Here is a 229,168-nt window from a genome sequence, read left to right as displayed (position 1 = left end):
TACCGCGCCTTGCTCAAGCACCTGCTGGCCCAGCAACTTGTGGCGCAGGTGGCGTGAAATGAACCTGAATTCAAGTCCACGGGGCATCGCGCCGATAACCTTTGAATACACGGTTAACGGGGCTTGCGCGTGGGCATACAGATGAGTCGTCCTGTCGATATCAAGACCCGGCCGCAACTGGCGCTGCAGTCCTACCTGGACGCGCTGCTGCAAGAGGCGACCGAGGAAGTACTGCCCGAGCCGATCCTGGTGCTGGATGAAGCGCTGGCGCTGCCAGTGGTCGAGGCTGAGGCCGGCCTGGATGAGTTTCAGCTGGCGGTCCTGGAAGAGCAGGCCCGTGATGCGGTGGTGGTGCCGGTTGCCGTTGTGGTCGCGCCTGAGACTGTACCGCTGGTGCTGGTACCGCCGGTGGCCGAGGTGCATCGGCCGCCGAGCATTACCCCGCCACCGGTGGAAACCGATGGTCGACCGGCCTGGGCTGCCGAGTCGTTCGAATGCCTGTTGTTCGATGTCGCCGGGCTGACACTGGCGGTGCCGCTGGTGTGCCTGGGGTCGATCTATTCCCTGGAAGGCCAGGAACTGACGCCGTTGTTCGGTCAGCCGGAGTGGTTTCTCGGGATCCTGCCGAGCCAGGCCGGCAACCTCAAGGTGCTGGACACTGCGCGCTGGGTGATGCCCGACCGCTATCGCGATGATTTTCGCCAGGGCCTGCAATACGTGATTTCGGTGCAGGGCTACGAATGGGGGCTGGCGGTGCATCAGGTCAGCCGTTCGCTGCGCCTGGACCCCAACGAAATCAAATGGCGCAGCCACCGTGGCCAGCGGCCATGGCTGGCGGGCACGGTGATTGAACATATGTGCGCGCTGCTGGATGTCGCCGAATTGGCGGAGCTGATTGCCAGCGGCGCGGTAAAGGATCTGCCAGGTAACAAACGTACTTGATAAGAGGCGCAGCGCCACGGTGCTGCCAAAGAAGAACACACGCCGTTATCAACGGTATTTGAAGGGGTCAGGGGTATGAACAAGTCGTCAGCGTCCGCACAGGGTTTGGATGATCCGATTCTGCAATGGGTGACCTTCAAGCTGGACAACGAGTCCTACGGCATCAACGTGATGCGCGTGCAGGAAGTGCTGCGCTACACCGAAATCGCGCCAGTGCCGGGTGCGCCGAGCTACGTGCTGGGCATCATCAACCTGCGCGGCAACGTCGTGACCGTGATCGACACCCGCCAGCGCTTTGGCCTGATGCCGACTGAAGTCAACGACAACACCCGTATCGTCATCATCGAAGCCGACAAGCAAGTGGTCGGGATCATGGTCGACAGCGTGGCCGAAGTGGTTTACCTGCGTCAGTCGGAAGTCGAAACTGCGCCGAATGTCGGCAACGAAGAGTCGGCCAAGTTTATCCAGGGCGTATGCAACAAGAACGGCGAGCTGCTGATTCTGGTTGAGCTGGACAAGATGATGAGCGAAGAAGAGTGGTCGGACCTGGAGAACATCTGATTGATGCTTGAGGTAGCGGTAATCGTCCTGGCCCTGCTGTGGGTCGGGACCCTGGTGGTGTTGCTGCGCCATATGCGCCAACAACGCGAATTGGTGCTGCAGCAGGCCGAACGCGACGCCGTGCGCGATCAACGCCTGCGCGAGATCGCCAAGCGCGTGGACAACTACCAGCAAAGCGCCGTGCGGGTGGGGGAGGACGTGCATGAACTGCGTTCAATCCTCGCCCCGTTGCCCGACAAACTGTCGGCACTGGAACAGCGCGACCCGGCCAACCTGTCCTTCGCCCAAGCGGCGAAGCTGGTGGGCATGGGCGCCACGGTGGACGAACTGACCCAATCCTGCGGCCTGACCCAGGCCGAGGCGCAGTTGATGAGCAAATTGCACAAAAGCTGAACTGGCCGCAGTTCCCATGTGGAAGCGGGCTGTTGTGGCGAGCGGGCTGTTGTGGCGAGCGGGCTTGCCCCGCGTTGGGCTGCGCAGCAGCCCCAAAACCAGCCGCTACGGTGTATCTGACACTGCGCATTCGGCCTACTGGGGCTGCTGCGCAGCCCAACGCGGGGCAAGCCCGCTCGCCACAATAGCTAGCTCCCACATTTTGGGTCGGCATACAGCCTTGGGATTTCAGTAATCATCCCCGCGCGCCGTCACATCCCGCTCCTCTGGCTCGGCATTCGGGTCATAGCCCACCGGGAATTTGCCCTTCAACGTCCAGGCAAACGCAATGATCTCGGCGATGGTCCGGTACAGCTCTTCGGGAATGCTGTCCCCCAGTTCCATGCGCGCCAGCAATTTCACCAGCTCGGCATTTTCATAAATCGGTACTTCGTGCTCCCGCGCCAACTTCAGAATGGCTTCGGCCAGGGCGTCGTCGCCTTTGGCGGTCAGGGCGGGAGCCGCTTTGCCGTCGTATTTGAGGGCGATGGCCTGGCGCGGTGGGTTGGGGTTTTTCATGCGGTTTCATCCACCCAGCGTTGTTCCAGCCCGGTCTTTGGCCCGCGGGGCGGGGTGCCGAGGTGGCAGTCGAGGTCGCCGACGTTGAGGCCCGACGACACCAGGCGTTCGCGCAGGCTACCCAGGTGGCTTTCGATCAGGCTGGCGGTAAACGGGCGGGTGGCCCACAACTGGCTGGAGAGTTTGCCTTCGCTCAGTTGCGCCTGGACCTGCAACGGGCCCAGGGGCTCCATGTCGAACGCCAACTCCACCCGCCAGAGCATTTTTTTGGCGTCGCGTTCGATCTTGCGTTCAGGCTCGTCCTTGTCCGGCGCCGGTTCTTCGCGCTGGAATTTGACCTGCAGTGGCACGATGTCCTGCAGGGTACGCATGGGGATTTCCATCTGCCAGGTGGTTTGCAGGCGGCCGTCGGCGGTGGTGCCGGTCTGTTCCAGGCTCGACAATTGGTGGCTCTGCAAACGGGAGATGGCGCCGGCGGCCAGGCGCAGCAGGTTTTCCAGGCTGTTTTCACCCTCCAGGCGCTGCAACAGCCGCTCCGGCAGAGGGAAGCCGCCCGGTGCGGTGCGGGCGCCCATCTGGCCGAGGGTGCCCAAGGGGCTACGCACAAAACTGGGCAGCATCTGCGCCAGGGTGTTGGCGGCCAGGATGGCATTGAGATTGGTGCTGGCGGGGAGGGCGGGCATCAGTTCGGCCACCAGGCGCAGCAGGCTGCCCTTCATGTCCAGAGGCGGGACCAACGGATTTTGCCCGGCCAGCAGCTTGGCTTCCAGCAGCGCGCCGCTGTTGTGCAGCAATTGCGCCAGCACCTTGGGGTTACTGACTTGGGCCAGGTCGGGCATGCCGGCCAGCACCCGCTCTACCGCTGCGCGCAGATCCGCCGGCAGGTCGGCAGTGCGCGGCAGGTTTTGCAGGGCGCTGAGCAAGCCTTCCAGTGAGCCCTGGCGGCTTTGCTGAGTCGCCAATTGCTGACTGACTGCCAGTTGATCGCGCAGCCCGCTCAAGGGCACGAAATCCAGAGTCTGCGCGCCCTGTACCACGGCACTGAGCAAGCTGCCGACGCGCAGCGGTTGCGGGCTTTCCAGGGTCAGGGTGGTGCCGCTCAAGGCGCTGTTGAGTACCGACACCAGCGAGCGGTATAGCGCCGGTTGCCCGGCGCCCTGGGGCAGCATCTGCGAGGTCAGGACCTTGGCTTGCAGCAAGGTGCCCAACGGCAATTGATTGGTGTCGATACGGGTCAGGGCCGCGACATTGGCGCTGAGGGCCTGTTGCAGGCTGATGGCCAGGTCGCCGGACGCCGTCTGGCTCACCGCGACGTTGCTGCCCAGGGGCAGCGGCTGGCTGCTGGCGGCCTGTACCAGGGTTTGGCGGCCACCTTCGAGGGTCAGCTTGAGCAATAGCTGAAAGGCTTCACCGCCTTGCTTGAGCGCCAGCACCTCGGCGTTCACGGTTTTTCCGGCGTCGATCAAGCCTGTCTGGGGCTCCAGCAGTTTCAGCAGTTCGCCCACTGCAGGCGCAGGCCTGGGCCCGGTGGCCGGGGCTGGGGGGAGGGTCGGAAGGTTGATGTCACCGGTCATCGTGGCCGCCGTCTCAAGGAAATTGCCCTCTTTAGAGTAGGGCATCGCATGTATAATGCCGCCCGTCTTCAAAGAGCGGGTCAAAAACATCACAACTGATTGATCCAGCTCTCTAAAACAGGCCGCCAATGCAGTTATTGTGCATCTCTTTAACGGCCGTTCCACCGCCGACTTGAACCGTAAAGGCCCGCGATCTTGTGACCAGTCCACTACTTGAAGCCGTTGCGCTTGCCTGTGAGCGAGACCTGCGGATGCTGTTCGAACACCTCGAACTGCGTCTGGCGGGCGGCGATATGGTGCAGATCAGTGGGCCCAACGGCAGCGGCAAGACCAGCCTGCTGCGCCTGCTGGCCGGTTTGATGCAGCCCACGGCAGGGCAGGTGCGCCTTAACGGCAAACCGCTGCACGAACAGCGTACGGAGCTGGCGCGCAACCTGCTGTGGATCGGCCACGCCGCCGGGATCAAGGATGTGCTGACGGCTGAAGAAAACCTCAGTTGGCTCAGCGCCCTGCATCACCCGGCTACGCGCGAGTCCATCTGGCAGGCCCTGGCCGCCGTGGGCCTGAAGGGTTTCGAAGATGTTCCCTGCCATACCCTGTCGGCCGGCCAGCAACGCCGCGTGGCCCTGGCCCGGCTGTACCTGGATGGCCCGCCGCTGTGGATCCTCGACGAACCGTTCACCGCCCTCGACAAACAGGGCGTGGCCCAGCTTGAAGAACACCTGGCCCGGCATTGCGAGCAGGGTGGCATGGTGGTCCTCACCACCCATCACACCTTGACCCGCATGCCCGCCGGCTACCGTGACCTGGACCTGGGGCGGTGGTCGGTATGAGTGTCTTTGCCCTGCTGGTCGCCCGCGAAGCTCGCTTGCTGTGTCGCCGCCCGGCCGAGTTGGCCAACCCGCTGGTGTTCTTTGCGATTGTCATCGCCTTGTTCCCTTTGGCGGTCGGCCCCGAGACTAAACTGTTGCAAACCTTGTCTCCGGGACTGGTGTGGGTAGCGGCACTTTTGTCCGTCCTGCTCTCGCTGGACGGGCTGTTTCGCAGTGATTTCGAAGATGGATCCCTCGAACAGTGGGTCCTTTCGTCGCACCCCCTGCCTCTTCTGGTACTGGCCAAGGTACTGGCACACTGGGCCTTCTCCGGCCTGGCGCTGGTCCTGCTCGCGCCGCTGCTGGCGATGATGTTGGGGCTGCCTTCCGAATGCCTGCCGGTGTTGCTGGCCTCGTTGTTGCTAGGCACCCCGGTGCTGAGCCTGCTGGGGGCCGTCGGTGCGGCACTGACCGTCGGCTTGAAGCGCGGTGGGCTGTTGCTGGCCTTGCTGATTTTGCCTTTGTATATCCCGGTGTTGATCCTGGGCAGCGGCGCCTTGCAGGCCGCGCTCATGGGGATGCCGGCGACCGGTTACCTCTTGTGGCTTGGCAGCCTGACCGCCCTGGCGGTAACCCTGACACCCTTTGCTATAGCGGCCGGCCTGAAGATCAGCGTCGGCGAATAATGAGGTCTGACCCAGTGTTTTCACTGAGTCAGTAAAGACCCTAAGCTTCTTGCAACGACAAGAAGCAACCGTGATGGAAACAGCAATGAACTGGACCTGGTTTCACAAGCTCGGCTCGCCCAAGTGGTTCTATGGCATCAGCGGCAAAATGCTGCCCTGGCTCGCCGTCGCCGCCTTCCTGCTGATCGGTATCGGCCTGGTCTGGGGCCTGGCCTTCGCGCCGCCGGACTACCAGCAGGGCAATAGCTTTCGCATCATCTATATCCACGTTCCCGCCGCGCTGCTGGCCCAGTCCTGCTACGTGATGCTGGCGGTGTGCGGCATCGTCGGCCTGGTATGGAAGATGAAGCTGGCCGACGTCGCCCTGCAATGCGCCGCGCCCATCGGTGCGTGGATGACCGCGGTGGCGCTGCTGACCGGGGCGATCTGGGGCAAGCCGACCTGGGGTTCGTGGTGGGTCTGGGATGCGCGACTAACGTCCATGTTGATCCTGCTGTTTCTGTACTTCGGTCTGATTGCCCTGGGCAACGCGATCAGCAATCGTGAGAGTGCCGCAAAGGCCTGCGCGGTGCTGGCGATTGTCGGCGTGATCAATATCCCGATCATCAAGTACTCCGTGGAGTGGTGGAACACCCTGCACCAGGGCGCCACCTTCACCCTCACCGAAAAACCGGCTATGCCCGTGGAAATGTGGGCGCCGCTGCTGCTGATGGTCCTGGGCTTCTACTGCTTTTTCGGCGCGGTGCTGCTGATGCGCATGCGCCTCGAAGTGCTCAAGCGTGAAGCCCGCGCCAGCTGGGTCAAGGTCGAAGTGCAAAACAGCCTGGGAGCCCGTGGATGAGTTTCGCCTCTTTCAGTGATTTTCTCGCCATGGGCCACCACGGCCTGTACGTCTGGACCGCCTATGGCATCAGCCTGGCAGTCCTGGCCCTCAACGTCGTTGCGCCGATCCTGGCCCGCAAGCGTTACCTGCAACAAGAGGCGCGTCGTCTGCGCCGGGAGACCGATAAGTGAATCCGCTGCGTAGAAAGCGTCTGTTGATCATCCTTGCCATCCTGGTGGGCGTCGGCGTTGCCGTGGGCCTGGCCTTGAGCGCCTTGCAGCAGAACATCAACCTGTTCTATACCCCGACCCAGATCGCCAATGGCGAAGCGCCGCAAGACACGCGCATCCGTGCCGGTGGCATGGTCGAGGCCGGCTCCCTGAAACGTTCCGGCGACTCCCTGGACGTGACCTTCGTGGTCACCGACTTCAACAAATCGGTGACCATCGCCTACCGTGGCATCCTCCCGGACCTGTTCCGCGAAGGGCAGGGCATCGTGGCCCTCGGCAAGATCAACGCCCAGGGCGTGGTGGTGGCCGACGAAGTGCTGGCCAAGCACGATGAAAAATACATGCCGCCGGAAGTGACCAAGGCCCTGAAAGAAAGCGGCCAATCCGCGCCAACCCAAGCCAAGGAGGGTTAAGCAATGACCTCTACATTGTTTATTCCCGAGTTGGGCCAGTTGGCGATGATCCTCGCCCTGTGCTTTGCCATCGTCCAGGCCATCGTGCCGCTGCTGGGCGCCTGGCGCGGTGATCGGCTGTGGATGAGCCTGGCGCAACCCGCCGCCTGGGGCCAGTTCGCGTTCCTGGCGTTCGCCTTTGGTTGCCTGACCTACGCCTTTATGACCGACGACTTTTCCGTCGCCTATGTCGCCAGCAACTCCAACAGCGCTTTGCCCTGGTACTACAAGTTCAGCGCCGTCTGGGGTGCCCACGAAGGCTCCCTGCTGCTGTGGGCCTTCATCCTTGGCGGCTGGACCTTTGCGGTGTCGGTGTTCTCCCGGCAGTTGCCGCAAGTGATGCTGGCGCGGGTGCTGGCGGTGATGGGCATGATCAGCATCGGCTTCCTGCTGTTCTTGATCATGACCTCCAACCCGTTCGAGCGGATTCTGCCGCAGATTCCCGTGGACGGTCGCGACCTCAACCCGCTGCTGCAGGATATCGGCCTGATCGTCCACCCGCCGATGCTATACATGGGTTATGTGGGCTTCTCCGTGGCTTTCGCCTTTGCCATCGCCGCCTTGCTCGGCGGGCGTCTCGACGCCGCCTGGGCGCGCTGGTCGCGGCCGTGGACCATCGTCGCCTGGGCCTTCCTGGGTATCGGCATCACCCTGGGCTCGTGGTGGGCCTACTATGAACTCGGCTGGGGCGGCTGGTGGTTCTGGGACCCGGTGGAAAACGCCTCCTTCATGCCCTGGCTGGTGGGCACGGCGCTGATTCACTCCCTGGCAGTCACGGAAAAACGCGGCGTGTTCAAGAGCTGGACGGTGTTGCTGGCCATCGCCGCCTTCTCCCTGAGCCTGCTGGGCACCTTCCTCGTGCGTTCCGGCGTGCTGACGTCGGTGCATGCGTTCGCTGCCGACCCTGAGCGCGGCGTGTTCATCCTGATCTTCCTGCTCTGCGTGGTGGGCGGCTCGCTGACCCTGTTCGCCCTGCGTGCGCCGGTGGTCAAGAGCCACGTGGGCTTCAACCTGTGGTCGCGGGAAACCCTGCTGCTGGGGAACAACCTGGTCCTGGTGGTCGCCGCTTCGATGATCCTGCTGGGCACCCTGTACCCGCTGGTGCTCGATGCCCTGACCGGCGCCAAGCTGTCGGTCGGCCCGCCGTACTTCAACGCCTTGTTCATCCCATTGATGGGCCTGCTGATGGTGGTGATGGCGATTGGCGTGCTGGTGCGCTGGAAAGACACCCCGGTCAAATGGCTGCTGGGCATGCTCACTCCGGTGTTGCTGGGCAGTGCCGCCTTGTCGGTGATTGCCGGGATTGCCTACGGCGACTTCAACTGGGCCGTGCTCGCGACCTTCATGCTGGCGGCCTGGGTGTTGCTGGCCGGCGTGCGCGATATCTTCGACAAGACCCGCCACAAGGGCCTGATCAAAGGCCTGCCGACCCTGACCCGCAGTTACTGGGGTATGCAGATCGCCCACATCGGCATCGCCGTGTGTGCCCTGGGCGTGGTGTTGTCCAGCCAGAACAGCGCCGAGCGCGACTTGCGCCTGGCCCCTGGCGAGTCCATGGACCTGGCGGGCTACCAGTTCGTGTTTGAAGGTGCCAAGCACTTCGAAGGGCCGAACTTCACTTCCGACAAAGGCACCGTGCGCGTGGTGCGCAACGGCAAGCAAATCGCCGTGCTGCACCCGGAGAAACGCCTGTACACCGTGCAAAGCTCGATGATGACTGAAGCCGGGATCGACGCCGGGTTCACCCGTGATCTCTACGTGGCACTGGGCGAGCCGTTGGGCGATGGCGCCTGGGCCGTGCGCGTGCACGTCAAACCGTTTGTGCGCTGGATCTGGTTCGGTGGCCTGCTGACCGGCTTCGGCGGGTTGCTGGCCGCGATGGACCGGCGTTACCGGGTCAAGGTCAAGAGCCGGGTGCGTGAAGCCCTTGGCATGCAAGGAGCCGCTGTATGAAGCGTTGGTTGATGGTATTGCCGCTGGCGCTGTTTCTGCTGGTCGCGGTGTTTTTGTATCGCGGCCTGTACCTGGACCCGGCCGAACTGCCGTCGGCGATGATCGGCAAGCCGTTCCCGGCGTTCTCGCTGCCGACGGTGCAGGGCGACAAAACCCTGACCCAGGCCGATCTGATCGGCAAACCGGCCCTGGTCAACGTGTGGGCCACCTGGTGCATCTCGTGCCGCGTGGAGCACCCGGTGCTGAACAAACTGGCCGAGAAGGGCGTGGTGATCTACGGCATCAACTACAAGGACGACAATGCGGCGGCCTTGAAGTGGCTGGCGGAATTCCACAACCCGTACCAGTTGGACGTGCGCGATGAAGACGGCAACCTGGGCCTGAACCTCGGCGTCTACGGTGCCCCGGAAACCTTCTTTATCGACGCCAAGGGCGTGATCCGCGACAAATTCGTGGGGGTGATCGACGAAGTGGTCTGGCGCGAACAACTGGCGGCCAAGTACCAGGCCCTGGTGGATGAGGCCAAGCCATGAAGCGTTGGCTGACCGCTGCTGTATTGGCGTTGGGGCTGGTGGGCGTGGCCCATGCCGCCATCGACACCTATGAATTCGCCCGGGATGGCGACCGCGAGCGTTTCCGCGAGCTGACCAAGGAACTGCGCTGCCCCAAGTGCCAGAACCAGGACATCGCCGACTCCAACGCGCCGATTGCCGCCGACCTGCGCAAAGAGATTTTCCGCATGTTGGGCGAGGGCAAGGACAACCAGCAGATCATCGACTTCATGGTTGATCGCTACGGTGAGTTCGTCCGCTACAAGCCGGCGTTGACCGGCAAGACCGCCTTGCTCTGGTTTGGCCCCGCTGCCCTGTTGCTGGGCGGCCTGGTGGTCATGGCCGTGATCGTCCGCCGTCGCCGTGCGGCTCCCACCGATGGCAGCGACGCGCTATCTGCCCAAGAGCGCCAACGCCTCGACCAACTGCTGGACAAAAAAACTGATGATTGATTTCTGGCTCGCAGCTGGCCTGCTGCTCCTGGTTGCCTTGAGTTTCCTGTTGATCCCGGTGTTGCGCGTACGTCGCGCCCAGCGTGAAGAAGACCGCACCGCGCTGAACGTCGCGCTGTATCAGGAACGTGTTGCCGAACTGCAAACCCAACAAAGCGAAGGCGTGCTCAACGCGGCGCAACTCGACACCGGTCGTGCCGAAGCCGCCCGTGAATTGCTGGCCGATACTGAAGGCGTGGAAAAGCCCCGGGAATCGCGCCTGGGCAAACCGCTGCCACTGCTGGCCGCGGTGCTGGTGCCGGTATTGGGCCTGGCGCTGTACCTGCATTACGGCGCCATCGACAAAGTTGAACTGACCCGCGAATTCGCCGAGCCGCCGGTGTCGCTTGCCGACATGACCCAGCGCCTGGAACGGGCAGCGGCGGCGCAACCGGATTCGGCCGAAGGCCTGTACTTCCTGGGGCGCGCCTACATGGCCCAGGACCGCTCGGCGGATGCGGCCAAGGTCTTCGAGCGCGCCGTGGCCCTGGCCGGTCGCCAGCCGGAACTGCTCGGGCAGTGGGCCCAGGCGCAGTACTTTGCCAACAACAAGCAATGGTCGCCGCAGCTTCAGGCCTTGACCGACGAAGCGCTGAAGCTCGATCCGAAGGAAGTCACCAGCCTCGGCCTGCTGGGCATCGCCGCCTTTGAGGGCCAGCGGTACCAGGACGCCATCGACTACTGGAATCGCCTGCTGGCCCAGTTGCCGGAGCACGACAACTCCCGCGCAGCGCTGCAAGGCGGCATCGACCGTGCAGCCGAGAAGTTGAAAGAAGGTGGCGGTGTTGTCGCCCCGAGCGTCAAGAGCGCCGTGATGAAAGTGCGTGTGGACCTCGCGGCTGACGTCAAAGCCCGTGCGCTGCCGACTGACAGCGTCTTCATCTTCGCCCGTGCCGTTTCCGGCCCGCCGGCGCCACTGGCGGCCAAGCGCGTGACCGTGGCCGACCTGCCGGTGACCGTCGAACTGGGCGATGCCGACGCGATGATGCCGCAGTTGAAACTGTCCAACTTCGCCGAAGTCCAACTGGTTGCGCGCATCTCACGGGCCGGTCAACCGACTGCCGGCGAGTGGATCGGCCGCAGTCAACCCCTGGCCAGCAGCACCACCGCGACCCAGCAGTTGACCATCGACAGTCCGGATCAATAATTTCGAGGAAACGCCCATGACCGCCATCGCTCGTATCACCCTGCTCAGCCTGGTATTGGGCTTGAGTGCTTGCGCGGTTCATCGGCCACCACCAGCCCCTACGGGCCCGACCATTCCACCGTCGGGCCCGTCGACCCAGCCGAGCAGCAAACCCAGCGGCCCGGTCATCGCCCCGCCCAAACCCTTGCCGAGCAAATCCCCGACCTTCGCCCCGCCTCCCGGCGCTGCCAGCCATTGGGACGGCAAGATGCAGGTCTACGTGCTGGACGAGCAACCGGACACCTTCTACCGCCAGCGCACCTACTACCGCTGGAGCAACGGCTGGAGCCGCTCCATCAGCCCGAACGGGCCATGGGAAGAGACCAATGTGCAGGGTGTACCGCCGGGGTTGAGCAAGCAGTACGCGAAATGACAAAAGGCGACCTTCGGGTCGCCTTTTTCTTGCCCGCCTGGCACACCGCTACCCATGCCATCACCCTTCTACTGCAGGACCTGGCTTGCCAGCGAAAAACTTCCAGGCGCTGCGGTCATCCTGATGACCTTCGCTGGCAAGCCAACTCCTACAGGGCATTGCAGAAGCTAAAATCTTAACAACCACGCAAGTCCGGAAGCGGCGTGCGGTTGCCGGCAATTGCCTGGAAAGTGCAGATGGGCGCGCCGAACGTGGTGCGTGGTGGGGCCCACTCGGGTAATGTGGCCAGCGCCGGGCGGGCTGCCGGTAGTCCAACAAGTCTGGCGACAAGCCAAGAGGGTGTTTTGATGGCGGGCAGGTTGATCTATCTCATCGGGCCATCGGGTTCGGGCAAGGACAGCCTGTTGGATGCCGCGCGTGCGCCATTGGCCGAGCGCGGCTGCCGCATTGTGCGGCGGGTCATCACCCGTTCGGCGGAAGCGGTGGGCGAGGCCGCCGAGGGCGTAAGCCCCGCGCAATTCGCGACACTGCAAGCCGAGGGCGGCTTTGCCCTCAGTTGGCAGGCCAATGGTTTGTCTTATGGTATTCCACGGCAGATCGACGACTGGCTGGCGGCCGGCGACGATGTGCTGGTCAATGGCTCCCGTGGGCACCTGGCGCAAACCCGCGCCCGTTATCCGACGCTGTTGGTGGTGCTGCTGACGGTGGACCAGGCGGTGTTGCGCCAACGCTTGCTGGCGCGGGGCCGTGAGTCGGTGGCAGAAATCGACGCACGCCTGGCCCGCAACGCACAGTTCAGCGACAGCCTGAAGGCCGCGCCCGGGGTGTTCCTGCTGGATAACTCCGGGCCGTTGGCGCACACCGTCGCCCGATTGCTCGATTGTCTGGAGCCGGGGCATTCGGCATGCGCCTGACCCTGCTGGGCACCGGCGATGCCCGTCAAGTCCCGGTGTATGGCTGCGAATGCGCCGCCTGTGCCCTGGCGCGCAGCCATGAACACTTGCGCCGCCGCGCGTGCAGCGCGCTGATCGAGTGCGGCGACCAGCGCTGGTTGATCGACAGCGGGCTGACAGACCTGACCGAGCGCTTCCCGCCACGCAGCCTCAACGGCATTCTGCAGACCCACTACCATGCGGATCATGCCCAGGGCCTGCTGCATTTGCGCTGGGGCCAGGGCCTGATCATTGCGGTGCATGGCCCGGCCGATGCAGAAGGCCTGTCGGACCTCTACAAACACCCCGGTATCCTTGATTTCAGCCAGCCCTTTGCCGAGTTCGAAACCCGGCAGTTTGGCGAACTGGCGGTCACCGCGTTGCCCCTCCAGCATTCCAAGCCGACGTTCGGGTACCTGCTGCAAGGGCAGGGGCGGCGCCTGGCCTATCTGACCGATACCACGGGCCTGCCGCCGGCAACCATTGCCTGGTTGCGCCGCGAGCCCCTGGATGTGATGGTCATCGACTGCTCCATGCCACCGCAACCCCAGGCGCCGCGCAATCACAATGACCTGACATTGGCCCTGCACTGCATCGACGCGTGCGGAGCCGAGCTTGGGGTGTTGACTCACGTCGGGCACACGCTGGATGCCTGGCTGTTGCAGCATCGCGCTGAGCTGCCGGGGCATGTGACGGTGGGCTGGGATGGGCGGGTGCTTTAACCCAAGGGCTGCGGCTTTTCAATATCCGGCAAAACAACCGCCAGTCTGCCTCGATAAATCTGTGCTTGAGTAAAGATAACTCTGGGGTTATTTTTATTCGGGCCAGAGCAAGGAGGCTGTGGTGCAAAGCAGGCTATTGATCAAGGAACTGCAAGCGGCGGGCTGGGTGCTGGATCGGGTCACGGGCAGCCATCATATTTTCACGCATCGCTATAACCCGTACACGATACCGGTGCCCCATCCCAAGAAGGACCTGCCCTTGGGCACCGTGCGAAGTATCAGGCAGCGTGCCGGGCTGTTTTCGTTCTAGAGCGGTTTTTAAGGAGAATATTCATGCAATACCCAATCTGTATCGAATGGGGCGATGACTTTACCGCCACCGGTATCCAGATCCCCGATATTCCAGGTGCGGTGACCGCCGGGGACAGTTTTGAAGAGGCTTACAACGCGGCAGTGGAAGTGGCGCACATCATGCTGCAAGAGATGGCCAGTGAAGGCCGGGCGATTCCCATGCCGACCTCGGTCGCGGCGCACCACGGCAACGAGGAATACGCCGGGATGGGCTGGGGCATGCTGGAGCTCGATATCTCGCCTTACCTGGGCAAGACCGAGAAGGTCAATGTGACCTTGCCAGGGTATGTGATCCAGCGCATTGACCGGTATGTACGCGAGCACAAGGTGAAGAGCCGCTCATCATTCCTGGCGGATGCGGCGTTGGAGAAGTTGGTGCGTTCTTGATTGTGCTGGGCTGAATGTAGATCGGATGTTTCTTGAGCAACTGACGATTTGCCTTGAAAAATTCTGTTCCTTTTTGCGTTTTTTTATGGGGGCTCTTGCGGTTGCTTGGGACAGGATCCTGGGCGTGGCGGCGTGGTCTTGAACGTCAGGCGCTGACTGTCGAAGCGCCTCTGGAAACACTCATGAACCGCAACAGGGCCACCAGGGGGAACGCGCTGCCCACCAGGATCACCCCAAACCAGCCGCCGTGTTCATACACACTGCTGGCAATCGCCGAGCCCAGGGCACCGCCGATGAAGATACTGGTCATGTACAGCGCATTCAGACGGCTGCGGCTATGGGCATCGAGGGCGTAGATGGTGCGCTGGCCGAGGACCATGTTCATTTGCACGCAGAAATCCAGGACCACGCCGGTGACCATCAAGCCGATGACACTGTAGGCCGGGTGTACCAACGCAGGCAGAAAACTCAAGGTTGCCAACAACATTGCCAGCAGCGAAGCACGATGGGTATGGCCGGCATCTGCCAGGCGTCCGCTGATCGGCGCGGCAATGGCGCCGAGGGCACCCACCAAGGCAAACAGGGCGATTTCACTTTGGCTCAGGCCGTGGTTACGCGAGAGCTCCAGGGGGGCGGCAGTCCAGAACAGGCTGAAGGCGGCGAACATACAGCCCTGGTAGAACGCCCGTTGGCGCAGCAAAGATTGCTGACGCAGCAGTGAGCCCAACGACCCCAGCAACTGGCCGTAGCTGGCGCTGTGGTCGGGCTGGCGCTTGGGCACGGTCCGCCACAGCACCAGGCTGATAGCGGCCATCATCGCTGCCGCCGCCATGAACATCGCCCGCCAGCCGAAGTGGTCGGCGACCAAGCTGGAAACCGGACGTGCCAGCAGGATGCCCAGCAACAGGCCGCCCATGATGCTGCCCACCACCCGACCACGGGATTCGGCCGGCGCCAGGTGCGCGGCCAGGGGAATCAGGATCTGTACCGACACCGAGCTGAAGCCGATCAGCAACGACACCAGCAAAAACAGGTTGGGTTGTTCGGTAAACGCCGCGCCCAGCAGGCTGGCAATGGCAACCACGGTGGTGATGATCATCAGCCGGCGGTTTTCCAACAGGTCGCCCAGCGGCACGAGGAAGAACAGACCCAGGGCATAACCGATCTGGGTCAGGGACACAATCAGACTGGCCATGGCGGGTGTCAGGCCGATATCCGGGGCGATCAGTTCAATGATCGGTTGTGCGTAATAGATGTTGGCGACAATGGCGCCGCAGCAGAACGCAAACAGCAGCACCATGCCACGGGTCAGGGGGGCGGTCGCGGGCGGGGTAGCGATCATGGTGTTCTCGTTAAAACGGGGAAGGAGGGCGTGAAGGGTAAAGGGTAGGCGAAGGAAGGGAGTAAGTGTTACTGATGATTTCAGTCATGCCTGGCATTGATGCCTTACGTGCAAGCCAATGTGGGGGCGGGCTTGTGTGGGAGCGGGCTTGCTCGCGAATGCGGTGGGTCAGACAAATAGTTTTTGACTGATACACCCCATTCGCGAGCAAGCCCACACACAAGCCCGCTCTCACATTCAGTTACTGGCCGCTGTAGATCTGGTCGAATACCCCGCCATCATTGAAGTGGGTCTTTTGCACGGTGCGCCAGTCACCAAAGGTCTTCTCCACCGACAAGAAGTCGACTTTCGGGAAGCGATCGGTGTATTTGGCCAGCACTGCCGGGTCCCGTGGACGCAGGTAGTTGTTGGCGGCAATTTCCTGGCCTTCGGCCGACCACAGGTATTTCAGGTAGTCATTGGCCACGTCACGGGTGCCTTTTTTGTCGACCACTTTATCGACTACCGACACCGGTGGCTCGGCTTCGGCAGAGACGCTTGGGTAGACCACTTCGAATTGATCGCGGCCGAATTCACGGGCAATCATTTCCGCTTCGTTTTCAAAGGTCACCAGCACGTCGCCGATCTGGTTGGTCATGAAGGTCGTGGTGGCGGCACGGCCACCGGTATCGAGCACCGGTGCTTGCTTGAACAGCTTGCCAACAAAATCCTTGGCCTTGTTTTCATCACCGCCGTTCTTCAGCACATAGCCCCAGGCCGACAGGTAGGTATAGCGACCGTTACCCGAGGTCTTGGGGTTGGGCACGATCACCTGCACGCCATCCTTGAGCAGATCCGGCCAGTCTTTCAGGGCCTTGGGGTTGCCCTTGCGCACGATAAACACGGTGGCGGACGTGAACGGCGCACTGTTGTTCGGCAGGCGGGTGACCCAGTTGTCTGGCACCAGTTTGCCGTTGTCGGCCAGGGCGTTGATGTCGGTGGCCATGTTCATGGTGATCACGTCAGCCGGCAGGCCGTCGATGACCGAACGCGCCTGTTTGCTGGAACCGCCGAAGGACATCTGCAAGGTCAACTTGTCGTCCGGGTGCTCGGCTTGCCAGTGCTTCTGGAACGCGGCGTTGTAATCCTTGTAGAAGTCGCGCATCACGTCATAGGAGACGTTGAGCAGGGTGGTCGAGGCAGCCTGGGCACCGATAGACAGTGCAAGGCCGGCGGCCAGGAGAGAAGCGCTAACGAGTTTTTTCACTGCTCATTCCTTGTTGTTCGAGAAGGTAGTGGCTTATAGCCCACGACTATAGCCGGGGCGGCATAGACGCTTAAAGATTAAAAAGAACTTTGCTTATTCCACTTTCTGATAGAGCCCGTTGCCACAGCGCGAACAGAAGGCCGCGTTGGGTTCATGGGTGTTTTTCTTGCACACCGGGCAGTCATGTTGCAGTTGCTCGCCGCGCATGGCGTTGGCCAGTTCGGCGGTAAAAATTCCGGTAGGCACGGCGATGATCGAGTAACCGGTGATCATCACCAGCGACGAGATCACCTGGCCCAGCGGGGTCTTGGGCACGATGTCGCCAAAGCCCACGGTGGTCAGGGTCACGATAGCCCAGTAAATACCCTTGGGGATGCTGGTAAAACCATGCTCCGGGCCTTCAATCACGTACATCAGGGTGCCGAACACCGTTACCAGGGTGCAGACACTGACCAGGAACACCACGATCTTCTGCTTGCTGCCGCGCAGCGCCGACATCAGGTAGTTGGCTTGCTTGAGGTACGGGCTGAGCTTGAGCACACGGAAGATCCGCAGCATGCGGATGATGCGGATAATCAGCAGGTACTGGGCGTCGCTGTAGTACAGGGCAAGGATGCCGGGGACGATGGCCAGCAAGTCCACCAACCCGTAGAAGCTGAAGGCATAGCGCAACGGCTTGGGCGAGCAATACAGGCGCAGGCCGTACTCGATAGCGAAGATCAGCGTGAAGCCCCACTCGATATAGGCCAGCACATCAGCGTAGTTCTGGTGCACTTCGTCGATGCTGTCGAGCATCACGATCACCAGGCTTGCGAGGATGATCAGCAACAGGATGCCGTCAAAACGCCGCCCGGCTGCCGTGTCGCTCTGGAATACCATGACGTAGAGCCGCTGGCGCCAGTCGTTGTTGCTGTCCATGTAGTCCGCCTGAATCGAAGGTCTGCGAAGCCTAGGGGGATTCGAACGGGCTGTCCATGTTGGCCCTGTGCCGCAGGCGCAACGTCGCGCGCACCAGCCAGCAGGCCAGGATAAACGGTGCCGTCAGCGGCGCCAGGTGCAGGCCGGCAAAACCGGGGGCAAGCAGGCTTGCCAGGAGGATGCCGAGCAAAGGCAGCCAGGGTTGGCGCCGGTACTGGCTCAGAGCCAGGGCGGCAAGCGCGGGGTTGTAGCTGTGCAGGCCGAGCAGGGCCCCGGTGGGGTCGTCGAGCAGCAGGCCGAGTGCCACGCCGCTGCTGGCGCCGAGCATCGCCCAGAGTGCCGCGCGAGGGCTGGCCAGCAGCAGGCCAAGGGCGATCAACAGGCCGGCCAGCGGTTGATCCAACAGTATGATCTGGCCCAGGCCGACCAGTGGGGCGCCGAGCCAGGCGAGGGAGTCCGCTGGGGTTACCGGCAGCGCGGCGGGTGAGACCGTGCCGAGCAACAACCAGCCGATGGCCACGAAGGGCACGGTATAGGCCGGCAGGTCATCGCCATGGACCATGCGCTTGACCCATTGCCGGGTCAGGATCGCACTCAGGCCCCCGCACGCCAGGATCAGCGGCGGTACCAGCGCCGACCAGGCGAAGTGCTGGCTGATCAGCAAACCCAGCAACACACCGTTATAGCTATAGAGCCCGGCCTGGCGCTCGGCCTTGGGGTAGTCGCGGCGCTGGGCGGTGAGCAAACCGGCGACCCCGCCCAGCAGCGCACCGCCAAGCAGGGCCGGGGCGCAGGAGAGGATTGCCAACAGGCACAGCAGGCCACACAGCGGGTGGCGCTGCAGGAAGATCTGGCTGAAGCCGTTGAGCAGGGCTTCGGCCCAGTCGGGGCAGGTTGGGTTGGGCATGGTGAGGAAGTCAGGGAGACCGAGTTGCCCTTATCGCGGGCAAGCCCACTCCCACATTTTGATTGGCGAACCCAATCAAGTGTGGGAGCGGGCTTGCCCGCGATGAGGCCCGAACAGACGCTAGATCAACGTCTCAATGCGCAGCGAGTTGGTCGACCCCGGCTGCCCAAAGGGCACCCCCGCGGTGATCAACAACGTATCCCCACGCTGCGCCATGCCCTGGGCCTGGGCGATTTCCAGCGCCGTGGAACACACCTCGTCCACTTGCCGCAACCGATCATTGACCACCGAATGCACGCCCCAGGCCACGCTCAGGCGCCGGGCGGTGGACAGGTTCGGCGTGAGATTGAGGATCGGCACCGCCGGCCTTTCCCGCGCCGCGCGCAGGCTGGAGCTACCCGACTCGCTGTAGTTCACCAGCACCGCTACCGGCAGGATGCTGCTGATCCGGCGGATTGCGCAGCTGATGGCGTCGGACACCGTGGCGTCGGCCTTGGGTCGACTTACATCCAGCTGGGTCTGGTAATCCGGGCCGTTCTCCACCTGGCGAATGATCTTGCTCATCATCTGCACCGCTTCCAATGGGTACTCGCCGGAGGCGGTTTCGGCCGACAACATCACCGCATCGGTGCCCTCGGCGACGGCATTGGCCACGTCAGTGACTTCGGCGCGGGTGGGTGCCGGCGAGAAACGCATGGATTCGAGCATCTGCGTGGCCACCACCACCGGCTTGCCCAACTGGCGGCAGGTGCTGATGATGTCTTTTTGGATTTGCGGCACGCTTTCGGCCGGCACTTCCACACCCAGATCCCCTCTGGCGACCATGATCGCATCGCTCAGCTCGGCGATTTCCTGCAGGTAGCGCACCGCCGAGGGCTTCTCGATCTTCGCCATCAAGAACGCCTTGTCGCCGATCAGCTCGCGGGCTTCGCGGATGTCTTCGGGACGCTGCACAAACGACAGCGCCACCCAGTCCACGCCCAGTTCCAGGCCAAAGCTCAGGTCGCGGCGGTCTTTGGCGGTCAGTGGGCTGAGTTCCAACAAGGCTTGTGGGACATTCACCCCTTTACGGTCGGACAGTTCACCGCCATTCAATACCGTGGTGTCGATTGCATCGGCATGTTTGGTAATCACCCGCAGGCGCAGCTTGCCGTCGTCCAGCAGCAGGTCCATGCCCGGCTCCAGGGCCTTGATGATTTCCGGATGGGGCAGGTTGACCCGGCGCTGGTCGCCCGGCGTGGGGTCAAGGTCCAGGCGCAAGGCCTGGCCACGCACCAGCTGCACCTTGCCCTCGGCAAAACGCCCGACGCGCAGTTTCGGCCCCTGCAGGTCCATCAGGATCCCCAGCGGGTAGTTGAGCTGGCGCTCGACCTGGCGGATCCACTGGTAGCGCTGGGCATGGTCGGCGTGATCGCCATGGCTGAAGTTCAGGCGGAAGATATTCACCCCGGCTTGCACCAGCTCGCGGATGTCATCGATGCCGTCGGTGGCCGGCCCCAGGGTGGCGAGGATTTTGACCTTCTTGTCAGGCGTCATGTTCAGGACTCTCAAGTATCAGAATGGCGCGGAAGTCGTTGACGTTGGTACGGGTCGGCTCGGTGACGATCAACGCGTCGAGTGCCGCGAAATAGCCGTAGCCATTGTTGTTGTCCAGCTCATCGCTGGCCGACAGGCCCAAGGCCTCGGCGCGGGCGTAACTGGTGGGGGTCATGATCGCCCCGGCGTTGTCTTCGGAACCGTCGATGCCGTCGGTGTCGCCGGCCAGGGCGTACACGCCGGGCAGGCCCTTGAGGCTGTCGGTCAGGCTTAGCAGGAACTCGGCGTTGCGTCCGCCACGGCCATTGCCGCGCACGGTCACGGTGGTCTCGCCGCCGGACAGGATCACGCAGGGCGCTGCCAGTGGCTGGCCGTGCTGGATGATCTGCCGGGTGATGCCGGCGTGGACCTTGGCCACGTCCCGGGCTTCGCCTTCCAGGTCGCCGAGGATCAGCGGGCTGAAACCGGCCTGGCGCACTTTTACCGCCACTGCTTCCAAAGACTGCTGCGGCCGTGCGATCAGTTGGAAATGGCTGCGCGCAAGGCACGGATCGCCGGGTTTGACGGTCTCCGACTCAGGGCTTTGCAACCAACTGCGCACCGAGGCCGGGATGTCGATCTGGTAACGCTTGAGGATCGCCAGCGCTTGTTGCGAGGTGCTCGGGTCGCCCACGGTCGGGCCCGAGGCAATCACTGTGGCTTGATCGCCCGGTACGTCGGAAATCGCGTAGGTGTAGACGCTGGCGGGCCAGGACGCCTTGGCCAATCGCCCGCCCTTGATCGCCGAGAGGTGCTTGCGCACGCAATTCATCTCGCCGATGGTGGCGCCGGATTTGAGCAGGGCCTTGTTGATCGCTTGCTTGTCGGCCAGGGTAATCCCTGCTGCGGGCAAGGCCAGCAGGGCGGAGCCGCCGCCGGACAAGAGGAAGATCACGCGGTCGTCTTCGGTCAGGTTGCTGATCAGCTCCAGCACGCGCTTGGCCACGGCCTGGCCAGCAGCATCGGGCACTGGGTGCGCGGCTTCGACCACTTCGATTTTCTGGCAGGGCGCGCCGTGGCCGTAGCGGGTGACCACCAGGCCTGAGACTTGGCCTTGCCAGCTGTTTTCCACCACCAGGGCCATGGCGGCCGCAGCTTTGCCCGCGCCGATCACGATCACGCGGCCGCTGCGGTCAGCGGGTAGGTAAGGTTCGAGGACTTGCCGGGGGTGGGCAGCGTCGATGGCTGTGGCAAACAGCTCGCGAAGCAGATGTTGCGGATCGACCGACATAAGCGGGCTCCCGGATTTTTGTTATTGGATTTGAAGCTTGGAACCGGATCAAAATGTGGGAGCGGGCTTGCTCGCGATGGTCTTACATTCAACATCCATGCTGACTGGAACACCGCTATCGCGACGATGCGGCGACCCGACAAGCCCGCTCCCACATTTTGATCCCGTTCCAAAGGTGGATCGCAGGCGGGGTTACTTATCGCGAATCGAGAAGTTCGCCATATGCTCCAGGCCCTTGATCAGCGCTGAATGGTCCCAGTTGCCGCCGCCAATCGCGGTGCAGGTGCTGAACACTTGTTGGGTGCCGGCGGTGTTGGGCAGGTTGATCCCCAGCTCCTTTGCACCGGCCAGGGCCAGGTTCAAGTCCTTCTGGTGCAGGTTGATACGGAAGCCCGGGTCGAAGGTGCCTTTGATCATGCGCTCGCCATGCACTTCGAGGATCTTCGACGAGGCGAAGCCACCCATCAGCGCTTCGCGTACCTTGGCCGGATCTGCGCCGTTCTTCGAAGCAAACAGCAGCGCTTCAGCCACGGCCTGGATGTTCAGGGCGACGATGATCTGGTTCGCCACCTTGGCGGTCTGGCCATCGCCATTGCCACCCACCAGGGTGATGTTCTTGCCCATGCTCTGGAACAGCAACAGGGCGCGCTCGAAGGTCTGCGGCTCGCCACCGACCATGATGCTCAGGGTCCCGGCCTTGGCGCCGACTTCACCACCCGATACCGGGGCGTCGAGGTACTGCGCGCCAGTGGCGTTGATCTTCGCGGCAAAAGCCTTGGTGGCGGTGGGCGAGATCGAACTCATGTCGATCACCACTTTGTTCGGCGACAGGCCGGCCGCTACACCATCGGCGCGGAACAACACGTCATCGACCTGAGGGGTGTCGGGCACCATGACGATGATGAACTCTGCTTCCTGGGCCACTTGCTGCGGGTTGGCCAGGGCCACGGCACCGGCGGCGATCAGCTCGGCGGGTGCTTTGCCATGGTGCTCGGACAGGAACAGTTGATGACCTGCTTTCTGCAGGTTCGCGGCCATGGGTTGGCCCATGATGCCGGTGCCGATAAAGCCGATTTTAGCCATGATCAAATCCTCTTTTTATTCGTTATGCAGGTTTTGCACTGCCCCCTGTGGGAGCTGGCTTGCCTGCGATGGCTTCACCTGGGTATGCCTGATACACCGAGGTGTCTGCATCGCAGGCAAGCCAGCTCCTACAGGTTTTTATGGTGTCGGTCAGATCGCGTTATGGGTCTTGAGCCAGCCAAGGCCGGCTTCGGTCGTGGTCAACGGCTTGTACTCGCAGCCCACCCAGCCCTGATATCCAATCCGCTCCAGATGCTCGAATAGGAAGCGGTAGTTGATCTCACCCGTGCCCGGCTCGTTGCGCCCTGGGTTGTCGGCCAACTGGATATGGTTGATCTGATCCAGGTGAGTGGCCATGGTGCGGGCCAGGTCGCCTTCCATGATTTGCATGTGATAGATGTCGTATTGCAGGAACAGGTTGGCGCTGCCCACTTGTTCGCGGATCGCCAGGGCCTGGGCCGTGTTGTTCAGGTAGAAACCGGGAATGTCGCGGGTGTTGATCGCTTCCATCACCAGCTTGATGCCCACCGCTTGCAGCTTGTCGGCGGCGTACTTGAGGTTGGCGACAAAGGTTTTTTCCAGGGTGGCGTCATCCACGCCGGCAGGGCGAATCCCCGCCAGGCAGTTGATCTGGGTATTGCCCAGCACCTGGGCATAGGCGATGGCCAGGTTGACCCCCGCGCGGAATTCCTCGACCCGCTCAGGGTGGCAGGCCAGGCCGCGCTCGCCGCTGGCCCAGTCGCCGGCCGGCAGGTTGAACAGCACTTGGGTCAGGCCGTGGGCGTCGAGTTGCGCCTTGATTTCGGCAGAGCTGAACTCGTAGGGGAACAGGTATTCCACCCCACTGAAACCGGCGTCGGCGGCGGCTTTGAAGCGGGCGAGAAAGTCCTGCTCGGTAAACAGCATGGACAGGTTGGCGGCAAAACGCGGCATGGTGTTCTCCTTAATCGAGCATTGAAATGGCAGTCGGTGCGTCGTTGCCCACCAGGGCCAGATCTTCGAATTCGTTGACGGCGTTGATCTCGGTGCCCATGGAAATATTGGTCACGCGCTCCAGAATGATCTCGACAATCACCGGCACCTTGAACTCTTCGATCATTGCCTGGGCCTTGCGCAGCGCTGGCTGGATCTGGCCCGGCTCGAATACACGCAGGGCCTTGCAACCCAGGCCTTCGGCGACGGCGACGTGGTCGACGCCATAACCGTTGAGTTCCGGGGCGTTGAGGTTGTCGAAAGACAACTGCACGCAGTAGTCCATTTCAAAACCGCGCTGGGCCTGGCGGATCAGCCCCAGGTACGAGTTGTTCACCACCACGTGGATGTACGGCAGCTTGAACTGCGCGCCCACGGCCAGCTCTTCGATCATGAACTGGAAGTCATAGTCGCCCGACAGTGCCACCACCTTGCGACTCGGGTCGGCCTTGACCACGCCCAGCGCAGCAGGAATGGTCCAGCCCAGCGGGCCGGCCTGGCCGCAGTTGATCCAGTGGCGTGGCTTGTAGACGTGCAGGAACTGCGCGCCGGCAATCTGCGACAGGCCGATGGTGCTGACGTAGCAGGTATCTTTACCGAACACCTGGTTCATCTCTTCGTACACCCGTTGCGGCTTGACCGGTACGTTGTCGAAGTGCGTCTTGCGGTGCAGGGTGGCTTTGCGCTGCTGGCAATCATGCAGCCAGGCGCTGCGGTCCTTGAGCTTGCCGGCGGCTTTCCATTCGCGGGCCACTTCAATAAACAGGGTCAGCGCGGCGCCGGCGTCGGACACGATGCCCAGGTCCGGGGTGAACACGCGGCCGATTTGTGTCGGCTCGATGTCAACGTGAATGAACTTGCGCCCCTCGGTGTACACCTCCACCGAACCGGTGTGGCGGTTGGCCCAGCGGTTGCCGACGCCCAGCACCACGTCCGACTTGAGCATCGTCGCGTTGCCGTAGCGGTGCGAGGTTTGCAGGCCGACCATGCCCACCATCAGCGGGTGGTCGTCGGGGATGGTGCCCCAGCCCATCAGAGTCGGGATCACCGGGATACCCGTCAGTTCGGCGAATTCCACCAGCAATTCGCTGGCGTCGGCATTGATCACGCCGCCACCGCTGACCAGCAGCGGGCGCTCGGCCTGATCGAGCATGGCCAGGGCTTTTTCGACCTGGATGCGCGTGGCCAGTGGCTTGGCCAATGGCAGTGGCTGGTAGGCGTCGATATCAAACTCGATCTCAGCCATCTGTACGTCGAATGGCAAGTCGATCAGCACCGGGCCAGGGCGGCCGGAGCGCATTTCATAGAAAGCTTTCTGGAACGCATACGGCACCTGGCCAGGCTCTAGCACGGTGGTTGCCCACTTGGTCACGGGCTTGACGATGCTGGTGATATCCACGGCCTGGAAATCTTCCTTGTGCATCCGGGCGCGAGGCGCTTGCCCGGTGATGCACAGGATCGGGATGGAATCGGCCGAGGCGCTGTACAGGCCGGTGACCATATCGGTGCCCGCCGGGCCCGAAGTGCCGATGCACACGCCGATATTGCCGGCCTTGGTGCGGGTATACCCCTCGGCCATGTGCGAAGCGCCTTCCACGTGGCGAGCAAGGACGTGATCGATGCCGCCGACCTTTTGCAGGGCGGAATACAACGGGTTGATCGCGGCGCCTGGGATACCGAAGGCGGTGTCTACACCCTCACGGCGCATCACCAGGACAGCGGCTTCGATTGCTCTCATTTTGCTCATGGTTTTGGTGCCTCTTGCGTTTTGTAATTGTATACAAGTGGTGTTGCTTCAAAGTGTATTCACGGCGAGCGGCGCAGGTCAATCCATTTTGTCTCAGAGCCTGTGCATTCGTCGGAAGGCTTTTTAGCGGGAGTATTTCGACGTGTGGTGCGTATGTTTCGAAATATTGTATACAAAAAATAAATCTATTGTGTTCTATTTGTTGCATCCGGCTTCTGATCAATCAGAGCCCCAAGGCTTTCTCAATAACAAGATAAGGACGGCACCCATGAGCGCTCTAACCTTGAAAGTCGCAGTCAACCTGGTCAGCCAGGCCATCACCGCAGGCCGCACCATTGCCGCTGCACCGCTGACCATCGCGGTGCTCGACAGCGGCGGACACCTGATCACCTTGCAACGGGAAGACGGCGCCAGCCTGCTGCGCCCGCAAATCGCCATCGGCAAGGCCTGGGGCGCGATAGCCCTGGGCAAGGGCTCGCGCTTGCTGGCGCTGGATGCCCAACAGCGGCCGGCGTTTATTGCCGCCTTGAACAGCCTGGGGCAGGGCGGTGTAGTGCCGGCACCGGGCGGGGTGTTGATACGGGACCCAGCGGGCGTGGTACTGGGGGCGATCGGGATCAGTGGGGATACGTCGGATATCGATGAGCAGTGCGCGATCACGGCGATTGAGGGGCTGGGGTTGTTGGCGGATGCGGGGGTGTCCGCTTGATGTTGTAGTGACAGGGCAATAGCCATCGCAGGCAAGCCAGCTCCCACACTGGATTGGTGCCCTGCGCACATTGTTTGAGCCATGCAATCAATTGTGGGAGCTGGCTTGCCTGCGATGCTGGCGACTCGGTCTGTGCTCATAACCAGATTGCATCCCACAGCGGATAGTCGCCGCACGTCTTTACAAGGCCGGCCCTCAGGGGGTTGGCAACAATGTATCGAGCAATACTCTCGAGGCTTTCTTCCCGACGCACAGCATGATCATGAAAGCCGGGTTGCCATAGGCGTCCCTGTCGACCAGCTACTGCATTGACCACCCGGGTGCTTTTGGATTTTACCTGGCGCATCAAATCGGCCAGAGAGCCTTGATTCAGTGAAATCAGCCAATGGAAGTGATCAGGCATGACTACCCAGGCCAGCGAGGTCACTAGTCCTTGGCTTTGAGCGATTCTAAATTGCTGAACCACCAATCGACCTAATCTGAAATCCTCGAATATCGGGGTTCGATCCAGTGTATTGGTGGTGAGGTGATAGATTCGATGGGGTTCGTTGTAGCGCCCGATGCGCAGGCGGTTTGATGCAGGTAAGTCAGGCATTCCATTGCCTCTCTCCAGAAAGTGTTCTGAGAGGCTAGATTCGGGAAGCTGGGTTGGGTGAGCAGGCTTTTAGCAGGATGTGTCTGAGTAATTGCTATCGCGGGCAAGCCCGCTCCCACATTGGCTTTGCGGTGTTCATACAAGCTGTGTCTGGTGCAGATCCAAATGTGGGAGCTGGCTTGCCTGCGATAGCCACACCACCGCCCATCAGTCCGGCTCGCACCCCTTCAACACCAGCCGAATAATCGTCTGCGCCGCCGCTTCATAATCGGCTTCGTCGAGCTTGGCCTTGCCGGTCACCGCCGAGATCTGCCAGTCGAAGTCGGCATAGGTCTGGGTCGCCGCCCAGATGCTGAACATCAGGTGATGAGGATCAATCGCGGCGATCAGGCCGCGATCGACCCAGCTCTGGATGCAATCGATATTGTGCTTGGCCTGGGCGTTGAGCTGTTGCACCTGCTCGGGGCTCAGGTGGGGGGCGCCGTGCATGATTTCGCTGGCGAATACTTTCGAGGCAAACGGCAGGTCGCGGGAGATGCTGATTTTTGAACGGATATAGCCGCTCAATACCTGCTTGGGGTCGCCGTCCGGGTTGAAGGGGGTGGAGGCGGCCAGGATCGGCTCGATGATGCTTTCGAGCACCTCGCGGTAGAGGTTGTCCTTGGACTTGAAGTAGTAATAGACGTTGGGCTTGGGCAGCCCGGCCTTGGCGGCGATATCACTGGTTTTGGTCGCGGCGAAGCCCTTGTCGGCAAACTCCTCGCTGGCAGCCCGCAGGATCAGTTCTTTGTTGCGCTCGCGAATGGTGCTCATAGACCAGATGATTCCTTGCCAGGACAGGCGGTTGCGCATGGTAGCACCGGCGATCCGCGCGCCTCAAGAATCTGCCCGCGACGCTTTGTACCACGCTATGCTGCGAAATATCCCACATTAAGGACGTCCGATTCATGGCAGGAAGCAGCTTGTTGGTTTTGATCGATGACATCGCCGCGGTTCTCGACGATGTGGCCCTGATGACAAAAATGGCTGCCAAGAAAACCGCCGGTGTGCTGGGTGACGATCTGGCGCTCAATGCCCAGCAAGTCTCTGGCGTGCGCGCCGAGCGGGAAATTCCGGTGGTGTGGGCCGTTGCCAAGGGCTCGTTTATCAACAAACTGATCCTGGTGCCCACCGCGCTATTGATCAGCGCCTTCGCGCCGTGGGCGGTCACGCCACTGCTGATGCTCGGCGGTGCCTATCTGTGTTTCGAAGGCTTTGAAAAGCTCGCCCATAAATTCCTGCACAGCAAGGCGGATGATCAGGCCGAGCACGCGCAGTTAGTCGAAGCGGTGGCCGACCCTGCAACAGACCTGGTGGCCTTCGAGAAGGACAAGATCAAGGGCGCGATCCGCACCGACTTTATCCTCTCCGCCGAAATCATCGCCATCACCCTGGGCACCGTGGCCGACGCGCCGTTGATGCAGCAAGTGATCGTGTTGTCGGGCATCGCCCTGGTCATGACCATCGGCGTGTACGGCCTGGTGGCCGGCATCGTCAAGCTCGATGACCTGGGGCTGTGGATGGCGCAAAAGCCCGGCCAACTGGTACGTGATATCGGCAACGGGCTTCTGCGGGCCGCGCCGTACATGATGAAAAGCCTCTCGGTGATTGGCACTGCGGCGATGTTCATGGTCGGTGGTGGCATCCTGACTCACGGCGTGCCCGTAGTGCATCACTGGATTGAGAGCGTCAGCCAGAGTGTTGGCGGCATCACTTGGTTGATGCCGACTTTGCTCAATGCCATCGTAGGGATCATCGCTGGGGCGGTGGTGCTGGCGGTGGTCAGCGTGGTGGGCAAGGCCTGGCAATCGATCAAGGCCTGACTGCTCTGCAATAAAAAAGGCCATTCAATCGAATGGCCTTTTTTGTGGGGCAGCGATTACTCCGCGATCTGTAACTTGCGCGACTCGCTGTACACGTACCGCACCTTTTCATACTCGAACGGCGAATTCATCTGGCCGTAGCGAAAGCTCGTCTGGTAGCGCTTGTCTACCGCGCGCAACGCCCAGATTTCCGGGTGGTTGGAGCTGACTTCGGCGACGTTGAGGTAGTTGATCTGGGATTCGGCGGTGTAGTCCACCAGCAGTCCGCCGGTGTCGCGCAGGTTGGACGGGCCGAGGATCGGCAGGATCAGGTAGGCGCCGCCGGGTACGCCGTAGAAGCCCAGGGTCTGGCCGAAGTCTTCGCTTTGGCGGGGCAGGCCCATGGCGGTGGCCGGGTCCCACAGGCCGGCGATGCCAAGGGTGGTGTTGACCAGCAGGCGGCCGGTGGTTTCCAGGGAGCGGTGGCCCTTGAGCTGCAGCAGGCTGTTCATCAGGTTGGGCACGTCGCCCAGGTTGTTGAAGAAGTTGCTGACGCCGGTACGCAGGAAACTTGGGGTGACGTAGCGATAGCCATCGACCACCGGCAAGAATACCCATTGGTCGAAGCGATAGTTGAAGTGGTACACCCGGCGGTTCCACGACTCCAGTGGGTCATAGACGTTGAGGGCGTTGAGGGTCGAACGCTCGAATTCGCGCTGGTCCAGGCCTGGGTTGAACTTGAGTTTGCTCAAGGGCTCTTTGAAGCCATCCTGGTCGACCACGGTCGGTGCGTGAGCCTTGCTGTTGTCCGCGTTGGCAACGCCTGCACAGAGTAAGGCCGCGAGAAGCAGGAGATGTTTAGCCACGGAAGAACTCCAGCATAGCGTCGGCGTTGACGCGGTAATTGAGGTTGCCGCAATGGCCGCCCAGTGGGTAGACGGTCAGGCGATCGCCGAAGGTTTTACGCAAAAAGCCCAGGTCGCCAGGGCCGAGGATCACGTCGTCGGCGTTGTGCATCACGGCAATTTTCGGGCTGTCGCGCAGATAGTCCTCAAGGGCATACAGGCTGACCTGGTCGACCAATTGCAGCAGGCTGCCGCCGTCGGAGCGGGCACGCCACATCGGGATCACTTGTTCGGTGAGGTAGCAGTCGAAATCACATTGCAGGGCACGCTTGAGGAACGGCGTGAGGCTGGTGCTTTCGGTGATCGGGTACTTGGGCGGGATAATCAGGCCACGGCGGTTGATCAGGTCCGAGGTGAAGGCGATATCGGCCGCCGAGAAGCGGAACGAGGTGCCGATCAGCATCGCCATCTGCTCGTTGGTCAGGTGCTCCTTGGAGTTCTGGAAGTCGTAGAGCAGGGCGTCGTTGAGGTCGATGTAGCCTTTTTGCTGGAAGTAACGGGTCAGCTTGTTCAGCACCAGTTCATAGAAGGTGGTGCTGTTGTTGATGCCCTTGACCTCGGTCTGCACCAGTTTGTCGAGGTTGGTGATGGAGGTATAGAGGTTGACTGGCGGGTTGAGCAGCAACACCTTCTTGAAGTTGAAGCTGCGCCGCGTTTCGTCCAGCTTGCTGACGAACGCCGCGTCCAGCGCGCCCAGGCTGTAGCCGGTGAGGTAGAAGTCGGTGACTGGCAACGTGGCGTTTTGCGCACGTACGGCCTGCATCACACGGTACATGTCCTCGGCGTCTTCCTGGGTGATGCCGGGGGTGGCAAAGCGCGAGGCGGCGCTGATGAAGTCAAAGCTGGTAGGCGACGACAATTGGACGACGTGGTAGCCGGCCTTGTAGTAGAGCTTTTTCAGGTATTCATTCAGGCTGCTGTCAAAGCGCGCACCGGTGCCGGCGATCAAGAAGATCAGCGGTGCCGCACGGTCTTGCTTGGCAATGCGGTAGGTAAGTTTCTTCACCGCCCAGAAGTTGTCGGGCAGGCTGAATTCACGCTCCGGGCGCATGGTCAGGGTGTAGTCGGACTGGTTGATGTCATCGATGGATGGCAAGTCCGGCCGCAGGTCCGGTGGCGTTGTGGCGATGGTCGCTTCGAACGGGTTGGTCAAAGGGTAGCCATAGCTGGCCGGGTCGATATCGACCGCCAGTGCTGACGCACTCAAAAAAAGGCCGCCCAACAGGGCAGCACAGCGCAAGGAACGGAGCATGACTAAATCCCTAAGAGGAAAACGTGCTGAATGAAGTTCGCAGGCTATGACCACCGCGTTGTCACCGAAGTGCCAGCCATCGGCACTAAATATCGGAAAAAAACGTAGGAATCGGGGTAATAGTAGCCAGACGATACACTTTGGCACGCTTTGATGAATAGTTATCTGCGTGCAACCCTTGCCAATGGCCCCTGGGAGATTAAGCTGGGCGCCGTTTTCGCCTATCGGAGTGCCCTTATGTCCCCTCGTTTGCCGCTGATCCTACTGCTGTTGGCCTTGCCGTTATGGTTGGCCGCCAGTTATGGCGCCCGTTACGGGTTTATGGAAGACGGGCAGTGGGTGGGCATCTGCGCTGACGACGCCAGCCGCTGGGAGTGCCAGTTGCGCGCCAATCTGGGGTTGATGATTCACTTTCGGGTGCTGGGTTGGGCCGCGTTGGTCACGTCGATTCTGGCGTTCTTGCTGCCAGGCCGTGCGGGCTGGGGGTTGGCGGTGTTGGGGCTGGCGTTCGGAATCCCGGCATTGGCGTTGTACAACACCAATTTTGCGGTGTTTGCGTTGGTGATTGCCGGGTTGCGATTGGTCAGGGCGCCTCGGGCTGTCTGATAGGGCCAATCGCAGGCAAGCCAGCTCCCACATTTGAATGTATTCACAGATCAAAATGTGGGAGCGCGCGATAGCAATCTCAGGGTTTGCGCACCCGCAGGCAACGCCACAGGGCAGCCACCACCAAACCACTGACCAATGCCCAACCCAGCGCCTGCTGGTTCATCAAGCCTTCGCGGTACAGCTGCGGCACAATGCCGGCACCGATGATGAAGGCCAGCAGGGCAATTTCCCGCCGTGGTCCGGTAACCGGGCGCAGCAGGTACACCAGCGCCGGCAGCAGCAGGGCGGCGCTGGGGAAGCTGCGGTAACGGGGGTCGAACACCAGCGCCAGCATCATCACTGCCGTGGCGAACCCGGCAAATGCGATCAGCCAGCCAGCGCGTTGCTCCAGCCAGGCGAAGGCCCGTTCACGCCAACCCTGGCGAGCGCTCAAGGCCAGGGCTGCATGGGCCAGCACCAACAGGTTCAGGGCCAGCAACAGGCCGGCCCAGATCCACTCATCAGTGAAACGCGCTGTCACCCGGGTCAGTTCGGCCCAGCTGCCAATGGAACCGGCCGCCACTGCGCCCAGCAACGGCAGCAACAACGCGGCGCGTGTGCTGCGAACACGCCCCCCGAGCACCAGGGTGCCGAGCAGGATCAGCCCACCAACGCCCAGCCACACCGGCCAGTACGGCACGTTGGTGACCGGGCCGGCCAGAATGCCCTTGTCTTGGCGATCGGCATCAAACAGCCCCCAGTAACCGCCGACCGCACCTTCGCTGGCGCGCTTCCACGGCTGGTCAAAGGCTTCGATCAGGTTGTAGTGCCAGCCATTGGCTTCGGCCATGGCGACAAAACCGCGAATGAACTTGGCTTCGTTGACCCGGCTCGGGACGGCGGTTTCGCGCTGGCGGCCTTCGCTGGGCCAGCCGGTTTCGCCAATCATCACGTCCTTGGGGGCGAAGCGGTTGCCGAATGTCTGGCGAATATCGCCGACATGGCGCAGGGCCTGATCGATACCTGCCGGGTCATCTTCCCAGTACGGCAACAGGTGGATGGTCAGGAAATCCACGGCCGGGGCAATTTCCGGGTGCTGCAGCCAGAACTCCCAGACGTCGGCGTAGGTAACTGGCTGCTGGATCTGACTTTTGACTTGTTCGATCAGCTTTACCAACTGCGTGGCGGTAATTTCCTTGCGCAGCAGGGCTTCGTTGCCAACGATCACCGATGTGACCACGTCGGGGTTGGCATTGGCCGAGGCGATCAGCTTGTCGACTTCCTTGGCATTGTCCACCGGGTTGCTGCTGATCCAGGCACCGCTCATCAACTTCAGGCCATGCTTGCGCGCCAGGTCGGGCAGGGCTTCGAGGCCGGTCTGGGAGTACGTGCGGATGCACTCAAAGCGCGTGGCCAACAGTGCCAGGTCGGCGTCCATGCGCTCGGGGCGCAGCTTGAACGGCTGGTCGAATGGCGATTGGTCCTTGTCGAATGGCGTGTAGGACGCGCATTGCAGCTTGTGACTGGCGCTGGCCACGTCCGGCAGCACCACTGGCTGGCCAAGGCCGTACCAGTAGCCGCCGAGGGCAAACAGGCCGAGCAACAAGGCAAATACATAAGGCAGGAAGGGGAAGCGGGCAGTCGCGGTCATGGTCAGGCCGTGTGGGAGCAAAGGCGCGCATCTTACCTGCATTTGCCGGTTTTCAGGGGCGCCGCATAATTTTGACATGCAAAGTTCGGGCGGAATTTTGACGTTACTTCCTGCGAATTGTCCTACTGGCGTTGTGATGTCGTTTCTTGCTCCGCTGAGGTCGTAGTCAGAGCAGGTCCACAGGGGCAGCAGGTTGATGATCGAACGGCACCACCTGACAACAGGTTGACGTCGCTCGGCATCCGCCGGGCGCAGCACTTTCGGGGAAGCACTATGAAGATGCGACGACTTTTGGGCGCAGCTGCCACGTTGGTAGTTGCGATGAGCTCCACACTGGCCAGCGCCGACAGCAAGACCCTGAGCATCGGCTATGTGGACGGCTGGTCGGACAGTGTCGCCACCACCCACGTGGCCGCTGAAGTGATCAAGCAAAAGCTGGGTTATGACGTGAAACTGCAGGCGGTCGCCACCGGGATCATGTGGCAGGGGCTGGCCACCGGCAAGCTCGACGCCATGCTGTCGGCCTGGCTGCCGGTGACCCATGGTGAGTACTGGACCAAGAACAAGGACAAGGTGGTCGACTACGGCCCCAACTTCAAGGATGCGAAGATCGGCTTGATCGTGCCGGAGTACGTCAAGGCCAAGTCCATCGAGGACTTGAAGACCGACACCACCTTCAAGAACAAGATTGTCGGCATCGATGCCGGTTCAGGGGTGATGCTCAAGACTGATGAAGCCATCAAGCAATACGGGCTGGACTACAAGCTGCAAGCCAGTTCCGGCGCAGCCATGATCGCCGAACTGACCCGCGCCGAAGACAAGCAGGACTCCATCGTGGTGACGGGTTGGGTGCCACACTGGATGTTCGCCAAATGGAAACTGCGTTTCCTTGACGATCCAAAAGGCATTTACGGCGCCGCCGAGACGGTCAATAGCATCGGCAGCAAGGGCCTGGAAAAGAAAGCCCCGGAAGTCGCGGCGTTCCTGAAGAAATTCCAGTGGGCCTCCAAGGATGAAATCGGCGAAGTGATGCTGGCCATCCAGGAAGGCACCAAGCCTGACGTGGCGGCCAAGGATTGGGTCGCCAAGCACCCTGAGCGTGTGGCCGAGTGGACCGCCCAATAATCGGATAAACCTGTAGGAGCGGGCTTGCTCGCGAAGAACGCAAAGACGCCGCAATCATCCAGGGTGTGCGCGTTATCGTTGACGTTTTTCGCGAGCAAGCTCGCTCCTGCAATTGTTTCTGTCGCCCCCCAAACCCTCGCTACACTGGTTCTAAGACTAAGGTCGTCTGGAACCTGTCCTGCAGCCGCATACAGTGGATACGTTCCAATAATAAAAAAGCTGTGCTGCGAGGATAAAAACAATGAACGACAGCATTTACCTCTCGATTCAAAACAGCCCGCGCTTCAAGGAGCTGGTAAGAAAAAGGGAAAAGTTCGCCTGGATTCTCTCGGCGATCATGCTTGGGCTTTACTCCGGATTCATCCTGTTGATCGCCTACGGACCCCAAGTCCTGGGGGCCAAGATCAGTCCTGAATCGTCCATAACCTGGGGAATCCCTATCGGGGTCGGGCTGATTGTCTCGGCCTTTGTTCTCACAGGCATCTACGTGCGACGCGCCAACGGCGAATTCGACGACCTGAACAATGCGATTCTCAAGGAGGCTGCGCAATGATCCGTCGTCTATTGGCTGTATTCGGCGCTTCGCTTTTTGCTCCTGCCGTTTGGGCGGCGGACGCATTGGCCGGTGAAGTGCACAAGCAACCGCTGAACATCGCAGCGATCCTGATGTTTGTCGCCTTCGTCGGCGCAACATTGTGCATTACCTACTGGGCATCCAAACGTAACAACTCGGCCGCCGACTACTATGCGGCCGGCGGCAAGATCACCGGTTTCCAGAACGGCCTGGCGATTGCCGGCGACTATATGTCGGCCGCGTCCTTCCTGGGGATTTCCGCGCTGGTGTTCACCTCTGGCTACGATGGCCTGATCTACTCGATCGGCTTCCTGGTGGGCTGGCCGATCATTCTGTTCCTGATCGCCGAGCGCCTGCGTAACCTGGGCAAGTACACCTTCGCTGACGTGGCGTCCTACCGCCTCGGGCAGACCCAGATCCGCAGCCTGTCGGCCTGTGGTTCGCTGGTGGTGGTGGCGTTCTACCTGATCGCGCAGATGGTCGGCGCGGGCAAGCTGATCCAGCTGCTGTTCGGCCTTGATTACCATGTAGCGGTGATCCTGGTGGGTATCCTGATGTGCCTCTATGTGTTGTTCGGCGGCATGCTGGCGACCACCTGGGTACAGATCATCAAGGCAGTGCTGTTGCTGTCCGGTGCCTCGTTCATGGCGCTGATGGTGATGAAGCACGTCAACTTCGACTTCAACATGCTGTTCTCCGAGGCGATCAAGGTTCACCCTAAAGGTGAGGCGATCATGAGCCCGGGCGGCCTGGTGAAAGACCCGATTTCGGCGTTCTCCCTCGGCCTGGCCCTGATGTTCGGTACCGCTGGCCTGCCACACATCCTGATGCGCTTCTTCACCGTGAGTGACGCTAAAGAAGCCCGTAAGAGCGTGCTGTATGCCACTGGCTTTATCGGCTACTTCTATATCCTGACCTTCATCATCGGCTTCGGCGCGATTCTGCTGGTCAGCACCAACCCGGCGTTCAAGGATGCAGCAGGCGCTCTGTTGGGCGGCAACAACATGGCGGCGGTGCACCTGGCCAACGCGGTGGGCGGCAGTATCTTCCTGGGCTTCATCTCGGCCGTGGCGTTTGCCACCATCCTCGCGGTGGTTGCCGGCTTGACCCTGGCCGGTGCTTCGGCGGTGTCCCATGACCTGTATGCCAGCGTGATCAAGAAAGGCAAGGCCAACGAGAAGGATGAGATTCGCGTGTCGAAGATCACCACCATCGCCCTGGCAGTGCTGGCGATTGGCTTGGGTATCCTGTTCGAAAGCCAGAACATTGCGTTCATGGTCGGCCTGGCGTTCTCCATCGCGGCCAGCTGCAACTTCCCGGTGCTGCTGCTTTCCATGTACTGGAAAAACCTCACCACCCGTGGCGCGATGATTGGCGGTTGGCTGGGCCTGGTCAGCGCGGTGGGCCTGATGATCCTGGGTCCGACCATCTGGGTCTCGATCCTGCATCATGAAAAGGCGATCTTCCCGTACGAATACCCGGCGTTGTTCTCGATGATCATCGCGTTCGTGGGTATCTGGTTCTTCTCCATCACCGACAAGTCGGCGGCGGCGGTGAAAGAACGAGCGCTGTACTTCCCGCAGTTTGTGCGTTCGCAGACTGGCCTGGGGGCGAGCGGGGCGGTTAACCACTAAGCTTGTAGCTCAATAAGAAATGCCCCGGTCGAAAGGCCGGGGTATTTTTTTGCCTGGGGTTCTGTGTTGCCTGGGCTATTGCTTTCGCGAGCAAGCCCGCTCCCACAGTTGACCGCATTTCAAAGGGTGTACACGGTCAACTGTGGGAGCGGGCTTGCTCGCGAAAGCGTTATGTCAGACAGCACAAACAAAAACGGCCTCCACTAAGGGAGGCCGTTCTCAATGCAGCTAAGCAGTTGAATGCTTACTTGCGGTCTTCCAGCTTGGTAATGTCACGCGACTCGTAGCCGGTGTACAGCTGGCGCGGGCGGCCAATCTTGTACGGGCTGGAGAGCATTTCTTTCCAGTGGGAGATCCAGCCCACGGTCCGCGCCAGGGCGAAGATCACGGTGAACATGCTGGTTGGAATGCCGATAGCCTTGAGGATGATCCCCGAGTAGAAGTCGACGTTCGGGTACAGCGAGCGTTCGATGAAGTACGGGTCGGTCAGGGCGATCTCTTCCAGGCGCATGGCCAGTTCGAGTTGCGGATCGTTGTTGATCCCCAGTTCCTTCAATACTTCGTCGCAGGTCTGCTTCATTACGGTGGCGCGCGGGTCGCGGTTCTTGTAGACCCGGTGACCGAAGCCCATCAACTTGAACGGATCGTTCTTGTCCTTGGCCTTGGCAATGAACTTGTCGATGTTGGACACATCGCCGATTTCATCGAGCATGGTCAACACGGCTTCGTTCGCACCGCCGTGGGCAGGGCCCCACAGTGCGGCGATACCCGCGGCGATACAGGCGAACGGATTGGCACCCGAGGAGCCCGCCAGGCGCACGGTGGAAGTCGAGGCGTTCTGTTCGTGGTCGGCATGGAGGATGAAGATCCGGTCCATTGCCTTGGCCAGCACCGGGCTGATCGGTTTGATCTCGCACGGGGTGTTGAACATCATGTGTAGGAAGTTTTCCGCGTACGTCAGGTCGTTGCGCGGGTACATCATGGGTTGGCCCATGGAGTACTTGTAAACCATTGCGGCCAGGGTCGGCATCTTGGCAACCAGGCGGATCGCGGAGATTTCGCGATGCTGCGGGTTATTGATGTCCAGGGAGTCGTGATAGAAGGCCGACAGGGCGCCGACTACGCCGCACATGACGGCCATCGGGTGGGCGTCGCGACGGAAGCCGTTGAAGAAGGTCTTCAACTGCTCGTGAACCATGGTGTGGTTCTTCACGGTGCTGACAAACTGGGCTTTTTGCTCGGCTGTTGGCAATTCGCCATTTAGCAGCAGGTAGCAGGTTTCCAGGTAGTCCGATTTCTCGGCCAGTTGTTCGATCGGGTAGCCACGATGTAGCAGAATGCCATTGTCGCCGTCGATATAGGTAATCTTCGACTCGCAAGAAGCGGTCGACATGAAGCCTGGGTCGAAAGTGAAACGGCCCGTGGCCGTCAGGCCCCGTACGTCGATAACATCGGGACCAACGGTGCCGGTTAAAATGGGCAGCTCGACGGGGGCTGCGCCCTCGATGATCAACTGCGCTTTTTTGTCAGCCATGTGGCCTCCTATTTATGCTTCAAATCATCAGACAGACCCCCCACGCAGGGCCCGCACCACTATATTGATATAAATCCAGATGTCAATTTGCCTAAAGTCTTGCCCCAGAAGGCTTTAACCGTACTTTTTCCTCGAAATTGCCTGCCGTTTACGCCTTTTATCCCGTCAGCGCAATCAGCTATTAGGGTGAGGAGCGCGCGTTGTCATTAGTAGCCTAACTGTCTATACTCGGCCACCGACCGCCAAGGGCTTTTGGGCTTGCTTTCATTGGGGGTCGCACTCCCTGGGTGGTGCTTACCTGACCAGTGCACTCCCCAACAACTTTGCCCTGATTGTTAGGGGCTCTTCAGTGTGAAAAAAAGCCGTGAATAGCCAACGACCTGTAAACCTAGACCTAAGGACCATCAAACTCCCCATCACCGGCGTTACGTCGTTCCTGCACCGTGTTTCCGGCATCATCCTGTTCCTGGGCTTGGGCATCATGCTTTATGCATTGAGCAAATCCCTGGGTTCCGAGGAAGGATACGCCGAGGTGAAGGCATGCTTGACCAGCCCGCTGGCCAAGTTCGTAGCATGGGGCCTCCTGTCCGCTCTGCTGTATCACCTGGTAGCCGGTGTGCGCCACTTGATCATGGATATGGGCATCGGTGAGACGCTGGAAGGCGGCCGCCTGGGCTCGAAAATCATCGTCGCCATTTCCGTGGTGCTGATCGTTCTGGCAGGAGTTTGGATATGGTAACCAGCGTTACGAACCTTTCGCGTTCGGGCCTCTATGACTGGATGGCGCAGCGTGTGTCTGCGGTCGTTCTCGCGGCTTATTTCATTTTCCTGATCGGGTACCTCGTTGCAAACCCTGGCATTGGCTACGCCCAATGGCACGGTCTGTTCTCCCATAACGGGATGCGTATCTTCAGTCTGCTCGCCCTTGTGGCCCTGGGCGCTCACGCCTGGGTCGGCATGTGGACCATCGCGACCGACTACCTGACGCCGATGGCGCTGGGCAAGTCCGCGACTGCAGTACGTTTCCTTTTCCAGGCAGTATGCGGCGTCGCGATGTTCGCTTACTTCGTCTGGGGTGTGCAGATTCTCTGGGGTATCTGATTCATGGCTAACATTCCAACGATTTCTTTTGACGCCATCATTATTGGTGGCGGCGGCGCCGGCATGCGTGCTGCACTGCAGCTGGCCCAGGGCGGTCACAAGACGGCCGTGATCACCAAGGTGTTCCCGACCCGTTCCCATACCGTATCGGCCCAGGGTGGCATCACCTGCGCCATCGCGTCTGCCGATCCGAACGATGACTGGCGCTGGCACATGTACGATACCGTCAAGGGTTCCGACTATATCGGTGACCAGGACGCTATCGAGTACATGTGTCAGGAAGGCCCGGCCGCGGTGTTCGAGCTGGACCACATGGGGCTGCCGTTCTCCCGTACAGAGCAAGGTCGTATCTACCAGCGTCCATTCGGTGGCCAGTCCAAGGATTACGGTAAAGGCGGCCAGGCTGCCCGTACCTGCGCAGCTTCCGACCGTACCGGTCACGCGCTGTTGCACACCCTTTATCAGGGCAACCTGAAAGCCGGCACCACGTTCCTGAACGAGTACTACGCAGTTGACCTGGTGAAAAACCAGGACGGCGCATTCGTCGGCGTGATCGCTATCTGCATCGAAACCGGTGAAACCACCTACATCCGCGCCAAGGCTACCGTTCTGGCGACTGGCGGTGCAGGTCGTATCTACGCATCGACCACCAATGCCCTGATCAACACCGGCGACGGCGTTGGCATGGCCCTGCGTGCAGGCGTTCCGGTACAAGACATCGAAATGTGGCAGTTCCACCCAACCGGCATCGCCGGCGCCGGTGTACTGGTTACAGAAGGGTGCCGTGGTGAAGGCGGTTACCTGATCAACAAGCACGGCGAGCGTTTCATGGAGCGTTATGCTCCGAACGCCAAGGACCTTGCCGGTCGTGACGTGGTTGCCCGTTCGATGGTTAAAGAAATCATCGCCGGCAACGGTTGCGGTCCGAACGGCGACCACGTGATGTTGAAGCTCGATCACCTGGGCGAAGAAGTGCTGCACAGCCGCCTGCCAGGTATCTGCGAACTGTCCAAGACTTTCGCGCACGTTGACCCGGTTGTTGCTCCGGTTCCGGTTGTTCCAACTTGCCACTACATGATGGGCGGCGTGCCGACCAACATTCATGGCCAGGCGATCACCCAGAACGCCGAAGGCGTGGACGAGATCATTCATGGTCTGTTCGCTGTGGGCGAAGTGGCTTGCGTATCGGTTCACGGTGCCAACCGCCTGGGCGGTAACTCGCTGCTCGACCTGGTGGTCTTCGGCCGCGCTGCCGGCCTGCACCTGGAAAAGGCGCTGACCGACGGCATCGAATACGATGACGCCACCGACGCCAACATTGAAGCAGCCCTGGCGCGTCTGAACGCTCTGAACGAGCGTACTGATGGCGAAGACGTGGCAACCCTGCGTCGCGAGCTGCAAAGCTGCATGCAGAACTACTTCGGTGTATTCCGTACTGGCGAATACATGCAGAAGGGTATTACCCAGCTGGCCGACCTGCGCAAGCGGATTGCCAACGTCAAGATCAACGATAAGAGCCAGGCGTTCAACACCGCTCGTATCGAAGCCCTTGAGCTGCAAAACCTGCTGGAAGTGGCTGAAGCGACTGCGATCGCCGCCGAGGTTCGTAAAGAATCCCGTGGTGCCCACGCTCGTGAGGACTTTGAAGATCGCGATGACGAAAACTGGTTGTGCCACACCCTGTACTTCCCGGGTGACAAGCGCGTAACCAAGCGTGCCGTGAACTTCTCGCCGAAGACGGTTCCGACGTTTGAACCGAAGATTCGGACTTACTAAGGGTGGCTGCCATGTTGAAAGTCAGTGTTTATCGCTACAACCCTGATCAGGACGCTGCGCCGTTCATGCAGGAATTTGAGGTCGATACCGGTGGTAAAGACCTGATGGTGCTGGATGTGCTGGCCCTGATCAAAGAGCAGGACGAAGGTTTCTCCTATCGTCGCTCTTGCCGTGAAGGCGTCTGCGGTTCCGACGGCATGAACATCAACGGCAAAAACGGCCTGGCGTGTGTTACGCCGCTGTCTGCCGTGGTCAAGAAAGGCAAGCTCGTTGTCCGTCCATTGCCAGGTTTGCCGGTTATCCGTGACCTGGTCGTCGATATGAGCATCTTCTACAAGCAATACGAGAAGGTTAAGCCATTCCTGCAGAACGACACGCCGGCTCCGGCCATCGAGCGTCTGCAGTCCCCGGAAGAGCGCGAGAAGCTCGACGGTCTGTACGAGTGCATCCTGTGCGCTTGCTGCTCGACCTCTTGCCCGTCCTTCTGGTGGAACCCGGACAAGTTCCTGGGTCCAGCTGCACTGCTGCAAGCCTATCGCTTCCTGGCAGACAGCCGTGACACCAAGACGTCCGAGCGTCTGGCTTCACTGGATGACCCGTTCAGCGTATTCCGCTGCCGCGGGATCATGAACTGCGTCAACGTATGTCCCAAAGGCCTGAACCCGACTAAGGCCATTGGTCACATCCGTAATATGCTGCTGCAAAGCGGCGTGTAAGACGTTGTAGCAAAAGCAGGACCGTTGTGCCCGTAAATGCTACGGCGCAGGCTTCAACCGGCGCCGTAGTTTTAACTTGAGCAGCGACTTACAAAGCCGCAGCTCTTATTTTGAAGAAATGAGACAAGCAGGGGCATTCGGGTTGGTACCCGAACTATCAGCGTGATCCTAAGTGGCTTGTTTTGGTCGCTGCACTTGGCCTTTTGCAAGCAAACTCGGTGTTTTCGCCGGTGGTGTCCCCAAATCGAGGGTGACCAAGCATGCAAGAAAGCGTGATGCAGCGCATGTGGAACAGCGGCTATCTTTCAGGTGGTAACGCTGCCTATGTGGAAGAGCTTTATGAGCTCTACCTGCACGACCCTAACGCTGTGCCAGAAGAATGGCGCACCAAATTTCAGACGTTGTCTTCAGACGGCAACGCTGCCACCGATGTATCGCATGCAACAATTCGCGATCAATTTGTGCTGCTGGCAAAGAACCAGCGCCGCGCCCAACCGGTTTCCGCCGGGAGCGTGAGCAGTGAGCACGAGAAGAAGCAAGTTGAAGTACTGCGACTGATCCAGGCCTACCGTATGCGTGGCCACCAGGCAGCCCAGCTTGACCCGCTGGGGCTGTGGCAGCGTCCTGCACCTGCAGACCTGTCGATCAATCACTACGGCTTGACCAATGCCGATCTTGATACGATTTTCCGTGCCGGCGACCTGTTCATCGGCAAAGAGGAAGCGAGCCTACGCGAAATTCACGAAGCGTTGCAGCAGACATATTGCCGCACCATCGGCGCTGAATTTACGCATATCACCGATTCCGAGCAGCGTCACTGGTTCCAGCATCGCCTGGAAGGCGTGCGTGGCCGTCCGGTGCTGTCCGCCGATGTGCGTGGCCACCTGCTTGAGCGCGTAACCGCTGCCGAAGGCCTGGAAAAATACCTGGGCACCAAATACCCGGGCACCAAGCGTTTCGGCCTGGAAGGCGGCGAAAGCCTGATTCCGATGCTCGACGAACTGATCCAGCGTTCCGGTTCCTACGGTACCAAGGAAATCGTGATCGGCATGGCTCACCGTGGTCGCCTGAACGTGTTGGTCAACACCTTCGGCAAGAACCCACGCGAGCTGTTCGACGAGTTCGAAGGCAAGAAGAAGGTCGAGCTGGGTTCCGGTGACGTCAAGTACCACCAGGGCTTCTCGTCCAACGTGATGACCACCGGCGGTGAAGTTCACCTGGCCATGGCGTTCAACCCATCCCACCTGGAAATCGTTTCTCCAGTGGTCGAGGGTTCGGTACGTGCTCGCCAGGATCGTCGCAACGATTCCACCGGTGAGAAGGTCCTGCCGATTTCCATCCACGGTGACGCGGCATTCGCCGGTCAAGGCGTGGTCCTGGAAACGTTCCAGATGTCGCAGACCCGCGGCTTCAAGACCGGCGGTACGGTTCACATCGTCATCAACAACCAGGTTGGCTTCACTATCAGCAACCCGCTGGACGCGCGCTCTACCGAGTACGCGACCGACGTTGCCAAGATGATCCAGGCGCCGATCCTCCATGTGAATGGCGATGATCCGGAAGCCGTATTGTTCGTGACCCAACTGGCCATTGACTACCGCATGCAGTTCAAGCGTGACGTGGTCATCGACCTGGTTTGCTACCGCCGTCGCGGTCACAACGAAGCGGATGAGCCTAGCGGCACCCAACCGTTGATGTACCAGCAGATCACCAAGCAGCGCACCACCCGTGAGCTGTACGCCGAAAGCCTGACCAAGGCCGGCGTGCTGGATGAAGCGCGTGTTCAGGCGAAAATCGATGAATACCGCAACGCGCTGGACAACGGTCTGCATGTAGTAAAAAGCCTGGTCAAAGAGCCGAACAAAGAGCTGTTCGTGGACTGGCGCCCGTACCTGGGCCACGCCTGGACTGCGCGTCACGACACCTCGTTCGATCTGAAGACCCTGCAGGAACTGTCCGCCAAGCTGCTGGAAATTCCAGAAGGCTTCGTAGTACAGCGCCAGGTTGCGAAGATCTACGAAGACCGTCAGAAGATGCAAGCCGGCGGCCTGCCGATCAACTGGGGTTATGCCGAAACCATGGCGTACGCGACCCTGGCGTTCGAAGGTCACCCGATCCGCATGACCGGCCAGGACATCGGCCGTGGTACGTTCTCGCACCGTCACGCGGTATTGCACAACCAGAAAGACGCGGGCACCTACATCCCGTTGCAGCACCTGTATGAAGGCCAGCCACGTTTCGACCTGTACGATTCGTTCCTGTCCGAAGAAGCCGTGCTGGCGTTCGAATACGGTTACTCGACCACCACGCCAAACGCGCTGGTGATCTGGGAAGCCCAGTTCGGCGACTTCGCCAACGGTGCCCAGGTGGTTATCGACCAGTTCATCACCAGCGGCGAGCACAAGTGGGGCCGTCTGTGCGGTCTGACCATGTTGCTGCCACACGGTTATGAAGGTCAGGGTCCGGAGCACTCCTCGGCCCGTCTGGAGCGTTACCTGCAATTGTGCGCCGAGCACAATATCCAGGTGTGCGTGCCGACTACCCCGGCCCAGATCTACCACTTGCTGCGTCGTCAGGTGATCCGCCCGCTGCGCAAGCCGTTGGTAGTGCTGACTCCGAAATCGCTGTTGCGTCACAAATTGGCCATCTCGACCCTGGAAGATCTGGCCGATGGTTCGTTCCAGACCGTTATTCCGGAAATCGACACCCTGGACGCGGCCAAGGTCACTCGCCTGATCCTGTGCAGCGGCAAGGTTTACTACGACTTGCTGGAAAAACGTCGTGCCGAAGGCCGCGAAGACATCGCCATCGTGCGTATCGAGCAGCTTTACCCGTTCCCGGAAGACGACCTGATGGAGGCCATCGCGCCTTACACCAACCTCACCAATGTGGTGTGGTGTCAGGAAGAACCGATGAACCAGGGCGCGTGGTACAGCAGCCAGCATCACCTGCGTCGCAGCATCGGCAACCACAACAAGGCCCTGGGCCTGGAGTACGCCGGTCGTGATGCTTCTGCTGCACCTGCTTGTGGTTATGCATCGATGCACGCCGAGCAGCAGGAAAAACTGCTGCAAGATGCTTTCACTGTTTAACGCCTTCGCGCTGACTGAAACCGAATTTTAAGGACCCACAGATAATGGCTATCGAAATCAAAGCCCCGTCATTCCCGGAATCGGTTGCCGATGGCACCGTTGCCACCTGGCACAAGAAACCAGGCGAGGCCGTCAAGCGTGACGACCTGATCGTCGACATCGAGACTGACAAGGTCGTCCTGGAAGTGTTGGCCGAAGCCGACGGCGTCCTGGGTGCCATCGTTGCCGAAGAGGGCGCAACCGTCCTGTCCAACCAGGTCCTGGGCTCGATCGAAGCGGGCAGCGCTGCTGCCGCTGCTCCAGCCGCCGCTGCTGCGGCTGCCGCACCTGCTGCTGCCGCTCCGGCCGCTGGTGGTGAAGATCCAATCGCTGCACCGGCTGCGCGTCAGCTGGCTGAAGAAAACGGCATCAACCTGGCTTCCATCAAAGGAACCGGCAAAGACGGCCGTGTGACCAAGGAAGACGTGGTTGCCGCGGTTGAAGCCAAGAAAAACGCTCCAGCTGCCGCACCTGCCAAGGCTGCTGCCCCGGCTGCCGCTGCTCCTGTGTTCGCCGCTGGCGACCGCACCGAGAAGCGCGTACCGATGACCCGCGTTCGTGCCACCGTGGCCAAGCGCCTGGTTGAAGCACAGTCGAACATGGCGATGCTGACCACTTTCAACGAAGTCGACATGACTGAAGTCATGGCCCTGCGTTCGAAGTACAAGGACCTGTTCGAGAAGTCCCACAATGGCGTGCGCCTGGGCTTCATGTCGTTCTTCGTGAAAGCGGCCACCGAAGCACTCAAGCGCTTCCCGGCAGTCAACGCTTCCATCGACGGCAGCGACATCGTTTACCACGGCTATGCGGACGTCGGCGTTGCCGTCTCCAGCGACCGTGGCCTGGTGGTACCGGTCCTGCGTAACGCCGAGCTGATGAGCCTGGCTGAAATCGAAGGCGGCATCGCTGGCTTCGGCAAGAAAGCCCGTGACGGCAAGCTGACCATCGACGAGATGACCGGCGGTACCTTCACGATCACCAACGGTGGTACTTTCGGTTCGATGATGTCGACCCCGATCGTCAACCCGCCGCAAGCCGCGATCCTGGGCATGCACAACATCATCCAGCGTCCTATGGCCATCAATGGCCAAGTCGTGATTCGTCCGATGATGTACCTGGCACTGTCCTACGATCACCGCCTGATCGATGGTAAAGAAGCCGTGACTTTCCTGGTGACCATCAAGAACCTGCTGGAAGATCCAGCTCGTCTGCTGCTGGATATCTGATAAGGCGGCCGTGAGCCGCAAGTTTCAAGCTGCAGACAATTGCAGCCTGGCTTGTGGCTCGGGCTTGAAGCTTTTTTGCTAAAGAGGATTTTTTTTCATGTCGCAGAAATTTGACGTTGTAGTGATTGGTGCGGGCCCTGGCGGCTACGTTGCCGCCATCAAGGCCGCTCAACTGGGCCTCTCGACTGCTTGCATCGAAAAATACACTGACAAGGAAGGCAAACTGGCGCTGGGCGGTACTTGCCTGAACGTGGGTTGCATTCCTTCCAAGGCGCTGCTGGACAGCTCCTGGAAATTCCACGAAGCCCAGGACGGTTTTGCCATCCACGGCATCAACCACGCTGGCGTGACCATGGACGTGCCAGCAATGGTCGGCCGCAAGGCCAACATCGTCAAAGGCCTGACCTCTGGCGTTGCTACCCTGTTCAAGGCCAATGGCGTCACTTCCCTGCAAGGTCACGGCAAACTGCTGGCCGGCAAGAAAGTTGAAATCACCAAGCCAGACGGTTCGACCGAAATCATCGAAGCCGAAAACGTGATCCTGGCTCCAGGTTCGCGTCCGATCGATATTCCACCGGCTCCAGTTGACCAGAACGTGATCGTTGATTCGACCGGCGCCCTGGAATTCCAATCGGTACCAAAACGCCTGGGTGTGATCGGCGCTGGTGTTATCGGCCTGGAACTGGGTTCGGTCTGGTCCCGCCTGGGTTCCGAAGTGACCGTGCTGGAAGCCCTGGACACGTTCCTGCTGGCTGCCGACACCGCAGTGTCCAAAGAAGCGCTGAAAACCCTGACCAAACAAGGTCTGGACATCAAGCTGGGCGCTCGCGTGACCGGTTCGAAAGTCAACGGCGAAGAAGTTGTCGTGACCTACACCGACAAGGATGGCGAACAGACCATCACTTTCGACAAGCTGATCGTTGCCGTTGGTCGCCGTCCAGTGACCACTGATCTGCTGGCTTCCGACAGCGGCGTGACCATCGACGAGCGTGGCTTTGTGCATGTCGACGATCACTGCGCTACCACCGTTCCTGGCGTCTATGCCATTGGTGACGTGGTTCGCGGCATGATGCTGGCACACAAGGCATCCGAAGAAGGCATCATGGTGGTTGAGCGCATCAAGGGTCACAAGACCCAGATGAACTACGACCTGATCCCTTCGGTTATCTACACCCACCCGGAAATTGCATGGGTTGGTAAGAACGAACAGCAGTTGAAAGCTGAAGGCGTTGAAGTTAACGTCGGCACCTTCCCGTTTGCCGCTTCTGGCCGTGCCATGGCAGCGAACGACACTGGCGGTTTTGTCAAAGTCATCGCTGATGCCAAGACTGACCGCGTATTGGGCGTCCACGTGATTGGCCCAAGCGCTGCAGAACTGGTTCAGCAGGGCGCTATCGGTATGGAATTCGGCACCAGTGCCGAAGACCTGGGCATGATGGTCTTCTCCCATCCGACCCTGTCCGAAGCGTTGCACGAAGCAGCGTTGGCTGTGAATGGCGGCGCCATCCACATCGCCAACCGCAAGAAGCGCTAAGCGAGATAATAAGAAACCACGGCGGAGTTGCCCGTCGTGAGCCTTGCGCGCAAGACTCACCGCGGAATATCCGCTGGACGCAGTCTTGTGCAGCTTGACCGGGCTTAAGTTCGGCAAGTTGTGCGAGCAGCAGTCACAGGTGGCGCGGCACTCATAATGAGCGCAGCGCCGAATGCGCAGTACCTAACGAAGACGGTAAAAAGCATGAATCTTCACGAGTATCAGGGTAAGCAGCTGTTCGCTGAATACGGCCTGCCAGTTTCCAAGGGCTACGCAGTAGACACCCCGGAAGCAGCAGCAGAAGCTTGCGACAAAATCGGCGGCACCGAGTGGGTTGTCAAAGCCCAGGTCCACGCTGGTGGTCGCGGTAAAGCGGGCGGCGTTAAGCTGGTTCGCAGCAAAGAAGACGCCAAGGCCTTCGCACAGCAGTGGCTGGGCAAGCGTCTGGTGACTTACCAGACTGACGCCAATGGCCAGCCAGTCACCAAGATCCTGGTTGAATCGTGCACTGATATCGCTAAAGAGCTGTACCTGGGCGCTGTCGTTGACCGTTCTAGCCGTCGCATCGTGTTCATGGCTTCCACCGAAGGTGGCGTGGACATCGAGAAGATCGCTCACGAAACCCCAGAAAAAATTCTCAAGGCCACTATCGATCCACTGGTTGGCGCTCAGCCATTCCAGGGTCGCGAGCTGGCTTTCCAGCTGGGTCTGGAAGGCAAGCAAGTTGCCCAGTTCGCCAAGATCTTCGTAGGTCTGGCCAAACTGTTCCAGGATCACGATCTGGCCCTGCTGGAAGTGAACCCGCTGGTGATCAAGGCTGACGGCGATCTGCATTGCCTCGACGCCAAGATCAACATCGACGCCAACGCCATGTACCGTCAGCCTAAGCTGAAGACTTTCCACGATCCGTCGCAAGACGATCCGCGCGAAGCGCACGCTGCCAAGTTCGAACTGAACTACGTAGCCCTGGAAGGTAACATCGGTTGCATGGTCAACGGTGCTGGCCTGGCCATGGGTACCATGGACATCGTCAATCTGCATGGCGGCAAGCCAGCCAACTTCCTCGACGTGGGCGGTGGTGCTACCAAAGAACGCGTTACCGAAGCGTTCAAGATCATCCTGTCCGACTCCAACGTCGCTGCAGTACTGGTCAACATCTTCGGCGGCATCGTTCGTTGCGACATGATTGCCGAAGGCATCATCGGTGCAGTGAAAGAAGTCGGCGTGAAAATCCCGGTTGTTGTACGCCTTGAAGGTAACAACGCTGAACTGGGCGCTAAAGTACTGGCAGAAAGCGGTTTGAACATCATCGCTGCTACCAGCCTGACCGACGCTGCTCAACAAGTTGTCAAAGCTGCGGAGGGCAAATAATGAGCGTCCTGATCAATAAAGACACCAAAGTTATCTGCCAGGGTATTACCGGTTCGCAAGGTAGCTTCCACACCGAGCAAGCCATCGAATACGGCACCAAGATGGTTGGCGGCGTAACTCCAGGCAAAGGCGGCACCGAGCACCTGGGTCTGCCAGTGTTCAACACCGTGAAAGAGGCTGTTGCTCAAACTGGCGCTACCGCCAGCGTGATCTACGTTCCAGCTCCTTTCTGCAAGGACTCCATCCTGGAAGCGGCATTCGGCGGCATCAAGCTGATCGTGTGCATCACCGAAGGCATTCCTACCCTGGACATGCTGGACGCTAAAGTTAAGTGCGACGAGCTGGGTGTTACCCTGATCGGCCCTAACTGCCCAGGCGTGATCACCCCAGGCGAATGCAAGATCGGCATCATGCCAGGTCACATTCACTTGCCAGGCAAAGTCGGTATCGTTTCCCGTTCCGGCACCCTGACCTACGAAGCTGTGAAGCAGACCACTGACGCCGGTTTCGGTCAGTCGACTTGCGTCGGCATCGGCGGTGACCCGATCCCAGGCTCGAACTTCATCGACATCCTGAAACTGTTCCAGGAAGACCCGAAGACCGAAGCGATCGTCATGATCGGTGAGATCGGCGGTTCGGCTGAAGAAGAAGCGGCTGCCTACATCAAGGCACACGTGACCAAGCCGGTTGTTTCCTACATCGCTGGTGTGACTGCCCCTGCGGGCAAGCGCATGGGCCATGCTGGCGCAATCATCTCTGGCGGCAAGGGCACTGCAGACGAGAAGTTTGCTGCCCTGGAAGACGCAGGCGTGAAAACCGTGCGTTCGCTGGCAGACATCGGCAAGGCTTTGTCCGAGCTGACAGGTTGGGCGATCAAGTAAGCCTCGCGCTTAGCTGACGCTTCACCACACAAAGGCCACCTTCGGGTGGCCTTTGTGCATTCTGGGGATGACGCGGTCCATTGTGGGAGCTGGCTTGCCTGCGATTGCATCACCTCGGCTTGCCTGTATTACCGCGCCGTCTGCATCGCAGGCAAGCCAGCTCCCACAGTGGACTGCATTGTTAAGTTAAGTATGAAAACGCGACATCAAAGTGTCGCTTATCGGACAGTGCGCCCCGCAACAGTGCGTTTGTCAGGCAAATTCTGTACGCTAGTCGCCTCTTTATGCGCCCGCATCCCAAAAGGAAGCCGCGTGCTAGACCGGCCGGTCCCCATAAGGGCCGGTAGCATTTCCCTCATCCATAGGGAATCCCTCTCTAAATTCCGATTCAGTAGTGTGGTATTTCCTCAAATGAAAGTGTTGAAAAGCCAGGACATCCTGGCGTTGGGCTTTATGACTTTTGCCCTGTTCGTGGGCGCCGGCAACATCATCTTCCCGCCTATCGTCGGTTTGCAGTCCGGGCCTCATGTCTGGATGGCAGCACTGGGCTTCCTGATCACTGCGGTCGGCCTGCCGGTCGTCACGGTCATCGCCCTGGCCAAGGTCGGCGGTGGCATGGACGCATTGAGCAGCCCCATCGGCAAGGTCGCCGGTGGCATCCTGGCTGCAGCGTGCTACCTGGCTGTCGGCCCGCTGTTCGCCACGCCACGTACTGCAACGGTCTCGTTCGAAGTAGGCCTGGCGCCATTGACCGGTGAAAGCCCGCTGGCCCTGTTCCTCTACAGCTCGGTGTACTTCCTGCTGGTGTTCTTCATCTCCCTGTACCCAGGGCGCCTGCTGGATACCGTCGGCCGTTTCCTCGCGCCATTGAAGATCATTGCGCTGGCGGTACTGGGTATCGCGGCCTTTGCTTTGCCTGCGGGTGATATCGGCGTTGCTACGCCTGAGTACGTCGCCGCACCGTTTTCCCAAGGCTTCATCAATGGCTACCTGACCATGGATACCCTGGGCGCGCTGGTGTTTGGCATCGTCATCGTCAATGCCATTCGCTCCCGTGGCGTCGAGTCTCCACAGTTGATCACCCGCTACGCAATCATTGCCGGGCTGATTGCCGGTGTGGGCCTGGCGCTGGTGTACATCAGCCTGTTCCGCCTCGGTTCGGGCAGCCATGAAGTGGCCGCCGGCGCAGCCAACGGCGCGGCGGTATTGCACGCTTATGTGCAACACACCTTCGGCTCCCTGGGCAGCGGTTTCCTCGCCGTGCTGATCTCCCTGGCGTGCCTGGTCACGGCGGTGGGCCTGACCTGTGCCTGCGCCGAGTACTTCAGCCGGGTACTGCCACTGTCCTACAAGACCCTGGTAGTGATCCTGGCGGCGTTCTCGCTGTTGGTCTCCAACCTGGGCCTGACCAAGCTGATCGCGTTCTCGATCCCGGTCCTGACCGCCATCTACCCGCCGTGCATCGTCCTGGTGGCCCTGAGCTTCTGCAAGGACTTCTGGCATGAGCATGGCCGCATCCTTGGCCCGGTGATGCTGGTGTCGTTCATCTTCGGTACCATCGACGCGCTCAAGGGTGCCGGCCTGGCCGGTTGGATGCCTGCACAAATGGCTAACCTGCCATTGAGCGAACAAGGCCTGGCATGGCTGGTGCCTTGTGTGATTACCCTGGTGGCCGCATTCGGGGTTGACCGTATGCTGGGCAAACGCAGCGAAGCCATCGCCTAAAGCGCCCCGTTACACGCTGACATCGAAATGCCCCGTATCAATCGATCCGGGGCATTTTTTATGGGCGATGGGCAGTGTCTTTTTTTGTGGGCTAACGTCGAACGGGTACGCAATTCTAAAGCTCAAGCGCGGTTGGTGTAGGAGCCGGCTTGCCAGCGATAGCGGTATATCGGTCGGCCTGATACTGACTGAAAGGACGCCATCGCCGGCAAGCCAGCGCCGACATTGACCGAGTTAGCCAGCCCTATTGTTCAGAGGCCCCGCATGTCGTTCGTCGAAGCCAACCTGATTCACTTGCTTGCCGCGCTATGGTTCGTCATCTGCTGGGGCGGCTATACCCGCTACGCCAGCTGGAAAGCCCGGGACACTGCTTGTCTTGCCAGTGTGTTGCACCTGTATCGCGAGGACTGGATGCGCCGCATGCTCCTGCGGGACAACCGCATCGCCGACGCCAGTGTGATCGGTAACCTGGAGCGCAACGCCTCGTTCTTCGCCTCCAGTACCCTGATCATCCTCGCCGGTATCCTCACCGTGCTGGGGGCTTCGGAGCGCGCGGTATCGCTGCTGGCGGACATTCCCATGGTGCAACAGGCATCCCAGGGCATGTCGGAGATCAAGCTGCTGTGCCTGGCCCTGGTGTTTGTCTATGCCTTCTTTACTTTCAGTTGGTGCATGCGCCAGTACAACTTCGCGGCGATCCTGATTGGCTCGGCGCCGATGGTCGGTGAGCGTCACGTCTCCGAGCAGGAGCGCAAGGCGTTTGCCTCGCGGGCGGCGCGGGTGATCTCGATGGCTGCCAACCAGTTCAACTTCGGTCTGCGTTCCTATTACTTCGGCATGACCATGCTTGCCTGGTTTGTCAGCCCCTGGCTGTTCATGCTGATGAGCAGCGGGGTGGTGCTGGTACTGTACCGGCGCGAATTTCATTCTGACGTTCTGGAGGTGATGGTCTATACCCCTACAGAGGCACCGATGCCTGAAGCGCCCAAGGAGGCAATATCGTGAGTATTCCGTTCTGGTGTGTATTTATCAGCGCACTGCTGATTTTCGTGGCACGCATGCCGGTGGGCAAGGCCATGAAAGAGCAGGGGGGGTATGACAACCACCTTCCACGCCACCAACAGGCGCAGTTGACCGGCTTCGGCGCGCGGGCAGTGGCTGCGCATCAAAACAGTTTTGAAGCTTTTATCTTGTTTGCGGTGGGAGTCTTGATGGCTCATACCACCCAGACCCAGGGCTACCTGATTGACTGGCTGGCGATCATCTTTGTGATTGCGCGGGTAATCTATCTGGCCTGCTATTGGGCCGACTTGGCCTGGCAACGCAGCCTGGTGTGGTTGGTGGGGTTGCTGTGCTCACTATTGTTGATGGTTAGTCCTACATTTCGCACTTTGCTGATCTGATAAAAGTCCCGCACAAAGTAAAGCCCGCTATTTAAGCGGGCTTTCTTTTGCAACATGGTATTTAAACCGCGGTATCAGGAACCGGTTGCAGGTGTAGCTGGAGCAGCTTCTTTAGCGGCGGCTGCGTCAGATTCAGCTTGGGCTTTGGCGGCTTCGGCGTTTTCTTTTGCAGCGTCGTTCACTTTATCCTGAGCTTCGCTCATTTTTTCTTGAGCTTGTTCAGCATGCTGGTTGGCATCCTGAGCTTTGTCCTCGGATTTTTTATCGCAGGCAGCGAGGCCAAGGGCGGCAGCCAACATCAAGGAAACAGCGAAAGTCTTGCGCATGGGGTGTTTCTCCTTATTGAAGATATCTACTGGCCTTTCGAGCATGGGGTGCCTGCATTAGTTCCTTTAATCCCACAGATATATAAGACGTTTCGCCAAGGAACTTTCTTCCGGGGTATTTCTTTCGCCGGATCACTACTAATAAGAGTCTTTATCCAATGACCGATAGCCCCCTTTTAGAGCGTGCCGCACGGTTTGTCTCGGCCCTGCGTCACTGTCAGGTGCTGGGCATCGAGGTGCATGATGCGAACGCCGAGGGCATGACCCTGCGCTTGCCCTACAGCCCGCAGATCGTCGGCGACCCACAAACCGGGATCATCCATGGCGGCGCCTTGACCTCGCTGATGGACACCGCTTGTGGCATGGCAACCCTGTGCGTGTTGCCGGAGTTCGAGGTCTGCCCGACCCTGGATCTGCGCATTGACTACATGCACCCGGCCGAACCCCACAAGACGGTGTTCGGCTTTGCCCAATGTTATCGAGTGACCAGTGACGTGATTTTCACCCGTGGTTTTGCTTACCAGGACGACCCCCAGCAGCCGATTGCCCATGTGGTGGGTACGTTCATGCGTATGGGCAAACGGTTGAAGGGTACCAAGGGATTGGGCAGCAGCATCAAGGGAGAACAGGCATGACCCATCAATTCAAGACCCGGATGCAGCAGGCCCACCAACGCGGCGACTATAAGGCGTTGCTCGAGCTGATTCCCTACGCCCGACTGATCGGCGTCGAGTGCACGCGCCTGGGGGATGAGTTGTTGTTCCGCATGCCGGCCAACAAGGACAATATTGGTAACCCGATATTGCCAGCTATCCATGGTGGCGTGATCGCAGGCTTTATGGAGTTGTCGGCGGCCTTTCATCTATGGGTGGCCACGGAGGCCCCGGGGGTTGAAAAAGGCCTGCCCAAGATCGTCGATTTTTCCCTGGATTACCTGCGGGCCGGGCAGTTTCGCGACACTTACGCCACCTGCCAGGTATGGCGTCAGGGACGGCGTGTGGCCAATGTGGCAATCACCGCCTGGCAAAGCACCCCGGCCGAGCCTATCGCCACCGCTCGTGCGCATTTCAAGATTCAGGAGCAGGGCCACCCTTGAAATCCTGGTCTTAGCCCCCAACTTTGATGACAACCCGCCGCCAACCCTCTCGGGCGCGGCCACTGCCATCCAATTGGAGTTTGATGACCATGAGTGTGGAAACTCAAAAGGAAACCCTGGGCTTCCAGACCGAGGTGAAGCAGCTGCTGCACCTCATGATCCATTCGCTGTATTCCAACAAGGAAATCTTCCTTCGCGAATTGATCTCGAACGCCTCTGACGCTGTCGACAAATTACGTTTCGAAGCCCTGTCCAAGCCTGAGTTGCTGGAAGGTGGCGCGGAACTGAAAATCCGTGTGAGCTTCGACAAAGACGCCAAGACCGTCACCCTCGAAGACAACGGCATCGGCATGAGCCGTGAAGACGCGATTACCCATTTGGGCACCATCGCCAAATCCGGCACCGCCGATTTCATGAAGAACCTCTCGGGCGACCAGAAGAAAGATTCGCACCTGATCGGCCAGTTCGGCGTGGGCTTCTATTCGGCCTTTATCGTCGCCGACAAAGTTGAAGTATTCAGCCGTCGCGCCGGTCTTGATGCCAGTGAAGGCGTGCACTGGTCCTCCAAAGGCGAGGGCGAATTCGAAATCGCCACCGTTGATAAGGCTGACCGCGGTACCCGCATCGTGCTGCACCTCAAGGCCGGTGAAGACGAATTCGCCGATGGCTGGCGCCTGCGCAACATCATCAAGAAGTACTCCGACCATATCGCGCTGCCCATCGAATTGCCGAAAGAACAAGCGGCTGTCGAAGGCGAGGAGACCCCAGCCCAGGAATGGGAAGTGGTCAACCGCGCCAGCGCCCTGTGGACCCGTCCGCGTACTGAAGTGAAGGACGAGGAATACCAGGAGTTCTACAAGCACATCGCCCATGACTACGAAAACCCGCTGAGCTGGAGCCACAACAAGGTTGAAGGCAAGCTGGAATACAGCTCGCTGCTGTACGTCCCGGCCCGTGCTCCGTTCGACCTGTACCAGCGCGAAGCGCCCAAGGGCCTGAAGCTGTACGTACAGCGCGTATTCGTGATGGATCAGGCGGAGTCCTTCCTGCCGCTGTACCTGCGCTTTATCAAGGGCGTGGTGGACTCCAACGACCTGTCGCTGAACGTGTCGCGGGAAATCCTGCAGAAAGACCCGATCATCGACTCCATGAAGTCGGCGTTGACCAAGCGTGTGCTGGACATGCTGGAAAAGCTGGCGAAGAACGAGCCTGAGCAATACAAAGGCTTCTGGAAAAACTTCGGCCAGGTCATGAAAGAAGGCCCGGCGGAAGATTTTGCCAACAAGGAAAAAATCGCCGGCCTGCTGCGTTTTGCCTCGACTCAAGGTGAAGACGGCGAGCAGGTTGTGTCCCTGGCCGAGTACCTGGCGCGCGCCAAGGAAGGTCAGGACAAGATCTACTACCTGACTGGCGAAACGTACGCCCAGGTCAAGAACAGCCCGCACCTGGAAGTCTTCCGCAAGAAAGGCATCGAAGTGCTGCTGCTGACCGACCGCATCGACGAGTGGCTGATGAGCTATCTCAGCGAGTTCGACGGCAAATCCTTTGTCGACGTGGCCCGTGGTGACCTGGACCTGGGTAACCTGGATTCGGAAGAGGACAAAAAAGCCGCTGAAGAAGTGGCCAAGTCCAAAGAAGGCCTGGTTGAACGCATCAAGACCGCCCTGGGCGATGCTGTCAGCGAAGTGCGGGTTTCCCACCGTCTGACCGATTCCCCGGCGATCCTGGCCATTGGCGAGCAGGACCTTGGCATGCAGATGCGCCAGATCCTCGAAGCCAGCGGGCAGAAGGTGCCGGATTCCAAGCCGATCTTCGAATTCAACCCGGCTCACCCGCTGATCGAGAAACTCGACGGCGAGCAGAGTGAAGAGCGCTTTGGCGACCTGTCGCACATCCTCTTCGACCAGGCGGCCCTGGCTGCAGGGGATAGCTTGAAAGACCCGGCCGCTTATGTGCGCCGACTGAACAAGCTGTTGGTTGAACTGTCGGTTTAACAACGCTGCAAGAAAACCCCGCTTCGGCGGGGTTTTTCGTTATGGCTCTGCTGTAGGCGCGAGCTTGTCTCCTACAGGGAACCGCGTTAATCCATTCTCACTGGAGTAAATGATGAGCCAAGTCACCGTGCGTTCCGTGGTCTATCAGATTGATGGCCAGCCTTATGAAAGCCGCCTGGCCTTCGACGCCAGCCAAAAGGGCCCGCTGCCGGGTCTGTTGATGGCGCCGAACTGGATGGGCGTCAGCGCCGGCGCCGAAGAGATCGCCAAGGCCGTAGCCGCCAAGGGTTATGTGGTGCTGATCGCCGACCTGTATGGGCAGCAGGTGCGCCCGTCCAATGGCGATGAGGCCGGGGCGGCGATGATGCCGTTGAAAAATGACCGTGGGCTGCTGAACACGCGCATGCAGGCGGCCTTTGAGCAACTGCAAGGCCAGGTCGAAGCCGCTGTCGATACCTCGAAGCTGGCGACCTTTGGCTTCTGCTTTGGCGGTTGCTGCGCTTTGGAGTTGGCGCGTACCGGTGCGGCGTTGAAGGCTGCGGTGTCGTTCCATGGCACCCTGGATACGCCAAACCCGGCGGACGCGAAGAATATCAAGGGGTCAGTGCTGGTGTTGCATGGTGCTAGCGATCCGCTGGTGCCCAGGGAGCAACTGCCTGCATTTGAAGATGAGATGAACGCGGCCGGTGTCGATTGGCAATTGCTCAGCTACGGCGGCGCGGTGCATTCGTTCACCGATCCCCATGCCAATGTGCCGGGCAAGATGATGTACGACGCCAAGACGGCTGGTCGGGCGTTCCAGGCGATGCATAATTTGTTGGATGAAGTGTTCGGGGGCTGAGTTTTCAGCGCCTGTTAGGGCCTTATCGCGGGCAACTCGATTCTCCCGCTTTCCCCCGGCACCGTCGGCCAATCCCCGGCCGCCCAGCGCTGACGCGCCTGTTCGATCAACGCCGGATCACTGGCGACAAAATTCCAATTGATCCGCCGTGGCCCGTCCAGCGGCGCGCCACCGAAGATCACCAGGTGGCATTCGGTCTCGGCAAACAGCGCCATGCTCTGGCCTGCCGGCAGCACCACCAGGCTATGGGCCTGCACCGGTTCGCCGTCCAATTGCGCATCACCGTCTAGCACGTACACCGCCCGTTCCTCATGTTCATCAGAAATCAGCAGGGTGGTGGCGGTTTGCATATGAACCTCGGCATACAGCGTCGGCGACAGCACGGGCACCGGTGACTCCAGGCAGAAGCCACTGCCGGCGATCAAGCGGATCGTCACGCCGAGGTTGTCGCTGACCGGCAGGCTGGTGGCGGGGTGATGGCTGTAATGCCCCGGGCCCTGCTCATGGGCCTTGGGCGATGCCAGCCACACCTGCAGGCCGTGCAGGTTGAAACCCTTGGCCTTGAGCGCGTCGGGCGTGCGTTCGACGTGGGCGATGGCGCTGCCCGCAGTCATCCAACTGACATCGCCGGCCTGCACCACTTGGTCGGAGCCGAGGCTGTCCCTGTGCAGCAGTTCGCCTTCAAACAGGTAGGTGAGGGTAGACAGGCCGATATGCGGATGCTGGCGGATATTCATGCCGCTGCCGGGCGCGTAGCGGGTCTGGAGCATATGGTCGAAAAACACGAAGGGCCCCACGCTGCGGCACTCTCGCGAGGGCAGCGGGCGCAGGATAGGTTGGCCTTCGACATCTTCTGGGCGCGGGCGGATCACGGTCACGGTGGTCATGGAGCATCCCTGTCTGAGCGGGTTCGTAGGGCTTGAGCATAACCCGCCAGACAGGGAACCGGTGTTATTGGCTGAATGCACCTTCGGCGAGCTGGGTCTCGATGTTGATCTGGGCGGTGGTCATCAGTTTGTGCACCGGGCACTTGTCGGCCACGCGATGCAGTTCAGCGCGCTGCTCGTCGGTGAGCACGCCCTTGAGGGTCAGCTTGACGTTGAGCTTGTATTTGCCCTTTTGCTCCTCGCTGCTGTCATGGGTCACTTCCACGGTCACGCCAGTCAGGGGGATGTCTTTTTTCTGTGCATACAGTTTGACGGTCAGGGCTTTGCACGAGGCCAGCGCGGCGTCGAAGTAATCGTGGGGCGAGGGCGCCGAGTCGTCGCCACCCAGGCTCTTGGGCAGGTCGGTAAACAGCTCGTGGTTATTGATGTTGACGCTATGGCGAAAGTTCTCGGTGTTCAGCGTGTTGACGATAACGGGCATGGTAAACCTCACAAGGTGGCAGGATGAACGTCATGCAGTTATAGAGCATGCTGGCATCGGAGTGTTCCGCGTTTTTTGCCGGATGAACCCTGGCAAGTCACCGGCGGTCTACCTCACTTAACCTGGATTGAGATTTTATCGTGCCCTGGACCCACCTGACACTTGCCCTCTTGCTTAGCGCCAGCAGCCTGGCCGTGCACGCCCGCGACTATGCCTACAGCGACGCGCACCTGCATTACGTCGACTTCTTCCAGGAGACGGCAGGCATGGACAAGCTGCTCAAGGCCATGGCGGCCAATCGCATCGAGCATGTGATGATTTCCGGCGTGCCCGTGGCAAAGAAATGGCATGAAGACGAGCCCAAACGCCCGCGCTATTACGCCGGTGATGACGCAGATGCCTATTGGTACAGCGCCACCGATGTGATCGTGGCCGCTGCGGTCAACAAGCTGACCGCCGAACAGCGCCAGCATTTCCATCCGTTCCTCAGCGGCTTCAACCCTAACGACAAGAACTCCGAGGCCCATATCCAGCGCATGCTCGACCTCAATCCAGGGCTGTGGCAGGGCATCGGTGAAGTCTTCACCCGCCACGATGATCTAACGGCACTGACCTCCGGCGACACGCCACGGGCCAATAACGAGGCCATGACGCGGATTTATCACCTGGCCGCCGAGAATGACCTGCCGGTGCTGGTGCATTCCAACATCACCTCCAAGCGCGAGCGCAATCCTCTGTATCTGGCAGAGATCGAAGAGCCGCTGCGCAATCATCCGCACACCCGGTTTATCTGGGCCCATGCCGGTACCAGCATGGAGATCCACCGGCACCAGACGCAGTTGGACTTCCTGCTGCCGACCCTGAGCCGGATGCTGGAGGCCTATCCCAACCTGTACGTCGACCTGTCCTGGAGCGTGCTCAACCCCTATTTGCTGGATGAGGCGGGAAAGCCCCGGCCGGAGTGGCTGGAGCTGGTAGAGCGGTTCCCGGAGCGCTTTATGCTGGGGTCTGATGTTGTAGGGCGGTTCAACAAACTGGGTAAGGAGATGCGTAGCTTCAATCCTTTCCTTGATGCCTTGCCTGAAGACGTTGCGCGAAAAGTTGCGCGGGACAATTTCCTCGCGATTTTGCCCAAGGCGCGCTGATCGGGTTTGTCATCGTCCCGTCATACCGGTGTCATAAGCTCCCGCCATCTCACTCAAGGAGCCCACTATGCACCTCACCCGTTTAAGTGCCCTGGCGGCATTGATGATGATCAGCGGCCTGGCCAGTGCCGAAGTCCGTATCGAAGGCCCGGTGGAATTCGGCGTGTTTGAAGGACCCAAAGCCGAGCTGCAGTCGGGCGAGCGCGTATTGCGGCGCAGCAACGAACAGATCCAGGCCACCACCGTGGTGCCGGCCAAGCTGGGCACCAAGTTTGGCCTGCGCTACCAGTTGCTGGGCAAGGTCGCCGAAGATACCCCGCTGACCTTGCTCTACTTCACCCCCGGCATCCGCACGGCCGACGGCCAGCGCCATGACAAATTCGAAGTGACCCAGAAACTGGTGCCCGGTGCGCCTCAGGACGTGATGGCCTATGAGTTCACCGAAAGCCACGAAGTGGTGCCGGGCGAATGGCGATTCATGGTGTTCCAGGGTGACCGCTTGCTGACACAGAAGAGCTTTACCGTGCGCTGAATCGCTACAGTCATGGAGTCGTTGGATAAAGGCGTTTTGATATCGCGTTTTCGTCTTACGCAAAAAGTCGAAGACGCCGATACCTTTCATGAGCAACCCGCTGCAGGTGGATGCAGCGCTCTTGAAAGGAATCAGCGCAATGAGTATCAGAAGTCTCAATATCGCTCCGCGTGCAGGCCTGGGTTTTGGATTGTTGGCGTTGATGGTGTTTGTGCTGGGCGGGTTCGCCTTGATGCAAATGGCCAATATGCGCGAGCAATCGGACCAGGTGGAAACCAACTGGCTGCCCAGCGTGATGGCCGTCGGCGAAATGAATCAGGACCTGCTGCGGGTGCGGGCCTTGACCTTGCGTCTACTGGTCAACCGCGACCCGCAGGCGGTGGCGCAGAATGAACAGAAAATCAGCGATATCAAAAAGCAGCTGCACAACGCGCAGTCGCTGTATGACGCGCTGATCGTCCTGCCCCAGGAGCGAGTGCTGTTCGACCGCTTCAAGGTCGAGGAGCAGCAATACCTGCAACGCCAGGAGCAGGTCATGGCGTTCTCCCGGCAAAATCAGGTGGAGGAGGCGATCAAGGTGGTCAACGGCGAGATGAATCATCTGGCCGATGCCTTGGCCGGCACCCTCGGCGAACTGGTCACACTCAACAAGGACAGCGCCAACCAGGCGGCAGACTTGGCCCAGCGGGTATTCAGTCAGTCGCGAATCTGGGTGGTCGGCATGATCGCCGTGACCGCGCTGATTACCATCGCCCTGGCCGTTTTGTTGACCCGCAGTATCGTGTTGCCACTGGCGCAGTCGGTGAGGGTCGCCCAGGGGGTCGCCAGCGGCGACTTGACCGGCGAGATCACCGTCAGCGGCAAGGACGAGCCAGCGCGCCTGCAACAGGCGCTCAAGAGCATGCAGGAAAACCTGCGCGAGACGATCCGACGCATTTCCGACTCTTCCAACCAACTGGCTTCTGCTTCCGAGGAACTCAGTAGTGTCACCGAAGACGCCACCCGTGGCCTGCACCAGCAAAGCCAGGAAATCGAACAGGCCGCCACGGCGGTCAACCAGATGACCGCAGCGGTGGAGGAGGTGGCCAGTAACGCAGTAGCCACCTCACAGGCCTCGCGGGAGTCCGATCGCATTGCCCAGCACGGGCGCGAGCAGGTGCATCAGACGGTGTTGTCGATCGAGTCCCTGGCCGACGACGTGACTGCCAATGCCACCCAGGTCGAGGACTTGGCGCAGAAGGTGTACGGCATCAGCAAGGTATTGGATGTGATTCGCTCCATTGCCGAACAGACCAATCTGCTGGCGCTGAATGCGGCGATCGAGGCGGCGCGGGCGGGCGAGGCCGGACGGGGTTTTGCGGTGGTCGCCGATGAAGTGCGGGCCCTGGCCCATCGCACCCAGCAATCGACTCGGGAAATCGAACAGATGATCGGTGGGATTCAGCAAGGCACCGATCAGGCCGTCAGTTCCATGCAACAGAGTAATGGCCGGGCACGTGCGACCCTGGACATCGCCAAGTCAGCAGGCACAGCGTTGGAGGAGATTGCCTCGGCGTTCACCCTGATCAACGAGCGCAACCTGGTGATCGCCAGCGCGTCGGAGCAGCAGGCGGCGGTGGCGCGGGAAGTGGACCGCAACCTGATGAATATCCGCGACCTGGCGATGCAGACATCGGCGGGGGCCAATCAGACCAGTGCGGCGAGCCATGAGTTGTCGCGGTTGGCGGTGGACCTGAACAGCATGGTGGCGCGGTTTTCGGTGTAGGGCTGAAGATCGCCATCGCAGGCAGCTCCCACATTGATCGCATTCCAACGCGGTCAAATGTGGGAGCTGGCTTGCCTGCGATGAAGGCGACACGGTCCATCATTAACCCCCGCCCAATAAAAAACGCCCCGAACCAGTCGGGGCGTTTTCACATGCACAACCTGCGGGGTATTACTTACCCTGCCAGCGTTTCAGTACCAAGGTGGCATTGGTGCCACCAAAGCCGAAGCTGTTGCTCATGACCGTGTTGATGGTGGCATCTTCACGGGTCTTGGTCAGGATCGGCATATCAGCAACGGCTGGGTCCAGCTCTTCGATGTTGGCCGAGCCCGCCATGAAGTTGCCTTCCATCATCAGCAGGCAGTAGATCGCTTCGTGAACGCCTGCGGCGCCCAGGGAGTGACCCGACAGGCTCTTGGTGGAGCTGATGGCTGGAGCCTTGTCGCCGAATACCGCACGTATGCCTTCCATTTCCTTGGAGTCGCCCACCGGAGTGGAGGTGCCATGGGTGTTCAGGTAGTCGATGGGTGTATCGACGGTGGCCATGGCCATCTGCATGCAACGAATGGCACCTTCGCCGCTTGGCGCAACCATGTCGTAGCCGTCGGAAGTGGCGCCGTAGCCGACGATTTCCGCGTAGATCTTCGCGCCACGGGCCAGGGCGTGTTCCAGCTCCTCGACCACGACCATGCCGCCGCCGCCGGCGATGACGAAACCGTCACGCTTGGCATCGTAGGCCCGGGAGGCTTTTTCCGGGGTTTCGTTGTACTGGGTGGACAGTGCGCCCATGGCGTCGAACAGGAACGACTGGCTCCAATGTTCTTCTTCACCGCCACCGGCGAATACGATGTCTTGCTTGCCCAACTGGATCTGCTCGACAGCGGTACCAATGCAGTGGGCACTGGTGGCGCAGGCGGAGGAGATCGAGTAGTTCACGCCCTTGATCTGGAATGGAGTGGCCAGGCACGCGGAAACGGTGCTGCCCATGGTCCGCGTGACGCGGTACGGGCCAACGCGCTTGACGCCTTTCTCGCGCAGGATGTCCAGCGCTTCCATCTGGTTCAAGGTCGACGCGCCGCCGGAGCCAGCGATCAGGCCGGTGCGCACGTTGGATACCTGGTCGTCGCTCAGGCCGGAGTCGGCGATTGCGTCTTTCATGGCCAGGTAGGCATAAGCTGCGGCGTGGCCAACGAAGCGATAGATCTTGCGATCGATCAGTTCTTCGAGGGGGAGGTCGATGGAGCCGGAAACCTGGCTACGCAGACCCATTTCGGCATATTCCGGGTTGAAGCGGATGCCAGGGCGACTTGCACGCAGGTTAGCGGAGACGGTCTCTTTGTCATTGCCCAGGCACGAAACGATGCCCAGACCAGTGATAACGACGCGGCGCATGCGGATAACCCTTAAAAGTTGTCAGTGGAAGTAAACACGCCGACGCGAAGGCCTTCGGCGGTGTAGATCTCGCGACCGTCGACGCTCACCGAACCATCGGCGATGGCCAGGTTCAGCTTGCCCTTGAGGACGCGCTTGATCTGAATGTTGTAGGTGACTTTCTTGGCGGTCGGCAGGACCTGGCCAAAGAACTTCACTTCGCCCGAACCCAGGGCGCGACCGCGGCCCGGCAGGCCTTGCCAGCCAAGGAAGAAGCCGACCAGTTGCCACATGGCATCAAGGCCCAGGCAGCCCGGCATGACCGGATCGCCTTCGAAATGGCAGGCGAAGAACCACAGGTCCGGGGTGATATCCAGCTCGGCGACCAATTCACCTTTGCCGTACTTGCCACCCTCTTCGCTGATATGGGTGATGCGATCCACCATCAGCATATTCGGGGCGGGCAGTTGCGCGTTACCTGGGCCGAACAGCTCACCGCGACTGCAGCGCAGCAGGTCTTCCCGGGTAAAGGCGTTTTGTTTGGTCATGCGAGCTCCTCAATAATCCCATGCGGCAGGGCCGGGTAAATCTTCCCGACCGACTGAAGCGTGCTTGCCTCACGTCGGCAGCCTACAGGTAGACTATTGCGTTGTAGTGAAAGTCACAGCATCAAGGACATGAATGTACACTTGTGCACTGAAATTTTAAACCGGACTTATTTATAGGCCCGCTTGGGTGCCTAAGACTGCCGCACTTTCGTCTTTCACGCCAGTCGCAGTTGGCTGATGGTGCCCATCTAATGCACCCAGCGTTGCAGGATTTGCTGCAAATCCGTGCGTTTGAACGGCTTGGCCAGGTAATCGTTCATTCCCGCGGCCAGGCATGCCTCGCGATCGCCCTGTAGCGCGTTGGCCGTCAGGGCAATGATCGGCAGGTCGGCGCAGCCGGGCAACTGGCGGATCTGGCGTGTCGCTTCATAGCCGTCGATCACCGGCAGCCGGCAGTCCATCAGGATCGCCGTGAAAATCAGGCTTTCGGCGCTGCGAATCGCTTCGGCACCATCGGTGGCGATGCTCACCTCGAACCCCAGGCTGCGCAGCATCGCTTCGACCACGGTGCGGTTGACCGGATTATCCTCCACCAGCAACACATGGCGGCCTTCACCGGCGCTGGCTTTGTGCTGGGTGTCCGGGGCGATCTGCGGCAGGCTCTGCTGGTAGATCGCCAAGGGGATTTCCAGGGTGAACACCGACCCCAGGCCTTCCTCGCTCTGGGCACGCAAGGTGCCGCCCATGCGTTCGGCCAGGGTGCGGGCAATCGGCAGGCCCAGGCCGGTGCCACCGTAACGCCTGGAGATAGAACTGTCCGCCTGCTGAAAGGCGTCGAACATCAGTTCCAGGCGCTCGGCCGAGATGCCAATCCCGGTGTCGCGCACCGTGCAGGTAAACCACAGCAGCTCATGGTCCAGGGTCTGCCAGTTGGGCTCGACGCTGACCGTGCCTTGCTCGGTGAACTTCAGCGCATTGCCGATCAGGTTCACCAGGATCTGGCGGATCCGCGTCGGGTCGCCCTGTACGCGCAAAGCGTCCATGCCCGGCGGGATCGACAATTCCAGGGCCAGCCCGCGTTGTATGGCGCTGTGCTGGAAGGACTGGGCGCAACTGTTGATCAGGTCCACCAGGTTGAACGGAATATGCTCAAGCTCCAGGGCTGAGCGTTCGATACGCGAGAAGTCGAGGATATCGTTGATGACTTTGAGCAGGTGTTCGGTGGACTCCGAAGCCAGTGCGGCGTACTCGGTCTGCTCGTCGGTCATGGACGTGGTTTCGAGCAATTGCAGCATGCCCAGCACACCGTTCATCGGTGTGCGCAGTTCGTGGCTCATCATCGCCAGGAAGTCGGACTTGGCACTGTTGGCGCGCTCGGCCTCTTCCCGTGTCTGGATCAATTGGGCCATGGCCTGCTGCTGTTCACGGCTGGCGTGGTGCAGGCCTTCGGCGAGGTTGTTGATGTGCCGTGACAGGTCGCCCAGCTCGGAGTCGTCGACAATCGGCAGTGGGGTCTTGTAGTCCCCCTGCTGGATCGCCTTGACCGCATTGCCCATGGCGCTGATCGGTTGCGACAGGCTGGCGGCCAGGCGCCGTGCCAGCAGGAAGGTAAAGAGCAGGGCAAACAGTGCGAGGATTGCGGCCTTGAAGAGGATTTCCTGTTGGCGCTGGCTGAAGGCGTCATTGGACATGCCGACGATCACCCGGCCCAGATAGTCGGCCCGTGGCGCCTTGGGTTGCGCGGTGCTGTCCTGGAAAAAGTCGTTGCCCAGCTGGATATGCTGCAGGCGGATCGGCGCCTGGAAGATCTTTACCGACAGCGAGCGGTCGTGCTTTTCCGAGGGCTGCTCGACGTACACCAGGATGTTTTCTGCGCTGTCCTGGATTTCCAGGAAGCGCACATGGGGCGTGGCCAGGGTGGCCCGCAGCAGGCTGTCGAGCACGTCGTTGTTGCCCGAAATCACGCCGTACTCGGTGGCCGGGGCCAGTTGGTTGGCGATCAGTTGGCCGGTGTGGTCCAGTTCCTGGCGCAGATCCTGGATCCGCACGAAGGTAAAGAAGCTGATTAAAAGCAGGGTCAGCAACAGGGCCGGGCCCAGGGTGATGATCTGGGTACGGGTGTTGATATCCCAACGGCGACGCAAGGTCATGGGTGTTTCTCCCCTTCGGCCAATCGGGTCGCGACGGCGGTTTCGTCCACCTGTTCGATTCCCAGCGAGCGCGCCACTTGCGGGTTGCCCACGACTTTGAAGTGATCCGGGTACAGCGAGCGCGGCCAACCGGCCTGCGGGCGATCGAGCAGGCGGTCAAGCACATTCAGCCAGTCGGCCTGGTCGCTGTAGGTGCTGGCCAGGCTGCCGGCCCGCACGAAGCCGGCGTTGGGCCCGATCAGTGGCAATTGCCTGGCGTAGCTGCTCAACAGCAGGTTTTTCACGGTTTTGGGGTTGTACAGCTGCGGATCATCCAGCCCTAGCAATACATCGCTGTTTTTGAACAGGCTGAGCAGCGGGCGGCTGTCGTTGATGTTGTCCCAGTGCTGGGCGACGATTTCCAGGCCCAGGGCCGCCGCATGCTGGCGCAGCTCCGGCAGCAGGAATTCGCTATCGCTGCCGTACAGCACGCCAATGCGCCGGGCCTGGGGCAGGATATTGGCGATCAGGCGCAGCTGCCGGTCCACCGGCGGGTCGCTCCACAACAGGCTGATCTTGGCGGGCACATGATTGCCCAGGCGCTCGCGGGCTTGCAGGCGGCTGATGCGCAGCACCAGCGTCGCCGGGCCCTGGGTGTCCTGCAGGCGCCAGTCGAGGCTGGGCAGGTCCAGCAGGATCAGGCGGGTGTTGACCGGCAGTTGGCCGGGGGCGGGCATGTCTGGCAGGGCCTTGAACGTGACGCTGTCGGCAGGACGTTGCTCGCGCAGGGCCTGGGCGAAGGCCTGTACACCGGGGCCATCCTCGGCGGCGGTCAGCAGGATTTCGGCGCTCCACGCGGGCATGGCCAATGCCAGGCTGGCAAGCAGCAGGCAGCGGCGCCAGAACCTGGCGCCAAAGAGGGCGCTCATCCTTGACTGGGCAGGGTTCATGTCAGAACTCTAACTCGGCACTGAAGTAGAGCACATGGCGCTGGTCGTAGTTATTGTCGAGCTGGGTCGTGGGCTGGTGGTCGAGGCGTTGTTGCAGCATGCCGGCCAGCTCCAGGTTGGCCTTGCCCAGGGCGATGCGTTTGGCGACCCGCATGTCGACCCGTTCAAAGCGATATTGGTTGAGTGCATCGTTGCCATAATAGAACAGCGCACTGGACCAGCCATGGCCCCATTCGCGCATCCAGCCCGCCGAACCGCTGTTGCGCGCGGTCTGTTGCCGGTCCAGCGGGTTGCTGGCGTCGGCATCCACATAAGCATAGGTCAGGCGCAGGCGGTCGGCGGTACTCAGGTGCCAGTCCAATTGGGTCTCGGTGCCGGTAAAGCGCGAGCTGTTACTGTTGCTGGCGATGTATTGGTTATTGCGCAAGGGCTCGCTGATCATGCCGGTGATTTCGTCATAGAACAGTTTGACGTCGACGTTCAGCCCGATATCGGCAAAAAAACCGTTGTAGCCCAACTCCCGGGAGCGCATCAGCTCTTTGTCGAGATCGCCCGGGCCCCGGGTCTTGACGAAATACTGGCCGACGTTCTGCCCGTAGGTGGGGGAGCTGAGGTTCGTGACCTTATAACTCCAGTTGACGTTGTTCTCGAACATGTCCGGCGAGCGGATGGCTTCGGAGTACACCGCGCGCAACCCGTGGCGCGGGTTGATCAAGTAGTTGACCGCGACCCTGGGCGTCAGCGAGTTGCCGCTCAGGTCGGTGTTTTCGTACATCGCCCCACCCTGCAACAGCCAGTGCTCGCTGGCGCGCCATTCCAGGTGGCCGAACAGGCGCCAGGTGGTGTCGTCCAGCCGGCCATTGAAGTAGGTGTCGGAGTCGGCGCGGTCGTAGCGGTAATTCATGCCGCTGACCAGGCGCAGGCTGTCGGACAGGCTCAGGGTGTCCTGGACTTCCAGGTCGTAGCGGCTTTCCTTGGTGCTTTGGTCGATGTTGCCGCAGACACTTTCCTTGCCGCCGTTATTCCATTGTTTCAGGACTTCTTCGGCCAGCGCCTGCTCTGCTGCGGAGCCTTGCGGGGGCCTACCGTTTTCATAGTCCTTCATATGCCGCGCCAACTTTTCAGCGTAGTTGGGGTTCATTTGCCACAGTTGCGTCAACTCCGGGCTGAACGAGACCTTGGCATCACAGGCCGTCCAGACCTGGCGGCGATCCCATTGCTGCGCCGAACCCTGGACATACAGGCTATGGTCGGGGTTGAAATCGAAGTTCCAGCGCAGGGATGCGGCGTAGTCCTTGGCGCTGACGTCGGAATCATTGCCACCATCGGTAATCCCGGCAAACACCGGCTTGTAGGTATACGGCCGCTGGTTGGTCCCTTCCTTGGCGTTGATTTGCCAGTCGATGCTCTGCTGCTGGTCGAGGGTCTGGCTGACCTTCAGGCTGAAGCGGTTGAGGCGCCGGCTATCGCGGTAATCGGCGCCCACGCGGTCGCTGTCAAAGCCGTCGTCCTGTTGCCCGGACAGCGATAGCCGCAGGTTGCCGGTGTCCCAGCCCAGGCCCTGGCTGGCATACCAGTCGTTGATCCCGCGCTCGCCCCGGGTCATTTTCATCCGCGTGCCCAGGCTGTTGGCCGGCGAGCGGGTGAGGATATTGACCACAGCCATCAGCGAATTGGCCCCGTAGCTGACGGTATTGGGCCCACGGAACACCTCGATTCGCTCGATATCCTCCATGGCTACCGGAATATCGCTCCAGTCCACGGTGGCGAGGCCGGCGCGGTACACCGAGCGGCCATCGATCAGCACCTGCATGCGCCGGGCTTCGCTGGCATTGGTGCCGTGATAATTGACGGCAGCCTGGTTGCCCGAGGTGTAGCCCACCATCATCCCGGGCACCAGGCGCAGCAACTCGGCGATATCCCGTGCGCCGCTGGCCTTGATCAGCTCGCTGTCGATCACCGTCATGCTGCCAGGCACCGCGGCGGCCGACTGCTTGAGTCGGGTCGCCGTGAGGACTTGGGGCAGCGGCTGGTTGTCGAGGAACAGATCGTCGGCCAGCAACGGCGTGCTGACCAACAGCGCCAGCAACAGAGATGAACGAGGAGGAGGGCCCAAATACACGGAACGGCCTTGATAATTGCGGATAGCCGCCCATGTTAACTGAGGCGGGCGCTTTTGCCAGTCGGCGCTATCGCAATTACTGTGGTCTATTCGGCCATTTTCCGACAATCGCGGGAAATTACGGAAGGGCTGGCCGCCATCGGGCCGGCCCGTATAATGCCGCCATCGCCACTGCTATGGATTAACGGATTGCATATGACTGAACAGCGCCCAATTGCGGTCCTGGGAGGCGGAAGTTTTGGTACCGCCGTGGCTAATCTGCTGGCCGAAAACGGCCATCAGGTCCGTCAGTGGATGCGCGATCCTGAACAGGCCGAGGCCATCCGGGTCAACCGCGAAAACCCCCGTTACCTCAAGGGCATCAAGATTCATCCGGCCGTTACGCCGGTCACGGACCTACAGGCCACCCTGGATGATTGCGACCTGTGCTTCGTCGCGTTGCCCTCCAGCGCTTTGCGCTCGGTGCTGGCGCCCCATGCCGAACGGCTGGCGGGCAAGATGCTGGTCAGCCTGACCAAAGGCATCGAGGCCCAGACCTTCAAGCTGATGAGCGAAATCCTCGCGGACATCGCGCCCCAGGCCCGCATCGGTGTGCTCTCCGGGCCGAACCTGGCGCGGGAAGTGGCCGAACACGCCCTGACCGCAACCGTGGTCGCCAGTGAAGACGAGGCGCTGTGCGAACAGGTACAGGCCGTGCTGCATGGCCGGACCTTCCGCGTCTACGCCAGTGCCGACCGCTTTGGCGTGGAACTGGGCGGCGCGTTGAAAAACGTCTACGCCATTATTGCCGGCATGGCGGTGGCCCTGGGCATGGGGGAAAACACCAAGAGCATGTTGATCACCCGCGCGCTGGCGGAAATGACCCGCTTTGCGGTCAACCAGGGCGCCAACCCCATGACCTTCCTTGGCCTAGCCGGGGTGGGCGACCTGATCGTCACCTGTTCGTCGCCGAAAAGCCGCAATTACCAGGTGGGCTTTGCCCTGGGCCAGGGTTTGAGCCTGGAAGATGCCGTCACCCGTCTGGGTGAAGTGGCTGAAGGGGTCAATACCCTGAAAGTGCTGAAGGCCAAGGCCCAGGAAACCGGGGTCTATATGCCGTTGGTCGCCGGCCTGCACGCGATCCTGTTCGAAGGGCGCACTTTGAACCAGGTCATCGAGTTGCTGATGCGTGCCGAACCCAAGACTGATGTCGACTTTATTTCCACCAGTGGTTTCAACTGAGGAACGCGCGATGAACGATCCCAAAGCAGCACCCAAGTATGAATCTATCGTCCTGCGCATCCTGTGGATGCTGGTGTTTGCCTTGGTCTGGCAAGTGGCGCAGTTTATCCTCGGCGCGTTGGTGGTGGTGCAGTTGATCTACCGCCTGATCTACGGCGCACCGAACCTGGGCCTGATGAACTTTGGCGACAGCCTCAGCCAGTTCCTTGCGCAGATTGGCCGTTTTGGCAGCTTCCACAGCGAGCAGAAACCCTGGCCCTTCGCCGATTGGCCAACCCCGCGCGCCCCGGAGGGCGAGGCCGCCCACAGCGTGCCGCCGGCCTCGCACCCGGTGCGCGATGAAGCGCCCAAGCTATGAAGTTGTGGGTGCTGCGCCACGGTGAAGCCGAGTCCCATGCTTCCAGCGATGCCCAACGCAACCTGACCGAGCATGGTCGCCAGGAGGTGCTGCACAGTGCCGCACACCTGATCGGCCAGCCCATCAGCGCGATCATCGCCAGCCCTTATGTGCGGGCACAACAGACCGCGCAACTGGTGCGCGAAGCGTTGGGGTTTGCGCCAGAGATCCGCACGGTGCCGTGGCTGACGCCAGACGGCAACCCCCTGCAAGTGCTGGAAAAACTCGATACCGATGACAATGTGCTGCTGGTCAGCCATCAACCGTTGGTGGGCAACCTGATCAGTTTTCTGCAGCACGGGCACCAGCGCCAGCCCCAACCGATGCACACCGCCAGCCTGGCAGAGCTGGAAGGGGATTTTCCGCTGGCGGGGCTGATGAGCCTCAATAGCGTCAAAAACCCCTGATTGTTCAGGCACAACAAAATCAACGGTGGGAGCGGGCTTGCTCGCGAATACGGTGTATCAGTCAATGAATATATTGGCTGACACTGCGCATTCGCGAGCAAGCCCGCTCCCACACTTATTTGTGTTGTGTCAGTAAGGAACTTGCAGTGCTCCTTTGTGCATGGAATAGTCCACCAAGCAAGTGCTTGGTTGGCTACCATCGGAACACACAGGAGCGCGTCCCATGTCTGTCGCTTTTCGTTTGCCGCTGCAGGTTTTCTTTGAACGTGAGGCGCGCCATCCGCGCCAGCGCTTCCTGGTCCAGCCCATTGGCGGTGGCGAGGTGCAGACCCTCACCTGGGGCGAAGCCGGTCACCAGGCCCGTTGTGCCGCCCATTGGCTGCGCGCGCGGGAACTGCCCCAGGGTTCGCACATTGCCCTGATCTCGAAGAACTGCGCGCACTGGATCATCGCCGACCTGGCGATCTGGATGGCCGGGCATGTCTCCGTGCCGCTGTATCCCAACCTTACCGCCGACTCCGTAGCCCATGTGCTGGAGCACTCCGAGGCGGCGTTGGTGTTTATCGGCAAGCTTGACGACTGGCCTGCCATGGCGCCGGGCATCAAGCCTGGGCTGGCGACCATCAGCCTGCCTTTGTGCCCCAAGGGCGAATTCGACTTCACCTGGGCCGACCTGCAAGCCAGTTCGCCGATTCAGGATGACCCCGCACCTGCGGCGACAGACCTGGCCACCATCATCTACACCTCCGGTACCACGGGTCTGCCCAAAGGCGTGATGCACACCTTCGGCGGCCTGGCGTTTGCCGCGACCCGGGGCACCGAGTTGTTCGGCCTGGGGGAGGGTGATCGCCTGCTGTCCTACTTGCCACTGTGCCATGTGGCCGAGCGCATGTTTGTCGAGATGGCCGCGATCTATACCGGGCAAACGGTGTTTTTCGCCGAAAGCCTCGACACCTTCCTTACCGACCTGCAACGCGCCCGGCCCACGGCGTTGTTTGGTGTGCCGCGGATCTGGACCAAATTCCAGATGGGCGTGTACGGCAAAATCCCGGAAAAACGCCTGGACCTGCTGCTGCGCCTGCCGTTTGTCGGCAAGCGTGTCGGCCGCAAAGTCCTTGCCGGCCTTGGGCTGGACGCGGTGCGGGTAGCCCTGTCTGGGGCCGCACCGGTACCCGAGGCGCTCCTGCGCTGGTACCAGCGCCTGGGCCTGGATGTGCTGGAGGTGTATGGCATGACCGAAAGCTGTGGCTATTCCCATGTCTGTCGTCCCGGCCAGCAGAAGATCGGTTGGATCGGCTTGCCGTGCCCGGACGTAGAGGTGCGCATCGACCCGGCCGGAGAGGTCCAGGTGCGTAGCGGCGCGACCATGCTCGGTTACTTCAAGGACCCACAGAAGACCGCCGAGACCCTCACCGAGGACGGTTTTCTACGTACCGGCGACAAGGGCGAGCAGGATACCGAAGGCCGTTTGCGCCTGACCGGGCGCCTCAAGGAAATCTTCAAGACCAGCAAGGGCAAGTACGTCGCGCCGGCACCCATCGAAAACCGCCTGGCAGAGCACGGGCGTATCGAACAGGTGTGCGTGGTTGGCGATGGCCTGAGCGCGCCGATGGGCTTGTGCGTACTGTCTGCGGTGGGCCAGCAGGAGGCCGCCGGCGAGGCCCGGCAATCCTTGCACGCCAGCCTGGAACGCTTGCTGGAAGAGGTTAACCAGGTGCTGGATAAACACGAGCGCTTGCGTCAACTGGTGGTGGTGAAGGACAGTTGGGCGGTGGAAAACGGCTTTCTGACGCCGACCCTGAAGATCAAACGCAACATTATCGAGTCAACCTACGGCCCACAGTTCCAGGCCTGGAGCGCGCGCTCCGAGGCGGTGCTGTGGCAGGATTGAGCATTCAATAAAATCAATAAGGACACTGCAATGAGTCTGTGGCGCACGGTTCCCGATATCGAGCAAATCAATGCCAGACAGAAAAACACCATTGGTGAAGTGCTGGATATTCGCTTCGAGAGCTTCGACGACGAATCCCTGACCGCGAGCATGGTGGTCGACCATCGCACCCATCAACCCTATGGGCTGCTGCACGGCGGGGCCTCGGTGGTGTTGGCCGAAACGGTGGGCTCCGTGGCCAGCTACTTGTGCATAGACCCCGCCAAGTTCTATTGCGTGGGCCTGGAAATCAACGCCAACCACCTGCGCGGCCTGCGTTCCGGGCGGGTGACGGCGGTGGCCCGGGCGATCCATATCGGGCGCACTACCCATGTCTGGGACATTCGCCTGACCAGCGACGAGGGCAAGGCCAGTTGCGTGTCGCGCCTGACCATGGCCGTGGTGCCGCTGGGCGAGACCCCGCCGGTACGATAGGCGTGGCGTGAGTGACATCATTCCTGGCAGTTACAGTCATTGCTGTAGCGGCCAGGCGTGGGGACAATCGATTTCTGTTTTTGAAGATGGGCAGGCTATGTCGCAACAAGTGTTTTTCACTCATGCCAATGGCTTTCCTTCGGCGACCTACGGCAAGTTGTTCGATGCCCTGGCGCCGGAGTACGCGGTGGCGCACCTGTCGCAGCACGGCCACGATCCGCGATTTCCGGTGGATGACAACTGGCAGAACCTGGTGGACGAACTGATCCATCACCTGGAGCAACAACCGGAGCCGGTGTGGGGCGTTGGCCATTCACTGGGCGGCGTGTTGCATTTGCACGCCGCCCTGCGCTGCCCGCAGCTGTATCGCGGGGTGGTGATGCTCGACTCGCCGGTGCTGACCCTGGCTGACCGCTGGGTGATTCGCGCGGCCAAGCGCTTTGGCCTGATTGACCGCCTCACCCCCGCCGGTCGCACCCTGGGCCGGCGCGAAGAGTTCAGCGACCTGGATGCCGCCCGCCAGTATTTTGCCGGCAAGACGCTGTTCCGCGGCTTTGACCCGGAATGCCTGGAGGCCTATTTGCAGCACGGTTTGCACCAGGTGGGCGATCGCCTGCGCCTGCGCTTCGACCCGGCAACGGAAATCAGCATCTACCGGGGCGTGCCGCACACAAGCCCCGGCCAGACCCGCCAACTGAAAGTGCCGTTGGCCGTGGTGCGCGGCCGGCAGAGCCGGGTGGTGATGCGCCATCACGCCAGCGGCGTCGCGCGCCTGCCCATGGGTGAGATGCTGACCATGCCTGGCGGGCACATGTTTCCCCTTGAACGCCCGCAGGACACCGCGACCTTGATCAAGAACCTGTTTACCCGCTGGGAAGCCCGCGCGCGTGAGCGCAGTTGCGCATGACCGCACCCGTCGAAGAAGTCCGCCTGAGCCTGCCGCATATCGAGCTGGCGGCCCATCTGTTCGGCCCCGAAGATGGTCTGCCGGTGATCGCCCTGCATGGCTGGCTGGATAACGCCAACAGCTTCGCGCGCCTGGCGCCCAAACTGCAGGGTTTGCGCATTGTCGCCCTGGACATGGCCGGTCACGGCCACTCGGCCCACCGCCCGGCCGGGGCAGGTTATGCCGTGTGGGATTACGTGTTTGATGTGTTGCAGGTGGCCGAGCAACTGGGCTGGAAACGTTTTGCATTACTTGGTCACTCCCTCGGGGCGATTGTCTCCACGGTGTTGGCCGGGGCCTTGCCAGAGCGTGTGACGCACTTGGGGTTGATCGACGGTGTGATCCCGCCGACCGCAACCGGCGAGAATGCCGCCGAACGCATGGGCATGGCGTTGCAGGCGCAAATCAACCTGCAAGACAAACGTAAACCGGTGTACGGCACCCTTGACCGCGCGGTGGAGGCGCGGATGAAGGGCGTGGTCGCAGTCAGCCGTGAAGCCGCGGAACTCCTGGCCCAGCGCGGCTTGATGCCGGTGCCGGGCGGCTACACCTGGCGCAGCGACAGTCGCTTGACCCTGGCATCGCCGATGCGCCTGACGGAAGAACAGGCCATGGCCTTCGTGCGCCGGGTGGCCTGTCCCGCACAGTTGGTGGTGGCGCAAGAGGGCATGCTGGCCAAACATCCCGAGCTGCTTTCCCAGCTTCCTTTCGCGGTAACCACCCTTGCAGGTGGCCATCATTTGCACCTGAACGACGAGTCGGGGGCGGCTCTTGTTGCAGACTGTTTCAATCGCTTCTTCACCGCGCCTTGACTTGGCGGGGGCAACTGTCGAGGCTGGGCGGATTGAAAGGGAGTCAACCATGAACAATCCGAATATCGCGAAGGCATCCACCGGCCAAGGCGCACCGATCCGATGAGTAGTGCCAAGGGAATTATCCGTGTGCTTGGGCTGTGCTGCATCAGCCCGTTGGTTTTCGCTGCTGATCTGCCGGGAAGCCAGGATCTGCCCAGCGTGGCTCGACAGGTGGATTCGCAGATTGTCGACTACCGTCCCGCCGAAGAAAAAGAACGCATCTACCCCATGGGCGCGATCCGCAAGATCAGCGGCCAGTTGCGCTACGAAGGCCAGGCCACGGCGCGGGGCCAAGTGACAGCCATCACCTATGAACTGCCCGCCGAGCACAGCTCCAGCGCGGCCTTCAAATCCACGCGCGAGGCGTTGCAAGAGCAAGGCGCGCAGTTGCTGTTCTGGTGCCAGGCCCGCGATTGTGGCGAAAGCAGCCTGTGGGCCAACGAAGTGCTGGGCAACTCCAAACTGGTTGGCGCCGATGGCCAGCAGGAGTTCCTGTTGCTGCGCCTGGCAGCCCCCCAGGACAACTCCCTGGTAGCGCTCTACGGCATTACCCGCGGCAACCGTCGCGCTTACCTGCATGTGGAACAAATGGACGCCAGCGCGCCCCTGGGGCAATTACTACCCACCTCGGCCACCCTGCTGCGCGAATTGAAAAGCACCGGCGACCTGGATTTCCCCTTGCTGGGCGCAGAACCCGACGCAACGTGGTTGACCCTGATTTCCCGTGGATTGAACCTCGATACCACCTTGCGGGTCAGTGTGAGCGGGCCTGGCGCCGAAGCCTGGCGCCAGGGCCTGATCGACAAGGGCGTGCGTGCGGCGCGATTGGAAACCGGCACGGGTGAGGCCAAGGGCCTGCACCTGCAAGTTATCCGCTGATCGTTCCAGGGCGAACGGACCCGCGCCGTTCGCCTAAGCTCTCCCTCAACAGACTTCTTTTCGAGAAACCACATGCTCAACAATGATCGCCTGCTGGTGCAGATCCTGCTCCTGGTGCTGTTTGGTGCCAGTTTCTGGGTGATGGCGCCGTTCTGGTCGGCGCTGTTCTGGGGCGCGGTGCTGGCGTTTGCCAGTTGGCCGCTGATGCGCCTGTTGACCCGTGCCCTGGGTGGGCGCGAGTCACTGGCAGCGGGGATCCTGACCCTGGGCTGGATGTTGCTGGTGGCAGTGCCGCTGGTGTGGCTGGGCTTCAACCTGGCCGACCATGTGCGCGACGCCGTGGCGCTGATCAAGGATGTGCAGGTCGATGGCTTGCCCGAAGCACCCACCTGGCTGGGGTCGATCCCCTTTGTCGGGGAGCGGCTGGTGGGCATGTGGGACAGCATCGACCAGCAGGGCGCGGCCTTGATGGTCACGATCAAGCCGTACCTGGGGCAGGTCGGCAACTGGTTGCTGGCCCGTAGTGCGCAGATCGGCGGCGGCATCCTGGAACTGACCCTGAGCCTGGTGTTCGTGTTCTTTTTCTACCGCGACGGGCCGCGCCTGGCGATGTTCGTCCACCGCCTGCTGGAACGCTTGATTGGTGAGCGTGCCGGCTACTACATCGACCTGGTGGCCGGCACGGTACAGCGGGTGGTCAACGGCGTGATCGGCACCGCCGCCGCCCAGGCATTGCTGGCACTGATCGGCTTCCTGATCGCCGGGGTGCCCGGGGCGCTGGTACTGGGTATCGTCACCTTCCTGCTGAGCCTGATCCCCATGGGACCGCCGCTCGTCTGGATCCCGGCCACCGCCTGGCTGGTGTGGAAGGGCGACTACACCTACGCGGTGTTCCTCGGCGTCTGGGGCACGTTCATCATCAGCGGCGTGGACAACGTGCTCAAACCGTACCTGATCAGCCGCGGCGGTAACCTGCCGCTGGTGATCGTGTTGCTGGGGGTATTTGGTGGGTTGATTGCGTTTGGCTTTATCGGCTTGTTTATCGGGCCGACATTGCTGGCGGTGGCGTACAGCCTGTTGACGGATTGGAGTGCGAGCCAGGCGCAGGTTCGCCGGGAAGACAAGGTGGGCTAGCCCTGATACGCGCCCATCTGTAGTGACGCGCCTAGTTGTGGCGAGGGGACAAACCTCCTTGTCCCAACAGCCGGCTCACTGCAGGTTGGGTTTGGCAGTTACGACGAGGTCATGGATAGCGACATTTCCGCTGTCAACCCACCGCTCAAGCGTTTCACGACAAAAGGCTTTACGTATCTGGAGCAATATTATCGGGAACTGATCAATGGTTCGATTTGAAAGCTAGCCAGTAAATGAAATTATCCTCGTCTCGCGCTTCACCGCCCCCCCAGAAACTGCCATTTCCTACGAAAACTCTGCCGTTTTAGCATGCTTCCTACGCTGCACAACTTTATGTAATGACTGTTTTCTAGCATCTAGTGCTGATGGTGAAACGGCGCTTGGTGATACCGCTTGTCGGTTTTTATTTGTGGGCTTTACGAGATTTCTTATTACTTCCTACAAATATTAAGGTTCGTGGGGTGGAATCTGTAAAGCTGAAGGGTTAGACAAATTATTAATTATTAAAAGTATTTTTTTAGCTTTCGGTAATTGGGTTTTATGGGGTTCGGAATATTCTGATTTTTATGTGGGAATTTACTTATATTTAAATAAGTAAATTCCCTCACTCCGGTTTTTCAATATTTGAGTTCCGCTCAAAAAGAACTAGCTTGGTTTTATCACCCTATACCGGGTGATAGTGATCGGCATTCCAAAAGTTTGGAGAATCAAAATGAAAAGTGAAAGCTTGGGCGAAACTGTTTTTAGCTTCAGTGATGATTTTTGGATTTGATTCACTCTCTTGTGCTGCTGGATCCTCTGGCAGTGCGGGTGGATGCGGTGGCAGTGGAGGGGACGCAACCGAACCCGAACTGCACTCCAAGATGCGACCTACCTAGAAATTACAGATCTGCTTGTTTCTCCGCTAAGCAATAGTGTTTCTGAGCATGAGTTTAGTTTTTTAGGCCTGCGCTCAGCGCTAAATAGCGAAAAAATTACAGGATATTTGTATTCTAGTGTCTCTGCCGTAGAGGGTGTTCGATGCGTTTTTAGTAAGTATATTTCACCAGATCTGTTTATGCATATGAATAATGCACAGGGAATAAATATCGTTAACAAATACAGTGAAACATTCAAGGATTCTATCGTGCAGGATAGGTTGAGGGTAATGGTGCCATTTCCTTGAGGTAAATAACTATGTGCGATAACTTAATGTCAAAGTCCTTGTCGTTGGCAGTGCTCTTAATAAAAGAGCAAGTCAAGGAGCCCCTTGCGTTGTTCTGGATTGTTGTGTCTCCTGGAGTGGTTTTTTATTTGTTGAGCTATTCGAGAGGTCTCACTTATTCAGCATCAAACGACTATTTATCCAGCACGTCTTGGTTTTATGCTTATGTGGCTTCCAGTGTCGCATTGTTTGGCTTTGCATTTTATATTGTCGGGCGCAGGGAGAGCGGGTTTGTTAGGTCGTTTATTTATACCTTTCGTACAAAAGTGATTTTCATGGTGGGGCAATTTATCGCTTATTCATTTATGTCTGTGATGTATTGTGCTGTTTTTTATTTGGTCACCCATATTGTTTTTGGTCCGGTGAGCCTCATGGAGTTTTATATTGTGCTTGTCAGGTTTTATATATGCTTTGTTCTATTTTCTATACTCTCTCTGTTATTGACGTTGATCCCGATTAATTTCCAGAATACAAATACATTATTTTCTGTTGTGTCATTTGCCATGCTGGTAGTCGGTGTGGCGGGTATGAACTCGTCTCTGCCGTTGATGACGGTTGTCAGTTTTTTTAATCCGCTGTGGTGGGCGAATAGAATAATGGTGGAGGGGGTTGCTCAGTTGGGCTTGTTAGTCGCTGTTATAGTTATATTGTATATAGTGGTTTTTTTGATTTCTGTCCGATTTTTGCTTGTGACACCCGTTTGGAGTCGCTACTGATGAGAAGGTTTTCTGCGCAAGCTATCGGCTTTAAGTATGCGAACCATACCGTATTTAAAGATGCATCGCTGAAAGTCGAGTCCGGCTCGATTTCAGGGCTTCTAGGGCCGAATGGTTCGGGTAAAACTACTTTTTTTGATATTGTTTGTAATTTGAGGAAGGTTGATAGTGGTGCGATTGCGGATGAGTTTTCGAGCCGGGTTTATTTGTCGCAGGTGATTTCGACGCCTGCTGTATTTCGTATGTCTGATATTTTTAAAATGATTGCTCTGTTTTGCTCCGAGAAAAAAATGACTAAAAAAGATTCTCTCGAGAAGCTGGAGTTGTGGAGCCCGGCTTTAGTCGAGCGTTACTTAAGTATATGGGATAAAAAATCATCTCTTTGCAGTTATGGTGAAAAGCGCTGGTTTTTTACTTTGTCTTTGCTGTCTGTTGCGGCGGATTTTGTGATTCTTGATGAGCCTACGGCGGGTGTTGATCCGGAGTTTCGATATCACATATGGAAGTGTTTACGAGGTGCTGCAAACGAAGGGGCGGCAATTTTGGTCTCTTCGCACAACGTTGAGGAGGTGGCCAGTGGTTGTGACGATTTTTACATGATTGCTCAGCAACGGTTTAACCATTTTACTAACGCTGTGAACTTTATGAGCCATTACGGTGCAACTACGTTAGATGAAGCCTTTATCAAAGCGGTAAACATACGCAATCCCTTATAGAGACTGGCTTCTGGGTAGCCAAAGCACCGCCGTCAGTCCGCCCCCCGGTGTTTCCTCCAGATGTAGCCGGCCGCCCAACCGCTCCACCGCCTCCTTGGCAATGGTCATGCCCAGCCCCACGCCCCCGGAATTGCGATTGCGTGAGCCTTCCAGGCGGAAAAACGGTTCGAATACCGCCTCGCGTTGTTCGGCAGCAATCCCCGGGCCATGGTCGATTACCCGGATCACCAACGCCTGGGGGCTGTCCTGCAGTTCGATGCGTGCCGTACCGGCATAGCGCAGGGCGTTGTCGATCAGGTTGTTCAGGCACGAACGCAAGGCCATGGGCTGTACTTGCAGCGGCGTGCTGTGGCCCTGGCACTGCACATCCGCGCCCTGGTCCTGGGCGTTTTCGCTCAGGGACTGCACAAGTGCCTGCACGTCCAGCCACTGCCGGCTTTCGCCAGTGCGTTGTTCGTGCAGGTAGCTCAAGGTGGCGTCGAGCATGCCGATCATGTCGTCCAGGTCCTGGCGCATCTGGCCCTGCAGGCGCAGATCGTCGATCTGCTCCAGGCGCAGCTTGAGCCGTGAAAGTGGGGTGCGCAGGTCGTGGGAAACCGCGCCAAGCATGCGGGCGCGCTGGCTGACCTGTTCGCGGATGCGGCGCTGCATCAGGTTGAAGGTCGAGGCGGCCTGGCGCGCTTCAAGTGGGCCGGATTCGTCCAGGGGCGGGCTGTGCAGGTCCACACTCAAACGCTCGGCGGCCGCGCTCAAGCGCTGGATCGGGCGGCTGAGCAACTTGGCGCCGAACCATGCGGCGATGATCAGCGAGATAAACTGGAACGTCAGCGGCACCACCGGGCCGCCGAACCAGGGCCGCTGATGGGCCTGGGGCGCGGCCTGCAAAGAGCCGTCCGCCTGCTCGATCATGACGTCTACGGGCGGTGGCGGCGGTGGGCCGTAATGGTGAAACCAAAAGAACGCCAGCACATGGGCCAGCACAATGGCTATCAGCAGCACCCCGAACAAGCGGCCAAACAAGGTGTTGAAGGCGTTGCGCATCAGCCGATGTCCCGCGCGTCGAACAGGTAGCCTTCGCCGCGTACGGTCTTGATCAGTTGCGGGGCCTTGGGGTCGTCTCCCAGTTTCTGGCGTAGGCGCGAGACCAGCAGGTCGATGCTGCGATCAAAGGCTTCGATCGAGCGTCCACGGGCCGCATCCAGCAGTTGTTCACGGCTGAGCACCCGGCGCGGGCGTTCGATGAACACCCACAGTAAACGGAATTCGGCGTTGGACAGCGGTACTACCAGGCCATCATCCGCCACCAGTTGGCGCAGCACGCTGTTGAGGCGCCAGTGATCGAAGCGGATATTGGTGCGTTGCTCAGTGCGGTCATCACGCACCCGACGCAGGATGGTCTGGATCCGCGCCACCAGCTCCCGCGGTTCGAACGGCTTGGACATGTAGTCGTCAGCCCCCAGTTCCAGGCCGATAATGCGGTCGGTGGGTTCGCAGCGAGCCGTCAGCATCAGGATCGGGATATCCGATTCGGCCCGCAGCCACCGGCAAATCGACAACCCATCTTCGCCGGGCAGCATCAGGTCGAGCACCACCACATCAAAGGTCTCGGCTTGCATGGCCAGGCGCATGGCGGCGCCGTCGGTCACACCGCTGGCGAGGATGTTGAAGCGGGCCAGGTAATCAATCAGCAGTTCGCGGATCGGCACATCGTCGTCGACGATCAACGCGCGGGTGTTCCAGCGTTTGTCCTCGCTGGCAAGTTCATGGGGCAGGGCGGAAGGGGTATGCATGGTGCGATCATCTGCCAGGTTGGCCGCCAGGCCCAAGGGCCGCAGCGGGGTAATTGCGTGAGCATAGGCGCCGTGTCGGGCCGTGCGGGCAAGGCTACTGCCGGGGCATGTTGTAGGCGTGTCGTGAATGTATCGACTTTGAAATATTAGCCGGTTATTCCAGGAAAATAGGCGCTTGCCGAGGATTTACCGATCATCGGATCCCGCAAAGCCGCTGCTTGCGCTACAATCCGCGCCGATTTCGACTTGCCTGAGAGCCCATTCCAATGTCCGTCTGCCAGACTCCTATCATCGTCGCCCTGGATTACCCCACCCGTGACGCCGCACTGAAGCTGGCTGACCAGTTGGATCCCAAGCTCTGCCGCGTCAAGGTCGGCAAGGAGCTGTTCACCAGCTGCGCAGCAGAAATCGTCGGCACCCTGCGTGACAAGGGCTTCGAGGTGTTCCTCGACCTGAAATTCCACGATATCCCCAACACCACCGCGATGGCGGTCAAGGCCGCGGCCGAGATGGGCGTGTGGATGGTCAACGTTCACTGCTCCGGCGGCCTGCGCATGATGGCTGCGTGCCGTGAGGTGCTGGAGCAGCGCAGCGGTCCCAAGCCGTTGCTGATCGGTGTGACCGTGCTGACCAGCATGGAGCGTGAAGACCTGGCCGGCATCGGCCTGGATATCGAGCCCCAGGAACAAGTGCTGCGCCTGGCTGCCCTGGCGCAGAAGGCCGGCCTCGATGGCCTGGTCTGCTCGGCGCTGGAAGCTCAGGCGTTGAAGGCCGCCCATCCGGCGCTGCAGTTGGTGACGCCGGGGATTCGTCCGGCAGGCAGTGCCCAGGACGACCAGCGTCGTATCCTCACGCCACGCCAGGCGCTGGATGCGGGTTCTGATTACCTGGTGATTGGTCGCCCGATCAGCCAGGCGGCTGACCCGGCCAAGGCCTTGGCCGCTGTGGTCGCCGAAATCGCCTGATGCCCTTGGGCTAAACACGTAGGAGCTGGCTTGCCTGCGATAGCATCACCTCGTGGTTACTGAAAAACCGAGGTGTCTGCATCGCTGGCAAGGCAGCTCCTACATTGGTTTGGGGTGTCAGTTGACCTTCAGCACCAACTTGCCGAAGTTCTCGCCGTTGAACAGCTTCATCAACGTCTCCGGGAACGTCTCCAGGCCCTCGACAATATCCTCCTTGCTCTTGAGCTTGCCTTGGGCCATCCAGCCGGCCATTTCCTGCCCGGCGGCGGCAAAGTTCGCCGCATGATCCATCACCACAAACCCTTCCATGCGCGCCCGATTGACCAGCAGTGACAGGTAGTTGGCGGGGCCCTTCACGGCTTCCTTATTGTTGTACTGGCTGATGGCTCCGCAAATCACCACCCGCGCCTTCAACGCCAGGCGGCTGAGCACGGCGTCGAGGATGTCGCCGCCAACGTTATCGAAATAGACGTCCACGCCTTTTGGGCATTCGCGCTTGAGGGCGGCCGGCACGTCTTCGTGCTTGTAGTCGATGGCCGCGTCGAACCCCAGTTCATCCAGCAAAAACTTGCACTTGTCGGCGCCGCCGGCAATCCCCACCACGCGGCAACCCTTGATCTTGGCGATCTGCCCGGCAATGCTGCCCACGGCACCGGCGGCCCCGGAAATCACTACGGTATCGCCGGCCTTGGGCGCGCCGGTGTCGAGCAGCGCGAAGTAGGCGGTCATGCCGGTCATGCCCAGCGCAGACAAATAGCGCGGCAGGGGCGCCAGTTTCGGGTCGACCTTGTAGAACCCACGCGGCTCGCCGAGGAAGTAATCCTGCACGCCCAGGGCGCCGTTGACGTAATCGCCGACGGCGAATTTCGGATTGTTCGAGGCAATGACCTGGCCTACGCCCAATGCGCGCATGACTTCACCAATGCCCACCGGCGGGATGTAGGACTTGCCTTCATTCATCCAGCCACGCATGGCCGGGTCGAGGGACAGGTATTCGTTGCGCACCAGCACCTGGCCATCCGCCAGGTTGCCCACCGGTACTTCCTGATAGGTAAAGGTGTCCCGCGTGGCCGCGCCGACCGGGCGTTTGGCAAGCAGGAATTGGCGGTTGGTCTGGGCAGTCATGGCAAGGACTCTGGGTAAATGAGCCTCAAGTGATAGACCTTCCAGGCGCCGGGAGCAAGTTCGGCCGATCGCTGCGAATGCCCGTCGATAGGCTGGCTTGATAGTGGGCACGGCAGGCTTATCACTGCTACGCATGGGGGCTCAACTGGCCTTCTGATAGTGCTGACGCGCGGTGCCGGGCCCTGGCTATGCTGGGCCCACGGGCATTCATCCAAGGATATAAGCAATGAGCATGACGTTTTCCGGCCAGGTTGCCCTGGTCACCGGTGCCGCCAACGGTATTGGCCGCGCCACGGCCCTGGCATTCGCCGCAGAAGGCTTGAAAGTTGTGGTCGCCGACCTCGATGTGGCGGGCGGCGAGGGCACGGTCGCGTTGATCCGAGAGGCAGGCGGCGAGGCGCTGTTCGTGCGCTGTAATGTGACCCTGGAGGCGGATGTGCAACAACTGATGCAGCAGGTACTGCACAGCTATGGCCGCCTGGACTACGCGTTCAACAATGCCGGCATCGAGATTGAACAGGGCAAGCTGGCTGATGGCACCCTGGATGAGTTCGACGCCATCATGGGCGTCAACGTCAAGGGCGTGTGGTTGTGCATGAAGTATCAGTTGCCGTTGCTGCTGGCCCAGGGTGGTGGGGCCATCGTCAATACCGCATCGGTTGCGGGGTTGGGCGCTGCGCCGAAGATGAGTATTTATGCCGCATCCAAGCATGCGGTGATTGGCCTGACCAAGTCGGCGGCCATCGAGTATGCGAAAAAGAAAATCCGCGTCAACGCGGTGTGCCCGGCAGTGATCGACACCGATATGTTCCGCCGCGCCTATGAAGCCGATCCGCGCAAGGCCGAGTTTGCCGCCGCCATGCATCCGGTCGGGCGCATTGGCACCGTCGAGGAAATCGCCAGTGCAGTGCTGTATCTGTGCAGCGATGGCGCCGCGTTCACCACGGGGCATGCATTGGCGGTGGACGGTGGTGCCACGGCTATCTAGGACCTGCGGCGGCGTACCGCTGAGAAAGTGATTTTAAGGGCTGTGGGGCGTTTCCGTAGATGGCAAGATGCCCTCGGTCATTGTGTTTCACTAGGTAAATAATTCAATAAAATCAATAATTTAATAAATTTATGAACAGGGCGACCCTGACCTTCTGTGCTTAACTGTTTTGAGTTAAATGCCAAACAGTTGAAGGGGGTGGCTCATGGATTTAGGGATCAATCGGCAGGCCCCGGTACCGGTGGTTCAGCAAATTGTCAGCGCCATTGCCGCATGGATTCGGGAGAGTGGGGTCAGCCCCGGGACGCGCCTGCCTTCCATCCGGCAACTGGCCCATGACAACCTGCTCAGTCAATCCAGTGTGATCGAGGCCCTTGAGCGAATGGTGGCCGCAGGGGTGCTGGCCTCAAGGGCCGGCTCCGGGTTTGTGATCGCCGCGCAACCGGTTGCCAGCACTCCCCTGGGGGAATACCAGTGGTATGAAGGGGCGGAGCGCCGGTGGGGGGCCTTTACCGATAACCAGTTGGGTGAGTTGAAGCTGGGGTGTGGCTGGCTTCCGGATGCCTGGCGTGAAAGCGATGACATCAGTTACGCCATCCGCGAAATCAGCCGTACCGACACCGCGGGCGTCTTCAGTTACAGCACCCCTCTCGGGCTGCCGGCGTTGCGCGAACAATTGCACAAGCGCCTGACGCAGATCCAGGTGAGCACCACTGCCGAGCGGATCCTCACCACCCACGGCGCCAGCCATGCGCAGGACTTGTTGATACGCACCTTGCTCAAGGCTGGCGATACGGTGGTGGTTGAAACCCCTGGCTACGGCAACCTTTATCGTCAGTTGGCTTTCCACGGTGTCACGATGCTGGAGGTTCCCAGGGCCCGCAGTGGCCCGGACATCCAGGCCCTGGAAGCGCTGCTGGTGACCCACCGTCCAAAGTGCCTGTTCATCCATAGCCTTTACCACAACCCGACCGGCACCAGCCTTTCGCTGGCGGTGGCCGAACGTCTGTTGCATCTGGCCCATAGCCGGGACTTCCTGATTGTCGAGGAAGATGTCTATGGCGACCTGCAGCACGCCTCGTGTGTCCGGCTGGCGGCGCTACCCCATGATGATCGGGTGATTTACGTCTCGAGTTTTTCCAAGACCCTGAGCAGCGCGCTACGGGTGGGCTATCTCACGGGCAGTACCGCGCTCATCACTCGTTTGCTCAAGCTCAAGACCCTGACCGGTATCGGCACCTCCCGCTTCGCTGAGGCGGTGGTGGCGAGCCTGTTGGCCAACGGCACCTACCGCAAATGGCTGCAACGCCTGCGCAGGCGGTTGAGCGCGGAGATGGCCAAGACCCTGCAGGTGCTGGAGGACGAAGAGTGGGAGGTCTTTGCGGTGCCCGCGGGCGGCATGTTTGTTTGGGCCCGCCCGCAGGCGGGGGGCGCGGCAATGTTGCACGCGAGGGCCAGACGGCTGGGGGTCTTGCTGTCTTCCGGGGAGTTGTTCAGCCCTGTCGGCGAGCACGCAGACTGGCTGCGGATCAATGTGGCCTATGCCGGCGATCATCGAGCGTTGGCGTTGTTCAAGGCCATGGGGCCTGCGGGATCGACCTCTACCATCCTGAAAACGACGGGCGTGTAGCTTTTTGCCATTATTGTGGCGCCAACGTCTTGTGTTGCGGGGCCTGGGGTTGCGAATCTCGTCCCATGGAAACCCGGCATGCTGGCATTCGCCACGCCAAGAGGACTTTGCGCAATGATTTCGGCCGTGCAACGACGATTTGCCAACCTTGGGCTGGCGAGGAAGCTGGGGCTGGGGTTTGCCCTGGTATTGCTGTTGACTGCACTGGTGGCGGCGATTGGTGTGTGGTCCCTGCAAAGTGTTGGCCAGCGTTTTGTGGGGCTCAAGGGCATGTCCTCGCTCAATCAGGGGCTGCTGAATGTGCGCTTGATCGAGCAGGAGTATGCGCTGCGCACCGATACCAAGTCGGTCGAGGCCCTGCATGAACGGGTTGACAGCCTGGTAGCCGAAGCCCTGGCACTCGACATGACCGAGGTCGAGCAGGCCCTGGGCGCCTATCGCAAGGCGTTTGACGAGTTTGTCGAGCTGACCCAGGCCAAGGACCTGGCGCTGGAAATGGCCAGTTGGTCGGTGTCCAGTGTCGCCAACAACCTTGATGTATTGCAGGCCGGCCTGGCCGACGACGGGGCTTATGGCCTCAAGGAAAGCCAGGGCAAGGAGGGGGCTGAGTTTATCGAGCAGGCCGGGCAGGTGGGGCAGGTTTCGCGCCTGATGTTGCAGGCCATGAATGAAGCGCGGGTGCGCCTGGATCAAAGCCGCAAGGGTGATGAGGACAGTGCCGGGCAAGGCCGTATAGAACAGGCCGATCATGCCCTGGCCCAGGCTGAACAACTGAAGACCCTGGTCAAGGACCCCGGCTATCAGACCGTACTCAGCGAAGTGGTCGGGCATATTGGCGCCTTTAGCGAAAAACTCACCGAATACACTGACCTGCTCGCCCAGGAGAAGATCGTCTACCAGCAATTGCATGAGCGGGCGGCGCAGGTGGTTTCGCAGGTCAACCGGGCCTATGCCGAGCAGGACCAGTCGATGCAGGCGCAGTTGGCCGAAAGTAGCTTGCTGATCATTGTTTCCTCGGCCCTGGCCTTGTTGGTCGGGGTGATTGCTGCGTGGCTGATTACCCGCTTGATCGTGATGCCACTGCGCAGTGTGATCGCCGTGGCCCGGCAGATCGCCGCCGGGGATCTCAGCGGGCGCATGGATGTGAGCCGACAGGATGAAATGGGCCAGTTGATGCAGGCGATGCAGCAGATGGGCAGCGGCCTGAGTAGCATGGTCAGCGGGTTGCAAGCGGGGATTGAGCAATTGGCCAGCTCGGCCCAGTCGCTGTCCAGCGTGACCGAGCAGACCAATATCGAAGTCAGCAGCCAGAAAGAAGAAACCGAGCAGGTCGCCACCGCCATGAACCAGATGGCCGCCACGGTGCACGATGTGGCACGCAATGCCGAGCAGGCCGCGCAAGCGGCGCAGACCGCCGACGACAAGGTCGACAGTGGTCAGCAGGTGGTGCGCCAGAGCCTGCAGCGTATCGAGTTGCTGGCCAGTTCCGCGACATCCGCCAGTACCAGCATCGAGAGCCTGAGCGCGGAAATCCAGAACATCGGCAGCGTCTTGGAGGTGATCAAAAGCGTCGCCGAGCAAACCAACCTGCTGGCGCTCAACGCCGCCATCGAGGCGGCACGCGCTGGCGAGCAAGGGCGCGGCTTTGCGGTGGTTGCCGATGAAGTGCGGGCGCTGGCCAGGCGCACCCAGCAATCGACAGAGGAAATCGAACGCCTGGTAAGTACCTTGCGCAGTGCCGCGCAGTCTTCAGTGCGTGATATCCAGCACAGCGGTGAACTGGTGAAGCTGGCCGTCAGCGATGCCCTGGAAACCGAAAGCGCCTTGGGCAGCATTGCCGCAGCGGTCTCGCTGATCCAACAAATGAACCAGCAGATCGCGGCCGCGGCCGAACAGCAGAGCTCGGTGGCCGAAGAGATCAACCGCAGCGTCACCAGCATTCGCGCCAGTGCCGATCAATCGGCGCTTAGCATGCAGGGGAACGCCGCCTCGAGTATCGAGTTGGCGCAACTGGGGGCGGAGCTCAAGGGCATGGTGGGGCATTTTCGGCTGTGATCTGAATTAGCCGCGCTGGGGGTTGTTGTGGTGAGAGGGCTAGCCTTCTCGCCACAACAGCCTTGTCGCCTCAGGCGTGATTGGCCAGAAAGGTGAGCAGCGCTTCGTTGACGAAATCAGGGTTTTCCCGGCTGGAAATATGCCCAGCGTCCGGGATCAATACCAGGTCGCAACCGATCAGGTCAGCCATTTCCTGTGCTTCTGCAGGTGGGCGTGGCTGGTCATCGGTGCCACACATTACCAATGTCGTATTGGGGTCCAGGCGGGACAAACCTTCCAGTGCATCGTCACGACCAAAGATCAGGCGGCCCAGGGGCACGATGCTGTGTAGCAGGCGGTCCCGGGGCAGGGCACGCAGGGACTGGCGGAAGTCCTGATACAGCGCAGAGTCGGGGTCGATACCGGGGCGGAAGAAGATCGGTACGATGATATCCAGTAGCGCATCAGAGATAGCCCCCGTGGCCTCAATCGCGCTGAGCAGTGCGAAGTATTTTTCGCGGGTAGCCTCAGGCTCTGCGCCCAGATAGGTGTCCATCAGCACCAGGCTATTGACCCGCTCGGGCGCCAGCAACGCCAGCGGGGCGCCCCACATGCCGCCGACTGACAAGCCCACCAGGTTGACCTTGGCAACGCCCAGGTGGTCCAGCAATGCCAGGGTCTGGCGCGCCAGGTCGTCCAGGCTGTGGGTCTGTGCTGGCATTGGGCCGGACTCTCCGTGGCCCCATAGCTCCGGCACGATCACTCGGTACTGTTGCGACAGCGCGGCAATCTGCGGGGCCCACATCTGCTGGTCCCACAGGTAGCTATGGCCGAGCAGGACAGCCGGGCCAGAGCCTTGGTCCACGTAGTGCAAGGGTTGGTCATCAATGATGGCGACAGGCATGGCGGGCCTCCTTGGTCAAGCGCATGAAGTGCACTTTTGTACGCGAATTATAGAAGAGGGGATAGCCGCAGGATGATGGCACCGAGTGCAGGAAATGCACCCGGTGACTCAGCACAGGAGGGGATCAATCGTAGATGACTTTCTTTTTCCATTCGGCATCCGCGTCATCGGCTTTCAAGCCTGAGGTCAGTTCATTGACTTCTTCTGCGGTCTGCTGGCTGTTGGTCAGCACCATGGAGTTGGCGCGTGCCAATTGTTTTTCCAGGAGTTGCAAGTGCTGGCTGTAGGTGGCCGGCTCGGGCTGCTTGCGCAGGTATTGCACGCCGCGCTCGAAGGCCAGGCGTGCCTGGCCGGGCTGCGCCTGTTGCAATGCGTGTTGGCCCAGATTGTTGAAGAACTCGATATGCAGCAGCACCAGCAGGTGACGGATCTCACGGATCCAGTGCTTGGCCTCATTGGTGGGCAGAAAACCGTCCTGGGCGGCGCGGGTGACCTGGCCGTGCAGGGCTTCGAGCAGGAAGCGCACATCCTTGGCTTTGGCTTCGGTCTGGATCGGCCCCGGGGGGTTGTTCACCGGGATCGATTCGCCCTGGCCCACGAGAGCTTCCAGCTCGGCAATACGTGCCTTGATGGTTGCGCTGGATTTGTTGAGGTGGAGCATGCGTTGGTTGACGTTCAGTTCCAGGCGGGTCAGCAGCAGCTTGAGCTGCGGCGTCATCAGTTGGCCGGGGAACGTCTCGGTGATCTCGCCACAGCGGCGCAGCCGATCGTTGAGCTCTATCTGGGCCCGGGCTTTTTCCAGTTTGTTGTTTTCCACCACATGGTTCATGTAGCCAATGGCGATCAGTATTACGATCCCGGCTATTACCAGCAGGGTGATCATGAGTGGTGTCACCGGTGTGACCTCTTTATAGGATGTGCGTTGAAGTGTAGTGATTGGCGCATGCGGCGGATAGGACTCTTCGACGAGATGAGTCAGTGCTTTCACCTGTATATGTAGGTATCGTCTGTATAGATGCACATTGCCATCATTTGCCGGGCAGGACTATAACGCCTTGTCGGGCGCCAGAATATAGGCGCCAAAGCCTGGACGGCGAGAAACCCCGGCAGTGCCTGTAAAGCATGGCGAAGTCATTGATTTAAATAAATTTATCCTTGGGGGTTGACGACCTTTCAATCCATCCATAGAATGCGCGCCACTTACAGCGTAAAGCACACAGCGAAACGCGGTAGGGAGTGAATGTTGTACGTGTGTCCCCTTCGTCTAGTGGCCTAGGACACCGCCCTTTCACGGCGGTAACAGGGGTTCGAGTCCCCTAGGGGACGCCATTGCGGGAATAGCTCAGTTGGTAGAGCACGACCTTGCCAAGGTCGGGGTCGCGAGTTCGAGTCTCGTTTCCCGCTCCATTTTTAAACAGTGTGGCTTTCGGGCGGCACTGAGTGAAACCAGGACCAAGTCTTCGGACAAGGCCTCTGGGCACTGGAATACACACCATGTGTTTCAGTTAGCGTGTCCCCTTCGTCTAGTGGCCTAGGACACCGCCCTTTCACGGCGGTAACAGGGGTTCGAGTCCCCTAGGGGACGCCATTTGCGGGAATAGCTCAGTTGGTAGAGCACGACCTTGCCAAGGTCGGGGTCGCGAGTTCGAGTCTCGTTTCCCGCTCCATATTCAACAAAAACGCCGATCAGAAATGATCGGCGTTTTTGTTTGTCCGGGATTTAAACTCGCAGTCAATGGACCCGCCGCAAGAGCGGGTCCAGGCCTTGGCTCAGAGTTTCGGTAACTGCCCGATACGCCCCATCATTTCGGTGACGATCTGCAGGTCCAGCAGGAACTGCTCGGTGGTCTTGAACTCGTTGTCGGTGTGCCCGGTGTACTTGGCGTCCGGCCGGGCCAGGCCGAATTGCACGCCATTGGGCAGATCATGCACGGACGTTGCGCCAGCGGAGGTGCCGAACTTGGATTCCATGCCCAGGTTTTCCGTGGCCACGGCCAGCAGTGCCTTGACCCATTCACCTTCGGGGTTGCGATACATCGGTGCGGCCACCGAGTAATCAAAGGTCGGCGAAATATGGGTCTTGTTACTCCAGGCGCTAAGCTTGTCGGCGATCTCTTTCTTGAGCGTTTCCGGGGATTTGCCTTTTGGTACCCGCAGGTTGACCGCCAGCTTGAAGGCCTTGTCATCCATGCCGACAAACGTCAGGGATGTGGTCAACGGCCCCATGAACGCGTCGGAAAAGCCCACGCCCAATTTGCCACCCAGGTAATCCAGGCCCCAGTTATCGGCGGCGTAGCGCGCAGCGTCGGTGATCTCGTTGTGCTTGAGTGCAACCTTGCCGTCCAGGCTGTTGATAAAGACCAGCATCCGCGCCACTGGGTTGATACCGGATTCGGGCTCGGAAGAGTGGGCTGACACCCCGGTAACGGTGAGCTTGACGTCTTTGCCATCAACCTTGGCATCCACCGTGAAATCGCCACCATTGGCCTTGGCAAATGCAGTGCCGGCCTGTTGCAGGCTGGCGGCCAGCTCGGCAGGTTTATCGCTGCGCAATGTGGCTACTGACGCCGAAGGAATCTGGTTGGTTGCGAGGCCGCCGGTCATGGCGATGATTTCGGCGCCCTTGCCATCGGCCTTGCGCTTGGCAAAGGTCGCCATGACCGTGCCATAACCTTTCTCGGCGATGACGACCGGGTAGCCGCCATCCAGCGCCAGGTTGTAGTTCGGCGTTGGGTTGTGTTCAAAGTAGTAGGGGATGGCGTCGCCGGTGGTTTCTTCGGTGGTGTCTACCAGCAGCTTGAAGTTGCGCGCCAGTGGCAGGTTTTCTTCCTTGATCACTTTCATGGCATACAGCGTTACCACGATACCGTTCTTGTCATCTTCGGTGCCGCGGCCATACATGCGATCGCCAATCAATGTGACCTTAAAGGGGTCGAGTCGGGTGCCGTCTTTCAACACCCAGTTTTCCGGTGTTACCGGCACCACGTCGGCGTGGGCGTGAATGCCGACCACTTCGTCGCCGGCACCTTCCAGGGAGATTTCGTAGACGCGATCATCGATATTGCGAAAACTCAGGTTGAAGGACTGCGCCAGGGCCATGATTTTTTCGGCAATCTTTTTGAATTCGGGGTTGTCGTGCTGGGCAACACCCTCAACCTGGAAGGTCGGGATGGCCACCAGTTCACGCAGGGTTTCGGTGGCGGCTGCACCGTATTTCACCCGGGCATAGAGGCCTAGCAGGCGATGGATATCGTTCTGTTGCTCGGCGGTCAGCGGCTTGTTGTCGAGAAAGGCAGTGATGGCCGGGCCCAGATTGGCGGATTTCGCCATGTCGCTTTTGCCCAGGTTGCCGAGGAACGTACGGAAGTCCTTGATCGAGGCGTCATTCAGCGTTTTGAGAATAGTCGCACTCTGTTGCGGGTTGATGCTGGCGACGGCAGACACACTAATTGAAGACAGGCTGGCGACCATCAGGGTGGCGGCGGCCAGGTGCTTGAGGGAGAAGTCCATTGCTGGGGCATTCCTTTGCAGGTGGTGAGTAAGAAGTTTCCGATTTTTATGTCGGAAATATTTTCACACACTAGCACCACCCACCCGCTGGAGGGGAGCCCCCCGGCAGGGTGATGTCCTATCTCAATAAGAAAACGCCGCCCGCCACCAGCCTGTCAGTCCAGGCTGTAGCGCACCGACAGCGTGCCCTTTTTCTCCGACAGGCCGAGGATCGTGACCTGGCCTACCTGGGCGAGGGCTTGTACATGCGTGCCGCCGCAGGCGTAGGCCGGCAGGTCACCGAAACCGACTTCCCGGGTGCCGCCGTCCAGCGTCATATGGCGTGGCAGGTCGGCGCCGATCCATTGGTTGACCTGTTCCTGCAAGGCATCAGCTTGCATGTCTTGGGCCGATTCCCCACGGATAAAACTGATCTTGCCTTCACCGGGCCAGTGGTGGGCCTTGATCGGCATCCAGCCCAGGGTTTCACCGGCATTGCCGATCAAGTGCCCGGCAGAATGCAGGCGTGTATGCAGGGTGCGACGTTGGCCGTCGACCCGCGCTTGCACGGGGCCAAGTGCGACGGGCTGGTCGACGTAGTGCACGATGCGCTCTGCTTCCTGCACTACTTTCAATACGGTGCTTTGTCCCAGCCAGCCCGTGTCAAAGGGTTGACCGCCCCCCTGGGGGTGGAAAATGGTGGACTGCAGGACTACCGCAAACTGCTGCTCAACGGGCGTGCACTCCAGCACATCAACATCGGCAACCAGGTGGTCATGGGTAAAAAACAGGCGCTGGGTCATCGTCTACATCCGCATCAGGGTTCTACACAGCAGTATAAGTAGTGCGCCAATGGGTGATAATCCGCTGAAATCTCAATGGACTTGTGCGTCATGAGCATCAATCTTCCTTTGCCACTGCTGGGCGAAATGGCGATTTTCGTCAGGGTGGTAGAAACCGGCAGTTTCTCTGCAGCAGCGCGCCAACTGGGGGCTTCGCCGTCGGCGGTGAGCCGCAGCATCTCGCGCCTGGAAAAGGCCCTGGCTACCCGGCTATTGCAGCGCACCACGCGCAAGCTGCGCTTGAGCGAAGGGGGCGAAGAAGTCTTCAAGCGCTGCCAGGACATGGTCAATGCCGCGCGCTCGGTGATGGAAATCAGCGGTCAGTACACCCACGAGGCCGAAGGGCTGGTGCGTATCAGCGTGCCCAAGGCGGTGGGGCGGTTTGTGGTGCACCCGCATATGCCGGAGTTTCTGCGGCGTTATCCCAAGGTCGATGTGCAGTTGATCCTCGAAGATCGGCAGGTAGATTTGATTGATGACAATGTCGACCTGAGCATTCGCATCACCGATAGCCCGCCGCCGGGGTTGGTAGGGCGCCAGTTACTGCCCATCGAGCATCTGCTGTGTGCCACGCCGCAGTATCTGGCTGCCCATGGCACGCCGCTGCATCCCCATGACTTGCTGGAGCACAGTTGTATCTACCTGGGCGAAACCCCTGGGGACGCGCGCTGGAAATTCCGCCAGTCTGGCAAGACAGTGACGGTGGGCGTGCGCGGTCGCTATGCGGCCAATCACACCGGGGTGCGGTTGGATGCGGTGTTGCAGGATGTGGGGATTGGCAGCCTGCCGTATTTCACTGCTCGGCATGCCTTGGAGGAGGGGCGGTTGGTACAGGTGCTGGCGCAATGGGATTTCATTGCCTCGTACCATGGGGATGCCTGGTTGCTGCATTCACCCACGCGGTATTTGCCGCCAAAACTGCGGGTGTTTATCGATTATCTGGTGGAGTGCATGGCCAGGGAACCGACATTGCGCCGGCGGTAGGAGCGCGGTCGGAAATGTGTGCGGGCTTATGTGGGAGCGGGCTTGCCCGCGATGGCGGTGTATCAGTCAACCAATCATCGACTGACACTCAGCCATCGCGGGCAAGCCCGCTCCCACACAAGCCCGCTCTCACATTTGATATTCAGTGTGTTCGGGATCAGTGCTTGGACTGGTCGTGGGGCATGGCCAGCAGCTGTTTTTCCTGGTTCCAGTCGAACGGTTCATCGTTCTGTTCGGCTTCGAAGCGGCGTTCTTCCAGAGCCTGGTACATATCCAGTTCTTCATCGGGCATGAAGTGCAGGCAATCACCGCCGAAGAACCAGAGCAGGTCGCGCGGCACCAGATGGGCAATCTGTGGGTAGCGCAGGATGACCTGGCTCATCATGTCCTGGCCCAGGTATTGGCTTTCGATCGGGTCGATGGGCAGCATGGCCCGCAGTTCATCAAAGCGTTCCAGGAACAGAGCGTGGCTTTCCTCGGGAACCTGTTCGGCTTCGCCGACGGCAACCAGGATACTGCGCAGGTGGTCGAGCAAGACGAGATGATCGGCAACGACGTTGGACACGAGAGTAAGTCCTCAAAAGCAAAAACGGGCGCGAGAGTATATAGCTCTCGCGCCCGCTTTTATATGACCGCCGGTATCAGCGGACTCGGCCAGGTGCCTGGGCCAACTCCTCTTTGCTGAAGTCATCCACGTCGATCACCTTGCGCCGCGCCGCTTCCGCGTCGCGCAGGGTTTGTGCTTCGGCCGGTTGCAGCACGCCAGCTTCCAGTGCGGCATCGATGGCGTGTTCCCCGGCCCGTGGCTTGACCTGCCCGCTCTTGAGGGCGGCGTGCAGTGTTTTTTGCAACGGATGGCTGGCACCCAGCAGGTCGTAGGCATGTTGCAGCGCGCCAACCGGATCTTCCGCCGACTGTGGACGGTAGCAGCCTGCCAGCAGCTCTTCGAGGGTCGGATCGCCCTTGGCGCGTCCAATCACCGCCGCGACTTCGGCGTCCAGCGCATCGGATGGGCCTTTGTGGCGACGACCGAACGGGAACACGATGACCCGCATCAGGCAGCCCAGCACTTTGTTGGGGAAGTTGCTGAGCAACTCATCCAGCGCGCGCTCCGACTGGCCAAGGCTTTCCTCCATGGCCCAGGCAAACAGCGGTTCCAGATGGTCCGGGGAGTCGAGGTCGTGGTAACGCTTGAGCGCCGCCGACGCCAGGTACATATGGCTGAGCACGTCGCCCAGCCGTGCCGACAGGCGTTCGCGTCGTTTCAACTCGCCACCCAGCAGCATCATGCTCAGGTCCGCAAGCAGGGCGAACGCCGCGGCCTGGCGATTGAGCGCACGGAAGTAGCCCTGGCTCAAACGGTTGCCTGGAGCTTTTTCGAAGTGACCCAGGCCCAGGTTCAACACCAGGGTGCTGGCGGCGTTGCTTACGGCAAAGCCGATATGCTGCATCAACAAGCCATCGAACTCCTTGAGCGCCTGGTCGCGGTCTTCACGACCGGCCAGGGCCATTTCCTTGAGCACGAACGGGTGGCAGCGGATCGCGCCCTGGCCGAAGATCATCAGATTGCGCGAAAGGATGTTCGCACCTTCGACGGTGATGAAAATCGGCGCCCCTTGCCAGCTGCGACCCAGATAGTTATTGGGGCCCATGATGATGCCCTTGCCGCCGTGCACATCCATGGCGTGGCTGATGCACTCGCGACCGCGCTCGGTCAGGTGGTACTTGAGGATCGCCGAGAGCACCGAGGGTTTCTCCCCCAGGTCGACGGCATTGGCGGTGAGCATCCGTGCGCTGTCCATCAGCCAGGCATTGCCGCCGATTCGGGCCAGGGCTTCCTGGATGCCTTCGAAGGCGGAAAGTGGCACGTTGAACTGCTCACGCACCTGGGCGTACTGGCCAGTCACCAGGCTGGTGAACTTGGCCGCACCAGTACCCACCGCCGGCAGGGAAATCGAACGGCCAACCGACAGGCAGTTCATCAGCATCATCCAGCCCTTGCCGAGCATCTCCTGGCCGCCGATCAGGAAGTCCAGGGGAATGAATACATCCTTGCCGGAGTTGGGGCCGTTCATGAAGGCGGCGCCCAGGGGCAGGTGACGGCGGCCGATTTCCACGCCAGGGGTATCGGTGGGGATCAGGGCCAGGCTGATGCCCAGGTCTTCTTCTTCACCCAGCAGGTGATCCGGGTCATGGGCCTTGAAGGCCAGGCCGAGCAGGGTCGCGACCGGGCCCAGGGTGATATAGCGTTTTTCCCAGTTCAGGCGCAGGCCGAGGGTTTCCTTGCCTTCCCATTCGCCTTTGCAGATCACCCCGGTGTCGGGCATCGCGCCGGCATCGGAACCGGCCAGCGGGCCAGTCAGGGCAAAGCACGGGATATCATCGCCACGGGCCAGGCGTGGCAGGTAATGGTTGCGTTGTTCATCGGTGCCGTAGTGCAGCAGCAGTTCGGCGGGGCCCAGGGAGTTGGGGACCATGACGGTGGAAGCGAGGTCGCCGCTGCGGGTCGCCAGTTTCATCGCCACCTGGGAGTGGGCGTAGGCTGAAAAGCCCTTGCCGCCGTACTCCTTGGGGATGATCAGGGCGAAGAAGCCATGTTGCTTGATATGGTCCCAGGCCGCCGCCGGCAGGTCCATGGCCTGGCCGATTTCCCAGTCGGTGACCATGGCGCACAGCTCTTCGGTAGGGCCATCGATAAAGGCCTGTTCTTCTTCGGTCAACTGCACCTTGGGGTAGGCCAGCAACTTGTCCCAGTCGGGGCGACCGCTGAACAGTTCACCGTCCCACCACACGGTACCGGCGTCGATGGCGTCGCGCTCGGTCTCGGACATTGGCGGCAGTACTTTCTGGAACCAGTTGAACAGCGGTGCGGTGAAATACTGGCGGCGCAGGTCGGGCAGCAGCAGTGGCGCGGCGACTGCCGCCAGCAGGACCCAGAACACCAGCAGCAGCCAGCCCGGCGCATGGCTGAAGGCGCCCATCGCCAACAGATAGACGGCGACCACACCCAGGGCGGGCAGGGGCGCGGTACGACGGTGTGCCAGGTAGGCAATGCCGAGCACCAGAACCAGTATCCACAACAACAGCATATTCAATCCTCCGTGAAACCAGGGGCAGAAGCACCCTCAGAGCTTAGCCGGCATCCGGAAAAGCGGTGTCTGAGGGTGTTACGTGGTGTGGCGGGAAGTGCTCTCCAGTCACAGGCAGCAGGCGCCGACATTTGGCCGAATCGTCGTTATCCCTCGGTCGGGCCTGTGGTTAGACTCCAGGCTCGCCTCGGAGAAAATCCCCATGAATGCGTACTTGAGTCCCAGCCGCTTCATCGATAGTGACCACCCTGCGGTGGTGGAGTTCGCCGAAAAACACCGCGGTGTGAGCCGCGATCCCCGTGACCAGGCAGTCAGCCTGTATTACGCCGTGCGTGAAGCGGTGCGCTACAACCCTTACACCTTCAGTCGCGATCCGCAAACCCTGGCGGGCAGCTACGCCCTGGCCGCCGGGCAGAGTTATTGCGTGCCCAAGGCCACCCTGCTGGCCGCCTGCGCCCGGCATTGCGGCATAGCGTCGCGTATTGGCCTGGCGGACGTGCGCAATCATTTGTCGACCCCGCGCCTGATCGAGTTGCTCAAGAGTGATGTGTTCGCCATGCACGGCTACACCGAACTGTATCTGGACGGGCGCTGGGTCAAGGCCACGCCAGCGTTCAACAGCCAACTGTGCGAATTATTCGATGTGCCGCCACTGGATTTCGACGGGATCAATGACAGTGTGTTTCACCCCTTCAACCGCCAGGGACAGCGCTCCATGGAGTACGTGGTGGACCATGGGCAATTTGCCGAGGTGCCCGAGGAATTCTTCTTTTCCCACCTGGAGAAATGTTACCCACACCTGTTTGGCGAGCAGTCGCCGAAAGTGTTAGGCGATATGCAGAGTGATTTGAGTCGCGGCTGAACCGGCGTATGCTGCTGCGGCATTCATCCACTGGGAGGCGGTCATGCTGAAGATCTGGGGTCGTAAAAATTCGTCAAACGTCAGGAAGGCACTGTGGTGCGCCGAGGAGCTCGGCCTGGACTATGAGGCAATTGATGCGGGCGGGGCCTTTGGTGTGGTCGATACGCCGCGATATCGGGCGCTGAACCCTAATGGCCGGGTGCCGATGATCGAGGACGGCGAGTTCGTGTTGTGGGAATCCAACACCATCGTGCGTTACCTCTGCGCCAAACAGGCATCGAGCTGGTACCCCACGGATCTGCAGGCGCGAGCCAGCGCCGAGAAGTGGATGGATTGGACCACTTCGACCTTTGCCGAACCGTTCAAGACGGTGTTCTGGGGCATTCTGCGGACCCCGGCCGAGCAACAGAACTGGGACAACATCCATGCCGGGCGCAAGGCCTGTATCGAGGTGTTGAATACCGTGGACCAGGCCCTGGCCGAGCAGCCCTACCTGTCCGGCAGCGAGATCGGCATGGGTGACATTCCCCTGGGCAGCTTTATCTATGCCTGGTTCGAGATGCCTATCGAGCGCCCGTCGATGCCCCATCTGGAAGCGTGGTACCAGCGTTTGCAGCAACGCCCGGCCTATCAAAAAGCGGTTATGACCGCGTTGACTTAATACTGACTATTAATACAGGTGACTGTACTTGTGCGGCGCGGGCAAGCACCATGCTTGCCGTGCGCCGCAGTTGTATTGCGTAGGGCGCGCCCTTATCTATTCTTTCTATTCCCTTCCTTGGTGCGTAATCCGATATGAGTTCCGCTCTGTCCATCCGGCAGCTAACCAAAACCTACGGCAACGGTTTCCAGGCCCTGAGTGGTATCGATCTGGATGTCGCTGAAGGTGACTTTTTTGCGTTGCTCGGCCCCAACGGTGCCGGCAAATCCACCACCATCGGCATTCTGTCGACCCTGGTCAACAAGACCAGTGGCACGGTCAATATCTTTGGTCACGACCTGGACAAATCCCCGGCTGCCCTCAAGCGCAGCATTGGCGTGGTACCCCAGGAGTTCAACTTCAACCAGTTTGAAAAGACCTTCGATATCGTAGTGACCCAGGCCGGTTACTACGGCATCCCGCCGAAGGTCGCCAAGGAGCGCGCCGAGCAGTACCTGACCCAACTGGGGTTGTGGGACAAGCGCGACGTGCCATCACGTTCCCTGTCCGGCGGCATGAAGCGGCGCCTGATGATCGCCCGTGCCCTGGTGCACGAGCCGCGCCTGCTGATCCTCGACGAGCCGACGGCGGGGGTGGACATTGAGTTGCGTCGCTCGATGTGGACCTTCCTCACCGAACTGAACCAGAAAGGCATCACCATCATCCTCACCACCCATTACCTGGAAGAGGCTGAACAGTTGTGCCGCAACATCGGCATCATCGACCACGGCACCATTGTCGAAAACACCAGCATGCGCAACCTGCTGGGCCAGTTGCATGTGGAGACGTTCCTCCTCGACCTGAAGAACAACCTGTCGGTGCCGCCGCAACTGATCGGCTACCCAACCCGCCTGGTAGACAGCCATACCCTGGAAGTACAGGTCGATAAAGCTGTGGGCATCACCGCGCTGTTCAGCCAGTTGGCCTTGCAGAATATTGAGGTGTTGAGCCTGCGTAACAAAACCAATCGCCTTGAGGAGTTGTTCGTGTCCCTGGTGGAGAAAAATCTGGCGAAGGTGGCGGTATGAGTTCCGAGTTCCAACCCAACCTGGTAGCGCTCAACACCATTGTCTACCGCGAAGTGAAGCGCTTCATGCGCATCTGGCCGCAGACCCTGCTACCGCCAGCGATCACCATGGTCCTGTACTTCGTGATCTTCGGGAACCTGATCGGCCGGCAGATTGGCGACATGGGCGGCTTCACCTACATGGAGTACATCGTGCCGGGGCTGATCATGATGTCGGTGATCACCAACTCCTACGGCAACGTGGTGTCGAGTTTCTTTGGCAGCAAGTTCCAGCGCTCCATCGAAGAACTGATGGTCTCGCCGGTCTCGCCGCACACCATCCTGATCGGCTACACCCTGGGCGGCGTATTGCGCGGCCTGATGGTCGGGGCGATTGTGACGGTGCTGTCGATGTTCTTCACCGACCTGCAGGTGCATCACCTGGGGGTGACCATCCTGGTGGTGGTGCTGACGGCGACGATCTTCTCGCTGCTGGGCTTTATCAACGCAGTGTTTGCGCGCAACTTCGATGATATTTCGATCATCCCGACCTTTGTGCTGACCCCGCTGACCTACCTGGGCGGGGTGTTTTATTCGATCACCTTGCTGCCGCCGTTCTGGCAGACCGTGTCGATGGCCAACCCGGTGTTGCATATGGTCAATGCCTTTCGCTACGGGATCCTCGGGGTGTCGGATATCAAGATCAGCGTGGCGATCACCTTCATGATCGTGGCGACGGTGGTGTTGTATATCGGCTGCGCGCGGTTGCTGGTGAGCGGGCGTGGTATGCGTACCTAAGCAAGGTCTAAAAATGTAGGGGCTGGCTTGTGTGGGAGCGGGCTTGCCCGCGATGGCAGTGGGTCAGTCAACTGTATCTAACCTGACACTCCGCTATCGCGGGCAAGCCCGCTCCTACACAAACCTGCTCTCACATTTGGATTTGTGTGTAGCTCAGGGCTGCAGGGCGATTTCGATCAGTTCATGCAGTTCTTCGACCCGCATCGGCGCAGCGCCAAACAGAATCCGAAACACCGTCGGCGCCGCCAGCAGATTGATCAGCCGATCCACGCTGGGCAATGCCTGGCCGCTACCCTGGTAACGATCCAGGATCACCTGCAACTGCCCGCCCAGAATGGTCACGCAATACCCCGGCGTCTGGCTGCACTGCACGTCGCGCATCATGTTGCGCCCCGGTTCCGAACTCATCTCGTCCAGATACTGCTCGGCCCAGGCTTGCAGATCGCCGCGCAGGTTGCCGGTGTTGGCCGGCTCGCTGTCCGGGCGCATGCGGGCCAAGGCGAAGTCGGCGAGCAGGGCGGCGAGGTCGCCCCAGCGCCGGTAAATGGTCGACGGAGTGACCCCGGCACGTGCAGCGATTTGCGGCACGGTCACGCTGGCGCGCTCTTGCTCTTGTAGCAATTGGCGCACCGCCGAATGAACTGATTCTTGCACCCGGGCACTACGGCCCCCCGGGCGGAGGCCTTCTTTTATCGCCATGCCAAAACCTTAACACAAAGAATTTGCTTTAAGCCCGATGCAGTAGCACACTCAGCAAAAGCAAAATATTAGCTTTAGCGGAGCGTGCCCATGTCCACCGTCACTTCTTACCGTTCCAGCCTGGTGTTCCTGGCGATCACCCTGCTGACGTTTCTCGCCGCCTCCAGTGCGCCGACGCCGTTGTATCACCTTTACCAGGAAGGCCTGCATTTTTCCGCCGGCACCCTGACCCTGATCTTCGGCGTCTATGCCTTGAGCCTGCTGGCAGCGTTGCTGACTGTCGGCTCGCTATCGGATCACCTGGGACGCAAACCCGTGATCTTCGCCGCGCTGGTCTTGAATATGCTGGCGATGCTGCTCTTTATCCACGCAGACAGTGTCGCCTGGCTGATCGCTGCCCGCACCTTGCAGGGGTTTGCCACGGGCATGGCTACCGCCGTACTCGGTGCCGCCTTGCTCGACACTGACCGCCAGCAGGGCCCGTTGGTCAACAGTGTTGCGCCCTTGCTGGGCATGGCCTGTGGCGCCATGGGCAGCAGTTTGCTGGTGGAGTTCGCGCCGCTGCCGACCCAGTTGATCTATTGGGCCTTGTTTGCGCTGATGCTGGTGCAGAGCCTCTATGTCTGGCAGCTACCGGAAAGCGTCAGCCGCATGCCGGGCGCGCTGGCCTCGCTATGGCCCACCTTGCACGTGCCGCCCCAGGCGCGTCGGGCCTTGTGGCTGTCGCTGCCGGTGGATATCGCCGTGTGGGCGATGGGCGGTTTTTACTTGTCACTGGCACCGTCGCTGGTGCGCGCGGCGACTGGTTCGACTTCCAACCTGATCGGTGGCGGTCTGGTCGCCGTGTTGACCCTCAGTGGCGCGGTGATGATCTTCAGCCTGCGCAATCGCCCGGCAGATAAGGTACTGCGCTTGGGAGCAGGCCTGTTGGCCACGGGTGTTGCGCTGATTCTCGGCGCGGTCCACAGCGCCAGCCTGCCACTGTTTTTTCTCGCGACGCTGGTCGCCGGTAGCGGTTTTGGCGCGGGTTTCCTCGGCGCGGTGCGCAGTGTGGTGCCCCTGGCGTTGCCCCATGAGCGGGCCGGGTTGATGTCGGCGTTTTACGTTCTCAGCTACCTGGCGTTTTGCCTCCCGGCCCTGCTGGCGGGCAACCTGACCCGTAGTTTTGGCCTGATCGCTACCACCGACGGCTACGGTGCGGTGCTGATCGTACTGGCGCTCGGGGCCTTGATTGGCTTGATGAAGCAAGCACCGGTCAAGGCTATATATAGGTGAAATAGATAACAGTTAGAGATATTACCCGTTATATAGATATTCGCTGCGCTTCTATCATGGGCTCAACCTCATACGAGGAAGAGGATTGAACCATGACGTGCCCCAATAGCATTGCCACTCGTTACAAACCGTTCAGCCACTTGGCGGGCCCCAGGGAGGTGATTCGCCAGTTCACCCCGAACTGGTTCGCCGCCACCATGGGGACCGGCGTGCTGGCGTTGGCCCTGGCGCAATTGCCGGTGCAACTGCCGTGCGTCTATGCCGTCGCCGAAGGGCTGTGGTTGCTGACGATTTTCCTGTTTGTGTTGTTCAGCGGCTTATACGCGGCGCGCTGGGTGATGTTCTACGACGAGGCGCGGCGGATTTTCGGGCACTCCACGGTCTCGATGTTTTTCGGCACCATTCCCATGGGGCTGGCAACCATCATCAACGGCTTGCTGCTGTTTGGCCTGCCGCGCTGGGGCGAGGGCGTGGTGCAATTGGCCGAAGCCCTGTGGTGGCTGGACGTGGCGATGGCCCTGGCGTGCGGGGTGTTGATCCCGTTCATGATGTTTACCCGTCAGGAGCACAGCATCGACCAGATGACAGCTGTCTGGCTGCTGCCGGTGGTGGCTGCCGAAGTCGCCGCCGCCAGTGGAGGCCTGCTGGCGCCGCACCTCGCCGACGCCCATTCGCAACTGGTGATGCTGGTGACCAGCTACGTGCTCTGGGCATTTTCCCTACCGGTTGCATTCAGCATTCTGACGATCCTGATGCTGCGCATGGCCCTGCATAAACTGCCCCACGCCAATATGGCCGCATCGAGCTGGCTGGCCCTTGGCCCGATCGGCACCGGCGCCCTGGGTATGTTGTTGCTGGGCAACGATGCGCCGGCGATTTTCGCCGCCAATGGGTTTGCCGGTATCGGCGCGATTGCCGAAGGCCTGGGGCTGGTGGCCGGCATCACCCTGTGGGGCCTGGGCTTGTGGTGGATGTTGATCGCGGTGCTGATCACCCTGCGTTACCTGCGCGCCGGTATTCCATTCAACCTGGGTTGGTGGGGCTTTACCTTCCCGTTGGGGGTGTATGCCCTGACCACCTTGAAACTGGGCAGTACCTTGCACCTGGCATTTTTCAGCGTGACCGGCAGCGTGTTGGTCGCCGCCCTGGCCCTGATGTGGCTGGTTGTCGGTAAGCGCACCGTGCAGGGTGCCTATAAAGGCGAGCTGTTTGTTTCACCGTGTATTGCAGGATTGGGGAATAAGTAAGCGGGATTAGGTAAAGTCGTGGCCTGAAAAATCAATAAAGCCTTCAGGCCACCAGGAACACGGACGATGAGCCACCCCTCGCAATTCACCTTGCTGCGCAAACGGCGCTTTTTGCCGTTCTTCATTACTCAGTCCCTGGGCGCGTTCAACGACAATATCTTCAAGCAATCGTTGATCCTCGCCATTCTCTACAAGCTGGCGATCGAGGGCGACCGCTCGATCTGGGTCAACCTCTGCGCCTTGTTGTTTATCCTGCCGTTCTTCCTGTTCTCGGCCCTGGCCGGGCAGTTTGGCGAGAAATTCAACAAGGATGCATTGATTCGCGCGATCAAGATCGGCGAGATCGTGATCATGGCCGTCGGCGCCGTGGGCTTTATGACCAATCACCTGGAACTGATGCTGCTGGCGCTGTTTGCCATGGGCACCCATTCAGCGCTGTTTGGCCCGGTGAAGTACTCGATCATGCCGCAAGCCTTGCACGAAGAGGAATTGGTCGGCGGTAATGGCCTGGTGGAGATGGGCACGTTTCTGGCCATTCTCGCCGGGACCATCGGCGCCGGGGTCATGATGTCCTCAACCGACTACGCACCTGTGGTGTCCACCGCCATTGTCGCGATTGCGGTGCTGGGTTACCTGGCCAGCCGCGGCATCCCTCGCGCTGCGGCATCGAGCCCCGAGATGCGCCTGGACTGGAACATCTTCAGCCAATCCTGGGCCACCTTGCGCCTGGGCCTGGGACAAACGCCGGCCGTGTCGCGCTCGATTGTCGGCAACTCGTGGTTCTGGTTTGTCGGGGCGATTTACCTCACGCAGATCCCGGCCTACGCCAAAGAGTGGCTGTATGGCGATGAGACAGTGGTGACCCTGATCCTCACGGTGTTCTCGGTCGGTATCGCGTTGGGCTCGATGCTCTGTGAAAAACTCTCCGGGCGTAAGGTGGAAATCGGCCTGGTGCCCTTCGGGTCGTTTGGCCTGACAGTGTTTGGCCTGTTGTTGTGGTGGCATTCCGGCGGCTTCCCGCAGAACGTTCAAGCCAACGATTGGCTTGCTGTCCTGGGTTACAGCCAGGCCTGGTGGGTGTTGATCGATATCCTCGGCCTGGGGGTGTTTGGCGGTTTCTATATCGTGCCGCTGTACGCCTTGATCCAGTCGCGCACCGCCGAGAACGAGCGGGCGCGGGTGATTGCCGCCAACAATATTCTCAATGCGTTGTTCATGGTGGTCTCGGCGATTGTCACCATCCTGCTGCTGAGTGTGGCCAAGCTGTCGATCCCCGAGCTGTTCCTGGTGGTGTCACTGCTTAACATTGCGGTCAACACCTACATCTTCAGGATCGTGCCCGAGTTCACCATGCGCTTCATGATCTGGCTGCTCGGCCACTCCATGTACCGCGTGCAGCATCGCGGCCTGCAACACATCCCGGACGAAGGCGCGGCGTTGCTGGTGTGCAACCATGTGTCGTTTGTCGATGCATTGCTGATTGGTGGGGCGGTGCGTCGGCCGATTCGTTTTGTGATGTATTACAAGATCTACCGTTTGCCGGTGCTCAACTTTATCTTCCGCACGGCGGGGGCGATTCCGATTGCCGGGCGCCATGAAGACCTGGAGATCTACGAAAAGGCCTTCCAGCGTATCAGCCAATATCTGAAGGACGGGGAGCTGGTGTGTATCTTCCCGGAAGGCAAATTGACCGCCGACGGTGAGATCAACGAGTTCAAGAGTGGGGTGACGCGGATTCTTGAGGAAACCCCGGTGCCGGTGATTCCCATGGCGTTGCAGGGGTTGTGGGGGAGCTTTTTCAGCCGCGATCCGAACAAGGGCATCTTTCACCGGATCTGGTCGCGGGTGACGTTGGTAGCGGCGCCGCCGTTGGCGGTGGAGCAGGCGACGCCAGAAGCCTTGCAGGAACAAGTGCTGGCATTGCGTGGCACCACCCTGTAGGACCCGGCTTGCCGGCGATGGCGTCCGCAAAAAGGGCCTCATCGCCGGCAAGCCGGCTCCTACAACAGCATCAGGCGCTGATCTTGAGACCAATCAGCCCGGCAATGATCAGCGCTACGCTGGCCAGCCGGAACAGCGCCATGGACTCGCCAAACAGGATAATCCCGGCGATCACCGTGCCCACGGCACCGACACCGGTCCAGATGGCATAGGCGGTGCCCAGCGGCAGCTCCTTCATGGCCAGCCCCAGCAGGCCGAGGCTGACGGCCATGGCGGCAATCGTCAGGGCGGTAGGCAGCGGCTTGCTGAAACCGTCGGTGTATTTCAGGCCGACAGCCCAGCCAACTTCAAACAGCCCGGCGAAAAACAGAATGACCCAGGACATAAAGACCTTCCTTTTAGAAGTGGGGTCGTCCCCGGATTGAATGCTCGAACGAGTCGCGGGGTCGTCCCCGCGAAGGTTCGTAGAGTGCCGAAAAGCCAGCATCCGATCAAGTTTCGGCGAGTGCCTTGCGGTCTTCTTTCTCGCTCATCCGGCGGAAATACGTCGACAACAACGCCCCGGAAATATTGTGCCAGACGCTGAACAGCGCACTCGGCACCGCCGCCAGCGGCGAAAAGTGCGCACTGGCCAGTGCGGCACCCAGCCCTGAGTTCTGCATGCCTACTTCCAGCGCCAGCGACTTACGTTGGGCCAGTGGCAGCTTGAACACGCGGCCGGTGAAGTAACCGAGCAAATAGCCGAAGCTGTTGTGCAGCATCACCACCGCCATGATCAGCAGGCCCGATTCGGCAATCTTCGCCTGGCTCGCCGCGACCACGGCCGCGACAATAATCACGATGCTGACCACCGATACCAATGGCAATACATCGACGGCATGCCGCACGCGATCACCCAGTAAGCGTTGCGCCAATACCCCGAGGACAATGGGCAGCAGCACCACTTGCAGGATCGACCAGAACAACTCCATGAACGATACCGGCAGCCACGCGGAAGCCAGCAGCCAGATCAGCGCCGGGGTCAGCAGCGGGGCGAGGAGGGTGGTGACGGCGGCGATGGCCACCGACAATGCGAGGTCGCCCCGGGCCAGCCAGGTCATCACGTTGGACGAGGTGCCGCTTGGGCAGCAACCGACCAGGATCACGCCGACGGCGATTTCCGGTGGCAGGTGGAAGGCCTGGCACAGCAACCAGGCCACACCGGGCATGATCACAAAGTGCGCGACAACGCCCAGGGCTACGCGCCATGGATGGCGAGCAACCTCGGCGAAATCTTCAAGTTTGAGGGTCAACCCCATGCCAAACATCACCAGGCCCAGCAGCGGCACAATGGCGCTTTTCAGGCCGATGAACCAACTGGGCTGAAGGAACGCGACCACGGCAAAGATCAGCACCCAGTAGGCGAAAGTATTGCCGACGAAACGGCTCAAGGCGGCGAGTGCGCGCATGGCGATGTCCTTATTATTAGAGTGCTGGGAGTGGTAGCCCAATCAACTGTAGGAGCTGGCTTGCCAGCGATAGCGTTGGGTCAGTCAGTGACTCTGCAACTGATACACCGCCATCGCTGGCAAGCCAGCTCCTACATTGAGTGTGTGCGTTTAGATACCTTGCGGGGTCTCTTCACCGCCCAATGCTTCCACCAACGCCGGCAGGAAGTCGCCAAAGGTCAGCATCATCAGGGTGAAGCTGGCATCCAGTTGGCCCAGGGCTTCGTCGCCGCCGTCCTGTTCGGCCTGGTCTTGCAGCAGGTCTTCGAACTTCAGGCGCTTGACGGTCATTTTGTCGTCGAGCATGAAGGACAATTTGTCCTGCCAGGCCAGGGACAGTTGGGTCACGACCTTGCCGGTGGTCAGGTGCAGTTGGATTTCTTCGCCGGTCAGGTCCTGGCGCTTGCAGCGCACAATGCCGCCGTCTTCGTGGGTGTCGCGCAGTTCGCATTCGTCGAGTACGAAGAAGTCATCGGCCGGCTTCTGGGTGGTGACCCAGTCGGTCATGATTGCGGTTGGCGCGGTTTTCACGGTCAGCGGACGTACCGGCAGGGTGCCGATCACTTCACGCAGGGTCGACAGCAGGTCTTCGGCGCGCTTGGGGCTGGCCGAGTTCACCAGGATCAGGCCCTGTTTTGGCGCGATGGCCGCGAAGGTCGACGAACGACGGATAAACGCGCGTGGCAGGAAGGCCTGGATGATTTCATCCTTGATCTGGTCCCGTTCCTTTTTGTAGACCTTGCGCATTTGCTCGGCTTCGATCTCTTCGACCTTTTCCTTCACCGCATCACGCACCACGCTGCCTGGCAGGATACGTTCTTCCTTGCGCGCAGCGATCAGCAGGAAGTCACCGCTGACGTGCACCAGGGGCGCGTCTTCACCTTTACCAAAAGGTGCGACGAAACCGTAAGTGGTCAACTCCTGGCTTGCACAAGGGCGCGCCGGTTTGGTGGCCATTGCAGTTTCCAACGCCTCGGCATCAACAGGCAGATCTTGGGTCAGGCGATAGATAAGCAGGTTCTTGAACCACATGGGGTGAGTCTCTCCTTTATACAAAGTGGGGCATTATTCTCTTGATAAGGCCGCAGGCCAACCCTGCCTAAGCCATTGGAAGGGCTGAAAAAAAAGATTTAAGAAAGTGCTTGCCAGACTTGGGGTCGCTCCGTAGAATGCGCGCCACACCGAAACGAAGGGTGATTAGCTCAGCTGGGAGAGCATCTGCCTTACAAGCAGAGGGTCGGCGGTTCGATCCCGTCATCACCCACCATTCGCTTCATGTGTTACGCGCAGCGGTAGTTCAGTCGGTTAGAATACCGGCCTGTCACGCCGGGGGTCGCGGGTTCGAGTCCCGTCCGCTGCGCCATATTCGGTAACCTGGAACACTGAACGCCAGGTCACCACAGAAAGCCCGCTCATTGAGCGGGCTTTTTGCTGTCTGGGGTTTGCGTTTGTGCTTTTGTAGGAGCGAGCTTGCTCGCGAAGATTGTTAACGATGATGCGGGCATCCTGGGTGCACGCGGTGCTCTCAGGTTCTTCGCGAGCAAGCTCGCTCCTACAGGGATTGTGTTAAAAAAACGCCCCCGGTCATTGCCGATGACCGGGGGCGTTTTTTATTGGGGGTTTAGAAATTCCAGCGTGTGGTGACCATGAAGTTGCGCGGTTCACCATAGGCGGCGGAGTTATAGAAACCGATATTGGTGTAGTAGGACTTGTCGAAGATGTTGTTGACGTTCAGCGTTGCCGACAGGTTCTTGGTGACCTGGTAGCGGGTCATCAGGTCTACCAGCCAGTAGGCCTCCTGGGAGAACTCCTCATACCCGCCATGTGGGTTGTTGTAGATATCCTGCCAGCCCACGCTCTGCCAGCGCACGCCACCGCCGACGGTCAATTTGTCGAGGTCGCCCTTGAGTTTGTAGGTGGTGTACAGCTTGATCTGGTCTTCAGGCTCGAACGTGGAGATTTTCACGTCCTTGTCATCGCGCACGATCTTGTGGGTATAGCCCGCCTGCAATTGCCAGCCGGGGGCAATCTCGCCGGACATTTCCACTTCGTAGCCCTTGGTCACAGCCTTGCTGCTCTTATAGGCGTAGTTGGACGGGATTGGCGTCTGGTTGTTGTACTCGTCATCGGAGAGGGCGCGATTGGACTCGTGGATTTCAAAGTACGCCGCGCTGGCGTTTACCCGGCCGTCGAGGAAGTCGGCTTTCACCCCCAATTCCCAGTTCTGGCCTTCATCGGGCTCAAGCAGCTTGTTATCCCGGTCGCGGTTGTAGTTTTCCTGGGGCATGAAGATGTCGGTGTAGCTGGCATACACCGAGTAGGTGTCGTTCAGGTCGTAGACAGCACCGACATACGGCACGAAGCGCCCGGATTCACGATAGTTGGGGTTGTAGCCCGTGACCTGGTAGTTGACCACTCGACCGCCCAGCAGCAGCTTCAGGTCATCGGCCAGATTCAGGCGGGTGGTTACATAGGCGCCGGTCTGGCGCACGGTGTCGTCGGTCAGGGATTGGGCATTGCCCCAGTCCGGGAGGGTCGCGTGGCCGTGCCAGTTATTGAAGTCGACGATGTTCGGGCTCAGGTTCCAGTAGCCTTTACCTTTCCACTGCGAGGCACTGATGGAGCCGCCCAGCACCAGTTCATGTTCGCGGCCGCCCAGGCTGAACGGGCCGCTCACGTACAGGTCGGCGGAATCGCTGACCGTTTCCCCGGTGTATTTGCCCGAGGTCAACTGTGCGGTGCCGTCCGGCTGTGGCTGGTCGCCCTGGATCGAGCCCATCAGTGCGTGGTAGCCGTTGATCTTGTGGTCCAGCTGCAGCTTGGTCACCCAGCCATCACCCAGGTCATGTTCGAGCATGGCGAATACGGTGCGCGTGTACTGCTCCCAGCTGCTCCATTCAGCGGCGTTGTTGAACGAGCGCTTGACCTTGTTGCGATCACCCTTGGAGTTGATCAGTGGGAAGCTGCCTGACCAGGAAGAACCCTTGGGCAACGTGTCCTGGTAATCACCGCCGACGGTCAGCAGGGTGTCCGGTGACAAGTCGAACTCCATGATGCCGTAGTACGTCGGGCTCTTGCGCGAGTAGTGGTCCATGAACGAATGCTTGTCCTGGTAGGCTGCGACCGCCCGGCCGCGCACATTGCCGCTTTCGGTCAGTGGGCCGCTGACGTCCAGTTCGCTGCGATAGTTGTCCCAGGAACCGGCGCCGAGGGTGGCATGCCCCTGGAAATCGGCGGTGGGCTTCTTGCGTACCAGGTTGATCGTCGCGCCCAGGGAGCCGGCGCCGGTCAGCAGGCCAGTGGCGCCCTTGAGCACTTCGACGCGGTCATAGATCGCCATGTCGCTCAGGGTATTGCCCGCCGAATAGGCGACGTTACGCGCCGTCGAAGGAATGCCGTCGTACTGGAAGTTATTGATCGAAAAACCGCGGGCGTAGTAGTTGCTGCGCTCGCTGTCGAAGGCCGACACGGTGATGCCCGGGGTATGGCGCATCACGTCGTCGACGTTGTTCAGGCCGAAGTCATCCATGTGCTGGCGCGTAACAACGCTGACGGACTGTGGGGTTTCCTTGGGGGTCAGCACCAGGCGCGTGGCGGTGGCGATGCTGCCGGGCGTGTAGGAACCGCTGTCTTCAGTGACGTTACCCAACTGATTGCCGGTGACCTGGGTCGGGCCCAGTTCCATGCTGCCGTTGCTGGCAGCGGGCGCGGGTTGCAGTGCATACACTTGGTCGCCCTTTACCGCGATGTAGCCGCTGCCCTGCAGCAACCGGTCGAAACCGTCCTGTATGCCGTAATTGCCTTGCAAACCCGGGCCATTGAGGCCTTCCAGTTCCCGGGACTGGAACACAATCGCCACGCCGGCTTGCTGGGCGAGGCGGTTAAGCGAGCTGCCCAGCGGCCCGGCGGGAATGTTGTAAGCCTGGGCAGCGGTGCTTGGCGTATCCGCCTGGGCCAGGTTGATGTGCAAGGCGCCAACGGTGGCGGCGAGCATGGCCAGGGAAAATGGCGCACTTCTTAGCAGGGCAAAGCGCCCGCGAAGGTAGGAAGGGGTGTGCATGGTGAAGGCAATCCTTTATGTGTCGAATTACCTTGCTTGACGGGCAACTGCGAAAAAACCGGAAGCAAATGCGAATAATTATTTATTGGCTGTGTTGGACGGGTTCACGATGACCAGCCAAGGGGTATAGGTTTGCACCGTTATCGGTAGGGTTTGCGCCAGCAGTTGCAGGGCATGGTCGCTGTCGTCCAGGGGGATCACGGCCGACACCCGCAGGCTTTGCAAGGCGGCACGGTCAAACTGCAGGCGGCCAGAACGATGCCGTGCGATTTCATCCAGCACCTCGGGCAATGGCCGGTTTTCCACCACCAGTTGATGGCGACGCCAGGCTTCATTGATGCCGGCCGGGTCAATGCTACCGGTCAGGCGGACGCTGTCGGTACTGATCAGGGCCTGGGAACCAGCGGCGACCTCCAGGCTCTGCCGCGCATCGGCGCTGTGGGCTGCCACGCGCGATTCAAGCATGCTCAGCACGGTGCTATCGCCCTCACGCTTGACCACAAATCGCGTGCCCAGCGCGCGCATGCTGCCTTGGGCGGTCTGTACGATAAACGGCCGTGCCTGATCGTGGGCCACTTCCACCAGGATTTCGCCTTGCAGCAGTTCGATGCGCCGTTGCGTGGCGTCGAAATGCAGGTTGGCCGCACTGATGCCATTGAGGCTCAGGGCCGAACCGTCGGCCAGGCGCAGGGTTTGCCACTGGCCGGGGCCGTTGCGCACGTCGGCCATCCAGCGCTGCGGGTAGGGGCTGAGCAGCAGCGCCGCGGCAGGCACTGCCAGGCTGCATGCCAGCAGCAGGGTGCGCACTGCGCTTTTGCTGCGGCGCGATTGCTGATTGGCGAACGCAGCATTCAGCGCTGCCCGTGCCGGTGACTTTTTCCCACGCAGGGCCTGCATCCGCGAAATCACCGCTTCCATGCGTGCAGCGGCAGCGGCGTAGTGCGGGCCTTGTTGTTTCCAGCAATCGAACGCCAGGCGCTGGGCTTCGCTCAGCTCACCTTCATGTAGGCGCAGCATCCATTCGGCGGCTTGTTCTTCGATCTGTTGGCGGGCGTCGGGCATGGGGGGCTCAGGTGTCCATACTATGGCCGCAATGCACCAGGGCCTGGATCAGGTATTTGCGTACCGTGCGTTCCGAGAGCTTGAGTTGCCGGGCGATCTGCTGTTGGGTCAGTTCTTCGAGGTAATAGAGCACAAATGCCTGGCGCGAATACTCATGCATGCCTTCGAGGATAAACGCGATCTGCTCCAGAGCTTCAAGGGTCGTGTTGATCTGTTCCGGCGACTGGAACCCCTCAAGCGCGTCCATCGTCAGCGCCAGCTCCTGCAGGTAGGCTTGTTCAATCTGTTTGCGTCGGGCCTGGTCGATGATCAGCCGCCGCGCAGTGGTGCTCAGGTAGGCCCTGGGTTCGCGGATCGTCGCCACCGATTCACGGGTGTTGAGGATGCGCGCGAAGGTGTCCTGCGCCAGGTCGGCAGCGTTCTGCCGGCAGCCCAGCTTGCGCCGCAGCCAGGTGAGTAGCCAGCCATGATGCTCGCTGTAGAGCTGGGTTATTTCCCGTTGGAATGGCGGTTCACCCACAGACATAGGCGTGGCCCAGGTGTTATTGAGAATGGTTTCTAATTGTGAGCCCAGGGCTGGGTAAACGCAATAGACTCGCGTTTACCCGCTACAAGCACCGGTTTTCCTGGGTGTAGCCTGCTGGCGAAAAGATATTTCAAATAAATTGCATTTAAATCAACACATTGCGAAATTTTCGTATATGATGCGCCCCGCACCAAACGTAAAGGGTGATTAGCTCAGCTGGGAGAGCATCTGCCTTACAAGCAGAGGGTCGGCGGTTCGATCCCGTCATCACCCACCATTACGTCCAATGCTACGCGCAGCGGTAGTTCAGTCGGTTAGAATACCGGCCTGTCACGCCGGGGGTCGCGGGTTCGAGTCCCGTCCGCTGCGCCATATTCGGTAACCTGGAATGCTGAACGCCAGGTCACCACGCAAAGCCCGCTCACTGAGCGGGCTTTTTTGTGCCTGGGATTCTGTGGCCAGGGACAAATCCTCCCATACACGTTGACCTGCGCCTACGCGAAGAGGCGCCAGCGTGCCAGCGATGGTGTCCGATAAAACGCCGTAGGGTGTCAGGCAACCAGCGTCATCGTTAACGAACATCGCGGGCAAGCCCGCTCCTACAGGTCAACGATCAGGGGGTGTTACGGCTATGCCGATAATCACTCACCGCCTCATACACCGCCTTGCGCAGCCGATTGATCCCACCAATCGGCCGGTGTTCCTCCACGCCAAACCATGGGTTGAACGACTGGTTGTCACAGGCCAGGTTCAGGGCCGGAGTATCAAAGTCCTGCGCCGGGATGCGGATTTTTGCCACGCTCTCGTAGGGCGCGTCGCTTTCTTTCCATTCAATGCTGGTGTCTTCGATGGGCATATATTTCTGCGGGTTCTGGCGCTGGATCTGCAGCACAAAACACGCGTCGATGCGGTCCGTGGACAGTTGCTGGCTCAAGGCGCTGCGCAGGAAGTTCGGCAAGTCCTGGTTTTGCTTGGGCAGGCTGTACTCCGGGCAGCTTTGCGGGTCTGGGGCGACGCGGAATTTGGCATTTGCGCTGCCGAACTTGTAGGGCGATACCGAAAAGTACGTCGCCTCGGTCGGGCTGGCCGGTGCGGGTGCAAGTGTGGCCAGGGCGATAAACAGATGCCGCACCTGCCAACTGCGCGGGTCGAGGCTTGGGAAAAAGGCCATGGCTTTTTTGCCATCGGCCTGGGCCCCGACGTTCTGCGCGTATTCGGCCACGTCGCTGACGAAGAAATTCGGGTGGCTGAACATGACAAAGTCCTGCTCGGTGCGCGCCTGCTGATCGGCCAGCAATTGCTTGCCCGGCACGTCCAGCAACTTGATCGCCATGCCGCGAGCATCGCGGATGCTGTCGAACTGTGGATAAGCGTTGCCGTTGGACAGGCGCATCATCGCCTGCCAGGTCTTGCCCGGTTCGGTGAACACGCCCTGGCGCAGCGCCGGCTCAAGGTCCGGCAGCACGCGGACTTCGGCCTTCACGCAGCCGTGGGCCTTGGCATGGGCATCGCGCAGGTAACGGGTGCCTTCGCGATGCTGGTCGACGATGCGCACCGCCGTCTGGATGATGCCTTGGGTCATGGCCGCTTCGCCCGGCGGTATCTGCTCCTCGGTAGGCACCGGGCCGCTGTGGTGCCAGGCAAACCACAGGGTCGACAGCAACCAGCCGAGCAGGCCCAGGCCTACCAGCCATAACAGCGTCTTGCCGAGAAACGCGCCGAGGCGCAGCCACAGTCGAGCGAGCATGGAACGGTCCTTGTATCGAAATGGGGAAGTCATGGCAGTTGCTGCTCCAGCGGGCCGCCCAGTACTTTCAGGTATTCCAGCAACGCCCAGCGTTCCTCAGGCTCCAGGCCCCGGCCAATCACCCCGTTGCCACGCTTGCCCGCGCGGAACTCGTGGCCGCTGTTACGGTTGCCGGTGATGCTCGTATCGAACAGGAACGCGTTTTTAAAAGCCTCGGTGCGATAGCCCAGGTGACGTGGGTTGTAGTCGAAGGTGCCTTTATAGAAGGTGCGGCTGCGCTCGTACTGGGGTGATAGCAATTGGTAGAGCGTCGGCACCGAGCCGTTGTGCAGGAACGGCGGCGTGGCCCACACACCGGCCAGCGGGCGGGCCTTGTAGGCGCGCAGCTCGCGCACGCCGATGGGCAGGCCGAAACCGTCCAGGCGGGGGCGTTCGGCCGGGGTGATACCGGCGGCGCGGTAAGCATGTTCTTCGACAAATGCAGTGACATAGGCCAGGCCTTTGGCCACGGACAGGCTACGCAGGTCCAGCGGTTCGGTCGGCGCGGGGTGCAGTTCGACGTTTAATTGCGCCAACTCGGCCGGGTCCCATTGCAGGGCGCTGAGGTCGTAGCGTTGGTCGGCAATGTTGCTGGCGGTGCCTGGGTCGGTGCCGATGTAGTCCACCGCTAGCATCTTCAACTGCTGTACCGGGCGCCCGTTGACTTCACTCACGCTGGGCACATGGCAGGCCGCGCAGTTTTCCGTGAACAATGCGCGGCCACGGGCGGCCAGGGGTTTGTCGATAGCGCCGAACAGCGCTTCAGGCCAGGTCGGGGGCTTTAGCCGTTGCAGGGTTTCTTCGATCAGGTTCAGGTCACGCACGCGTACGCTGGAAGGGTAGCGCGCATCGCCCTGCAGAGGCTGGCCGGCACTGTCGAAGAACGCCAGGGTCGCGCCTACGCCCAGTGCCTCGCCGATATTGCGCGCCATGGGTTGTTGGGCCGAGCCGTTCCATTGCACCCAGTCGAAGGTCCACATGTCCCACAACTGTGGGTAGTCCACCGGCGCGTTGGCGATACGGTAGTTTTCCGGCGAAATGGCATCGCCGAAGCTGGCGTTGGCGATGCGGCCGAACGCATCGGTGCGCCCCGGGCCTTCTTCGGTGGGGTAGAGGCCACGGTGGGTATCGTTCCAGGCCACCTTGAGGAAGTTGTCCAGGGACTTCTTGAAGTCCTGGCGCAGTTGATCGTATTGGGCGTCGTATTGATCGCCCAGTACGCGGTGGGCGAAGCGCCTGAACTTCAACGGGTTGTAATAAGTGGACGCGAGGCTGGCCACCAGGGCCTGGCCAAAGCTGCCACCGCGCAGGGTCGGGACACTGGAGGGCAGCACGTGTTGCGCCGAGCCGCCGTCGATGCGCAGGGCCTGGCCATTGAAGCGCAACTCGCCGGTGTGGCAGGCGGCGCAGGTTATATCGAGAAACTCATCGTTGCTGCCGGCATTCTTGTGCCGGGCGAAACCTACGGGCAGGTTGCCGGGGTTCTGGGGTGTGGCCTGTTGCCGCGGGTCTACCAGGAAACCAAAGCGCGCCAGGTTGGCCGGCTCGGCAAATCGCTGCTCGGAAAACGGCAGCTCCAGCGCAGAGAACCAGTTGTAGCGCAGGCCCTTGACCTGGGTGCCCTGGGGGGTGAAGTAGTAGACCTGGCGGTCGGCGGCGCTCCATTGGTCCTGGTAGTGCACCTGCTGTACCGGCACGTAATCCGGTAGCTTCGGGTTGGCCACGTAATAGAGTACGACGGCCAGCCCCAGTCCCAGAAGTGACAGGATCAGGCGTAAAGCACGGGAAAAAATGCGCAAGATAACTATCCTTGTCGAGTGGTTGTGTCCTTATGCCACTGAGCGCGGTAGGCGGCAAGTAGCCATGATCCGTCTACGCAGGCGGTTTTCGGTACATCGGCTGTCCTTCGCCGGGCTTTTTGGCAGATGAAAATGCTTTTAAACACGTGAACTTATCAGAAGTTTCCTGCTCACATGCCGGTAGCCATTGGTCGTGGCCGCCTGATAAGCTCGCGACTTTATTCGAATGCCCTTTTGGCGCATGAACAAGGAAATAGCATGAAACAGCATCGGTTGGCGGCGGCGGTGGCCCTGGTTAGCCTGGTACTTGCGGGTTGTGATTCGCAAACCAGCGTAGAGCTGAAAACCCCGGCGCAGAAAGCTTCCTACGGTATCGGCCTGAACATGGGCAAAAGCCTGGCTCAGGAAGGTATGGATGACCTGGACTCCAAGGCCGTTGCCCAAGGCATCGAAGATGCCGTCGGCAAGAAAGAACAGAAGCTGAAGGACGAAGAACTGGTAGAAGCGTTTTCCGCACTGCAAAAGCGTGCTGAAGAACGCATGACCAAGATGAGCGAAGAATCGGCAGCCGCCGGCAAGAAATACCTCGAAGACAACGCCAAGAAAGACGGCGTCGTCACCACCGCTTCCGGTCTGCAATACAAGATCGTGAAGAAGGCCGAAGGCGCGCAACCCAAGCCTACCGACGTAGTGACTGTGCACTACACCGGCAAGCTGACCAACGGCACCACCTTTGACAGCTCCGTGGATCGCGGTAGCCCGATTGACCTGCCGGTCAGCGGCGTGATCCCGGGTTGGGTCGAAGGCCTGCAACTGATGCACGTAGGCGAGAAGGTCGAGTTGTACATCCCGTCCGACCTGGCCTACGGCGCCCAGAGCCCGAGCCCGGCGATTCCAGCCAACTCCGTACTGGTCTTTGACCTGGAGCTGCTGGCAATCAAGGACCCGGCCAAGGCTGACGCTCCTGAAGCACCTGCTGCCAAGTAAGCAGCAGTTGAACACCCAACGCCCCGTTTATACGGGGCGTTGTTGTTTCTGCGGGTTCTATTTATCTGTGGTGAGCGGGCTGATTGTGGCAAGCCTGCTCTCCACAGGGTGAATTCGCTGAAAACCGGATCCCTTGCAATCCGAACGAACACCTGCGATTTAGAGCAGTCTGATGCTATACCTCGGCACGGGTAGCCGCAGATGCACCCCAAGTCAATGAAATCTTGGGATTTTTTTATGTGCGCAAAAAACGCCCGATCTGACTGTAGGCCTTGTATTACGTGGCTTTCAGCCGCGAAAATGGGCTCTGTTCACAAGGTTATCCACAAGTTGTGTGGATAACCTTTTCTCTCGCCTGGAACTGGAGTGACGATGAAAGCACCCTGGAATTTCACCCGTTTCCTACCGTTGGCCGCACGCCTGATTGGGCGTGGACGCCTGCCGACCCTGTTGTTCGCGGTCGCTGCCAAAGGTTCAAGCCAGGGCAGCCGCCTGGGCAAGCTCAAGGACGACCTGAAGCTGCTCCAGGCGTTGTGCCTGGCCTACTGGCGCGGCGAGTACCGGGCCATCAGCCCCAAGGCGCTGATATCGGTAGTGGCGGGCTTGATGTATTTCCTCAGCCCGATTGATGCGATCCCGGATTTCCTGCCGATGTTCGGCATGCTCGATGACATCGCGGTTCTGGCCTGGGTCATGAAGTCCCTGGACGGTGAACTGAGTGCTTTCCGCGCCTGGCGTGAACGCCAGCGCCCGGAGAAGTTGGTGGTGGTTGAGCGCTTGCCCGCCACGCCACAGCTTCTGGAGCAGGAAAACCCGAAAAAAAACTGAAGACGCGGATTATCCCCCTGCGCTCTTTGTGGCTGTTAGGATTACACTCCTAAGGAAAGTACTTACTTCGTAAGTGTTGTGATCCTACGGGGCAGTCATGGATATACAAATCATTTCACGGGATGGCGAACCCGAATACGCGGTTCTGCCATGGGCTCAGTACCAGGCGCTGTTGACAGCCGCCGGCCTGCAGCAACCAGCCACGCCTTCTGCACAGATCCCACCCATCGCTACCGAGCAGGATCTACGCCCCCTGGAGCAATTACGCAGCCTGCGCGAAGCCAAGGGGCTGGCGATCGAGACATTGGCCCGTACTGTGGGTATCAGCCCGTCCTACCTGGGTTTGATTGAAAGTGGTGAGCGCCAGCCGGATGCCGCGATCCGTCGCAGCCTGGCCTGGGAGTTGGGGATTGCGGGTTGGAGGGATGCAGTGTGAGTGTGCGCATCAGCCGTCAGCATTGGGATGGATTGCTCAACGAACTTGATCAGGCCCGTCGCCAACGCCATCTTTTGACCTATCGCGCATTGCTTGAGCGCCTGCAGTTTCCGACGCCTGCGATGCAAACCCTGACCGCTGCACTTGAGCACCTGGCCGCCCTGGATGCCAAGGCCGAGCAACCCCTGCGCAGTTCCCTGGTGATCAGCCAGGGCGCGAGTCGCTTGCCGCGCACCGGTTTTTTTGAATGTGTCGAACGCCTTGGACGTTTCTGCGGGCCATCCGATGGCGTCGCTGCGGCGTCGTGGCACGCCTCGGAAGTGGTCCGTGTGTTCGAGTACGAATATCCTGAATCAGCGGAGGCTTGAGTGTTCTGGAAGCTCAAAGCGTATGCCAGCTACTGGTTGGCGCGCAGGTTGTTTCATTGGTCATGGTTCGTGCGTCAGCCCCGTGGCTGGCACTGGCTGGAGGGGCAGTTTGCACGCATGGCCAACCTGGGTAATGTCGAGGCCCAAAGTTTCTATGGGCACATCCTGACCTTTCGCGGCCAGGGTCTTGGCGCACGGGAGGAGGGCGTGCGCTTGCTGCGCTTGGCCGGCCAGGCTGGAGATGGCAAGGCTGCCTATCAAGTCGGCGTGCTGAGCCTGGCTGGCAGCCTGGGCAAGGCCCCCGACCCGGTCGAAGCCGCGCGCTGGTGGACCCTCGCCGCCAAGGCCGGGCATCCGCTGGCGCAGATGCGCCTGGAGCAACTGTAAGCGCCGGCACGCCGCCTCCTACAGGAGTTCGCGGCTGTCGATTACGTGGATGCTGTAGCCGGCCACGTTCTTGGCGTGATGCTTGGCCTGTGAGGCCAGTTCCGCCAACTGGCTGGCATCCAAGTGTCCGCAACTCAGCGGATGCAGATGCACCACGCCGATAGACAGCGACAGCAAGGCAAACTCCTGTCGCGCCCCTTGGCGATTGAGGGCGATAAAACATCCCGCCTCCAAATGCTCACTGCGGTAGAAACGCCGGCACAGGGTCTGGAAATCATCCACCAACTGGTTAAGACGCTTGCGCCAATCCTGGGCGCCCAGCACCAGTAAAAAATCATCGCCGCCAATATGCCCGACAAAATCGCGGCTGGGGTCCACCCGGTCGTTCAGGCATTGCGCCAGGCACAACAACACTTCATCGCCACGGCCATAGCCGTAGATATCGTTGAACGGCTTGAAGCTGTCGATATCCACATAGCAAATCACCGATTCGCGCTGCTGCTGCAACAGCCGCGTCAGGCACTGCTGGATCGGCACATTGCCCGGTAGCAGGGTCAGTGGGTTGGCGTAGCGCGCCTGCTGGATTTTCAGTTCGGTAATCAGCTTGAGCACGTCGATCACCCGGCCCAATCCCAGGTAGTTGCCGTTCTGGGTGATGATGAAGTCTTCTTCGATGCGCTGCCGCGCGCGGCTGGTCAGCAGGCGGCTGACCTGTTGCAACGACTGGCTCAGCTCCACGGCCAGGAAGTCGTCGCTCATCAAGCGGCTGATGGGCTTGCGCGCAAACAGATCAGTGGCAAATGGCTTGAGCAGGGCGTCGGACAACGAATGCCGATGCACGATGCCGATGGGCTGGCCGCGCCCATCGAGGACCGCCAGGGAGTTGAGGTTGGCCTGGCTGCGGAACGCTTCCAGCACTTTTGCTGTGGCGATGTCCTGGGCCACGGCCGGTTGTTCGTTGAGCAGGGCGCTGAGGTCACTGGCGTCCTCGTTGAGCGAGACGCTGGTGCTGTCGGGCCTGGCCAGCATCAACCGGGCTTCGGTCGGCGGGTGCTCCTGGGGACGGCACAGCAGGTAGCCCTGGATCAGATCCACGCCCATCTCCGTGAGCACCGCCAATTCTTCTGGCAATTCGATGCCTTCAGCAATTACCTGCGCACGGGAAGCCCTGGCGATCTGCAGGATGGAGCCGACAAACTCGCGTTTGAGCGCATCCTGGTGAATGCCGTCGATAAAATGCCGGTCGATCTTCACGTAGTCCGGGCGCAACTCGGACCACAAACGCAAGCTGGAGTAACCGGCGCCCAAGTCATCCAGGGCAATTGAAAAGCCCATGTCGCGATAGTGGTGCAGGGCGGTCTGCAGCAGCTGGAAATCGTCGGTCGGCGCTTGCTCCGTGAGTTCGATCACGATCTGGCTGGGTGCGATCCCGTACTCGCGCAGCATCTGCAAGGTGCGCCCCGGTTGATGGGTGGTTTCCAGCAGCGACTCGGGTGAGACGTTGAGAAACAGCTTGCCCGGCAGCTTCTGCTCGCTGAAGCGCTTGCAGGCGCTTTGCCTGCAGGCCATCTCCAGCTCATTCAGGCGTCCGGCCTGGCGCGCCACGCTAAACAGCGCGAGGGGCGAGTGCAGCGGGCTGTTGGAGGGGCCGCGGCTCAGGGCTTCGTAGCCGAGGATGCGGCGTTCGCAGAGACTGATGATGGGTTGGAACAGACTGTGCAAACTGCCCTGAGCCAGGATGGAGCCCAGGGCATTCAGCTGTTCGGTCATGGTCATGATGATCTCGGTCGAAAAAAAAGGACCGGGTGCCTGGGGCGCCCGGTCCTTCATTTCACGACAGAATGATGTCTGTTTGATGACGCTCAGTGGAGCGGCAACATTAAATTGCCATCATTTACTGCTTGGCCACCGTCTTACTGATTTTCAGGTAGTCCAGCAGAATCCGCCCGGTTTCGCTCAGGTAGGCATCATCTTCCGGCTTGGTCTTTTCAGGTTCAGTCGGCAGCGCGTCTTCGTCTTCTTTCTTCAGCTCCTTGAGCGGGGCTTCACCCTTGGCCTTGCGGCGGATGTTTTCCAGGGCAAGTTGCTGGTTCTCGATATCGGTGTGCTGCGCGCGGCGGTCCACTTCATTGAGGCTGACGGTCTTCTCGGCCATCAGCTTCTTGGCCAGGGCCAGCTTGTCGCGGATAAACACGAACTCGGCATCCTTGGCGGAGCGCAGGTCATGTTCGGCCTTGAGCTGGGCCAGGTATGGCTTGAACGGGTCCGATGCGGGCTTGATGGCTGGGCGGATGGTGTCCCATGGCATGGCTTCGGGCAGGGCGCTTTCGCCGATTTCCTTGGTGTCGATGAGCGACGGGAAATCGATGTCCGGCAGTACGCCCTGGTGCTGGGTGCTCTGCCCGGAAACCCGGTAGAACTTGGCCAGGGTCAGCTTCAGCTCGCCATGGTTGAGCGGCTGGATGGTCTGCACCGTACCTTTGCCGAAGGTCTGGCCACCGATGATCATTGCGCGGTGGTAGTCCTGCATCGCACCGGCGAAAATCTCCGAGGCCGAAGCCGAGAGGCGGTTGACCAGCAACGCCATCGGGCCTTTGTAGAAGGCGCCGGGGTTTTCGTCTTCCAGCACATCCACACGGCCGTCAGCGTTGCGCACCAACACGGTAGGGCCCTTGTCGATAAACAGGCTGGTCAGCTCGGTGGCTTCCTGCAACGAGCCGCCACCGTTGTTGCGCAGGTCGATGACCACACCGTCGACCTTCTCTTTGGTCAGCTCGGTGAGGATTTTCTTCACGTCGCGGGTGGTGCTCTTGTAGTCCGGATCACCGGCACGGAAGGCCTTGAAGTCCAGGTAGAACGCCGGAATCTCAATCACGCCCAGCTTGTAGTCCTTGCCATCCTGCTTGAGGTTGAGGACTTTCTTCTGCACGGCCTGGTCTTCGAGCTTCACCGCTTCGCGGGTGATCGACACCACTTTGCTGGTCTGGTCATTCGGCGCATTGGTGTGCGGAATCACTTCCAGGCGCACCACGCTGCCTTTGGGCCCACGGATCAGCTTGACCACTTCGTCCAGGCGCCAGCCGACCACGTCGACCATCTCTTTGTCGGCCTGGGCCACGCCAATGATCTTGTCGGCCGGGGCGACCTGCTTGGTCTTGTCCGCAGGGCCGGCGGGCACCAGGCGCACGATCTTGACCTGATCGTTGTCGCTTTGCAGCACGGCACCGATGCCTTCGAGGGACAGACTCATGTTGATATCAAAATTTTCCGCGTTATCTGGCGACAGATAATTGGTGTGCGGATCGTAGGACATCGCGAAGGTGTTGATATAGGCCTGGAAGATATCTTCGGCGCGGGTCTGCTCAAGGCGGCTCAATTGGTTCTTGTAGCGCTTGGTCAGCAGTTCCTGGATCGCCTTGGGCTCTTTGCCGGCGATCTTCAGGCGCAGGACTTCGTCCTTGACGCGTTTGCGCCACAGGTCATCCAGGGCGGCGGTGCTGGTCAGCCACGGGGCCTCCTTGCGATCCACCAGCAGGGTTTCCTTCTGGGTGAAGTCGAGCTTGTCGACGCCTTTGTTCAGCTCACCCAGGGCGAAGTCCAGACGCGCTTTGACACGGTCTAGGTAACGCTTGTAGATGGTGAAGCCAGGCTGCAGGTCGCCGCTCTTGAGGAAGTCGTCGAACTGGGTCTTCCACTTGTCGAACTCGGCAACATCACTGGCCAGGAAATAGCTGCGCGAGGGATCAAGCAGCTTGAGGTAGCTGTCATAGATGATCACCGAGCGCGCGTCGTCCAACGGCGGCTTGCTGTAATGGTGGCGCTTGAGCAACTCGACGACGTTAAGGCTGGCAATCACCTCATCGCGATCAGGCTGAAGTTTGTCCCAGCTGTTGGCTGCGAACGTATTGGTCGACAGCGGCAACAGGCCGAGACCAATGAAAAGAGCGAGGGCGGTGCTGGGGAACAAATGCTTCATGCTGATTCGACGCGGGGGCAATTGATAACGCATATTAGGCCGTCTTTGAAGTCGCCGGTTCCATTTGGGCCGGTCGCATAATGCAAAAAGCCCGGCGCTACAGCAACGGGCTCAGTCCAGACTCACTATGGAGGCACTGTGAAAGCATTGCAAGGCGTTGAAGGTCATGTGGAGTGGGTTGAGACCCCAAGTCCTACGTGCGATGTAGGGCAAGTTCGCATTCGGGTGGCAGCAGCCGGCTTGAATCGGGCGGATTTATTACAGCGTGCGGGGCTCTATCCGCCACCCCCAGGTGCCAGCGAGGTGCTGGGCCTGGAGTGCTCCGGGGTTATCAGTGAGGTGGGGGCCGGGTCTTCCTGGCAAGTAGGGGATCGGGTCTGTGCGCTGCTGGCCGGCGGTGGCATGGCGCAGGAAGTGGTGGTAGACGCGCGCCACGTACTGCCGGTGCCCGAGGGCCTGTCCCTGGCTGAAGCGGCCGCTCTGCCTGAGGTGTACAGCACTGCCTGGCTGAATCTGTTCCAACTGGCGGCCCTCAAGCCGGGTGAAAAAGTGCTGTTGCACGCGGGCGCCAGTGGCGTCGGTTCGGCGGCGATCCAACTGTGCAAGGCGTTTGGCAGCCCGTGCTGGGTCAGCGTCGGCTCGGCGGATCGCCTGGCCTACTGCGAAGAGCTCGGCGCCCAGGGCGGTGTGGTACGTACTGATGGCATCGAGAGCCTGGGGGATTTTGGCCCGTTCGACGTGATTCTCGACCCGGTGGGCGGCAATTATGCAGCCATCAACCTCAAGCTCCTGGCCCGCGACGGTCGTTGGGTATTGATCGGCTTGATGGGCGGGCGCGAGGCCCAGTTGGACCTGGCGCAGGTGCTGGCCAAGCGCGTGCAGTTGCTGGGCTCGACCTTGCGCAGCCGCGATGATCAGTTCAAGGCTGATCTGCTGAGCGACCTGGGCCAGCAGGTGTGGCCGTTGTTTGGCGAAGGGCGCCTGAGCCCGCAGTTGGCCAAGACCTTTGCGATCACGGATGCCGAGGCGGCGTTTGCGGAGCTGGCGACCAACCAGATTTCCGGGAAGTTGGTGCTGGTGATCGACGAAAGCCTGGCTTAAATGCCAATCCCGAATTGAAACCGGGTCAAAAGTGTGGGAGCGATCCGACAAGCCCGCTCCCACATTTTGATTGGGTTTCAAGTCAGGAAACGCGCTGTCAGGTCCACTGGTGAATCGGCCAGCCCGCCTGTTCAGCGTGGGCCCGTAGCACAGGATCCGGGTTCACCACCTGTGGGTAATCGACCTTGCTCAACAGCGGCAAGTCATTGCGCGAATCCGAATAGAAATACGCTCCTTCCAGGCTTTCACCTTCCTGCTCCAGCCATTGCATCAAGCGGGTGATCTTGCCTTCCCGGTAGGTCAGTACACCGACGGTCTTGCCGCTGTACACCCCATGGGCCACGTCCAGTTCAATCCCCAGCACCTCATCGATGCCAATACGCGCCGCTATCGGCGTGACCAAGTGCGTGCCCGAGGCCGAGATCACCAGGATCCGGTCACCGTTCTGGCGGTGGCGGGCGATGGTCTTGGTGGCGTCGCTGTAGATCAGCGGCTCGATAATATCTTCCACCCATGGCTCTACCAGATGTGCGACTTCTTCCGGGGTGCGCCCGATCATTGGTTCCAGGCTGAAGTCCATGAACTCTTCCATGGCCAACTCGCCGCGGCTGTAGGCGGACATCAGTTCATGGTTCTTGCGCATGAACGATTCACGGTCCACCCAGCCCAGGCGGCCCATCTGTTCGCTCCACAAGGTGGCGCAATCGCCGTGGATCAGGGTGTCGTCCAGATCAAAAATTACCAAAGCCATCAGTCATGCTTCCTCAATAAACGCTGCATCCTCAGGCTACCTCACACAGCGCAGCGGGATCGATAGAAAGTGCCAGGCGCTGGCCATCCGCATGCAGATCCTGGGCCGAGCGATTGAGTACGTCCACCACCAATTCCACGCCCCGGGCCTCGACACGATAGCGAATCACATTGCCCAGCAGGCTATGGCTGCGCACCAGGGCATCCAGTTCGCCGCTGCGGTTGAGCTCGATGGATTCAGGGCGGATGGCGATGCGCCCGTTGACCGGGCGCTGCAACAGCTTGCTGGCCTGCTCGGCATCCAACAGGTTGTAGTTGCCGATAAAACCGGCGGCAAAGGCATCCACCGGAGCGGTGTAGAGGGTCTCGGCGTCGCCGCTCTGCACGATCTTGCCCTGGTTCATCAGGAAGATGCGGTCGGACATGACCAGGGCTTCTTCCTGGTCGTGGGTCACGAAGATGGTGGTCAGCCCCAGCTCGCGCTGGATCTGGCGGATCTGTTCGCGCAGGTGCTTGCGAATCCGTGCGTCCAGGGCCGACAGCGGCTCGTCAAGCAGCAGCAGGCGCGGCCGCGTGACCAGTGAGCGGGCAAGGGCGACGCGCTGGCACTGGCCGCCGGACATCTGGTGCGGGTAGCGCCCGGCCAGGTCCTTGAGCTCGACCAGTTGCAACACTTCCTGAACCCGCTTGTGGCTGTCATCGGCGTTGACTTTCTGCATGCGCAGGCCGAAGGCGACGTTCTGTTCCACGGTCATATTGGGGAACAGCGCGTAGCTCTGGAACACCATGCCGATATGGCGCTTCTGCGGGCTCAACGGAACAATGTCCTGACCGTCCAGCAGGATCTGCCCGCTGTTCACCGGCGTCAGGCCGGCGATGCAGCGCAGCAGCGTGGACTTGCCGCAACCGGACGGGCCGAGGAGGGTGACGAATTCGCCCTTGGCGATCTCGCAGTTGATATCACTGAACACCGGGGTGGCGGCGTAGCTTTTTTGCAGGTGCTGGACGCTGACGAAGCTCATTGGCTTTTGTCCTTGTTCAAGAGGTTGGCGGCCCAAGTGAGCAGCAGCACGAAAAGGAAATAGGAAATGACCACGGCGCTGGTGAAATGGCCGCTGCTGTTGCGCATGTTGTTGAGGTACACCTGCAAGGTCTCGTAGCGCGTGCCGACGAGGATATTGGCGAACACAAACTCACCGAACAGGAACGAGAACGACAGCAGCAACGCCACCATCAAACCCTTGCGCAGGTTGGGCAGCACCACCAGGATCGCGGCCTGCCAGGTGCTGGCGCCGAGCAGTTGGGCGGCGTCCATCAGGTCACGCAGGTTGATCGCTTGCAGGTTGTTGGTGATCGCGCGGTACATGAACGGCAGCGCCACGGTGAAGTAGCAGCCGATCAGGATCCACGGCGTACCGACCATGGCCAGCGGCCCCGAGCCATACAACTGCAACAGCCCCACCGACGACACCACTGGCGGCACGGCGAAGGGCAAAAGGATCAGGATGTTCATCAGCGCATCGAGCCTGGGGAAGTGGTAATGCACCACGAACAGCAGCGGCAGGATCAGCACCACCGACAGGATCAGCGCACCCACGCATACCAGCAGCGACTGGCCAAAGGCATGTAAAAAGCGCGGGTCGCTCCACAGCTGCACATACCACTTGAAGGTAAAGCCGGCGGGCAGGATGGTGGCCGACCAACTACTGGCGAGGGAGTACACCAGGGTGCCAATCAGCGGCAGCACCAGGATCGCAAACAGCAGGTACACCACCACGCGATGATAGAGGGCAGCGGGGCTGGCTTCAGCGCGAGACATGGTAGCTCCTCTTGAGCAGCAGTTGATGGACCACGGTGACCACGGTCATCAGCGCCACCAGGATCACGGCCAGGGCGCTGGCCATGTTCGGGTCCAGGGAAATGTCACCGGAAACCATCGCCGCGATACGGATCGGCAGCACGTTGAAGTTACCGGTGGTCAACGCGTACACCGTGGCGTAGGCGCCCAGGGCATTGGCCACCAGGATCACGAAAGTACCCAGCAGCGCCGGCGTCAGCACTGGCAGGCCGATATGCCGCCAGTACTGCCAGCCATTGGCACCCAGGAGCGCTGCGGACTCACGCCAGTCTTCGCGCAGGGCGTCGAAGGCCGGGTAGAGCAGCAGCACGCCCAAAGGGATCTGGAAGTAGGTGTACAGGATGATCAGGCCGGTCTTGGAGTACAGGTTGAAGTCCTGAATGATCCCGGCCTGCTTGAGCATGATGGTGATGCTGCCGTTGAACCCCAGCAGGATAATGAAGGCAAAGGCCAGGGGCACGCCGGAGAAGTTGCTGGTCATGTTGGCGAAGGCGGTGACGAAGTTGCGCAGCGGCGAATCCACCTTGCGCAACGAGTAGCTGCCCAGCAACGCGATGATGATGCCGAAGATGCTGGAGTAGAAACTGATCTCCAGGCTGTGCTTGATCGCCTGTAGGTAGAACTTGGAGTTGAAGATCTTGCTGAAGTTGGCCAGGCCCCAGCCGAACTCTTCCGATTGCAGGCTGTTGACCATTACCCAGAACAGCGGTGCGATCTGGAACACGATAAAAAACAGGGCGAAGGGTACCAGGCACAAGGCGGCCAGCCATTTGCCACGGATCACTGAACTCACTTCAACAGCTCCTGGCAGACAGGTTTTTCGTGGGCAACGCCAAGCAGGGCGCAGACGGTGCCGCAGATATCGGTTTGCTTGGGCTGGGCCTTGGGGTCGAGACTGAAGGCATCACCGAAGACAAACAGCGGGACTTCACGCTCCTCTGGCAACAGGCCGTTGTGGGAGCGGTCGTTGTTCATGCCGTGGTCGGCCGTTACCAGCACCTGGTAGCCGGCATCGAGCCAGCCTTGCAGGTAGTCGGCCAGGATAATGTCGGCCGTGCGGGCGCTGTTGCGGTATTGCGCGGTGTCGAGGCCGTGCTTGTGGCCGGCGTCGTCGATATTCATCGGGTGCACCAGCAAAAAGTTCGGCGCGTGCTTGAGGCGCAGGCTTTCGGCGTCGGCAAACAAGTGGGCGTCCGGGTAATGATCGCTCCAGTAGAAGTGGCCGTGCTGGATCGCCAGGGCTTCGTCGTCGGTGTGCCGGTCCCGTGCCGCGATGAACGGCGAGCGGTTGTAGAGTTCGCTGACCCAGTGGTAAGCCGCCGCTGCGGTAGTCAGGCCGGCGGCTCTGGCGTAGTGGAAAATACTGCGCTGGTTGGACAGGCGCGAGACGTGGTTCTGCACGATGCCGCTGTCGATCGGCGGTACGCCGGTGAGGATGCATTCGTACAGCGGGCGGGACAGGGCGGGCAATTCGCATTCCAGCTTGTACAGCGCCGCACGCCCGGCACCGACGTAGGCCTGGAGATGCCCCATGGCATGCCGGGCGACCTCGTAATTGAGGCCGTCGAGCACCACAAGGATGACGTTGTGCTTCATAGGGGCAGGGGCTCCGCGACAAATTGGGCTTGATTGCGTGGTTTTTCTGGAACCGGATCAACTGTGGGAGCTGGCTTGCCTGCGATAACGGTGCATCAGCCGATACAAGTGCTGAATGTCATACCGCTATCGCCGGCAAGCCAGCTCCCACCCAGGGCTTATTGCATATTGATGATGACTTCTTCCTGCCACTTCTGCGGCAAGGTCTTGGAGGTGGCCTCCCAGGCGGCCGGGTCCTTGATGGGCGTCACGTTTTTGTATTGTTCGTTAGGCAGCAGCTTGGCCTGCACTTCGGCGGGCAGGGTCAGGTGTTCGGCACGGATCGGCCGCGCATTGCCCTTGGCCAGGTTGATCTGCCCGGCATCACTGAAGATGTATTCGCGGGTCAGTTTGGCCGCGTTCGGGTGCTTGGCGTATTTGTTGATGATGGTGGTGTAGCCGGAAATCACCGAGCCATCCGATGGGATCTGTACCAGGTAGTCATCCGGGTTGGCCATCTTCGCCTTGTAGCTCAGCCCGTTGAAGTCCCAGACCACGCCCACTTCCACTTCGCCTTTTTCCATGGTGGCAATGGTCGGGTTGGCCAGGGAAATACGCCCCTGCTTGGCAATGTCGGCGAACATCAGCAGCGCCGGCTGGATGTTCTTCTCGTCGCCACCGTTGGCCAGGGCGGCTGCCAACACGCCGTTGGCGGCTTGGGCGGCGGTGCTCACGTCACCAATCGAGACCTTGTATTTGCCGTTCTTCAGGTCCGCCCACTTGGTCGGGGCTTCGGAGCCGTGCAGCAGATTTTTGTTGATGATAAACGCGATGGTGCCGGTGTAGGCCAGTGCCCAGTGACCGTCTTTATCTTTGGCCCAATCGGGGATCTGTTCCCAGGTGCTGGGCTTGTAGGGTTGCGTGACGCCCTTGGTGGCCGCAATCGGCCCAAAGGCTGCACCGACGTCGCCGATATCGGCGCTGGCATTGTCTTTTTCCGCATCGAACTTGGCGATTTCCTGGGCCGAGCTCATGTCGGTGTCGATGTGCTTGAGGCCGTACTTGGCCGCCAGGTCTTCCCAGGTGCCTCTCCAGTTGGCCCAGTCATCGGGCATGCCGACGCTGTTCACAGCGCCTTCTGCCTTGGCGGCAGCTTCCAGGGTTTTCAAATCGGTGTCAGCGGCCATGGCGGCGGTGCACATGGCAATGGTCGAGCCTAACAGTGATGCCAGGAAAAGCTGTTTCATCCGAAGCTCCTTTGGGCGTTTTCAACGCTGCGATTTTTTGATGGCGCGGTTGGTTTGGTCTAGGTCAGCAATACACGAGCCAATTTAGGCGCGCTGGATGACAGTTTCATGTCGATGTCGTTTTTAAAGCGCCTGGGCAGGCGCCTGCCGGGTAAGCGTAGACCACGGCCATGACCCCGTAATACCTGGACTTGGCCGATGTATTGCAGGGCGTGTGAGGCGGCGGCGCACGGCGCTGTCATCTGTCGGTCATGTGTGATGCCTAGGCTTGCACACACTAGCCGTCGCCCATTCCAGGGGCATTTGGCGCACCCAAACAGTGCTGGCCTAGTCCAGATAGGTAACGTTGATGCGTGATGAGGCAACCAAAGCGGTGACAGCCATAGGCCTGGCGCTGCAAGAGCAGATCAGCCACGGCTTATTGAGCCCGGCGAGCAAATTGCCGGCCGAGCGCAAACTCAGTGAGTTGTTTGGTACCACCCGCATCACCGTGCGCGAGGCGTTGCTGCAACTGGAAGCCCAGGGCCAGATCTACCGCGAGGAGCGGCGTGGCTGGTTCGTTTCGCCGCCCCGGCTGGCCTACAACCTGATGCAGCGCAGCCACTTCCACGCCATGGTCGGCGCCCAGGGGCGGGTGCCATGCACTGAAGTCATATCGGCTCGCCTGCAACCGGCCTCGGCCGCTGTTTGTGCGTGGCTGCAACTGCCGGCGCTATCGAGCGTGATCCAGATCTGCCGCCGGCGACGTATTGATGGGCGGTTGGTGCTGTATGTCGAGCACTACCTCAACCCGCAGTATTTCCCGGGGATCCTTGCGTGTGACCTGAACGAGTCGATGACCGAGTTGTACGCCCGCCAGTACGACTTGCATTACGGGCGCGTGCGCTTTGAAATTGTGCCGACTTCATTGCAGGTGGAAGCGGCAGCCGCCCTGAAGGTCTCGGCAGGCAGCCCCGGGCTGCGGATCGCCCGGGTCAATTACGATCAGCACCAGCGCCTGATCGATTGCGACCTGGAGTTCTGGCGCCATGATGCGATTCACGTCGGGGTCGATGTGACCTGAGCGTCCTGCGGCCCATTCGCCGCCGTCACCACCTGCACACTCAAGCGCGGCATTGCCAGGTCCATGCCGGCCTCATCCAGGTGGCGCTTGAGCGACAGGTTGAACGCCCGCGACACTTCCCACTGCTTGATCGGCGCGGTCTTGAAGCGCGCGCGCAGGATGGCGTTGCCCGACTCGAAACTCTCCACCCCCTGAAACTCCAGGGGCGACCAGATATTACGGCGCTGCAGCGGATCGGCGCGCATCTTCTGGCCGACGTCGCGCATCAGTTTGATCGCGGTGTCGATGTCCATGCTGGCAGGCACCGCCACGCGGAAAATCGCATAGCCGAATTCCCGCGAGTAGTTCTTGATGCTCTTGATCTCGCTGAACGGGATGGTATGCACGATGCCATCGATATCGCGCAGGCGCACGGTGCGGATGGTCAGGCCTTCGACGGTGCCGAGGTGGCCGCCGACGTCCACATAGTCATCGATCGCCAGGGAGTCTTCGATGATGATGAACAGGCCGGTGATCAAGTCCGCGACCAGTGACTGCGCGCCAAAACCGATGGCCAGGCCGATCACACCGGCACCGGCCAGCAGTGGCGTGACGTTCATGCCCATGTTCGCCAGGGCGACGATGGCGGCGATGATAAAGATCGTCACGAACAACACGTTGCGGATCAACGGCATCATGGTCTGCGCCCGCGCATTCGCCAGGCCTTTGCGCGAGCGGGTGAGGGCGTGGTGGATCGCGGTGTCGCTGAGGATCCAGATCAGCCAGGCGAACAGCAGGGTACCCGCGAGGCCGAACAATTTGACGCTGATTTCATGCCCATCGCCCTCGGTAAAGCGGATCAGCGACCAGCCCCAGACCCGCAGGCCGAGCTCGATGAACACCAGCCACACCGCCAGGTGGGCCAGGGTGTAGACGAAACTTTTCAGCCGTTCGGAATACAGCGCATGGCGCTTATGCCCACGTTGAGGCTTGAGGGCATGGCGGCGCACCAGGCCGTTGATCACCATGCACAGCACCAGCAACACCGTGCAGAACAATGACTGGCGCAAGGCGGTGCTGGTGTCGCCTGCGGACACGAACGTGGCAAACAGCGAAATGCCCACCAGCAGCAGCGCCGGCAGGTACCAGAAGGTGCCGATGATCTCGATGGTGTCGCTCAAGGCGCGACGGGTCAGGCGCCGGGACAGTGGCTGGTTGCGGATCAGGTGCGCGATGGGTCGGCGGAAACGCAGGATAAACACGCCGGTAGACAGTGCGGCCAGCACATTGGCGACGGTCGCCGCGCTGTGTGCCAGGTGGGTGCCCAGGGCTTCGGTCAGGCGCGGGTCGCTCAGCGCCTCGCCAAAGGCGGCGAAGCTGCCGATCAGCCACAGCGGGCGAAACGCCTGGTGGCGCAGGATATAAAGGGCTCGGTGGCGGTGCGGGCCGTCGAGCACGGAAAAGGCAATGACGCAGATCGCCGAGAAACAGGTGCCGACCACCAGCGCGTACGCCAGGACCATTGCCAGGGACTTGCCCAGGGACGAGGGCAGGGCGTAGCTCAAGTAGACGGTGATCACCAGGGCAATCAGCCAGGGGCCGAGTTTGCGCAGGGCAAAACGCAGCATGTCCCAGGTCTTGGGGTGTTGGGGCAGTTCTTCACTGAGCCCAAAACGCAGGCGCACGCGATGGCTGAGCCAGATCAGCGCGGCCGCCAGCAGGCTCCAGAGCATCAGCACCATGGCAAAGCCAAAGATGATTGGCAGCCATTCGCTGGCTGGCAGCATCAAGGCGGAAAACTCGGCCTTGGCCTGGTCGAACTCGACGGACCAGCGATTGAGCGGGCTGTCGCTGCCGGACAGTTGTTGCTCCAGGCTCGCCAGGGTGCCGCCGATCAAGCCCAGCACCCCTTGCTCGGCTGCCGGTTGAGCTTTTTTCGTGGCTTCGCGCAGCTTTTTCAGGTCGGCCAGCAGCTTGGTGCGCTGCTGGTCGTTTTCCAGGGTCTTGATCACCTCGTCCAAAGACTGGCCCAGCGGCACGTCGGCTTGTGGTTGGGCTTTGGTGCTGCTGCCCAGAATGCCTGGCAGGCCGACCGCCTGGGCAGGGGCGATAGGCAACAGGATCAGCAGGCAAAGGAGCAGGCAGTAGGGCAGGGCAAACAGACGGGCAAGCACGAGGCGGTCAACCTTGGAAACGACAGATCGACCGAGTGTACGAGGGCGCTATGCCCATTGCGAGTGCATTTGTTATTCGGCCAGTTTTGCGAGGATTCGGTAAACGATGGTGCCGAGGATCAGCAGCATGCCGACCCACATGCCAAACACGCCGAGGTTTTTGTCGCGGAAGTTGAAGCCAACGGCCAGCAGGATCATGCCCGTGAGGATGGGGATGAGCATGGCGTGGAAGGCGGACATCGGGATCATGGTGGGGACGGCCTTGTCGTAGAAAGATGATTACCAGTCTAGGCTGGATTGGCGCAAGTGGGGTTGATGTGTGTCAGATAGGGCGAAGGCTATGTGGCCAGGCGCTGTCGTGGCGAGGGGGCAGCAGCCCCAAAACCTGCCACCTCGTTGTATCTCATAGATCTCAGTGAGGCTGAATGGGGCTGCTGCGCAGCCCAGCGGGGGACAAGCCCCCTCGCCACAAAGGAGTCTTCAGGGCAGGTCGCGGCTTGCGTAGAACGCACTCAACACCTTCACCAGGTGCGCCAGGTCGTGGCTGCCGCACAGCTCGCGGATCGAGTGCATGGCGAATGTCGGCAGGCCGATGTCCACGGTGCGCACACCCAGGTGGCTGGCGGTGATCGGGCCGATGGTCGAGCCGCAACCCATGTCGCTGCGCACCACGAAACTCTGCACCGGCACTTCTTCGGCCATGCACAGGTGGCGGAAGAACCCGGCGGTTTCGCTGTTGGTGGCGTAGCGCTGGTTGCTGTTGACCTTGATCACCGGGCCGGCATTGAGTTTCGGGCCGTGGTTGGCGTCGTGCTTGTCGGCGTAGTTGGGGTGGATGCCGTGGGCATTGTCTGCAGACACCAGCAACGATTTCTGAATCGCGCGTACGAACTCATCACCCTCAGGCAGCAGGCGCCGCAGGGTCTGTTCCAGCATCGGGCCGTCGGCACCGCAGGCTGAGCAGGAACCGACTTCTTCGTGGTCGGTACACACCAGCACGCAGGTTTCGTCGGTCTCGCTGGTGAGCAGCGCTTGCAGGCCGGCGTAGCACGACAGCAGGTTGTCCAGGCGGGCGCCGGCGATAAAGTCGCCATGCAGGCCGATCACCGCCGCGCCTTGGGTATCGTAGAAACTCAGCTCGTAGTCGAGCACCACATCAGCGTTCAACCCATGTTCGCGGGCCAGTTGGTCGGTGAGCACGGCACGGAAGTCCACGCGCTCATCACCGGCAAACTGCGCGAGGATTGGCGGCAGCTCGGTCTGGGCATTGATCGCCCAGCCTTGGTTGGCTTCACGGTTCAGGTGGATGGCCAGGTTGGGAATGATGGCGATCGGCAGCTTGAAGTCGATCAACTGGCTTTCGACCTTGCCGTCACGGCGGAACGTTACGCGGCCGGCCAGGGACAGGTCACGGTCGAACCACGGCGCCAGCAGCGCGCCGCCGTAGACTTCCACGCCCAGTTGCCAGAAGCCCTGGCGTTGCAGCTCAGGTTGCGGCTTGACCCGCAGGCATGGGCTGTCGGTATGGGCGCCGACCAGGCGGATGCCGTCGTGCAGGGGCGACTGGCGGCCCATCTTGAACGCGATGATCGAGGAGTCGTTGCGGGTCACGTAGTAGCGACCGTTGGCCTCGGTAGTCCAGGTCTCGCGCTCGTCGAGGCGCTGGAAACCGGCAGCTTCCAGGCGTTGGGCCAGGGCCGCAGTGGCATGAAAGGGGGTGGGAGAGGCCTTGAGGAAGTCGATCAGGCCTTGATTCAACGCTTCGCGCATAAGTAGCTCCAGACAGCAATGGCGCGAGTTTACCGTATTGGCCCAACCGATTCATTGTAGGAGCGAGCTTGCTCGCGAAAAACGCCAACGATAATGCGGGCATTCTGGATATACACGGCGCTCTCGGGTTTTTCGCGAGCAAGCTCGCTCCTACAATTATTGTGCCTAGCCATTCAGAACGGTGCAGGGCACTCGAAGCGCAGGCGCTCGCCGCTTTGCGGGTGAGTAAAGCTCAGCATGCTGGCGTGCAGGCACAGGCGCGGCCAGGCGGCCAGGGCCTGTTCGTGGGCATACAAGCCATCGCCCAGTAGCGGGTGGCCGATGGACAGCATGTGGACCCGCAACTGGTGTGAGCGCCCGGTAATCGGCGTCAACTCAACCCGGCACCAATCCCCGCAACGCTCCAGGACTTTCCAGAAGGTCAGGGCGTGCTTGCCGAACTCATGGTCCACCACATGGCGGGGCTTGGTCGGTGGGTCGTAGCGCAGGGGCAGGTCGATGCTGCCGCTGTCCAGCTCCGGCTGGCCCCAGCACAAAGCGGTGTAGGCTTTTTCGGTTTCACGGTCGTGAAACTGGCGGGACAGTTCGCGGTGGGTGTCGGCATCCCGGGCCAGCAGGATGATCCCCGAGGTTTCCCAGTCCAGGCGATGGACGATGCGGGCCTCGGGATAACCGTTTTCTTGCAGGCGGGTGATCAGGCAGTCCTTGTTGTCGTCGGCGCGACCAGGCACCGAGAGCAGCAGGGTCGGCTTGTTCACCACCAGGACAGCGTCATCCTGGTGAAGGATATGAATATTGGACAGCGGCATTAAACAGTCTCGTAACAAACGCCAACGGCGACTGCGCCAACCACCCCTGTAGGGGCGGGTAGCGCAGCCGCCGTGGCGACCGCCTGTTCGATCAACGATCAGGCAGGGTGATATTGAGTTCCAGAATCGAGCAGCTGCCGTCGTTTTCCAGGGCGACATGCACGTCATCGTTGCCGATATTGACGTACTTGCGGATCACCTCAACCAGCTCTTTCTGCAGGGCTGGCAGGTAGTCCGGGGTGCTGCGTTGGCCGCGTTCGTGCGCCACGATGATCTGTAGACGCTCTTTCGCTACCGACGCGGTGCTTGGCTTTTTGTTGGCGCGAAAGAAGTCGAGAAATTTCATGATTTAGTTGCCTCCAAAGATACGCTCGAAGAATCCCTTCTTCTTTACATCGAGGAAGCGATGTTCCACGGTCTTGCCCAGCAGGCGATCGACAGCATCGCTGTACGCCTGGCCGGCGTCGCTCTGGTCGTCGAGAATAACGGGTACGCCCTCGTTGGACGCCTTGAGTACCGCTTGGGATTCTGGGATCACACCCAGCAGCGTAACTGCCAGGATATCTTTAACGTCTTCTACGCCCAGCATCTCGCCCTTGCTTACGCGCTCAGGGTTGTAGCGGGTGAGCAGCAGGTGCTCCTTGATCGGGTCCTGGTTGTCTTCGGCGCGCTTGGACTTGCTGGCCAGCAGGCCGAGCATGCGGTCCGAGTCACGTACCGAGGACACTTCCGGGTTGGTCACGACGATGGCTTCATCGGCGAAGTACATCGCCAGGTGAGCGCCGGTCTCGATACCCGCCGGGGAATCGCAGACCACGTATTCGAAGGTTTCTTTCAGCTCGGCCAGAACTTTGCCTACGCCTTCTTTGGTCAGCGCGTCTTTGTCACGGGTCTGGCTGGCGGCCAGTACATACAGGTTCTCAAGGCGCTTGTCCTTGATCAGGGCCTGTTGCAGGTTGGCTTCGCCGTTGACCACGTTGACGAAGTCGTACACCACGCGGCGTTCGCAGCCCATGATCAGGTCGAGGTTACGCAAACCGACGTCGAAGTCGACGATGACTGTCTTGTGCCCGCGCAGAGCGAGGCCGGTACCGATAGCGGCGCTGGTGGTGGTCTTACCCACACCACCCTTGCCGGATGTAACCACGAGAATCTTGGCCAAGGTGTTTCACCCCTAAGGAAAAAGGACCTCTCAGTCCCTGAAAAACATCTCTTGAAACTCGCTGCAGGCGGACAGTCTTCGTAGGAAAAAGATGTGCCTCCCGTAGGGAGAACGCCAACTTTCAATTATTCCTACGCAAGTCTTGCCGGTTTCGCTGTGCTATCAGAGTCCAGAGATGCTTGGAAAATGCGGCAGTATCCGTTAAAGACGGATGATGTTCAACACATCGCCCGACAGGCTGACTTGTACCCCGGCCCCCCACAGCGGATCACGGCGCAAATCTTCCGAAACCTTGTACTGGCCGGCGATGGACACCAGCTCAGCGCTCAATTGCTGGCAGAAAATCCGGGCCTTGGTATCGCCCTTGACTCCAGCTAGTGCCCGGCCACGCATTGGGCCGTATACATGGATGTTGCCATCGGCGAGAAGTTCCGCGCCGGGACTGACCGGAGCGACCACCACCAGGTCGCCGCCCTGGGCGTAAATCTGCTGCCCGCCGCGTACGGGAGAGGTGATGATCCTTGTAGGCTTGATCGTTGGCTCTGGTGGTTTTTCCGGTTTTTTCTTCACTTCACCTTCCACCGGGTCGAGCACACGCTCGCGGGCGCCGGACGGTGGCAATACTGGCAGTTCAATGGCGATGGCGGCCGCGATGTCTTCGATACGGCTGGCGCGAATGGCCAGGGTGCGCAGGCCATGCTGGCGGCAAACACGCATCAACCCGGGCAGGTCGACTGCGCCCTGGCCAGCCGGCAATTTATCCAGGGCCAGCACCAGCGGCGCGTTGTTGAAGAAATTCGGGGCCAGGGCGACCTTGGCGGCGAGCTGGCGGTCCAGGGCATCAAGGTCGTTACGGGCCAGTTCCAGCACAGTAATGGCGAGCATGCTGCCTTTGAGCTGGAAGACGGGATCTTGGTCTAGCGATTCGGTTTGGCTCATGGTCGGCAAAGCGGCTTGTCACGAAAAGTGTCGAGACTTATAACGAGAACAACCGCTAGCCGCAAGCCGGGTCGAACCGTTGTAGAATGCGCGGCCCTGTCTTTACCGGAATCTGTAATGGATCGCCCGCGTTTTCGAGCTGTATTTTTTCACCCGCGTTTCTGGCTGCTATGGCTGGGGCTCGGCGTGCTGTGGCTGATTACCCAGTTGCCATACCGCGTGCTGCTGGGAATTGGTCGTGTGCTGGGTGCGTTTATGTACCGGGTGGCCGGTGAGCGCCGGCGCATTGCCGCGCGAAACCTGGAACTGTGCTTCCCGCAAATGTCCGCCCAGGAGCGTAAACATTTGCTCAAGGAAAACTTTGCATCCACCGGTATCGCCTTCTTTGAGATGGCCATGAGTTGGTGGTGGTCCAAACAGCGCCTGGCGCGCCTGGCCCATGTCGAAGGGCTGGAGCACCTCAAGCAGGCCCAACGCGAAGGCAAGGGCGTGATCCTCATGGCCCTGCATTTCACCACCCTGGAGATCGGTGCGGCCTTGCTGGGGCAGAAGCACACCATCGATGGCATGTACCGTGAGCACGGCAACCCGTTGTTCGACTTTATTCAGCGTCGTGGCCGCGAGCGCCACAACCTCGACTCCCTGGCGGTAGAGCGCGAAGACGTGCGTGGCATGCTCAAGCTGCTGCGCGCCGGCCGGGCGATCTGGTACGCGCCCGACCAGGACTATGGCGCCAAGCAGAGCATTTTTGTGCCGTTGTTCGGCATCCAGGCCGCCACAGTCACCGCCACCAGCAAGTTCGCGCGCCTGGGCAAGGCGTTGGTGGTGCCGTTTACCCAGGAGCGCCTGGCCGATGGCAGTGGCTACCGCATGGTGATTCATCCGCCTTTGAGCGACTTCCCCGGCGAATCCGATGAAGTCGATTGCCTGCGTATCAACCAATGGGTGGAAACCGCGGTGCGCGAGTGCCCCGAGCAATACCTGTGGGCTCATCGCCGCTTCAAGAGCCGGCCACCGGGCGAACCCAAGCTGTACGAAAAGCGCCGCTGAATAAACGGATTGTCCCCGCCCATGGAGTTATGCAATGCGCCCAACTGAACCGGTCACAGGCTTGATTCTTTCCGGCGGCGGGGCGCGTGCGGCGTATCAGGTGGGGGTATTGGCGGCGATTGCCGAACTGTTGCCACCAGGGGCTGCCAACCCTTTCCCGGTGATTGTTGGCACCTCGGCCGGGGCGATCAACGCGGTGAGCCTGGCGAGCGGCGCCATGGACTTTCGCTCAGCAATCGCGCGCCTCACCGCATTCTGGCAGGGCTTTCGCAGCCACTTGGTGCTGCGCAGCGACTGGCCGGGGGTGATTCACCAGGCCAGCCGCTTCCTGACCCGCAGCTTGCTGGGCCTGGGCTCACCAGTGCCGGTGGCACTGCTCGACAGTTCTCCACTACGGGAACTGCTGCAGGAAAAACTGCATTTCGAAGGCATCAACGAAGCAATCCGCCACAAACACCTGCACGCCGTCGCCGTGACGGCGTTCGGCTATGAGTCGGGGCAGGCGGTGACGTTCTATCAGGGCGGCGGCACCATCGACGCCTGGCTGCGCCACCGGCGCATTGGCTTGCCCACGGAACTGACCGTGGAGCACCTGTTGGCCAGTTCGGCGATTCCGTTGCTGTTTGCCCCGGTCAAACTCGATCAGGAATATTTTGGCGATGGCGCCGTCCGCCAATCAGCGCCGATCAGCCCGGCGTTGCACCTGGGGGCCAGCCGGGTACTGGTGGTGGGTGTCAGTGGCAACCCGCGTTCCCCGGACCCCTCGGTGCCGCAGCAGCGCACCTACACCGGCCAGGAGCCGACCCTGGCGCAGATCGGTGGGCATATGCTCAACAGCACGTTCATTGACAGCCTGGAGAGTGACATCGAGTTACTGGAGCGCCTCAACCAGTTCAGCCATCTGCAACCGGCCAACAGCGCTGCGCGCGGTCTTGCACCGGTTGAAGTACTGGTGATTGCGCCCAGCCAACCCATCGATGAAATCGCGGCACGCCATCGCCAGGAACTGCCGGCGGCGTTGCGTCTGTTTTTGCGTGGGCCAGGGGCTACCAAGACCAGCGGGGCGGGGGTGCTCAGCTATCTGCTGTTCGAGGCGGGATATTGCAGTGAGTTGATCGAGTTGGGCCGGCGCGATGCGCTGGCCAAGCGCGAAGAGTTGCAGCGGTTCCTGGGCTTGACCCCGAACTGAATCGGGGCGCGGGCTTGTGTGGGAGAGGGCTTGCCCGCTCCCACAGGGGAGGCCGGGGTTGGCTTTAGAAGTGGTACTTGACCAACAGGCTTGCCGTGTCCTGGTTGGTCTCGAACGCGCCACTGTCCTGGATCCCGTACTTGTTCTTCCAGTAGTCGTATTCAAAACCCACATACAACTGCTTGGCGCCCCAGCTCATGGCCTTGCCCAGGTCATATTTGACCTGTGGGTTGAAGTGCAGGTTGGCGTGGTAAGTGCCACGGGCGTTCTTGTCGTTATCCACCACCCAGTCCATGAAACCGTCGATCAGCACATCGGAGTTGCCCACTGGAATGGTGTAGGACCAGACCGGGGTGATCTGCCATACGCCATCACCCGGGCGATTGCCTTCGGTCTGGCGCTGATAGAAGTTCAACTGGAAGTAGTCAAAGCCAGGGATGTTCAAGTCGAACGCCGGGCCGACCAAGTACGACTCGTTGTCGCCTTCGCCGAACTCATAGGTGAACGCCAGCAATACATCTTTGATCGGTCCGAAGGACAAGTCTTTATCGAAGATCTTGCCAAACGACAGCCGCGGGCTGAACTCGCCGTAGTAAGTATTGGGGCCGACGTTGCCGTCTTCCTTACCGTTGTAAAAGATGCGGTCGAGGAAGAAGAAGTTGTCGCCGTACTTCCAGGCATCGGCATGTTCGAAGGTAACGGTTTGCTGGATCTCTGGGTTGACTTTGAAGTTCTTGCCCCACAGGTAAGTCAGGCTGTTGTTCTGCCACTGCAACAGGTCACCCGCTATTGCTTGGCCCCCGGCCAACAGGGATCCGGCCAATATCAGGCTGTTCACGGTACGTTTCATTCGGTTGCTCCCGAGCTAAAGTTTTGTGGTTTTTCTTCTACGCAGGCGCTCTGGTGTGGCGCCTTTTGGTTCGCTGCAAAAATCGTCTGTTCGGTCAGCTTTAATGCTTTTAGCAAGAGCTGCGCCAAAGTGTTTGAAAAGCCAAAAAATCCCCGCCGGCTGCATGGGATGCAGTCGGGTTCAGAGGACTTTTGCGCACTTTGGCAGCAGACATAAGGCCGGGATAAGTTGGCCTTTAAGTCAGCTTTTACATTCGCTGTTTTTTTTTGAGTCGATTCGAGCGGGCGCGGAGAATACTGGCTCCAGAGCCTGTGCTCAAGTGCGCTGTAAAAGAGCGCAGGGGGCGAGAATGGGGCACGGCGTGTGGCCAGCCCCAAGTTGGTGGTGTGCATGTTGGTGTTCCCTGTTCGTTGTTATTTTTGTAGTAACGAAGGAATCAATGCGTATGGGCGACTGCGGGGCGTTCTGAGCCGCCCAGAATGTTAAACAGCACGTTCAGCGACAACGCACTGAGCGTGGCCATGGCGATGCCACTGTGGGTAATCGGGCTCATCCACAAGGGCAACTGGGCGAAGAACTCCGGGCGCACCACGGGGATCAGGCCCATGCCGATACTGACCGCTACCAGCAACTGGTTGCGACGGTCGGCGATGTCGGCTTCCTGCAGGATCTTGATCCCGGTCGCCGCCACCATGCCAAACATTGCGATAGCCGCACCGCCCAGCACCGCAGGAGGGATCGATGCCACCAGGAATGCGGCCTTGGGCAGCAGGCTGAGGACAATCAGAAAGGCTCCCGCCATGATCGTCACCGAACGGCAGCGCACACCGGTCATCTGTACCAGGCCGATGTTCTGGGCGAAAGAGGAGTGGGTGAAGGTGTTGAAGAACCCGGCGAAAAACGACGCCCCGGCATCGCACAGCAGGCCGCGCCGCAGCATTTTCGGGGTGACTTCCTGGCCGGTGATCTTGCCCAGTGCGAGGAACATGCCGGTGGACTCGACAAAGATAATCACCACCACCAGGCACATCGACAGAATCGGCGCCAACTCGAACGTGGGCATACCGAAGTGCAGCGGTGTGACCACCTGCAGCCACGGCGCCTGCTCCAGGCCGCCGAGGTCGACCATACCGAGCAATCCACACAAGGCGTAGCCCAGTGCCATGCCGATCAGTACCGAGATATTGACCCAGAAGCCACGCATAAAACGGTTGATCAGCAAGATGGTGGCGAGCACCAGGCCGGCGATGGCCAGGTAGATCGGTGAGCCGAATTGCACAGCGGTAGCGCCACCACCGGCCCAGTTCACCGCGACAGGAAACAACGAAAGACCGATAGCCGTAATCACGGTACCGGTCACCAGAGGTGGGAAGAAGCGCACCACCTTGGACATGAATGGGGCGATGACCATGCCAAAGAACCCGGCGGCGATGGTCGCGCCAAAAATCCCTTGCAGGCCGATACCTGGCATGCCGGCCATGGCGACCATGCTGCCGACGGCGGCGAAACTGGCGCCCATCATCACCGGCATGCGGATACCCAGCGGGCCGATGCCAAACGACTGGACCATGGTGGCGATCCCCGCCACCAACAGGTCGGCGTTGATCAAAAAGGCGATTTCTTCACGGCTCAAGCCCGCGGCTTGTCCGATGATCAGCGGTACGGCCACCGCGCCGCCGTACATCAGCAGTACATGTTGCAGGCCTACCAGGATCAGTTGCAAAAGTGGAAGCCGCACCATGGCGGGCGCGGCAGGAATCTGCGTTTCTAACTGGGACATGCAACACCTCGAATCTTTTTTATTTTTGTGTTGTTTGGCAACCGCTGTGCGGTTGATCGCCGGCAAGCCGGCTCCTACAAGGCGTGCATTCACCTGTAGGAGCCGGCTTGCCGGCGATGGCGGCCGTCAAGCCACCAAAGAGTTAATTGGTGCGGGCCCCCTGATTGATCCAACTGCCAATCAACTCCCGCTCCTGCTGGGTCATCTGGGTAATGTTGCCCAATGGCATGATCTGGCTGGCCACCGCCTGCGCTTGAATGCGCGCCGCCTGCTGCTGGATCTGCGCCGGGGTATCGAACATCACCCCGGCCGGCGCGGTGCTGAACAGCGGGCTGGTGGGCTTGGCCGAATGGCACACGGTGCAACGCTCTTCGATCACGCTGTGCACCTTGCCAAAATCCGTCGAGGCCTGGGCCGCAGGCGCTTGTGCCGCTGGTGCTGGCGCGGCGGGAGCTGCTGGCTTGAGGCCGCCACCCAACGCGGTTTCCGGCAATGGCTGGTACTCGATCGCTGCTGGCGCCTTGGCCACGTCCGGTGTGGTCGCCACGGGTTTAGGACCGGTGACATAGGCCAGGCAGATCATCGCCAGGGCGCCGACCGGTAGGGTCCACGCGTATTTCTGGCTGTCATGACGGGTGTTGAAGTAGTGCCGTACCAACACCGCCGCCACCGCGATCCCGGCCAGGATCAACCAGTTGTACTGGCTGCCGTAGGTGCTCGGGAAGTGGTTGCTGATCATGATGAACAGCACCGGCAGGGTGAAGTAGTTGTTGTGACGCGAGCGCAGCAGGCCCTTGGCCGGCAGTGCCGGGTCTGGGGTGCGGTTTTCCGCAATCGCTGCCACCAGCGCACGCTGGGCCGGCATGATGATACGGAACACGTTGCCGACCATGATGGTGCCGATGATCGCACCCACATGCAGGTACGCACCGCGGCCGCTGAACACCTTGCTGAAGCCGTAGGCCGCGCCGATCAACAGGACGAACAGGATAAAGCCGAGCAGGGCAGGGCGTTTGCCCAGGGCCGAGTCGCACAGAAAGGAGTAGATGAACCAGCCGGCGAACAGTGAGCCGATGCCCAGCAACACGCCTTCGGTACCGCTGAGGCTGCTGCCGGGGGCGAGCAGGTACAGCGTCGGGTTGAGGTAGAACACCACGCACAGCAGCGCGACGCCCGACATCCAGGTGAAATAGGCTTCCCATTTGAACCAGTGCAGGTTGTCCGGCATGGTCGGTGGGGCCAGTTTGTATTTTTCCAGGTGGTAGATACCGCCACCGTGGATCGCCCATAAATCGCCAGCCAGGCCGCTTTTGGGGTTGACGCGGTTCAGGTTGTTTTCCAGCCATACGAAATAGAAAGACGCACCGATCCAGGCCACGCCAGTGATCATATGAACCCAGCGCACGCTTAGGTTCAGCCATTCCAACAGATGTGCTTCCACAGTCTTTACCTCTCGCCCGTCACCCTTGTTGTCGGGTGATCGGACCTTCTCTTATTGGTGGGGGGCAAGGATCAACCGCTCATCCTCTTTGAAAAAATGCTCATCGCAGTTATTGCCTGTGCCACTGCGATCAACCACCAGGAAGTCATCCCGCTTTTCGATCGTCAGCACCGGGTGGTGCCAGACGCCGCGATGGTAATTAATGCCCTGCCTGCCGTTGGTGACGAAGGCGCGGACCAAGCCTGATACAGGTTCATCGCCAACCGGCGCGACCACGATCAGAAAGGGGTTGCCGAGCAGCGGGATAAAGGCCTGGCTGCCCAGCGGGTGTCTTTCCAGCATGCACACGGTCAGCGGCATGTCCTGCGCATCGGCGCGGAAGATGCTGATGATGGCGTGGTCTTCTGGCGTGGCGGTTTCTACCGTCGCCAGTTTATGAAAGCGCATGGTCGAGCCGTTGTTGATCATGAAGTGATCGCTGCCATCGGTTTCGATAACGTCTCCGAAAGGGGCGAAGGCTTCTTTGGTCAAGGGTTCGATCATCAGTGTGCGCATGGCTGTCTTCTTATCCGGATTCTTTGTTGTTGGGTCTATCGTCATCGCGGGCAAGCCCGCTCCCACATTGGCAATGCAATCTCCTGTGGGAGCGGGCTTGCCCGCGATTGGGTCCATCGTTTATTTAGCGACCTTGCCGAAAACCCGCAGGCGGCTTACACCACCATCCGGGAATACGTTGAGGCGGATGTGGGTGATCGGGCCCAGTGCCTTGATCTGCTCGGCGAAGGTGTGTTCGGCGTGCATTTCCAGTTTCTGTGCCGGCAGCAGTTCGCGCCAGAACAGCGATTGGGTTTCGATCTGGCTGTCGGTACCGCCCTTGACGAACGCGGCCTGGATCGAGCATGTGTCCGGGTAGTTGCCCTTGAAGTGCAGGGTGTCGACCACCACTTTCTCGATCTCGCCGGCATGCCCCAGCGCGACGATCACCCAGTCATTGCCAGGTGTGCGACGACGCGCGGTTTCCCAGCCATCGCCCATGTTGATGCCACGGCCCGGGTTGAGGATGTTGCCCATGCGCCCGAAGTGTTCGTCGGAGCAGGCCAGTGCACGGCCGCCATTGAGGGAGGAGGCCAGGTCCACTTGTTCGTTGTCGCCCACGGCCGACCAGTCGCGGAACGGAATGCCGTACACCCGCAGACGCGCTACGCCACCATCGGGGAAGATGTTGAAGCGCAGGTGGCTGAATGCCTGGTCGTTGTTGATTTCGTGGAAATGATGGCTGTTGCCCTGCAACTCTACGGCAGACAACACTTCGACCCACTGGGTGTTGTCATCGGGCTCGCCCGACGCCAGGAAGCAACCTTCCAGGGACGCCGATGGCGGGAAGTTGCCGGTGAAGAATGAAGTGTCGATGTCCACGCCCTTGATCGAGCCCGGTACGCCCAGGCGGATCACCGCGCTGTCGAAGCCTTCGAAGCGCTTGCGGCGTGACTCCCAGCCGTCCATCCACTTGCCGTTATCATCGAAAACGCCCTCCTTCCATACGGCCGGGGTCGGCTGGAACAGTCGGTTGGCGTCGGCGAACCAGTCATCAGTCACGGAGATGATCTTGGTGCCCAGGCGGGCGTCGGCCAGGTTGACTAACTTCTCGAAAGGTAGGAGTTGCGCTTTCATTCTTCTTGTCTGCCTTAGATAGAGTGGCTGGGGATGGTCGTTTAGAGGGTCAATAAACGGAACAACGCGATCTTGTTGATCTCTGCCAGTGCGCACTTGAACTCGGTCTCGACCGGGTTATGGATGCGCGTTTCAAACGCGGCGAGGATCTGATGCCGGTTGCTGCCTTTTACCGCCATGATGAAGGGAAACTTGAACTTGGCCTTGTAGGCGTCGTTCAGCTCGGTGAAGCGCGAAAACTCGTCGCTCGAGCATTGGTGGATACCGGCGCCAGCTTGTTCATGGGTACTGGCTTCGGTCAGTTGGCCCTGGACGGCAGCTTTGCCGGCCAGGTCCGGGTGAGCGTTGATCAGGGCCAGTTGCCTGGTGTGATCGGCGCTCAATAGGATATCGCTCATGCGCTGGTGCAGGGTTTCGATCTCATCGATCGAGGCGTCCTGGCCCAGGTCGAAGGCCTTTTCGGCCACCCATGGCGAGTGTTCATAGATATCGGCGAAGGCTGCGACAAATTCGTCGCGGCTGAGGGCCGATGGCTTCAAGGTTTGGAAAGCAGTCATTTGGCGGCTCCCTGGAAAGGGTGTACGTCATGCCAGTGGCGGGCAATGTCGACGCGGCGGGTGAACCACACCTGGTCATGGCCCTTGGCGTATTCGATAAAGCGCTTGAGTGCGGCCAGGCGCGCCGGGCGGCCGATCAGGCGGCAATGCAGGCCGATGGACAGCATCTTCGGCGCCTCGGCACCTTCGGCATACAGCACATCGAACGCGTCCTTGAGGTACTCGAAAAAGTCGTCGCCCTTGTTGAAACCCTGGACCTGGGTGAAGCGCATGTCATTGGTGTCCAGGGTGTAGGGGATCACCAGGTGCGCCTTGCCGGTCGGGTTGTTCGGTTCCCAGTAGGGCAGGTCGTCGTCGTAGGTGTCGCAGTCATACAGGAAGCCACCTTCTTCCATCACCAGCCGCCGCGTATTCGGGCCGGTGCGCCCGGTGTACCAGCCCAGTGGGCGCTCGCCGGTCAGCTCGGTAAGGATGCGGATGGCTTCGAGCATGTGCTCGCGCTCCTGGGCCTCATCCATGTACTGGTAGTCGATCCAGCGGTAGCCGTGGCTGCAAATCTCGTGACCGGCGGCGACCATCGCACGGATTACATCGGGGTGACGCTGGGCGGCCATGGCCACGGCGAAGATGGTCAGCGGAATGTCGAATTCCTTGAACAGCTTGAGGATGCGCCACACGCCGGCACGGCTGCCGTATTCGTACAGCGACTCCATGCTCATGTTGCGCGCGCCTTGCAGCGGCTGGGCCGAGACCATTTCCGAGAGGAAGGCTTCCGACTCTTTGTCGCCGTGCAGGATATTGCGCTCACCGCCTTCTTCGTAATTGAGTACGAACGACAGGGCGATACGCGCCTTGCCCGGCCAGTGAGGGTGCGGTGGGTTACTGCCGTAACCGATCAGGTCGCGTGGGTAGTCAGCGCTCACTGCAGTCTTCCTTCTTGTTCGTGATCGATGGTGTGGCGGCCGTTGCGTCACAGCGATGGGCTGATTGTATACAACTTAATGGTCACTTTGTAAGCCTGTATTTCTGCATTTTTTCCAAGTGGTCGTGCCGGCCTATCCTTGCAAGAAACTTGCCCGACTGGTCAACTAAATCTCAAAAACCTGCGGCACCGCTTTAGTGTAGGAGCGGGCTTGCCTGCGATAGCGATCTTCCTGTAACCGCACTGCTCGCAGATACACCGTCATCGCCGGCAAGCCAGTGCCCATTGGGGAAGAGGGGGGTTGTTGAATTTATTGTGTACAATTTTTTTGAAAAGTGTCTTAATCAGCCATCGCCGGCTTTTTCAATGCCCCACAAAGGTGCGGCCTCTTATTAATCGATGACACGGGAGCTCCAATCCATGGGACGACTGACCACACACGTACTGGACGCCGCCCACGGCTGCCCAGGCAGCGCCATCAAGGTTGAACTGTACCGCGTCGAGGGCGCGCAACTGGAGCTGGTCGCCAGCGCCCTGACCAACAGCGACGGCCGTTGCGACGCACCGCTGCTGCAAGGTGACGACTACCGCAGTGGGGTCTACCAGTTGCAGTTCAGTGCCGGGGATTACTACCGCGCCCGTGGTGTGCAGCTGCCGGAACCGGCGTTTCTCGATGTGGTAGTGCTGCGTTTTGGCATCAGTGCCGAACAGGATCACTACCATGTGCCGCTGCTGATTTCGCCCTACAGCTACTCCACCTACCGCGGTAGCTGAGTCGTCGCCTCGCTTCACACCCCCAAATGCTCTTCGTTGGTTTCGCCCGCTCACACTGCGGGCTTTTTTTTGCCCGCTCTGTAGGAGCGAGCTTGCTCGCGAAAAACGTCAACGATAACGCGTGTTGTCTGGCTACACGCGGCGCTCTCAAGTTCTTCGTCGGAGCGCCGCCCGGAGACAAGCTCGCTCCTACACGGCGTCAGGAAGACACTAGCCCCTGAGCAGCGATGCCGCCCCGGCGCTGCCAAACAGCCCGGCGCTGAAGCGGTTGAACCAGCTCTGGCCCTTGCCGGTGCGCAGGTAGCGCGCGGCGCCGTGGGCACCCAGGCCGTAGGCCAGCTTGCATAGCAGGTCAAGCACGGTCCAGGTGGCGATCATGATCAGCAGTTGCGGCAGGAACGGCTGCTGGCTGCTGAGAAACTGCGGCAGGAAGGCGGCGAAAAACAGAATGTCCTTGGGGTTGCTGGCGCCCAGCACAAAAGCCCGGCCAAACAGTGCACGAAAACGCGGCACGGGGGCTGCGTCCGGCACCACGGCGCCCTGGGACGGCAGGCGCGATTGCTGCCAGCTCTGCCACGCGAGGTAGAACAGATACAGCGCACCGACGATCTTCAAGGCGCTGAACAACTGCTCCGACGCCAGCAACAAGGCCCCCAGGCCCAGGGCCGAGGCGCTCAACAGGCAGATCGAGGCAAACACCCCGCCAAGAAACGCCGGGTACGAACGGCGCAGGCCGTAGTTCAGGCTGTTGCTGATCATCAGCAGCGACAGCGGCCCCGGAATCATGATCACGATCAAAGCAGCGCCGCTGAACAGCAGCCAGGTTTCCACGCTCATTACATTCCTCCATACATGCAAAAGCCCCACCCAAGGGTGAGGCGGTTTTCGCCGGCTTCCGAGTTACAGGAAGATAAACTTGGCGATGAAAATCGCGCACAGCACCCACAGGCTGATGGAAATCTGCTTGTACTTGCCCGTGCCGGCCTTGAGGGCCACGTAAGTGATAAAGCCCAGCGCGATGCCGTCGGCGACCGAGAAGGTCAGGGGCATCATGATTGCCGTGACAATCGCCGGAATGCTGTCGGTGGCGTCGTCCCATTCGATATGGGCCATGCCGCTCATCATCAGCATCGCCACATAAATCAGCGCACCGGCCGTGGCATACGCAGGAATCATGCCTGCCAGCGGGGCGAAAAACATCGCCGCTACAAACAGCACGCCCACGGTCACGGCCGTAAGCCCGGTGCGCCCACCGGCCGCCACGCCCGCGGCGCTTTCCACATAACTGGTCACGGGCGGTACACCGACCACTGCGCCAAACACGCTGGAAGCACTGTCGGCTTTCAAGGCCCGCGACAGGTTCTCGATCTTGCCGTCGGCATTGACCAGGCCCGCCCGCTGGGCAACGCCCATCAGGGTGCCGGCGGTGTCGAACATGTGCACAAACAGGAAGGCGAATACCACACTGATCATGCTGACGTTGAACACGCCCATCACGTCCATCGCCATCCAGGTCGGCGCCAGGCTCGGCGGGGCGGCAACGATGCCCTGGTACTGCACCAGGCCCAGGCCCCAGCCGGCCAGGGTGACCGCAATGATGCTGATCAAGATTGCGCCGAATACCCGGTGGTAACTGAGGATCGCGATCAGCAGGAAGCACACGGCCGCCAACAGCGGGGCCGGTTCATGCAGGGAGCCGAGCTTGATCAGGGTGGCGGGGCTGGCCACGATGATGCCGGCGGTTTTCAGGCCGATCACCCCCAGGAATAGACCCACCCCGGCGCCCATGGCGTGGCGCAGGCTTACCGGAATGCTGTTGAGCAGCCATTCGCGGATGCGCGACAGCGTCAGGATCATGAACAGCACGCCGGAGATAAACACCGCACCCAGCGCGGTCTCCCAGGTGTAGCCCATGGTGCCGACCACGGTGTAGGTAAAGAACGCATTCAAACCCATGCCCGGCGCCAGGCCTACAGGCCAGTTGGCGTACAGGCCCATCAACAGGCAGCCGAGGGCTGCGGCGATGCACGTCGCGACAAAGGCGGCGCCGTGGTCGATGCCCGCGTCGGCCATGATGTTGGGGTTGACGAAGATGATGTAGGCCATGGTGATAAACGTCGTAAGGCCGGCGATCAGTTCGGTCTTCACTGTGGTGCCATGCAAGCTGAGTTTGAACAGGCGTTCCAGCCAGCCCTGCTTTGCGGTCGAAAGGTGGGGCGGACTGAGGTCCAGGGTCGGGGCGTCGGATTTATGGCTTTCCACAGCAAGTACTCCTCAAGAGTTTTATTGTTATTTCCAGCACCGGACACTGGGGTGGGCAGCGGTGCTTTGAGGTACCAGCGGGCTTTGTTGACCATCAGGTCAGGAACTCGCACGAAGCGAATTATGCTTTTGTATACAAAGAAAGCAAATAATGTTTGCGATTATGTGTGCAAAAAAGATGAAAGGCCAATTTCAAGGCAGGGTCAGGGCCTTGTTCACTGCCAGCCAACCCATCACCGCCTCTTCACCGGCCTCGGCGAAGGCGTGCTGCAGCAGCTTGACCTGTTCGCGGCGCAAGGACTGTTCGAAGCGTTGGCCTTCCTCGGTCAACTGCAACAGGCGCTTACGTTTGTCAGCGTCCGAGGCAACGCTGTCGACCAGCTGCATTTCCTGCAATTGGCGCAGCGGCATGTTCAGCGCCTGCTTGCTCACCCCCAACAGCTCTAGCAGTTGCTTGACGCTCAAGGCGGGGTAGCGGGCGATAAAAAACACGATGCGCTGATGCACCCGGCTCAAGCCCCGACGCTCCAGCATTGCGTCGGCCTTGGCGGTAAAGGCCTGGTAGCCGAAGAAAAACGCTTCCATGGCGGCTTGCTGCGAAGTCTGGTTTTTAAGGTCAAGCATATTGACGTATCTACCTTGGGCGTCGTAATTTCGGTCAACCAGTTTGACGTATTTTCCCCAGGCTTTGCTACCGGTGACCCTATGGCTTTCTCTGAACGTGTTTCGCGCCTTAAAAGCTCCTTGATCCGTGAGATCCTCGCGGCGGCCCAGCGCCCGCAGGTGATGTCATTTGCCGGTGGCCTGCCCGCCGAAGCCATGTTGCCGACGCTGGATTGGCAAGGCATGCCGCCGGCCATGGGCCAATACGGCATGAGCGAGGGCGAGCCGCAATTGCGCGAGTTGCTGGCCGCCGAGGCGCGGGCGCTGGGGGTGGCTTGCGAGGCCAGCCAGGTCCTGGTGGTCAGCGGCTCGCAGCAAACCCTGGACCTGGCGGCCAAGTTGTACATCGACCAAGGCACGCAAATCCTGCTGGAAGGCCCGACCTACCTGGCCGCCCTGCAGATCTTCCAACTGTTCGGCGCCGATTGCCTGACCGTGGAGCTGGAAGCCGACGGCCCGGACCTGACGGCGCTGCGCAGCAATCTGGAACGCCATCGCCCGGCGTTCATCTACCTGATCCCTACCTTCCAGAACCCGTCGGCGGTGCGCTATAGCGAAGCCAAGCGCGATGCCGTGGCGGCGCTGCTCGATGAATTCGGCGTGACCCTGATCGAAGACGAGCCGTACCGCGAGCTGACCTTTGATGGCGGCAGCGCCCGACCGATTGTCAGCCGCTTGCGCAAGGCCAGTTGGATCTACACCGGCACCGTCTCGAAAACCCTGCTCCCGGGCCTGCGGGTCGGCTACCTGATCGCCAGCCCCGACCTGTTCCCGCACCTGCTCAAGCTCAAGCAGTCGGCGGACCTGCACACCAACCGCGTCGGCCAATGGCAGGCCATGCAGTGGATCGGCACCGAGCGCTACCAGCAACACCTGGTGCAACTGCGCAGTTTTTACCGTGAGCGTCGTGATGGGTTCCAGGCGGCATTGACGCGCCACTTCGAGGAACTGGCCGACTGGCAAGTGCCCCAGGGTGGATTATTCTTCTGGCTGACCTTGAAACAGCCCCTGGATACCCGCACCTTGTTGGCACCAGCGCTCGACCAGGACGTGGCGTTCATGCCCGGTGAACCGTTCTTTTCCGAGCCGGACCAGCACCACGGGCACCTGCGGCTCAATTTCAGCCACATCGACCCGGTACGCCTTGACGAAGGTCTCAAGCGTCTCGCGGCGGTGATCCGTCAAGCACAGCGCGCGCAAGCGGCATAAGGGGAGCTTCATGTACAAGGTTTATGGCGATTACCGTTCGGGCAACTGCTACAAGGTCAAGTTGATGCTCAACCTGCTTGGCATCGCGTATGAGTGGGTCAATGTCGACATCTTGAACGGCGACACCCAGACCGCCGAGTTCCTGGCGAAGAACCCCAACGGCAAGATCCCGGTACTGGAGCTCGAAGACGGCACCTGCCTGTGGGAGTCCAACGCGATCCTCAACTTCCTCGCCGACGGCAGCGAGTTCCTGCCCACCGAACCGCGCCTGCGCACCCAGGTGTTGCAGTGGCAGTTTTTCGAACAATACAGCCATGAGCCGTACATCGCGGTGGCGCGGTTTATCCAGTTTTACCTGGGGCTGCCGGACGATCGGCTGGAGGAGTACAAGACTACCCATAAAGGCGGCTACAAGGCCTTGAGGGTCATGGAGAAACAGCTGCAGGCCACGCCCTACCTGGTGGGCGATCAATACTCGATTGCCGATATTGCGCTGTATGCCTACACCCATGTGGCCCATGAGGGTGGTTTTGACCTGAGCCCCTATCCGGCCGTGCAAGCCTGGCTTGCACGCGTGGCCAGCCATCCCCGGCACGTGCCGATGCTGGACTGATAGGCACCACCTAAATGTGGGAGCGGGCTTGCTCGCGAAAGCGGAGGGTCAGTTGATGAATAATTGACTGACACACCGCTTTCGCGAGCAAGCCCGCTCCCACATTTTGACCGCGTTGTTTGTCAGATCGCGGCGAAGCGCTTGTCCAGGTAGTCGATGATCACTTTGGAGTCATACATCCAGGTGGTCTGGCCGTTTTCTTCGATACGCAGGCACGGCACCTTGATCTTGCCGCCTTGGGTAAGCAAGGTCTGGCGGTCCTGCTCGTTGTTCTTCGCGTCCTTGAGCGCCACCGGTACATTCAGGCGGTGCAGGGTGCGGCGGGTCTTCACGCAGAACGGGCAGGCGTGGAATTGGTAGAGGGTCAGGCCCTTGGCCGCTTCATTGACCTGTGCCTGTTGCTCGGCAGGGCGCTGTTTTTTGCGTGGGCGGGTAAGGAAGTCGCCCGCGATGATGACGTGGCCGAGGCCCACTCGAAGTGCTTTGACGAACATGGCTGAAACCTCTTGCCCATGACAGAAGGGGCCGCAGCTTACCTGATTTCCACAGGCGAAAAAAAACCGGCGATGAATGCCGGTTTTTTCTTACGCAGCCTGTTACTTGATCAGGCTGAGAAACTCGCTGCGGGTTGCCGCGTTTTCGCGGAACTCACCCAGCATCACCGAGGTGATCATCGACGAATTCTGCTTCTCCACACCGCGCATCATCATGCACATGTGCTTGGCCTCGATCACCACGGCAACGCCCAGGGCACCGGTCACCTGCTGGACCGCTTCGGCGATCTGGCGGCTGAGGTTTTCCTGGATCTGCAGGCGGCGGGCATACATATCGACGATCCGCGCGACCTTCGACAGTCCCAGGACCTTGCCGCTGGGGATATAGGCGACATGGGCCTTGCCGATGAACGGCAGCAGGTGGTGTTCGCACAGCGAGTACAACTCGATGTCCTTGACCAGCACCATTTCGCTGTTGTCGGAGCTGAACAGGGCACCGTTGGTGACCTCTTCCAGTGTCTGCTCATAGCCGCGGCAAAGGTACTGCATGGCCTTGGCGGCACGTTTTGGCGTGTCGAGCAGGCCCTCGCGGGAAACGTCCTCGCCGATTTGGCCGAGGATTGCGGTGTAGTTTTGTTCCAATGTCACAGGACTGTTTCCGTATGGGTTTCAGAACGGTACGGTGTATGCCTGTACCAATGTGAAGCGGTACGCCAGCGAGCGGTCGTGCAGCGTCGCCAGTGATTGGCGCACATAGTAGCGTAGGTATGCCGAGAGGTGTAATTCCCTGGAATGCGGGGTTTGCATTCGTGGCGAGGGGGCTCGTCCCCCGGTGGGCTGCGAAGCGGCCCCAAAACCTGGCGCCTCGGTGTATCTGATAAAGCGCAGTGGGCCTTATAGAGTGGGGCTGCTTCGCAGCACAGCGGGGGACGAGCCCCCTCGGCACAGATGAACCTTTCCCAGGTCATTCACTCGTCACGCCCTTCAAGCATCGTGCGCTTGAGCATCACATACACCGCACCGGCGCCACCATGGCGCGGTTGGCAGGAGGTGAACCCGAGCACTTGGGCATGTTGGCGCAGCCAGGTATTGACGTGACTCTTGATCATCGGGCGCTTGCCGTCCAGGCGCACGGCCTTGCCGTGGGTCACGCGTACGCAGCGGATTTCGAACTTGGTGGCTTCGGCAAGGAACGCCCAGAGGGTTTCCCGGGCCTTTTCCACCGTCATGCCGTGCAGGTCGAGGCTGCCTTCGAAGGGGATCTGCCCGGCCTTGAGCTTGCGCACCTGGCTTTCCTGGACCCCGTCGCGGGACCACATCAACTCGTCCTCGGGGCCGACGTCAATCACGAACTGGTCCGATAGGCCGTCCACCGTGGTGGCATCCGTGCGCACCGTGGCCGACTGGCGCAGCTTGGCGATCTGCGCGCGGTCGGTCTTGGGTTTGCCGGTATCGGCGCGATCGTGCTTGATCGGCTTGACGCCGCGCAGCTCGTTCTTGAATAGGGAAAAATCGTCGTCTTGCATGTCAGCCTCCGCGCGGGGCGGGCAGTTTACCCAAATCGAGGCGGTTGATGCGGGACAAAACGCTATCAGTGTTCCCTCAATCGTGCTTTTTCATCAGGTGCGAGGCGATGTTCAGCGACAGTGGCTGGCGCATACGGCGCCGGCAACGGCGCCACAGCCAGACGCCCAGCCACAGGATCAACAGCCCGCTGACCAAAAGTACCGCCGCGCCACCCGGGCTGGCATTGAGTTCGCCCAGCGCGGGCGAATGACCGAACAGACCGGCAGCACCGGCCAACGAAAGCAGCAAGCCACACAACGCCAGCAGCGCGGCAAATGCCACGCCCAGGCGCAGACGCCAGTTGCTCGGGCCCTTGGGGCGCAAGCGACGAGCGTCAAAACCATCGGATATCTTCATTCCGACCTTTCCTCCAGGGTATCGGCCCTTCGACCGGAAGTTAAACAACTTGTTCCGGGCTGGGAGGCAATTGCGGTAAATGACAGGCTTTAGCGGATGAGCGGGGCCTTTGCGGTGGCCGCGCCGCTCATCGACAGGGCGACCAGATCAGATCAGATCTTGGGTCAGGGCCAGGGTGGCGAAGTTGTCGGCCATGATGGCCATTTCTGTCTGCTGTACATGCTCGGCGCTGAGGATGCCGCCTTTGTAAGGCAGGTCGCGGGTCGCGCAGGCGTCTTCGACCAGGGTGCAGCGAAAGCCCAGGTTCTTTGCCGCACGCACGGTGGTGCTGACACTGGAGTGGCTCATGAAACCGCAGACGATCAAGTCCAGGGAGCCGAGCTCCTGCAGGGTTTTTTCCAGGAGCGTGCCATGGAAAGCGCTGGGCAGCAGCTTGCCGATGATGGTTTCGTCGTCTTGTGGCTCCAGGCCGGGAATAAACTCGCCGCGCTCGCCCTGAGGGTCGAACAGGCCACCAACGGTGCCCAGGTGACGCACATGCACGATGGGCCGCCCGGCCTTGCGTGCGGCAGCGCTCAGTTGCTTGATGTTTTCTACTGCGGCGTCCATGCCCGACAGGGCGAGCGGGCCGCTCAAGTATTCTTTCTGGGCATCGATGATCACAAGGGTCGCGTGGCTCAAATTGGCCGGTGCGTAACCGCGACCGCTGAGTTGAAACATCGTCTTTGGAACGGACATTCTGGGGCTCCTGTGAGTGGGGCTTTTGCGACATTGTCCTCTGGCTGAGCGGTTCTGTGAATCGCTACTAACGTAAGGTGCGCCGTTGTTGGCCTACAGCCCTGTCAAGAGGGGCTGCTGTGTAACAGAAAAACCTTGAATCAGGTTGGATCTGACGTTTTGCAAAGGTTTTTCATACATCGTCCGTACAGCTTAAGGCTGTTAGAATTGCCAGTCGTTTTTTCCTGGAGCTTGCCCCGTGATCACTTCCCGCCTGCGCACCTTGCGCGACCATATCCGTTGGGCTGTCAGCCGTTTCCATGGGGAAGACCTGTTTTTTGGCCATGGTACCGACAATGCCTGGGATGAAGCCCGGCAATTGGTGTTGGGTGCGCTGCACCTGCCTTGGGAAATTGCCGACAGCTACCTGGATTGCAACCTCGAAGAAGAAGAGATTTCCCACGTACAGCGCCTGCTGCATCGCCGTATCCACGAGCGCGTGCCCACCGCCTACCTGTTGAAAGAAGCCTGGTTCTGCGGCATGTCGTTTATCGTCGACGAGCGCGTGTTGATTCCGCGCTCACCGATTGGCGAGCTGATCGAAAACCGCTTCGAGCCCTGGCTGGCCCAGCCGCCGGCGCGCATCCTCGACCTGTGCACCGGCTCCGGTTGCATCGGCATTGCCTGCGCCTACGAGTTTCAAGAGGCCGAGGTGGTGCTGGGGGACTTGTCCTTCGAAGCGCTGGAAGTGGCTAACCAGAACATCGAGCGCCATGGTGCCGACGAGCGCGTGTACACCGTGCAGGGTGATGGTTTCGACGGTTTGCCCGGCCAGCGCTTTGACCTGATCGTGTCCAACCCGCCGTATGTCGATGCCGAAGACTTTGCCGACATGCCCGATGAATACCAGCACGAACCCGAACTGGGCCTGGCCTGCGGTGACGACGGCTTGAACCTGGTGCGCCGGATGTTGGCCGAAGCGGCCGATCATCTGACCGAGAAGGGCTTGTTGATTGTCGAGGTGGGCAACAGCCAGGTGCACGTTGAGGCGCTGTACCCGGAAGTGGATTTTGCCTGGCTGGAATTCCAGAACGGTGGCCATGGCGTGTTCATGCTCACGGCGGAGCAGTGCCGGGCGCATCAGGCGGTGTTTGCCGCCAGGGTCTAGCCCGGACCACGTAGGAGCTGGCTTGCCTGCGATGCAGACTACTCGGTGTATCAGCTACACCGAGTTGATGCCATCGCAGGCAAGCCAGCTCCCACATTTGATTTGGTCAGTTAAAGCGTGTTGTCAGCGGTGCGTCGCAATCCAGATCAACAGCCCCGCCTGGAACACGGTAAACGCCACCAGGCAGGTGATGGTGAAGCGCAAGCCGCTGTCTTCGCGCTTGAACTTGATGACCTTTTCTTCTTCGTGGCGCAGTTTCACTTCCTGTTCCGCCAGGTTCTGCTCAGCCTGTTGCAGCATCTGCGCCGCCTCCAGGATTTCCACGAACTGCACCTTCTCGGTGTTCCAGCTGTCCAGCACTTCGCTGACCTTGCCCGGCTGCACGTGCCCTTTGAGGTGCTGCACATCGGCGTAAGCCACATCAAAACCCTGGATCCGCAAAAAGTGATCGCGGCGCAGGCGGGTGGCTTCGTTCAGCGCGTCTTTGTTTGCCAGGTCCACACCGTCGACGCGATAGTGCGACCACTTCTTCTTCGCCCACGCGGCGCCCTGGGCCACCAGGAAACGACCGAGGCCACGGTTGGCCGGCTCGATTTCCAGGCTGTTGCCCGGGCCAAAATGCACGCGGTGGGTGGCGTGGTCGACCCACACATCCAGGTGATTCTGTTCGCGCCGCACCCGTTGGGCGGGCAATTGGATGACCATGCGCAGCAGGCTGTGGTCCTTGTTGTTGCGTTCGGCGTAGCCAAATTGCACAAAGCGCAATGGCCGGGCGCCGGTCACGCGGTCAGTGGCCAAGGGCGCCAGGCGCAGCATCTTGAAGTGTTCGGCCTCAACCTCCGCCCACGGCAGAGCCGCCGCAGCCGCCGCTTCGGTTTCGGCGGTGCTCTCGGCGGGAGATTCCGGTACTGCTTCGGTGTTCGTCATTCGGCGCGATCCTGTCCAAGCCCAGCGAGTCGACAGTCTTTTTGCTGTCGACCCTGTGCTTATCGGCCGTTTTCTCCAGGACTGGAGGGTAAATAGTGGGTTATCGGGGGCGAAGTCCGTCGATAAAGCTCACCAGGCGCCTGCCCAACGCGTCGGCGAGGGGCAATTGTGGGTTGTTGTAGGAGCTCAACTGTTGTTTCACATCGTTGGGTACGATGCGCATGACGTGGTTCATGCCGGGAATCACCGCCAGCTCGGCGTCGGGTTTGGCCTGCTTGAGCTTTTCGGCATCGGCCACTCCCACTTGCAGGTCGGTGGTGCCCTGGACAATCAGGGCCGGCATGTTCAGGCGAGCGAATGCCGCCGCAGGATCTGCGCGAAACAGACTGATCAGATAAGGCTGCACGCTGGGGCGGAAAATACCCTGCAGTGGGTCGGGCACATCGGCATCGACCTGGCCGGCCTTGAGTCGGTCGAGGATCTGGTTACTGCGCAGCAGCAGGGCCGGTGGCAGGTGATCGGCCAGTTGCTGGCGGATCACCTGGTCCACCGGGCGGGCACTGCCGGACAGGGAAACCACCCCGGCGGGGTCGAGCTCAGGGGCGGCCAGGGCTGCGACCAAGGCGCCTTCACTGTGGCCCAGCACTATCAGGGGCCCGAAACGCGGATCGGCCTTGAGGGATTTGCCCCAGGCCACCGCGTCGGCCACATAGGCATCCAGCGTCAGGTTGCGCTCATCGGGCGTGGCCTTGAGGCTGGCGGCCACGCCGCGCTTGTCGTAGCGCACGCTGGCAATGTTGTGGCGGGCCAGGACCCAGGCCAGGCGTTTGAGGCTGTCGTTGCGTGCCCCTTCGGCGCTGTTGCCGTTGCGATCGGTGGGGCCCGAGCCCGCAATGATCAGCACCACGGGCATGGGCTTGGCGGATTGCGGCAGCAGCAACGAGCCAAACAACTCGCCGCTGCCGGTGTCCAGGCTGATGGGGCGTTGCAGCACCACAGGGGCGGCGGCGTGGGCGGCGGTACAGATCAGGGTGAGGGTAAACAGTAAAACTCGCAGCATCATCGCGCCATCATGAGGAAGGTGCCGGTTGGACCAACGTCTACCGGGAAGGTTTCGAGGATGAACTACTGGGTGAGCCTGCGTATACTGGCGCGCTTAGTTATCACGGTTGAGTTGATTCAACTGATTTCACGGAGCGCTCTGCATGTCCGGCAATACCTACGGCAAGCTGTTCACTGTCACCACCGCAGGCGAAAGCCATGGTCCGGCGTTGGTCGCCATTGTCGACGGCTGCCCGCCCGGCCTTGAGCTGTCCCTGGACGACCTGCAGCGCGACCTCGACCGCCGCAAGCCCGGCACCAGCCGCCACACCACCCAGCGCCAGGAGCCCGACGAAGTCGAAATCCTCTCCGGCGTGTTCGAAGGCCGCACCACCGGGTGCGCCATCGGCCTGTTGATCCGCAACACCGACCAGAAGTCCAAGGACTATTCGGCGATCAAGGATCTGTTCCGCCCGGCCCACGCCGACTACACCTATCACCACAAATACGGCGAGCGCGACTACCGTGGCGGTGGCCGCAGTTCGGCGCGGGAAACCGCGATGCGCGTAGCTGCCGGGGCCATCGCCAAGAAGTACCTGGCGACCCAGGGCATTGTGGTTCGTGGCTACATGAGCCAGTTGGGCCCGATCGAAATCCCGTTCAAGACCTGGGACAGCGTGCAAGACAACGCCTTCTTCAGCCCCGACCCGGACAAGGTGCCGGAACTGGAAGCCTATATGGACCAGTTGCGCCGTGACCAGGATTCGGTAGGCGCCAAGATCACCGTGGTCGCCGAAGGGGTGATGCCGGGCCTGGGCGAGCCGATCTTCGACCGCCTGGACGCTGAACTGGCCCATGCGCTGATGAGCATCAACGCGGTCAAGGGTGTGGAAATCGGTGCCGGTTTCGCCTGCGTTGCCCAGCGTGGCACCGAGCATCGCGATGAACTGACCCCGCAAGGCTTTGTCAGCAACAACGCTGGCGGCATTCTTGGGGGCATCTCCTCCGGCCAGCCGATCGTGGCGCACCTGGCACTCAAGCCGACATCGAGCATTACCACGCCGGGGCGTTCCATCGATGTGCATGGCAACCCGGTGGACGTGATCACCAAGGGCCGCCATGACCCTTGCGTGGGCATCCGCGCCACGCCGATTGCCGAGGCAATGATGGCCATTGTGCTGATGGACCACCTGCTGCGCCACCGTGGGCAGAATGCCGATGTGTGTGTAAGTACCCCGGTGCTGGGCCAGCTGTGACGGTCTGACCGTGACAGCACTCCCGTACTGGCGACTTTCCAGCTTCTATCTGTTCTATTTCGCCCTGCTGGGGGCGACGGCGCCATTCCTGGCGCTGTATTTCCATCATCTGGGGTTCTCCAGCGCGCGCATTGGCGAGCTGGTAGCGATCCCGATGCTGATGCGCTGCGTGGCACCCAATATCTGGGGCTGGCTGGGGGACTACACCGGTCGGCGCCTGGCCATCGTGCGGTTTGGCGCGGTGTGCACGTTGCTGAGTTTTTCGCTGATCTTCGTCAGCCAGAGCTACGCCTGGCTGGCGCTGGTGATGGCCCTGCATGCGTTCTTCTGGCATGCGGTGCTGCCGCAGTTCGAGGTCATCACCCTGGCGCATCTACGCGGCCAGACCTCACGCTACAGCCAGGTCCGCCTCTGGGGCTCGGTGGGTTTTATCCTCGCCGTCGTTGCCCTGGGGCGGCTGTTTGAAGCCCTGAGCCTGGACATCTACCCGGTGGCAATCGTGTTGATCATGGCCGGCATCATCGGTGCCAGTTGGTGGGTGCCCAATGCCCAGCCGACGTCCACCGGGGAGCGCGGGGCCGGCGACGGCTTCCTGCGGCAATTGCGCAGCCCTGGTGTGCTGGCGTTCTATGCCTGCGTGGCCTTGATGCAAATGAGCCACGGCCCGTACTACACCTTTCTTACCCTGCACCTGGAAAGCCTCGGTTACAGCCGTGGTGTGATCGGTTTGTTGTGGGCCTTGGGCGTGGTGGCAGAAGTGTTGATGTTCATGGCCATGAGCCGGATTCTCACGCGCTTCTCGGTGCGCCGGGTGCTGGCGGCGAGTTTCCTGCTGGCGGCGTTGCGCTGGTTGTTGCTGGGTTCGTTCGCCGAGTTCCTGTGGGTGCTGCTATTTGCCCAATTGCTGCATGCCGCGACCTTTGGCAGCTTTCATGCGGCGGCCATCCAGTTTGTGCAGCGCAGCTTCGGTGCACGCCAGCAAGGCCAGGGCCAGGCCCTGTATGCGGCGCTGGCCGGCACCGGCGGCGCGCTGGGCGCCTTGTATTCCGGTTATAGCTGGAACCAACTGGGGCCGACCCTGACCTTCAGTATCGCCAGCCTCGCGGCCCTGGCCGCCGCGTTGCTCATGCTGCTGCGCTTGCCCGAGGAACGGCCGTGAGCCCGGCCCATCATCTGCAGACTCTTACCGCCCGAGGACCCCTTCTATGAGCATTCTCTTCGTTTATCACGTTGCCACCCCGGACACCCCGAACAAGGTCCTGACCCACGCTGACGACATTGCCTCGACCCTGGCCGAGCACGGCGTGGGCTTCGAGCGCTGGCAGGCCAACACCCGCGTCGAGGCCGGTGCCAGCGCGGCCGAGGTGACGACGGCGTACCAGGGGCCCATCGACAGCTGGATGACCGCCCAGGGCTACGCGCACGTAGAGGTATTGAGTGTGAGCCGCGAGCATCCGCAAAAGGACGCCGTTGCTGCGGGTTTGCGCGATGAATATCGCCACGATGCCGATGAAATCCGCCTGTTCGCCGCCGGGCGAGGGCTGCTCGGCCTGCACATCGGCGATTACATCTTCACGGTACTCTGCGAAAAACACGACCTGCTGCGCATCCCGGCCGGCATACCGCGCTGGTTTGACTTGGGGGAAGAACCGCGTGTGGTTGCCATCAGCCTGTTCCAGACGGCCGCCGGGGCCGTGGCGCAAGTAACCGGCAGTGATATCGCCCAAGCGTTCCCCGGATTGGATGATTGATCCAAGTTCGCTTTTCACAAACTTATTCAATACGCCGAAGTTGGATAAGTTTGTGGGAATGGGCTCTATAGTTTGTAAGTTATAGCTATTTGTCTGTGGGTCGATGTGTTAATTCCAGGCTTTATGTAACTCTCCCGTCGCTGTGTATTTATCTGTCAATAGGAGGAGTCCGAATATTGGCAGTGCAATTCAATAAGAGACGGAGAGGTATGCATGAGCAGCCCAGATGAGTCGATCCCATCCGTGGCGCCTGCGGCAAACGAGGCCTGTGAACAGGCGTCCGACCACAGGGCAGATGGCGCACAACTGGCGTTGCCGAACAAGCCGCTGACTGCCAAGGAACTGGAAATATTGCATTGGGCCACGGAGGGCAAGACCGTATGGGAAATCAGTCGGATCCGTTGCGTCTCACAAGCCACGGTAAAATTTCACCTGCGCAATATCTACTGCAAGCTGCGCGTCAACAACCGGGTCCAGGCGGTGAGCGAGGCGATCAAGCGCGGTTTGTGCAGATAAAAAGGCCGTGAAGCCTGACGGCTTCACGGCCCTGGAAAACAAACCGGTACTCAGGCCGAGTGGTAGGTCGGCAGGGCAAAGCGGTGCTGGCTTTGCAGCATCGAAATCTGCGGCAGCTCGCTGGCCTGTTCTGCCAGGTCACGACGGATGGCGCTGATGACCCACGTCAGTTGGTCGGCAGTGTGCAGCTGCTGGTACGAAATCGAGCGTTTGATCTGCTTACCCTCGGTGTTGCGCAGGGTCAGCAGGATGCCACCGTCAGGACGCGCTTGGGTGGTGACGTCGTAGTTGGAGAATACAGAAGCGAATTTGTCTTGGATCAGGCTCATGTCTATCGGCTCCATTGGCTCGTGTTGTGCGGCATGGAGTGATAGGTGCAGTGATTGTGCCAGTATTGCTTTTTATAAAAAATCCTTACAAATCAGCATCTTATAAAAAATTGAATTTTTCGGTTTCGTGCAATATGCATGAATGGCCATCGTGCATCCTGCATTTTGCGCTATTGGCCGGTGACGAACGGTGCTGCTCGGCACTGCGCTGTGGGATACAAAACATTGCAAATCCTGCGTGTACAGCCAAGGAATGGCTGACGTATTTTCCTGAAAGGCATTCAGGAACGGTCCTACGTCCCATGACGGCCTGCAGACCCTACGAATAATAAGAAAAAGGACTTCTGTACATGAGCAATCCGAACAGCGAGATGATTACCCTCGGCATGATGTTGCGCAAGGTGCCGACCATTGTCCGGGCCCTGCCACGCCTGGTACGGGGTATCCGCGTCGCCAACATCACTGACCCCGATCAACCCTGCGGGTTGGGCTGGACCTTCGAACAGGCCACCCAACGCAACCCCGAGGGCGCGGCGCTGCTGTACGGCGACCAGGTGCTCAGTTACCGCCAGGCCAACCAGCATGCCAACCGCATCGCCCATCACCTGCAAGCCCAGGGCATTGGCAAGGGGGATGTGGTCGCGCTGTTTATTGAAAACCGTCCCGAACTGCTGCTGACCGTGCTGGCGGTGGCCAAGGTCGGCGGCATCTGCGCCATGCTCAACACCGCGCAAACCCAGGCAGTGCTGGTCCACAGCCTGACCCTGGTAGACCCGGTGGCGATTGTGGTCGGCGCGGAGCTGGCCGAAGCCTACGACGCCGTGCGCGGGCAGGTGGCGATTGATCCTCAGCGCACCTGGTACGTTGCCGAACAACCGGCGGCGCCGGTGCCCGCGGGCTATGTCGACCTGATGGCTGCCAGTGCGGACTGCTCGCCGGATAACCCCGCAAGCAGCCAGCAGATCTACTTCAACGACCCATGCTTCTATATCTACACCTCCGGCACCACCGGTTTGCCCAAGGCTGGCATCTTCAAGCATGGCCGCTGGATGAAATCCTCGGCGAGCTTCGGCACCATCGCCCTGGACATGGGGCCGGAGGACGTCGTGTATTGCACCCTGCCGCTGTACCACGCCACCGGGCTTTGCGTGTGCTGGGGTTCGGCGATTGCCGGCGCGTCGGGGTTTGCCATCCGCCGCAAGTTCAGCGCCAGCCAGTTCTGGGACGATGTGCGCAAATTCAACGCAACAACCCTGGGATATGTCGGTGAGTTGTGCCGCTACCTGATCGACCAGCCGCCAAGCCCGCGCGACCGCGACAACCGTGTGGTGAAGATGATCGGCAACGGCTTGCGCCCCGGGGTGTGGGGGCCGTTCAAGGAGCGCTTTGGCGTCGAGCATATCTGCGAGCTGTATGCGGCCAGCGACGGCAATATCGGTTTCACCAACGTGCTGAATTTCGACAACACCATCGGCTTTTCCCTGATGCACTGGGCGCTGGTGGACTACGCCCACGACACCTGCGAACCGATCCGTGGCAGCAATGGCTTCATGCGTGAAGTGCAGAAGGGCGGGCAGGGCCTGCTGCTGGCCAGGATCGACGACAAGGCGCCGTTCGATGGCTACACCGACCCGGAAAAGAACCGCAAGGTGGTCTTGAGCGATGTCTTCGAAAAGGGCGATCGCTATTTCAACACCGGCGATCTGCTGCGCAGCATCGGCTTTGGCCATGCGCAGTTCGTCGACCGCCTGGGCGACACCTATCGCTGGAAGGGCGAGAACGTTTCCACCACCGAGGTGGAAAACATCTTTATGCAGCACCCGCATATCACCGAGGCGGTGGCCTACGGTGTGGAAATCGCCAATACCAACGGCCGCGCCGGGATGGCCGCGATTACCCCGTCCGAGTCCCTGGCAACCCTGGATATGCGGGCGCTGTTGCAGTTCGCCCTGAGCCAGATGCCGGCCTATGCGGTGCCGCTGTTCCTGCGGATCAAGGTCAAGATGGAAACCACTGGCACCTTCAAGTACCAGAAGGTGCGGCTCAAGGAAGAGGCGTTCGACCCAGCCAGGGTCGGTGATGATCCCCTCTATGCCTGGCTGCCAGGCACGGATGCCTATGTGCCTGTGACCGAGCAGGTGCTGGTGGATATTCAGGGCGGAAAATATCGCTACTGACGGTGGGTGATAGAGCCTGACTATTGCGGCTTTCGGCAAAAAAGGGGTGACAGGCGTGGCGCTGCTCGGGAAACTGACGGCCTTACGCCACACCCCACAGGGAGCCGCAGATGTCAGATCAAGCCAAACAAATGACCGAAGATGAAGCCGCCGAATTTGCCGAGCAGGTCTTCGACGTGGCCCGCCGGGGTGATGCCGCCATGCTGGCCGCGCTGCTGGCCAAGGGCTTGCCGGTCAATCTGCGCAATCACAATGGCGATACCTTGTTGATGTTGTCCGCCTATCACGGGCATGCCGAGGCCGTGAAAGTGCTGCTGGAGTTCAAGGCCGACCCGCAGATGGCCAATGACAAAAACCAGTTGCCCATTGCCGGTGCTGCGTTCAAGGGCAACCTCGCGGTGGTCAAGGCGTTGATCGAAGGTGGCGCGCCAGTTGAAGGCGCATCTGCCGATGGCCGCACGGCGCTGATGATGGCCGCGATGTTCAACCGCACCGAGATAGTCGATTACCTCCTCAGCGTCGGGGCCAACCCGAAGGCCACCGATGCCCAGGGCGTGACTGCGCTGGTGGCGGCCCAGACCATGGGGGCAGTGGATTCGACGGCGCAGTTGCAAAAACTGGTGTAGGCTTTGCGCCCTCAAAATCAGCCTCGCCACAGGATCCGCCCATGAACACCGCGCTCGTCGAACTCATCACTAAAATCAGTTCCGGTTGCCTGGGCGAGGCCGAGATCGCGCAGATCGCCGACGAGGCCGCCCAAGCCTACGCGGATGCCGACGGGTTCCTGGCGGCCAACCCCGATATCAACTACGACGACAGCTTCCCCATCCCCCTGGGTGAGTGGATTGTGGTCGGTAGCCTGCCGGAAACGGTGCTGTTCCAGGCCGATACCTACCAGGACCTGTTCGCCCAGATCGTCGCCTCGTTTGGTCCCGACGTGGCGTTCAACCTCAAGCCCAAGCAATTGGCCAAGACCGAGGCGCTCACGGCGCTCAATCGCATCCAGATCCAACTTGCTGCCATGAACCCGGAAAACGGCGGCTACACCCTGATGAACTTCAGCCAGTTGCTCGATGACGAGATCCAGGCGGTGTTGGTGTACGGCAACGATGTACCACGGGTGCTGGAGTTGTGTGCTGCAGTCGGGATCAAGGGTGAGCCGTCCCTGGAAGCCCTGCGTATCGCCCTGCACGTATGAAATAAAACGGAACCCTCGCCAGGGCTGGCTATCCTAAGCAGGCAAGCCCTCACTTAGGAGCGACACCATGGGTTCCACATTTAACAGCCTGATCGGCTTGATCATCCTGGCTTTGGATATCTGGGCGATCATCAACGTGTTCAAAAGCGGCGCCAGCACCGGCGCCAAAGTGTTGTGGATCCTGTTGATCCTGCTGTTGCCGGTATTGGGCCTGATTATCTGGGCCATCGCCGGACCACGGGGCAATGTGCGGATCTGATCCTCAGTGAGCACAAGCAAGTAATGTGCGGCCTTGCCGGCGATAGCTGTGAGTATCTACACAACTCTTTGATGGTTCTTGGAGGCGGTGTACATATCCGTTGCTGCGGTCACGGCGGCTTAGGGTTCCGCCCTTACGGCGGGTCACTTTCGAAGAGCGCGAAAGTAACCAAAGCGCTCTTGCCGGTATGACTCACCCACATGGGTTACAAATCAGTTCACGCACATAGGTAACAGTTTTTAACTGGCAGGGTCGATTTCGCGAGGATCTGACCATGCCCTGGAAAGAGCTGAAACCTATGGACCTTAAAGTACTGTTCATTGCCGATTACCTGTCCCAGAAGCACAGCCTTAGCCAGCTGTGCCGGGACTATGAGGTCAGCCGCAAGACTGGGTATAAGTGGATCAGGCGTTACGAGGCAGAGGGCCCGAGTGGGCTTGATGAGCGTAGCCGCTGCCGCCACAACCAAACCTACGTGGTGCCCTTGGCTGTGAAACAGGCAATCGTTGAATTTCGCTTAAGTGGCGAGACGATTCCCGGCCCGAAAAAGATTCAGAATAGTCTCATCCAGCGTTTCCCAGATCAGGATCCGCCCTCGAAGACGACCATTTACAACATTCTCAAGGCAGCTGATTTGATTACCCCCAAGCCATTGCGCCGACGGGTGGCTGTGTATCCCAAGCCTTTACGCAAGGCAGAAAATCCCAACCAGTTATTCAGCGCTGATTACAAAGGCCAATACCTGACCGGAGCAGGGATTTGGTGTTATCCGCTGACGATCATGGATCATGCCAGCCGGTTTTTGCTGGCGTGCCAGAGCATGAGCAGCACCAATCTGAAGGAAACCCAGCAAACCTTCGAAAGGGTTTTCGCGAATACGGCCTGCCAGAGCGCATTCGTACCGACAACGGCATACCGTTTGCCAGCACCAGTCGAGCGGGGTTGTCACAGCTGTCGATCTGGTGGATGAGACTTGGGATCATTCCTGAGCGGATCGAGCCAGGTCGCCCAGATCAGAATGGGCGGCATGAGCGTATGCACCGAACGCTGAAAAGCACGTTACCTCACCCGTCGGCAATTGCCTGGGAAGCCCAGCAGCGCCACTTTGATCGCTTCCTGCAGCACTATAATTACGAGCGTGGGCACGAGGCGCTTGGCCAGAAAACGCCTGCCGCTTGCTATACGCCTTCAACTCGAATGTACCCGGAGAAGCTACCGGAAATGACCTATGCGAGCCATATTGAGAGTTACCTGGCCGACAGTAGCGGAATCATCAATCGAGGAGGCATGCGGGTTTATATCGGCAATTTACTTCGTCACCAGACCATCGGAATGGAGATGATTGGTGATGGGGTATGGAATGTAATCTTCGGTCCGGTGATCTTGGGCCATGTGAATGCGAGAGATGCAAAGAACGGTTATGTCTCAATCAAAGTGTCACCTATGTGAATGCACTTTTTTGTAACCCATGTGGTTGTCCCGTACATGCCCCACCACTCGGTGCCTCGCCTAGGCTCGGCATGCCCGCAGTCAGGCATTGCTCCGTGGGCCCGCCGCGATCGGCCATCCATGGCCGTGTCGCGGCTACCCCGGCATCCTGCCGGGGTGCCCACTGCGCAATACCTGCCTGCGGCCAGCGTGGTTTGACGGGGCGCCCAAGATCAAAAGCAGAGCAACAGCAACAACAAAGCCAGAGCGCGGAGCTGCATTCCCCTGTGGGAGCGGGCTTGCTCGCGAATGCGGTGTATCAGTCAATATATCCATCACTGACCCACCGCATTCGCGAGCAAGCCCGCTCCCACAAGGGGGACGCGCACGCTTCGACGATCAGGTCGGCTGTCAGGCCGCCTCGCTCTGCTTGTGATTTTGATCTTAGGCGCCCCGTTAAACCACGCTGGCCGTCATCCGATATTGATTTGGGGGGTAAACCGGCAGGACGCCGGTTTAGCCGCGCTGGGCCATGGATGGCCCATCGCGGCGGCCCCCCAAATCAATGTCGGATTACGGGCACACCGAGCCTAGGCGAGGTGCCGAGTGGTGGGGCATGTACGGGACAACCACATGGGTTACAAAAAAGTGCATTCACATAGGTGACACTTTGATTGAGACATAACCGTTCTTTGCATCTCTCGCATTCACATGGCCCAAGATCACCGGACCGAAGATTACATTCCATACCCCATCACCAATCATCTCCATTCCGATGGTCTGGTGACGAAGTAAATTGCCGATATAAACCCGCATGCCTCCTCGATTGATGATTCCGCTACTGTCGGCCAGGTAACTCTCAATATGGCTCGCATAGGTCATTTCCGGTAGCTTCTCCGGGTACATTCGAGTTGAAGGCGTATAGCAAGCGGCAGGCGTTTTCTGGCCAAGCGCCTCGTGCCCACGCTCGTAATTATAGTGCTGCAGGAAGCGATCAAAGTGGCGCTGCTGGGCTTCCCAGGCAATTGCCGACGGGTGAGGTAACGTGCTTTTCAGCGTTCGGTGCATACGCTCATGCCGCCCATTCTGATCTGGGCGACCTGGCTCGATCCGCTCAGGAATGATCCCAAGTCTCATCCACCAGATCGACAGCTGTGACAACCCCGCTCGACTGGTGCTGGCAAACGGTATGCCGTTGTCGGTACGAATGCGCTCTGGCAGGCCGTATTCGCGAAAACCCTTTCGAAGGTTTGCTGGGTTTCCTTCAGATTGGTGCTGCTCATGCTCTGGCACGCCAGCAAAAACCGGCTGGCATGATCCATGATCGTCAGCGGATAACACCAAATCCCTGCTCCGGTCAGGTATTGGCCTTTGTAATCAGCGCTGAATAACTGGTTGGGATTTTCTGCCTTGCGTAAAGGCTTGGGATACACAGCCACCCGTCGGCGCAATGGCTTGGGGGTAATCAAATCAGCTGCCTTGAGAATGTTGTAAATGGTCGTCTTCGAGGGCGGATCCTGATCTGGGAAACGCTGGATGAGACTATTCTGAATCTTTTTCGGGCCGGGAATCGTCTCGCCACTTAAGCGAAATTCAACGATTGCCTGTTTCACAGCCAAGGGCACCACGTAGGTTTGGTTGTGGCGGCAGCGGCTACGCTCATCAAGCCCACTCGGGCCCTCTGCCTCGTAACGCCTGATCCACTTATACCCAGTCTTGCGGCTGACCTCATAGTCCCGGCACAGCTGGCTAAGGCTGTGCTTCTGGGACAGGTAATCGGCAATGAACAGTACTTTAAGGTCCATAGGTTTCAGCTCTTTCCAGGGCATGGTCAGATCCTCGCGAAATCGACCCTGCCAGTTAAAAACTGTTACCTATGTGCGTGAACTGATTTGTAACCCATGTGGGTGAGTCATACCGGCAAGAGCGCTTTGGTTACTTTCGCGCTCTTCGAAAGTGACCCGCCGTCAGGGCGGAACCCTAAGTGGCCGTGACCGCAGCAACGGATATGTACCCTCCCCCCAAAAGAGCAACTTGTGCAGATCCTAATGCCCCACCAGTACCCGATTAATTGGCTGACACGCGAGCAAACCCACCCCCTCATTTTTGTACCCCACATCCATTAGATTTGTGTGTCTGGATATTCGCTGCACAAAATTTTCACACTTCATCCAAGACAATTCCCCCGCTTTATTTTCCTGCCACGGTCCCTCTGTGCCGCCAGGAGCCCTGCGCGATGAGTAATCAATAGCGTTGCCGACGTTGATCGGGCACCATCTGCCCACCGCGTAATACCCTGGACCCTGTGCCTTTACTGGCCGGGGCAGGACGCCGCTGCATTATTTCGCCACTTAAACTTCCAATGGGTCCTCAAACAACATGGCAAACCCGGACGCCCTGAATCAGCAGCGAGCTTCTAATCGCCTGCTGCAACCCACCGTCAAATCCCACCTGGCCTACACGCTGCTTTGCGCGCTGGTCATGATGGTGATGCTCTCCCTGCTGCGACTCGGGCTGTTGGTCTACAACAGCGACATGATGCTCGACACCCCGGCCTCGACCTTCCTTGAAGCGTTCGTCAACGGCCTGCGCCTGGACTTGCGCCTGGTGGTGTACCTGAGCATCCCGCTGATCCTGGCGCTGTTCAGCGTGCGCGCCATGGCCGCCCGCGGGTTCTTCCGGTTGTGGCTGACCGTGGTTTCCAGCATCGCGCTGTTCCTTGGCCTGATGGAGATGGACTTCTACCGCGAGTTCCACCAGCGCCTCAACGGCCTGGTCTTCCAGTACGTCAAGGAAGATCCGAAAACCGTGATGAGCATGCTCTGGTACGGCTTCCCGGTGGTGCGCTACCTGCTGGGCTGGGCCGTGGGTACGTTTATCCTGAGCATCGCCTTCAAAGGCGCTGATCGTGCAACGCGGCCCCGTGGCCCGTTCAGCGGTGGCACCGTCGGCACCCGCCAGGTTGCCCCGTGGTACAGCCGCATCGCCGTGTTCGTGGTGTGCTTGCTGATTGCCGTGGTCGCCGCGCGTGGCACCCTGCGCCAGGGCCCGCCGCTGCGTTGGGGTGACGTTTACACCACCGACTCCAACTTCGCCAACCACCTGGGCCTCAACGGTACGCTGTCGCTGATCGGTGCGGCCAAGGCGCGTTTCTCCGAGCATCGCGAGAACGTCTGGAAAGCCACCCTGGAGCAACCGCTGGCCACCCAGACCGTGCGTGACATGCTGGTGTTGCCTGACGAAAAACTGGTGGATACCGACACCGCCGCCGTGCGCCGTGATTTCACGCCACCGGCCGAGAAGACCCTGCCGATCAAGAACGTCGTGGTGATCCTGATGGAAAGCTTCGCCGGTCACTCGGTGGGCGCGTTGGGTAGCAACGGCAAGATCACGCCGTACTTCGATGAGTTGACCAAGGAAGGCCTGCTGTTCGACCGTTTCTTCTCCAACGGCACCCACACCCACCAGGGCATGTTCGCCACCATGGCGTGCTTCCCGAACCTGCCAGGCTTCGAATACCTGATGCAGACCCCGGAAGGTAGCCACAAGTTGTCGGGCTTGCCGCAATTGCTCAGTGCCCGTGATTTCGACGATGTGTATGTCTACAACGGCGACTTCGCCTGGGATAACCAGTCGGGCTTCTTCAGCAACCAGGGCATGACTAATTTCATTGGCCGCAATGACTTCGTCGACCCGGTGTTCTCCGATCCGACCTGGGGCGTGTCCGACCAGGACATGTTCGACCGTGGCCTGCAAGAGTTGAAGGCGCGCGAGGGCGGCAAGCCGTTCTACGCACTGCTGCAAACCCTGTCCAACCATACGCCGTACGCCTTGCCGACGCCGTTGCCGGTCGAGCCGGTGACTGATCGTGGCCGCCTCAACGAACATTTGACGGCCATGCGCTACTCCGACTGGGCTCTGGGCCAGTTCTTCGAGAAGGCCCGCAAAGAGCCGTACTTCAAGGACACCCTGTTTGTGATCGTCGGCGACCATGGTTTTGGTAACGAGCAACAGATCACCGAAATGGATCTGGGCCGCTTCAACGTGCCACTGCTGCTGATTGCCCCGGGCATGCAGGACAAGTTCGGCGTGCGCGACCATACCGTGGGTACGCAGATCGACATCGTGCCGACCATCATGGGCCGCCTGGGCGGCGAAACCCGTCACCAGTGCTGGGGCCGTGACCTGCTCAACCTGCCGGAAGGCGACAAGGGCTTTGGCGTGATCAAACCATCGGGCAGCGACCAGACCGTGGCCTTGCTCACGGCTGACCGTGTGTTGGTATTGCCCAAGGAGATGCCACCGAAACTGTGGCAATACGAACTGGGCGCCAACCCTACCGGCAAGGTAATCCCTGAGTCGGCGGATGAGGCACAACTCAAGCAGAAACTTGAGTCGTTCCTGCAGACCGCTACCAAGAGCCTGCTGGATAACACCGCAGGCGTGGTAGACGGCAAGCCGGACTAATCGCCAGGCAATAAAAAAGAGGCCTTCTTCAAGGCCTCTTTTTTTGCATCTTTTTTTTGTAGGAGCGAGCTTGCTCGCGAAAAATGCCCAGGCAACACGTTTGTTCTGGATAACCGCAGTGCGGCTGAGTTCTTCGCGAGCAAGCTCGCTCCTACAGTTATGCAATCAACGCCGTTATATCTTGCCCAGCAACAACAGAATCAACAGCACCACCAGCACCGTACCGAGAATACCCGATGGCCCATAACCCCAGTTGCGCGAGTGCGGGAACACCGGCAGGCCGCCGACCAGCAGGAGGATCAGAACAATGATAAGAATGAGGCTCATAGGTTGTTTTCCTTATTCGTCTTCTGAAAAGACCTGATTGTTAATTGTCAGAGCCGCACATCTAAAACGGCTGCCTTAACCAATCCGACTCCTGCACTTTGCAGAAAATTCCCTGTTTTTTTAAAGCGATTTGGCCGCTGGCTTATTTCCTTTTTAATTGCAGTGCGGCTTCGCACTTAGTTTAAATAGATTGAACTAACCCCAGGCCCTGGCATCCGACCGGGCCCTTGGTTTGCCCGCGGCATTCAGCAACTTGATGGTGCATGGGGCGGTGAATAACCTTCGCTACACTGGCGCGTACTTCTTCCCTGAACCACAAGGCTACTTCCTATGCAAAATCGCATGATGATCACTGGCGCCGGATCCGGCCTGGGTCGCGAAATCGCTCTGCGCTGGGCCCGCGAAGGTTGGCAACTGGCCTTGTCGGATGTCAGTGAGCCGGGTTTGCAGGAAACCCTCGCGCTGGTGCGCCAGGCCGGTGGCGATGGCTTTATCCAGCGCTGCGACGTGCGTGACTACAGCCAGCTCACTGCCTTTGCCCAGGCCTGCGAAGTCAAGCTGGGCGGTATCGATGTGATCGTCAACAACGCCGGGGTCGCCTCCGGTGGGTTCTTCAGTGAATTGTCCCTGGAGGATTGGGACTGGCAGATCGCAATCAACCTGATGGGCGTGGTCAAGGGCTGCAAGGCCTTCCTGCCGCTGCTGGAAAAAAGCAAGGGCCGGATCATCAACATCGCCTCGATGGCGGCGCTGATGCAAGGCCCGGCCATGAGCAACTACAACGTGGCCAAGGCTGGTGTGGTGGCGCTTTCGGAAAGCTTGTTGGTGGAACTCAAGCAGCAGGAAGTCGGGGTACATGTGGTTTGCCCGTCGTTCTTCCAGACCAACCTGCTGGACTCGTTCCGCGGCCCCACCCCGGCGATGAAGGCCCAGGTCGGCAAGCTGCTGGAAAGCTCGCCGATCACGGCGACGGACATCGCCGATTACATCTACCAGCGCGTGGCGGCCGGTGAGTTCATGATCCTGCCCCATGAACAAGGGCGGATGGCCTGGGCCTTGAAGCAGAAAAACCCGCAGTTGCTGTATGACGAAATGACCAGCATGTCGGAAAAAATGCGCGCCAAGGCCCAGTCGGTCAAAAGTTAACGGGCGCAGGGGCAAGTGTGGTTCAGGCGCTTATTGTGGCTAGGGACAAGCCCCCTCGCCACAGAGTAAACGGTGCGTTTGGTTTTTTGCTCTTTTGCGGCGTTTTTTATATTTGTCTGTCAGTAAAGTTAACCAGGGCTTGTAGGGGAGGTCTGTTTAGCTGGCAAGGCATTGATGGGGCATGGGGGAGGGCGCATGGTCGATGTCCGGTAACTTTCAAAGGACAAACGCCATGCTGGTACTTAGCCGCACCGTAGGCGAAATCATTTCCATCGGCGATCACATCACCCTGCGGATCCTGGAGGTCAACAACTTCCAGGTGAAACTCGGCGTGGAAGCGCCGGCAGGGGTCAATGTGCATCGGGCGGAGGTCTACGAAAAAATCCGCAACCAGCAGGGGCCACCGCGGGCGACCCATCCGGTGCCCGTGCCCAACCCTTAGTCGAACAGATGCTTGGGCACGTCGTGCTTGAGCATCAGTTGGCACTGTTCACTCTCCGGATCGAAAACGATCAGCGCCTGGCCCTTGGTCAACGCCTGGCGTACACGCAGTACGCGGGTTTCCAGGGGCGTGTCGTCGCCGTTATCGGTGCCGTCGCGGGTGACGAAGTCTTCAATGAGGCGGGTCAGGGTGTCGACTTCAAGTGCATCGTGGGGAATCAGCATACAAGCCTCAAATGGTTGATCCCGGCGATCCTACTGTGCCGGGATCATTGTTGCCAGCTTCAGGATTTCTGCCCGACCAGGCTATCCACCGACGGCACGCGGGTGTCGCTCTCCATTTGCGTCTCGTGCTCCAGTTGATGGCTGAAGCGGTCCAGGGAACCCTGGGCGGGCTGGGCATCGCTGGCAAATACCGGCGGGCTGAGGATGTAGGCGCCAAGCAGGCGACTCAAGGCCGCCAGGCTGTCGATATGGGTCCGCTCGTAACCGTGGGTCGCATCGCAGCCAAAGGCCAGCAGCGCCGTGCGGATATCGTGCCCGGCCGTCACGGCCGAGTGGGCATCGCTGAAGTAATAGCGAAACAGATCGCGGCGTACCGGCAATTCATGGTCGGCGGCCAGGCGCAGCAGGTGACGGGACAAATGATAGTCGTAGGGCCCGCCGGAATCCTGCATCGCGACGCTCACGGCATGCTCGCTGGAGTGCTGGCCGGGGGCGACCGGTGCAATGTCGATGCCGACGAATTCGCTGACATCCCAGGGTAATGCCGCCGCCGCGCCGCTGCCGGTTTCTTCGGTGATGGTGAACAGCGGGTGGCAGTCGATCAGCAACGGTTCACCGCTGTCGACGATCGCCTTGAGCGCCGCCAGCAAGGCGGCGACCCCGGCTTTGTCATCCAGGTGGCGGGCGCTGATATGGCCGCTCTCGGTGAACTCCGGCAGCGGGTCGAAGGCCACGAAGTCGCCGACACTGATCCCTAGGGAGTCGCAATCGGCACGGGTGGTGCAGTAGGCATCCAGGCGCAGTTCGATATGGTCCCAACTGATCGGCATTTCATCCACGGCGGTATTGAACGCGTGCCCGGAAGCCATCAGCGGCAGGACGCTGCCGCGGATCACGCCATTGTCGGTGAACAGGCTCACGCGGCTGCCTTCGGCAAAGCGGCTGGACCAGCAGCCCACGGGGGCCAGGGTCAGGCGGCCATTGTCCTTGATCGCCCGCACGGCAGCGCCGATGGTGTCCAGGTGCGCGGAAACCGCGCGGTCCGGGCTGTTCTGCTGGCCCTTGAGGGTGGCGCGGATGGTTCCGCGACGGGTCATTTCAAAGGGGATGCCCAGTTCTTCGAGACGCTCGGCGACGTAACGCACGATGGTGTCGGTAAAGCCGGTGGGGCTGGGGATGGCGAGCATTTCCAGCAGCACTTTCTGCAGGTAGTTGAGATCCGGTTCGGGGATGGTTCGGGTCATGGAAACTCCTGATGAGTTGAGGGCATCGATGGTTTCGATGAGGGGGCTGAGGGTATTGGTGCCTGGGCTGGTCTCATCGCGGGCAAGCCCGCTCCTACAGTTGATCGCGTACCACTGTGGGAGCGGGCTTGCCCGCGATGAGGGCCGACCAGTCAACGCCTATCTCAAGCCGTGGACTGACTATGGGGAAACAACAGATCCACGAATTTCTCCGCAGTTGGTTGCGGTTCATGATTGGCCAACCCGGCGCGTTCATTGGCTTCGATAAATACATATTCCGGCTGGTCGGCGGCCGGCACCATCAGGTCCAGGCCCACCATGGGAATGTCGAGGGCGCGCGCGGCACGCACGGCAGCGTCTGCCAGGGTCGGGTGCAGGATCGCCGTGACATCTTCCAGGCAACCGCCGGTGTGCAGGTTGGCGGTGCGCCGCACGGCCAGCACTTCGCCGGAAGGCAAAATGCTGTCGTAGTCGTAACCCGCCGCTTTCAAGGTGCGCAGGGTTTCGTCGTCCATGGGGATGCGGCTTTCGCCATCGGTGGCCGCCTGGCGTCGGCGGCTTTGCACTTCGATCAACGCACCGACGCTGTGCTTGCCGTCACCGATCACCTGGGCCGGGCGGCGGATGGCGGCGGCCACCACTTCAAAACCAATGACCAGGATGCGCAGGTCCAGGCCTTCGTGGAAGCTCTCCAGCAATACCCGCGAGTCAAACTGGCGCGCCGCCTCGATAGCGCTTTGCACTTCTTCGATGGTCTGCAAGTCCACGGCCACGCCCTGGCCCTGTTCCCCGTCCAGCGGCTTGACCACGATGCGCTGGTGTTCGTCGAGGAACTCCAGGTTATCGTCGGCGCTGGCGGCCAGTTGCTGCGACGGCAATTTCAAACCGGCGGCGCTCAGGGTCTTGTGGGTCAGGCTCTTGTCCTGGCACAGGGTCATGCTGATGGCACTGGTCAGGTCGCTCAACGACTCGCGGCAGCGCACCCGCCGCCCGCCATGGCTGAGGGTAAACAGCCCGGCATCGGCGTCATCTACCTGCACGTCGATCCCGCGTCGGTGGGCTTCTTCGACAATGATCCGCGCATAGGGATTGAACCCCGCCTGAGGCCCCGGGCCGAGGAACAGCGGTTGGTTGATGCCATTCTTGCGCTTGATCGCGAAGGTGGTGAGGGCACGAAAGCCGAGCTTGGCGTAGAGGCTCTTCGCCTGACGATTGTCATGCAATACCGACAGGTCCAGGTAACTCAGGCCACGGCTCATAAAGTGCTCGATCAGATGGCGCACCAGCACTTCACCGACCCCCGGCCGCGAGCATTGCGGGTCTACGGCCAGGCACCAGAGGCTGCTGCCGCTTTCCGGATCGTGGAAGGCCTTTTGATGATTGAGACCCATGACGCTGCCGATCACCGCGCCGCTGTCTTCGTCCTCGGCCAGCCAGTACACCGGGCCACCTTGATGGCGCGGGGTCAACAGGTTGGCATCCACCGGCAACATGCCGCGGCCCTGGTACAGGCGATTGACGGCCTGCCAGTCGGCTTCGCTCTGTACCCGACGAATGCGGAAGCCACGAAACACCCGGGTCGCCGGGCGGTAGTCGGTGAACCACAGGCGCAGGGTGTCGGACGGATCAAGGAACAACTGCTGTGGATCGATCCCGAGGATCTGCTGGGGAGCGGCCACATACAGGGCGATATCCCGTTCCCCCGGCTGCTCATTGAGCAACTCCAGGGCCAGGCTCGCCGGGTCAGGGAAGGTATGGCCAATCAACAACCGGCCCCAGCCGCAATGCACGGCGATGGGTTGCGCGCTGGGTTCGCTGCCGTCTTCGGCCAGGCGCGCTTGCAAGCGCTCGTAGGAAGGCGCCTGGCCGCGCAGCAGGCGTTGGCTGTAGGCCGTGGCGTGAGGTTTCATCAATCAGAGTCCTTGTTCGCTGAGCCACAGGTTCAGCGCTGCCAATTGCCATAGCTTGGAGCCGCGCAGCGGGGTCAGTTGGCCTTGTGGATCGGTGAGCAGGCGGTCGAGCATCGCCGGGTTGAACAGGCCGCGATCCTGGCTTGGGTCCAGCAGCAGGTCACGCACCCAGTTCAAGGTGTCACCCTGCAAGTGCTTGAGGCCGGGCACCGGGAAGTAGCCTTTCTTGCGGTCGATGACCTCACTGGGGATGACCCGGCGCGCCGCTTCCTTGAGCACTTGCTTGCCGCCGTCCGGCAGCTTGAATTTACCCGGCACCCGGGCCGACAACTCCACCAGGCGGTAGTCGAGGAACGGCGTACGGGCTTCCAGGCCCCAGGCCATGGTCATGTTGTCCACGCGCTTGACCGGGTCGTCCACCAGCATCACCGTGCTGTCCAGGCGCAGGGCCTTATCCACCGCGGCATCGGCCCCCGGTTGTGCGAAATGTTCGCGCACGAAGTCGCCGGCGGCGTCATTGGCGGTCAGCCATTGCGGCGCGACAGTGGCGGCGTAATCGTCGTAGCTGCGATCAAAAAACGCATCGCGGTAGGCGGCGTAAGGGTCGCTGGCCCCGTCCACCTGCGGGTACCAGTGATAGCCGGCAAACAACTCATCGGCTCCCTGGCCGCTTTGCACTACCTTGCAATGCTTGGCCACTTCCCGGGACAGCAGGTAGAAGGCGATGCAGTCATGGCTGACCATCGGTTCGCTCATGGCGCGGAACGCAGCCGGCAGTTGCTCGATGATCTCACTTTCGGCGATGCGCAATTGGTGATGCTGGGTGCCGTAGTGTTTGGCGATCAGGTCCGAATACTGGAATTCGTCACCACGTTCGCCGCCGGCATCTTCAAAACCAATGGAGAAGGTCGACAAGTCCTGCACGCCCACTTCCCGCAACAGGCCCACGAGCATGCTCGAATCCACCCCGCCCGAGAGCAGCACGCCCACATCCACTGCGGCGCGTTGACGGATCGCCACGGCTTCGCGGGTGCTGTCGAGCACGCGGTCGGTCCAGTCTTCCAGGGTCAGGTTTTTTTCATCCTCATGGGGGCCGTAGGGCAGGGTCCACCAGGTTTTCTGCTCGGTGGTGCCGTTGGCATCGATACGCATCCAGCTGGCAGGCGGCAGTTTTTCGATACCCGCGAGCAACGTGCGCGGCGCGGGCACCACGGCATGGAAATTCAGGTAGTGGTTGAGCGCCACCGGGTCGAGGATCGGGTTGATATCGCCGCCCTTGAGCAGCGCTGGCAACGCCGAGGCAAAACGCAGGCGCTGGCCGGTGCGCGACAGGTACAAGGGCTTCACGCCCAGGCGGTCACGGGCGATGAACAGGCGCTGGCTGTCGCGCTCCCAGATCGCGAAGGCGAACATGCCGTTGAGCTTGGGCAGCAGTGCTTCGCCCCAGGCGTGGTAGCCCTTGAGCAGCACTTCGGTATCGCCACCGGAATAAAACGCGTAACCCAGGGCTTCGAGTTCGCTGCGCAATTCGGGGAAGTTATAGATCGCGCCGTTGAAGGCCAGGGACAGGCCCAACTGGGCATCGACCATCGGTTGGGCGGAGCCATCCGACAGGTCCATGATTTTCAGGCGCCGATGGCCCAGGGCAATCGGCCCTTGGGCATGGAAACCCCACGCGTCGGGGCCGCGAGGGGCCAAGTGATGGGTGATGCGCTCAATGGCTGCCAGGTCGGCAGGTTGGGCATCGAAACGTAACTCGCCAGCTAATCCGCACATAAATTCCTTACCGGTTTTTCCGTTGGGGAGGGATAAAAACGCACCCGTCAATACGGCGGGTACCCAGAGACTGACCCCATCCGTGTTGCGGGAGTTTTAGAACAATGCGTTATAAGGCAAATGGCCTGCGCTGTTTTTGCAGCGGGTATCGCACGCCGTGGCCTGGCGTTGAAGGGCGGTATATAGATAGGCAATGACATACAAATAGTGGGCGGTTCAGCGGGCTGAACGCCCCGCTATTCGAATCGGTTTTCAGGCGCGATGGGCTTAGGGTGTGGAGCCATGTTCAACGTCATAAGGGACGTGGTAGATGACACAAACACCCGAGCAAAAACAGGCCCCCCGCGTTGTGGCGCCAGAGGAGCGGTTGCGGGCCCTGCTGGATATCACCGGCCACCTGGACAAGGCGCAGACCCTGATCGAGACGTTGCCGACGTGGTTGGAGGCGGCCACGCCCGGCGCTCTTGAAGCCCTGGAAAAGGCCCACGCGGAAAGTGAGGCACCCCGCCAGCGAGCGCGCCGGCTACTCAACCGCGTCAAGCCCCTGGATACGTTTTGCGCCGAGCAACTCACAGCCTTTTTGGCCACCAAGGCGCTGAACACCCTGGATATCCACCACGACACACTGGAGGTACCCACACGCAACCTCAATGGAGTCGGCCCGGATCTGGGCGGCCTGCTGATAGAAACCGTGAACCTGCAAAAGCACAGCCTGTTGCAGGCCGCCATGCAGAACTTTGCGGCGGCCAGTGCCGCACCCGGTGGCCTGCCGCAGGCCGCCGTGGTACGTGTCGGCGCGAAACGGCTGGCATCGCCGACGTTGACCGCTGCGCAGTTTGTGCAGTATTGCCGTGAGCTGGACCTGGGGGCCGCCTACCAGGCGCATATTCGCGAGATCTTCAATCTGCCCGCCCCCGAAGAAGGGCCGGTCGACCCCACGCGCGGTTACAACCCGGCACTCGCCGCGATTGGTCAATCGCGGTGCATGGACATGCAGGTTGATCTGCACATTGCCTACGCCAGGCGCGATCTCGACGAGGCCACTTACCGGCTGTTGCAGCAACTGATCTGCGCGGATTTTCCCGCGAGCGAGGTCACATCGATGTTGCTCGATGGCAAACCATTGGCCTGGCATGGGGTGAGTATCAATGAGGTTTGCATCTGGAGCGTGTTGATATTTTCCCATCACACCTACGACGCTTTTGCCAGCGGGCCGTTTCTGGTGTACATGCCCAACGAGCCGGTCAGGCCGTGGTACCGGTATGCGTCGCTGGAGGATTTCAAGCTCTACCTGACCCTCAAGCTTCAGGTGAAAAGCTACCGCCTTTTTTTTAACGGCTACCTCGACGAGGCGCAGCGCTTCGATTTTTTCCAGCGGTTCGACCGCACCCGCACCCTTTACGCCGTAGAACCGTTGCCGGTCATTGGTAACTTGTCGGCGTTTTTTTTCAGTGCCTATGTGACTAAGTTGCAACTGGACGCGCAGGTCCTGGCGGTGCCCAAGGCGCAAGTCGACGAAGAAGCCCGCCAGCAGCGCTTGCAGGACTACATGGATGTCGGCCTGACCGTATTGAACGTGGCCGGCCTGGTCGTGCCGCTGTTGGGCCAGTTGATGATGGGCGTGGCGGTCGGCCAACTGCTGGGCGAGGTGTTCGAGGGGGTTGAGGACTGGCGCCACAATGACCGTCAGGAAGCGCTGAAGCATTTGGTCAATGTCGCAGAAAACCTCGCCACCATGGCGTTGTTCGCCGCCGGTGCCAGCGTAGTGGGGCGACTGCGACAGACGCAGGCCAATGCGCAGCGGTTCTTCGACGGGATGGAAGCCGTCAAGCTAGGGGACCGCAGTTCGCGCTTGTGGCGCGGTCGCACGATGCCTTATCGCCAGGCGCTGGACATTACAGGAACGGTGGCCAGCCCCAGGGGTATCTATCAGATCCTTGGGCAGTCCTATGTCAAGGTCGAGGGCTCGCTGTACGCCATTGCCTTTGATGAGCGCACCGGTTACTGGTGGGCCTTGCACCCGCTGCGCGAGTCGGCGTATCGCCCGTTCCTGACCCACAATCGTCAGGGCGGCTGGCAGTTCACCTTTGAGCATTTGCACGAATGGCGTGACCCCGAGTACCTGCTCAAACGCCTGGACCCCAGCCTCGCAGACCTGCCCGACGGCCATCTGAAAGATATTGCCAGCATCACCGACATGACCACGCCCCGCCTGCAACAACTGGCCCTGGAAAGCCTGCCGCTGCCGGAGCGCTTTCGTGAGTGTGCAATGCGGTTCAACCTCAATCAAAAGGTCCGGGATCTGCTCTGGCAACTGGAGCACCAGCCATCCCCGGACCCGAGCACGGCGCATACCCAGTTGCTGGCGCTGCCCATGGTCGAAGGCTGGCCCCAGGGAAGGTTTTTCGAGGTGCTGGACCAAGAGGGTGTATTGCTTGAGCGCTACCCTGACACGGCACCGTTCGACTATGAAGACCTGAGTATTCACATTACCGAACAACAGTTGCACGAAGGCAAGGTCATCTCCACGACACTGGCGGCACTGGACGCCGATGAGAGCCAGCAATTGCTGGGCGGGGTGTATTCGGCGCAGGCGGCGCCCGCGGTATTGAGGCGGCGTTTGGCTGCCGCCCTCAGGCCCAATCATCGGCGGGTGTACGAAAAGCTGTACGAGGATTACGACAGGCTTGACCTGGGTGATCATGGCCTGCTCAAGCAGCACTACCCGCAGTTACCGACCCGCCTCGCGTGGGAGGTCATGACTGGCATCCCGACAGAACAACGCTGGGCATTGCGGCGCACCGGGCGGATCCCGCTGCTGGTGGCGCAGCGGGCGCGGGAAACCCTGGAAACGCTGTATGAAGATCAGGCCGTGCTCGGCTTGCATCTGCCGGAGTTGGCGGATGAGGCTACGTGGCGCCTGGCGCTGGGGTTGTTCGACGGGCTGCCGGGCTGGCCCGAAGATGTTTTTCTGCAATTGCGCCAAGCGTCAGCGACGGGGCGGGTGCTGGGGCAGGCGGGCAACCAGGCCGCTGTATTTAGACGGACGTTGATTCATTCGGCCAAGGGTTTTGAAACCCTCGACTCACAGGACGTCGTGGCGGGCACGGCATTCGGCGGCCCACAGGGTTTCTATCAGGCCGTTCTCGAGAGCCTGGCGCCCGCACAGCGCGCAAGGTTGCAACTGGAGGGGAGCAGCGCCGACGTTCAGTTGCGTAATAAAGTCATATTCAAGGCGCGGGATGAACGCGGCCAGCTTTCCCGTTACCTCTGGCCTGAACGGGCGGCGCTGCCCGAGCAACCGGTGGCCTGCGTGCAGGCGATGAGGAAGGAGCAGGTCAAGCATCCGCTGGAACTGGTGCGCAAGGTGCGCAAGCTCTACCCGTTGTTTGATGAGGCGCGCATCGCGACCTTCCTCCAGGGGCTGGGGCCGGATCACCTGGCCCGGGCCAAGGCGGTTGGCGCGCTTGAACAGCAGTACGAGGCCTTGCGCCGTGCGCTCAAGCTGTGGTGCAGCGAGACGGCTTCGCTGGAGAAACTACCCAACCCCGTGGCGGACTATCGCTGGAGCCGCCTGCAATCGGCGCAGACGATCAAGCGCTGCTGGCAATCGGCGATGCTGCTGGCCGATGCATACGGTGAAAAGGTTCCCAGCCTGAGCCTCGATGGTATGGCCGTTGGCCCCTTGCCGACATTGCCGGCGAGCATCCGATTTGACGCCATCGAGCAACTGTCGCTCAAGCGCATGGGACTCAACGATGACGTTGCCTACTTTCTCAAGCACTTCAAAGGTCTACGTTCGCTGGAGCTGACCGGTAACGAGCTGACGCTTTTGCCCGAAGCGCTGTCCCAGATGCCTGAACTGCAACGCTTGTACTTGAACGGCAACCGCTTGCAACTCACCGAATACACACGGGCCAAGCTCGCGGATATGCGCGAGCTCAGGGTCTTGAACCTCAGCGACAACCCGTTGATCGATCCGCCGCTGGTCAGTCGGATGTTTGAGTTGCGCCATCTGGTCCTGAGCAATTGCCGGCTCAAGGATTTGCCCAGTGGTCTGCTGCGCATTCCTAATCTGGAAAGTGTTGACCTGCGTGACAATGACATCGCCCAGTTGCCCGGCTGGCTCTTCACCCAGACGCGGCAAAGGGCCGAGATCATTAACTTGCGCCACAACCCGCTGGATTCGCGCAGTCAACTGTTGTTGAGCAACTTTCGCAACAGCGTGGGGGTGGGCATGGGGTTTATCGAGGACGATATCGCCCGGCTCAACGAGCAGCGCGCCCGTGAGCTATGGTTGACGCAGGATGGGGCCAGGGGGGTGGCCGAGAAGGAGCTGGCCTGGAAGGGACTCAATGATGAACCCGGTTCCGACGGCCTGTTCAAGCTGCTGGCCGAGCTGGGGGGTACGGCCGATTCGATGCAGGTGCGTGAAGATATGGCGCGTCGGGTATGGCGGGTACTGGATGCCGCTGCCGCCGATGTGAAATTGCGCGAAGAGATTTTTGAGCGTGCCGGCACACCGTTGAATTGTGACGACGCCGCCGCAGTGAGTTTCAGCAATCTGGAAGTATTGGTTGAGGTCAACGAAGCAACCAGGCTGTTGGAAGGCGGGCAGATGAATGCCAAATCGTTGTTGCGCCTGGGCAAGGGCCTGTTCCGCCTTGAGCAACTGGAGGGCATGGCCCGCGCCCATAGCAACGAGCATCCGCTGTCGGACCCGCTGGAGGTCAGCCTTGCGTACCGTACCGGGCTGGTCGATCAGTTTTACTTGCCGGGCCAACCCCGGCACATGCGCTTTTCCCGATTGGGCGGGGTCACGCCGCAGGCGTTGCGCGCTGCCGAGTCTCGGTTGCGGGCAGCCGAGTTGTCGCCGGCGCTGCAGAAGTTTCTGGTGGAGCTGCCATTCTGGGTCGGCTATCTCAAGCGCACCTTCAGTCGCGGCTTCGAGCAGGTGAACGAGCCCTACGACCAACGTCTGCAAGCGGTGTTCGACCAGGGCCTGACCCTGGATGACGTGTCCTATCGCGACCAGATGAATGAGGTACTCAGGGAGCAGAGGCTAGCCGAACAAGCAGAGCTGGAACGCCTCACCGAGGAGGCGTTGAAATACCAAGAGTTGGTCGGCTGCGGTTTACCGTTAGCTTGAATGCCCGGTCACATTGCTGCGCACCAACGTGCGCAGGGCAAAACGATTCGGGTGGCAGGCTTCGGCCACGCTTCTGGGCAAGGGCAGTGGCTCGTTGTCGAGCCAGGCGGCGAGTAGCTCGGCGCTCAACGGTGCGGTGATCAGCCCACGGGAGCCATGGCCGCTGTTGACGTACAGGCCGTCCAGCCACGGGCAGGCTATGTCGGGCGTCTGGCGCGCATCCTTGCGCAGGGCCGCGTAGGCCTCGGCGAAGGCCGGGCTGTCGGCCAACGGTCCGACAATCGGCAGGTAGTCCGGGCTGGTACAGCGGAACGCGGCACGGCCTTGCAGGGTGTCCGGGGCGAGGCTGGAGGCTTGCAGGCGTGCGGCCAGGTCGGGCGAGATGGCCGCAAGCAGCGCCAGGTTGTCTGCGTGGTCGGCGGCGGTGGCAGTCAAGTCGTCGCTCTTGAAATCGAAGCTGGCCCCCAGCGTGTGTTCACCCAGGCGAGGCGGGGCCACGTAGCCTTCGGCGCAAACCACGGTGGCCAGGCTTTGACTGCTGCCGGTCTGTGGCACGCGGGTGATTTGCCCGCGGATCCGTTTGAGGGGCAATTGGGCACTCGCCGCAAAGCGCTTGACCTCGGCCGCCCCGGCCAGCACCACCACCGGTGCGCTGGCCAGCAACCGCTCGCCGTCAAAGGCTTGCCATTGGTCATCGACCTTGCGCAGGTCCAGGGCATCATGAAGGGTCAGGATCTCGATGCCCGGCTGATGCGCCTGCCATTCGCACAATGCGGGCGGGTGGACCCAGCCGCCCTCGGGGTAGAACAAGCCGCCCGACTCAAGGCCGATACCGGCCTGCGCCTGCGCCTGCTGCTGATCCAGTTGATGGACCAACTGCGGATCGAAGGCTGCTGCCAATTGCGCCTGGCGTGCGGCCTCCTTGGGGTTGAAGGCCAGTTGCAAGACCCCGCAATTGTCCCAGTCGAGCCCGCGCTGCAAATGCTGGAGCAGGCGGCGGGTATGACCAAAACCACTGACAATCATCTGCGACAGCGCGGTGCCATGGGCGGACAACTTGAGGTACAGCACACCCTGAGGATTGCCTGAGGCTTCTTGCGCCAGGCTGTCATGGCGCTCCAGCAGGCTGACCTGCCAACCCCGCGCCGCAAGGCTGGCCGCGGTGGTGCAACCGGCCATGCCGCCGCCGATGACCAGGGCCCGGCGTTCACCGCTGTGCGCCGGCGGGCGGGCGAACCAGGGCTTGATCGCTGGCGGCGCGGGTGTTTGCGACGGCCAGCCGAGGAATTCGCCACGCAGGATTTCCCACTTGTGACCGATGCCCGGCGTGCGCTTCATCTTGAACCCGGCGCCATTGAGCAGGCGCCGTACCCAGCCGGTGCTGGTGAAGGTACTGATCGTCGAGCCCGGTGCCGCGAGTCGGGCCAGTTCGGCAAACAGTTCGGCGGTCCACATGTCGGGGTTTTTCGCCGGGGCAAAGCCGTCGAGAAACCACGCATCGACCTGCGCGTCCAGTTGCGGCAGTTGTTCCAGGGCATCGCCAATCAACAGCGTCAGGGTCACGCGTCCTGCGTCCAGCACCAGGCGCTGGAAGCCCTGGTGAATGGCCACGTATTGCGCCAGCAGTTGGTCGGCCCACGGCTTGAGTTCCGGCCACAGGGCCAGGGCACGTTCCAGATCGGCACGGCTCAGGGGGTACTTTTCGACACTGACAAAATGCAGGCGGGCGCCGGGCGCTGCGTGCTGGTCAAACAGCTGCCAGGCGCACAGGAAATTCAACCCGGTACCAAAGCCGGTCTCGCCGATCACCAGCCGCCCACCCTCGGGCAGCGCGGCAAAGCGCTGCTGCAGGTGGTTCTGTTCAAGGAACACATAACGGGTTTCGTCCAGGCCCGACTGGTCGGAGAAGTACACGTCGTCGAAGACCCGCGAGCGCGGGCGTCCCTGGTCGTCCCAGTCAAGCTGGGCATTTGGCGATACGGGGTTCATGGGCAACTCGGCAAAGACAAGGCGGCCATTCTAGCCGATCGCGGGAGCGCCGGCCGATCCGCGCCGGCCTGTGGTGGTAGCCCGTTGATGGTTGCACGCAAAAAACCTCTGTAAAGGACCCGCTAACGATCAACTATCTGCGTAAATTCAAAGGCTTGCGTCGGGTTATGGTGGATGGTTGATTAACGGGCAATAAAGGACATTGCGCATGCCGGACCAGGATGATTTGACCAAGACATGTACCCAATTGACGCAGCGCCAGCTACAAGCGGCGTTGCTGGAAATCACCCGCGACCTGTCCAAGGCCGAGGTCCTGCAAAAGCGCCTGCCGGGCTGGATGTTGAACGCCCCCAAAGGGGTACTGGAGGCGCTGGAACGGGAGGCCGCGCAGCTTGACGAGGCCAGGGCCGCCGTCGCAGGACGCTTGCGCCCATTGCGCTCACTGGATGAGTTTTGCGGTGCGCAGTTGAAGGCCTACTGCCAGAGGCAATGGCAGGTCACGGTCGAGCCGCACAAGGACCTGTTCGTGCGGGCTTTCTACGAATACCAGAAAGACGTGCTGCCGCTGGAATATGTCCGCAGTGTCAAGCTGGAGCAGCAGACCCTGTTGCACATGGCCCTGCAGAACTTTACCGAGGAGCAAGCGCAAGAGGCGCATTTTGCGCCGCCGTCGCGGCTGCAATCGGGTTCAGGCCTGGGTGGGGTGATCCCTGTCTCCGTGCAGGCATTTGCCAAGGGTTGCCGGGATCTTGATGTCGGCAGCCTGTATCAGCAGCACATCAGTGACGTGTTCAACCTCGACGTTGGCGAGCCCGACGATGACGCCTATTTCAATGGCGTGGCGCTCGATATCGGTTGGATGAAAACCCTGGATCTGAAAATCGACGCGCACATTGCCTGCATGCGCGGCGATATCACCCCCGCTACCTATGGCCTGTTATGCACCCTGCTGGATCGCAAGATGGACCCCGTGCAGGCCAGGGGCCTGATGTTTCAAGGGCGCCAGGTCATCTGGCAGGGCTTGAATGCGCTGGATTGCTGCCTGTGGAGTGTGCTGGTGTTTTCTGGCCGGCCGATTGCCGATTACCCGCAGGAGCCCTGTGTGGTGTACATGCCCAATGAGCCGGGGCGACCTTTTTTTGAGTACCCATCGCTCAACGACTTCAAGCTCTATCTGGATCTGAAGCTGGAAGTCAGCACCTACCGCACCTTTTTCACGGGGTACCTGGGGGAAATAGACCGGGTCGACTTTTTCCGTCGCTTTGACCAGCACCGTACCCTCGGTGTATTGGAGGCCAAGCCCATCACCACCAGCCTGGGGCAGCACTTTTTTGCCACCTACGCGGGCAAATTGCAGATCGACGCCCGGACCCTGGCGGTCCCGGTGGCGGATGTGGATGAGCAGGTGCGCAAACAGCGTCTGCTGGACTACCTGGACGCGGGGCTGACGCTGCTCAATCTCGCCGGCTTTGTGGTCCCGGCATTGGGCCTGTTGATGACCAGCGTGGCGGTGGGGCAGATGCTCGGCGAGGTGTATGAGGGCATTGAGGATTGGCGCCGTGGCGACAAGGAGGAGGCGCTCAAGCAGTTGGTAGCCGTGGCGCAGGACATTACCTCAATGGTGTTGTTCGCTGCGGGGACCAAGGTCGTGGGCAACGTACTCAAGCGCACCCGGCAAAGCTATGCCGGTTACTTCAAGTCGCTGGAAGCAGTGCGTTCGACGGATGGACAGCCACGGCTGTGGCACCCTGACATCGGGCAGTATTCCCACGATCAACACCTGATCGACGATGTGCCTGCCGACGCCCAGGGCGTGTACAAGGTGGGCGCTCGCTCATACGTCAAAGTCGGCGACAACCTGCATCAGGTGAGCTACGAACCGCAGCAGGGTGTGTGGCGGGCCAGCCACCGTACGCGGCAGGCGGCCTATCGGCCGCCGATGGTGCACAACGGCGAGGGGGCCTGGCGGTTTTCGTTCGAGGATCCCGAGGAGTGGGAAGACCAGGACTATCTGTTTTCCCGCCTGGAGCCGAGCAGTCGCCACCCTGCGCTGGAATCGCGCAAGCTGCGGCTGGTCAAGGACATCATGGACAAGCCCCACCGCTGGGGGTATCACCTGGCGCAGGAGTGCTTGCCTTTTCCGGCGCGCTTTCGTGATCTGTACGAGCGCTTCAGGCTGGAGCAGTCGATTCGCGACCTGGTCTGGCTATTGGAGCGTGGCGCTTACCTCAATGGGCCAAGTGCGACCACCCAGATGCACGCGTTGCCGCTGCTGCCGGGCTGGCCCGAGGGCCATTATTTCGAGGTGCTGGATGCCCAGGGTAGCGTTACGGCGCGTTATCCCGCCGCTGGCCCGTTTGATGCCGCCGGGCGCTTGAGCCTCTGCGAGCAGGCCGTGGCGCAGGGGCAGGTGTTTGATGTGTTGCTGTCTGGCCTGGATGCGCCACGCAAGGCCGGTCTGTTGGGCGAAGGGGTGCCCGCCAATGACGAGCACGCGGCATTGGCGCGTCAATTGCTCGCGCACCTCAAGGCTGATCGCAAACCGTTGTTTGAGCAGCTATACCAGGCCTACGACGGGCCGGTGCCCGAGGGCGGCGCGCCGTTGCGCGAGGCCTACCCGCCATTGCCCACCCGCGTGATGCGCGAGTTGATGGCCCAGGCGTCCTCCGTGGAGCTTCAAGCCCTGCGGGACAACCAGCGGGTGCCCATGGCCCTGGCAGAGTCGGTGCGCGTGAGCCTGGAGGCACAGCGCCTGGACCGTGCCCTGGCCGGTTTCGAGCAGCCGGAGTTGGCCGGTCTGGACACCCAGTGCGTGGCGGTACGCATGCTGCCGCACCTCGACGGCTGGGACAGCACACTGCAAGTGGAGTTGCGCCAGGGTTTACCCGCCGGGCCGTTGTTGGCCCTGGGGGCGAAGGAGGGCGCGAGCGTGCGTCGGGTGGTGGTCAGCTCGGGCGCTGGATTCACGCCATTCGATGCCCACGGGGTGAGCATGGGGGCGGCCAGGGCCGGTTCCGACGGGTTGTTCGAGGCGATCCTGCAAACGCTCTCGGCTACCCAGCGCAGCGCTCTGGAGTTGCCGTTGCATCCTGGCGAAAACGCCTGGAGGCTGCGCCGCCGCCTGGCTGCCCGGGCGCAGAGCGAACGTGTGGTGGCGGGCGAAGCTTTCTCCGATCAGGCGAGCGAGCCCCTGGCGCTGGAGGTTCCCTGTCGCATGTCTGATTCACCGGCCAGCCCGCGGCCGCTGGTGGGCAAGGTACAGAAAATTTATCCCTTGTTCAGTGATGTCCAGGCAGCCGAGTTATTGCAAAGCCTGGGGACCGACGCCCTGGCCCAAGCCAAGGCCGTCGCGCGCCTGCAGGCTGACCTGAAGCTTCTGCGCTCGATCCTCAAGCACTGGAAGAACAACCTCGGCGACCTGGCGGCGCAGCCGGGCATGGCTGATATTCGTCACAGCCGCCAGCAAGTGGCCGAGCGGATCGAAGCCTGTTGGCGCCGCCAGAGCTTCGTGCTCGATGATCACCAAGTGCCCGTGCCGGGGCTGACACTGGATGGCATGCGCGTGGGGGCATTGCCGAACCTGCCCCCCGAGATCCGCTTCGACCATGTGCGGCAACTGTCCCTGAAAAACATGCGCCTGGGCGATGACGTGGCTTATTTTCTGAAGTGCTTCAAGGGCGTGCGGCGCCTGAACCTGGACCGCAACCGCCTGACCCGCCTGCCCGAGTACCTGTCGCGCATGCCCGAACTCAACAGCCTGGCGTTGCCCCATAATCAGTTGGCGCTGACTGAGTACACCCGGCGCAAGCTGGCCGACATGAGCACGTTGTGTCTGTTGGACTTGAGCCACAACCCCATCGAGTCGCATCTGGACGTAAGCAACATGCGCGACTTGCAGACCCTGTTACTGGAGGATGCCAAGCTGGTGGACCTGCCCACCGGGATCGCACGTCTGGCCCATCTGGAACAGGTCGACCTGCGCAGTAACTGGATCACGGTGTTGCCCGACTGGTTGTTCACCTCCACACGCAGGTTCAGCCAGGCGATCAATCTGGGGGGCAACCCCTTGTCCTCGACGACGATGAGCGCCCTGATCAGTTACCGCGATGCAGTGGGAATCGGCATGGGCTATGTGGAGGACGATTCGTCACGATTCACTGAGCTGAAGGCCAGGCGCACCTGGCTGCCAGACGAGGTGGCGGCGGCCGATGCCAGCAAGCGGGCGATTTGGGCCAACCTGCGCGATGACCCGGAATCGATGCCGCTGATGGCATTGTTGGCGCAACTCTCTGGCGCCGCCGACAGCCGTTACGTGCGCGAGGACATGACCCGGCGAGTCTGGGAGGTCTTGCAGGCGACCCATGACAGCGTCGAGTTGCGCGAGCGGGTGTTCCAACTGGTGGCCCATCCGACGAACTGTGTTGATGGCGCGACAGAGATTTTCAGCCAGGTCGAAGTGCTCAAGGCCGTGGCGAACGCCACGCGCCAGGCCAGCCGTGGGCAAGGCAACTCCGGGGTGCTGCTGAGCCTGGGGCGCGGCCTGTTTCGCCTCAGTGAACTGGAAAAGATTGCGGCGACTTACGCCACCGAACATGCCAGCGAAGACCCGCTGGAGGTGAGCCTGGCGTATCGGGTCGGCCTGGCGAAGATCCTGCAGTTGCCGGGGCAACCCAAGCACATGCGCTTCGGGTCATTGGCTGACTTGACCAGCGAGAACCTGGAGCGTGCGCATGAGCAAGTCCTGATCGCCGAGCTGTCGCCGGTGTTTTTGCGGTTTATTGCCCAACTGTCGTTCTGGAAGGCCCATCTCAAGCAGCAGTTTCCCGAGACGTTCAGGCGTGCGACCGAGCCATTTGATGGGCAGCAGCAGGCGCTTTTCGAGAACAGTCAGAACCTCACCGATGGCGAATACCTGGCGCAAATGGAAGGCCTGCGCGCGCCGCGCAGGCAGGCGATCAACGAGGTGATGGAACGCCTGACCCAGCAGATGATGAAGTATCAGGACCTGAACATCTGCCATCTGCCGGAAGACTAGCCGCCAGGGTTGCGGATTGATCCACGGCAAGCCCTATGGAATTGCTTGCCCGCCTTGCAGCCCAATCCGCTAGTCTTGATCCATCTTGGAAGGGAGTCGCCCATGTTCGAATCCGCAGAAATTGGTCACGCCGTCGATAAAGACACTTACGACGCGCAAGTCCCGGCATTGCGTGAAGCCTTGCTGGAGGCGCAGTTCGAGTTGCACCAGCAGGGACGCTTCCCGGTAATCGTCCTGATCAATGGCGTCGAAGGCGCCGGCAAGGGCGAGACGGTCAAGCTGCTCAACGAATGGATGGACCCGCGCCTGATCGAAGTGCGCACCTTCGACCAGCAGACCGACGAAGAACTGGCGCGCCCGCCGGCCTGGCGCTATTGGCGGCAATTGCCGGGCAAGGGGCGCATGGGGGTGTTCTTCGGCAACTGGTACAGCCAGATGTTGCAGGCGCGGGTTCATGGGCAGATCAAGGATGCGCGGCTGGACCAGGCCATCGCCGGGGCCGAGCGCCTGGAGCAGATGCTCTGCGATGAAGGGGCGCTGATCTTCAAGTTCTGGTTCCATCTGTCCAAGAAGCAAATGAAGGCACGGCTCAAGGCCTTGCAGGACGATCCGCTGCACAGCTGGCGCATCAGCCCGCTGGACTGGCAGCAGTCCGAGACCTACGACAAGTTTGTGCATTTTGGTGAGCGCGTGCTGCGCCGCACCAGCCGGGACTACGCGCCCTGGCATGTGATCGAAGGCGTCGACGCCAATTACCGTGGGCTGACAGTGGGCAAGATCCTGCTGGAAAGCCTGCAAAATGCCCTGAAGGTGCCCAAAACCAAGGCCAGCGGTATCCAGCCGGCGCCATTGCCATCATCCGTGGACCAGATGAACCTGCTCGACAGCCTGGACATGACCCAGCGCCTGGAGAAGGACGACTACGAGGAACAACTGATTACCGAACAGGCGCGGCTTTCGGGCCTGATGCGCGACAAACGCATGCGCAAGCACGCACTGGTCACGGTTTTCGAAGGTAACGACGCGGCGGGCAAGGGCGGGGCGATCCGCCGGGTGGCGGCGGCGCTGGACCCGCGCCAATACCGCATCGTACCGATTGCCGCGCCCACCGAAGACGAACGGGCCCAGCCTTACCTGTGGCGTTTTTGGCGGCAGATCCCGGCGCGGGGCATGTTCACCGTGTTTGACCGCTCCTGGTATGGCCGCGTGCTGGTGGAGCGGATCGAAGGCTTTTGCAGCACTGCGGACTGGATGCGCGCCTACGCCGAGATCAACGATTTCGAGGAGCAACTGCGCGACGCCGGGGTGATCGTGGTCAAGTTCTGGCTGGCCATTGACAAGGACACCCAACTGGAGCGCTTCCAGGTGCGCGAACAAATCCCCTTCAAGCGCTTCAAAATCACCGAAGACGATTGGCGCAACCGCGACAAGTGGGATGCCTACCGGGCAGCGGTGGGCGACATGGTGGACCGTACCAGCACCGAGATCGCCCCCTGGACCCTGGTGGAGGCCAACGACAAGCGCTGGGCGCGGGTCAAGGTATTGCGCACCATCAACCTGGCGCTGGAAGAGGCGTTCGCCAAGTCCGATAAACACGACAAAAAGAAGAAGCATAAGTAGGCGCGAGCTTGGCTCCTACAGGGTTAGCGCCATGCTTTTGCATACGCCAGGTGAATGATCGTCGCGATCGCCTGGCGCTGGATCTATCCTCGATCTGTCTCCCAACAACGACAAGATTGAGGTAGCCCATGCGTGAAGTAGTGATCGTCGACAGCGTGCGAACCGGCCTGGCCAAGTCCTTTCGCGGCAAGTTCAACCAGACCCGCCCCGATGACATGGCCGCGCATTGCGTCAACGCCTTGCTCACCCGCAACGGCATCGACCCGGCCAGTGTCGAGGATTGCATCGTCGGCGCCGGTTCCAACGAAGGAGCCCAGGGCTACAACATCGGCCGCAACGTGGCAGTGCTGTCGCGCCTTGGCACCGGCACCGCGGGCATGACCCTCAACCGGTTCTGTTCTTCGGGGCTGCAGGCGATTGCCATCGCGGCGAACCAGATTGCCTCGGGTTGCAGCGACATCATTGTTGCCGGTGGCGTCGAATCCATCAGCCTGACCATGAAAAGCGTGAATACCGACAACCTGATCAACCCTTTGCTCAAGGAGCAGGTGCCGGGCATCTATTTCCCCATGGGCCAGACCGCCGAAATTGTCGCCCGGCGCTATAACGTCAGCCGCGAGGAGCAGGACCTGTACGCCCTGCAAAGCCAGCAGCGCACCGCTCAGGCCCAGGCTGACGGGCTGTTTGATGATGAAATCGTAGCCATGGCGGTCAAGTACAAGGTCGAGGATAAAAACACCGGCGAGGTACAGATTCTTGATGGCGTGGTCGATCGCGACGATTGCAACCGTCCAGACACCACCCTGGCCAGCCTCAGCGGGCTCAAGCCGGTGTTTGCCGAGGATGGCTCGGTGACGGCAGGCAACTCATCGCAACTGTCCGACGGCGCATCGATGACCCTGGTGATGAGCCTGGAAAAAGCCCTGGAACTGGGGCTCAAGCCCAAGGCGTTTTTCCGCGGGTTTACCGTTGCCGGTTGCGAGCCGGACGAGATGGGCATCGGCCCGGTGTTCTCGGTGCCAAAATTGCTCAAGGCCCGTGGCCTGCAGGTGGCGGACATTGATCTGTGGGAACTCAATGAGGCGTTTGCTTCGCAGTGCCTGTATGCGCGTAATCGCCTGGAAATCGACAATGCCAGGTACAACGTCAACGGTGGTTCGATCTCCATTGGCCATCCGTTCGGCATGACCGGCTCTCGGCAGGTGGGGCATCTGGTGCGTGAACTGCAGCGGCGTGATTTGCGCTACGGCATCGTCACCATGTGCGTCGGTGGTGGGATGGGGGCGACCGGGCTGTTCGAAGCTGTGCGCTGATCTATAAAACACCGAAGATCAAATGTGGGCGGGCTTGCCCGCGAATGCGGTGGGTCAGTGATGGATATATCGACTGACACACCGCATTCGCGAGCAAGCCCACCGTTGATTTGTGGTGTGTCTGATAAAAAACTTCGCCAAGGTCTACCCACATCCCCCTAGAATGCAGGTTCCTCTACCTCTGGCTCTTGGGGCACTCATGCACATCTCTTCCGGCCGCTGGGTCTACGGTTTATCCCTGACCCTGCTGACCGCGCTGCTCTGGGGCATTTTGCCGATCAAGCTCAAGCAGGTCCTGCAGGTGATGGACCCGATCACCGTGACCTGGTTTCGCCTGATGGTGTCCGGCACTTGCCTGTTCATTTACCTGGCCGCCGTCAAGCGTCTGCCCAGCCCCAAAGTCCTGGGCAAGCGCGGTGGCTGGCTGGTGGCGATGGCGGTATGCGGACTGGTGGGCAACTACGTGCTCTATCTGGTCGGGCTGAAGATGTTGAGCCCCGGCACCGCGCAACTGGTGGTGCAGATGGGGCCGATCTTCCTGATGATTGCCAGCGTGTTCCTGTTCAAGGAGCGTTTCAGCCTGGGGCAGGGCGTAGGTCTGCTGGTATTGATCATCGGTTTTGCGCTGTTCTTCAACCAGCGCCTGGCAGAGCTGTTGACGTCCCTGGGCACCTACACCGCCGGGGTGCTGACGATTCTGCTGGCAACCACCATCTGGGTGTTCTACGCCCTGGGCCAGAAGCAATTGTTGACGGTGTGGAATTCCCTGCAGGTCATGATGGTGATCTACCTGAGCTGCGCATTTCTGCTGCTGCCCTGGGTGCATCCCATGGAGGCGCTGCAACTGAGCCCGTTGCAAGGCTGGCTGCTGCTGGCGTGCTGTTTCAATACCCTGATTGCCTACGGCGCCTTTGCCGAGGCCTTGGCCCACTGGGAGGCTTCGCGGGTCAGCGCGACCCTGGCGATCACGCCGTTGGTGACGTTCGTGGCGGTGGCGATTGCGGCATGGCTATGGCCCGACTATGTGCACGCCGAGCAGATCAATGGCCTGGGCTACGGTGGCGCGGTGCTGGTGGTGCTGGGATCGGCATCGGTGGCGTTGGCCCCGTCCTTGATCGCCGGGCTCAAGGCCCGGCGTGCAAGGTTGATACAACCTCTGTAGGAGAGGGGATCAGTGCCCGGCTTCGAGCATGTTTTCCGGGCGTACCCACTGGTCGAATTCGGCATCGGTGAGGTAGCCCAACTCCAGCGCCGCTTCGCGCAGGGTCAGCCCTTGGGCATAGGCTTTCTTGGCAATCTCTGCCGACTTGTCATAGCCGATATGCGGGTTCAGCGCCGTCACCAGCATCAGCCCGCGCTCCAGATGCTCGGCCATTTGCTCGGCGTCGGGTTCAAGGCCGGCGATGCAATGTTCCTGGAAGTTGCGGCAGCCGTCGGCGAGCAAGCGGATCGACTCCAGCAGGTTGTGGATAATCACCGGCTTGTACACGTTCAACTGCAAATGCCCCTGGCTTGCGGCAATGCCGATGGTCACGTCATTGCCCAGCACCTGGCAGGCCAGCATCGACAGCGCTTCGCACTGGGTCGGGTTGACCTTGCCGGGCATGATCGAACTGCCCGGCTCATTGGCCGGCAGGCGCACTTCAGCCAGCCCGGCGCGCGGGCCCGAGCCTAGCAGGCGCAGGTCGTTGGCGATTTTCATCAAGGCCACGGCCAGGGTTTTCAAGGCGCCGGACAAAGTCGTCAGCGGCTCATGGCCCGACAGCGCGGCGAACTTGTTGGGTGCGGTGACAAACGGCAGCCCGGACAACGCGGCGATTTCTGCGGCAATGGCCTCGCCAAACCCATGGGGCGAGTTCAGGCCGGTGCCGACCGCCGTGCCGCCTTGTGCCAGTTCGTAGACGGCGGGCAGGGCACTGCGAATGGCGCGCTCGGCATAATCGAGTTGCGCGATAAACGCCGAGACTTCCTGGCCAAAGGTGATGGGCGTGGCGTCCATCATGTGGGTGCGGCCGGTCTTGACCAGCTTCATATGGCGCGCCGACAGCTCGGCCAGCCCACCGGACAGCTCACGCAGCGCCGGCAGCAACTGCTCATGCACCGCTTGTACGGTGGCAATGCTCATGGCAGTGGGGAAGCAGTCGTTGGAACTCTGGGAACGGTTGACGTGATCGTTGGGGTGCACCGGGCTCTTGCCGCCACGGGGCTTGCCCGACAGCTCATTGGCGCGGCCGGCGATCACCTCATTGGCGTTCATGTTGCTCTGGGTGCCACTGCCGGTCTGCCAGACCACCAGCGGGAACTGGTCATCGTGCTTGCCGTCGAGCACTTCGTCAGCGGCCTGTTCGATCAGGCGGGCGATGTCGGCGGGCAGGTCGCCATTGCGATCGTTGACCCGCGCCGCGGCCTTCTTGATCAGCGCCAGGGCGTGCAGGACCGCCAGTGGCATGCGTTGCTCGCCGATGGCGAAATTGACCAGTGAACGCTGGGTCTGTGCGCCCCAGTAAGCGTCATCCGGGACTTGTACTTCGCCCAGGCTGTCGGTTTCGATACGGCTCATCGCGGTGACTCTCCTTGTAGTCGGTTTGCGCAGTTTAGGCCGTGGAGGCACGCTTGGGTTCCATTAAAGCCATTTCATCGGGCAATCCCCCGCAAAACCAGGCCCTACAAGGCGTGGGGTTGAGTACCGGCGTTTTTTAGGCGCAGAATGGTCGCCCTTGGGGTCTTACCTCGCCAGCTAGAAAGGAAACTCGATGACTCGTCTTCGTGCCATCTGTACCGCGGTTGCCCTGGTATGTGCCAGCGGCCAGGTTCTTGCCGATACCGCCAGCCACAACGCCAGTGCCGAAGCCTTCCTGACCCTGGCTCACGCAGACAAGCTCGGCACCCCGGTGTACATGCAAGTGCAGCAAATGTTTGCCCAGCGTTTCGAGCAGACCAAGGCGCCTGCCGCCAAGCAAACCGTTCTGGACACCTACCAGGCCAAGGCCAACGCCGCCCTGGACCAGGCCATTGGCTGGAACAAGCTCAAGCCGGACATGGTCAAGCTGTACACCAGCAACTTCAGTGAGTCAGAACTCAAGGACCTGGTTGCCTTCTACAAATCGCCACTGGGCAAGAAAGTCCTGGAGAAAATGCCGCAACTGACCCAGCAATCGGCCCAACTGACCCAGGCCAAACTGGAAAGCGCCGTACCGGTCGTGAACAAGCTGTTGGAAGACATGACCAACGAATTGGCTCCGGCGAAAAAAGCCGCCGCGCCTGCCAAGAAGTAAGTGGAGCCAGGAATGACCATGCAACAGCGCATCGAGACGGCACTTGCCGCCCTGAGCCCGGAACACGTGAGTGTGCTGGACGAAAGCCATATGCACAGCCGTGGATTGCAGACGCACTTCAAGGCCGTGCTGGTCAGCCAGCAGTTCGACGGACTCAACCGCGTCAAGCGCCACCAGAAGGTCTACGCCACGTTGGGCGACCTGATGGGCGAGTTCCATGCGCTGGCACTGCATACCTACACGCCTGAAGAATGGGCGAAAATCGACGCAGCCCCGGCCTCGCCGACCTGCGCTGGCGGACATTGATCGGTCACGGTCAACCTCTGTAGGCGCGAGCTTGCTTGCGAAGATCGTTAACGATGACGCGCGCATTCTGAAAGCACGCGGCGTTCTCAGGTTTTTCGCGAGCAAGCTCGCTCCTACAGTTCGGGGTTTATCCCTGATAGAATCCGCAACGCGCCGCTCAGTCGGCGCGTTTTTTTGCATCCGGTTCACCCTTTGCGAGGGTAGCCACCTGGAGAGAACACCCATGACACAACCCATCGTCGTGGCGGCACTGTATAAGTTCGTCACCCTCGAAGATTACGTCGCCCTGCGCGAGCCGCTGCTGCAAGCCATGGTCGACAACGGCATCAAGGGCACCTTGCTGATCGCCGAAGAAGGCATCAACGGCACCGTTTCCGGGAGCCGCGAAGGCATTGATGGCCTGATGACCTGGCTGAAGAACGACCCGCGCATGGTCGACATCGACCACAAAGAGTCGTACTGCGACGAGCAGCCGTTCTACCGCACCAAGGTCAAGCTGAAAAAAGAGATCGTGACCCTGGGCGTCGAAGGCGTCGACCCCAACAAGAAAGTCGGTACTTACGTTGATCCACAAGACTGGAACGCCCTGATCAGCGACCCAGAAGTGCTGTTGATCGACACTCGTAACGACTATGAAGTGTCGATCGGCACCTTTGAAGGGGCGATCGACCCGAAAACCACGAGTTTTCGCGAATTTCCCGACTATATCAAAGCCAACTTCGATCCGGCCAAGCACAAGAAAGTCGCCATGTTCTGCACCGGCGGCATTCGCTGTGAAAAGGCCTCCAGCTACATGCTCAGCGAAGGGTTCGATGAGGTCTATCACCTCAAGGGCGGCATCCTCAAATACCTCGAAGAGGTGCCCCAGGAACAAACCAAGTGGCAGGGCGACTGCTTCGTGTTCGATAACCGCGTGACCGTGCGCCACGACTTGAGCGAAGGTGACTACGATCAATGTCATGCCTGCCGCACACCGGTTAGCGTAGAGGACCGCGCATCTGAGCATTACGTGGCCGGCATCAGTTGCCCGCATTGCTGGGATAAGCTGTCCGAGAAGACCCGTCGCAGTGCGATCGACCGCCAGAAGCAGATCGAACTGGCCAAGGCCCGCAATATGCCGCACCCGATTGGTTACAACTACAAGCAACCATCCACCGAGGCTTGAACCATGTCCGCGCGCCTGCTCTATGTAATGGACCCGATGTGTTCCTGGTGCTGGGGTTTTGCCCCGGTGGCCAAGGCCCTGGTTGAGCAGGCCCAGGCGGCTGGCGTGGAATTGCACCTGGTGGTCGGCGGTTTGCGCACCGGCAGTGGTTCGGCGCTGGAGCCGGCCACCCGGCGCTATATCCTGGAACACTGGCAGGCGGTGACTGAAGCCACTGGTCAGCCGTTCCGCCTGGAGGGCGCCTTGCCTGACGGGTTTGTGTATGACACGGAGCCGGCATGCCGAGCCCTGGTCACCGCGCGCAGCCTGGCGCCGGATTGCGCCTGGACCTTGCTCGGGCTGATCCAGCAGGCATTTTACGTCGAGGGTCGCGATGTGACCCGCGCCAGTGTGCTGGTGGAACTGGCCGAGACCGCCGGGGTGCCGCGTATCGAGTTTGCCGAGGCTTTTGACCGCGCCGAACAGCATGCCGCCACGGCCGCTGATTTCACCTGGGTCCAGGACCTGGGCATCGCCGGTTTTCCCACCTTGTTGGCCGAGCGCAATGGCCAATTGGCCTTGTTGACCAACGGCTACCAGCCGCTGTCCGAGCTGTCGCCGTTGCTCGGTCGCTGGCTGGAGCGAGCCGCCTGTGGCTGATCAACCCGCCGTACGCGTTGATCGGCTGACCTGGGCAGAAATCCGCCGCCTGGCCCTGCGTCATAAAAAAGCCCTGTGGATCGCCAATGGTGTCGCCGTTCTGGCGACCCTGTGCAGCGTACCGATTCCCTTGCTCCTGCCATTGCTGGTGGACGAGGTGTTGCTGGGCAATGGCGATGCCGCACTGAAGGTGATGAACCACGCGTTGCCAGCACCCTGGCAGCAGGCCGCAGGCTATATCGGCCTGATGCTGCTGATCACCCTGGTGCTGCGTTGCGCGGCGCTGGTGTTCAACGTGGTCCAGGCGCGCCTGTTTGCCGGGCTGGCCAAGGACATTGTCTATCGCATCCGCGTGCGCCTGATCGAACGGCTCAAGCGCATCTCCCTGAGTGAATACGAAAGCCTGGGCGGCGGTACCGTGACCACGCACCTGGTGACCGACCTCGACACCGTGGACAAGTTTGTCGGTGAAACCTTGAGCCGCTTCCTGGTGGCGATGCTGACCCTGGTCGGCACCTCCGGCATCCTGATGTGGATGCACTGGAAGCTGGCGCTGTTGATCCTGTTGTTCAACCCATTGGTGATCTACGCCACGGTGCAGTTGGGCAAGCGGGTCAAACACCTGAAGAAGCTGGAAAACGACAGCACCTCGCGGTTCACCCAGGCCCTCACGGAAACCCTGGACGCCATCCAGGAAGTGCGCGCGGGCAATCGCCAGGGCTTTTTCCTCGGGCGCCTGGGGCAGCGTGCCCAGGAAGTACGTGACTTTGCCATCAACTCCCAGTGGAAAAGCGATGCATCCAGCCGCGCCAGCGGCCTGCTGTTCCAGTTCGGGATCGATATCTTCCGTGCGGCAGCGATGCTCACGGTGCTGTTTTCCGACCTGTCCATCGGCCAGATGCTCGCGGTGTTCAGCTACCTGTGGTTCATGATCGGCCCGGTGGAACAACTGCTGAACCTGCAGTACGCCTACTACGCCGCCGGCGGTGCGCTGACGCGCATCAACGAACTGCTGGCCCGTGCCGACGAACCGCAATATGCCGGGGGCGAAGATCCGTTTACCGGACACCAGACCGTGGGCATCGAAGTGCGGGGCCTGGACTTCGGCTATGGCGAAGACCTGGTGCTCAACCAGTTGAACCTGGCGATTGCCCCCGGGGAAAAGGTCGCGATCGTCGGTGCCAGTGGCGGCGGTAAAAGCACCCTGGTGCAACTGCTGTTGGGGCTCTACACCCCACAAGCGGGGACGATCCGCTTCGGCGGCGCGACCCAGCAGGCCATTGGCCTGGAAACCATTCGCGAGCATGTCGCGGTGGTGCTGCAGCATCCGGCGCTGTTCAACGACACCGTGCGCGCCAACCTCACCATGGGCCGCGAGCGCACTGACCAGGCCTGTTGGCAGGCCCTTGAAATTGCCCAGTTGGATGCTACGGTCAAAGGGTTGCCTCAAGGTCTGGACAGTATTGTCGGGCGCTCGGGCGTGCGTTTGTCCGGTGGCCAGCGCCAACGCCTGGCGATTGCCCGGATGGTGCTGGCTGAGCCAAAAGTGGTAATTCTCGACGAAGCCACCTCGGCCCTGGATGCGGCTACCGAGTACAACCTGCACCAGGCTCTGGCGCGGTTTCTCAGTGGGCGTACTACACTGATCATTGCTCACCGTTTGTCGGCGGTGAAGCAGGCTGATAGGGTATTGGTGTTTGACGGTGGACACATCGCCGAAGATGGCGACCACCAGCAACTGATAGCCGATGGCGGCTTGTACGCCAAGCTTTATGGACACTTGCAACAAGTTCGCTGAATCGATCCCGGCTCCGGCCCTGAAGGGGTCGTGTTTGGCCTCGGCTGTGCTGTCAGGAGCAGTTTTTACTCGCCTGTGCTGATGCAAGGGATCTCATGAAGCAGAAGCGAACTCTCGGAACACCCCGGTTGCTCGGTATTGTCTGGCCCTTTATTGCCGTCGTGCTGTTCCAGGCGCTGCTGGGCTGCGTCAGTCTTTACGTGCTGTCGGCCGTGCGCGGCTATGTGGCGGGCGAGAGCCTGTGGTCCAAGGGTCAGAAAGACGCCATCTACTACCTGACCCTGTACGCCGACAACCGCGACCAGGCGACCTTTCTCAAATACCAGAACGCCATTGCCGTCCCCCAGGGCGGGCACGAGCTGCGTATCGCCCTGGATCGCTCCAGTCCTGACCTGGCGGCGGCGCGCCAGGGGATTCTTAAAGGCGGCAATCATCCTGACGACGTGTCGAGCCTGATCTGGCTGTACCTCAACTTTCGCCATTTCAGCTACCTGGAAAAAGCCATCGAACTGTGGACCGTCGGTGACAGCTACCTGGTGCAACTTGATGAGCTGGCGCAGGAGATGCACCGGCAAATCATCGCCGATCGGGTCAGCAGTGCCGATATCCATGCCTGGAAAAACCGTATCATCGCCATCAACGAGGGGGTGACGCCGGCGGCCAAGGCCTTCAGCGATGCCTTGGGTGAAGGCTCCAGGGTGATTCTGCGCCTGTTGCTGATCACCAACCTGGCCACTGCCTTGGGGCTGATCGCCTTGGCGTTGCTGCGCACGCGCAAGCTATTGGCCCAGCGCCATGCGTTTGCCGATGCCTTGCAATTGGAGAAGGAGCGGGCGCAGATCACCCTGGAGTCCATCGGCGATGGAGTGATCACTACCGATGTCGATGGGGCTATCGCCTACATGAACCCGGCGGCGGAATCCCTGACCCACTGGAACGCGGCCCAGGCGCAAGGGCTGCCGTTGGCTGCGTTGTTCAATCTGCTGGATGAACACGCCCAGGCCGACGGGTTTACCCTGATCGACCATATTCTTGACGGCCAACTCAGCGGTGGCAGCGAGCACTCCAAGCTGATCCAGCGCCTGGATGGCAGTACCGTCTCCGTGACCCTGGTGGGGGCACCGATCCGCAGTGCCGGCAAGGTCAGTGGCGCGGTGCTGGTGTTGCACGACATGACCCAGGAGCGTCAGTACATTGCCAATCTGTCCTGGCAGGCGACCCATGATGCCTTGACCGGGCTGGCCAATCGGCGTGAATTTGAATATCGCCTAGAGCAGGTGCTGCATGGCGTCGGGCGCCAGCAGTCGGCGCGCCATGCCTTGATGTTCCTCGACCTGGACCAGTTCAAACTGGTCAACGACACCTGTGGCCATGCGGCGGGCGATGAACTGTTGCGGCATATCTGCGCCTTGCTGCAATCGGACCTGCGCGAAGGCGATACCCTGGCCCGCCTGGGTGGGGACGAGTTCGGCATCCTGCTGGAAAACTGCCCGGCGCCGGTGGCCGAGAAGATCGCCGAGAGCCTGCGACATACCGTGCAAAACCTGCACTTCGTCTGGAAAGGCCGACCGTTTGTCACCACGGTCAGTATCGGCCTGGTGCATATCTCGCACACCCCGACCACCCTGGAGACGTCATTGCGTGCCGCGGATATGGCCTGCTACATGGCCAAGGAGAAGGGGCGCAACCGGGTGCAGGTCTATCATGCCGACGACACTGAGCTGTCGTTGCGCTTTGGCGAAATGGCCTGGATCCAGCGCCTGCACATGGCCCTGGAAGAGGACCGCTTCTGCCTGTATGCCCAGGAAATCGCGCCCTTGGGCCACACCGAGGCGGGGGCCGGGCATATCGAGATCCTGCTGCGCCTGCACGATGAAGCGGGGCGGATCATTTTGCCTGACAGCTTTATCCCGGCCGCCGAACGCTACGGGTTGATGACCTCGCTGGACCGCTGGGTGGTAGAGAACGTGTTCAAGCTGATCGCCCGTTGCATGCTCGAGCGACCTGGCAGGCCCATGGCGATGTGTGCGATCAACCTGTCGGGCATCACCATCGGCGATGACGATTTCCTGCGTTTCCTGCGGGAGAAGTTCAGTGCCTATGGGATTCCACCTGGCATGATCTGTTTTGAAATCACCGAAACCAGCGCCATTTCCAACCTGGGCAGCGCGATTCGTTTTATCAATGAGCTCAAGGCGTTGGGTTGCTGCTTCTCCCTGGATGACTTTTGTGCCGGAATGTCCTCATTCGCCTACCTCAAACATTTACCTGTAGACTTCCTGAAGATCGATGGAAGTTTCGTAAAGGATATGCTGGACGACCCGATTAACCGCGCCATGGTCGAAGTGATCAATCACATCGGCCATGTCATGGGTAAACGCACGATTGCCGAGTTTGTCGAAACGCCGCACATCGAGCAGGCACTGCTCGAGATCGGCGTGGACTACGCTCAGGGCTACCTGATTGAGCGCCCGCAATTGTTTACCTTTGACAGTTTGCAATGTCGACCTGCGCGCCCGCAGCCTCTGTTATTCAGGGCGCCCGGCACGTTCCGCTGAAACATCTGCTGGTCTGTACACATCACAAATCAAAAGGAGCCCGACAGTGATCGACACATTCAGCAGAACCGGCCCGCTTATGGAAGCCTCAAGTTACCCCGCCTGGGCTCAGCAATTGATCCAGGACTGTAGCGAGAGCAAGCGCCGCGTTGTCGAACACGAACTGTACCAGCGCATGCGCGATAACAAGCTCAGCGCCAAGACCATGCGCCACTACCTGATCGGTGGCTGGCCAGTGGTGGAACAGTTCGCGTTGTACATGGCACAAAACCTGACCAAGACCAAGTTTGCCCGACATCCTGGGGAGGATATGGCGCGACGTTGGTTGATGCGCAATATTCGTGTGGAACTGAACCATGCCGATTATTGGATGCACTGGGCGCGCGCCCATGGCGTCGGCCTGGAAGAGCTGCAGGCGCAACACGTACCGCCAGAGCTGCATGCGCTGAGTCATTGGTGCTGGCACACCAGTTCGGCCGATTCGTTGATCGTTGCCATTGCCGCCACCAACTACGCCATCGAAGGCGCCACTGGGGAGTGGTCTGCGCTGGTGTGTTCAACGGGGGTGTATGCCGCTGCTTTCCCTGAAGAAGACCGCAAGCGCGCCATGAAGTGGCTGAAGATGCATGCCCAGTATGACGACGCACACCCGTGGGAGGCGCTGGAGATTATTTGCACCCTGGCGGGGATGAACCCGAGCAAGGCGTTGCAAGTGGAGTTGCGCCAGGCTGTGTGCAAAAGCTACGACTATATGTACCTGTTCCTGGAGCGCTGCATGCAGTTGGAGAAAGCTCCGGTGACCCGCGAGCGTCAAGTCCTGGCGACCAGCGAAGCCTGACCCGGGCATGGCGGGGTAGCGTTTACCCCGCCATTGCCAGGCGGTTACGGCCTTCGCGCTTGGCCACGTACAAGGCATTGTCGGCGCGGCGCAGCAGGCTCTCGGCCGACTCGCCCGCCAGCAACGTCGCGCAACCCAGGCTCACCGTCAATTCGATACGCGTAGCGTCTGCCCAGTAGTCCCGGGCCTGCGCTGCCTGGCGCAGGCGTTCGCCGACCAGGGTGGCGGCCTCGCGGCTGGTGTTGGAAAGCAGGATCAGGAACTCGTCCCCACCAAACCGAAACACCATATCCACATTGCGCAACTGGCTTTTGATCGAGGCAGCGACGGCCTTGAGCACTTTGTCGCCGGTGGCGTGGCCGTGGCTGTCGTTGATGTGCTTGAAGTGATCGATGTCGAGCATCAGCAAGGACAGCGGATGCAGGTGCCGCTTGGCCATTTCGATCTCGCGGCCCAGGGTCTGGTCCATGGCGACGCGGTTCCCGGTCTCGGTCAGTGGGTCGCGCAGGGCGGTGCGGGTCGCGCAGCGATACAGCAAGGCGTTGCGCATCGGGTAGAGCAGGCTGGCCAGCAGCGACTCCAGATTGCCCTGTTCCTCCTCCGTGAAACGCTGGTTGCGGCGAAACACCAACTCTCCCAGGTGCTCGCCCTCGTGGCTGAGGCTGTAGCTCACGGAGTGATGGCCACGCTGGCCGTATTCCAGGCGCAGGTCGCTGGCTTCATGGCGGTATTGCAGGGCATCCAGGGGCACAAGGCGTTGCACTTCGCGAAAGAACAGGCCAAGGATTCGCTCCGCCTCCAGGCTGGTCTGCAATTGCAGGTTCAGTTGCTGGCGCAGTTGCCCAAGGCTGATGGGGCGCCGTGCGATAAGGGAAGGCTGGCCAAAGCCCAGGCGTTGCAATTTGGCACTGTCGAAGTCAATTGCGTTGGTCTGGGTCGGTGTTTTCATAAGCGGGTAGGCCTCTAAGCACTTAATGCTGTCTTACAGGCTCAATGGGAGCGGCCGCTGGCGGGCGCCTTACTGTTCCTTCAGTTCTGTAAAACATAGGTAACAGTCTAGTCCGCTTTGCCGGGGGTTATAACCCCTGATCCCATGCCACACGTCTTTACGTCGTGCCGCCTGTTTGAAGCAAATTGGAGCGAAAAGCGTGCCATTTCGTGCAATATTTTTTATTGCTTATAAAACAAGGGGATGGGATTTAGTGCGTATGCACAGCGCTGGGAATTTGGCGCCAGCCCCTGTGGGGGGGCTTGTTGTGGCGAGCGGGCTTGTCCCGCGTCGGGTGGCGTAGCCGCCCCAAAACCTGCCGACTCGGTATGTCTGAAACAACTGCGGTTTCTGGGGTGGGGCTGCTACGCAGCCCAGCGCGGGGCAAGCCCGCTCGCCACAGGGTAAGTCGTCAGTTAGAGACCTATGGTTATCCCAGGCCAGCCCGCTCCCGCGTTGTGGGGATTACTGCGCGTCGAATGCCTGCCCATTGATCCCCGAGCTATCCGGGCCCATCAGGTACAGGTACACCGGCATGATTTCTTCCGGCAGCGGGTTGTTGGCCGGGTTTTCTCCAGGATAAGCCTGGGCCCGCATGCTGGTACGGGTGGCGCCTGGGTTGATGCTGTTGGCGCGCACTGCGGCAACGGTGTCGAGTTCGTCCGCCAGGGTCTGCATCAGGCCTTCGGTGGCGAATTTCGATACGCCATAGGCGCCCCAGTAAGCGCGCCCTTTGCGCCCCACGCTGCTGGAGGTAAACACCACCGACGCGTCCTGGGACAGCTTGAGCAGCGGCAGCAGCGTGGCAGTCAGCATAAACATGGCGTTGACGTTGATATGCATAACGCGCATGAAATTCTCGCCCGACAGCTGTTCGATCGGGGTGCGCGGGCCGATGATCGAGGCGTTGTGCAGCAACCCGTCGAGATGGCCGAATTCTTTTTCGATCATTGCCGCCAGCTCATCGTATTGATGGGGCAGGGCGGTTTCCAGGTTGAACGGAATCACCACCGGTTGCGGGTGGCCGGCGGCTTCGATTTCATCGTAGACCTGGGCCAGGTTGGCTTCGGTCTTGCCCAGCAACAGCACGGTGGCGCCGTGGGCGGCGTAGGTCTTGGCCGCAGCAGCACCAATCCCGCGACCGGCGCCGGTGACCAGGATGACTCGGTCCTTGAGCAATTCTGGACGTGCGCAGTAATCAAACATAATCGACCTCAACAAAATTCAGTGGGGCAACACATATCTGAATGTGGGAGCGGGCTTGCTCGCGAAAGCGTAGTGTCAGTCAACTCTCTATCAGATGACCCACCGCCTTCGCGAGCAAGCCCGCTTCCACATTAGAGCTTCATTGGTTAGCCATTCAGCAGCTGCAGAGTGCGCTATCGAGCACTTTGCGCAGTTCCAGCGGATGATCGACCACAACGTCGGCACCCCAGTTGCGGGCGTTGTCGTCGGGGTGGATGTAGCCATAGGTGACGGCGGCGGTGCGGGTGCCGGCGTCGCGCCCTGACTCGATATCCCGCAGGTCGTCGCCCACGAACAGTACGCTGGCCGGGTCCAGGTCGAGCATCTTGCAGGCCAGGATCAGCGGTTCCGGGTCAGGCTTGCTGTTCTTCACGTGGTCCGGGCAGATCAGCAGCGCCGAGCGTTGGGCCAGGCCCAGTTGCTCCATGATCGGCTCGGCAAAGCGCAGCGGCTTGTTGGTGACCACGCCCCAGATCAGCTTGGACCGTTCGATGTCTTCCAGCAGTTCGGCCATGCCATCAAACAGCTTGCTATGGATCGCGCAGCCCTTGAGGTAGCGTTCGAGGAACTCCAGGCGCAACGCTTCGAAGCCTGGGGACTCGGGGTCCATGGCAAACGTCACGGCAACCATGGCCCGGGCGCCGCCGGAGACTTCATCGCGGATATGCTGATCGTTGATCGGCGCAAGCCCGCGCTCGGCACGCATGGCCTGGCAGATGGCGATAAAGTCCGGCGCGGTATCGAGCAGCGTACCGTCCATGTCGAAAAGAACCGCTTTCAACTTCACAGGTTTATTCCTCTCGCAGGGTCTGGATCATGTAGTTGACGTCGACGTCGCTGGCCAGCTTGTAGTGCTTGGTCAGCGGGTTGTAGGTCAAGCCGATGATGTCCTTGACGGTCAGCCCGGCCTGGCGGCTCCAGGCACCCAGTTCGGAAGGACGGATGAATTTCTTGAAGTCATGGGTGCCGCGCGGCAGCAGCTTCATGATGTATTCGGCGCCGATGATCGCGAACACGTAAGCCTTGGGGTTGCGGTTGATGGTGGAGAAGAACACCTGGCCGCCGGGCTTGACCATACGAAAACACGCGCGGATCACCGACGATGGGTCGGGCACGTGCTCCAGCATCTCCAGGCAGGTCACCACGTCGAACTGCTCGGGCATTTCCTCGGCCAGGGCTTCGGCGGTGATCTGGCGGTACTCCACGCTCACGCCCGACTCCAACTGATGCAACTGGGCCACGGCCAGAGGCGCCTCGCCCATGTCGATGCCCATCACTGTGGCGCCGCGCTGGGCCATGGCCTCGCTGAGGATGCCGCCGCCGCAGCCCACGTCGAGTACTTTCTTGCCGGCCAGATTGACGCGCTCGTCGATCCAGTTGACCCGCAGCGGGTTGATGTCGTGCAGGGGCTTGAACTCGCTCTCGCGGTCCCACCAGCGGTGGGCCAGGGCTTCGAATTTGGCGATTTCGGCGTGGTCGACGTTACTCATGGGTAGTCCTCTAAATCCGATAAAACGGTGTGCCTGGCCGGAATATTGATCCTGGGCCGGCGTTATTCGTGGTGTCCACTGATGCGCTGGCCCCAGGCAGCGGCCATGGCGCTCAGTTGCTGCTCATCCATACGGGTCAGTTGCCGGTCGTCGAGCAGTTGCTTGCCGCCGACCCAAAGGTGTTTCACACAATCGCGTCCGGTGGCATATATAAGCTGCGAGACCGGATCGTAGATCGGTTGCTGGGCCAGTCCTGAAAGGTCGAAGGCCACGATATCTGCGGCCTTGCCCACTTCCAGCGAGCCGATTTCAGCCTCCAGGCCCATGGCCCGAGCACCGTTGAGGGTGGCCATGCGCAGCGCACGGTGGGCATCCAGGGCGCTGGCCGAGCCGGCGACGGCCTTGGCCAGCAGCGCAGCGGTGCGGGTTTCGCCCAACAGGTCCAGGTCATTGTTGCTTGCTGCGCCATCGGTGCCTACTGCCACATTGACGCCGGCCTGCCACAAGCGTTCCACCGGGCAGAAGCCACTGGCCAGTTTCAGGTTGGATTCCGGGCAATGGATCACGCTGCTGTTGCTTTCTACCAGCAACGCCAGGTCGTCTTCGCTGATTTGGGTCATATGAACGGCCTGCAAGCGCGGGCCGAGTAGGCCCAGGCGCGCGAGTCGGGCCAGGGGGCGTTCGCCATACTGTTCCACGGACTGCTGCACTTCAAAGGCGGTTTCGTGGACATGCATATGAATGGCAGCGTCCAGCTCCTCGGCGATCACCCGGACTTTTTCCAGGTTTGCATCGCTGACGGTATAGGGCGCATGGGGGCCAAAGGCGATTTTGATTCGCGGGTGATGCTTGAGGTCGCCAAACAGCTCCACGCCTTGGCGGATCGCCTCGTCGGCATTGGCTGCGCCGGGTATCGGGAAGTCGAGGATCGGAATGGCAATCTGTGCCCGCAGGCCGCTGTTGTGTACGCGTTCGCTGGCGACCTTGGGGAAGAAGTACATGTCTGAGAAGCAACTGATGCCGCCCTTGATCTGCTCGGCAATCGCCAGGTCGGTGCCATCACGTACAAACGCCTCATCGACCCACTTGGCTTCGGCCGGCCAGATATGTTGTTGCAGCCAGGTCATCAGTGGCAGGTCGTCGGCCAGGCCGCGAAACAGGGTCATCGCCGCGTGGCCATGGGCGTTTACCAGGCCCGGGCTGAGCAGCACTCCGGGCAACTCGCGCACTTCATGGGCTGCCAGTTTCAGCGCCTGCGCGCGCGGGCCGATAAACGCGATGCGCCCGTCGCGGATGCCCAGGCCATGCGCCTTGAGCACCACGCCCGCAGGCTCGACCGGTACCAGCCAGCTTGGCAGTAGCAGTAAGTCGAGCGGGGCGGCAGGTGGCGTCATAGCGGGCATCGTCCGGGGCGGTCATATAAAGAGGGCGAAGTATACCCGAGCGTCCTGGCTGGCGGATCGCTATAATCCGCGGCTTTTGTTGATGAGTACGGGGTGAGGGATGCGCGATCGACTGTTGGCAGCGGAGAAAGTGAAGGCCATCGATTGGCGTGATGGCGCACTGCACCTGCTCGATCAGCGTGCGCTGCCCTCCCGGGAAAACTGGGTGACCTGCGCGACGGTCGACGACGTGGCCGCGGCCATTCGTGCGATGGTGGTGCGGGGCGCACCGGCCATCGGCATCAGCGCCGCCTATGGGCTGGTGCTGGCCGCGCGCGCGCGGATCGCCGAGGGCGGTGACTGGCAGGCTTCATGGGAGGAGGACTACGCGCTGCTGGCCGATTCCCGTCCCACCGCGTCGAACCTGTTCTGGGCCATCAAGCGCATGCGTGATCGCCTCGATCGCCTCAAAAAGCACGCCGATCCGCTGGCGGTGCTGGAGGCTGAAGCCATCGCGATCCATGAAAGCGACCGTGAAGCCAACCTCACCATGGCGCAATTGGGCGTCGAATTGATCCGCAAGCATCAGGGCAATGCCCAGGCGATCCTGACCCATGGCAACGCCGGGGCCTTGGCGAGCGGTGGTGTAGGCACTGCGCTGGGGGTGATCCGTGCGGCGTTTCTGGAGGGCATGGTCGAGCAGGTCTATGCCAACGAAACCCGCCCCTGGCTGCAAGGCTCGCGGCTGACCGCCTGGGAACTGGCGGACGCGGGCATTCCGGTCACGGTGAATGCCGACTCGGCTGGCGCGCATATCCTCAAGACCAAGGGGGTGACCTGGGTGATTGTGGGCGCTGACTGCATCGCCGCCAATGGCGATGTGATCAGCAAGATCGGCACCTACCAGTTGGCCGTGTGCGCCATGCACCATGGCGTACGCTTTATGGTGGTGGCGGCGAGTTCGACCCTGGACCTGATGATGGCTACTGGTGATGACGTCACCCTGGAAGAGCGCGATGCCGGCGAGTTGCTGGAGGTTGCCGGGCAGCGCTTTGCTGCCGATGTTGCGGCCTTTAACCCGGTGTTTGACGTCACGCCGGCGGACTTGATCGATGTGATCGTCACCGAAAAAGGCATCGTCGAGCGGCCTGATACCGCCAAGATCGCCAAACTGATGTGCCGTAAGCGCCTGCATTGAGGGCTTTGGTGTCTGGCAGATTGCAATCGCGGGCAAGCCCGCTCCCACATTATGAGTGCCTTCATAAAACAACGGTGGGAGCAGGCTTGCCCGCGATTGGCCCGAAAAACCAGCAAAACCCTCGGATCCACAGGCAAATCGTAGCCTCTATTCAGCTCTGAGCCCCTCTCGTCGCCCTCAAGCCTGTCATCCGTCAACTTACTACGCTCCATGCGCATCTGGGGGATAGGTGCGTGGCGGCGATTGTGATACCATTCGGCGGTTTCCAAGGTCACCCCAAGGGGCGACCTTTAATGCGCAGATCCGTGTCATAACTCGTTGATTTGTCGTAAGTCGTTGCCAGGCATCATGCCGGCGGCGGCGAGCTTCGTTCGTCCCATATGGATGTGACGAGGTTTCACCCGAAAAAGGAATCAGGCTTCTCATGGGCGAACTGGCCAAAGAAATCCTCCCGGTCAATATCGAAGACGAGCTGAAACAGTCCTACCTCGACTATGCGATGAGCGTAATTGTCGGGCGGGCACTGCCTGATGCGCGCGATGGCTTGAAGCCCGTGCACCGGCGTGTGCTGTTCGCGATGAGCGAGCTGGGTAACGACTGGAACAAGCCGTACAAGAAATCTGCCCGTGTTGTCGGTGACGTGATCGGTAAGTATCACCCTCACGGCGACACTGCGGTGTACGACACCATCGTTCGGATGGCCCAGCCGTTTTCCCTGCGCTACCTGCTGGTAGACGGCCAGGGCAACTTCGGTTCGGTGGACGGCGACAACGCCGCGGCCATGCGATACACCGAAGTGCGCATGACCAAGCTGGCACACGAGCTGCTGGCCGACCTGCACAAAGAAACCGTGGACTGGGTGCCGAACTACGACGGCACCGAAATGATCCCGGCGGTCATGCCGACCCGTATTCCCAACCTGTTGGTCAACGGCTCCAGCGGTATCGCCGTGGGCATGGCCACCAACATCCCGCCACACAACCTCGGTGAAGTCATCGACGGTTGCCTGGCGCTTATCGACAACCCCGAGCTGACCGTCGATGAGCTGATGCAATACATCCCCGGCCCGGACTTCCCGACCGCCGCGATCATCAACGGCCGCGCCGGCATCATCGAAGCCTATCGCACCGGCCGTGGCCGCATTTATATGCGCGCCCGCTCGATGATCGAAGACATCGACAAGGTCGGTGGCCGCCAGCAGATCGTCATCACCGAACTCCCGTACCAGTTGAACAAGGCACGTCTGATCGAGAAGATCGCCGAGCTGGTTAAAGAGAAGAAGCTCGAAGGCATCACCGAACTGCGCGACGAGTCTGACAAAGACGGTATGCGCGTGGTGATCGAGCTGCGTCGTGGCGAAGTGCCTGAGGTGATCCTCAACAACCTCTACGCCCAGACCCAGCTGCAAAGCGTGTTTGGTATCAACGTCGTGGCCCTGATCGACGGTCGCCCGCGCATCCTGAACCTCAAGGATCTGCTGGAAGCCTTCGTGCGTCACCGTCGTGAAGTGGTGACCCGCCGCACCGTGTTCGAACTGCGCAAGGCCCGCGAGCGCGGGCACATCCTGGAAGGCCAGGCGGTTGCGCTGTCGAACATCGACCCGGTTATCGCCCTGATCAAGGCTTCGCCGACCCCGTCGGAAGCCAAGGAAGCGCTGATCAAGATGCCGTGGGAATCCAGCGCCGTCGTGGCGATGGTTGAACGTGCCGGTGCCGATTCGTGCCGTCCGGAGACCCTGGACCCGCAATACGGCCTGCGTGATGGCAAATACTTCCTGTCTCCGGAACAGGCCCAGGCCATCCTGGAACTGCGCCTGCACCGTTTGACCGGTCTGGAGCACGAGAAGCTGCTGGCCGAGTACCAGGAGATCCTCAACCAGATCGGCGAGCTGATCCGCATCCTCAACAGCGCCGTGCGCCTGATGGAAGTGATCCGCGAAGAACTGGAAGTGATCCGCGCCGAATACGGCGACGTGCGCCGCACCGAAATTCTTGATGCGCGCCTCGACCTGACCCTGGGTGACATGATCCCGGAAGAAGAGCGCGTGGTGACCATTTCCCACGGTGGCTATGCCAAGACCCAGCCTTTGGCTGCGTACCAGGCCCAGCGCCGCGGTGGTAAAGGTAAATCGGCTACCGGCGTGAAGGATGAGGACTACATCGCTCACCTGCTGGTTGCCAACAGCCACACCACGCTGTTGCTGTTCTCCAGCAAGGGCAAGGTGTACTGGCTCAAGACCTACGAAATCCCGGAAGCGTCCCGCGCTGCCCGTGGCCGTCCGCTGGTCAACCTGTTGCCGCTGGACACCGATGAATACATCACCACCATGCTGCCGGTCGAGGAATACACCGAGGGTCACTTCATCTTCATGGCAACCGCCAAAGGCACCGTGAAGAAGACCCCGCTGGAATCCTTCAGCCGCCAGCGCAGCGTGGGCCTGATCGCCCTGGAGCTGGACGAAGGCGACGTGCTGATCTCTGCGGCCATTACCGATGGCGAGCGGGAAGTCATGCTGTTCTCCGACGGTGGCAAGGTGACGCGCTTCAAAGAGTCCGACGTGCGTGCGATGGGCCGTACCGCCCGTGGTGTGCGCGGTATGCGCCTGCCGGAAGGGCAGAAGCTGATTTCCATGCTGATCCCGGAAGAAGGCAGCCAGATCCTTACGGCTTCGGCCCGTGGTTATGGCAAACGCACCGCTATCAGCGAGTTCCCCGAGTACAAGCGTGGCGGCCAGGGTGTGATCGCCATGGTCAGCAACGATCGCAACGGCCGTCTGGTCGGCGCGGTCCAGGTACTGGATGGCGAGGAAATCATGCTGATTTCCGACCAGGGCACCCTGGTACGTACCCGTGTTGATGAAGTGTCGAGCCTGGGCCGTAACACCCAGGGCGTGACCTTGATCAAGCTGGCCAGCGACGAGACCCTGGTGGGCCTGGAGCGTGTCCAGGAGCCATCGGAAGTCGAAGGCGAGGAGCTGGAAGGTGAGGAGTTCGATGGCGAGGTGATCGCAGCCGGCGATGACAGCGTCGACGAGCCAACCCTCGATGCTGCCGCAGACGAAGAAGAACCGCAGGAATAAGCGGACAACCAAGGGGGCGGATGAAGATTCGCCCCCTTGTTATTTGTCCCTTTTGAAAGTTTGCAATACTGCGCATTCCCCTGTGGGAGCGGGCTTGCTCGCTCCCACAGGGGTTATGTGTCGAACACGAATTATGTGACCAACAGATCAGAGCGAGATTGGATGTGAGCAAGAGAGCCTATAACTTCTGTGCTGGTCCCGCGGCACTTCCTGAAGCAGTCCTGCAGCGTGCGCAGGGTGAACTCCTCGACTGGCATGGCAAAGGCCTCTCCGTGATGGAAATGAGCCATCGCAGTGATGAGTTCGTGTCCATTGCTACCAAGGCCGAGCAGGATCTGCGTGACCTGCTGGACATCCCGTCGGACTACAAGGTGCTGTTCCTGCAAGGCGGCGCCAGCCAGCAATTCGCCCAGATCCCGCTGAACCTGCTGCCGGAAGACGGCACTGCCGACTATATCGATACCGGTATCTGGGGGCAGAAGGCCATTGAAGAGGCCTCGCGCTACGGCAACATCAACGTGGCCGGTACTGCCAAGCCCTACGATTATTTCGCTATTCCAGGTCAGAACGAGTGGAAGTTGTCCAAGGACGCGTCCTATGTTCACTACGTCCAGAACGAAACCATCGGCGGCCTGGAATTCGACTGGGTACCTGAAGTCGGTGATGTCCCGTTGGTGTGCGACATGTCCTCGGACATCCTCTCGCGCCCGATGGATGTGTCCCGCTACGGCATGATCTACGCCGGCGCGCAGAAGAACATCGGCCCGAGCGGCATCCTGGTCAACATCATCCGTGAAGACCTGCTCGGTCGTGCCCGCTCGGTGTGCCCGACCATGCTCAACTACAAGGTCGCGGCCGACAACGGCTCGATGTACAACACTCCGCCGGCTTTTGCCTGGTACCTGTCGGGCCTGGTGTTCGAGTGGCTCAAGGAGCAGGGCGGCGTGGCAGCCATGGGCAAGCTCAACGAAGAGAAGAAGCGCACCCTGTACGACTTCATCGACGCCAGCGGCCTGTACAGCAACCCGATCAGCCTGAGCGCCCGTTCGTGGATGAACGTGCCGTTCCGCCTGGCCGATGATCGCCTGGACAAGCCATTCCTGGCGGGTGCCGACGAGCGTGGCCTGCTCAACCTCAAGGGGCATCGTTCGGTAGGCGGCATGCGCGCCTCCATCTACAACGCCGTCGACATCAATGCCATCAAGGCACTGGTGGCCTACATGGCAGAGTTCGAAAAGGAACACGGCTAATGTCTGAGCAAGAACTCAAGGCCCTGCGTGTACGCATTGACGCCCTGGACACCAAGGTCCTGGAGCTGATCAGTGAGCGAGCGCGGTGTGCCCAGGAAGTGGCGCGGGTCAAGATGGCTTCCCTGGCCGAAGGCGAAGTGCCGGTGTTCTATCGTCCAGAGCGCGAAGCCCAAGTGCTCAAGCGGGTGATGGAGCGTAACCAGGGGCCGCTGGGCAATGAAGAGATGGCGCGGTTGTTCCGCGAAATCATGTCTTCGTGCCTGGCCCTCGAGCAGCCATTGAAAGTGGCGTACCTCGGCCCCGAAGGCACCTTCACCCAGGCGGCGGCGATGAAGCATTTCGGCCACGCGGTGATCAGCAAGCCGATGGCGGCCATCGATGAGGTGTTCCGCGAAGTGGCTGCCGGTGCGGTGAACTTCGGCGTAGTGCCGGTGGAAAACTCCACCGAAGGCGCGGTCAACCATACGCTTGACAGCTTCCTTGAGCACGACATGGTGATCTGTGGCGAAGTCGAGCTGCGTATTCACCACCACTTGCTGGTGGGCGAAAACACCAAGACTGACAGCATCAGCCGCATTTACTCCCACGCTCAGTCCCTGGCCCAGTGCCGCAAGTGGCTGGACGCTCATTACCCGAATGTCGAGCGCGTCGCGGTCTCCAGCAACGCCGAGGCGGCCAAGCGGGTCAAGGGTGAGTGGAATTCGGCGGCGATTGCCGGGGATATGGCTGCGGGCCTGTATGGCCTGACGCGCCTGGCCGAGAAAATCGAGGATCGCCCGGACAACTCCACGCGCTTTTTGATGATCGGCAGCCAGGAAGTGCCGCCGACCGGCGACGACAAGACGTCGATCATCGTCTCCATGAGCAACAAGCCGGGGGCGCTGCATGAGCTGCTGGTGCCGTTCCATGACAACGGGATTGACCTGACGCGCATCGAGACCCGTCCTTCGCGCAGCGGTAAATGGACCTATGTGTTCTTTATCGATTTCGTCGGCCACCACCGTGATCCGCTGGTCAAGGGTGTGCTCGAGAAAATCAGTCAGGAAGCCGTGGCACTCAAGGTGCTGGGTTCCTACCCGAAAGCGGTTTTATGAGGCTTTGACATGAGTGGCAACTTCCTCGCCCTGGCGCAGCCGGGCGTGCAACAACTGTCGCCTTACGTTCCAGGCAAGCCTGTGGACGAGTTGGCGCGCGAGTTGAATCTGGACCCGGCGAAGATCGTCAAGCTGGCCAGCAATGAAAACCCCCTGGGGCCAAGCCCCAAAGTGCTGGCGGCGATCCGCGAAGAGTTGGCGGAACTGACCCGTTATCCCGACGGTAACGGCTTTGCCCTCAAGTCCCTGCTGGCCGAGAGCTGCCGGGTCGAGTTGAGCCAGGTGACCCTGGGTAACGGTTCCAACGACATCCTGGAACTGGTGGCGCGTGCCTATCTGGCCCCGGGCCTGAATGCGGTGTTCAGTGAGCACGCGTTTGCGGTGTATCCGATTGTCACCCAGGCTGTCGGCGCCGAGGCGCGGGTGATTGCGGCCAAGGACTGGGGGCATGACCTGCCGGCCATGCTGGCGGCCATCGATGCCCAGACCCGCGTAGTGTTTATCGCCAACCCGAACAACCCGACCGGTACCTGGTTCGGTGCCGACGCGCTGAACGAGTTCCTGCAGGATGTGCCTGGGCACGTGTTGGTGGTGCTGGACGAGGCCTACATCGAATACGCCGAAGGCAGTGACTTGCCCAACGGCCTGGACTTCCTCGCGGCCTACCCGAACCTGCTGGTATCGCGCACGTTCTCCAAGGCTTATGGCCTGGCGTCGCTGCGGGTTGGCTACGGGTTATCCACAGCCGTTGTCGCGGATGTGCTGAACCGCGTGCGCCAGCCATTCAACGTCAACAGCCTGGCGCTGGCGGCGGCCTGTGCGGCGCTCAAGGATGTCGAGTACCTGGAAGAAGGGCGGCGGATCAACGAAAGCGGTATGCAGCAGCTGCAGCAAGGCTTTCGTGAGTTGGGCCTGGGCTGGATTGAGTCCAAGGGCAACTTTGTCTGCGTAGATCTCGCCCAGGAGGCCGCTCCGGTATTCCAAGGCCTGCTGCGCGAAGGCGTGATCGTGCGTCCGGTGGCCAATTACGGCATGCCCAACCATTTGCGTATCACCATCGGTTTGCCGGCTGAAAACAGTCGCTTCCTTGAGGCGCTGGCCAAGGTCCTGGCCCGTGGTTGATGTGATTGCAATGCAACCTGTTGTGCCTGTGATCGGTCGCCTGGTGGTGGTCGGCCTGGGATTGATTGGCGGCTCCTTTGCCAAGGGCCTGCGTGAAAGCGGCCTCTGTGGCGAAGTGGTCGGTGTGGATCTGGACCCGCAATCGCGTCGGTTGGCGGTTGAGCTGGGGGTGGTGGACCGCTGTGAGGCGGACTTGGCCCTGGCATGCCAGGGCGCCGATGTCATTCAGTTGGCGGTACCGATCCTGGCCATGGAAAAACTGCTGGGGCTGCTGGCTGGCATGGACCTGGGCCAGGCGATCCTCACGGATGTCGGCAGTGCCAAAGGCAATGTTGTACGCGCGGCGCGGCTGGCGTTTGGCGGCATGCCGGCGCGGTTCGTGCCGGGGCACCCGATCGCTGGCTCCGAGCAGAGCGGGGTGGAAGCCTCCAACGCCCAACTGTTCCGTCGGCACAAGGTGATCCTCACGCCGTTGCCAGAAACCGATCCCGCCGCCTTGGCGGTGGTGGATCGGCTGTGGCGTGAGCTGGGGGCGGACGTCGAGCATATGCAGGTCGAGCGCCATGACGAAGTGCTGGCGGCGACCAGTCATCTGCCGCATTTGCTGGCCTTTGGCCTGGTCGACTCCCTGGCCAAGCGCAACGAAAATCTGGAGATTTTCCGTTACGCCGCCGGCGGGTTTCGCGATTTCACGCGGATTGCCGGTAGCGACCCGGTGATGTGGCACGACATATTTCTCGCCAATCGCGAGGCCGTGCTGCGCACCCTGGACACCTTCCGCAGTGACTTGGATGCCTTGCGCGATGCGGTCGATGCGGGGGATGGGCACCAGTTGCTGGGTGTTTTCACTCGTGCACGGGTGGCGCGCGAGCACTTCAGCAAGATCCTGGCGCGGCGTGCCTATATGGACGCCGCCGTCAACGCTGACGATGTGGTGTTTGTCGCCAGCCCCGGTGGGCAATTGAGTGGCAAGATCCGGGTGCCGGGGGATAAATCCATTTCCCATCGCTCGATCATGCTCGGGTCGCTGGCGGACGGTATTACCGAAGTCGAGGGGTTCCTTGAGGGTGAGGATGCCCTGGCGACCCTGCAGGCGTTCCGCGACATGGGGGTGGTGATCGAAGGTCCGCATCATGGGCGAGTGACTATCCATGGTGTGGGCCTGCATGGCTTGAAGCCGGCCCCGGGGCCGATCTATCTCGGCAATTCGGGCACGTCCATGCGCCTGCTGTCAGGTTTGTTGGCGGCGCAGCGTTTTGACAGTGTGCTGACCGGCGATGCTTCGCTGTCCAAGCGGCCGATGAATCGCGTGGCCAAGCCGTTACGGGCGATGGGCGCGGTGATCGAAACCGGGCCGGAAGGCCGGCCACCGCTGACTATTCGTGGCGGGCAGTCGCTCAAGGGGTTGAATTACACGCTGCCGATGGCTAGCGCCCAGGTCAAGTCCAGTCTGTTGCTGGCTGGCTTGTACGCCGAAGGCCGGACGGCGGTGACCGAGCCTGCGCCCACCCGTGATCATACCGAGCGGATGTTGCGCGGTTTTGGCTGTCCGGTGGAGGTCGTTGACGCAACGGTGGCGGTTGAGTCGGGTCATGCACTGTTGGCCACGCGCATCGAAGTGCCGGGTGATATCTCTTCCGCGGCATTCTTCCTGGTGGCCGCCTCGATTGCCGAGGGGTCCGAATTGTTGCTGGAGCATGTGGGAATCAATCCTACCCGCACCGGGGTGATCGATATCCTGCGTCTCATGGGGGCCGATATCACCCTGGAAAACCTGCGTGAAGTGGGCGGCGAACCGGTTGCGGACCTGCGTGTACGCGCGGCACCGCTCAAGGGTATCGAGATTCCCGAAGCGCTGGTTCCCCTGGCTATCGACGAATTCCCAGTGCTGTTTGTCGCCGCCGCTTGCGCCCAGGGGCGCACGGTATTGCGTGGTGCCGAAGAGTTGCGGGTCAAGGAGTCTGACCGCATCCAGGTAATGGCCGACGGTCTGTTGGCGCTGGGTGTGAAGTGTGTGCCGACCCCTGATGGGATTATCATTGATGGCGGCGGCATGGCCGGGGGTGAAGTGCATGCCCACGGTGATCATCGGATCGCCATGGCGTTCAGTGTGGCGTCCCTGCGTGCCACTGCGCCGATTCGTATCCATGACTGTGCCAACGTAGCTACATCTTTTCCGAATTTTCTTACACTGTCTGCCCAAGTCGGCATTCGTGTAGCCCAAGAGGCTCAATTGTGAATATCAAAGCACCGGTGATTACCATCGACGGGCCGAGCGGCTCTGGCAAAGGCACCGTCGCAGGCTTGTTGGCCAAGCGTCTGGGGTGGTGTCTGCTGGACTCCGGGGCGTTGTATCGCCTGCTGGCTTTCGCCGCACGTAATCATGGCGTCGACCTGACCAATGAAGCATCGTTGGTATTGCTGGCGGCTCATCTTGACGTGCAGTTCGTCGGCGCGACCGAAGGTCATTCGCTGCGCATTATCCTGGAAGGAGATGACGTAACCGATGATCTGCGTAACGAGCAGGTTGGCTCCTGGGCTTCCCAGGTCGCCGCCTTGCCGGCCGTGCGTGATGCCTTGCTCCAGCGTCAACGGGCTTTCCAGGAGCCACCGGGCCTTGTGGCCGATGGCCGTGATATGGGGACCGTGGTGTTCCCTGAGGCGCCGCTGAAGATTTTCCTGACAGCCAGTGCCGAGGAGCGGGCGCGCCGCCGTTACTTGCAGTTGAAGGGCAAGGTGGATGGTGTTAGTCTGTCGAGTCTGCTAGATGAGATTCGTGCGCGCGATGAGCGTGACACCCAGCGTGCGGTAGCCCCGCTCAAACCGGCGGCTGACGCCATACAGCTGGATTCCACGGAATTGTCCATCGAGCAGGTGCTGGAACGCATCTTGAGTGAAATCGCCCTTCGCGATATCGCCGGATGACTCAGAGGAAGTGCAGGGGACCAGTCCTAGACCTGCGCTTCTTCTCTTATATGAACGTAACCCACACCGTCTGGGGTGTGGCAGATGGGCGTATTCTTCGCCCTTATCAACAGGAATTAAAATGAGCGAAAGCTTTGCGGAACTCTTTGAAGAAAGCCTAAAAACCCTGAACCTTCAGGCTGGCTCCATCATCACCGGTGTTATCGTTGATATCGATTACCAAGCTCGCTGGGTAACCGTTCACGCTGGTCTGAAGTCTGAAGCACTCATCCCGCTTGAGCAGTTCTACAACGACGCTGGTGACCTGACTATCAATGTCGGTGACGAAGTTCACGTTGCTCTGGACTCGGTTGAAGACGGTTTCGGTGAAACCAAGCTGTCCCGTGAAAAAGCCAAGCGCGCTGAATGCTGGATTGTTCTCGAAGCAGCCTTCGCAGCTGAAGAAGTGGTCAAGGGCGTTATCAACGGTAAGGTTAAAGGCGGCTTCACTGTCGACGTTAACGGCATCCGTGCGTTCCTGCCAGGTTCTTTGGTCGACGTTCGTCCAGTGCGCGACACCACGCACCTGGAAGGCAAAGAACTCGAATTCAAGGTCATCAAGCTCGACCAGAAGCGCAACAACGTTGTCGTTTCCCGTCGCAGCGTGCTGGAAGCAGAGAACTCCGCCGAGCGTGAAGCTCTGCTGGAATCCCTGCAGGAAGGCCAACAAGTCAAAGGTATCGTCAAGAACCTCACCGATTACGGCGCATTCGTCGATCTGGGTGGCGTCGATGGCCTGCTGCACATTACCGACATGGCTTGGAAGCGTATCAAGCATCCTTCCGAAATCGTCAACGTTGGCGACGAGATCGATGTCAAGGTTCTGAAATACGATCGCGAGCGCAACCGTGTTTCCCTGGGCCTGAAGCAACTGGGTGAAGATCCATGGGTTGCTATCAAAGCCCGTTACCCAGAAAGCACTCGCGTAACTGCGCGTGTTACCAACCTGACCGACTACGGCTGCTTCGCAGAGCTGGAAGAAGGCGTGGAAGGCCTGGTACACGTTTCCGAAATGGACTGGACCAACAAGAACATCCACCCTTCGAAAGTCGTACAAGTCGGCGACGAAGTGGAAGTTATGGTTCTGGACATCGACGAAGAGCGTCGTCGTATCTCCCTGGGCATCAAGCAGTGCAAATCTAACCCATGGGAAGATTTCTCTGGCCAGTTCAACAAGGGCGATAAAATCTCCGGCACCATCAAGTCGATCACCGATTTCGGTATCTTCATTGGTCTGGACGGCGGCATCGACGGCCTGGTTCACCTGTCCGACATCTCCTGGAACGAAGTTGGCGAAGAAGCTGTTCGTCGTTTCAAGAAGGGCGACGAGCTGGACACCGTTATCCTGTCGGTTGACCCAGAGCGCGAGCGCATCTCCCTGGGTATCAAGCAACTGGAAAGCGATCCGTTCTCCGAGTACGTTCAAGAGAACGACAAGGGTGCAATCGTTAAAGGCATCGTGAAGGAAGTTGACGCTAAAGGCGCCATCATCACTTTGGGTGACGATATCGAAGCGACTCTGAAAGCCTCCGAAATCAGCCGTGATCGCGTTGAAGACGCTCGTAACGTTCTGAAAGAAGGCCAGGAAGTAGAAGCCAAGATCATCAGCGTTGACCGCAAGAGCCGCGTAATCCAACTCTCCATCAAGTCGAAAGACGAGATCGAAGAGAAAGAAGCAATCCAGAGCCTGCGCGACAAGCCAGCTACCTCTGACATTGCTTCGGGTCCGACCACTCTGGGCGACCTGTTGCGTGCACAAATGGAAAAACAGAACTAAGTTCTGTCAGACCATAGAAAAAGGGCGACTTCGGTCGCCCTTTTTTGTGTCTGGGATTTGGCAGTTGGAGTGAGGTGCGTGGCTGGCAAGGCGTGATCGCCCTTGAGGCTTCTTGTGGGGGTGCGATCTTGTTATCCAGGCACTCCAAGGGCTTTTCTGGGGAAAGGTCGCCAGGCCTATCCTGAGCCCTGCCTGCTCTGGTCCTCGGTCTGGTAAGGGTTACCATAATTTGCGCAAGATAAGTCAAGCCACAGGCTGTTCAAATTCATCTGGTCATGCTAAAACCTTCGGAGCGCTTTTCCTAGCTGCTTGAAAAAGAAGGGAAAAATATGACGAAGTCGGAGTTGATCGAACGAATTGTCACCCATCAAGGGCTGCTCTCATCCAAAGATGTGGAGTTGGCCATCAAGACCATGCTTGAGCAAATGTCCCAGTGCCTGGCCACTGGTGATCGGATCGAGATCCGCGGCTTTGGCAGCTTCTCGCTGCACTACCGCGCTCCACGCGTGGGCCGTAACCCGAAAACCGGCCAGTCCGTCAGCCTCGACGGCAAATTCGTGCCTCATTTCAAGCCGGGCAAGGAATTGCGGGATCGAGTGAACGAAGACGAAGAAGAAAACGTCTGAGTTTTTTTGGGATAGGAGAAGTTTATGCGCGGTGTAAAGCGCGTCGCCCTGGTACTGATTGTGCTGATCGCCGCCTTGGCGATCCTGGCATTCGTACTGGAAAACCAGCAAGACGTCGCCCTGGCGTTCCTGGGGTGGTCTACGCCACAGCTGCCGGTTTCGGTGTTTGTGACGTTGGCGTTGATTGTGGGGATGTTAGTGGGGCCGTTCCTGAGTTTGCTGGTTCGCCGTAAGGCGCGCCCAAAGCCCGCACTTTAGGGTTGGCGCATACCGTTTGTCGCTTGTATTGCAGGTTCAAGGACTTCGTTGGACGTTGGCTCTTCTAGCTGCGATGCGTAAGCGCTTCTCTGTCTTTAGGAAATAATGACGTTGGGGCCGCGCTGTCGCATTTTCCCTGCAATATCCTCAACAAGTAGGAATTGACCTACAGTCATGTCAAGTCTTGCAATGTTATCGCGAGATGGCAAAATGCAACCTGTTCTCGATTCCAGTCATTTTGTGTGTCCAGGGCTTGGCAGCGACGCCGGGCTTTTGGTCGATCCTTATAAATATAAAAAACCACAAGATCGTCTGCATAACGAGCCCGCAGTTTCTCTTTGAAGGCAGGTTTTTGTTGTGAGTAGTAGCTTCCGCGTTCCCCCGGTTCCCCCTTCCGATGAAATCGACATTGTTGCCCTCGCTCAGGCTGTATGGCAGCGGAAGTGGCTCGTTATGCTGGCTGCTGTCGGCGTTGGCCTTGCTGCGGCCGCTTATGCTTTTGTCGCTACTCCAGAATACCATGTCAGTAGTGTTCTCAGGCCTGCTGCAATCAATGAGCTCGATGCTCTGAACCGCTCCGAAATCTATAAGCTGTCACCAAGTGCTGCCTTGAAAAAGGTGGGGGCTTCTCTGGAGTCGTACGACACCCGCCTTGGGTATTTTCGTGCAAATCGAAAGTTGTTCGAAGAGTTTGAGCGGCCGGGTCGTACGTTGGAGCAAAGCTTTGAAGAGTTCAATGCTGACTCGATCAAGCTCGTGCTTCCGGATGCAAAAAAAGCCGATTCCCTGAGTGCTTACATTAAGCTTTCGATGAATTACCCGAAAGGAATGGACGGTGTTGCGATACTTAACGGTCTCATTAGTTACTCGATTACGCTTGAGCTACAGCAAATTGCCCAAGATATGGACGTTATTGTCAAAAATAGGCTGAATGAGATTGAGGGCAAGCTAGATGCCGCTAGAGCCAACTATGGCAATAAAAAAGAAGCGAAAATTGCTTCTTTGATGGAGGCTGACATGATACGTCGGGCTCAATTGCAAGATGAGCTGAAGGCGATTCGGGCGCAATTGAAGACTCGCCGGGTGAATCGTATGGCCCAGTTGAACGAAGCTATTGGCATCGCCAGGTCGCTGGGTATTAGAAGGCCAACGACCCCCTCCTCATTGGGCGAGTCTGATCGCGGCGGATCTTCAAGTATGATGCGCACGGAAATCAATAATCAGCAGATTCCTTTGTACTTCATGGGTGAAGAGGCGCTGGAGGCTGAAAAATCGGCGTTATCGCGGCGCAAGTCCGATGATTTTACCGAGGTGCGGATTGCGCAGATTGGCAAAGAGCTACAAATGCTTGAGACGAACCGTCAGATTGAAGTGCTGAGTCAACGGGAAAATGAGGATCTCTTCCTGCGTGATGTAGAGCCCCTGCGCGCGGAAGAAGCTCGGTTGCGTAATCTGAATGTTGATATAAGTCGTATCAAGCTCGTTACCATTGATAGGCTTGCCCTGGAACCTTTGGCACCTGTCAAGCCTCGAAAGGTGCTGATTATAGTGCTGGGCGTGTTCCTGGGCGGGATTCTTGGTATGGTGATTGCGGTTTCTCGTTACTTTTTCTCCCTGAAAAAAAGTAGTGGTGAAAAGATGGTTCTTTCAACTGTTCCTGTGGCGCCGGAGGCCCCTGCTTTTAATGGTTCCAGTGATCGGTTGGATGATCGACGCTAATATTGTGGTAGTGGGGGGGCATTCCTGATGTGTCATGATTGTGGCATAAGGGGCTGGCTTTCTTGGGTGGGTGATGTGAGTGCACTGAGCGAACTAATCTACTAGTTTGAAGGTTATTGACCCTGCCCGTTGTGCGCGCGCGCTAGCTGGGTGCTTGCCCCGTAATCAGTATCGCCTTCGAGGCTGGGCTCCGTGCGAGTTATACGACGTGTATAATATGCTCATTTTATCCTGCTCACGGTCTCAAGGCATCGTTTTCGAGATGGCATAAAGGAAACCTGCAGGCAGGACGGGGGGGCGACGGTGGTCTTGGTCGGCAAAGTCAAAGCCCTATACCGGTCGTCAGTATCGTTTTTGCCTGTCGGTTCGTTGAGCTCAAGTGGAAAGCGATAGGTCTCTGGTGTGCGTTACCGGGGCATTTACGGAAAGTCCTGGGGCGGTAGCGCGTCAGGGTTATAACTAAAGGGGTTTAACGGTGTTTCTTTTACAGCGACTGTTATGCAATGCCAATCTGAATAGACCAGCCTGATGCTTGCGCCTAATTTTTTGCAGCTCTCCAATATCTCGATCCGCGGTTTGACGCTAATCAGCAAATTTTTGCTGATTTTCTTTTTGGCCCGTTTTCTCGAACCCGCTGAGTTAGGTGTTTACGGGCTGTTGGCTGCAACAGTTGGTTATTCGATGTATTTGCTAGGTTTTGACTTTTATACCTACAGCACCCGTGAACTGCTCAAGCGCCACCGCCAGGAGTGGGGGGGGCTGCTCAAGTCCCAAGGAGCATTAACCTTAGTCTTGTACGCAATTTTTTTACCGCTGCTTAGCCTCGTTTTTATTAATGACCTGCTGCCAATGCGTGTTCTGGGTTGGTTTTTTGTTTTGTTGATACTTGAACATCTTAATCAGGAACTGGGCCGCCTGTTAGTTGCGGTTTCGCAGCAACTTTCTGCCAGTCTGGTCCTGTTTCTCCGCTCAGGGGTGTGGGCAATATTGGTGGTCGGGGTGATGGTTTTGTACCCGGATACGCGGGACTTAGATGTTGTGTTCGGGGCCTGGACGCTGGGAGGGCTGACAGCGCTGTTGTTGGGTATTTTTCGTGTCAATCGCATGGGTTTGTCAGGTTGGCGGCAGAAGGTTGACTGGATCTGGATCATCAGGGGACTGAAGGTCGCACTCGCTCTATTAATTGCAACCCTTGCCATCCGAGGGGTCTTCACCTTGGATCGCTACTGGTTTCAAGAGCTGGCAGGACTGGACATGCTGGGCGCCTACGTATTGTTCATGGGCGTCAGCATGGCGCTCATGTCGTTCCTGGATGCGGGTATTTTCGCTTTCATTTATCCGGGATTGATCAGTTCCTATCAACAGGAGGATGCTGTCGGTTTTCGCCGAGGTATGCTGAAGCTTTTGCTGCAAACGGTCTGCGTTTGCGGGTTTTTTTTGCTGGTTGCGCTGCTGACTATCGGCCCGTTGCTGGCTTGGCTTGATAAGCCGCTCTACAGTGAGCAGCGAGGACTTTTCATCTGGATCCTTCTTGCTACGGTACTATACGCAGTCGGCATGATTCCCCATTTTGGATTGTATGCACAAGGCCGTGATCGGCCGATTATTTTTAGCCATATCGCCAGCCTGATAATTTTCATTCTGGCAACCGGGAGTTTCGCGCAGTACTGGCCGCACTTGGGTGTGCCGCTAGGTTTGTGTGTCAGCTTTTTTTGTGTATTGTGCTGGAAATCATGGAGTTTTTATCGCTTAACTCCGGCACCTTACCGTTTATTTCAATCCTGATTTCGTGCAGGAAGCAACCAAGGGACGCGTCAATGTTCACCAATAAAACCATTCTCATCACCGGCGGTACTGGCTCGTTTGGTAATACCTTTGTGCCGATGACCTTGGCTAAGTACAACCCGAAGAAGATCATCATCTTTTCCCGGGATGAAATGAAGCAATGGGACATGGCCAAGAAATTCGAAGGTGACTCGCGCGTTCGATTCTTCATCGGCGACGTTCGCGATAAGGAGCGCTTGTATCGCGCCCTGGATGGTGTCGATTACGTTGTTCATGCGGCTGCTACCAAGATCGTTCCCACGGCAGAATACAACCCGTTCGAATGCATCAAGACCAATATCAACGGTGCCATGAACCTGATTGATGCGTGCATCGACAAAGGCATCAAGCGCGTTGTGGCATTGTCCACTGATAAGGCCAGCAGCCCGATTAACCTGTATGGTGCGACTAAGCTGGCTTCTGACAAACTGTTCGTCGCCGGCAATTCTTATGCCGGGGGCCATGAGACCCGTATGGCAGTTGTTCGCTATGGCAATGTCATGGGCTCGCGCGGTTCGGTCATCCCGTTCTTCATGTCTATCAAGGACAAAGGTGAGTTGCCGATCACCGACGAGCGTATGACCCGCTTCATGATTTCCCTGGAAGAGGGCGTCGAGCTGGTCTGGCATGCGTTCGAAGACATGGAAGGCGGCGAGATCTACGTGAAGAAAATTCCGTCGATGAAAGTAACCGATCTTGCCCGCGTGGTTGCGCCAGATGCAGCACAAAAAGTCGTTGGCATCCGTCCAGGCGAAAAACTGCATGAGCAAATGATCAGTGCCGAGGATTCCTATTACACGTATGAATACCTGGAACACTTCAAGATTCTGCCAGTTATTAACGAGTGGGCGACTTGCCCGAAACGTATAAAGGATGGCAAGAAGGTTCCTGAAGGTTTTGTTTATGCCAGCGACAACAACACTGAGTGGATGAGTGACGAAGACCTGCGGAACTGGATAACCCTCAACGAAGCCAAGATTGGGAGCATCTGATTCATGATTCCCTACGGTCGCCAAGACATAACCCAAGCAGATATCGATGCAGTGGTTGGAGTGTTGCAATCCGACTTTCTGACCCAGGGACCGATGGTGCCCCGCTTCGAGCAGCAGGTCGCGCTGCACGTGGGGGCTGCCCATGCGTTGGCAGTGAACAGCGCTACGTCGGCGTTGCATATAGCTTGCCTAGCCCTGGGCCTTGGTCCTGGCGACCGTTTGTGGACAAGTCCTGTCACCTTTGTGGCTTCTGCCAACTGCGGTCTGTATTGCGGTGCGCAAGTTGACTTCGTGGACATTGACCCTCGCACCTACAACCTGTGCCCTCAAGCATTGGCGCGCAAACTTGAGCAAGCCGAGCGAGAAGGGGCGCTGCCCAAAGTCGTTGTGCCGGTTCATCTCTGTGGCCAGCCTTGCGACATGCAAGCGATCCATGCGTTGGCCAAGCGTTACGGATTCAAAGTTATCGAAGACGCCTCGCACGCGATTGGCGGCAAATATCAGGGCGAGTTTATCGGTAACGGGAAATACAGCGATATTACGGTTTTCAGTTTTCATCCGGTTAAAATCATCACCACTGCCGAAGGTGGTATGGCCTTGACCAATGACGCGGAACTGGCAAATAAAATGGCCTTGCTGCGCAGCCATGGCATCACCCGTGATCCGCAACAGATGACGCACGAATCAGACGGCCCCTGGTATTACCAGCAGATTGATCTGGGTTTCAATTATCGGATGACCGAGTTGCAGGCTGCTTTAGGTATCAGTCAGGTGGAACGCCTGGATCAGTACATTGCGCGGCGCCATCAATTGGCGGCTCGCTACAACGATCTCCTGGCCTCGCTACCGGTGAGTGCGCCGTGGCAACATGACGACAGTTATTCTGGTTTGCACCTCTATGTGATTCGTCTGCAATTGGAAAATATTGCCAAGACCCATCGCCAGGTATTTGAGTCCTTGCGGGAGCAAGGGATTGGCGTG

At 60.3% G+C, this 229,168-nt stretch carries 205 protein-coding genes, 8 tRNA genes and 3 pseudogenes (2 of these 216 cut by a window edge); 126 read left to right on the top strand and 90 right to left on the bottom strand.

Features of this window, described 5'->3' with window-relative positions:
* The 4 genes from HKK57_RS01900 to HKK57_RS01885 form a co-directional block, all read left to right on the top strand.
* A protein-coding gene (locus HKK57_RS01900; protein ID WP_029292574.1) for a ParA family protein crosses the window boundary here: on the top strand, positions 1-57 show its 3' portion. It extends 732 nt beyond the left edge of the window; the window shows 57 of its 789 coding nt (coding positions 733-789); its start codon lies off the left edge, out of view; its stop codon occupies positions 55-57.
* Between the two features lie 84 nt (positions 58-141).
* Positions 142-942 (top strand): CheW domain-containing protein, encoded by an 801-nt coding sequence (locus HKK57_RS01895; protein ID WP_169389702.1) that lies wholly within the window; start codon positions 142-144, stop codon positions 940-942.
* Positions 943-1,017: 75 nt separating this feature from the next.
* A complete protein-coding gene (locus tag HKK57_RS01890) occupies positions 1,018-1,503 on the top strand; it encodes a chemotaxis protein CheW (protein ID WP_029292578.1) in 486 nt (161 codons plus the stop codon).
* Positions 1,504-1,896 carry a DUF2802 domain-containing protein gene (locus HKK57_RS01885; protein ID WP_070995419.1) on the top strand — a complete coding sequence of 131 codons (393 nt, stop codon included), beginning with the start codon at positions 1,504-1,506 and terminating at the stop codon, positions 1,894-1,896. It begins immediately after the preceding gene.
* 228 nt (positions 1,897-2,124) lie between these two features.
* Here HKK57_RS01885 and HKK57_RS01880 read toward each other — a convergent pair whose 3' ends face one another.
* Together HKK57_RS01880 and fliK are read right to left on the bottom strand one after the other, a co-directional pair.
* A complete protein-coding gene (locus HKK57_RS01880; protein ID WP_029292582.1) occupies positions 2,125-2,454 on the bottom strand; it encodes an EscU/YscU/HrcU family type III secretion system export apparatus switch protein in 330 nt (109 codons plus the stop codon).
* Positions 2,451-4,028: a flagellar hook-length control protein FliK gene (gene fliK, locus HKK57_RS01875; RefSeq protein ID WP_104911852.1), complete on the bottom strand. Its 1,578-nt coding sequence runs from the start codon at positions 4,026-4,028 to the stop codon at positions 2,451-2,453. The genes HKK57_RS01880 and fliK overlap by 4 nt, the downstream gene beginning before the upstream one ends.
* Before the next feature lie 197 nt (positions 4,029-4,225).
* Here fliK and ccmA point away from each other — a divergent pair, with 197 nt between their 5' ends.
* From ccmA to HKK57_RS01805, 14 genes are all read left to right on the top strand, one after another.
* A complete protein-coding gene (gene ccmA / locus HKK57_RS01870; protein WP_029292586.1) occupies positions 4,226-4,861 on the top strand; it encodes a cytochrome c biogenesis heme-transporting ATPase CcmA in 636 nt (211 codons plus the stop codon).
* A complete protein-coding gene (ccmB, locus tag HKK57_RS01865) occupies positions 4,858-5,526 on the top strand; it encodes a heme exporter protein CcmB (protein WP_029292588.1) in 669 nt (222 codons plus the stop codon). The genes ccmA and ccmB overlap by 4 nt, the downstream gene beginning before the upstream one ends.
* Positions 5,527-5,611: 85 nt before the next feature.
* Positions 5,612-6,367 carry a heme ABC transporter permease gene (locus HKK57_RS01860; protein ID WP_029292590.1) on the top strand — a complete coding sequence of 252 codons (756 nt, stop codon included), beginning with the start codon at positions 5,612-5,614 and terminating at the stop codon, positions 6,365-6,367.
* Positions 6,364-6,540: a heme exporter protein CcmD gene (gene ccmD / locus HKK57_RS01855; RefSeq protein ID WP_029292593.1), complete on the top strand. Its 177-nt coding sequence runs from the start codon at positions 6,364-6,366 to the stop codon at positions 6,538-6,540. The genes HKK57_RS01860 and ccmD overlap by 4 nt, the downstream gene beginning before the upstream one ends.
* A complete protein-coding gene (gene ccmE, locus HKK57_RS01850; protein ID WP_169389701.1) occupies positions 6,537-6,992 on the top strand; it encodes a cytochrome c maturation protein CcmE in 456 nt (151 codons plus the stop codon). The genes ccmD and ccmE overlap by 4 nt, the downstream gene beginning before the upstream one ends.
* A gap of 3 nt (positions 6,993-6,995) precedes the next feature.
* A complete protein-coding gene (locus tag HKK57_RS01845) occupies positions 6,996-8,984 on the top strand; it encodes a heme lyase CcmF/NrfE family subunit (protein ID WP_029292597.1) in 1,989 nt (662 codons plus the stop codon).
* Positions 8,981-9,517, top strand: a complete 537-nt coding sequence (locus HKK57_RS01840; protein ID WP_029292599.1) for a DsbE family thiol:disulfide interchange protein — start codon at positions 8,981-8,983, stop codon at positions 9,515-9,517. Before HKK57_RS01845 ends, HKK57_RS01840 begins: the two co-directional genes overlap by 4 nt.
* Positions 9,514-9,987 (top strand): cytochrome c-type biogenesis protein, encoded by a 474-nt coding sequence (locus HKK57_RS01835; RefSeq protein WP_029292601.1) that lies wholly within the window; start codon positions 9,514-9,516, stop codon positions 9,985-9,987. The genes HKK57_RS01840 and HKK57_RS01835 overlap by 4 nt, the downstream gene beginning before the upstream one ends.
* Positions 9,980-11,173, top strand: coding sequence for a c-type cytochrome biogenesis protein CcmI (gene ccmI, locus HKK57_RS01830; protein ID WP_029292603.1), 1,194 nt, complete (start codon positions 9,980-9,982; stop codon positions 11,171-11,173). The genes HKK57_RS01835 and ccmI overlap by 8 nt, the downstream gene beginning before the upstream one ends.
* A gap of 16 nt (positions 11,174-11,189) precedes the next feature.
* Positions 11,190-11,585 carry a hypothetical protein gene (locus HKK57_RS01825; protein ID WP_029292605.1) on the top strand — a complete coding sequence of 132 codons (396 nt, stop codon included), beginning with the start codon at positions 11,190-11,192 and terminating at the stop codon, positions 11,583-11,585.
* A 347-nt stretch (positions 11,586-11,932) separates the two neighbouring features.
* A complete protein-coding gene (phnN, locus tag HKK57_RS01820; protein ID WP_169391168.1) occupies positions 11,933-12,499 on the top strand; it encodes a phosphonate metabolism protein/1,5-bisphosphokinase (PRPP-forming) PhnN in 567 nt (188 codons plus the stop codon).
* On the top strand, positions 12,490-13,239 hold the full coding sequence (gene phnP / locus HKK57_RS01815; protein WP_169389700.1) for a phosphonate metabolism protein PhnP: 750 nt from the start codon (positions 12,490-12,492) through the stop codon (positions 13,237-13,239). Before phnN ends, phnP begins: the two co-directional genes overlap by 10 nt.
* A 121-nt stretch (positions 13,240-13,360) precedes the next feature.
* A complete protein-coding gene (locus HKK57_RS01810) occupies positions 13,361-13,549 on the top strand; it encodes a type II toxin-antitoxin system HicA family toxin (RefSeq protein ID WP_029292612.1) in 189 nt (62 codons plus the stop codon).
* A 23-nt stretch (positions 13,550-13,572) separates the two neighbouring features.
* Positions 13,573-13,977 carry a type II toxin-antitoxin system HicB family antitoxin gene (locus HKK57_RS01805; protein WP_029292614.1) on the top strand — a complete coding sequence of 135 codons (405 nt, stop codon included), beginning with the start codon at positions 13,573-13,575 and terminating at the stop codon, positions 13,975-13,977.
* A 145-nt stretch (positions 13,978-14,122) separates the two neighbouring features.
* Here the strand turns inward: HKK57_RS01805 and HKK57_RS01800 are convergent, their stop codons facing one another.
* From HKK57_RS01800 to gcl, 9 genes are all read right to left on the bottom strand, one after another.
* Positions 14,123-15,319: an MFS transporter gene (locus HKK57_RS01800; protein WP_178121969.1), complete on the bottom strand. Its 1,197-nt coding sequence runs from the start codon at positions 15,317-15,319 to the stop codon at positions 14,123-14,125.
* Between the two features lie 241 nt (positions 15,320-15,560).
* Positions 15,561-16,565: a sulfate ABC transporter substrate-binding protein gene (locus tag HKK57_RS01795; protein ID WP_029292620.1), complete on the bottom strand. Its 1,005-nt coding sequence runs from the start codon at positions 16,563-16,565 to the stop codon at positions 15,561-15,563.
* A gap of 93 nt (positions 16,566-16,658) precedes the next feature.
* Positions 16,659-17,483, bottom strand: a complete 825-nt coding sequence (locus HKK57_RS01790) for an ion transporter (protein WP_029292622.1) — start codon at positions 17,481-17,483, stop codon at positions 16,659-16,661.
* Positions 17,484-17,514: 31 nt separating this feature from the next.
* Positions 17,515-18,390: an urea transporter gene (locus tag HKK57_RS01785; RefSeq protein WP_169389699.1), complete on the bottom strand. Its 876-nt coding sequence runs from the start codon at positions 18,388-18,390 to the stop codon at positions 17,515-17,517.
* A gap of 120 nt (positions 18,391-18,510) precedes the next feature.
* Positions 18,511-19,926, bottom strand: coding sequence for a pyruvate kinase (gene pyk / locus HKK57_RS01780; protein WP_092234627.1), 1,416 nt, complete (start codon positions 19,924-19,926; stop codon positions 18,511-18,513).
* Positions 19,916-21,196 (bottom strand): glycerate kinase type-2 family protein, encoded by a 1,281-nt coding sequence (locus tag HKK57_RS01775; protein WP_169389698.1) that lies wholly within the window; start codon positions 21,194-21,196, stop codon positions 19,916-19,918. The genes pyk and HKK57_RS01775 overlap by 11 nt, the downstream gene beginning before the upstream one ends.
* 192 nt (positions 21,197-21,388) lie before the next feature.
* Positions 21,389-22,279, bottom strand: coding sequence for a 2-hydroxy-3-oxopropionate reductase (locus tag HKK57_RS01770; RefSeq protein ID WP_169389697.1), 891 nt, complete (start codon positions 22,277-22,279; stop codon positions 21,389-21,391).
* Between the two features lie 150 nt (positions 22,280-22,429).
* Positions 22,430-23,212 carry a hydroxypyruvate isomerase gene (gene hyi / locus HKK57_RS01765; RefSeq protein ID WP_070995409.1) on the bottom strand — a complete coding sequence of 261 codons (783 nt, stop codon included), beginning with the start codon at positions 23,210-23,212 and terminating at the stop codon, positions 22,430-22,432.
* A gap of 10 nt (positions 23,213-23,222) precedes the next feature.
* The gene (gene gcl / locus HKK57_RS01760) at positions 23,223-24,998 is read right to left on the bottom strand and encodes a glyoxylate carboligase (RefSeq protein ID WP_104911871.1); all 1,776 of its coding nucleotides are present in this window, start codon (positions 24,996-24,998) and stop codon (positions 23,223-23,225) included.
* 268 nt (positions 24,999-25,266) lie between these two features.
* Here gcl and HKK57_RS01755 point away from each other — a divergent pair, with 268 nt between their 5' ends.
* A complete protein-coding gene (locus tag HKK57_RS01755; RefSeq protein WP_029292638.1) occupies positions 25,267-25,707 on the top strand; it encodes a GlcG/HbpS family heme-binding protein in 441 nt (146 codons plus the stop codon).
* Positions 25,708-25,843: 136 nt separating this feature from the next.
* On the opposite strand, the gene HKK57_RS01750 is transcribed toward HKK57_RS01755, so the two are convergent.
* Positions 25,844-26,302 carry an REP-associated tyrosine transposase gene (locus tag HKK57_RS01750; protein ID WP_169389696.1) on the bottom strand — a complete coding sequence of 153 codons (459 nt, stop codon included), beginning with the start codon at positions 26,300-26,302 and terminating at the stop codon, positions 25,844-25,846.
* Between the two features lie 207 nt (positions 26,303-26,509).
* Complete coding sequence (locus HKK57_RS01745; protein ID WP_029292641.1) at positions 26,510-27,115, bottom strand: TetR/AcrR family transcriptional regulator; 606 nt, start codon at positions 27,113-27,115, stop codon at positions 26,510-26,512.
* 134 nt (positions 27,116-27,249) lie between these two features.
* Here HKK57_RS01745 and HKK57_RS01740 point away from each other — a divergent pair, with 134 nt between their 5' ends.
* Positions 27,250-28,164, top strand: coding sequence for a DUF808 domain-containing protein (locus tag HKK57_RS01740; RefSeq protein ID WP_029292643.1), 915 nt, complete (start codon positions 27,250-27,252; stop codon positions 28,162-28,164).
* 56 nt (positions 28,165-28,220) lie between these two features.
* Here the strand turns inward: HKK57_RS01740 and HKK57_RS01735 are convergent, their stop codons facing one another.
* Together HKK57_RS01735 and HKK57_RS01730 are read right to left on the bottom strand one after the other, a co-directional pair.
* Positions 28,221-29,009 (bottom strand): MlaA family lipoprotein, encoded by a 789-nt coding sequence (locus tag HKK57_RS01735; RefSeq protein ID WP_070995408.1) that lies wholly within the window; start codon positions 29,007-29,009, stop codon positions 28,221-28,223.
* The gene (locus HKK57_RS01730) at positions 29,002-30,300 is read right to left on the bottom strand and encodes a serine/threonine protein kinase (RefSeq protein WP_029292647.1); all 1,299 of its coding nucleotides are present in this window, start codon (positions 30,298-30,300) and stop codon (positions 29,002-29,004) included. The genes HKK57_RS01735 and HKK57_RS01730 overlap by 8 nt, the downstream gene beginning before the upstream one ends.
* 237 nt (positions 30,301-30,537) lie before the next feature.
* Here HKK57_RS01730 and HKK57_RS01725 point away from each other — a divergent pair, with 237 nt between their 5' ends.
* Positions 30,538-30,906 carry a hypothetical protein gene (locus tag HKK57_RS01725; protein WP_029292649.1) on the top strand — a complete coding sequence of 123 codons (369 nt, stop codon included), beginning with the start codon at positions 30,538-30,540 and terminating at the stop codon, positions 30,904-30,906.
* A gap of 79 nt (positions 30,907-30,985) precedes the next feature.
* Here the strand turns inward: HKK57_RS01725 and HKK57_RS01720 are convergent, their stop codons facing one another.
* Entirely contained in the window at positions 30,986-32,539 is a 1,554-nt protein-coding gene (locus tag HKK57_RS01720) for a glycoside hydrolase family 17 protein (RefSeq protein ID WP_442962263.1), read from the bottom strand.
* Positions 32,540-32,812: 273 nt separating this feature from the next.
* On the opposite strand from HKK57_RS01720, the gene HKK57_RS01715 reads away from it, so the two are divergent.
* From HKK57_RS01715 to HKK57_RS01705, 3 genes are all read left to right on the top strand, one after another.
* Positions 32,813-33,664 (top strand): glycine betaine ABC transporter substrate-binding protein, encoded by an 852-nt coding sequence (locus HKK57_RS01715; protein WP_029292653.1) that lies wholly within the window; start codon positions 32,813-32,815, stop codon positions 33,662-33,664.
* Between the two features lie 241 nt (positions 33,665-33,905).
* A complete protein-coding gene (locus tag HKK57_RS01710; RefSeq protein ID WP_029292656.1) occupies positions 33,906-34,217 on the top strand; it encodes a DUF485 domain-containing protein in 312 nt (103 codons plus the stop codon).
* Positions 34,214-35,872: a cation acetate symporter gene (locus tag HKK57_RS01705; protein ID WP_029292658.1), complete on the top strand. Its 1,659-nt coding sequence runs from the start codon at positions 34,214-34,216 to the stop codon at positions 35,870-35,872. The genes HKK57_RS01710 and HKK57_RS01705 overlap by 4 nt, the downstream gene beginning before the upstream one ends.
* A 244-nt stretch (positions 35,873-36,116) precedes the next feature.
* Here HKK57_RS01705 and gltA read toward each other — a convergent pair whose 3' ends face one another.
* Complete coding sequence (gene gltA / locus HKK57_RS01700; protein ID WP_003222994.1) at positions 36,117-37,406, bottom strand: citrate synthase; 1,290 nt, start codon at positions 37,404-37,406, stop codon at positions 36,117-36,119.
* Positions 37,407-37,770: 364 nt separating this feature from the next.
* Between gltA and sdhC the strand changes: the two genes are divergently transcribed.
* The 12 genes from sdhC to HKK57_RS01640 all read left to right on the top strand — a co-directional run bounded on the left by sdhC (position 37,771) and on the right by HKK57_RS01640 (position 52,270).
* Complete coding sequence (gene sdhC / locus HKK57_RS01695; protein WP_070995406.1) at positions 37,771-38,145, top strand: succinate dehydrogenase, cytochrome b556 subunit; 375 nt, start codon at positions 37,771-37,773, stop codon at positions 38,143-38,145.
* Positions 38,139-38,507, top strand: coding sequence for a succinate dehydrogenase, hydrophobic membrane anchor protein (gene sdhD / locus HKK57_RS01690; protein WP_029292670.1), 369 nt, complete (start codon positions 38,139-38,141; stop codon positions 38,505-38,507). Before sdhC ends, sdhD begins: the two co-directional genes overlap by 7 nt.
* A gap of 3 nt (positions 38,508-38,510) precedes the next feature.
* Positions 38,511-40,283, top strand: coding sequence for a succinate dehydrogenase flavoprotein subunit (gene sdhA / locus HKK57_RS01685; protein ID WP_029292672.1), 1,773 nt, complete (start codon positions 38,511-38,513; stop codon positions 40,281-40,283).
* Between the two features lie 11 nt (positions 40,284-40,294).
* Positions 40,295-40,999, top strand: coding sequence for a succinate dehydrogenase iron-sulfur subunit (locus HKK57_RS01680; RefSeq protein WP_029292674.1), 705 nt, complete (start codon positions 40,295-40,297; stop codon positions 40,997-40,999).
* 260 nt (positions 41,000-41,259) lie between these two features.
* The gene (locus HKK57_RS01675; protein ID WP_070995405.1) at positions 41,260-44,091 is read left to right on the top strand and encodes a 2-oxoglutarate dehydrogenase E1 component; all 2,832 of its coding nucleotides are present in this window, start codon (positions 41,260-41,262) and stop codon (positions 44,089-44,091) included.
* A 44-nt stretch (positions 44,092-44,135) separates the two neighbouring features.
* Positions 44,136-45,356, top strand: a complete 1,221-nt coding sequence (odhB, locus tag HKK57_RS01670) for a 2-oxoglutarate dehydrogenase complex dihydrolipoyllysine-residue succinyltransferase (protein WP_169389694.1) — start codon at positions 44,136-44,138, stop codon at positions 45,354-45,356.
* Positions 45,357-45,453: 97 nt separating this feature from the next.
* A complete protein-coding gene (lpdA, locus tag HKK57_RS01665; RefSeq protein ID WP_029292680.1) occupies positions 45,454-46,890 on the top strand; it encodes a dihydrolipoyl dehydrogenase in 1,437 nt (478 codons plus the stop codon).
* A gap of 204 nt (positions 46,891-47,094) precedes the next feature.
* Positions 47,095-48,261 carry an ADP-forming succinate--CoA ligase subunit beta gene (sucC, locus tag HKK57_RS01660; RefSeq protein WP_003233235.1) on the top strand — a complete coding sequence of 389 codons (1,167 nt, stop codon included), beginning with the start codon at positions 47,095-47,097 and terminating at the stop codon, positions 48,259-48,261.
* Positions 48,261-49,142: a succinate--CoA ligase subunit alpha gene (gene sucD, locus HKK57_RS01655; RefSeq protein WP_070995403.1), complete on the top strand. Its 882-nt coding sequence runs from the start codon at positions 48,261-48,263 to the stop codon at positions 49,140-49,142. The genes sucC and sucD overlap by 1 nt, the downstream gene beginning before the upstream one ends.
* A gap of 411 nt (positions 49,143-49,553) precedes the next feature.
* Complete coding sequence (gene brnQ, locus HKK57_RS01650; RefSeq protein ID WP_029292687.1) at positions 49,554-50,867, top strand: branched-chain amino acid transport system II carrier protein; 1,314 nt, start codon at positions 49,554-49,556, stop codon at positions 50,865-50,867.
* A 264-nt stretch (positions 50,868-51,131) separates the two neighbouring features.
* On the top strand, positions 51,132-51,872 hold the full coding sequence (locus HKK57_RS01645) for a DUF599 domain-containing protein (protein ID WP_029292689.1): 741 nt from the start codon (positions 51,132-51,134) through the stop codon (positions 51,870-51,872).
* Entirely contained in the window at positions 51,869-52,270 is a 402-nt protein-coding gene (locus HKK57_RS01640; RefSeq protein ID WP_029292690.1) for an MAPEG family protein, read from the top strand. The genes HKK57_RS01645 and HKK57_RS01640 overlap by 4 nt, the downstream gene beginning before the upstream one ends.
* A 74-nt stretch (positions 52,271-52,344) precedes the next feature.
* On the opposite strand, the gene HKK57_RS01635 is transcribed toward HKK57_RS01640, so the two are convergent.
* Positions 52,345-52,596, bottom strand: coding sequence for a hypothetical protein (locus HKK57_RS01635; protein WP_029292691.1), 252 nt, complete (start codon positions 52,594-52,596; stop codon positions 52,345-52,347).
* Positions 52,597-52,754: 158 nt separating this feature from the next.
* Between HKK57_RS01635 and HKK57_RS01630 the strand changes: the two genes are divergently transcribed.
* The 4 genes from HKK57_RS01630 (at position 52,755) to HKK57_RS01615 (ending at position 56,527) form a co-directional block, all read left to right on the top strand.
* The gene (locus tag HKK57_RS01630) at positions 52,755-53,231 is read left to right on the top strand and encodes a PaaI family thioesterase (RefSeq protein WP_070995402.1); all 477 of its coding nucleotides are present in this window, start codon (positions 52,755-52,757) and stop codon (positions 53,229-53,231) included.
* Positions 53,228-53,692: a PaaI family thioesterase gene (locus HKK57_RS01625; RefSeq protein ID WP_029292693.1), complete on the top strand. Its 465-nt coding sequence runs from the start codon at positions 53,228-53,230 to the stop codon at positions 53,690-53,692. The genes HKK57_RS01630 and HKK57_RS01625 overlap by 4 nt, the downstream gene beginning before the upstream one ends.
* 89 nt (positions 53,693-53,781) lie before the next feature.
* Positions 53,782-55,686, top strand: a complete 1,905-nt coding sequence (htpG, locus tag HKK57_RS01620; RefSeq protein WP_029292695.1) for a molecular chaperone HtpG — start codon at positions 53,782-53,784, stop codon at positions 55,684-55,686.
* Positions 55,687-55,798: 112 nt separating this feature from the next.
* Positions 55,799-56,527, top strand: coding sequence for a dienelactone hydrolase family protein (locus tag HKK57_RS01615; RefSeq protein WP_169389693.1), 729 nt, complete (start codon positions 55,799-55,801; stop codon positions 56,525-56,527).
* Between the two features lie 14 nt (positions 56,528-56,541).
* Here the strand turns inward: HKK57_RS01615 and HKK57_RS01610 are convergent, their stop codons facing one another.
* Together HKK57_RS01610 and HKK57_RS01605 are read right to left on the bottom strand one after the other, a co-directional pair.
* A complete protein-coding gene (locus HKK57_RS01610) occupies positions 56,542-57,414 on the bottom strand; it encodes a pirin family protein (RefSeq protein WP_169389692.1) in 873 nt (290 codons plus the stop codon).
* 64 nt (positions 57,415-57,478) lie between these two features.
* Positions 57,479-57,895: an OsmC family protein gene (locus tag HKK57_RS01605; RefSeq protein WP_169389691.1), complete on the bottom strand. Its 417-nt coding sequence runs from the start codon at positions 57,893-57,895 to the stop codon at positions 57,479-57,481.
* Between the two features lie 140 nt (positions 57,896-58,035).
* On the opposite strand from HKK57_RS01605, the gene HKK57_RS01600 reads away from it, so the two are divergent.
* From HKK57_RS01600 to HKK57_RS01590, 3 genes are all read left to right on the top strand, one after another.
* The gene (locus HKK57_RS01600) at positions 58,036-59,040 is read left to right on the top strand and encodes an amidohydrolase family protein (RefSeq protein ID WP_029292703.1); all 1,005 of its coding nucleotides are present in this window, start codon (positions 58,036-58,038) and stop codon (positions 59,038-59,040) included.
* Between the two features lie 67 nt (positions 59,041-59,107).
* Positions 59,108-59,572: a DUF3859 domain-containing protein gene (locus HKK57_RS01595; RefSeq protein WP_057438872.1), complete on the top strand. Its 465-nt coding sequence runs from the start codon at positions 59,108-59,110 to the stop codon at positions 59,570-59,572.
* Positions 59,573-59,711: 139 nt separating this feature from the next.
* Positions 59,712-61,337, top strand: a complete 1,626-nt coding sequence (locus HKK57_RS01590; protein ID WP_070995397.1) for a methyl-accepting chemotaxis protein — start codon at positions 59,712-59,714, stop codon at positions 61,335-61,337.
* Between the two features lie 171 nt (positions 61,338-61,508).
* Here the strand turns inward: HKK57_RS01590 and fabB are convergent, their stop codons facing one another.
* The 5 genes from fabB to HKK57_RS01565 form a co-directional block, all read right to left on the bottom strand.
* Positions 61,509-62,729 carry a beta-ketoacyl-ACP synthase I gene (gene fabB / locus HKK57_RS01585; RefSeq protein WP_029292709.1) on the bottom strand — a complete coding sequence of 407 codons (1,221 nt, stop codon included), beginning with the start codon at positions 62,727-62,729 and terminating at the stop codon, positions 61,509-61,511.
* An 11-nt stretch (positions 62,730-62,740) separates the two neighbouring features.
* Positions 62,741-63,256: a 3-hydroxyacyl-[acyl-carrier-protein] dehydratase FabA gene (gene fabA, locus HKK57_RS01580; protein WP_010211704.1), complete on the bottom strand. Its 516-nt coding sequence runs from the start codon at positions 63,254-63,256 to the stop codon at positions 62,741-62,743.
* A gap of 248 nt (positions 63,257-63,504) precedes the next feature.
* The gene (locus HKK57_RS01575) at positions 63,505-65,406 is read right to left on the bottom strand and encodes an ATP-binding protein (protein ID WP_070995396.1); all 1,902 of its coding nucleotides are present in this window, start codon (positions 65,404-65,406) and stop codon (positions 63,505-63,507) included.
* Positions 65,403-66,335: an ABC transporter substrate-binding protein gene (locus HKK57_RS01570; RefSeq protein ID WP_237150410.1), complete on the bottom strand. Its 933-nt coding sequence runs from the start codon at positions 66,333-66,335 to the stop codon at positions 65,403-65,405. The genes HKK57_RS01575 and HKK57_RS01570 overlap by 4 nt, the downstream gene beginning before the upstream one ends.
* 1 nt (position 66,336) lies before the next feature.
* Positions 66,337-68,457: a TonB-dependent receptor plug domain-containing protein gene (locus HKK57_RS01565; RefSeq protein ID WP_029292718.1), complete on the bottom strand. Its 2,121-nt coding sequence runs from the start codon at positions 68,455-68,457 to the stop codon at positions 66,337-66,339.
* Between the two features lie 195 nt (positions 68,458-68,652).
* Here HKK57_RS01565 and HKK57_RS01560 point away from each other — a divergent pair, with 195 nt between their 5' ends.
* The 11 genes from HKK57_RS01560 to HKK57_RS01510 all read left to right on the top strand — a co-directional run bounded on the left by HKK57_RS01560 (position 68,653) and on the right by HKK57_RS01510 (position 79,296).
* Positions 68,653-69,678 carry an NAD(P)H-dependent glycerol-3-phosphate dehydrogenase gene (locus HKK57_RS01560; protein ID WP_029292720.1) on the top strand — a complete coding sequence of 342 codons (1,026 nt, stop codon included), beginning with the start codon at positions 68,653-68,655 and terminating at the stop codon, positions 69,676-69,678.
* Between the two features lie 10 nt (positions 69,679-69,688).
* The gene (locus tag HKK57_RS01555) at positions 69,689-70,036 is read left to right on the top strand and encodes a DUF4389 domain-containing protein (RefSeq protein WP_169389690.1); all 348 of its coding nucleotides are present in this window, start codon (positions 69,689-69,691) and stop codon (positions 70,034-70,036) included.
* Complete coding sequence (gene sixA / locus HKK57_RS01550) at positions 70,033-70,482, top strand: phosphohistidine phosphatase SixA (RefSeq protein WP_154906344.1); 450 nt, start codon at positions 70,033-70,035, stop codon at positions 70,480-70,482. The genes HKK57_RS01555 and sixA overlap by 4 nt, the downstream gene beginning before the upstream one ends.
* Positions 70,483-70,705: 223 nt before the next feature.
* Positions 70,706-72,373, top strand: a complete 1,668-nt coding sequence (locus tag HKK57_RS01545; RefSeq protein WP_169389689.1) for an AMP-binding protein — start codon at positions 70,706-70,708, stop codon at positions 72,371-72,373.
* A 30-nt stretch (positions 72,374-72,403) separates the two neighbouring features.
* Complete coding sequence (locus HKK57_RS01540) at positions 72,404-72,847, top strand: hotdog fold thioesterase (RefSeq protein ID WP_029292729.1); 444 nt, start codon at positions 72,404-72,406, stop codon at positions 72,845-72,847.
* 97 nt (positions 72,848-72,944) lie between these two features.
* Positions 72,945-73,754, top strand: a complete 810-nt coding sequence (locus HKK57_RS01535; protein WP_169389688.1) for an alpha/beta fold hydrolase — start codon at positions 72,945-72,947, stop codon at positions 73,752-73,754.
* Positions 73,751-74,605, top strand: a complete 855-nt coding sequence (locus HKK57_RS01530; protein WP_029292733.1) for an alpha/beta hydrolase — start codon at positions 73,751-73,753, stop codon at positions 74,603-74,605. Before HKK57_RS01535 ends, HKK57_RS01530 begins: the two co-directional genes overlap by 4 nt.
* Before the next feature lie 102 nt (positions 74,606-74,707).
* Positions 74,708-75,526 (top strand): DUF4892 domain-containing protein, encoded by an 819-nt coding sequence (locus tag HKK57_RS01525; protein WP_029292735.1) that lies wholly within the window; start codon positions 74,708-74,710, stop codon positions 75,524-75,526.
* 72 nt (positions 75,527-75,598) lie between these two features.
* Complete coding sequence (locus HKK57_RS01520) at positions 75,599-76,660, top strand: AI-2E family transporter (protein ID WP_070995387.1); 1,062 nt, start codon at positions 75,599-75,601, stop codon at positions 76,658-76,660.
* Between the two features lie 1,254 nt (positions 76,661-77,914).
* Positions 77,915-78,580 (top strand): ABC transporter permease, encoded by a 666-nt coding sequence (locus tag HKK57_RS01515; protein WP_336604594.1) that lies wholly within the window; start codon positions 77,915-77,917, stop codon positions 78,578-78,580.
* Positions 78,580-79,296: an AAA family ATPase gene (locus tag HKK57_RS01510; RefSeq protein WP_169389686.1), complete on the top strand. Its 717-nt coding sequence runs from the start codon at positions 78,580-78,582 to the stop codon at positions 79,294-79,296. Before HKK57_RS01515 ends, HKK57_RS01510 begins: the two co-directional genes overlap by 1 nt.
* Here HKK57_RS01510 and HKK57_RS01505 read toward each other — a convergent pair.
* Both HKK57_RS01505 and HKK57_RS01500 read right to left on the bottom strand, forming a co-directional pair.
* Complete coding sequence (locus HKK57_RS01505) at positions 79,291-80,337, bottom strand: sensor histidine kinase (RefSeq protein WP_169389685.1); 1,047 nt, start codon at positions 80,335-80,337, stop codon at positions 79,291-79,293. The genes HKK57_RS01510 and HKK57_RS01505 overlap by 6 nt on opposite strands.
* Positions 80,337-81,086, bottom strand: coding sequence for a response regulator (locus HKK57_RS01500; protein WP_029292741.1), 750 nt, complete (start codon positions 81,084-81,086; stop codon positions 80,337-80,339). The genes HKK57_RS01505 and HKK57_RS01500 overlap by 1 nt, the downstream gene beginning before the upstream one ends.
* 266 nt (positions 81,087-81,352) lie before the next feature.
* Here HKK57_RS01500 and pyrF point away from each other — a divergent pair, with 266 nt between their 5' ends.
* Entirely contained in the window at positions 81,353-82,051 is a 699-nt protein-coding gene (pyrF, locus tag HKK57_RS01495) for an orotidine-5'-phosphate decarboxylase (RefSeq protein WP_029292743.1), read from the top strand.
* 117 nt (positions 82,052-82,168) lie between these two features.
* Here pyrF and HKK57_RS01490 read toward each other — a convergent pair whose 3' ends face one another.
* Positions 82,169-83,176 carry an NADP-dependent oxidoreductase gene (locus HKK57_RS01490; protein ID WP_092234766.1) on the bottom strand — a complete coding sequence of 336 codons (1,008 nt, stop codon included), beginning with the start codon at positions 83,174-83,176 and terminating at the stop codon, positions 82,169-82,171.
* A 226-nt stretch (positions 83,177-83,402) separates the two neighbouring features.
* Here HKK57_RS01490 and HKK57_RS01485 point away from each other — a divergent pair, with 226 nt between their 5' ends.
* The 4 genes and pseudogenes from HKK57_RS01485 to HKK57_RS27235 all read left to right on the top strand — a co-directional run bounded on the left by HKK57_RS01485 (position 83,403) and on the right by HKK57_RS27235 (position 87,849).
* A complete protein-coding gene (locus tag HKK57_RS01485) occupies positions 83,403-84,164 on the top strand; it encodes an SDR family oxidoreductase (RefSeq protein WP_092234769.1) in 762 nt (253 codons plus the stop codon).
* A gap of 205 nt (positions 84,165-84,369) precedes the next feature.
* Positions 84,370-85,794 (top strand): aminotransferase-like domain-containing protein, encoded by a 1,425-nt coding sequence (locus HKK57_RS01480; RefSeq protein WP_133714250.1) that lies wholly within the window; start codon positions 84,370-84,372, stop codon positions 85,792-85,794.
* Positions 85,795-85,872: 78 nt separating this feature from the next.
* Positions 85,873-86,937 (top strand): annotated as a pseudogene (locus HKK57_RS27240) (methyl-accepting chemotaxis protein); the annotation flags it as partial.
* On the top strand, positions 86,932-87,849 hold the full coding sequence (locus HKK57_RS27235) for a methyl-accepting chemotaxis protein (RefSeq protein WP_371128920.1): 918 nt from the start codon (positions 86,932-86,934) through the stop codon (positions 87,847-87,849). The pseudogene HKK57_RS27240 and the gene HKK57_RS27235, both read left to right, overlap by 6 nt.
* Positions 87,850-87,919: 70 nt before the next feature.
* Here the strand turns inward: HKK57_RS27235 and HKK57_RS01470 are convergent, their stop codons facing one another.
* Both HKK57_RS01470 and HKK57_RS01465 read right to left on the bottom strand, forming a co-directional pair.
* The gene (locus HKK57_RS01470) at positions 87,920-88,732 is read right to left on the bottom strand and encodes an alpha/beta fold hydrolase (RefSeq protein WP_029292754.1); all 813 of its coding nucleotides are present in this window, start codon (positions 88,730-88,732) and stop codon (positions 87,920-87,922) included.
* A gap of 124 nt (positions 88,733-88,856) precedes the next feature.
* The gene (locus tag HKK57_RS01465) at positions 88,857-89,627 is read right to left on the bottom strand and encodes a hypothetical protein (protein ID WP_029292756.1); all 771 of its coding nucleotides are present in this window, start codon (positions 89,625-89,627) and stop codon (positions 88,857-88,859) included.
* Positions 89,628-89,985: 358 nt separating this feature from the next.
* Between HKK57_RS01465 and HKK57_RS01460 the strand changes: the two genes are divergently transcribed.
* The 4 genes from HKK57_RS01460 to HKK57_RS01445 all read left to right on the top strand — a co-directional run bounded on the left by HKK57_RS01460 (position 89,986) and on the right by HKK57_RS01445 (position 90,399).
* Positions 89,986-90,061 (top strand) — tRNA-Glu (locus HKK57_RS01460).
* A 2-nt stretch (positions 90,062-90,063) separates the two neighbouring features.
* Positions 90,064-90,139: transfer RNA gene (locus HKK57_RS01455), tRNA-Gly, on the top strand.
* 105 nt (positions 90,140-90,244) lie between these two features.
* A tRNA-Glu gene (locus HKK57_RS01450) sits at positions 90,245-90,320 on the top strand.
* Positions 90,321-90,323: 3 nt separating this feature from the next.
* Positions 90,324-90,399, top strand: a tRNA-Gly gene (locus tag HKK57_RS01445).
* Positions 90,400-90,502: 103 nt separating this feature from the next.
* Here HKK57_RS01445 and HKK57_RS01440 read toward each other — a convergent pair.
* Both HKK57_RS01440 and HKK57_RS01435 read right to left on the bottom strand, forming a co-directional pair.
* Positions 90,503-92,242 carry a dipeptidase gene (locus HKK57_RS01440; protein ID WP_169389683.1) on the bottom strand — a complete coding sequence of 580 codons (1,740 nt, stop codon included), beginning with the start codon at positions 92,240-92,242 and terminating at the stop codon, positions 90,503-90,505.
* A gap of 155 nt (positions 92,243-92,397) precedes the next feature.
* Positions 92,398-93,024: a hypothetical protein gene (locus HKK57_RS01435; protein ID WP_092234982.1), complete on the bottom strand. Its 627-nt coding sequence runs from the start codon at positions 93,022-93,024 to the stop codon at positions 92,398-92,400.
* A 90-nt stretch (positions 93,025-93,114) separates the two neighbouring features.
* Between HKK57_RS01435 and HKK57_RS01430 the strand changes: the two genes are divergently transcribed.
* On the top strand, positions 93,115-94,047 hold the full coding sequence (locus tag HKK57_RS01430; RefSeq protein WP_029292762.1) for a LysR family transcriptional regulator: 933 nt from the start codon (positions 93,115-93,117) through the stop codon (positions 94,045-94,047).
* Positions 94,048-94,204: 157 nt separating this feature from the next.
* Here the strand turns inward: HKK57_RS01430 and HKK57_RS01425 are convergent, their stop codons facing one another.
* The gene (locus HKK57_RS01425) at positions 94,205-94,612 is read right to left on the bottom strand and encodes a PA2817 family protein (protein ID WP_029292764.1); all 408 of its coding nucleotides are present in this window, start codon (positions 94,610-94,612) and stop codon (positions 94,205-94,207) included.
* 76 nt (positions 94,613-94,688) lie between these two features.
* A complete protein-coding gene (locus HKK57_RS01420) occupies positions 94,689-97,136 on the bottom strand; it encodes an acyl-CoA dehydrogenase (protein ID WP_029292766.1) in 2,448 nt (815 codons plus the stop codon).
* A gap of 202 nt (positions 97,137-97,338) precedes the next feature.
* On the opposite strand from HKK57_RS01420, the gene HKK57_RS01415 reads away from it, so the two are divergent.
* The 4 genes from HKK57_RS01415 (at position 97,339) to HKK57_RS01400 (ending at position 100,502) form a co-directional block, all read left to right on the top strand.
* Complete coding sequence (locus tag HKK57_RS01415) at positions 97,339-97,998, top strand: transglutaminase-like domain-containing protein (protein ID WP_029292768.1); 660 nt, start codon at positions 97,339-97,341, stop codon at positions 97,996-97,998.
* A 43-nt stretch (positions 97,999-98,041) separates the two neighbouring features.
* Complete coding sequence (locus HKK57_RS01410) at positions 98,042-98,659, top strand: glutathione S-transferase family protein (protein WP_104911887.1); 618 nt, start codon at positions 98,042-98,044, stop codon at positions 98,657-98,659.
* A gap of 134 nt (positions 98,660-98,793) precedes the next feature.
* On the top strand, positions 98,794-99,726 hold the full coding sequence (locus tag HKK57_RS01405) for an ABC transporter ATP-binding protein (RefSeq protein ID WP_092234993.1): 933 nt from the start codon (positions 98,794-98,796) through the stop codon (positions 99,724-99,726).
* Positions 99,723-100,502, top strand: a complete 780-nt coding sequence (locus HKK57_RS01400) for an ABC transporter permease (protein ID WP_029292774.1) — start codon at positions 99,723-99,725, stop codon at positions 100,500-100,502. Before HKK57_RS01405 ends, HKK57_RS01400 begins: the two co-directional genes overlap by 4 nt.
* Positions 100,503-100,655: 153 nt before the next feature.
* On the opposite strand, the gene HKK57_RS01395 is transcribed toward HKK57_RS01400, so the two are convergent.
* Complete coding sequence (locus HKK57_RS01395; protein WP_169389682.1) at positions 100,656-101,201, bottom strand: TetR/AcrR family transcriptional regulator; 546 nt, start codon at positions 101,199-101,201, stop codon at positions 100,656-100,658.
* A 90-nt stretch (positions 101,202-101,291) separates the two neighbouring features.
* Here HKK57_RS01395 and HKK57_RS01390 point away from each other — a divergent pair, with 90 nt between their 5' ends.
* The 3 genes from HKK57_RS01390 (at position 101,292) to HKK57_RS01380 (ending at position 105,664) form a co-directional block, all read left to right on the top strand.
* Positions 101,292-102,476: an MFS transporter gene (locus HKK57_RS01390; RefSeq protein WP_169389681.1), complete on the top strand. Its 1,185-nt coding sequence runs from the start codon at positions 101,292-101,294 to the stop codon at positions 102,474-102,476.
* Positions 102,477-102,568: 92 nt separating this feature from the next.
* On the top strand, positions 102,569-103,723 hold the full coding sequence (locus tag HKK57_RS01385) for a TDT family transporter (RefSeq protein WP_169389680.1): 1,155 nt from the start codon (positions 102,569-102,571) through the stop codon (positions 103,721-103,723).
* A gap of 66 nt (positions 103,724-103,789) precedes the next feature.
* On the top strand, positions 103,790-105,664 hold the full coding sequence (locus HKK57_RS01380; protein WP_169389679.1) for an MFS transporter: 1,875 nt from the start codon (positions 103,790-103,792) through the stop codon (positions 105,662-105,664).
* A gap of 70 nt (positions 105,665-105,734) precedes the next feature.
* Here the strand turns inward: HKK57_RS01380 and sugE are convergent, their stop codons facing one another.
* From sugE to rdgC, 3 genes are all read right to left on the bottom strand, one after another.
* Positions 105,735-106,049, bottom strand: coding sequence for a quaternary ammonium compound efflux SMR transporter SugE (sugE, locus tag HKK57_RS01375; RefSeq protein WP_065943540.1), 315 nt, complete (start codon positions 106,047-106,049; stop codon positions 105,735-105,737).
* 106 nt (positions 106,050-106,155) lie between these two features.
* Positions 106,156-107,112: a bile acid:sodium symporter family protein gene (locus tag HKK57_RS01370; RefSeq protein ID WP_070995372.1), complete on the bottom strand. Its 957-nt coding sequence runs from the start codon at positions 107,110-107,112 to the stop codon at positions 106,156-106,158.
* Between the two features lie 150 nt (positions 107,113-107,262).
* Positions 107,263-108,183: a recombination-associated protein RdgC gene (rdgC, locus tag HKK57_RS01365; RefSeq protein WP_029292788.1), complete on the bottom strand. Its 921-nt coding sequence runs from the start codon at positions 108,181-108,183 to the stop codon at positions 107,263-107,265.
* A gap of 159 nt (positions 108,184-108,342) precedes the next feature.
* Here rdgC and HKK57_RS01360 point away from each other — a divergent pair.
* Positions 108,343-108,418 (top strand) — tRNA-Val (locus tag HKK57_RS01360).
* 19 nt (positions 108,419-108,437) lie between these two features.
* Positions 108,438-108,514 (top strand) — tRNA-Asp (locus HKK57_RS01355).
* A 258-nt stretch (positions 108,515-108,772) separates the two neighbouring features.
* Here the strand turns inward: HKK57_RS01355 and HKK57_RS01350 are convergent.
* From HKK57_RS01350 to HKK57_RS01340, 3 genes are all read right to left on the bottom strand, one after another.
* A complete protein-coding gene (locus tag HKK57_RS01350) occupies positions 108,773-111,211 on the bottom strand; it encodes a TonB-dependent siderophore receptor (protein ID WP_169389678.1) in 2,439 nt (812 codons plus the stop codon).
* Positions 111,212-111,289: 78 nt separating this feature from the next.
* Positions 111,290-112,273, bottom strand: coding sequence for a FecR family protein (locus tag HKK57_RS01345; protein WP_070995370.1), 984 nt, complete (start codon positions 112,271-112,273; stop codon positions 111,290-111,292).
* Positions 112,274-112,280: 7 nt separating this feature from the next.
* Complete coding sequence (locus HKK57_RS01340; RefSeq protein ID WP_070995369.1) at positions 112,281-112,799, bottom strand: sigma-70 family RNA polymerase sigma factor; 519 nt, start codon at positions 112,797-112,799, stop codon at positions 112,281-112,283.
* 201 nt (positions 112,800-113,000) lie between these two features.
* On the opposite strand from HKK57_RS01340, the gene HKK57_RS01335 reads away from it, so the two are divergent.
* Together HKK57_RS01335 and HKK57_RS01330 are read left to right on the top strand one after the other, a co-directional pair.
* Positions 113,001-113,076 (top strand) — tRNA-Val (locus HKK57_RS01335).
* 18 nt (positions 113,077-113,094) lie between these two features.
* A tRNA-Asp gene (locus tag HKK57_RS01330) sits at positions 113,095-113,171 on the top strand.
* Positions 113,172-113,412: 241 nt separating this feature from the next.
* Here HKK57_RS01330 and HKK57_RS01325 read toward each other — a convergent pair.
* Positions 113,413-114,546, bottom strand: coding sequence for a catalase family protein (locus HKK57_RS01325; RefSeq protein WP_169389677.1), 1,134 nt, complete (start codon positions 114,544-114,546; stop codon positions 113,413-113,415).
* 29 nt (positions 114,547-114,575) lie between these two features.
* On the bottom strand, positions 114,576-116,384 hold the full coding sequence (locus HKK57_RS01320; RefSeq protein WP_169389676.1) for a di-heme-cytochrome C peroxidase: 1,809 nt from the start codon (positions 116,382-116,384) through the stop codon (positions 114,576-114,578).
* A 258-nt stretch (positions 116,385-116,642) separates the two neighbouring features.
* Between HKK57_RS01320 and HKK57_RS01315 the strand changes: the two genes are divergently transcribed.
* The 5 genes from HKK57_RS01315 to HKK57_RS01295 all read left to right on the top strand — a co-directional run bounded on the left by HKK57_RS01315 (position 116,643) and on the right by HKK57_RS01295 (position 119,390).
* Positions 116,643-117,371 carry an FKBP-type peptidyl-prolyl cis-trans isomerase gene (locus HKK57_RS01315; protein WP_029292800.1) on the top strand — a complete coding sequence of 243 codons (729 nt, stop codon included), beginning with the start codon at positions 116,643-116,645 and terminating at the stop codon, positions 117,369-117,371.
* Positions 117,372-117,743: 372 nt separating this feature from the next.
* A complete protein-coding gene (locus HKK57_RS01310; protein ID WP_029292802.1) occupies positions 117,744-118,199 on the top strand; it encodes a YkvA family protein in 456 nt (151 codons plus the stop codon).
* Positions 118,200-118,296: 97 nt separating this feature from the next.
* Complete coding sequence (locus HKK57_RS01305) at positions 118,297-118,635, top strand: helix-turn-helix domain-containing protein (RefSeq protein WP_029292804.1); 339 nt, start codon at positions 118,297-118,299, stop codon at positions 118,633-118,635.
* Complete coding sequence (locus tag HKK57_RS01300; RefSeq protein WP_029292807.1) at positions 118,632-119,003, top strand: hypothetical protein; 372 nt, start codon at positions 118,632-118,634, stop codon at positions 119,001-119,003. The genes HKK57_RS01305 and HKK57_RS01300 overlap by 4 nt, the downstream gene beginning before the upstream one ends.
* On the top strand, positions 119,004-119,390 hold the full coding sequence (locus HKK57_RS01295; protein WP_029292809.1) for a tetratricopeptide repeat protein: 387 nt from the start codon (positions 119,004-119,006) through the stop codon (positions 119,388-119,390).
* 18 nt (positions 119,391-119,408) lie between these two features.
* Here HKK57_RS01295 and HKK57_RS01290 read toward each other — a convergent pair whose 3' ends face one another.
* Both HKK57_RS01290 and HKK57_RS01285 read right to left on the bottom strand, forming a co-directional pair.
* Positions 119,409-121,166, bottom strand: coding sequence for a bifunctional diguanylate cyclase/phosphodiesterase (locus HKK57_RS01290; protein WP_237150411.1), 1,758 nt, complete (start codon positions 121,164-121,166; stop codon positions 119,409-119,411).
* A gap of 118 nt (positions 121,167-121,284) precedes the next feature.
* Positions 121,285-123,366, bottom strand: a complete 2,082-nt coding sequence (locus tag HKK57_RS01285; RefSeq protein WP_169852119.1) for a carboxy terminal-processing peptidase — start codon at positions 123,364-123,366, stop codon at positions 121,285-121,287.
* A gap of 138 nt (positions 123,367-123,504) precedes the next feature.
* Here HKK57_RS01285 and HKK57_RS01280 point away from each other — a divergent pair, with 138 nt between their 5' ends.
* The gene (locus HKK57_RS01280; RefSeq protein WP_070995364.1) at positions 123,505-124,467 is read left to right on the top strand and encodes a zinc-binding dehydrogenase; all 963 of its coding nucleotides are present in this window, start codon (positions 123,505-123,507) and stop codon (positions 124,465-124,467) included.
* Between the two features lie 97 nt (positions 124,468-124,564).
* Here HKK57_RS01280 and HKK57_RS01275 read toward each other — a convergent pair whose 3' ends face one another.
* The 6 genes from HKK57_RS01275 to HKK57_RS01250 form a co-directional block, all read right to left on the bottom strand.
* Positions 124,565-125,218 carry an HAD family hydrolase gene (locus HKK57_RS01275; protein ID WP_029292818.1) on the bottom strand — a complete coding sequence of 218 codons (654 nt, stop codon included), beginning with the start codon at positions 125,216-125,218 and terminating at the stop codon, positions 124,565-124,567.
* 31 nt (positions 125,219-125,249) lie between these two features.
* The gene (locus HKK57_RS01270) at positions 125,250-126,239 is read right to left on the bottom strand and encodes an ABC transporter ATP-binding protein (RefSeq protein ID WP_029292821.1); all 990 of its coding nucleotides are present in this window, start codon (positions 126,237-126,239) and stop codon (positions 125,250-125,252) included.
* Positions 126,236-127,036 (bottom strand): ABC transporter permease, encoded by an 801-nt coding sequence (locus HKK57_RS01265; RefSeq protein WP_070995362.1) that lies wholly within the window; start codon positions 127,034-127,036, stop codon positions 126,236-126,238. The genes HKK57_RS01270 and HKK57_RS01265 overlap by 4 nt, the downstream gene beginning before the upstream one ends.
* Entirely contained in the window at positions 127,023-127,868 is an 846-nt protein-coding gene (locus HKK57_RS01260) for an ABC transporter permease (RefSeq protein WP_029292825.1), read from the bottom strand. The genes HKK57_RS01265 and HKK57_RS01260 overlap by 14 nt, the downstream gene beginning before the upstream one ends.
* Positions 127,865-128,671, bottom strand: a complete 807-nt coding sequence (locus HKK57_RS01255; protein ID WP_169389674.1) for an alkaline phosphatase family protein — start codon at positions 128,669-128,671, stop codon at positions 127,865-127,867. The genes HKK57_RS01260 and HKK57_RS01255 overlap by 4 nt, the downstream gene beginning before the upstream one ends.
* Before the next feature lie 158 nt (positions 128,672-128,829).
* Positions 128,830-129,897 (bottom strand): ABC transporter substrate-binding protein, encoded by a 1,068-nt coding sequence (locus HKK57_RS01250; RefSeq protein WP_169389673.1) that lies wholly within the window; start codon positions 129,895-129,897, stop codon positions 128,830-128,832.
* Positions 129,898-130,246: 349 nt separating this feature from the next.
* Between HKK57_RS01250 and HKK57_RS01245 the strand changes: the two genes are divergently transcribed.
* Positions 130,247-130,960 (top strand): UTRA domain-containing protein, encoded by a 714-nt coding sequence (locus tag HKK57_RS01245; RefSeq protein WP_070995358.1) that lies wholly within the window; start codon positions 130,247-130,249, stop codon positions 130,958-130,960.
* Here HKK57_RS01245 and HKK57_RS01240 read toward each other — a convergent pair.
* The 7 genes from HKK57_RS01240 to minC form a co-directional block, all read right to left on the bottom strand.
* Complete coding sequence (locus HKK57_RS01240) at positions 130,936-133,113, bottom strand: mechanosensitive ion channel family protein (RefSeq protein WP_169389672.1); 2,178 nt, start codon at positions 133,111-133,113, stop codon at positions 130,936-130,938. The two genes, HKK57_RS01245 and HKK57_RS01240, sit on opposite strands and share 25 nt — an antisense overlap.
* 72 nt (positions 133,114-133,185) lie before the next feature.
* On the bottom strand, positions 133,186-133,362 hold the full coding sequence (locus HKK57_RS01235; protein WP_166647837.1) for a hypothetical protein: 177 nt from the start codon (positions 133,360-133,362) through the stop codon (positions 133,186-133,188).
* Between the two features lie 231 nt (positions 133,363-133,593).
* A complete protein-coding gene (locus HKK57_RS01230; protein ID WP_029300406.1) occupies positions 133,594-134,883 on the bottom strand; it encodes a M18 family aminopeptidase in 1,290 nt (429 codons plus the stop codon).
* A 173-nt stretch (positions 134,884-135,056) separates the two neighbouring features.
* On the bottom strand, positions 135,057-135,692 hold the full coding sequence (locus HKK57_RS01225) for an RluA family pseudouridine synthase (protein ID WP_057440687.1): 636 nt from the start codon (positions 135,690-135,692) through the stop codon (positions 135,057-135,059).
* Positions 135,693-135,783: 91 nt separating this feature from the next.
* Positions 135,784-136,038 (bottom strand): cell division topological specificity factor MinE, encoded by a 255-nt coding sequence (gene minE / locus HKK57_RS01220; RefSeq protein WP_003175252.1) that lies wholly within the window; start codon positions 136,036-136,038, stop codon positions 135,784-135,786.
* 3 nt (positions 136,039-136,041) lie between these two features.
* Positions 136,042-136,854, bottom strand: coding sequence for a septum site-determining protein MinD (gene minD / locus HKK57_RS01215; protein WP_029300401.1), 813 nt, complete (start codon positions 136,852-136,854; stop codon positions 136,042-136,044).
* A 201-nt stretch (positions 136,855-137,055) separates the two neighbouring features.
* Positions 137,056-137,793: a septum site-determining protein MinC gene (minC, locus tag HKK57_RS01210; protein ID WP_038447253.1), complete on the bottom strand. Its 738-nt coding sequence runs from the start codon at positions 137,791-137,793 to the stop codon at positions 137,056-137,058.
* Between the two features lie 117 nt (positions 137,794-137,910).
* On the opposite strand from minC, the gene HKK57_RS01205 reads away from it, so the two are divergent.
* Together HKK57_RS01205 and HKK57_RS01200 are read left to right on the top strand one after the other, a co-directional pair.
* A complete protein-coding gene (locus HKK57_RS01205) occupies positions 137,911-138,843 on the top strand; it encodes a lipid A biosynthesis lauroyl acyltransferase (protein WP_029300398.1) in 933 nt (310 codons plus the stop codon).
* A gap of 34 nt (positions 138,844-138,877) precedes the next feature.
* The gene (locus tag HKK57_RS01200; protein WP_169389671.1) at positions 138,878-140,032 is read left to right on the top strand and encodes a patatin-like phospholipase family protein; all 1,155 of its coding nucleotides are present in this window, start codon (positions 138,878-138,880) and stop codon (positions 140,030-140,032) included.
* A gap of 64 nt (positions 140,033-140,096) precedes the next feature.
* Here HKK57_RS01200 and HKK57_RS01195 read toward each other — a convergent pair whose 3' ends face one another.
* The 8 genes from HKK57_RS01195 to puuE form a co-directional block, all read right to left on the bottom strand.
* Positions 140,097-140,882 (bottom strand): outer membrane protein OmpK, encoded by a 786-nt coding sequence (locus HKK57_RS01195; RefSeq protein ID WP_029300394.1) that lies wholly within the window; start codon positions 140,880-140,882, stop codon positions 140,097-140,099.
* Positions 140,879-141,274 carry a hypothetical protein gene (locus HKK57_RS01190; RefSeq protein ID WP_133714268.1) on the bottom strand — a complete coding sequence of 132 codons (396 nt, stop codon included), beginning with the start codon at positions 141,272-141,274 and terminating at the stop codon, positions 140,879-140,881. Before HKK57_RS01190 ends, HKK57_RS01195 begins: the two co-directional genes overlap by 4 nt.
* A gap of 44 nt (positions 141,275-141,318) precedes the next feature.
* A complete protein-coding gene (locus HKK57_RS01185; protein ID WP_029300392.1) occupies positions 141,319-142,662 on the bottom strand; it encodes a nucleobase:cation symporter-2 family protein in 1,344 nt (447 codons plus the stop codon).
* A 142-nt stretch (positions 142,663-142,804) separates the two neighbouring features.
* Complete coding sequence (locus HKK57_RS01180; RefSeq protein WP_029300390.1) at positions 142,805-144,103, bottom strand: urate hydroxylase PuuD; 1,299 nt, start codon at positions 144,101-144,103, stop codon at positions 142,805-142,807.
* A gap of 51 nt (positions 144,104-144,154) precedes the next feature.
* Positions 144,155-144,658 carry an ureidoglycolate lyase gene (locus tag HKK57_RS01175; RefSeq protein ID WP_029300388.1) on the bottom strand — a complete coding sequence of 168 codons (504 nt, stop codon included), beginning with the start codon at positions 144,656-144,658 and terminating at the stop codon, positions 144,155-144,157.
* A gap of 120 nt (positions 144,659-144,778) precedes the next feature.
* Positions 144,779-145,774: an allantoicase gene (gene alc / locus HKK57_RS01170; protein WP_154907675.1), complete on the bottom strand. Its 996-nt coding sequence runs from the start codon at positions 145,772-145,774 to the stop codon at positions 144,779-144,781.
* A gap of 41 nt (positions 145,775-145,815) precedes the next feature.
* A complete protein-coding gene (uraD, locus tag HKK57_RS01165; RefSeq protein ID WP_029300384.1) occupies positions 145,816-146,331 on the bottom strand; it encodes a 2-oxo-4-hydroxy-4-carboxy-5-ureidoimidazoline decarboxylase in 516 nt (171 codons plus the stop codon).
* Positions 146,328-147,254, bottom strand: a complete 927-nt coding sequence (gene puuE / locus HKK57_RS01160; protein WP_029300381.1) for an allantoinase PuuE — start codon at positions 147,252-147,254, stop codon at positions 146,328-146,330. The genes uraD and puuE overlap by 4 nt, the downstream gene beginning before the upstream one ends.
* A gap of 419 nt (positions 147,255-147,673) precedes the next feature.
* Here puuE and uraH point away from each other — a divergent pair, with 419 nt between their 5' ends.
* Positions 147,674-148,027 carry a hydroxyisourate hydrolase gene (uraH, locus tag HKK57_RS01155; RefSeq protein ID WP_092235056.1) on the top strand — a complete coding sequence of 118 codons (354 nt, stop codon included), beginning with the start codon at positions 147,674-147,676 and terminating at the stop codon, positions 148,025-148,027.
* 210 nt (positions 148,028-148,237) lie between these two features.
* On the opposite strand, the gene HKK57_RS01150 is transcribed toward uraH, so the two are convergent.
* From HKK57_RS01150 to HKK57_RS01140, 3 genes are all read right to left on the bottom strand, one after another.
* A complete protein-coding gene (locus HKK57_RS01150; protein ID WP_169389670.1) occupies positions 148,238-148,864 on the bottom strand; it encodes a LysE family translocator in 627 nt (208 codons plus the stop codon).
* 63 nt (positions 148,865-148,927) lie between these two features.
* Positions 148,928-150,259, bottom strand: coding sequence for an NCS2 family permease (locus tag HKK57_RS01145; protein WP_186350907.1), 1,332 nt, complete (start codon positions 150,257-150,259; stop codon positions 148,928-148,930).
* Positions 150,260-150,481: 222 nt separating this feature from the next.
* On the bottom strand, positions 150,482-150,913 hold the full coding sequence (locus HKK57_RS01140) for a MarR family winged helix-turn-helix transcriptional regulator (protein WP_070995354.1): 432 nt from the start codon (positions 150,911-150,913) through the stop codon (positions 150,482-150,484).
* 81 nt (positions 150,914-150,994) lie between these two features.
* Between HKK57_RS01140 and HKK57_RS01135 the strand changes: the two genes are divergently transcribed.
* Positions 150,995-152,161 carry an aminotransferase-like domain-containing protein gene (locus HKK57_RS01135; protein WP_169389669.1) on the top strand — a complete coding sequence of 389 codons (1,167 nt, stop codon included), beginning with the start codon at positions 150,995-150,997 and terminating at the stop codon, positions 152,159-152,161.
* Between the two features lie 10 nt (positions 152,162-152,171).
* A complete protein-coding gene (locus tag HKK57_RS01130) occupies positions 152,172-152,774 on the top strand; it encodes a glutathione S-transferase family protein (protein ID WP_070995352.1) in 603 nt (200 codons plus the stop codon).
* Positions 152,775-152,896: 122 nt separating this feature from the next.
* On the opposite strand, the gene HKK57_RS01125 is transcribed toward HKK57_RS01130, so the two are convergent.
* The 5 genes from HKK57_RS01125 to HKK57_RS01105 form a co-directional block, all read right to left on the bottom strand.
* Complete coding sequence (locus HKK57_RS01125; RefSeq protein WP_029300369.1) at positions 152,897-153,268, bottom strand: glutathione S-transferase N-terminal domain-containing protein; 372 nt, start codon at positions 153,266-153,268, stop codon at positions 152,897-152,899.
* 102 nt (positions 153,269-153,370) lie between these two features.
* Complete coding sequence (gene folE / locus HKK57_RS01120) at positions 153,371-153,916, bottom strand: GTP cyclohydrolase I FolE (protein WP_029300367.1); 546 nt, start codon at positions 153,914-153,916, stop codon at positions 153,371-153,373.
* 320 nt (positions 153,917-154,236) lie between these two features.
* Positions 154,237-154,794, bottom strand: a complete 558-nt coding sequence (locus HKK57_RS01115) for a Smr/MutS family protein (RefSeq protein WP_029300365.1) — start codon at positions 154,792-154,794, stop codon at positions 154,237-154,239.
* Positions 154,795-154,870: 76 nt separating this feature from the next.
* Positions 154,871-155,191: a hypothetical protein gene (locus HKK57_RS01110; RefSeq protein ID WP_029300363.1), complete on the bottom strand. Its 321-nt coding sequence runs from the start codon at positions 155,189-155,191 to the stop codon at positions 154,871-154,873.
* Between the two features lie 147 nt (positions 155,192-155,338).
* Positions 155,339-155,929 (bottom strand): cysteine hydrolase family protein, encoded by a 591-nt coding sequence (locus HKK57_RS01105; RefSeq protein ID WP_029300361.1) that lies wholly within the window; start codon positions 155,927-155,929, stop codon positions 155,339-155,341.
* Between the two features lie 238 nt (positions 155,930-156,167).
* Between HKK57_RS01105 and prmB the strand changes: the two genes are divergently transcribed.
* Positions 156,168-157,076: a 50S ribosomal protein L3 N(5)-glutamine methyltransferase gene (gene prmB / locus HKK57_RS01100; RefSeq protein ID WP_029300359.1), complete on the top strand. Its 909-nt coding sequence runs from the start codon at positions 156,168-156,170 to the stop codon at positions 157,074-157,076.
* A gap of 123 nt (positions 157,077-157,199) precedes the next feature.
* Here prmB and HKK57_RS01095 read toward each other — a convergent pair whose 3' ends face one another.
* Positions 157,200-158,003 carry a hypothetical protein gene (locus HKK57_RS01095; RefSeq protein WP_169389668.1) on the bottom strand — a complete coding sequence of 268 codons (804 nt, stop codon included), beginning with the start codon at positions 158,001-158,003 and terminating at the stop codon, positions 157,200-157,202.
* A 100-nt stretch (positions 158,004-158,103) separates the two neighbouring features.
* A complete protein-coding gene (locus HKK57_RS01090; protein WP_169389667.1) occupies positions 158,104-159,066 on the bottom strand; it encodes an alpha/beta hydrolase in 963 nt (320 codons plus the stop codon).
* Between the two features lie 142 nt (positions 159,067-159,208).
* Between HKK57_RS01090 and aroC the strand changes: the two genes are divergently transcribed.
* From aroC to HKK57_RS01070, 4 genes are all read left to right on the top strand, one after another.
* Positions 159,209-160,300 carry a chorismate synthase gene (gene aroC, locus HKK57_RS01085; RefSeq protein WP_070995350.1) on the top strand — a complete coding sequence of 364 codons (1,092 nt, stop codon included), beginning with the start codon at positions 159,209-159,211 and terminating at the stop codon, positions 160,298-160,300.
* Between the two features lie 10 nt (positions 160,301-160,310).
* Positions 160,311-161,459: an MFS transporter gene (locus HKK57_RS01080; protein WP_070995349.1), complete on the top strand. Its 1,149-nt coding sequence runs from the start codon at positions 160,311-160,313 to the stop codon at positions 161,457-161,459.
* Positions 161,460-161,505: 46 nt separating this feature from the next.
* A complete protein-coding gene (locus HKK57_RS01075) occupies positions 161,506-162,051 on the top strand; it encodes a 1,2-dihydroxy-3-keto-5-methylthiopentene dioxygenase (RefSeq protein WP_169389666.1) in 546 nt (181 codons plus the stop codon).
* 213 nt (positions 162,052-162,264) lie between these two features.
* Entirely contained in the window at positions 162,265-162,567 is a 303-nt protein-coding gene (locus HKK57_RS01070; RefSeq protein WP_032867617.1) for a response regulator transcription factor, read from the top strand.
* Between the two features lie 50 nt (positions 162,568-162,617).
* Here HKK57_RS01070 and HKK57_RS01065 read toward each other — a convergent pair whose 3' ends face one another.
* The gene (locus tag HKK57_RS01065; RefSeq protein WP_029300345.1) at positions 162,618-162,896 is read right to left on the bottom strand and encodes a DUF3509 domain-containing protein; all 279 of its coding nucleotides are present in this window, start codon (positions 162,894-162,896) and stop codon (positions 162,618-162,620) included.
* Positions 162,897-163,246: 350 nt separating this feature from the next.
* On the opposite strand from HKK57_RS01065, the gene HKK57_RS01060 reads away from it, so the two are divergent.
* From HKK57_RS01060 to HKK57_RS01040, 5 genes and pseudogenes are all read left to right on the top strand, one after another.
* On the top strand, positions 163,247-165,073 hold the full coding sequence (locus HKK57_RS01060) for a long-chain-acyl-CoA synthetase (RefSeq protein ID WP_169389665.1): 1,827 nt from the start codon (positions 163,247-163,249) through the stop codon (positions 165,071-165,073).
* A gap of 110 nt (positions 165,074-165,183) precedes the next feature.
* Complete coding sequence (locus HKK57_RS01055; protein WP_169389664.1) at positions 165,184-165,699, top strand: ankyrin repeat domain-containing protein; 516 nt, start codon at positions 165,184-165,186, stop codon at positions 165,697-165,699.
* 41 nt (positions 165,700-165,740) lie between these two features.
* Complete coding sequence (locus tag HKK57_RS01050) at positions 165,741-166,271, top strand: hypothetical protein (protein WP_070995347.1); 531 nt, start codon at positions 165,741-165,743, stop codon at positions 166,269-166,271.
* A 67-nt stretch (positions 166,272-166,338) separates the two neighbouring features.
* Positions 166,339-166,530, top strand: a complete 192-nt coding sequence (locus HKK57_RS01045; RefSeq protein WP_003192770.1) for a PLDc N-terminal domain-containing protein — start codon at positions 166,339-166,341, stop codon at positions 166,528-166,530.
* 274 nt (positions 166,531-166,804) lie between these two features.
* A pseudogene (locus tag HKK57_RS01040) lies at positions 166,805-167,979 on the top strand (integrase core domain-containing protein).
* Between the two features lie 633 nt (positions 167,980-168,612).
* Here HKK57_RS01040 and HKK57_RS01035 read toward each other — a convergent pair.
* A pseudogene (locus HKK57_RS01035) lies at positions 168,613-169,787 on the bottom strand (integrase core domain-containing protein).
* A gap of 550 nt (positions 169,788-170,337) precedes the next feature.
* Here HKK57_RS01035 and HKK57_RS01030 point away from each other — a divergent pair.
* Positions 170,338-172,425: an LTA synthase family protein gene (locus HKK57_RS01030; RefSeq protein ID WP_029298760.1), complete on the top strand. Its 2,088-nt coding sequence runs from the start codon at positions 170,338-170,340 to the stop codon at positions 172,423-172,425.
* A gap of 174 nt (positions 172,426-172,599) precedes the next feature.
* Here the strand turns inward: HKK57_RS01030 and HKK57_RS01025 are convergent, their stop codons facing one another.
* On the bottom strand, positions 172,600-172,752 hold the full coding sequence (locus HKK57_RS01025) for a DUF3309 family protein (RefSeq protein ID WP_032863216.1): 153 nt from the start codon (positions 172,750-172,752) through the stop codon (positions 172,600-172,602).
* Between the two features lie 330 nt (positions 172,753-173,082).
* Here HKK57_RS01025 and HKK57_RS01020 point away from each other — a divergent pair, with 330 nt between their 5' ends.
* Positions 173,083-173,898, top strand: a complete 816-nt coding sequence (locus HKK57_RS01020; protein WP_169389663.1) for an SDR family oxidoreductase — start codon at positions 173,083-173,085, stop codon at positions 173,896-173,898.
* A gap of 232 nt (positions 173,899-174,130) precedes the next feature.
* On the top strand, positions 174,131-174,340 hold the full coding sequence (gene csrA, locus HKK57_RS01015) for a carbon storage regulator CsrA (protein ID WP_029298756.1): 210 nt from the start codon (positions 174,131-174,133) through the stop codon (positions 174,338-174,340).
* Here the strand turns inward: csrA and HKK57_RS01010 are convergent.
* The 4 genes from HKK57_RS01010 to HKK57_RS00995 all read right to left on the bottom strand — a co-directional run bounded on the left by HKK57_RS01010 (position 174,337) and on the right by HKK57_RS00995 (position 179,494).
* Positions 174,337-174,564: a YheU family protein gene (locus HKK57_RS01010; RefSeq protein WP_003172962.1), complete on the bottom strand. Its 228-nt coding sequence runs from the start codon at positions 174,562-174,564 to the stop codon at positions 174,337-174,339. The two genes, csrA and HKK57_RS01010, sit on opposite strands and share 4 nt — an antisense overlap.
* Positions 174,565-174,623: 59 nt before the next feature.
* Positions 174,624-175,808: an osmoprotectant NAGGN system M42 family peptidase gene (locus tag HKK57_RS01005; protein ID WP_029298753.1), complete on the bottom strand. Its 1,185-nt coding sequence runs from the start codon at positions 175,806-175,808 to the stop codon at positions 174,624-174,626.
* Between the two features lie 164 nt (positions 175,809-175,972).
* The gene (gene ngg, locus HKK57_RS01000; RefSeq protein WP_092235081.1) at positions 175,973-177,718 is read right to left on the bottom strand and encodes an N-acetylglutaminylglutamine synthetase; all 1,746 of its coding nucleotides are present in this window, start codon (positions 177,716-177,718) and stop codon (positions 175,973-175,975) included.
* A 3-nt stretch (positions 177,719-177,721) separates the two neighbouring features.
* The gene (locus HKK57_RS00995) at positions 177,722-179,494 is read right to left on the bottom strand and encodes an N-acetylglutaminylglutamine amidotransferase (protein ID WP_029298748.1); all 1,773 of its coding nucleotides are present in this window, start codon (positions 179,492-179,494) and stop codon (positions 177,722-177,724) included.
* Positions 179,495-179,804: 310 nt separating this feature from the next.
* On the opposite strand from HKK57_RS00995, the gene HKK57_RS00990 reads away from it, so the two are divergent.
* Entirely contained in the window at positions 179,805-184,643 is a 4,839-nt protein-coding gene (locus tag HKK57_RS00990; protein ID WP_169389662.1) for an NEL-type E3 ubiquitin ligase domain-containing protein, read from the top strand.
* Here HKK57_RS00990 and mnmC read toward each other — a convergent pair.
* A complete protein-coding gene (mnmC, locus tag HKK57_RS00985) occupies positions 184,635-186,632 on the bottom strand; it encodes a bifunctional tRNA (5-methylaminomethyl-2-thiouridine)(34)-methyltransferase MnmD/FAD-dependent 5-carboxymethylaminomethyl-2-thiouridine(34) oxidoreductase MnmC (RefSeq protein ID WP_169389661.1) in 1,998 nt (665 codons plus the stop codon). The genes HKK57_RS00990 and mnmC overlap by 9 nt on opposite strands.
* 208 nt (positions 186,633-186,840) lie before the next feature.
* On the opposite strand from mnmC, the gene HKK57_RS00980 reads away from it, so the two are divergent.
* The 4 genes from HKK57_RS00980 to HKK57_RS00965 all read left to right on the top strand — a co-directional run bounded on the left by HKK57_RS00980 (position 186,841) and on the right by HKK57_RS00965 (position 195,762).
* A complete protein-coding gene (locus HKK57_RS00980) occupies positions 186,841-191,667 on the top strand; it encodes an NEL-type E3 ubiquitin ligase domain-containing protein (protein ID WP_169389660.1) in 4,827 nt (1,608 codons plus the stop codon).
* Between the two features lie 102 nt (positions 191,668-191,769).
* On the top strand, positions 191,770-193,287 hold the full coding sequence (gene pap, locus HKK57_RS00975; protein WP_169389659.1) for a polyphosphate:AMP phosphotransferase: 1,518 nt from the start codon (positions 191,770-191,772) through the stop codon (positions 193,285-193,287).
* A 128-nt stretch (positions 193,288-193,415) separates the two neighbouring features.
* The gene (locus HKK57_RS00970) at positions 193,416-194,600 is read left to right on the top strand and encodes a thiolase family protein (protein WP_070995210.1); all 1,185 of its coding nucleotides are present in this window, start codon (positions 193,416-193,418) and stop codon (positions 194,598-194,600) included.
* 199 nt (positions 194,601-194,799) lie between these two features.
* Complete coding sequence (locus HKK57_RS00965) at positions 194,800-195,762, top strand: DMT family transporter (RefSeq protein WP_070995209.1); 963 nt, start codon at positions 194,800-194,802, stop codon at positions 195,760-195,762.
* A gap of 9 nt (positions 195,763-195,771) precedes the next feature.
* Here the strand turns inward: HKK57_RS00965 and HKK57_RS00960 are convergent, their stop codons facing one another.
* Positions 195,772-197,160 (bottom strand): class II fumarate hydratase, encoded by a 1,389-nt coding sequence (locus HKK57_RS00960; protein ID WP_029298734.1) that lies wholly within the window; start codon positions 197,158-197,160, stop codon positions 195,772-195,774.
* Positions 197,161-197,353: 193 nt separating this feature from the next.
* Between HKK57_RS00960 and HKK57_RS00955 the strand changes: the two genes are divergently transcribed.
* The 7 genes from HKK57_RS00955 to HKK57_RS00925 all read left to right on the top strand — a co-directional run bounded on the left by HKK57_RS00955 (position 197,354) and on the right by HKK57_RS00925 (position 205,179).
* Positions 197,354-197,875: a DUF2059 domain-containing protein gene (locus tag HKK57_RS00955; protein ID WP_029298732.1), complete on the top strand. Its 522-nt coding sequence runs from the start codon at positions 197,354-197,356 to the stop codon at positions 197,873-197,875.
* Positions 197,876-197,887: 12 nt separating this feature from the next.
* Positions 197,888-198,181 carry a BolA family protein gene (locus tag HKK57_RS00950; protein WP_029298730.1) on the top strand — a complete coding sequence of 98 codons (294 nt, stop codon included), beginning with the start codon at positions 197,888-197,890 and terminating at the stop codon, positions 198,179-198,181.
* Between the two features lie 223 nt (positions 198,182-198,404).
* Entirely contained in the window at positions 198,405-199,346 is a 942-nt protein-coding gene (trhO, locus tag HKK57_RS00945; RefSeq protein ID WP_029298728.1) for an oxygen-dependent tRNA uridine(34) hydroxylase TrhO, read from the top strand.
* 36 nt (positions 199,347-199,382) lie between these two features.
* Entirely contained in the window at positions 199,383-199,985 is a 603-nt protein-coding gene (locus HKK57_RS00940) for a DsbA family protein (RefSeq protein ID WP_169851649.1), read from the top strand.
* Positions 199,978-201,783 (top strand): ABC transporter ATP-binding protein, encoded by a 1,806-nt coding sequence (locus tag HKK57_RS00935; RefSeq protein WP_092235104.1) that lies wholly within the window; start codon positions 199,978-199,980, stop codon positions 201,781-201,783. The genes HKK57_RS00940 and HKK57_RS00935 overlap by 8 nt, the downstream gene beginning before the upstream one ends.
* Positions 201,784-201,878: 95 nt before the next feature.
* The gene (locus HKK57_RS00930) at positions 201,879-204,341 is read left to right on the top strand and encodes an EAL domain-containing protein (protein ID WP_029298722.1); all 2,463 of its coding nucleotides are present in this window, start codon (positions 201,879-201,881) and stop codon (positions 204,339-204,341) included.
* A gap of 79 nt (positions 204,342-204,420) precedes the next feature.
* Positions 204,421-205,179, top strand: a complete 759-nt coding sequence (locus tag HKK57_RS00925; RefSeq protein ID WP_186351725.1) for a TenA family transcriptional regulator — start codon at positions 204,421-204,423, stop codon at positions 205,177-205,179.
* Positions 205,180-205,201: 22 nt separating this feature from the next.
* Here HKK57_RS00925 and HKK57_RS00920 read toward each other — a convergent pair whose 3' ends face one another.
* The 5 genes from HKK57_RS00920 to HKK57_RS00900 form a co-directional block, all read right to left on the bottom strand.
* Entirely contained in the window at positions 205,202-206,128 is a 927-nt protein-coding gene (locus tag HKK57_RS00920; RefSeq protein ID WP_029298719.1) for a GGDEF domain-containing protein, read from the bottom strand.
* Positions 206,129-206,632: 504 nt separating this feature from the next.
* On the bottom strand, positions 206,633-207,373 hold the full coding sequence (locus HKK57_RS00915; RefSeq protein WP_029298716.1) for a YciK family oxidoreductase: 741 nt from the start codon (positions 207,371-207,373) through the stop codon (positions 206,633-206,635).
* A gap of 154 nt (positions 207,374-207,527) precedes the next feature.
* The gene (mupP, locus tag HKK57_RS00910) at positions 207,528-208,199 is read right to left on the bottom strand and encodes an N-acetylmuramic acid 6-phosphate phosphatase MupP (protein ID WP_029298714.1); all 672 of its coding nucleotides are present in this window, start codon (positions 208,197-208,199) and stop codon (positions 207,528-207,530) included.
* 4 nt (positions 208,200-208,203) lie between these two features.
* Complete coding sequence (gene ubiG, locus HKK57_RS00905; RefSeq protein ID WP_169389658.1) at positions 208,204-208,902, bottom strand: bifunctional 2-polyprenyl-6-hydroxyphenol methylase/3-demethylubiquinol 3-O-methyltransferase UbiG; 699 nt, start codon at positions 208,900-208,902, stop codon at positions 208,204-208,206.
* Positions 208,903-208,964: 62 nt separating this feature from the next.
* Positions 208,965-210,296 carry a TRZ/ATZ family hydrolase gene (locus tag HKK57_RS00900; protein ID WP_070995204.1) on the bottom strand — a complete coding sequence of 444 codons (1,332 nt, stop codon included), beginning with the start codon at positions 210,294-210,296 and terminating at the stop codon, positions 208,965-208,967.
* Between the two features lie 109 nt (positions 210,297-210,405).
* Here HKK57_RS00900 and mtnA point away from each other — a divergent pair, with 109 nt between their 5' ends.
* The 14 genes from mtnA to pseC form a co-directional block, all read left to right on the top strand.
* A complete protein-coding gene (gene mtnA, locus HKK57_RS00895) occupies positions 210,406-211,482 on the top strand; it encodes an S-methyl-5-thioribose-1-phosphate isomerase (RefSeq protein ID WP_169389657.1) in 1,077 nt (358 codons plus the stop codon).
* 424 nt (positions 211,483-211,906) lie between these two features.
* A complete protein-coding gene (gene gyrA, locus HKK57_RS00890) occupies positions 211,907-214,561 on the top strand; it encodes a DNA gyrase subunit A (RefSeq protein WP_029298707.1) in 2,655 nt (884 codons plus the stop codon).
* Between the two features lie 164 nt (positions 214,562-214,725).
* On the top strand, positions 214,726-215,811 hold the full coding sequence (serC, locus tag HKK57_RS00885; RefSeq protein ID WP_029298706.1) for a 3-phosphoserine/phosphohydroxythreonine transaminase: 1,086 nt from the start codon (positions 214,726-214,728) through the stop codon (positions 215,809-215,811).
* Complete coding sequence (pheA, locus tag HKK57_RS00880; protein ID WP_029298704.1) at positions 215,811-216,905, top strand: prephenate dehydratase; 1,095 nt, start codon at positions 215,811-215,813, stop codon at positions 216,903-216,905. Before serC ends, pheA begins: the two co-directional genes overlap by 1 nt.
* 9 nt (positions 216,906-216,914) lie before the next feature.
* Positions 216,915-218,027 carry a histidinol-phosphate transaminase gene (gene hisC / locus HKK57_RS00875; RefSeq protein ID WP_169389656.1) on the top strand — a complete coding sequence of 371 codons (1,113 nt, stop codon included), beginning with the start codon at positions 216,915-216,917 and terminating at the stop codon, positions 218,025-218,027.
* 28 nt (positions 218,028-218,055) lie between these two features.
* Positions 218,056-220,266 carry a bifunctional prephenate dehydrogenase/3-phosphoshikimate 1-carboxyvinyltransferase gene (locus HKK57_RS00870; RefSeq protein WP_092237374.1) on the top strand — a complete coding sequence of 737 codons (2,211 nt, stop codon included), beginning with the start codon at positions 218,056-218,058 and terminating at the stop codon, positions 220,264-220,266.
* On the top strand, positions 220,263-220,952 hold the full coding sequence (gene cmk / locus HKK57_RS00865) for a (d)CMP kinase (protein ID WP_029298696.1): 690 nt from the start codon (positions 220,263-220,265) through the stop codon (positions 220,950-220,952). Before HKK57_RS00870 ends, cmk begins: the two co-directional genes overlap by 4 nt.
* 121 nt (positions 220,953-221,073) lie before the next feature.
* The gene (rpsA, locus tag HKK57_RS00860; protein ID WP_029298694.1) at positions 221,074-222,768 is read left to right on the top strand and encodes a 30S ribosomal protein S1; all 1,695 of its coding nucleotides are present in this window, start codon (positions 221,074-221,076) and stop codon (positions 222,766-222,768) included.
* A gap of 329 nt (positions 222,769-223,097) precedes the next feature.
* Positions 223,098-223,394, top strand: a complete 297-nt coding sequence (gene ihfB / locus HKK57_RS00855) for an integration host factor subunit beta (protein ID WP_017848846.1) — start codon at positions 223,098-223,100, stop codon at positions 223,392-223,394.
* A gap of 24 nt (positions 223,395-223,418) precedes the next feature.
* A complete protein-coding gene (locus HKK57_RS00850) occupies positions 223,419-223,652 on the top strand; it encodes a lipopolysaccharide assembly protein LapA domain-containing protein (protein ID WP_029298690.1) in 234 nt (77 codons plus the stop codon).
* Between the two features lie 357 nt (positions 223,653-224,009).
* A complete protein-coding gene (locus HKK57_RS00845; protein WP_169389655.1) occupies positions 224,010-225,371 on the top strand; it encodes a Wzz/FepE/Etk N-terminal domain-containing protein in 1,362 nt (453 codons plus the stop codon).
* A 528-nt stretch (positions 225,372-225,899) separates the two neighbouring features.
* Positions 225,900-227,156 carry a lipopolysaccharide biosynthesis protein gene (locus HKK57_RS00840; RefSeq protein WP_169389654.1) on the top strand — a complete coding sequence of 419 codons (1,257 nt, stop codon included), beginning with the start codon at positions 225,900-225,902 and terminating at the stop codon, positions 227,154-227,156.
* 32 nt (positions 227,157-227,188) lie between these two features.
* Positions 227,189-228,187 carry a UDP-N-acetylglucosamine 4,6-dehydratase (inverting) gene (gene pseB, locus HKK57_RS00835; protein WP_169389653.1) on the top strand — a complete coding sequence of 333 codons (999 nt, stop codon included), beginning with the start codon at positions 227,189-227,191 and terminating at the stop codon, positions 228,185-228,187.
* Positions 228,188-228,190: 3 nt separating this feature from the next.
* Positions 228,191-229,168, top strand: partial view of a UDP-4-amino-4,6-dideoxy-N-acetyl-beta-L-altrosamine transaminase gene (gene pseC / locus HKK57_RS00830; protein ID WP_169389652.1) — the 5' portion only. Its footprint extends 183 nt past the window's final position; 978 of the gene's 1,161 nt are visible here — the first part of the coding sequence; the start codon lies at positions 228,191-228,193; the stop codon falls past the right edge of the window.

Source organism: Pseudomonas sp. ADAK21, from assembly GCF_012935735.1.
GTDB classification, from domain to species: Bacteria; Pseudomonadota; Gammaproteobacteria; order Pseudomonadales; family Pseudomonadaceae; genus Aquipseudomonas; species Aquipseudomonas proteolytica.
This window is presented reverse-complemented; position numbering and strand designations above follow the sequence as displayed.

Bases quoted from the DNA above. Each gene is read 5' to 3' on its own strand.
- HKK57_RS01895 (WP_169389702.1), top strand. From the start codon at position 142: ATGAGTCGTCCTGTCGATATCAAGACCCGGCCGCAACTGGCGCTGCAG.
- HKK57_RS01890 (WP_029292578.1), top strand. From the start codon at position 1,018: ATGAACAAGTCGTCAGCGTCCGCACAGGGTTTGGATGATCCGATTCTG.
- HKK57_RS01880 (WP_029292582.1), bottom strand. From the start codon at position 2,454: ATGAAAAACCCCAACCCACCGCGCCAGGCCATCGCCCTCAAATACGAC.
- fliK (WP_104911852.1), bottom strand. From the start codon at position 4,028: ATGACCGGTGACATCAACCTTCCGACCCTCCCCCCAGCCCCGGCCACC.
- ccmB (WP_029292588.1), top strand. From the start codon at position 4,858: ATGAGTGTCTTTGCCCTGCTGGTCGCCCGCGAAGCTCGCTTGCTGTGT.
- HKK57_RS01860 (WP_029292590.1), top strand. From the start codon at position 5,612: ATGAACTGGACCTGGTTTCACAAGCTCGGCTCGCCCAAGTGGTTCTAT.
- ccmD (WP_029292593.1), top strand. From the start codon at position 6,364: ATGAGTTTCGCCTCTTTCAGTGATTTTCTCGCCATGGGCCACCACGGC.
- HKK57_RS01845 (WP_029292597.1), top strand. From the start codon at position 6,996: ATGACCTCTACATTGTTTATTCCCGAGTTGGGCCAGTTGGCGATGATC.
- HKK57_RS01840 (WP_029292599.1), top strand. From the start codon at position 8,981: ATGAAGCGTTGGTTGATGGTATTGCCGCTGGCGCTGTTTCTGCTGGTC.
- HKK57_RS01835 (WP_029292601.1), top strand. From the start codon at position 9,514: ATGAAGCGTTGGCTGACCGCTGCTGTATTGGCGTTGGGGCTGGTGGGC.
- ccmI (WP_029292603.1), top strand. From the start codon at position 9,980: ATGATTGATTTCTGGCTCGCAGCTGGCCTGCTGCTCCTGGTTGCCTTG.
- HKK57_RS01825 (WP_029292605.1), top strand. From the start codon at position 11,190: ATGACCGCCATCGCTCGTATCACCCTGCTCAGCCTGGTATTGGGCTTG.
- phnN (WP_169391168.1), top strand. From the start codon at position 11,933: ATGGCGGGCAGGTTGATCTATCTCATCGGGCCATCGGGTTCGGGCAAG.
- phnP (WP_169389700.1), top strand. From the start codon at position 12,490: ATGCGCCTGACCCTGCTGGGCACCGGCGATGCCCGTCAAGTCCCGGTG.
- HKK57_RS01805 (WP_029292614.1), top strand. From the start codon at position 13,573: ATGCAATACCCAATCTGTATCGAATGGGGCGATGACTTTACCGCCACC.
- HKK57_RS01800 (WP_178121969.1), bottom strand. From the start codon at position 15,319: ATGATCGCTACCCCGCCCGCGACCGCCCCCCTGACCCGTGGCATGGTG.
- HKK57_RS01790 (WP_029292622.1), bottom strand. From the start codon at position 17,483: ATGGACAGCAACAACGACTGGCGCCAGCGGCTCTACGTCATGGTATTC.
- HKK57_RS01785 (WP_169389699.1), bottom strand. From the start codon at position 18,390: ATGCCCAACCCAACCTGCCCCGACTGGGCCGAAGCCCTGCTCAACGGC.
- pyk (WP_092234627.1), bottom strand. From the start codon at position 19,926: ATGACGCCTGACAAGAAGGTCAAAATCCTCGCCACCCTGGGGCCGGCC.
- HKK57_RS01775 (WP_169389698.1), bottom strand. From the start codon at position 21,196: ATGTCGGTCGATCCGCAACATCTGCTTCGCGAGCTGTTTGCCACAGCC.
- HKK57_RS01770 (WP_169389697.1), bottom strand. From the start codon at position 22,279: ATGGCTAAAATCGGCTTTATCGGCACCGGCATCATGGGCCAACCCATG.
- hyi (WP_070995409.1), bottom strand. From the start codon at position 23,212: ATGCCGCGTTTTGCCGCCAACCTGTCCATGCTGTTTACCGAGCAGGAC.
- gcl (WP_104911871.1), bottom strand. From the start codon at position 24,998: ATGAGCAAAATGAGAGCAATCGAAGCCGCTGTCCTGGTGATGCGCCGT.
- HKK57_RS01755 (WP_029292638.1), top strand. From the start codon at position 25,267: ATGAGCGCTCTAACCTTGAAAGTCGCAGTCAACCTGGTCAGCCAGGCC.
- HKK57_RS01750 (WP_169389696.1), bottom strand. From the start codon at position 26,302: ATGCCTGACTTACCTGCATCAAACCGCCTGCGCATCGGGCGCTACAAC.
- HKK57_RS01745 (WP_029292641.1), bottom strand. From the start codon at position 27,115: ATGAGCACCATTCGCGAGCGCAACAAAGAACTGATCCTGCGGGCTGCC.
- HKK57_RS01740 (WP_029292643.1), top strand. From the start codon at position 27,250: ATGGCAGGAAGCAGCTTGTTGGTTTTGATCGATGACATCGCCGCGGTT.
- HKK57_RS01730 (WP_029292647.1), bottom strand. From the start codon at position 30,300: ATGCTCCGTTCCTTGCGCTGTGCTGCCCTGTTGGGCGGCCTTTTTTTG.
- HKK57_RS01725 (WP_029292649.1), top strand. From the start codon at position 30,538: ATGTCCCCTCGTTTGCCGCTGATCCTACTGCTGTTGGCCTTGCCGTTA.
- HKK57_RS01720 (WP_442962263.1), bottom strand. From the start codon at position 32,539: ATGACCGCGACTGCCCGCTTCCCCTTCCTGCCTTATGTATTTGCCTTG.
- HKK57_RS01715 (WP_029292653.1), top strand. From the start codon at position 32,813: ATGAAGATGCGACGACTTTTGGGCGCAGCTGCCACGTTGGTAGTTGCG.
- HKK57_RS01710 (WP_029292656.1), top strand. From the start codon at position 33,906: ATGAACGACAGCATTTACCTCTCGATTCAAAACAGCCCGCGCTTCAAG.
- HKK57_RS01705 (WP_029292658.1), top strand. From the start codon at position 34,214: ATGATCCGTCGTCTATTGGCTGTATTCGGCGCTTCGCTTTTTGCTCCT.
- gltA (WP_003222994.1), bottom strand. From the start codon at position 37,406: ATGGCTGACAAAAAAGCGCAGTTGATCATCGAGGGCGCAGCCCCCGTC.
- sdhD (WP_029292670.1), top strand. From the start codon at position 38,139: ATGGTAACCAGCGTTACGAACCTTTCGCGTTCGGGCCTCTATGACTGG.
- sdhA (WP_029292672.1), top strand. From the start codon at position 38,511: ATGGCTAACATTCCAACGATTTCTTTTGACGCCATCATTATTGGTGGC.
- HKK57_RS01680 (WP_029292674.1), top strand. From the start codon at position 40,295: ATGTTGAAAGTCAGTGTTTATCGCTACAACCCTGATCAGGACGCTGCG.
- HKK57_RS01675 (WP_070995405.1), top strand. From the start codon at position 41,260: ATGCAAGAAAGCGTGATGCAGCGCATGTGGAACAGCGGCTATCTTTCA.
- odhB (WP_169389694.1), top strand. From the start codon at position 44,136: ATGGCTATCGAAATCAAAGCCCCGTCATTCCCGGAATCGGTTGCCGAT.
- lpdA (WP_029292680.1), top strand. From the start codon at position 45,454: ATGTCGCAGAAATTTGACGTTGTAGTGATTGGTGCGGGCCCTGGCGGC.
- sucC (WP_003233235.1), top strand. From the start codon at position 47,095: ATGAATCTTCACGAGTATCAGGGTAAGCAGCTGTTCGCTGAATACGGC.
- sucD (WP_070995403.1), top strand. From the start codon at position 48,261: ATGAGCGTCCTGATCAATAAAGACACCAAAGTTATCTGCCAGGGTATT.
- brnQ (WP_029292687.1), top strand. From the start codon at position 49,554: ATGAAAGTGTTGAAAAGCCAGGACATCCTGGCGTTGGGCTTTATGACT.
- HKK57_RS01645 (WP_029292689.1), top strand. From the start codon at position 51,132: ATGTCGTTCGTCGAAGCCAACCTGATTCACTTGCTTGCCGCGCTATGG.
- HKK57_RS01635 (WP_029292691.1), bottom strand. From the start codon at position 52,596: ATGCGCAAGACTTTCGCTGTTTCCTTGATGTTGGCTGCCGCCCTTGGC.
- HKK57_RS01630 (WP_070995402.1), top strand. From the start codon at position 52,755: ATGACCGATAGCCCCCTTTTAGAGCGTGCCGCACGGTTTGTCTCGGCC.
- HKK57_RS01625 (WP_029292693.1), top strand. From the start codon at position 53,228: ATGACCCATCAATTCAAGACCCGGATGCAGCAGGCCCACCAACGCGGC.
- htpG (WP_029292695.1), top strand. From the start codon at position 53,782: ATGAGTGTGGAAACTCAAAAGGAAACCCTGGGCTTCCAGACCGAGGTG.
- HKK57_RS01615 (WP_169389693.1), top strand. From the start codon at position 55,799: ATGAGCCAAGTCACCGTGCGTTCCGTGGTCTATCAGATTGATGGCCAG.
- HKK57_RS01610 (WP_169389692.1), bottom strand. From the start codon at position 57,414: ATGACCACCGTGACCGTGATCCGCCCGCGCCCAGAAGATGTCGAAGGC.
- HKK57_RS01605 (WP_169389691.1), bottom strand. From the start codon at position 57,895: ATGCCCGTTATCGTCAACACGCTGAACACCGAGAACTTTCGCCATAGC.
- HKK57_RS01595 (WP_057438872.1), top strand. From the start codon at position 59,108: ATGCACCTCACCCGTTTAAGTGCCCTGGCGGCATTGATGATGATCAGC.
- HKK57_RS01590 (WP_070995397.1), top strand. From the start codon at position 59,712: ATGAGTATCAGAAGTCTCAATATCGCTCCGCGTGCAGGCCTGGGTTTT.
- fabB (WP_029292709.1), bottom strand. From the start codon at position 62,729: ATGCGCCGCGTCGTTATCACTGGTCTGGGCATCGTTTCGTGCCTGGGC.
- fabA (WP_010211704.1), bottom strand. From the start codon at position 63,256: ATGACCAAACAAAACGCCTTTACCCGGGAAGACCTGCTGCGCTGCAGT.
- HKK57_RS01575 (WP_070995396.1), bottom strand. From the start codon at position 65,406: ATGACCTTGCGTCGCCGTTGGGATATCAACACCCGTACCCAGATCATC.
- HKK57_RS01570 (WP_237150410.1), bottom strand. From the start codon at position 66,335: ATGAACCCTGCCCAGTCAAGGATGAGCGCCCTCTTTGGCGCCAGGTTC.
- HKK57_RS01560 (WP_029292720.1), top strand. From the start codon at position 68,653: ATGACTGAACAGCGCCCAATTGCGGTCCTGGGAGGCGGAAGTTTTGGT.
- HKK57_RS01555 (WP_169389690.1), top strand. From the start codon at position 69,689: ATGAACGATCCCAAAGCAGCACCCAAGTATGAATCTATCGTCCTGCGC.
- sixA (WP_154906344.1), top strand. From the start codon at position 70,033: ATGAAGTTGTGGGTGCTGCGCCACGGTGAAGCCGAGTCCCATGCTTCC.
- HKK57_RS01545 (WP_169389689.1), top strand. From the start codon at position 70,706: ATGTCTGTCGCTTTTCGTTTGCCGCTGCAGGTTTTCTTTGAACGTGAG.
- HKK57_RS01540 (WP_029292729.1), top strand. From the start codon at position 72,404: ATGAGTCTGTGGCGCACGGTTCCCGATATCGAGCAAATCAATGCCAGA.
- HKK57_RS01535 (WP_169389688.1), top strand. From the start codon at position 72,945: ATGTCGCAACAAGTGTTTTTCACTCATGCCAATGGCTTTCCTTCGGCG.
- HKK57_RS01530 (WP_029292733.1), top strand. From the start codon at position 73,751: ATGACCGCACCCGTCGAAGAAGTCCGCCTGAGCCTGCCGCATATCGAG.
- HKK57_RS01525 (WP_029292735.1), top strand. From the start codon at position 74,708: ATGAGTAGTGCCAAGGGAATTATCCGTGTGCTTGGGCTGTGCTGCATC.
- HKK57_RS01520 (WP_070995387.1), top strand. From the start codon at position 75,599: ATGCTCAACAATGATCGCCTGCTGGTGCAGATCCTGCTCCTGGTGCTG.
- HKK57_RS01510 (WP_169389686.1), top strand. From the start codon at position 78,580: ATGAGAAGGTTTTCTGCGCAAGCTATCGGCTTTAAGTATGCGAACCAT.
- HKK57_RS01505 (WP_169389685.1), bottom strand. From the start codon at position 80,337: ATGCGCAACGCCTTCAACACCTTGTTTGGCCGCTTGTTCGGGGTGCTG.
- HKK57_RS01500 (WP_029292741.1), bottom strand. From the start codon at position 81,086: ATGCATACCCCTTCCGCCCTGCCCCATGAACTTGCCAGCGAGGACAAA.
- pyrF (WP_029292743.1), top strand. From the start codon at position 81,353: ATGTCCGTCTGCCAGACTCCTATCATCGTCGCCCTGGATTACCCCACC.
- HKK57_RS01490 (WP_092234766.1), bottom strand. From the start codon at position 83,176: ATGACTGCCCAGACCAACCGCCAATTCCTGCTTGCCAAACGCCCGGTC.
- HKK57_RS01485 (WP_092234769.1), top strand. From the start codon at position 83,403: ATGAGCATGACGTTTTCCGGCCAGGTTGCCCTGGTCACCGGTGCCGCC.
- HKK57_RS01480 (WP_133714250.1), top strand. From the start codon at position 84,370: ATGGATTTAGGGATCAATCGGCAGGCCCCGGTACCGGTGGTTCAGCAA.
- HKK57_RS27235 (WP_371128920.1), top strand. From the start codon at position 86,932: ATGGATGTGAGCCGACAGGATGAAATGGGCCAGTTGATGCAGGCGATG.
- HKK57_RS01470 (WP_029292754.1), bottom strand. From the start codon at position 88,732: ATGCCTGTCGCCATCATTGATGACCAACCCTTGCACTACGTGGACCAA.
- HKK57_RS01440 (WP_169389683.1), bottom strand. From the start codon at position 92,242: ATGGACTTCTCCCTCAAGCACCTGGCCGCCGCCACCCTGATGGTCGCC.
- HKK57_RS01435 (WP_092234982.1), bottom strand. From the start codon at position 93,024: ATGACCCAGCGCCTGTTTTTTACCCATGACCACCTGGTTGCCGATGTT.
- HKK57_RS01430 (WP_029292762.1), top strand. From the start codon at position 93,115: ATGAGCATCAATCTTCCTTTGCCACTGCTGGGCGAAATGGCGATTTTC.
- HKK57_RS01420 (WP_029292766.1), bottom strand. From the start codon at position 97,136: ATGCTGTTGTTGTGGATACTGGTTCTGGTGCTCGGCATTGCCTACCTG.
- HKK57_RS01415 (WP_029292768.1), top strand. From the start codon at position 97,339: ATGAATGCGTACTTGAGTCCCAGCCGCTTCATCGATAGTGACCACCCT.
- HKK57_RS01410 (WP_104911887.1), top strand. From the start codon at position 98,042: ATGCTGAAGATCTGGGGTCGTAAAAATTCGTCAAACGTCAGGAAGGCA.
- HKK57_RS01405 (WP_092234993.1), top strand. From the start codon at position 98,794: ATGAGTTCCGCTCTGTCCATCCGGCAGCTAACCAAAACCTACGGCAAC.
- HKK57_RS01400 (WP_029292774.1), top strand. From the start codon at position 99,723: ATGAGTTCCGAGTTCCAACCCAACCTGGTAGCGCTCAACACCATTGTC.
- HKK57_RS01395 (WP_169389682.1), bottom strand. From the start codon at position 101,201: ATGGCGATAAAAGAAGGCCTCCGCCCGGGGGGCCGTAGTGCCCGGGTG.
- HKK57_RS01390 (WP_169389681.1), top strand. From the start codon at position 101,292: ATGTCCACCGTCACTTCTTACCGTTCCAGCCTGGTGTTCCTGGCGATC.
- HKK57_RS01385 (WP_169389680.1), top strand. From the start codon at position 102,569: ATGACGTGCCCCAATAGCATTGCCACTCGTTACAAACCGTTCAGCCAC.
- HKK57_RS01380 (WP_169389679.1), top strand. From the start codon at position 103,790: ATGAGCCACCCCTCGCAATTCACCTTGCTGCGCAAACGGCGCTTTTTG.
- sugE (WP_065943540.1), bottom strand. From the start codon at position 106,049: ATGTCCTGGGTCATTCTGTTTTTCGCCGGGCTGTTTGAAGTTGGCTGG.
- HKK57_RS01370 (WP_070995372.1), bottom strand. From the start codon at position 107,112: ATGCGCGCACTCGCCGCCTTGAGCCGTTTCGTCGGCAATACTTTCGCC.
- rdgC (WP_029292788.1), bottom strand. From the start codon at position 108,183: ATGTGGTTCAAGAACCTGCTTATCTATCGCCTGACCCAAGATCTGCCT.
- HKK57_RS01350 (WP_169389678.1), bottom strand. From the start codon at position 111,211: ATGCACACCCCTTCCTACCTTCGCGGGCGCTTTGCCCTGCTAAGAAGT.
- HKK57_RS01345 (WP_070995370.1), bottom strand. From the start codon at position 112,273: ATGCCCGACGCCCGCCAACAGATCGAAGAACAAGCCGCCGAATGGATG.
- HKK57_RS01340 (WP_070995369.1), bottom strand. From the start codon at position 112,799: ATGTCTGTGGGTGAACCGCCATTCCAACGGGAAATAACCCAGCTCTAC.
- HKK57_RS01325 (WP_169389677.1), bottom strand. From the start codon at position 114,546: ATGCTCGCTCGACTGTGGCTGCGCCTCGGCGCGTTTCTCGGCAAGACG.
- HKK57_RS01315 (WP_029292800.1), top strand. From the start codon at position 116,643: ATGAAACAGCATCGGTTGGCGGCGGCGGTGGCCCTGGTTAGCCTGGTA.
- HKK57_RS01310 (WP_029292802.1), top strand. From the start codon at position 117,744: ATGAAAGCACCCTGGAATTTCACCCGTTTCCTACCGTTGGCCGCACGC.
- HKK57_RS01305 (WP_029292804.1), top strand. From the start codon at position 118,297: ATGGATATACAAATCATTTCACGGGATGGCGAACCCGAATACGCGGTT.
- HKK57_RS01290 (WP_237150411.1), bottom strand. From the start codon at position 121,166: ATGACCATGACCGAACAGCTGAATGCCCTGGGCTCCATCCTGGCTCAG.
- HKK57_RS01285 (WP_169852119.1), bottom strand. From the start codon at position 123,366: ATGAAGCATTTGTTCCCCAGCACCGCCCTCGCTCTTTTCATTGGTCTC.
- HKK57_RS01275 (WP_029292818.1), bottom strand. From the start codon at position 125,218: ATGGCTTTGGTAATTTTTGATCTGGACGACACCCTGATCCACGGCGAT.
- HKK57_RS01270 (WP_029292821.1), bottom strand. From the start codon at position 126,239: ATGAGCTTCGTCAGCGTCCAGCACCTGCAAAAAAGCTACGCCGCCACC.
- HKK57_RS01265 (WP_070995362.1), bottom strand. From the start codon at position 127,036: ATGTCTCGCGCTGAAGCCAGCCCCGCTGCCCTCTATCATCGCGTGGTG.
- HKK57_RS01255 (WP_169389674.1), bottom strand. From the start codon at position 128,671: ATGAAGCACAACGTCATCCTTGTGGTGCTCGACGGCCTCAATTACGAG.
- HKK57_RS01250 (WP_169389673.1), bottom strand. From the start codon at position 129,897: ATGAAACAGCTTTTCCTGGCATCACTGTTAGGCTCGACCATTGCCATG.
- HKK57_RS01245 (WP_070995358.1), top strand. From the start codon at position 130,247: ATGCGTGATGAGGCAACCAAAGCGGTGACAGCCATAGGCCTGGCGCTG.
- HKK57_RS01235 (WP_166647837.1), bottom strand. From the start codon at position 133,362: ATGATCCCGATGTCCGCCTTCCACGCCATGCTCATCCCCATCCTCACG.
- HKK57_RS01230 (WP_029300406.1), bottom strand. From the start codon at position 134,883: ATGCGCGAAGCGTTGAATCAAGGCCTGATCGACTTCCTCAAGGCCTCT.
- HKK57_RS01225 (WP_057440687.1), bottom strand. From the start codon at position 135,692: ATGCCGCTGTCCAATATTCATATCCTTCACCAGGATGACGCTGTCCTG.
- minE (WP_003175252.1), bottom strand. From the start codon at position 136,038: ATGAAATTTCTCGACTTCTTTCGCGCCAACAAAAAGCCAAGCACCGCG.
- minC (WP_038447253.1), bottom strand. From the start codon at position 137,793: ATGAGCCAAACCGAATCGCTAGACCAAGATCCCGTCTTCCAGCTCAAA.
- HKK57_RS01205 (WP_029300398.1), top strand. From the start codon at position 137,911: ATGGATCGCCCGCGTTTTCGAGCTGTATTTTTTCACCCGCGTTTCTGG.
- HKK57_RS01200 (WP_169389671.1), top strand. From the start codon at position 138,878: ATGCGCCCAACTGAACCGGTCACAGGCTTGATTCTTTCCGGCGGCGGG.
- HKK57_RS01195 (WP_029300394.1), bottom strand. From the start codon at position 140,882: ATGAAACGTACCGTGAACAGCCTGATATTGGCCGGATCCCTGTTGGCC.
- HKK57_RS01190 (WP_133714268.1), bottom strand. From the start codon at position 141,274: ATGCACACCACCAACTTGGGGCTGGCCACACGCCGTGCCCCATTCTCG.
- HKK57_RS01185 (WP_029300392.1), bottom strand. From the start codon at position 142,662: ATGTCCCAGTTAGAAACGCAGATTCCTGCCGCGCCCGCCATGGTGCGG.
- HKK57_RS01175 (WP_029300388.1), bottom strand. From the start codon at position 144,658: ATGCGCACACTGATGATCGAACCCTTGACCAAAGAAGCCTTCGCCCCT.
- alc (WP_154907675.1), bottom strand. From the start codon at position 145,774: ATGAAAGCGCAACTCCTACCTTTCGAGAAGTTAGTCAACCTGGCCGAC.
- uraD (WP_029300384.1), bottom strand. From the start codon at position 146,331: ATGACTGCTTTCCAAACCTTGAAGCCATCGGCCCTCAGCCGCGACGAA.
- uraH (WP_092235056.1), top strand. From the start codon at position 147,674: ATGGGACGACTGACCACACACGTACTGGACGCCGCCCACGGCTGCCCA.
- HKK57_RS01150 (WP_169389670.1), bottom strand. From the start codon at position 148,864: ATGAGCGTGGAAACCTGGCTGCTGTTCAGCGGCGCTGCTTTGATCGTG.
- HKK57_RS01140 (WP_070995354.1), bottom strand. From the start codon at position 150,913: ATGCTTGACCTTAAAAACCAGACTTCGCAGCAAGCCGCCATGGAAGCG.
- HKK57_RS01135 (WP_169389669.1), top strand. From the start codon at position 150,995: ATGGCTTTCTCTGAACGTGTTTCGCGCCTTAAAAGCTCCTTGATCCGT.
- HKK57_RS01130 (WP_070995352.1), top strand. From the start codon at position 152,172: ATGTACAAGGTTTATGGCGATTACCGTTCGGGCAACTGCTACAAGGTC.
- HKK57_RS01125 (WP_029300369.1), bottom strand. From the start codon at position 153,268: ATGTTCGTCAAAGCACTTCGAGTGGGCCTCGGCCACGTCATCATCGCG.
- HKK57_RS01115 (WP_029300365.1), bottom strand. From the start codon at position 154,794: ATGCAAGACGACGATTTTTCCCTATTCAAGAACGAGCTGCGCGGCGTC.
- HKK57_RS01110 (WP_029300363.1), bottom strand. From the start codon at position 155,191: ATGAAGATATCCGATGGTTTTGACGCTCGTCGCTTGCGCCCCAAGGGC.
- HKK57_RS01105 (WP_029300361.1), bottom strand. From the start codon at position 155,929: ATGTCCGTTCCAAAGACGATGTTTCAACTCAGCGGTCGCGGTTACGCA.
- HKK57_RS01095 (WP_169389668.1), bottom strand. From the start codon at position 158,003: ATGACGAACACCGAAGCAGTACCGGAATCTCCCGCCGAGAGCACCGCC.
- HKK57_RS01090 (WP_169389667.1), bottom strand. From the start codon at position 159,066: ATGATGCTGCGAGTTTTACTGTTTACCCTCACCCTGATCTGTACCGCC.
- aroC (WP_070995350.1), top strand. From the start codon at position 159,209: ATGTCCGGCAATACCTACGGCAAGCTGTTCACTGTCACCACCGCAGGC.
- HKK57_RS01075 (WP_169389666.1), top strand. From the start codon at position 161,506: ATGAGCATTCTCTTCGTTTATCACGTTGCCACCCCGGACACCCCGAAC.
- HKK57_RS01070 (WP_032867617.1), top strand. From the start codon at position 162,265: ATGAGCAGCCCAGATGAGTCGATCCCATCCGTGGCGCCTGCGGCAAAC.
- HKK57_RS01065 (WP_029300345.1), bottom strand. From the start codon at position 162,896: ATGAGCCTGATCCAAGACAAATTCGCTTCTGTATTCTCCAACTACGAC.
- HKK57_RS01060 (WP_169389665.1), top strand. From the start codon at position 163,247: ATGAGCAATCCGAACAGCGAGATGATTACCCTCGGCATGATGTTGCGC.
- HKK57_RS01055 (WP_169389664.1), top strand. From the start codon at position 165,184: ATGTCAGATCAAGCCAAACAAATGACCGAAGATGAAGCCGCCGAATTT.
- HKK57_RS01050 (WP_070995347.1), top strand. From the start codon at position 165,741: ATGAACACCGCGCTCGTCGAACTCATCACTAAAATCAGTTCCGGTTGC.
- HKK57_RS01045 (WP_003192770.1), top strand. From the start codon at position 166,339: ATGGGTTCCACATTTAACAGCCTGATCGGCTTGATCATCCTGGCTTTG.
- HKK57_RS01030 (WP_029298760.1), top strand. From the start codon at position 170,338: ATGGCAAACCCGGACGCCCTGAATCAGCAGCGAGCTTCTAATCGCCTG.
- HKK57_RS01025 (WP_032863216.1), bottom strand. From the start codon at position 172,752: ATGAGCCTCATTCTTATCATTGTTCTGATCCTCCTGCTGGTCGGCGGC.
- HKK57_RS01020 (WP_169389663.1), top strand. From the start codon at position 173,083: ATGCAAAATCGCATGATGATCACTGGCGCCGGATCCGGCCTGGGTCGC.
- csrA (WP_029298756.1), top strand. From the start codon at position 174,131: ATGCTGGTACTTAGCCGCACCGTAGGCGAAATCATTTCCATCGGCGAT.
- HKK57_RS01010 (WP_003172962.1), bottom strand. From the start codon at position 174,564: ATGCTGATTCCCCACGATGCACTTGAAGTCGACACCCTGACCCGCCTC.
- HKK57_RS01005 (WP_029298753.1), bottom strand. From the start codon at position 175,808: ATGACCCGAACCATCCCCGAACCGGATCTCAACTACCTGCAGAAAGTG.
- ngg (WP_092235081.1), bottom strand. From the start codon at position 177,718: ATGAAACCTCACGCCACGGCCTACAGCCAACGCCTGCTGCGCGGCCAG.
- HKK57_RS00995 (WP_029298748.1), bottom strand. From the start codon at position 179,494: ATGTGCGGATTAGCTGGCGAGTTACGTTTCGATGCCCAACCTGCCGAC.
- HKK57_RS00990 (WP_169389662.1), top strand. From the start codon at position 179,805: ATGACACAAACACCCGAGCAAAAACAGGCCCCCCGCGTTGTGGCGCCA.
- mnmC (WP_169389661.1), bottom strand. From the start codon at position 186,632: ATGAACCCCGTATCGCCAAATGCCCAGCTTGACTGGGACGACCAGGGA.
- HKK57_RS00980 (WP_169389660.1), top strand. From the start codon at position 186,841: ATGCCGGACCAGGATGATTTGACCAAGACATGTACCCAATTGACGCAG.
- pap (WP_169389659.1), top strand. From the start codon at position 191,770: ATGTTCGAATCCGCAGAAATTGGTCACGCCGTCGATAAAGACACTTAC.
- HKK57_RS00970 (WP_070995210.1), top strand. From the start codon at position 193,416: ATGCGTGAAGTAGTGATCGTCGACAGCGTGCGAACCGGCCTGGCCAAG.
- HKK57_RS00965 (WP_070995209.1), top strand. From the start codon at position 194,800: ATGCACATCTCTTCCGGCCGCTGGGTCTACGGTTTATCCCTGACCCTG.
- HKK57_RS00960 (WP_029298734.1), bottom strand. From the start codon at position 197,160: ATGAGCCGTATCGAAACCGACAGCCTGGGCGAAGTACAAGTCCCGGAT.
- HKK57_RS00955 (WP_029298732.1), top strand. From the start codon at position 197,354: ATGACTCGTCTTCGTGCCATCTGTACCGCGGTTGCCCTGGTATGTGCC.
- HKK57_RS00950 (WP_029298730.1), top strand. From the start codon at position 197,888: ATGACCATGCAACAGCGCATCGAGACGGCACTTGCCGCCCTGAGCCCG.
- trhO (WP_029298728.1), top strand. From the start codon at position 198,405: ATGACACAACCCATCGTCGTGGCGGCACTGTATAAGTTCGTCACCCTC.
- HKK57_RS00940 (WP_169851649.1), top strand. From the start codon at position 199,383: ATGTGTTCCTGGTGCTGGGGTTTTGCCCCGGTGGCCAAGGCCCTGGTT.
- HKK57_RS00930 (WP_029298722.1), top strand. From the start codon at position 201,879: ATGAAGCAGAAGCGAACTCTCGGAACACCCCGGTTGCTCGGTATTGTC.
- HKK57_RS00925 (WP_186351725.1), top strand. From the start codon at position 204,421: ATGGAAGCCTCAAGTTACCCCGCCTGGGCTCAGCAATTGATCCAGGAC.
- HKK57_RS00920 (WP_029298719.1), bottom strand. From the start codon at position 206,128: ATGAAAACACCGACCCAGACCAACGCAATTGACTTCGACAGTGCCAAA.
- HKK57_RS00915 (WP_029298716.1), bottom strand. From the start codon at position 207,373: ATGTTTGATTACTGCGCACGTCCAGAATTGCTCAAGGACCGAGTCATC.
- ubiG (WP_169389658.1), bottom strand. From the start codon at position 208,902: ATGAGTAACGTCGACCACGCCGAAATCGCCAAATTCGAAGCCCTGGCC.
- HKK57_RS00900 (WP_070995204.1), bottom strand. From the start codon at position 210,296: ATGACGCCACCTGCCGCCCCGCTCGACTTACTGCTACTGCCAAGCTGG.
- mtnA (WP_169389657.1), top strand. From the start codon at position 210,406: ATGCGCGATCGACTGTTGGCAGCGGAGAAAGTGAAGGCCATCGATTGG.
- gyrA (WP_029298707.1), top strand. From the start codon at position 211,907: ATGGGCGAACTGGCCAAAGAAATCCTCCCGGTCAATATCGAAGACGAG.
- pheA (WP_029298704.1), top strand. From the start codon at position 215,811: ATGTCTGAGCAAGAACTCAAGGCCCTGCGTGTACGCATTGACGCCCTG.
- hisC (WP_169389656.1), top strand. From the start codon at position 216,915: ATGAGTGGCAACTTCCTCGCCCTGGCGCAGCCGGGCGTGCAACAACTG.
- rpsA (WP_029298694.1), top strand. From the start codon at position 221,074: ATGAGCGAAAGCTTTGCGGAACTCTTTGAAGAAAGCCTAAAAACCCTG.
- ihfB (WP_017848846.1), top strand. From the start codon at position 223,098: ATGACGAAGTCGGAGTTGATCGAACGAATTGTCACCCATCAAGGGCTG.
- HKK57_RS00850 (WP_029298690.1), top strand. From the start codon at position 223,419: ATGCGCGGTGTAAAGCGCGTCGCCCTGGTACTGATTGTGCTGATCGCC.
- HKK57_RS00840 (WP_169389654.1), top strand. From the start codon at position 225,900: ATGCTTGCGCCTAATTTTTTGCAGCTCTCCAATATCTCGATCCGCGGT.
- pseB (WP_169389653.1), top strand. From the start codon at position 227,189: ATGTTCACCAATAAAACCATTCTCATCACCGGCGGTACTGGCTCGTTT.